The organism is Allorhizobium sp. DMC15, from assembly GCF_056314065.1.
The window spans coordinates 192,255-413,756 of sequence record NZ_JBQUZB010000003.1; the positions used below are offsets into that span (position 1 = coordinate 192,255).

Sequence of the window (221,502 nt, forward strand, 5' to 3'; positions counted from 1 at the left end):
CCCTAGGGGAGTCGAACCCCTCTTCCCAGAATGAAAATCTGGTGTCCTAACCGATAGACGAAGGGCGCGTGCGCTTCGGTGGCGCCCTTATAGTCATGGTAAATATGGTCCGCAAGCGGAAATTTGCTCTCTCGATGGACAAATTTCATGATGTCAGAAACGACGCGTTCGCACGCGACATGCCAGGTTCGCAGCGCATGAATTGCGATATTTTTTCGGATAAAAGTCAGAAGAAAGTGGCACGCCCTAGGGGAGTCGAACCCCTCTTCCCAGAATGAAAATCTGGTGTCCTAACCGATAGACGAAGGGCGCGTGCGCTTCGTGGCGCTCTTATAGTCAGGCGCGGGGAAGACCGCAAGCCGGTCTCAGCGCTTTTTTGCAGAAAAATGACAGACCCGTGATTCCGCTCTGTGGGGTCAGGAAAATGGCGTCAAACCAAGGGTTTGGCGGCTATGGAGTCAGGCCGTCAGCGTGTGTTCCCTTTCGGTTTGGTTCCCCCTGCAAGGAGGTCCGAAAGAGACGGCAGCCATTTCTTCTTCTTGCTCGTGGGCACCTCGGATCCGTCCGCCATTGCAGTTTCCGGTGTGCCGCCATCGGCTGCAGTCTCGGGCACGGCTCCCATCGCCGCAAGCTGCTCGGGTGTGAGCTGAACCTTTTCCGGCATCTCCTGCGCCGGAAGCGGTTCAGTGGGCATGGCATCGGTCGGTTCACGAAGAGCCAGGATCTTCCGTTTCGGGCGCGGGTCGGAGAGTTTGTGCAGCACCGGCGGCCCCGTATCCGGTTCCACGAGCGGCAGGCTTTCACCCGATAGGCCGGGCGCTGGCTCGCTCGTGGTAACCATCTGCTGTTGGTCTGCCGAGGGGCTGAACAAGCTCTTGCTCATGGCGTTGACGCCGAGTGTCGGCATGTTCCCCGGAACAAGGCTGCTGACCGGTTCGGTCGCCGTAACGGCAGCTTGCCGTGATCCGTCTTGCGGTGTGGCGGGAGCAGGCGAGGCGGCAATGTCTGGTGCCGGCGCTGGCGCTCTCCCTGCGGAGAAGAGGCTGTTTTTGTGGGTGTCGACATCGGTTGGCTGCAGGGCGCCGAGGTCTCCGGCAGGCTCGGTCGCTGGCATCGCCTGCTGTTGCAGGGCGAGCACTTCCGGTGGCGGCTCGGCAATGTCGGTATAGGCAGCGGCGAGAGGTGCGGGCTTTCGCTTCAGGGTCGCCGGAGGCTCGTTCAGAGGAAGCTGGGCTTCCTGGTCGCCGGCCCCGGCCGCAACGGCAATCACCTGCGGATCGGTATAGCGCCCTTTGACAGGTTTTGGCGATGGGGCCGTTTGCTCGAGCGAGCCGGTCGCGAGGATGTCGCCGGCATTCGTCTGGCACGATCCAAGCACCAGCCCGCTCAGGATGGCTAGGGTCCGAAGGCCCGTACTGCTGTGATGGAAGGTTCGTGTCATCGCCGGCTCCGTCGTCACCCCACCGGGGCGATCAAGGCATCGCGCGGGCGCGACACCTTTTGTTTCGAAGCCGGTTCTAGCGGCGCAATCTTGCGCGAAGCGGGTTAGCCTCTGCCGGTCAGCTCACCAAGCACCGGTGTTCGGCATAGAGGCCCAGGGTTCGGCAGGCGCGAGGTTTTCGCCCTTCTGCAGGATCTCGATGGAGATGCCGTCAGGGGAACGCACGAACGCCATATGACCGTCACGCGGTGGGCGGTTGATGGTGACCCCGTTGTCCATGAGCTTCTGGCAGATGGCATAGATATCGTCGACCTCATAGGCGAGATGGCCGAAATTGCGCCCGCCGGTATACTCTTCCGGATCCCAGTTGTAGGTGAGCTCGAGGCAGGGTGACATGGTCTCCTTCGCCTGCTGGTGATCGCCGTCCGCAACGAGGAAGACCAGCGTGAATCGGCCCTTTTCGTTTTCGTATCGGCGCAGTTCCGTCAGCCCGAAGAGTTCGCAATAGAAATGCAGCGAGGCGTCGAGGTCCTTTACCCGAACCATGGTGTGTAGATAGCGCATCAAGATATCCTCCTGTGAAGGCCATGGATATGGAACATGCGCCAGTCTCGGGCAAGGCTCATCCGGCAAAAGCAGTTGGGTATAGATGAAACTAGGGCTTGCGCAGATCCGTTGACGAAATGTTAATCTGAATCTCAAGAATCAGTTGACTGAGCAATGTGACGCGTTTTCGAGGGGCTTGGGGAAATGGCGGACAGGATTTCACCGAAGGGGCTCGATGGTTTCGAGGAGCTGTCCGGCGAAGCCGTCGATCTGATCGAAATCACCGGCATCGTGAAATGGTTCGACGTCGCCAAGGGCTTCGGCTTTATTGTGCCGGACAACGGCATGCAGGACGTGCTTCTCCACGTGACCTGCCTGCGCCGCGACGGCTACCAGACAATTCTCGAAGGCACCCGCATCGTCGCCTTGGTTCAGAAGCGCGATCGTGGCTATCAGGCCTTCCGCATCCTTTCCATGGACCAATCTACGGCGGTGCATCCTTCGCAGATGCCGCCGGTGCGGACGCATGTCCAGGTTACGCCGACCAGCGGCCTGGAACGTGTTCTTGTCAAATGGTTCAATCGCACCAAGGGCTTCGGCTTCCTGACGCGCGGCGAGGGCACCGAGGATATCTTCGTCCACATGGAAACCTTGCGCCGCTTCGGCCTCACTGAATTGCGCCCCGGCCAAACGGTGCTGGTGCGTTTCGGGCCAGGCGACAAGGGGTTGATGGCCGCAGAGATCCACCCGGACAATCCGGGTCCTTCCGTGCGGGCCCATTGAAACGATGCGCAGTTTTCTCATCTTGCTGACAAGCGCCGTTCTGGCGCTTGTTGTGTTTTTCGGCCCGGCGAGCGCGGACCAGACCCCGGTCGTCTTCGAGACGGGCCGTCTCGCGGTCGTGACGACAGACGGAAAGCCTCTGGAATTCGAGGTGGAATGGGCGCTGACACCAGAGCAGCGCGCGCGCGGCCTGATGGAACGCGAAGCGCTGGCTGACAATGCCGGCATGTTGTTCGACTTCGGCGAAACCCGCATGGTCACCATGTGGATGGCCAACACGCCCTTGTCGCTGGACATGGTTTTCATCGACGAAGCCGGCCTCGTGGTTCGTGTCGCCGCAAGCACCACGCCGTTTTCCGAGGCGATCGTCGGCTCCGGAAAACCCGTGCGCTACGCTCTGGAGATTCGCGGGGGCCGCGCGGCCGAACTCGGCCTGACGGCCGGTGCGCGCCTGAAGCTGCCGCTCGACCTGCCCGCTGCCAAGGCGCCATGACCTCGAATTTCTTGGTAAAATAGCCCTATGAAAACCGCGTTTTTGAGGTTGCGGCTGGAGGGTGAACCGTGTATTCCGGCAGCATTGCTGGAACGGAGTGTAGCGCAGTCTGGTAGCGCATCTGGTTTGGGACCAGAGGGTCGGGAGTTCGAATCTCTCCACTCCGACCAGCAGTGAAATGACCGCCGTTATCGGCGGTCGCGTTTCCGGCGGTGGGCTGGCCCGCCGTCCACGTTCTGGAGATGGATAGACCATGTCTGCGAAGATCTACCGCCCCGCGAAAACCGCCATGCAGTCTGGCAAGGCGAAGACCCATCTCTGGGTTCTGGAATTCGACCAGTCCGCCCCGCGCAAGATCGACCCGATGATGGGCTACACGACCTCCGGCGATACCCGCCAGCAGATCAAGCTGACCTTCGAAACGCTGGAGCAGGCCGAGGCCTATGCAAAGCGTGAAGGCATCGAATACCGCGTGATCATGCCGAAGGAAGCAAAGCGGCAGACGGTCTCCTATACCGACAACTTCCGCTTCAATCGCCTCCAGCCCTGGACGCATTGATCGGCCTTATGCCGCAGCCTGCGGCCTCGAGACGGTCCCTTAGCTCAGCTGGATAGAGCAAGTGCCTTCTAAGCACTAGGTCGTAGGTTCGAGCCCTACAGGGATCGCCATAACTCCAAACAGGCCAGCTTTACGATCCTGAAACGTGACGTTTGTCACGGCTCACCTTGGATGCTTGTTCCAATGTTCCCGCCGTTGGAACAGGAACAGGCTTCGTCGTCGCCAGTTACATCCCCGTGACTATCGAACACAGGGAGTGAGACCATGATGAAGATCCTGACAGCTGCAGCGCTCGTGTCGTTGAGCCTGACCGGTGTGTCGCTTGCCCAAGACAGCGGCGGCAGCAATTCCGGTGGGACCGGCGGGTCTGTGACGGATGGAACCGGGCAGAGCGGCTCCGACGGCTCTGATGGCGCGAACCAGGGCGATCTCGGTGGCAATACCACCAACGGATCGAGCACGGGCAACAATTCCGGTGATCAGCCGCAGTGCCCGCCGGGCCAGAAGAGCGCCGATTCGACGGCGACTGCGGCCGATCCGAAATGCGTCGCCGAATAAAAAGAGACGCGAACGGATGAGTTTGACAGAAGGTCGGGCCGAAGCCCGACCTTTGCTTTACCCCTCGTTTCGAGGGGGGCAGGTCTGGGATAGACCGACCTCCGAAAAATTAATGAGAAACCAACCTTTCTGAAACCCTTGCTGTTCATGATGGCCTGCACGAGAGGTTAACCATGTCCAGTCGCACCGCCAGTTCCCGCCGCGCGCCCGCCAAGCGTCGCAAATCAAGCCGTTCGTCATCCGCAGGTCAGGGAATGACGCAATGGGTCGTCATTCTCGCCTTGGTCGCAGGCGGCATCGCGCTTTACGACAATCGCCATTCCGTGATGAAGCAGGTCGCGCCCTATCTGAAGGATGATCGCCCGACGACCGCGAAAGCGGAACGTAAACCGGAAGCACGCGCGCAAACATCGAAACCGGCGCAGACTCATACGGATGTAGCACGTGCGCCCGTCCCACCAGCTGCGGTCGGAGGTGCAAAGACGCCGGTACCGGATTCCAAGCCTGCAGCAGTTGCGGCGTCTCAAAATCCGGCCTTGATCGGCGAAGATTTCAAGGGTCGCTTCTATTTCTGCGGCACGTCGGGTCTCGACAACTGCGTGGCCGACGGTGGCACGTTCTGGTTTGCGAAAACCAGGATCACGCTTGCCGATATCGCGGCACCGGCCACAGACAGGGCGGCCTGCCAGCAGGAGCGTGACCGCGGCTTTGCAGCCAAAGTCAGGCTGCGCGACCTGCTGAATGCGGGTAAGTTCGATATCGATGTCCTGAAGGGGCAGCCGCTTGAGGCAGGTTCGTCGGTCATGCGTGTCGTGACCCGCAACGGCCGGTCGCTCGGCTCGATCCTGGTTTCGGAGGGCTTGGCCAAGCCCCGCCTTGCGGCAAACCAGGCCTGGTGCCCCTGAGCGCATTGCAACGACGGCACATAGACGCGGAAGCAGAAGGCCCGCTGCGGATCACGCAGCGGGCCTTCTAATGTTTGATGAAGCTATCGACGCATCAATGCAGGATCTGGCTGAGGAAGAGCTTGGTGCGCTCGTGCTGCGGATTGTCGAAGAATTCGGCCGGCGAATTCTGTTCGACGATCTGCCCCTGATCCATGAAGATGACGCGGTTGGCGACCTGACGGGCAAAGCCCATTTCATGGGTCACGCAGAGCATGGTCATGCCTTCTTCGGCGAGCCCGACCATGGTGTCGAGCACTTCCTTGACCATTTCCGGGTCCAGTGCCGATGTTGGCTCGTCGAACAGCATGATCTTCGGCTTCATGCAAAGAGCGCGTGCAATGGCGACGCGCTGCTGCTGGCCGCCCGAGAGCTGGCCCGGATATTTGTTCGCCTGTTCCGGGATCTTGACGCGCTTCAGGAAGTGCATCGCCACTTCCTCGGCTTCTTTCTTCGGCATCTTGCGCACCCAGATCGGGGCCAGCGTGCAGTTTTCCAGGATCGTCAGATGCGGGAAGAGGTTGAAGTGCTGGAAGACCATCCCGACTTCGCGGCGCACTTCGTCGATCTTCTTCAGGTCGTTGGTCAGTTCCATCCCGTCGACCAGGATGTTGCCCGACTGGTGCTCTTCCAGTCGATTGATGCAGCGGATCATCGTTGACTTGCCGGAGCCCGAGGGGCCGGCAATGACGATGCGCTCGCCCTTCATCACCTTCAGATTGATGTCGCGCAGCACGTGAAAATCGCCGTACCACTTGTTCATGTTGATCAGCTCGACCGCGACGTCGGTGTCCGAGACGGCCATCTTTGCGGAATTGGCTTGAGCCATGGTGTTCCCCTTTTCCTTATTTCTTGTGGCCAGTGTCGAGATGCCGTTCCATGAAAGCGGAATAGCGCGACATGCCGAAGCAGAAGATCCAGAACACGAAACCAGCGAAAATCAAACCGGTCAATGGTGTAACCGGTGTGATCCAGCGGGCGTCGCCGAAACTGGCCTTCACGATGCCGAGAAGGTCGTACATGTTGATGATGGAGACCAGTGAGGTATCCTTGAACATGCCGATGAAGGTGTTGACGATGCCCGGTATGACGAGCTTGATCGCCTGCGGCATGACGATGAACACCATCTTCTGGCCGTAGTTCAGCCCGAGCGAATCCGCACCCTCGTACTGGCCCTTTGGGATGGCCTGCAGTCCGCCGCGAATGACTTCCGCCATATAGGCCGAGGCGAAGATCGACACGCCGACAAGCGCGCGCAGGAACTTGTCGATATTGTCGCCAGGCGGCAGGAAGAGCGGCAGAAGCACGCTCGCCATAAAGAGGACCGTGATCAGAGGAACGCCGCGCACCAGTTCGATGAAGCCGACACAAGCCGCCTTCATGATCGGCATGCGCGACCGGCGGCCGAGTGCCAGGATGATACCGAAGGGCAGCGACACGACGATCCCGACAAAGGACAGGATCAGCGTCACCATCAACCCGCCCCAGAGCGAGGTCTCGACATGGGTGAGGCCGAAGGAGCCGCCGAGCAGCAGCACATAGGCGAGGATCGGCAGCACCACGAGCAGCAGAACCGCGTTGGTGCCCTTGTAAGGGACCTTCGGGATCAGCATCGGGATCAGAAAGGCGAGGAAGAGCAGGGCGATCAGGATCGGCCGCCACAGTTGGTCGCGCGGATAGGAGCCGACCATGAACTGGGTGAACCAGTCGCCGACATAGGCCCAGCAGGCACCGCTCCAGCCATCAGGCTGCGTGCCACCCTGCACCAGAGTGGCGCAGGCGGCGCGGCCATCACCCGACCAGACCGCCGAGATGAACAGCCAGTCGAACACCGACAGCACGAACCAGACGATCACGGCACCGAAGACGATCGTCATCAACCCGTCGAGCGGCGTGGCGAAGAGGTTCTTGCGGATCCAGCCGACCGCCGTCTTGTCGGAAACGGGGGCCGGAAGGGCAGGGAGGAATTCGCGACGGAGATAGGAAATGTCTTTGCTCATCTCAGCGCTCCACCAGAGCCATCTTGGCATTGAACCAGTTCATGAACAGGGATGTCGCCAGACTGATCGACACGTAGATCAGCATCCAGATGGCGATGATCTCGATCGAGTGACCCGACTGATTGAGGATCGTGCCGCCGACCGCGACAAGATCCGCATAGCCTATCGCGACCGCCAGGGACGAATTCTTGGTCAGGTTCAGATATTGCGACGTGAGCGGCGGGATGATGATCCGGAGCGCCTGCGGCAGGATGACCAGGCGGGTCGTCAGACCCGACCTGAAGCCCAGCGCGCCGGCGGCCTCGGATTGCCCCTTGGACACACCCATGATCCCCGCCCGCACGATTTCGGCAATGAAGGCGGCGGTGTAGAACGACAGCGCCATGTAGAGCGACAGGAATTCCGGCCCGATGACGGTACCGCCACGCATGTTGAACTTCCCGAGTTCGGGAATGTCGAAGGTGACCGGGGCGCCGATCGCCAGGAAGGCGAGGATGGGCAGGCCGATAATCAATCCGATATTGATCAGCAAGACCGGGGGGCGGACACCGGTGGCGAGCTGCCGTTGGGTAGCCCAGCGGCTGTAGAAGACCGCACCGATGATGCCGACGACAAAGGCTGCGACCACGACGAGCATGCCTTCTCCGAAGATCGGAGCCGGCATGTAGATCCCGCGATTGCTGACGAAGACGGAGAGGGGAAGCGACAGCGACTGCTTCACGTCCGGCAGCAGCGACAGCACGCCCTTGTACCAGAAGAAGATGACCAGCAGCGGCGGGATATTGCGGAACACTTCGACATAAACGGTCGAGATCCGGGCAATCAGCCAGTTGTTCGACAACCGTCCGATACCGACGAGCAGGCCGATGATGGTAGCGGTGATGATCCCGGTAAATGCAACGATCAACGTGTTGACCAGACCGAGCATCAGAGCGCGCAGATAGGTTGAATCGCTCGTATATTCGATAGGTGTCTGGGCGATGTCGAAGCCGGCGCGGCTGCCGAGAAAGTCAAAGCCGGCGGTCATGTTCGCCCGGGCGAGGTTCGCTGCGGCATTGGTGCCGGCGTACCAGAACAGCCATACGACGAAAACGACGGTCAGCGCCTGATAGACGAACTGACGTACGGCGGGATTGTAAAGCAACGAGGTCTCGGAGCGCGCAGCTCCGCCCCGATCTGCAGCGTCAACTGCCATATACCTGTCCCCTGTACCAAAGCCCTGTTTTTGTTATTGGGCCGGCGTTTTTTATGAAGTCTTCTGTGGTCGAACAGGAAGGCGCAAAAAGCGCCTTCCTGCATGGTCGAGGAGTTAGCGGATCGGCGGGGCGTACTGCAGACCGCCCTTGGACCACAGGGCGTTGAGGCCACGTTCGATCTTCAGCGGGCTGCCCTGGCCGACGTTACGCTCGAAAGATTCGCCGTAATTGCCGACCTGCTTGATGATGTTGTAGGCCCACTTTTCATCGAGACCGAGGTCCTTGCCGATGGTCTGGTCCTTTTCCTCGCCGAGGAAACGCTTGATGTCCGGGTTCTCCGACTTGACCATCTCTTCCAGGTTGGCCTGGGTGATGCCAAAGTCTTCGCCGGTGATCATGGCGTAGTGGGCGAAGCTGACGACGTCGAACCACTTCGAGTCGTTCTGGCGAACGGCCGGTCCGAGCGGCTCCTTCGAGATGATCTCGGGCAGGATCACGTGATCAGCCGGGTTTGCGAGCGACAGGCGGATCGAATACAGGCCAGACTGGTCGGTGGTGTAGACGTCGCAACGGCCGGACTGGTAGGCGGCGTCGACTTCTTCCTGCTTTTCGAAGACGACCGGCTTGTATTCCATGCCGTTGGCCTTGAAGTAGTCGGCGAGGTTCAGTTCGGTCGTGGTGCCGGACTGTACGCAGACAGCAGCGCCCGACAGTTCGAGAGCCGACTTGACGTTGAGGGCCTTGGTGACCATGAAGCCCTGGCCGTCGTAATAGTTGACAGCGCGGAAGTCGAAGCCGAGCTGCGAGTCGCGGCTTGCGCTCCAGGTCGTGTTGCGGGCCAGAACATCGATTTCGCCGGACTGCAGAGCCGGGAAGCGGTCCTTGGCGGACAGCGGCGTGAACTTCACCTTGGTCGCGTCGCCGAATACGGCAGCAGCAACAGCACGGCAAAGGTCGACATCGAGGCCGGTCCAGTTGCCCGACGAATCCTGCGCGCCGAAGCCGGCGAGGTTCGAGCCGTTGACGCCGCACTGGACGAAGCCCTTGGCCTTGACGTCATCGAGCGTGCCGGCCTGCGCGGCAGCGGCGCCAAAACCGACGGCAGCGACGCCAATCGCTGCAGACAGAAGTGTTTTCTTCATTTTTCCCAACCTTATTCTCTTGTTTTTGCCATCGAAGGCTTCCGGCCAGCATGGAGCAGGCGGCGCACATCGGCTTGCGGGCCTCCCGGAGCAAGCATCGCTATCACAGTCGGAAACGGTTGCAGGGTCAAGTCTTTAAGGCGAATTATGCCGCAAAGGGGATGATTTTGCGAAAAACGCCAAAATTTTGGGCGCAATTGCTGAATTCAGGCGTTTGAGTGCCGAAATTGACGCCTCTTGCCGAGACCTCCGTTGCGTCCAGCGCATGGCTGCCGCCGGAGGGCAGCCATTTCATGCGACTTGACCCGTCCCTGTGGGAGCGTCAAGAACGGGTGTCTAGCAGCAGGAAATGTCTCGCGATGAGCAAAAACAAAGAATGGCTGGCGTCGGCCGGCACCAACACCAAACTGTGCCACACCGGCTACGAGCCCAGCGACTACCACGGCTTCGTCAATCCGCCGGTCGTGCACGCCTCGACCGTTCTCTTCCCCAACGCGCGGGCGATGGAGACACGCAGTCAACGCTACACCTACGGCACCCGCGGAACACCGACGACTGATGCCTTGTGCGCGGCCATAGACGACTTGGAAGGTTCGGCCGGCACGGTTCTCGTTCCCTCGGGCCTGGCCGCCATCAGCGTTCCCTTTCTGGCCTATCTGTCCGCCGGCGATCATGCGCTGATCGTCGATTCCGTTTACTCACCCTGCCGGCATTTCTGCGACACCATGCTTGCGCGCCTGGGGGTCGAGATCGAATACTACGATCCCGAGATCGGCGCGGACATCGAGCGGCTGATGCGACCCAACACGCGTCTGGTCCATACCGAGGCGCCGGGCTCCAATACCTTCGAAATGCAGGATATCCGCGCTATCGCCGAAGCCGTCCACCGCCATGATTGCGTGGTGACGATGGACAATACCTGGGCAACACCGCTCTATTTCAGACCGCTGGACTTCGGTGTCGACGTCTCGATACACGCGGCGACGAAATACCCTTCCGGGCATTCGGACATTCTGATGGGCACGGTGTCTGCCAATGCGAAACACTGGCCGAAGCTGCTGGAGGCGCACGGTGCCATGGGCATTTGCGGAGCGCCGGACGATTCCTATCAGATCCTGCGGGGCCTTCGCACGATGAACCTGCGGCTGGAACATCACTTCCGTTCGGCGCTGCGTGTGGCCGAATGGTTGGAGAGCCGGTCCGAGGTCGCCCGCGTGCTGCATCCGGCTTTGCCGAGCTTCCCGGGTCACGACATCTGGAAGCGGGACTTCAAAGGTGCCTCCGGCATCTTTTCCTTTGTCCTCGCCGCCGGTTCGGCCGAAACGGTCAAGCCGAAGGCCTATGCCTTCCTCGACGCCCTGCAGCTTTTCGGTCTTGGCTGGTCCTGGGGCGGCTATGAAAGTCTAGCCGTCCGAGTGAACCTTGATGACCGCAAGATCCGCAAGGGGCCGGAGGGCGGCGCCGTCATCCGTCTCCAGATCGGTCTCGAAAACGTCGAGGACATCATGGCCGATCTCGAGCGAGGATTTGCAGCCGTAGCAAGCCTCTGATGGCAGAGCTCAGTCGCCGATCTTGTGGCCGTAAAGCCAGTCGAGATCGGCGGCAATGCTCTCGGGCGAACGAAGCGCCAGAACGATATCGCGCGCAAATCGGACAGGTCCACGGGCGTGATAGGCGAAGCGGTTGAACTCGCCCCGCGCCTTGACCCGAGCCGCACGGGCTTTGCGTTCGGCCTCGAAATGCGCGAGCGCCTGGGGCAGGGTGGTTCGGGACACGTGATGCGCCAGGCTGAAGGCATCTTCGATGGCCATCGCCGCCCCCTGGGCCGAAAACGGCATCATGGCATGGGCGGCGTCCCCGACCAGGACGGTATCTCTTCCGTTTTGCCACTGTCCATCGGAGGCTTGGTAGAGCGGCCAGAAGGTTGGACTGTCGGCGTCCGATAACACCCTCCTGATGTCCCGATGCCATCCGGAAAACTGGTCCAGCAGCATGGAGCGTCGCGCAGCATCCGCTTGTAGGGCCCAGCTCTCGTCGCTCTTGGCGCCGGCCGCGATTGCGACAAGGTTGAAGCCGTTGATCTCTTTCAAGGGATAGCTAACGAGATGGGCGCGCGGTCCGAGATGCGCGGTCACCCCGCCGCGAGAGAGGAAAGAGGGTGCCTCGGCCGCAGAAACTGTGAACCGCCAGGCGATGTTGCCGGAAAAACTGACCGCCGGGGCGCCGGAGATGGCGTCGCGCGCAACCGACCAGGCGCCGTCCGCGCCCACAACCAGGTCGGGCCGGCGGCCGGTCACATGCCCCAGCGCATCGGCCCCGACACCATCGATTCGGCGTCCGAGATGAAGCTTGCACAGCGGTGCGCTGAGAACGGCGCGCAGCAGCGCCTGCTGGAGCGTCGAACGGTGCAGCACGCCATAGGGTGATCCCCAGCGTCGGCGGGCAAATTCACCGGCGGGCAGATCGGCGAGACTGCGCAGATCGAGGCCGGATGCGAGACGGATGCTACGCGGCTCCAGCCAGTGGCGCTCCACGTCGGCAAGCACGCCTAGTGCGGCGAGGACCCGTGTCGCGTTAGGCGAAAGCTGCAGGCCGGCGCCGACCTCGCCCAGTTGTGGTGCCTGCTCGATGACGTCGCTGGATATGCCCTTGGCGGCGAGCGAAAGCGCAGTCGTCAGGCCCGCCACCCCGGCTCCGACGATGGTGGCGTGCTTGATGGACATGGAATAATGCCGATCGCGACGCCGCTTAAGCCGCCTTCACGTGGAAGACGCAGCCCGGCGGGTTCGTCTGCTCAGCCTTCAGCGAGGGATTGTAGCGGTAGAGCGTCGAGCAGTAGGAGCAGACCTTCTCGTTGTCGTGCCCCATGTCGATGAAGATGTGGGGATGGTCGAAAGGCGTCGACGCGCCGGTGCACATGAATTCCTTCACGCCGATTTCGATCACCAGGTGACCGCCGTCGTTCTGAAAATGGGGAATGCTGTGACCGGCCATGGGAAACTCCGCGAAATGCTCGTGATTTTGCGCCGGACCATAACGCCGTCGAGTGTAAATGTGTAGAGCGAATGCGCCGCCGCACCCACAGAAAATGCCCCTGCGGCAATTGATGTCAGCGACACAATGACTAAGGTTGCCGGCCCAAGCCCCGCAGGATGTCCGCATGAATCTCGACGCGCCCAATTTCTCCCGTTTTCGCAACGATGGTCTAGAGCTCGCCTATTTCGATGACGGCGATCCGGCCGGCGAACCGGTGTTGCTGATCCACGGATTCGCCTCCTCGGCCAGCGTCAACTGGGTTTACCCGGGTTGGCTCCGCACACTTGGAGATGCCGGCTACCGTGTCATCGCCATCGACAATCGTGGCCATGGCGCGAGTGATAAGCCACATGATCCAGAGGCCTATCATCCGAGTTCAATGGCCGGCGACGCTGCGGCCCTGTTGAGCCACCTCGGCCTGCCGGATGCCCACGTGATGGGCTACTCCATGGGCGCGCGCATCTCTGCGTTCCTGGCAGTCGAACATCCCGACCGTGTCCGATCCCTGGTCTTCGGTGGTCTTGGTATCGGCATGTGTGACGGGGTCGGCGACTGGGATCCGATCGCAGAAGCGCTCCTCGCGCCCTCCCTGGATGTGGTGACCCATGAACGCGGCCGCATGTTTCGCGCCTTTGCCGACCAGACAAAATCCGATCGCCTGGCGCTTGCCGCCTGCATCCGGACATCGCGGGATCTCGTGCGCAGGGAGGATATCGCAAAGGTCGACGTGCCGACACTGATCGGTGTCGGCACCAAGGACGACATTGCCGGCTCTCCGTCAGAACTCGCCGATCTCATGCCGCGTGCCGTCGCGCTCGACATTCCCAATCGCGATCACATGCTGGCCGTCGGCGACCGCGTGTTCAAGAAGGCCGCGCTGGAATTCTACGCCGCCCAGGCCACGTGATCCGCATTATTGGACCGGCGCGTTCTTGAGTGCATCCATCGTTTTGGGTCCGACCACGCCGTCTGCCACCAGGCCATGCAGCCGCTGAAACTCGATGACGGCCGCGCGTGTGGCGGGGCCGAAAATGCCATCTTCGTCAACGTCGAAGCCGTTCAGGATGTTCAGGCGCTGCTGGATCCATTCGACCTCTGGCCCGCGGTCGCCGATCGAGAACCTGTGAGCCTCTTGCGGCAGGTCCTTGGGCTCGCCGAACACGCCGTCCCGTTGCCAGGCGAGCAGCAGTTGACGACTGATTTCGAAATGCATGGAATCTTCCGTCTTGAACGACGCGCCCCAGAAGAAGCCGTTCCGGTTCATGATCGGGTGCATGGCAATGAGGCCCTTTTGGGCACGATTGTCGCCGCGGGTGTCGAGCTTTCCTTCAAGAGTAAAATCGATGGCGCAGCCCCAGGAATGATTGCTGATCGAAGACTTGCTGTCGCGCACGTAACGGACACACAACATGCCGGCCGAGTCCAGCACAGCATAAACTTCTGGAATCTCGTTCTTCACGTCGGCGAGGGCGGTGCGCAATTGATCCACAGCGGGCTTCAGTCCTGTCACTTTAAAAGGTCCGACGCTCTCCGACACGATGAGCTTGCGAATCGCGGGATTGGTGACCGGCTGGCAGGATTGATCGTAGTTTCCCCGCGGATTGCCGAGAACGTGGAGCATCAGATTGTTGGTGAGCGGCAGAATGTCGCCGTTCAGATTTTGCCGGTCTGCCAAAAGTTGCGTGTCACTGATCCATGACATGGCGTCCTCCCTGGATGAAGGACGAATGCTACCGCATGCTTGGTTGATGTAAATAAATCTAAATCAACCTGAAGACGCATCACATACCTTTGAAGACCGGCCGACGACGCTCGGCGAAGGCCGTGCGCCCCTCCTGATAGTCGGCACTGTCGAAGGTCTGTGCGCCCAGGATCTCCGCCTCTCGCAGAAGATCCTGGTCAGCGAGCTCTTCGGCCCTGATCGCAAGTTTCGATGCGCGCAGCGACAAGGGTGCATTCTGTGCGATGGCTTCCGCAAGCATGAGGGCCTGTCCATCAAGCGCTTCTGTGGCCGTGATCTCACTAAGAAAGCCGCAGGTGTAGAGCTCCGACGCGGTCAAAGGTGCGCCGGTAAACAGCGCACGCCGGGCCATTTGGCTTCCGAGGCCGCGCACGAAATCCTGCACTGCGTCCGCCGGATAGGCGAGGCCGAGACGCGCCGCAGGGACGGCAAACATCGCGTCGTCGGACGCCACCCTCAGGTCGGCAGCGGCCGCAAGCCCGAAACCGCCGCCGTAACAGATGCCGCGAATGGCGGCGATAACGGGGACGGGGGCCTCGCGGATTGCGGTAAAGGCGCGGCTGTTTGAAGCCTCGTAGATGCGCGCCGTCGCTGCGTCTTTGCGTAATTCTGTAAATTCCGAAATATCTGCTCCTGCGCTAAAGTCGCGTCCGCCTCCGCCCCTCAGCAGGATGACGCGTGCCGCGCTTTCGGCGTGCAGCCAGTGAATAGCTTCGGGGATCGCCCGCCACATGGCGGCCGTCACTGCATTCTTTCGGGCCGGATTGACGATCTGCAACAGGCCGACCCCATCGCCGACCGTTGCCTCGATCTGGTCATTTGCGAAAGCCTTTGAACGTTTCATGCGGCATCCCATTTGAGTTCGGTAAGGGTTCGGCTATATAATGCCATACCAGTAAGTATGAGGAGACCGGCAATGGTCGCACAAACCGACGTTCTCAAGAATGAAACCGTCACCTCGATGGATCCGATCTGGGACAGCCTTCGCCATGAAGCGCGCGTGGCGGCAGATCGCGATCCCATGCTGGCGGCCTTCTTCCATGCGACGGTCTTGAGCCACCGATCTCTCGAAGACTGCGTTATCTATCGTATCTGCGAGCGTCTCGACCATTCCGATCTCCCGGCCATCGTGCTGCGGCAAGCCTTCGAGTCCATGATGGTCGACTGGCCGGAATGGGCGGCGATCCTGCGTGTCGACATCCAGGCCGTCTACGACCGCGATCCGGCCTGCACCCGGTTCCTGGAGCCCGTTCTCTATTTCAAGGGCTTCCACGCGATCCAGACCCATCGTCTTGCCCATTGGCTGTGGAACCATGGACGACGCGATTTTGCTCTGTATCTGCAGAGCCGATCCTCCAACATTTTCCAGACCGATATCAATCCGGCGGCGCGCATCGGCAAGGGAATTTTCCTCGATCACGCCACGGGACTGGTTGTCGGGGAAACGGCGCGCATTGGCGACAATGTCTCCATCCTTCATGGCGTGACGCTCGGCGGCACCGGCAAGGAAGGGGCAGACCGGCATCCGAAGATCGGTGACGGCGTTCTGATCGGGGCAGGGGCGAAGGTGCTGGGCAACATCGAGGTCGGTAGCTGCTCGCGCATCGCCGCCGGTTCCGTCGTCTTGAAGGCCGTGCCGCGTTGCACGACGGTCGCAGGCGTTCCCGCGCGGGTCGTCGGGGAAGCCGGATGCGCAGAGCCGGCGCGTTCGATGGACCAGATGATCATTTCGGTTGACTGATCCGGCCCGTTGGGCAGTCGCTTCGCCGCCTGCTCGCTCGTGCCGGGCAAACCTCCCTTTGCGTCTTTACATCGGCGGAAAAGCCGTGGCACAAGCGGCGCAATTCAAAAACACCCGATGGAGACGCAGTGTGAAGCCTGACGAAATCAAGAAACTCGACGCCTATTTCAAGCGGACCTTGAACCCGACGATCGTCGTCAAGGCCCGTCCTCGTAAGGATGACTCTGCCGAAGTCTATGTCGGTGAGGAGTTTTTGGGTGTGGTTTTCAAAGACGAGGAAGACGGCGAACTCTCCTACAATTTCTCGATGGCCATTCTCGACGTCGATTTGTAAGGCGCGCCTGAAACCTCCGATTGAAGGCGGGCGCGATGAACATCGCTTTGCCAGTATCTTAGGGTCGCCCCGGTTTCGGCGACCCTTTTTTGAAACTGTGTTTGCAACCCTAGGACGTTGTGCGACGCACAAATTCACTTGACGATCATGCTGCGGTTGCTATGTTAATTTCTACTGAAATGAAGCGCAGAGGAGTACGCTGATATGTTCAATATCGACGAAGCCAGCAAGAAGAGCAAAGAAGCTGTAGACGCCATGATGAAGAACTATTCGGAGATCACGAAAGGGTTCCAGTCGATTGCGGCCGAAGCGACCGATTATTCGAAGAAGTCCTTCCAGGACATGACCTCTTACGTCGAGGCGCTGACCTCGGTGAAGTCTCCGGAGGCGGCCTTCGAACTGCAGACTTTATATTTCAAGTCGTCCTACGAAAGCTTCGTGGCTGAAGCCACCAAGATCGGCGAAATGTATGCGGAACTCGCCAAGACCCTCTACAAGCCTTACGAGGCCCCGTTCAGCCGCAGCCTGACGCCGGTCCCGACCGCCGCCTGATTCAAGCTTGCGTGTACCATGCGAGACCGGCTGCGCCCTGCGCTGCCGGTCTTGTCATTTTTGGTCGCTGGTATAACCTGTTGGTTCGAATTTCCTTGGTTTTCCGCCCTGTGGGACAAATCGTCGTCACGGTCGTCCGGGGGGCTTAAAATCACCGAATTATGAACTACCTTACTGTGCTGAGTGTTCGTCCGTACCGATGCGTAACGGCTAACCGGCCGGACAACGGAGAATGAACTGAAATGATCGCCAAGCCGGTCTTCATGCAGAGCCAGCGAGACGGGGACAACGCCAACAGAGGCACCTCCGTCATCACGCGCACCAAGCCGAAGACGAAGAAGCCGGATCTGTATCGCGTCTTGCTTCTGAACGACGACTACACCCCGATGGAATTCGTGATCCATATCCTGGAGCGCTTTTTTCAAAAGGACAGGGAAGCTGCCACCCGCATCATGTTGCATGTCCACAATCATGGCGTGGGAGAGTGCGGTGTCTTCACCTATGAGGTCGCCGAAACCAAAGTCTCGCAGGTGATGGATTTCGCCAGGCAGCATGAACATCCGCTTCAATGCGTCATGGAAAAGAAGTGAGGATCAGACGTGCCAACATTTTCCCCCAGCCTTGAGAAGGCGCTGCACCAGGCCCTGACCTACGCCAACGAGCGCCATCACGAATATGCGACGCTCGAACACCTTCTCTTGGCCCTGATCGACGACGCCGATGCCGCAGCGGTCATGGGCGCCTGCAATGTCAATCTCGACACACTGCGCAAGACGGTCACGGAGTTTGTCGACAACGATCTGGCCAATCTGATCACGGGTTACGACGAGGATTCCAAGCCAACCTCAAGCTTCCAACGCGTGATCCAGCGCGCCGTCATCCACGTCCAGTCATCCGGTCGCGAAGAAGTGACCGGCGCCAACGTGCTCGTCGCCATCTTCGCCGAGCGCGAGAGCAATGCCGCTTTCTTCCTGCAGGAGCAGGAAATGACGCGTTATGACGCGGTCAACTACATCTCGCACGGAATCGGCAAGCGTCCCGGCGCCTCGCAGGTCCGTCCGGCCCGTGGCACCGAAGAAGGCGAGCCCGAGGCTAAGCAGTCCGGTCGCGAGGCGGATGAGGGCAGCGCCAAGGGCAAGCAGGAGGCCCTCAAGGCCTATTGCGTCAACCTCAACGAAAAGGCCAAGACCGGGCGGATCGACCCGCTGATCGGTCGTCACGACGAGGTCAACCGCACGATTCAGGTCCTGTGCCGCCGTTCCAAGAACAATCCGCTCTATGTCGGCGACCCCGGCGTCGGCAAGACGGCGATCGCCGAAGGCCTCGCCAAGCGCATCGTCGAGGGCAAGGTCCCGGAAGCCCTGGCCGACGCCACCATCTTCTCGCTCGACATGGGCACGCTGCTTGCGGGCACACGCTATCGCGGTGACTTCGAGGAGCGTCTGAAGCAGGTCGTGAAGGAACTCGAGGATTATCCGGGCGCCGTCCTCTTCATTGACGAGATCCACACGGTCATCGGTGCAGGTGCCACCTCGGGCGGCGCCATGGACGCATCCAACCTGCTGAAGCCGGCTTTGTCCTCGGGTGCGATCCGCTGCATCGGCTCGACCACCTACAAGGAATATCGCCAGTTCTTCGAAAAGGACCGGGCGCTGGTTCGCCGCTTCCAGAAGATCGACGTCAACGAGCCGTCGATCGACGATGCTATCGAGATCATGAAGGGCCTCAAGCCCTATTTCGAAGACTATCACAAGCTTCGTTACACCAACGAGGCGATCAAGTCGGCCGTCGAACTCTCGGCACGCTACATCTCTGACCGAAAGCTGCCGGATAAGGCGATCGACGTGATCGACGAAACGGGCGCGGCCCAGATGCTTCTGCCGGCCTCGCGTCGCCGCAAGCTGATCACCGAAAAGGAGATCGAGGCCACCATCGCGACGATGGCCCGCATCCCGCCCAAGACGGTCTCCAAGGACGACGAGATGGTTCTCGCCAACCTGGAGAAGGAGCTGCGCTCGGTCGTCTACGGCCAGGACAAGGCCATCGAGGCGCTGTCGACATCGATCAAGCTTGCCCGTGCGGGTCTGCGCGAACCGAACAAGCCGATCGGCTCCTACGTCTTTTCCGGCCCGACCGGCGTCGGCAAGACGGAAGTCGCCAAGCAGCTGGCGTCGTCGCTCGGCGTCGAACTGCTGCGCTTCGATATGTCGGAATACATGGAGCGTCACACGGTTTCCCGCCTGCTCGGGGCACCTCCCGGCTATGTCGGCTTCGACCAGGGCGGTCTCCTGACCGATGGCGTCGATCAGCATCCGCATTGCGTGGTGCTGCTTGATGAAATCGAAAAGGCGCATCCGGACATCTACAACATTCTGTTGCAGGTCATGGACCATGGCTCGCTGACGGACCACAACGGCAAGAAGATCGACTTCCGCAACGTCATCTTGATCATGACGACCAATGCGGGCGCGTCGGAGATGGCGAAGTCGGCTATCGGCTTCGGGTCGTCCAAGCGCACCGGCGAGGATGAAGAGGCACTGAACCGCCTGTTCACGCCGGAATTCCGCAACCGTCTCGACGCAACGATCCCGTTTGCGCCGCTGCCGACGGAAGTCATCCACCAGGTCGTGCAGAAGTTTGTCATGCAGTTGGAAGCGCAGCTTTCGGAACGCAATGTCACCTTCGATCTGTCCGAACCAGCCATCGCCTGGCTGGCGATCAAGGGTTACGACGAGAAGATGGGTGCCCGCCCGCTGTCGCGCGTCATTCAGGAGCATATCAAGAAGCCGCTCGCCAACGAGATCCTCTTCGGCAAGCTGAAGAAGGGGGGCGTGGTCAAGGTCGGCGTCAAGAAGGACGAGGCCGGAGACGAGGTGCTCGATCTCGAAGCGCTCTCCGAAGTCGCTCCGGTCACGCCGAAGCCCGAGGCGGAGGTGGCCACGGCCAAGCTCGCCAAGGCCAAGCGCAAGCCCTCGCCAAAGGCCGCTGCGGTCGAAGACGATGGTGAGGTGGCTGTCATCGATGCTGCACCTGCGCCCTCCAAGCGCAGTGCAGTCCCGAAGGTGCCGAAGAAGAAGTAAGCACCTTGAGTGAATATCATCGATTGGCGCCGGGCCTCGTGCCCGGCGCTTCCGTGTTCGGATCTGAGTGCTCTTGATGCCCCCTTACGAAGGTGACCTTTCTCAAAGCCGCTGGTTTCTTGCCGGAATGCGCGGTTTGTTTAGCCTGCCGGCGATTATCCTGATGATCTCCTTCGTCGGCTTTGCAGCCTTCGCGCTGCAGTCGGGCGTGAGCCGCAGCGAGGCCATGTTCATGACGGCGACCGTATGGGCGCTGCCGGCCAAGATGATCCTGATCGGCACTATGACCAGCGGCGCCAATCTTCTGGCGATCTTTCTAGCCGTCACCCTCTCGTCGATCCGGCTGATGCCAATGGTCGCGTCGCTCGTGCCGGAAATGCGCACCAGCCGCACGCCCACATGGTTGTTGCTGGTACTTTCCCATTTCGTGGCGATCACAGCCTGGGTGTTCGCCATGGCCAGCTTCAAGAATGTGCCGCGCGAGGGACGTGTCGCCTATTTTGCCGGTTTCGGCATCACGCTGGTCGTGGTCAACACGCTGCTTGTCGGTATCTGTTACGGGCTGGTCTCATCCTTTCCGCCGGTCGTCGCGGGTCTGCTCTTCTTCCTGACACCCTCCTACTTCATCGCCTCGATCTGGGCGACGGGACGGCAATCCGTGGTGAAGGTCGCCTTCATCGTCGGTGCTGTTTCCGGCCCGCTTCTGGCCGTGATGATGCCGGGCTTTGACATTCTGGTGGCTGGTCTCGGCGGCGGCACGCTCGCTTATCTCTTCGACCGCTTCGTCATACGCGCCGGCAAAAGCACGGAGGCCAAAGAAGGGGATGCCGCCCTGCCGGTCGAGGAGACTTTGTGATGACCGATTACTGGCCCTTCCTGGTCATTCTCGTCGCCGGCTGGCTGGCGACGGACTTCTGGCGATGGCTCGGAGTGCTTGCTGGCAACCGGCTCCAGGAGGGATCGGAAGCGCTGCACTGGGTGAGGGCGGTCGCCACTGCGCTGGTGATGGCCGTGACGGCGAAGCTCGTCGTCTTTCCGACCGGTGTGCTTGAGGCATCGCCACTTTGGTTGCGGCTCACCGCTGCGGGTGTCGGTTTCGCGGCCTTTCTGCTAGCAGGCCAGAGGGTCATCGTGGGTGTCGTTGTCCCGCTCACGATCCTTGGTGCAGGCCTGTTGTGGCTGTGACCCGCCGCGTAGCTCATCACAGGTCGGTGTAGAGACTGGAATTGTCACAATGCCCTTCCCAGATCGGGTCTACTGATGATCAAGGGACATGGAATGGCAAAAGTTGTGCGTTTTCGCCGCGTGAAACATGAAGCTCCGCCACGGTTCAAGGTTTTGCCGGAGGAACTGGGGCGCGGCCGTAAGAGCGCGGGGTTCGGTTCGGCGCCGGGAATGCTCGGGGTCATCGCCTTGGTCGCCGCCAGCATCGCGATCCTCGCTCTGGTCGGCAGTCTTCTCGGCTGACCATTTGGGTATGGCCAGCCGTTTGTGGCATGTCGTCAGAGCGCCGCCCTGATCCTTTCAGCATTCGCCTTCAGCACGTCGATATTCTCCATGCCACCGCTGTGCGGCTTCAGTGGCAAACCGTCATGGCGCGGGATGACGTGGAAATGCAGGTGGAATACCGTCTGGCCGGCTGCCGGCTCGTTGAACTGCGCGACATAGACGCCATCGGCCTCGAAGGCGTCCTTGGCCGCATTGGCGAGCTTCTGGACGACGGGGAGCAGTTTCGACAGCACGACCGGATCTGCATCCAGCAAATTGCGCGACCCCTTCTTCGGGATCACCAGCAGATGGCCAGGCGCCTGTGGCATGACATCCATGAAGGCAAGCGTATCGTCGTCCTCATAGAGCTTCACCGACGGGATATCGCCGGACAGGATCTTGGCGAAGATGTTGTTGGGATCGTAGGCAGTCATCGATATCTCCTAAATTCGTTACACAGTTAGCGGCAATCAGTCTCGTCCTCAAACCGGTGCGGCGGTCCTCAACCGTCGAATTCTTCGCCCTCGCGCGGCTGACGGTCACCCTTGCGGAAGGGCGTATGCTCGCCGAGATAATCGCTCATCTGCGCCACCTCCCGCCGCTCGTGTTCGAGATAGTCGGCGACCGCGCGTCGAAGCCCGGGATGGGCGATGTAGTGGGCCGAATGGGTGGTGACAGGTTCATAGCCACGCGCCAGCTTGTGCTCCCCCTGCGCGCCTGCCTCGACCCTTGCAAGACCCTTAGACAGGGCGAAATCGATGGCCTGATGATAACAGACTTCGAAATGCAGGAAGGGATGATCCTCGATGCAGCCCCAGTGTCGGCCGTAAAGTGCATCGGCACCGATGAAGTTGATCGCGCCCGCAACATAGCGGCCATTGCGCTTTGCCATGACCAGCAGCACGTCGTCGGGCATGCGCTCACCAATCAGCGAATAAAAGCTGCGGGTGAGGTAAGGCCGGCCCCATTTGCGGCTGCCGGTATCGATATAGAAGCGGAAGAACTGGTCCCAGATCTCTTCCGTCAGATCTCGGCCGGTCAGCCAATCGATAGTGATGCCATGGTCCAGCGCTGCCCGCCGTTCCTTGCGCAGGTTCTTGCGCTTTGACGACGAGAGTTCGGCCAGGAACGCTTCGTGGTCGGCGTAGCCCCGATTGATGAAATGGAACTGCTGGTCGGTGCGATGCAGGAAATTGGCATCCGTTAGGGAAGACAATTCCCCTTGGGGGAGGAATGTCACATGTGCCGAAGAGGCGCCAATTTTCTGCGTCACCTGGGCCAGCGCTTGCCCGAGCAGGCCGGATACCCGTTGGACATCTTCTCCGTGCCGGACGAGCAGCCGAGGTCCAGTGGCCGGGGTGAAGGGCACGGACGCCTGCAGCTTCGGATAATAATGCCCGCCCGCCCGCTGATAGGCGTCGGCCCAGCCGTGGTCGAAGACATATTCGCCCTGGCTGTGGTTCTTGAGATAGCAGGGGATCGCACCGATCAACCGGCCGCCTTCCTCCAGCAGCAGGTGATGGCCCATCCAGCCGGTCTCGGCGACAGCCGAGCCGGACTCGTCCATCGCTGAGAGGAAGGCATGGGAGACGAAGGGATTGTAACCGGGCCCGGCACGCGATGTGCCGGACAGCGTGGCCCAGTCGGCCGGATCAATCTCCGCGAACGAGCCTGCAATGCGGACCGTCACCTCGTCTGCCATGGATCTCCTTGTCACTGTCAGGTTCAGGCCACAGCCGGCGCCACGCGCGGGTCGAAGCCTTCGAACGTCATCTGGTCTGCATAGGTATAGGTGTGTGCCCGCGTGATTTCATCCCTGACGGTCCAGGTAATCACGGGTGTGCCCTTTTCACGCAGGGCCGTGACGAAGGGGTTCGGCAGGTGGACTGCGCAATAAGAGGTGAAGTCCAGGCCGAGCGCCATGGCTTCGGCATGCGCCGCCAGCACCTCGGGGTTCACGCCTTCGGCCGTCAGTCCGACCGGATAGGGGCAGTCGGCCAGCTTTAGCGCCCGCAGGAGGTGGTAGTCGAAGCTCATCAGCGCGACCTTGCCCTCGTAGCCTTCGAGGACTTCCAGCACGCTTTCGACAAAGCCGTCGTCCTGCTCGGCATCGATGCCCTTGAGCTCGATGACCAAGGGCACCTGTCCCTTGACGAGGTCCAGCATCTGGCGGAGCGACGGGATCTTGTCCTTTGTGCCGCCGATCGACAGCATCTTCAACTCGCCCGCCGTGCGCTCCCGGACTTCGCCGGCAAGCCCGCAAAGTCGCTGCAGATCGTGATCGTGGAAGACAACAGGCACGCTGTCGGAGGAAAGCTGGATATCGCATTCAATCGCAAACCCCGCCTCGATCGCCCGGGAGAAGGCAGAGAGCGTGTTTTCCCAGACATCCCTGTTCATGTCGTGATAGCCGCGATGGGCGACCGGCAGGTCCTTAATCCAGTCGGCACGGCTCACAGGGCGATCTCCAGGATGGCGTCGATCTCGACGGCGGCATTGAGCGGAAGGGCTGCCATGCCGACGGCGGCACGGGCATGCTTGCCGGCTTCACCCAGAACATTGGCGATCAGGTTCGATGCGCCGTTGATCACGAGGTGCTGCTCGACGAAGCCCGGTGCGGAGGCGACGAAGCCGTTGAGCTTGATCACGCGCGTGATCCGCGAGAGGTCGCCGCCGAGCGCGCTCTTGGCCTGGGCCAGAATGTTGATTGCGCAGAGTTCGGCGGCACGCTGAGCGTCGGGGAGCGCCACATCGGAGCCCACGAGACCGAGCACCGCCACTTTCCCGCCTTCCATCGGCAACTGCCCGGAAAGATAGAGCAGGTTTCCGCTGATCACGTAGGGAACGTAGTTGGCAGCAGGGGCCGCGGCTTCGGGAAGAGTGATTCCCAGCGCGGCAAGGCGGCTGTCGATGGTGTCGGACATGGCGAAATCCCGGTCTGTTGAAAATAAAGTGAGAAACTCCTGAGGACGAAAAGCATGTCTCGCTTTTGCCGGATGTGTTCTTATAACATCGACGACGAGTCCAACAGGAGGTTGTCGATGTTTCCTATGCGTATGGCGCTGGCCGCCACATTGACCCTCGCCGCCGGCACGGTTGCCGGGCAGGCCTCGGCTGCCACGATCGGGCTCGTCCCGCATCGCGCCGTCTACGACATCTTCTTGAAAGAAGCGTCCGACCGCTCCGGAATAGAGGGTGTGCGTGGTCGCATGGTCTATGAATTCTCGGGTTCATCCTGCAAGGGCTTCAACACCCAGTTCCGTTTCGTCACGCGCATCGATGTCGGCGATGGCGTGCGGGTCACCGACCAGCGCTCGACCACCTTCGAGGATGTGAGCGCCGGCAAGTTCCGCTTCGACAACAAGTCGTTTACCGACGACCAGCTCGACAAGGATGTGAGTGGTGCGGCGGCGGAAGCAGGCGACAAAGTGACGATCGAGCTGACCGGGCCGAACCAGCGTGAGGTCGAACTGGCAAACAGCCGCTTTCCGGCAGAGCACATGCTGGAGGTGATCGCCCGTGCACGCAAAGGCGAACGCGTGTTCGAATCGCGCATCTTTGATGGATCTGAGGATGGTGACCAGACTTTCCTGACCACCACGATCGTGGGCGCGGCGCAGAAATCGGCGGACACGGATCCGGAAGCCAAGGCCGTTGCCCCGCTCGGCACCAGCGATTACTGGCCGGTCTCGATTGCCTATTTCGACGAGAAGTCGAAGGGAGACCAGCTGCCGATCTACAGCCAGTCTTTCAAGCTCTACGAGAACGGCGTCACCCGTGACCTCACGCTCGACTACGGAGACTTCGTTCTGGCCGGCAAACTCACGAAGCTTGAAGTGCTTGGTCCTGCGAACGGCGACTGCAAGTGATGAATTCGGCAGTTCTTCTCTGAACTGTCGGGCAAAGACTTGATTTTATGCCGCGACCCCTGTATGGGCCGCATCATTCCACACGCGAAGCTTGGGAGGTTCAGGGAGAAATCCTGAATTTTCCGCCCGGTGGCATCCCCGCAAGGGGTGCTGTTTGCTTCGCGGGGGTTCAACCGGAAAAGGAGACAAAGGCATGGCATTGCCTGATTTCAGCATGCGTCAGCTCTTGGAAGCTGGCGTTCACTTCGGTCACCAGACGCACCGCTGGAACCCGAAGATGAAGCCGTACATCTTCGGCGATCGTAACAACATTCACATCATCGACCTGGCTCAGACCGTACCGATGCTGTCGCGCGCCCTTCAGGTCGTGTCCGACACCGTTGCTCGTGGCGGTCGCGTCCTGTTCGTCGGCACCAAGCGCCAGGCTTCGGAAATCATCGCTGACAGCGCCAAGCGTTCGGCCCAGTACTACGTCAACTCCCGCTGGCTCGGCGGTATGATGACCAACTGGAAGACCATTTCGAACTCGATCGCTCGCCTGCGCAAGCTCGACGAAATCCTCGCTTCGGAAGCTTCTGGCTACTCGAAGAAGGAGCGTCTGAACCTTGAGCGCGAGCGCGAAAAGCTCGACAAGGCCCTCGGCGGTATCCGTGACATGGGCGGCGTTCCTGACCTGATGTTCATCATCGACACCAACAAGGAAAAGATCGCGATCGACGAAGCCAAGCGCCTCGGCATCCCGGTTGTTGCTGTCATCGATTCGAACTGCGATCCGGACCTGATCGACTATCCGATCCCGGGTAACGACGACGCTTCGCGCGCCATTTCGCTGTACTGCGATCTGATCTCGCGCGCTGCCATCGACGGCATCGCTCGCCAGCAGGGCTCTTCCGGTCGTGACATCGGCGCATCTGCCGAAGCTCCGATCGAGCCGGCTCTCGAAACCGAAGCCGAAGCTTGATGCTTCGAACGCGGCGGATCTGATCCGCCGCACCCGTCAAGGGATACGGCCGCCCGGACGCTCGCTTGAGCCTCGGGCGGCCTCGCAATTCCGGTGACCTGTTCGAGATACGGTCCTGAATGCGTTCAAGGTTTTCGTGGTGACCTGCTTCATCACGTTGTCACACTTCCGGGTACATTTCGTCCCCCAAACAGCATGCTCCGGGATCACGATCGTCTGGCGCATCGCTTGAACAGACAAAGAGGCACACAATGGCTGAAATCACTGCAGCACTGGTTAAGGAACTGCGCGAGAAGTCCGGCGCAGGCATGATGGATTGCAAGAAGGCTCTCACCGAGACCAATGGTGACATCGAAGCCGCCATCGACTGGCTGCGCGCCAAGGGTATCGCCAAGGCTGACAAGAAGTCGGGCCGCACCGCAGCCGAAGGCCTGATCGGCATCGCCGGCGCCGGCACCAAGGCTGTCGTCGTTGAAGTCAACTCGGAAACCGACTTCGTTGCCCGTAACGACGCCTTCCAGGACCTCGTTCGCGGCGTGGCTTCGGTTGCACTGACCACCGACGGTTCGGTTGACGCCATTGCAGCCGCCACCTATCCGGCCAGCGGCAAGTCGGTTGCCGACACGATCAAGGACGCGATCGCCCATATTGGCGAAAACATGACGCTCCGCCGCGCAGCCCTGCTGTCGGTCGAAGACGGCGTTGTCGCAACCTACATCCACAACGGCGTCTCCGACGGCCTCGGCAAGCTCGGCGTTCTCGTCGCCCTGAAGTCGACCGGCAACAAGGACGTTCTGTCCGCCATCGGCCGCCAGGTTGCCATGCACATCGCAGCGACCAACCCGCTCGCCATCCGTTCGGAAGAAGTCGATGCCGCCGTCGCCGAGCGCGAGCGCAACGTCTTCATCGAACAGTCGCGCGCCTCGGGCAAGCCGGACAACATCATCGAAAAGATGGTCGAAGGCCGCATGCGCAAGTTCTTCGAGGAAGTCGCCCTTCTCTCGCAGGCCTTCGTCATCAATCCGGACCAGACTGTCGGCGACGCCATCAAGGCCGCTGAAAAGGAAGCTGGCGCCCCGATCGAAGTGACCGGCATGGCTCGCCTGCTGCTCGGCGAAGGCATCGAGAAGGAAGAGAGCGACTTCGCTGCTGAAGTCGCAGCAGCTGCCAAGGGCTGATCTCCTTATCCTTTCAAGGGAAAACATCGGGCATCGCGTGACAACGCGATGCCCTTCGTGTATCCGGCACTGAATTGAATACGGGAGCACCCATGACCGCCAAGCCATTGTTCACACGCGTTCTCCTCAAGGCTTCCGGTGAAGCCCTTATGGGAAGCCAGGGCTTCGGGATCGACGTCGCTGTGGCCGACCGGATTGCCGGTGATATTGCCGAAGCGCGCCGGATGGGCGTTGAGGTCGGGGTTGTCGTCGGTGGTGGCAACATCTTCCGCGGCGTGGCGGTGGCGTCCAAGGGCGGTGATCGCGTCACCGGTGACCACATGGGCATGCTGGCAACCGTCATCAACGCCCTTGCACTCGCCACCTCTCTGCGCAAGCTCGACATCGATACGGTCGTCCTTTCGGCGATCGCCATGCCCGAAATCTGCGAGAGCTTCTCGCAGCGCGCTGCCTTGCACCATCTGGCGCAGGGCAGGGTGGTAATCTTCGCCGGCGGCACCGGCAACCCGTTCTTCACGACCGATTCCGCTGCGGCCTTGCGTGCCGCCGAAATCGGCGCTCAGGCGATCTTCAAGGGCACACAGGTCGACGGCATCTATTCCGCGGATCCCAAAAAGGATCCGACCGCGACCCGCTTTGACAGGCTGACCCACGATGAGGTTCTTCAGAAGGGCCTCGCCGTGATGGATGTCGCTGCCGTCGCGCTCGCCCGCGAAAACCACATTCCAATCATCGTCTTCTCGATCCACGAGAAAGGTGGTTTCGGGGAAATCCTCTCTGGCGCCGGTCGCATGACCATCGTCACCGACAACTGAACCAACAACCATGGGCGCCCTTGGAGGGCTGCCGGCTGAACCAGCAATGGGAGAACCATGATGACCGCAGGGGTTGATCTCAACGACATCAAGCGCCGCATGGACGGCGCGATCAATGCTTTCAAGAACGACATCGCGTCGCTGCGCACCGGCCGCGCCTCGGCCAATATTCTGGACCCGGTCATGGTCGAGGCTTACGGGTCGCGCGTGCCGCTGAACCAGGTGGCTAACGTCACGGTTCCAGAACCCCGCATGCTCGGTGTTTCGATCTGGGACAAGTCGATGGTGAATGCCGTCGACCGGGCGATCCGCGAAGCCAATCTCGGCCTGAACCCGATCATGGACGGTCAGAACCTGCGTATCCCGCTTCCGGAACTCAACGAGGAGCGCCGCAAGTCGCTGGTCAAGATCGCCCATGAATATGCGGAAAAGGCGAAAGTGGCGATTCGGCACGTACGCCGCGACGGCATGGACAGCCTTAAAAAGGGCGAAAAGGATGGCTCCATCAGCCAGGATGACAGCCGTTCCCTGTCGGATAAGGTTCAAAAGATGACGGATGACACGATTGTCGACGTCGATCGCTTGCTCGCCGACAAGGAAAAGGAAATCATGCAGGTTTAAGCGAGAGTCGTTCGTTTAGACCTTTTCCCTTGCCGCCCGGACCGGAGCCCATGTCGAGAGCACCACAGCGCATCGTACCGCAGCATGTTGCGATTATCATGGACGGAAACGGTCGCTGGGCGAATGCACGGGGACTGCCGCGGACCTTCGGCCACCGCAAGGGCGTCGAGACGGTCCGCGAGACCGTGAAGGCGGCCCGCGAAGCCGGCGTCGCCTTCCTCACGCTCTTCGCCTTCTCTTCGGAGAACTGGCGTCGCCCGGAAGCCGAAGTCAACGAACTCTTCGGCTTGTTGAAAGCCTTCATCCGCCGAGATCTCGCCGATTTGCACCAGGCGGCTGTGCGCATCCGCATCATCGGCGACAGGGTCAATCTTCGGGAGGACATCCGTTCGCTGCTCGTTGAAGCCGAGGAGCGGACGGCGGAAAATGCCGGCATGACCCTTGTCATCGCCTTCAACTACGGCTCCCGTGACGAAATCGCCCGTGCTGCGGCCCGTCTTGCCCTGGAGGTCGCGGCAGGCCGTCTCGATCCGCGCCAGATCGATGCACAGAAGCTCAACGACAGCCTCGACACGGCGGGTATTCCGGATCCCGATTTGGTCATCCGCACGAGCGGCGAGGAGCGTCTGTCCAACTTCCTGCTGTGGCAGTCGGCCTATGCCGAGCTGATGTTCGTGCCTGACTTCTGGCCGGATTTCACCCCCGCTGTTTTTGACGCGGTGCTGGAGCGCTATGCCGCCCGCGACCGCCGTTTCGGCGGGCTGTCCTCGAAAGTCGTGGCGGTCGGCTCATGACGCTGTCGATCTCGCGCGAGCTGCAACTGCGGATCTATTCGGCGATCGTCATGGTGATCGTCGTGCTGGCAGCAACCTGGGCTGGGGGCATTGCCTTTCGGCTGCTGGCCGCCGGCATAGGCCTGTTGGTCTACTACGAGTGGTCCAGAATGACACGGCTCGCTGAGACGAGCTTGCGGTCGAATTCCTTTGGCTGGCTCTCCATGGGGCTTGTCAGCCTCAACATGCTCTTCGGTTCGGCCGATTTCACCGTCCCGCTCTTCGCCGGCCTTTCGATTACGGCGGCCATTCCCGCGCTGTTGCGCCGGGTGAGCTGGTGGCATCCGGGCGGGCTCTTTTATGCGGGCCTCAGTGCGATTTCGCTCGCCGCCATTCGCGGTGACGATTCGCTCGGCTTGATCGCCATGCTGTTCGTTTTCGTCATCGTCTGGGCAACCGATATTCTTGCCTATTTCGTCGGCCGCGCGATCGGCGGGCCGAAACTTGCGCCCCGCATTTCGCCCGGTAAGACCTGGTCCGGTGCTGTTGGCGGTACGGTTGCCGGTGTCGTTGGCGGCTATCTGGTCGTCATGGCGCATTTTCAGGATGTCGGCCTCTGGACGGTCGCTGTGGCGCTTGCGCTGTCGATATCAAGCCAGATCGGTGACCTTTTCGAATCCTTCATCAAGCGTCGTTTCGGCGTGAAGGATTCAAGCAACCTCATTCCGGGGCATGGCGGCGTCATGGATCGGGTTGACGGCCTTGTATTCGCCTGTTTTGCGGCATTCTTCATGGCGATAGGTTTTTCTGCGGGCGCAAGCCAGTCCGTGGTATCGATGGGGGCCTTCCTCTTCGGTCTGTGATCGGGAGGGCCAGGCGACGCAGCCATGCCGCGGCGATAGATTGATAGGAAAGACGGATCACATGAGCGCAGTCCTCGGCTTTCTCGGCGGGTATATTCTGCCCTATATCCTCATCCTGTCGCTGCTCGTCTTTATCCATGAGATGGGCCACTATCTCGCTGGCAGATTGTCCGGAATTCGGGTGCTTGCCTTCTCCGTCGGCTTCGGTCCCGAACTCGTCGGCTTCACCGATCGGCACGGAACCCGCTGGAAAGTCTCGGCTATCCCGCTCGGTGGCTATGTACGTTTCTTTGGCGATGCCGATGCGGCCAGCATGCCGGACGGAAGCGCCATTGAGGAGCTGAGCGAGGCGGAAAAGGCGCAGACCTTGAACGGCGCCAAATTGTGGAAGCGCGCGGTGACTGTTGCCGCAGGTCCGATCGCCAACTTTCTCCTCGCCATCGTCATCTTCGCCGTCATGTTCGGTACAATGGGCAAGCCGGTTTCGGATCCTGTTGTCGCTGACTTGAAACAGGGCAGTGCAGCGGAGGCTGCTGGGATCGAGCGTGGCGATGTGCTGATCGCACTCGACGGCCGGAGCATCGAGACCTTCGACGATGTCGTTCGATACATCACCATGCGGCCGGAAGTCCCTGTCACCGTTACCGTACGTCGTGCCGGCCAGGAGATGGATTTTCCCGTCGTTCCCAAGCGCGCTGTGACGACGGACCGGTTTGGCAACTCAATGGAAGTTGGACAGATCGGCATCATCACCGATCAGAAGGCGGGGAACTTCCGCATTGTCGCGCTCTCACCGTTGCAGGCCGTTTGGGAAGGTGTTCGCCAGACCGGGCATATCGTCACCGGCACATTCGACTATATCGGCAACATGATCGCCGGCCGCATGAACGCAGACCAGCTCGGTGGTCCGGTACGTGTTGTCCAGGCCTCGGGTGAAATGGCGACGCTCGGCATTATCGCTCTGTTAAATTTGGCAGCGGTTCTTTCGGTTTCGCTGGGGCTTTTGAATTTGATGCCAGTTCCGGTCCTTGACGGCGGCCATCTCGTTCTCTACGCGATTGAAGCAGTGCGCGGGAGGCCGATGGGTCAGGGGGCGCAGGAGGTTGCGTTCCGTATCGGTCTCGCGATGATCCTATCCCTGATGGTGTTTGCCACCTGGAACGACATCAGCCGGTTGATAGGCTGAGCGTCGGCCTTGCATGCGGCGGAAGGATTTGTTTACGATGTTTCAAATTGATAGTGGCGATTGGGTCACGGATTCAAATGAAGTAAACAGAAATTAACGCGCAGTCTTGCTTGTAGGGTAAAACCCGCTAAAACCACAAACGGGCCGGAGTCGGGGGTTACGACTGCGGGGCAATTGAAGAAGGTAAAGTACACACATGAAGGCTGGTTCAAGATTTTTGAACGCAGTGTCGGCGGTCGCGCTGTCTGCTGGTATCGTGTCTACGGGCGCAAGTGTTGCTGTGATCGCTTCGGCTGTTGCGGCTCAGGCTGCTGTCATCCAGCGGATTGATGTACGCGGTGCCCAGCGTGTGGGGGCGGAAGCGGTCCGTTCCAACCTTTCGATCCAGCCCGGCAAGAGTTTCTCCAATGCCGATATCGACGAATCCGTGAAGCGTCTCTACGCGACCGGCTTCTTCTCGGATGTTCAGATCTCCGTATCCGGCGGCACGCTGGTCGTGACGGTCGCCGAGAACCAGTTGATCAATCAGGTTGTCTTCAACGGCAACCGCAAGATCAAGGACGACAAGCTGACCGGCATCGTGCAGACCCAGCCGCAGGGTCCGTACAGCGACAGCCTGATCAGCGCCGACATCCAGCGCATCAAAGAAGCCTATTCTGCAATCGGCCGCAGCGATGTCGAAGTGACGACCCAGGTCGTTCCGGTTGCCGAAGGTCGCGTCAACCTTGCTTTCGTGATCAACGAAGGTGAGCGCACCAAGATCAGCGCCATCAATTTCAGCGGCAACAACGCCTATTCCGACGGCCGTCTCGCATCCGTGCTGCAGACGAAGGAATCGGGCATGCTGTCCTTCCTGACCCGCAAGGATGTCTACAACGAAGACAAGCTGCGTGCAGACGAAGAGTCGCTCCGTCAGTTCTACTACAACCACGGTTATGCCGACTTCCGCGTCATTTCGTCGGAAGCCGTCCTGAACGAGGCTGGCAACGAGTACACGATCAACATCACGGTCGATGAAGGTCAGCGCTACAAGTTCGGCGCCGTCACCGTCGAATCGACGGTGGATGGCGTGGATGCTGCCCAGCTGCAGGGTCTGCTGGAGACGCGCGAAGGCAATACCTACAGCGCCCGCGACGTTCAGAAGTCCATGGAAGCCATTTCTCGTCGCGTTTCGTCGGCAGGCTATCCCTTTGCGCGCGTCGTGCCGCGCGGTGACCGCAATTTCGAAACCAACACGATTGGCGTGACCTATCTCGTCGACCAGGGCGAACGCGCCTATGTCGAGCGTATCGAAGTGCGCGGCAACACCCGCACGCGTGACTATGTCATCCGTCGCGAGTTCGATATCTCCGAAGGCGATGCCTTCAACCAGGAAACCATTTCGCGCGCCAAGCGTCGCCTTGAGGCGCTCGGCTTCTTCTCGGCCGTAAACATCTCCACGCAGCCCGGCAGCTCGCCGGACCGTGTCGTGGTTGTCGTCGATGTGCAGGATCAGCCGACGGGTTCGTTCGGTATCGGTGCCGGCTACTCCGTCGATGATGGCGGTATTGTTCTGGAAGCCTCTGTTGAAGAAAAGAACTTCCTCGGCCGCGGTCAGTTCATCCGCGTTGCCGCCGGTGGTGGTTTCGACGACACGCAGACCTACAACTTCTCCTTCACCGAGCCTTATTTCCTCGGTTACCGTCTTGCCGCGGGCTTCGATATCTTCAAGAGCTCGACGAGTGGCAATTCGGAATACGACTACGAGGAGCAGGGTGCGACCGTCCGCGTGACGGCGCCGATCACGGAAGATCTGGCCACGACGCTGCGGTACACCTACAAGCAGATCGATTACATCAACGATGGTGCGTTCGGCGCCAACGGTGCGGCAGGCGGTGGCGACGATACGGTTGCTCAGCCTTACATTGATGCGATTACTGGCAGCACCTGGTCGCAGTCGATCCTCGGTCATTCCATCGTCTACAACACGGTGGACGATCGCCAGAACCCGCATGAGGGCATTTATGCCAGCTTCACGCATGAATACGCAGGTATCGGCGGCGATTCGGAATATTACAAGGCTTATGCCCGCGCCCGCATGTTCTACACGCTGTCTGACGAGCTTGACATTGTCGGCTCGCTCGCCGGCTCGGCAGGTCATGTTGTTGCGCTCGGCGACAACCTGAACGTGTTCGACCAGTTCAAGATCGGTGGCAAGGAAATCCGCGGTTTCGCCAACAGCGGGATCGGTCCGCGCCAGTCGCCAACGGGCGGTGGGTCGCCGGATTCCATCGGGGGCACGACCTATTTCACCGCTTCGGCTGAAGCGACGTTCCCGCTGCCTGCGGTTCCGCAGGATCTGGGCTTCCGCGGTGCAGTCTTCGCAGACGCCGGCACGCTGTTCGGCAGTGATCTGGCCAATGATGGCTCCGCCGTCGGCACCAGCATGTCGATCCGTGCCTCGGTCGGCGCCGGCATCCTGTGGAACTCGCCCTTCGGTGCGCTGCGCTTCGACTATGCGGTTCCGGTCGCGAAGGAAGACTTCGACGACACGCAGGAATTCCGGTTCAGCATGGCGAACCAGTTCTAAGACGAGCGGTCCAGAACTGCAGATAGGTTGACGTTCTGGAGCGTTTGCTGATGGAGCATAATCATTTCTTTCCGCCCCATTCGGGGGTGACCCTGGCTGCGCTCGCAGCGCACACGGGGGCGGAATTGACGGACGCAGCACAGGGCGAGACGATCGTACGATCGGTCTCGCCCGTCGCCCGAGCCAAGGCTGGTGATGTCTGCTATATCCTGTCCCGTCGCAATCGCGACGATCTTCTCACCTGCAATGCATCGGCGATCTTTTGTGAAAAAGCGCTCGTTTCGCTCATACCGGCCCATATCCCGGTCCTCTTGGCGAAAAGCGCGCAGACGGCCTTTGCCCTTGCTGGAGCGCTGTTGCATCCGGAGGGCCTTCGCCCAGTCCGGATGACCAGTGAACCCGCGCAGATTTCTCCTGCCGCCCATGTCGACCCGACGGCTCGCTTGGAAGACAGTGTGGAGGTCGAGGCGATGGCGGTGATCGGTGCACATGCTGAAATCGGCAGCGGAACACGGATCGGGCCCGGAGCCGTGATCGGTCCGGGCGTTCGGATCGGTCGCGATTGCACAATCGCTGCCGGGGCCACGGTGCAGGTCGCGCTTGTCGGCAACAATGTGATCATTCACAACGGCGCCCGGATCGGACAGGACGGGTTCGGTTATGCGCCTGGTCCGCGCGGCATGCTCAAGATCGTGCAGGTCGGCCGGGTCATCATTCAGGATCATGTCGAGATCGGCGCCAATACGACGATCGATCGCGGCACCATGGACGATACGGTGATCGGTGAGGGGACTAAGATCGACAATCTGGTTCAGGTCGGCCACAACGTGCGCATCGGGCGCCATTGTGGCATTGTCAGCCAGGTTGGCATTGCCGGCAGCACCGTGATCGGTGATGGCGTCATGATCGGGGGTGCCGCCGGGATCAACGGCCACATCAAGATTGGTGACGGCGTCCAGATTGCCGCCATGAGCGGCGTTCTGGCCGATGTTCCTCCGGGTGAAAAATATGGCGGTGTCCCGGCCCGCCCGCTGAAGGATTATCTGCGCGAAGTGGCCGAGACATTGAGCCGCTATGACAGCCGCGCGAAGGACAAAGGAGCCAGCAATGACTGACGCCGCCCCGAAGAGCGAACTCGGATCAGCCGATATCCTCGAGATCATGAAGCTCTTGCCGCATCGCTACCCCTTCCTGCTCGTCGATAAGATCATCGAGATCGACGGCGACGAATCTGCCATCGGCATAAAGAACGTCACAGCAAACGAGCCACATTTCACCGGCCATTTTCCGGATGCGCCGATCATGCCGGGCGTTTTGCTCGTCGAGGGCATGGCCCAGACGGCTGGCGCCATCTGTGCCCGCAAGCAGGGTGAAGCTGGCAACCTCGTCTACTTCATGACCATCGACAATGCCCGCTTCCGCAAGCCTGTCGTTCCTGGCGATCGGGTTGAGTTTCATGTCGTCAAGCAGAAGCAGCGTGGCAATATCTGGAAGTTCCACTGCGACGCCAAGGTCGATGGCCAATTGGCGGCAGAAGCGGATATTGGCGCCATGATCATGCGCAAGGACGCGAAATGAGCACGATTGCCGCCACTGCCGTGATCCATCCCATGGCGGTCGTCGAACCCGGCGCCGTCATCGGTGAGAACGTGCGCATTGGTCCGTTCTGCCACGTCGGCCCCCGCGTCACTCTGAAGGATGGCGTCGAGCTCCTCTCGAATGCAGTCGTCACCGGCCTGACTGAAATCGGTGCCAACAGCCGCATCTTCCCTATGGCCGTGATCGGCGGCGTATCGCAAAGCCTGCACGAAGCCGGCGAGGACTCGCGCCTCATCGTCGGGGCGAACTGCACGATGCGTGAAGGCGTCACGATGAATTGCGGCACGGTCGGCGGCGGCGGGATCACCCGCGTCGGCGACAATTGCCTTTTCCTCGCCAATTCGCATGTCGCTCATGACTGCATCCTCGGCAGCAATATCATCCTGTCCAACAATGTCATGCTGGCCGGCCATGTGCAGGTCGGCGACCATGTGATCCTGAGCGGCGGCTGCGCCGTGCATCAGTTCACCCGGATCGGCCGCAATGCGTTCATTGGGGGCCTCTCCGCGGTCAGCTACGATGTGATCCCCTATGGGATGCTGAACGGCAATCCCGGCATCCTCGGCGGCTTGAATGTCGTCGGCATGACCCGAGCCGGTATCGAGCGTTCGGTCATCCATCAGGTGCGCCGCGCCTTCAAACAGATCTTTGAAGGCGAGGGCTCCGCCAGGGCCAATGCGGCGGCCATTCGCGACGAGCATCTGGATTGCCCCCAGGTCATCGAGATCCTCGATTTCATCGCGGCTGACAGCGACCGGGCGCTATCTTCGCCCCATCGCGGCAAGAATTGACGCCATGACATCCGCCAGCGCAACCGAAAGCCTGGCATCGAAAGCTCGGCTGGCGATCATTGCCGGCAGCGGAAAGCTGCCGCTGTTTCTGGCGCAAGCCGCTCGAGCGGCGGGTGAGGATCCGTTCATCCTGCGGCTAAAGAACGAAGCCGATGCGGATTGGCAGGGTTACGAGACAGCGGTCATCGGCGTCGGCGACATGGCGGGGCTGTCTGCCTTGTTCGACAAGCACCGCATCGGTCGCGTCGTGATGTCCGGTGCTGTCCGGAAGCGCCCGTCCTTCGGCGAGATCCATGTAAACCTGCGGTCCGTCCTCAAACTGCCCATGGCGTTGAAGACCTTGTTGGCGGGCGGCGATGATGCAGTTCTTCGCATGGTGATCTCGCTGATCGAAGCTCAGGGCTGCCAGGTCGTGGGTGCGCACGAAATCCTGCCCGGTCTCCTGGCAACGGTCGGTCCGCTCGGCAAGGTGATGCCGTCGCGCGAAGACATCCAGGATATTGATCGCGCGGCAGATGCGGCTGAAACCCTGGGTCGTCTCGACGTGGGGCAGGGCGCCGTCAGCGTGGGTGGGCGGATTGTGGCGCTCGAAGGGGTCGAAGGTACGGATGCCATGCTGGCTCGAGTCGCGGGTTTGCGCGCAGAGGGACGCATCTCAAGGCGTCGCAAGGGCGTCATCGTCAAGCTCTGCAAGCCGCAACAGGACCTGCGTGCCGACCTGCCCACCATCGGTGTCTCGACCGTGGAGAATGCCAAGGCTGCGGGGCTCGCCGGCATCGCCGTCGAGGCCGGTCGGGCACTCGTTGTCGAGCGTGAGGCGATGATCGCCGCCGCTGACGCCGCCGGGCTCTTTGTCACGGGCATTGAGCGAACGGGAAAGGACGAGTCTCGATGAGCGAAAAACCGCTGAAGATCGCCGTGATTGCCGGTGAAGTGTCCGGTGACCTGCTCGGCGCCGACCTGGTTGCAGCTTTGAAGCAACGACACTCCCGTCCGATAGAGCTCGTTGGCGTCGGCGGTGAGGCGCTGCAGGGGCAGGGGCTGCGCTCTCTCTTCGATTTTTCCGAACTCTCGATCATGGGCATCACCCAGGTGCTGTCGAAATTGCCGCGCCTGATCCGGCTGATCTCGGTGACATCAGAGGCCATCATCGCGGCAAAGCCGGATCTGCTTTTGATTGTCGACAGCCCTGATTTCACCCACCGGGTCGCCCGGAAGGTACGCAAGCGCCTGCCGGATCTGCCGGTCGTCAACTATGTCTGCCCGAGCGTCTGGGCGTGGAAGGAGTACCGCGCCAAGGCTATGCTGCCATATGTCGATGAAGTGCTGGCTGTGCTGCCCTTCGAACCCGACGTGATGCAGCGCCTGGGCGGTCCCAAGACACATTTCATCGGCCATCGCCTTGCAAGCCACCCCGAGGTTCAGCGTGTTCGCTTGGCCCGAAGAGGCCGTTCGCCCAAGGCGACGGGCGAGCGCCGCACGATCCTTCTGCTCCCAGGATCCCGCGGTGCTGAGATCACCCAGTTGCTGCCAGTCTTCGGCGCGGCGATGGAAGAATTCGTCAGCCGCAACGGCGAAACCCGTTTTCTTTTGCCGACGGTCCCGCGCCAGGAGGCGCGTGTGCGCGAAATTACCGCCGCTTGGCCGATCCGGCCGGAGGTCCTGATCGGAGATCAGGCCAAATGGCAGGCTTTCGAAGAGGCAGATGCGGCGATTGCCGCATCCGGCACCGTGATCCTGGAATTGGCGCTGGCCTATGTTCCCGTGGTGTCTACATACAAGGGCGACTGGATCATCCGCATGTTGGCCAACCGCATCAAGGTCTGGACCGGGGCGCTTCCCAACCTGATCGCCGACTATGCGGTTGTGCCGGAATATTTCAACGATGTGCTGCGTCCGGCCAGCCTGGTGCGTTGGGCCGAACGCCTTTCCACGGGGACCCCGCAGCGGCAAGCCATGCTCGCGGGCTACGATGATGTCTGGAGCAGACTGCAGACGGCTTTGCCAGCGGGCGAGGCCGGCGCAGAGCTGGTACTCTCTCTCCTGCGTCAGCGCGGACGGCTCTGAGCCTTATGCCCAACGAACGAAGGGGTCGGGCAGGCCTTCCCAAGCCGATGGCGTGAAGCCGGTCGCGGGCACGAGGCACGCATCCAGATCCGCCATGATCTGCTGCTGGTCCATCGGATCGGCGCCGATAAAGACGATTTCCTGACGCCGGTCGCCCCATTCTGGATCGAGATACGGCGCCATCGCATTCAAGAATCCAGGATCGTCGGGCCAACGTGATCGGGGCACCGAAGCCCACCACTGGCCCATGCGTGTCGTGCGGACCATGGCGCCGGCCTGACTGAGTTCGCCGACGTGATGCGGCCGCGTGGCCAGCCAGAAGAAACCTTTCGCCCGGATGACGCCCGGCCAAGAGCGGTCGAGAAAGGCACGCAGTCGTGTCGGGTCGAAGGGGGCGCGGGCACGGTAGACGAACGACCGGATGCCATATTCCTCCGTCTCCGGGACATGATCCCGGAAGCCATGCAACTCCTGAAACCAGCGAGGATGGGTCTCCGCCTTGGCGAGGTCGAAGAGGCCGGTTCCCAGGATATCGCGGGGGTCTACCCGGGCGAATTCGGTCTCGATGACACGGGCACCGGCGTTCAGCCCCCCGATGATCTTGCGAGCGGCATCCAGTTGATCCGGACTTGCGGCACCCACCTTGTTGAGAATGATGACATCGGCGAACTCGATTTGCTCGACGAGAAGATCGACGAGCGTCCGGTTGTCGTTGTCGCCGGCCGTCTCGCCCCGGTCTGCGAGAAAATCGCTGGAGGCGTAGTCGCGCAGCAGGTTCGTCGCATCGACGACCGTCACCATCGTGTCGAGCCGGGCAATGTCGGAGAGGCTGCGCCCGTTCTCGTCGCGAAAATCGAAGGTCGTGGCGATCGGCAGTGGTTCGGCGATACCCGTGGCTTCGATCAGCAGATAATCGAAACGGCCTTGTTCCGCGAGCTGCCGCACTTCTTCCAGGAGGTCGTCGCGCAGCGTGCAACAGATGCATCCATTGCTCATCTCCACCAATTTTTCCTGGGTTCTGGAAAGCGCGGCCTCTCCACCGCGAACCAGAGCCGCATCGATATTCACCTCGCTCATGTCGTTGACGATCACGGCAACCCGCAGGCCCTGCCGGTTGGCGAGCACATGGTTGAGCAGGGTGGTTTTCCCGGCGCCAAGAAAGCCGGACAGGACAGTGACGGGAAGCTTCTCCATGGATGCTCCTTTTAATGTAATAACATTACCTAAGGGGAAACGAAAAAAAGGCGAGGCCAAAGTCTCGCCTTCCGGGTTGGAATGTGTCGATTAGTGCGACAGGCAGTTGGCGATCGAGGTCGACAGGTTGCGCATCAGCTGGCCATAAAGGGCCGGACCTTCCGTGAGCGCACCACCCTCGGGATCCAGTGTACCGGATCGGGCCTGTGTACCTCCGGTGACCACATTGATGAGCTTCGGCTCGAATTGCGGCTCGGCGAACACGCAGGCGGTGCCCAGTTCCGAAATTTTCGCATGAATCTGGGACAGGCGTTCGGCGCCGGGCATGCTTTCGGGGCTAACGGTGACGGAGCCGGCGACCCGAATGTTGTAACGCTTCTCAAAATACTGATAGGCGTCGTGGAAAACGACGAATGGCTTGTCGGCAACCGGGGCAACAGTTGCCGCAATCTCCTTGTCGAGCGCATCGATTTCGGCATTGAGGGCTGTCGCATTTGCCGCGTAGGCCGCCTTGTTGGCGGGGTCGACCTTGATCAGCGACGCAGCGATGGCGGATGCCATTGCTTTGGCATTTGTCGGATCGAGCCACAGATGCATATCGGTGCCGCCGTGCTCATGCTCATGCTCATGGTCTCCCTCGCCAGCGGCATCATGGTCATGGGCCTCTTCGCCATGCTGATCGTGGCCTTCTTCCTCGTGTTCGTGATGCTCGCCTGCGGCATGGTCCCCGTCTCCGTGGGCATCATGGTCATGCGCTTCGAAAGCGCCACCCTCGCGGAAAGGCAGTTTCACCAGACCGGGTACATCCTCGAGCTCCACCACCTCAGCCTTTCCTGCCAGCGCGTCGAGCGGCTTTTCGAGGAATGCTTCGAGGCCCGGTCCAAGCCAGAACACGACGTCCGCATTTTCGAGCGCACGCGCATTGGAAGGCTTCAGCGTATAGGTATGCGGCGACGCCGCGCCTTCCACGATCAGAGTTGGGTCTCCGACCCCTTTCATGATCGAGGCAACGAGCGAGTGGATTGGCTTGATGGAGACGACCACCTGCGGTTCTGCAAGCGCTATGGCCGGCGAAATCAGCAGAGCGGCGGCAGATGTGGCCAATCCGAGACGGGCGTGTAGCATGGAGATGTCCTTTGCAGCGGTAATGTAATACTATTACATTCGTTGCGTAACGCTATAACGTGTGGCATAGCTGTCCGCAACATGAATTTTCCGAGACATGCATGACAGGTTTGAAAACACGGGACCCGCAGCCATTGGTATCGCTGGCGGGCGCAGGGGTCTATCGCAACGGACGCTGGCTTGTCCGTGGCGTTGATTTCACGGTGCGCCCGGGTGAAATCGTCACGCTGATCGGCCCGAACGGTTCCGGAAAGTCCACAAGCGCGAAGCTCGCGACTGGTATCCTGCGGGCCGATGAGGGTCGCGTGGACCGTAGGGCAGGGCTGCGCATCGGTTACGTGCCCCAGCGTCTTGCCATTGATTGGACAATGCCGCTCACTGTCCGGCGCCTGATGACGCTGACAGCGCCGCTCTCCGCGGACGACATCGATCATGCGCTCGATGCCGTCGGCATCCGCCATCTTGCCGGCGCCGAGGTGCAGCATCTCTCCGGCGGAGAATTCCAGCGCGCCCTGCTCGCCCGCGCCATGGCCCGCAAACCTGACATTCTCGTCCTAGACGAACCGGTCCAAGGGGTCGATTTCTCCGGTGAAATTGCCCTTTATGATCTGATCACCTCGATCCGGAATGCCACGGGATGCGGTATCCTCTTGATCTCCCATGACCTGCATATCGTCATGGCCGAAACCGATACGGTCATCTGCCTCAACGGCCATGTCTGTTGTCGCGGCACCCCGGCCGCGGTCAGCAGCAGTCCGGAGTACATGCGCCTTTTCGGCGACAAGGCAAGCAGGACGCTCGCCGTCTATAGCCACGACCACGATCACACGCATCTGCCCGATGGCCGTGTTCTGCATGGTGACGGCAGCATCACGGACCATTGCCATCCGGAAGACGGACACCATCACACCGCAAAGGGCAGCGACGCTGGCGGTCACGGGGACCATGGCCATGAGCACAAGGATCACGATCATGCCCATGGCCATGACCACGAACATCACCACGATCACGTTCATGACGTGGTGAGCGGCGGCGATGGGCCGAAGGAGCATCGCCATGCTTGATGACTTCTTCCTGCGCGCCATGTTGGCCGGCATCGGTCTCGCACTCACGACCGGGCCGCTTGGCTGCTTCGTCATCTGGCGTCGCATGGCCTATTTCGGCGACACCATGGCACATTCGGCCCTGCTCGGTGTGGCACTGTCCTTGTTCTTCTCGCTCAACCTGATGCTGAGCGTCTTTGTCGTCGCAGCGCTTGTATCGCTGATCCTGATCGTGCTGCAGAAACGCCAGGGGCTCTCCGCCGATGCGCTGCTGGGCATCCTCAGCCATGCCACGCTCGCCATCGGCCTTGTGATGGTGGCCTTCATGTCCTGGGTCCGTTTCGACCTGATCGCATTTCTGTTCGGCGATATCCTCGCCGTCACGCCCACGGACGTCGTAATCGTCTGGGGCGGAGGTGCCGTGGTGGTGGCCTTGATCGCCTATCTCTGGCGCCCGCTGCTGGCCGGGACCGTCAATGCGGAACTGGCGGAAGCCGAAGGCATGAACCCGGAGCGCGCACGTATCGTGTTCATGCTGCTCATGGCCCTGGTGATCGCGATCGCCATGAAGATCGTCGGCATCATGTTGATCACGTCCCTCCTGATCATTCCGGCAGCGGCCGCGCGCCGTTTCGCGGTCTCGCCCGAGGCCATGGCCGTTATCGCATCGCTGCTCGGTGCAGTCGCCGTGATCATCGGTCTGTTCGGCTCGCTCACCTATGACACGCCATCCGGTCCCTCGATCGTCGTGGCGGCCCTTTTGCTCTTCCTGATCAGTCTGTTGCCGCGCCCGCGGCTGACGACAGCTGACGATCGCACGCGAGGCTGACCTTATGTCGAAGATGTCTAAGACCGATCTAACGCGAAATCAGTCGCTTGTATTTGACAGCCTCGTCGAGGCCGATGGCCCGCTGTCCGCTTACACCCTGCTCGATCGTCTTCGCGATCAGGGGTTCCGGGCCCCGCTCCAGGTCTATCGCGCGCTCGATAAACTCGTCGAATTCGGCATGGTTCACCGTCTGGAGAGCCTGAATGCCTTCGTTGCCTGCGCCCATCCGCATGAGGGCTGCAGCAGTCACGGCACGGTCGCCTTCATGATCTGCAGCAAATGCAGCCAGGTCGCGGAATTTCATGATCACGATGTCGATCATCACCTGGACGACATTACGCGCAAATCCGGCTTCAAGGCGGAAAAGACCACGATCGAAATCCGAGGTCTGTGCTCAGCCTGTGCGGCCTGAGCATCAGATTGCCTGAAGCTCCCGCGCAAATCGCTGCCAGTTTGCGACGTAGTTATCAGCGGAGAGCCTGAGCCGCGCAGCGCCTTCCTCGTCAATCGCCCGGACAACCCGCGCCGGCTGTCCGACGATCAGCGAATTGTCCGGGAAGACCTTTCCTTCGCTCACCAGCGCATTGGCACCGACAAGGCAGTTGTTGCCGATGACGGCACCGTTCAGGATTGTCGCGCCCATGCCAATCAGTGAATTGTCACCGATGGTGCACCCATGGATGATGGCGTGGTGCCCGATGGTGCAACCTGCGCCGATGCGGGTGGGGAAGCCGAGATCCGTGTGGATCATCACACCGTCCTGGATATTGGTTCGAGCGCCGATTGTGATCGGATCATTGTCGCCCCGAAGGACGGCGTTAAACCAGATACCGACATCGTCGGCGATCCGCACGTCGCCGATCACCTGGGCGCCGGGAGCGACCCAGAACCGGGACTCCGGCGGCACTTGCGGGCTCTTTCCTGCGAGCGCGTAGAGGGCCATGTCCGCCCCCGATGTCAGCGAAGACGAAGGATGACCGGATAGCGCCCGGCTTGCGCCCCGACATGAAGATGGATGTTGGCTTCCGGCTGAGAATAGCGCCAGGCACGAGCGCCATGCGAGAGGAGAAGACCGATCAGGTCCTTTGTCTTCGAGCGCTTCTCGCGGCCGCCAATCTCGGCAAGCCGAAAGGCTGCCTCATGCAACGGGTGCAGGACATGGGACGCCGGCAAAACACCGCCGTTGTCCTGGTCGTCGACCTTGCCGATCCGAAAATCTTTCGAAGCCATCGTCTTATTCCTCGTACACAAATACAAATCGAGGTTTCGCTGCTTCGCTTACTGGGCCGCAGCCCAGCAACCGATACCTTTTCGTTTCAACTGCTTACAGGCGTTGACCGCGTCCTTCTGCTCGTCGAAGCCGCCGAACCGCGCCCGATAGATCTCCTGAGCTCCAGCATTGTAAGCGACCGTGAAGGGGGTGGCGGAACGCAATACCTTTCCGCCCTTCTCTTGCGCATTGCGCAGAAGATCCATGGCCAGCGCCTTGTCGGGCGAGGTCCCGATCTGAATGATCCAGCCGGAAACAGGCTTTGTGGATGCCGTGGTCACCGTGTCGACATCCGGCGGCGTGGCGGAGGCGGCGGCGACGGATTGCGTGGCTTCCGCTGGCGCCACCATGGCACCGCTGTTCGGCATGTAGGCGGGTGCCGGCTGGGGTACGGGCACGCTGTTCGTCGTTGCAGCAGGCGCGACGGGACGAACTGCATCGAGCGCAGCCGTCGCCGCATTGCCGGCAGACGACGAGACATATGCCGAAGCCTGGGTGACACCGGCATAACGCGGATCCGGCATTGGGCCGGTCTGCGGCAGGTTCGGATGACCGCCGTCGAGCGTGGCGACGGCTTCCGCCGGAGCGACAGCTACCGGCGTTTCGACCTTGGCGACGAGATCGCCCGAGGACCGTCCAGCCGACGCCTGGGGAAGGTAGCGCTTCACCAGTGCTGTCATCTGTGCATTGCGGCGTGCGCCCGACGATGCACCGAGGATGACGGCGACGATGGAGCGGCCATCAGCCTGAGCGGAGGTGGCGAGATTGTAGCCTGCAGCACCGGTATAGCCGGTCTTGATGCCGTCCACACCACGGACGGCGCCGAGCAATCGATTGTGGTTGCCGATCGTCTGCTTGCCGAAGTTGAAGCTGCGGGTCGAGAAGTAGCCGTAATACTGCGGGAAGTGCTGGCGCAGAGCGATGCCGAGGCGTGCTTGGTCGCGCGCCGTGGTCATCTGCGCTGTATTCGGAAGACCATGCGCGTTGCGATAGGTCGTCTTCGTCATGCCGAGGCTGCGCGCCTTGGCCGTCATCATCTGCGCGAAACGCTGCTCCGACCCACCGAGATATTCGCCGAGCGCCGTGGCAACGTCATTGGCGGAACGGGTCACGAGGGCGAGGATTGCCTGCTCGACGGTGACACTGCGACCGGCGCCGACGCCCAGCTTTGATGGCGGCTCCTTGGCGGCATTCTTGGAAATCGGAACCTTGCTGTTCAGCGAGATGCGACCGGCTTCGAGCGCCTCGAAGGTGAGGTAGAGCGTCATCATCTTGGTGAGCGAGGCAGGATAGCGCAGGCTGTCGGCGTCTTCGCTGTAAAGAACCTTGCCCGTCTTGGCGTCGATCACGACACCAGCATATTTGGCGGCGTTCGCACCGGACGGGGTTGCAAGCGCGGCAAGAACGACCGCGATGAAGGCGATCACGACTCCGCGAATTGGAGCGGCAAAGGTGAGGCTTCCCAGAACTTTATGCACCACGATACTCTTTGAACTGTTCATTTCAAACCGGACGCTCTCTCCCCCGGTCGCGACCATCAGGCCGCGACTTTAGGATGTGTGCGTTACCAAGAGGTTTATGATGAATGTTTTGTTGATGCGGTGGGCGGCATTTTAGCCGTTCCGCCCGATGAGACTGTGTCTGTACGCTGTTGCACATATGCCCTGACGGCTGCGTCAATCCGCTCCCATTCGGGCAGGAGCCGGCTTGAGAAGCGGTACAGGACCGAGAGATCGGACCCCACGTGAATATCACGTTGGCAATCGCTGCTGCTTGCCAGTTTGTCCTCGGTCGGTATCAGGCACCGGACTGCGTAGATCGAACCGTCCGCAGCTTTGGCCGTCAGCAGAACCTCTCCTTCGAAACCGGTCCCGGCCTTGAACCGATGGAGCTCCAGTCCGCCAGGGCCGGACTCTGCCGGTCCTGTAATAAGATGCCGGTAGATCGGCTCGACCCTGCCCGACATGTCGCGAGACATCGTGCTTTGCGATATCTGCAGGAACAGAAGGGATTGCGGCTGGCTCAAATCGTCGAAGGCGAGGCGTCGAGCCTGACTGTAGCCCTCCATCGACGGCCAGTGCAGTTGCAGATCCACGCGCTCGGCGGGTCCGCTCCGGCGTTGTGCTTCAAAGCGGATCGTGTTCGAGGTCAAGTGCACGAGGTCCCGCCCGATCGCGATATCCTGGACATCAAGGCTGTCGCTGTGGCCTGCAAGGGCCAGCTGCGCGCCATACATTCGGCCATAAATGTTGATGCCGAGAGAGGCGAGCGCAAGGAGCGCGATCGTGATGACGCAGGCCAGGAGGAAGCCGGCAGACAGCATCGGCGTTTCTCCTCGCTCGTCGAGATTGCTCGTTCCCACCTGCATGCCGCGCTCCCGTCAGGTTCGCGCGCAGCGCGGCCTGAATTCATGCGGTCGAGAATTCCATCAACATGGTTAAGGTCAGGTTAAGGGGTGCGTCAGGCAAAAAGAGAGCCGGTCCCGGTTGGACGGGACCGGCTCAGATGGCTCCGGTCGGGGGACGGGTATGCGGGGGACGGACCGGGCCAAAGCTCTGAATCGAAATTCCTTAGTTCGAGTTCACGCTGCCGACATAGCTCGTGCGCCCATCCTGAAGCTTCACCCAGCGGCTGGGGTCGGTCGAGGACTGGCGTTTGAGGTAGGTGTATTCCGTGTCCGACCACAGCAGCACCTTGTTGCGCATGTTGTCGAGGATGAAGTCCCCGTGATCGGTCCGTACAGTCAGCACGGCATGTCCTTCACCGCTCGGCTGCAAGACCACGGTGAGCAGAAGATCTGTCGGGTCGAAGCCGCGGTCGATCAGCATCTTGCGCTTGAGCAGAGCGAAGTCTTCGCAATCACCAACCGTGCGCGGATAGGCCCAGCGCTCCTCGACGCCGTAGATCTCCATGTCGGTCAGCGGCGTGATCGAGGAATTGACGGTGTAGTTGACCTCAAGCATGGCCTTCCAAAGCGGCTCTGTGAGGTTGAGCGGACCGGTGTCATTGAACTTGCCTGCGCATTCGGCGGCATAGGTCTGACAGAATTCATAATGGCCGATCGGCGGGTTCGCCTTGCCGATCACCTCCATATTCGCTGGTGTGGCGTGAGCCTGCCAGCTGAGGGCTCCCGCAAGCGCGGTGGCCAGAAATCCAATACCGAGAGTTTTCTTTGTTGTCATTGTTTGTCTCCTGGTTACGGGGACAGTAATGACAGATATAATTTGAGCGACCGCGAAAATGGGCGCCCGTATTTGAGTATAAGACTTGGAAAATCAGATCATTATTAGATTTATATTTGAAAAAAATAAGAATTAAACTTTCGGAATAATCGAGTAAAATTTTCGACGTATTTGACGCGTTTCACCGAGCGGCTCTTGGATGTGACGAAATAACGAATATAAATCAGCTGCTTATTGTTTTCGGTGCCCGCATATCGTCTTCGTGTGCTGACGCGTGTACGCATCCGTCTGGCGTTCGCTTGGCTTGCGGCAATCTCTTTCCATGAGGGTGGGCGCCCTTAATGGCTTCCGGCCACCCGAAGCAGCCAAAAATTTTTTTTGAGAGTTGTTTCGCTTTGGTACGTCATGAGCGACGCTCCACAGCGAGCGCCATGAAAAAGGCGCCGCGTGTTTCCACGGGCGCCCGGACGCAGCTTGTGGTGGTCGATTTCTCAGAGGAATTCGGTGAGGGCTTCGCGCGACTGGAGCGACAGGAACTCGATGGCCACGCCTTCCATGAAGTGGCGCACGACGCGTCCGCGCATATTGCCAAGCCGGACGGGGGTGCCGATCGGCGGGCGAATGTCGATGTCCACAGCCGCGCCCGAAAGCGAAAGGTCCATGAGTCGGCATGGATAGGTCTTGCCGTCTTCAAGTGTCAGTTCGGTCAGGACCTGACGCGGGGTAAGGCGGTCGTGGCGGCGATCTTCGGGCAGGCCGAGCTCGTGCTTGTTGGCAATCCAGGTCAGCTGCGCCGCAAGCTTCTCGCGCTTGCGCGCGGTCGCCGTCAATTCGATGATGAAGCCGTCGTCCAGGATCTTCGACACAGTGCCTTCAAGGCGACCGAGATGATCGATATAGGCGATCACGCGTTCGTTGGTGCGCGGACATCCGGCGCACACGAAGCGCGCGTCGCCCGGAGACATGTCGATCACTTTGCAGACGTATTCTTCATAATTGGCGAGCATCAGCCTGCCCTGCAGGTTGACCGCAACGCGTTGGAAGGCGCGCTGCTGCCCCGGCGAAGCAACCGTATTGCTGTGACTGGCCTGCGAAGAATACATCATGAGCGATCTGTCTAATCCTCTATGATGGAACCTTAGTCCGGCAGCCGTTAACATATCGTTTGCTTTCCTGTTTACCGGCGCGCCCGGATGACTGCCGACAAGGGCTATCTCTTGCCGAGATAGTCGTTTAACAGGAAGGCCGCACAGCATCTCGGGAGCCGGCCATGTCGGACGATCCAAAAGCATTCGACGAAACAGTGGACGGTACGCCTGTGCCACCGCAAGACGAGGCTGTCGCGCGTGACAATCCGCCGATCTTCAACCTGCCGATGGGCGTGCTTGTGTCGCTCGCGTTGATCTGCGGCATCTATGCGTTGCAGGCACTGGTCTTTCCGGCCTCCGTCAACGACTGGATCACGTTCGAATTTGCCTTTGTGCCACTGCGCTATGTCTATCCTTTGGGCGAGCAGTCCTTTGCCTGGCTCTGGTCGCCGGTCACCTATTCCTTGCTCCATGGCAGTTTCCAGCATCTGGCTTTCAACAGCCTGTGGCTTGCCGCCTTTGGCACACCGGTGTGCCGGCGCATCGGTGAGTTCCGCTTCGTTGTCTTTTGGATTGTCACGGCGGTCGCAGCCGCTGGCCTTCATGCAATCGTCAATTGGGGCGAACCATCGGTCATGGTCGGGGCCTCGGGTGTGATCTCTGCGCTCATGGGTGCAGCCTGCCGATTCGCATTCGGCGGTCGTCTGCGGCTGACGAAAGCCGGCCGCGAACCGCCTTTGTTGACGGTCCCGGCAGCTCTTTCCGATCGCACGGTGCAGATCTTCGTTCTGGTCTGGTTCTTGGGCAATGTCGCGGTTGCGGTCGGGCTGCCCCTGATGGGAACGGATGCGGGGAATATCGCCTGGGACGCCCATATCGGTGGCTTCCTGATGGGCTTCTTTGGTTTCGGGCTTTTCGACCGCCGCCGCGGCTGAGAGCCGGCCCCCGAATCCGCATATTGCAATCTCCTTGATTAACAGGCACCATTTTCGGGCGCGGACCCGGGGGAGGGGTTCGCGCACGCACAGCGTCCAATGCGAGGAGGAAATCATGCCTGCATCAGCCAGAAGCATACTCGAGCAAAAAGGCCGTAACGTTATCACCATCAGCCCGAGCGTTACGCTGGGCGAAGCAGCCCGCGTTCTTGACGACAACAAGATTGGTGCCGTGGTTGTCGTTGGGGTGGAAAACAGGATCGTCGGAATCTTCACCGAGCGCGACGTCGTTCGTGCCCTCGGCTCCGCTGGTCGCGATGCCTTCGATCAACCCGTGTCGAGCTTCATGACGGCAAACGTCTATCGCTGCCGGGAGGAAACGACGGTGGACGAGTTAATGGAAATGATGTCGAGCCGACGTTTCCGTCACGTCCCGGTGGAAGACGCCGGAAAGCTCTCAGGCATCATCTCGATCGGGGACGTCGTAAAGTCGCGCATTCGCGAGATCGAGGCCGAGGCCGAGCATATCAAGGCCTATATCGCCGGCTGACATAAACCATCTCAGGCGCGGGCGTGGCGGAAGTCTGCCCGCGCGTTACCGAAGCACGGCTTCCTGCATGCGGCGAATCTCGCTGACGCGCGATTTTGCCTCGTCATAGCCGCGTTCGATCGCTTCGCCTGCCCGGTGAAATTCGGAAAGGCCGATATCGTTCAGCCGGGGGTGAAGCGCTAGATCCGGCGGATCCCCGGCAAGACGTGCACGGGAGATGCGGTCCTGAATGATATTGAAGGCCTGCACCATGACGCCGGTCAGTCCGACCTTGTTCGGCGCGCGCTCCTCGACCGCCTGATCCGCTGGAGCCGACGCCTTGTGCTTGACCACCGCAGACCGCCCAAACACGTCGTAGTGGAGGTTAACGGCCATCACGAGTGGCTGTTCGTAGGACCGGCACACAGAGACGGGTACGGGATTGACCAATGCGCCATCGATCAGTGTTCTGTTGTTGCAGCGAACCGGTTCGAAAATCCCGGGCAGGGCATAGGATGCCCTGAGCGCGGTGATCAGATTGCCGCCGTCGATCCAGACTTCATGGCCGCTGTTCAACTCCGAAGCGACGGCCACGAACGGCTTCGGCAACTGCTCGACCGTCAACCCTTCGAGATGTTCCTGCATGCGTTTCGTAAGGCGCATGCCGCCGAGCAGGCCGCCACCGCCGATTGTCAGATCGAGCAGTGAAGCGATGCGACGCATTGTGAGCGAACGGGCGAAGGCCTCCAGTTCGTCCAGCTTCCCGGCGAGATAGCATCCGCCGACGAGGGCCCCGATCGATGTGCCCGCAATCATGCCGACTTCGATGCCCTCTTCGTCGAGGGCACGCAAAACCCCAATATGCGCCCATCCGCGCGCGGCTCCTCCGCCGAGCGCCAGGGCGACTTTGGCCTTGTTGTGGCTGGTGACAGGGACAGATGATCCCGATCCCTGAGCCGCACCATCCCTGTTCGGCTGTGCCAGATTGGCGCCACCGCCTGCCATCAAACTCCAGTTCAGCATCTCCGCATACCCCATTCGCTGAACACTCCGAAGGACATTAGGACACTGTCTGCTTACGAAATCGTTAGAGTGATGCAGGTCCTCAGGCGCCGTAGATCGTGTCGGGGTCGAAATGGCGATGGTCGTCTGCAACCGTCAATGTCGGCTTGCCGTCCTCAATGCTCGCGGTCCGATAGAAGCACGAACGGCGCCCTGTGTGGCATGTCGCATCATGACCGGCGACCTCGACTTTCAGCCAGATGGCATCCTGGTCGCAGTCGACCCGGATCTCCTTGACTGTCTGAAGGTTGCCGGAGCTTTCGCCCTTCTTCCAGATCTTGCCGCGCGAGCGACTGTAATAGTGGCCGATCCCTGTCTCGAGGGTCAGTGCGATGGCCTGCGCGTTCATGTGCGCGACCATCAGCAATTCGCCGTCGCGCGCATCCGTGACAACGGCGGTGACGAGGCCGTGCGCATCGAATTTCGGCGTAAAGGCGAGGCCCTCTTCGAGAAGGGTCTTGTCGGGCGAGGGGCTGTCGAACGTGATGGGTTGCATGAAATCGTCTTGGTCGGGGGTTACCGGCTGCGGACCATGGACATGAAACGCGCCTGTTCGGCGGCATTGTCCTTGAAGGCCCCTGTGAAGGTTGTGGTCAGCGTCGTCGACCCGGTCTTCTGGATCCCGCGCATGGCCATGCACATGTGTTCTGCTTCGATGAAGACGGCAACGCCACGCGGCTGCAAGGTCTCGTCGATCGCCTGGGCGATCTGCGCCGTCATGTTCTCTTGCGTCTGCAGCCGCTTGGCGAAAACGTCCACCACGCGCGCGATTTTGGAGAGACCGAGCACGCGCCCCTTCGGCAGGTAGGCGACGTGCGCCTTTCCGATCACCGGCAGCATGTGGTGTTCGCAATGGGAGAAGAAGGAGATGTCGCGTACGAGCACGATGTCGTCATAGCCGCCGACCTCCTCGAAGGTCCGGCCCAGAACCTCGTCGATATCTGCCCCATAACCGGAAAACAGCTCGGCATAGGCTTTGGCGACGCGCGAGGGCGTATCGAGGAGCCCCTCGCGGGCCGGGTCGTCACCGGCCCACAGGAGGAGGGTGCGTACGGCCGCTTCCGCCTCTTCGCGCGTCGGGCGCCGCTTGTCGGCCGGCAGTTTCTTCACGGTGGCATCCATGCCCTTTGTCTCCCGGTCCCGATCGGTATCGGCCGCGTGTTTGGCTGTTGCCGATTGTAAAGGCGTAATGCGGCTCATAATGCAAGTCCGTTCGTGAAAATAGGGAGCCTCGTCCCGATCCGACGTCATCCCTTGTTTGTCCTCGTTCGCTCGCTTCGATATAGTGGCGGACACGAGACAGAAACAGCGGCTTGCGACATCGTGGACGAAGGCAATGCCGCCTTTGATGCCTATATACGCGCCGGGCAACAGTGTGGATTGATCATGGACGACATCTACAACACGAAGATTCTCGAATTTGCGGGAAATATCGGACGTATCGGCACGCTCGCCGATGCGGATGCCGTATCCGAAAAGCACTCGAAGCTCTGTGGCTCGAAGGTCAAGGTCTACCTGAAGGTGGAAGACGGCGTCGTCACGGATTTCGCCCATGAGGTGAAGGCCTGTGCGCTGGGGCAGGCGTCCTCCGGCATCATGGCGCGCCATGTCGTCGGCGCAATGGCCGAAGAACTGCGAAGAGCGCGGCTCGACATGCTGGCGATGCTCAAGGAAGACGGTGACGGGCCAGACGGACGGTTCGAAGACATGCGGTTCCTGAAACCGGTGCGAGACTACAAGGCGCGTCACGCCTCGACGATGCTGACCTTCGATGCCGTGGTCGACTGTCTCGACCAGATCGAACGTTCCGTGATCCCGGCAGAGGCAAGCTGACATGTGCGGTGGCCAAGGCTGCGAGCAGGAGCCGACAAAGATCGCGGCAAGGGGGCGCAATTGGCAGGGTCCGTTTCGAAAGACGCCGGGGCGCCTCATCGGCATGGCCCTCATTCGCCTATATCAACTGACCTTCTCGAGCCTCATAGGCAGTTCCTGCCGGCATATGCCGACGTGTTCCGAATATGGCTATGAAGCCATTGCGAGGCACGGTCTCTGGTCCGGCGGTTGGCTGACCCTTTTCCGGGTCGTCCGCTGCGGCCCCGGCGGAACCTGGGGGCCAGACCCCGTGCCCGATATCCTGGCGACGTCCCATTCATGGTATGCTCCCTGGCGACTGTGGACCTTCGGGCGCAAGCACGGCGGCTGACGGCGGCCGATGTTCGCGGCATAGTTGGACGGTCGATTCGCTTTATGGGAGCAGCGCGCCATGCCGATGCCGTTGGAATACCGGCAAGCCTCTGCCGACTTCGATGCCTTCATGAAGGATCTTGTCGCCACATCGATGATTCAGACCTCTCACCAGGCCTACACCATGCTGCAGGCAGTGCTTCAGGTCTTTCGCCGTCGCCTGACCGTCGACCAGGCGATTGCTTTCGCCAATGTCCTGCCACCCGTCCTGCGCGCTATTTTCGTCAGTGACTGGGATACCGAGGCACCAGTAAAGCCGTTCGTTGATCGCGATGCACTGATGAAGGAAGTGCGCGCCTTTCGCCATGACCACAATCTCTCGACGGATACGGCCCTGGAGGACGTCACCGTTGTCATTCGCCGTCACGTCGACCAAGCTGCCTTCGAAAGGATCCTGAATACGCTGCCGCCAGACGCACGACGCTTCTGGTACATCGGCCAGGCCTAGCAAGATCCTTTACTCAGCAGCGCTTTCGGCCTATCAAGCGCCGGTTCGTGGCGGGGTGCCTCATCCCGCAATTTTCACCACCCGCATTCGTTGGCGGGACTGGATCAGGAGACTTCAATGTCCGCTTCCGTATCTCTGACTTTCCCCGATGGCTCCATCCGCGAATTCGCAGCCGGCACGACCGGTGCGCAAGTCGCCGAATCGATTTCCAAGTCGCTTGCCAAGAAGGCCGTCGCCATTGCGCTCGATGGCACCTTGCGCGACCTCTCAGACCCCATCGTTGACGGCAAGATCGAGATCGTCACCCGCACCGATCCGCGTGCGCTGGAACTGATCCGCCACGATGCAGCCCACGTCATGGCCGAGGCCGTGCAGGAACTCTGGCCCGGCACGCAGGTCACCATCGGCCCGGTGATCGAGAACGGCTTCTACTACGACTTCGCCAAGGACGAACCCTTCACGCCGGACGATCTGCCGAAGATCGAAAAGCGGATGAAAGAGATCATCCAGCGCAACAAGCCCTTCACCAAGGAGATCTGGTCGCGCGACAAGGCCAAGGACGTCTTCGCCTCAAAGGGCGAGAAGTACAAGGTTGAGCTGGTCGACGCCATCCCGGAAGGTCAGGACCTGAAGATCTATTACCAGGGCGACTGGTTCGACCTCTGCCGTGGGCCGCATATGGCCTCCACCGGGCAGATTGGCATGGCCTTCAAGCTGATGAAGGTGGCCGGCGCCTACTGGCGCGGTGACAGCAACAACGCCATGCTCAGCCGCATCTACGGCACCGCCTTTGCCGAACAGGAAGACCTGGACCGTTACCTCCACATTCTGGCCGAAGCCGAAAAGCGCGACCACCGCAAGCTCGGCCGCGAAATGGACCTCTTCCATTTCCAGGAAGAAGGCCCGGGCGTCGTCTTCTGGCACGGCAAGGGCTGGCGCATGTTCCAGACCCTGACCTCCTACATGCGTCGCCGCCTCGATGGCACCTATCAGGAAGTCAACGCCCCGCAGGTGCTCGACAAGTCGCTGTGGGAGACCTCCGGTCACTGGGGCTGGTATCAGGAAAACATGTTCGCGGTGAAATCCGCCCATGCCTTCACCCACCCGGATGACGAGGAAGCCGACCAGAAGGTCTTCGCGCTGAAGCCGATGAACTGCCCGGGTCACGTGCAGATATTCAAGCATGGCCTGAAATCCTATCGCGAGCTTCCGGTCCGTCTCGCCGAATTCGGCACGGTTCACCGCTATGAAGCCTCTGGCGCGCTGCACGGCCTGATGCGCGTACGCGGCTTCACGCAGGACGATGCCCATGTCTTCTGCACGGAAGAGCAGATGGCGGCCGAATGCCTGCGCATCAACGACCTGATCCTCTCGGTTTACGAGGACTTCGGCTTCAACGAGATCGTCGTGAAGCTCTCGACCCGTCCGGAAAAGCGTGTCGGATCCGACGATCTCTGGGATCGCGCCGAAAGCGTGATGATGGAGGTCCTGAAGCAGATCGAGGAACAGTCGGGCGGCCGCATCAAGACCGGCATTCTGCCGGGCGAGGGCGCCTTCTACGGTCCGAAGTTCGAATACACGCTCCGCGACGCCATCGGCCGTGAATGGCAATGCGGCACGACCCAGGTCGACTTCAACCTGCCCGAACGCTTCGGCGCCTTCTACATCGACGACAAGTCGGAGAAGAAGCAGCCGGTCATGATCCACCGCGCCATCTGCGGCTCGATGGAGCGTTTCCTCGGCATCCTGATCGAGAACTTTGCTGGCCACATGCCGCTGTGGTTCGCGCCGTTGCAGGTTGTCGTCGCAACGATCACCTCGGATGCCGACGATTACGGTCGCGAAGTCGCCGAACAGCTGCGCGATGCCGGCCTGCAGGTTGAGACCGACTTCCGCAACGAGAAGATCAACTACAAGGTCCGCGAGCACTCCGTGACCAAGGTTCCGGTCATTATCGTCTGCGGCAAGCGTGAGGCAGAGGAAAAGACCGTCAACATCCGCCGTCTCGGTTCGCAGGAGCAGGTGTCGATGACGCTCACCGAAGCCGTTGCCGTGCTCTCGGGGGAAGCCACACCGCCGGATGTTCGCCGCAAGCTGGCTGCCCGAAAGGTGTGAAGAAAGACTTTGTCTGACAGGGCGTCGAGCGCCCTGTCAGACACTTGTCATCAAAACTGCATATGACAGTATCATGATTGTCGTACGGCCACCGAGGTGTCTTTGTGAAGTTCAATGAACTGTCCTATGCCAACGCGCGCGATCCCAAGCTGAAGCGCTGGTTTATCCGATCGATCGAAGGCCTGTCAGGCCGCGACCGTTTCACCCGTCTCTACGAAATCTGGCGCAACGACATCGTCGGCAAGACTGACCGTGTGTTCGGCAAGATGCTCGATCTCATCCATGTCGATCTCAAGGTTCAGGGCACATGGCCGCCGGAAAACATTCCGGAAGGCCCCATCGTCATGGTGGCGAATCATCCTTTCGGAATCGGTGACGGGATTGCCGTGCTGGCGCTGGCGGAGCAGCTTGGGCGTCCCTTCCGAGTGCTCATCAACAATGAACTCTTGAAGGTGCCTGAAATGGCACCCTATTCGCTGCCTGTCTCCTTCGAGGAAACCAAGGAAGCGCTCGCCATCAACATGCAGACCCGCCATGAGGCGCTTCGTCTGCTGAAGGAAGGCGTAACGGTCGTGATCTTCCCGGCCGGTGGCGTGGCGACTGCGAAAAAAGGGTTCGGCCGTGCCGAAGACCTGCCGTGGAAAATGTTCCCGGCCAAACTCATTCAGGCCGCCAAGGCGAATGTGGTGCCTATCTATTTCGAAGGCCAGAACGGCCGGCTGTTCCACCTTGCCAGCAAGATTTCCCTGACATTGCGGGTGTCATTGCTGATCCGTGAATTTCGCAAGCTGTCGGGTTCGTCGATCGCCGCACGGGTTGGCCCGATGATTTCTTGGGAAGAACTCAGCGCCTTCGTCGATCGCAAGGACTTGCTCGCCCGCTTGTTCGGCGCCGTCTTCAGCATGGCCCCGGTTGAGCGTCGACGGTTTCGCAGGGCCGCCTGAAGCGGCTTATTGCGTCAGCGGAAGTTCGACATCCATGTTGCTGCCGGCGGTGACGTCGAAGTCTTTCTGGTAGATCTTGTCCTTGTTGCGGGCGACCACGGTGTACTGCCCTTCGGACAGGACCATCACCGGAAAGGCGCTGACGCTTTCGGCAACGATATCGCCGCCGGATGTCAGGACCGACCAGGCGGTATCGGCAATGGCTTCGCCGCCGGGTTCCGAAACCAGCTTGAAGCCGATCTGCGAGGCGCGGTGCTGGATCGTTGCTTCCGTCAATTCGCCCGCCTCGACGGAAATGTCGGCACGAACCACCGCATTGACCGCACCATATTCGGAGACCACGTGATAGGTGCCGGCATTGAGGCGAACGATAGTATTCGGCTTCACATCCGCGACAACCAGGCCGCGCTCGCCGTCCTCGCGCACCTCGGAGGAATAGATGTCAAAGCTGAGCTGCTTGTCCGGGATATGGGAATCGGTGCCCGATATGGCGTTGAGCGTCAGGCCGCCCGCGTCGAGAACCATTACCTGTTCTTCGACGTCGCCGACCGCAGGCACGTTGAGTTTCTTGGTGGCACCCGCGCGGCCGAAGGAGACATTGACGAAATAGTCGCCGGGCGCGAGCTGGAAGGCCGCAGAGCCGCCTTCGGCGCTGGCGAGCAGCGGCAGCTTACCGTCGGCGCCCGGGATCGGGCTGAAGACACGCCACGACAGACCATGCTGCATGGGATCGCCCTTACTCGTCAGCTTGGCTTCCAGCTTGACGCTGCGGCCCTGGCTGATCGGCGCGAGTGCATCCGCGCCGGGAGCGGAAAAAGCTTTCAGCTTCGGCATCTTGGTCGATCCGTTCAACTGTTTGAACGTCTCGAACGCTTCCTGCGAACGGGTCTCGGGCGCAGCCGTGAGGGCCACGCAAAGCCCGACGAAAACGCGGGCAAGAATTCCTTGGCAGGTCATGCGATGCACTGTCTGTTGACTTCCTTCCCAATGCCGGCAACTTCAAACCGAATGCCGTGGCAATTTCAAGACCGGTCTTGTTCCCACAGGACTGACAAAGGTTATCATCGATGAGAAATGACATCAAACTGCTCGATTATCTGGCTGTTCGCCGCTCCGTGCCTGCATTTCAGATGCGCGAGCCCGGCCCGAACCGTTCCGAGATCGAATCGATTCTGTCGCTTGCGGTGCGTGTGCCCGACCACGGCAAGTTGGCACCGTGGCGCTTTATCGTTTATCGGGGCGAAGAACGCGCCCGCATTGGTCGGGAACTGCTGACCATGGCGTTGGAGAAGAACCCCGAGCTGTCCGACGAGATGATCGAGGTGGAGCGCGCCCGATTTACCCGCGCCCCGGTGGTGATTGCCGTCGTCTCAACGGCAGCGCCGCACGCCAAGATCCCTGAATGGGAGCAGGTCATGTCTGTCGGCGCCGTTTGCCTCAACCTCCTGATGGCCGCCAATGCCCATGGCTATGTCTCCAACTGGCTGACGGAATGGTTCGCCTTCGATGAACGCGCCTATCCGCTCCTGGGGATCAAGCTTGGGGAGAAGGTTGCCGGTTTCATCCATATCGGTTCCACGGACTTCCCGATCGTTGAGCGACCGCGTCCCGCTCTCGCAGACGTCGTGACCTGGCAGGGCGATGCGGAGTGATGTTCTACGATACCGAGAGCAATGCGCATGGCATGGCCCACGATCCATTCAAGGCGATCGTGGCCCCCCGGCCGATTGGCTGGATCGGCACCAGGGGGAGGGATGGAAGCAATAACCTCTCGCCCTACTCCTTCTTCAACGCAGTTGGCGACCGCCCCAAAATGGTGATGTTCTCGTCGAGCGGCCGCAAGGACAGTCTGCGCAATGCCGCAGAGACGGGTGTGTTCACGACGAGCTTCGCGAGCCGCGCCCTGCTGGAGAAAATGAGCCATTCTTCGGCGGCCGTGCCTTACGGCACAGATGAATTTCAGCTGTCCGGGCTGACTGCCGTCGACGGTCGTCTGGTCAGCGCACCCTTTGTCGGCGAAGCCGTGGCGGCGCTCGAATGTCGCGTGACAATGATCACGACGCTGCGCGATGTGGACGGCGTTGAAACGGATAGTCATGTGGTCTTTGGTCAGGTCATGGGCGTCCATATCGATGAGGCGGTCATTCGCAATGGCCGCTTCGATCTGGCGCTCGCAGATCCGATCCTCAGGGCCGGCTATATGGACTACGCCGGCATCACGCCGCTGATCGAGCTTGCAAGACCGTCGCAACGCCCGACGGGTTAAGAAACGTGGTGAACGATTCATAAAGACTTTGTCGCTACGGTCTTTTCAGCCGGGATGATCCGGTTGCGTGTCCGTAGCGAGTGGGTCTGACTGTGATCGTTGCCGCATTTCTCAGATGGGTCGAAACCGCCAGGGCGCAGGAGCGTGCAAAGGCCGCCAACGCCCTTGCACGTGCTTACCTGCAGTCGCAGATGTCGACGGAAGAACGGCAGGCTGCCCGCGTCGCCATGACCTATCTGCTTGATGATCCCTCGCCGAAGGTTCGACTCGCTCTTGCCGAAGTCCTTGCGTCTGACCCGCGCGCGCCGCGCGGCCTGATGGTGTCGCTTTCGGAAGACCAGCCCGAGATTGCCTCCACAGTCATACTATTGTCACCTGTCCTGACAGACGCCGATCTCGTCGATATCGCGGGTAGGGGGACGGTCGAGACACGAGCGCTCGTGGCCGCGCGCGGCACGGTGAGTGTTGCGGTATCTGCGGCTCTCGCAGAGATCGGAGATGCCTGCGAACTGGAGGTTCTGCTGGAGAATCCGGGCGCGCGCATCACCCCCTTCACCCTGAAGCGCATCGCCGAACGTCACGGTCGCGACCAGCGTATCCGCGCCCTGTTGCTGGACCGGGACGATCTCTCAGCAGGTCTGCGCCAGCTCCTCGTCCAGTTCGTAGCGGAAGCGCTGTCCGGTTCCGGGCTGGTGCTCGGAGCCGTCGGAAGCCGCCGTATGGAGCGCATTGCCCGCGAGGCGGGCGACAGCGCGACAGTCGCGCTGCTTTCGGAGGTGCACGGCGAGGAGTTGCACCAGCTGACGGAGCAGTTGCGGCAGGCCGGTCGTCTGACCCCGGCCTTCCTGATGCATGCGCTCTGCGCCGGCCGGACGGACTTTTTTGCGGCAGCCATCGAAACGCTTTCTGGTCTTGAGGAGCGGCGCGTACGCGCCATTCTCGCCACCGGACGTTTGCACGCGGTCCGTGCCCTTCTCGAGGCCACCGGCCTGTCGCGGGATCTGAGCGTACTCTTCATCGACGCCATCATGCAGTGGCGCAGCCTCATAGGCGCCGATGGTTTGGAACTCGACAACATCGCCCATCGGCTCATCGCGCTCCATCGCGAGAGGACGGGTTTGAGCGATTCTGCACGCGCGCTGCTCGACATCGTCGAACGGCTGGCGATCGCCGAGGAGCGGCGCATGGCGCGGGACTATGCGACCGGTCTTGCACTCGCAGCCGCCTGAAACCCTCCGGTTTTACGGAACAATTTTCTTGGCGACCCAGGAATAACTGTCCGCGACCACGTGGATCGGTGTCTCGAAGATCATTTTGAACTGCGCCTTGCCGGGCAGCACTTCGCGAATGCTGTCGATTGCGCGTGCTGTCAGAGTCTTGTGTTCTTCGGCAAGCACTGTGCTCGCGGCTGACGCTGCGGCGGTATTTGCCTCGGTGGACGCCGCTATAGCATCGGCAACCTCCGGCGGTGGCGCCTGACAGACTGCCACCGCAGTCGGGAACGCGATGTTTCCATAGCGCTCGAGCACGGATTCCGATGCCGCGTCGCACAGTTCGACAGAGACAAACCGTTCGGGAGGGGTTTCGACGAACTGACATTGGCTTACGCTGTCGTCACAGCCCAAAATCGTCATCATGATCAAGGCGGTCTTCATCGGCGCGAACGCTCCCAGTGTTGGTTGCCGCGACGAAACACAAGGATTGAAGCCAAAACAAGGCTTTCCGGCAGCATCTATGCCGGATCCAGGCGAAGCACTCGCACGTCTCCGCGCAGTTTTGATGCTTTGGCCGTCTCAGGTCAATGACACGTGGCGGGGCCGCGGTGGGGCTGCATCCACAAGGTCGGAGACATCCTTGGGTCCGCCAAGGTCTGCCGGAGTTGTCTCGACCGGGTCTTCCGAGAGTTCAACTTCCCGGATCCACTCGCGCCAGATCGACACCAAGAGCGCCATCAGCACGGGACCGATGAAAAGACCGAGAAAGCCCATGGTCTTAACACCGCCGACAAGGCCGAAGAAAGTCGGAAGGAAAGGCAGTTTGATGGGCCCCCCGACCAGACGCGGGCGCACGGTTTTGTCGACGATGAAGAGTTCGACCGAACCCCACAGAAACAGTGCTAGACCGTTGATCAGCTGGCCGCTGGCAGCGAGATAGATCGACACAAGGGTAAACGAGAGGGGTGCCCCCCCTGGGATGAGGGCCATGATGCCGGTGATCACGCCAAGCGTTACCGGTGAGGGGACCCCGGCGAGCCAGTAGGCTATGCCGAGCACGATACCTTCGCCGATCGCAATCAGCGTCATGCCGGTCACGGTCGAGCTGATCGTGGCGGGAACGACGCGCGAGATCCGCTCCCAGCGATTTGGCAGGATGCGTTCACCCAGAAGGTCGAGCTGCCGGGCGAAATTCGCGCCGTCACGATAAACGAAGAAAAGCGCGATCAACATGAAGAGCAGGGTCAAAAGAAGATGGAATAATCCGTCGCCCGCCGCAATCACCGCCCTGTAGATGTTGCCGATATTCGCGCCGCTGACGATCTGGATAAGCTCCCCGATCGAGCCCGGTTCGCCCACATGCAGCCGCCATTTGTCCGCGAGCCATTCGCCTGCCCAGGGCAGAGCGGTAATCCACGCCGGCGGCGGCGCGCCGACGCGATTGGCTTCCAGTGCCCATCCGATCCACTGCCGGACCTCGTCCACCGCATAGCTGATGGCAATTCCGATCGGAACCACGAGAAAGCCGAGGATGAAGAGGATGGCGCAGGTCGCGCCGATCGTGGTGTTGCCATTGACGTTGTTCAACAGCCGGCGATAGAGCGGCCAGCTGGCAAAGGCAATGACAAGCGAGGCGAGCACGGGTACCACGAAGCCGTGGAAGAAATAGATCGCGGCGATGCCGATCAGAACGAGCAACCAGCGGGCGACCGAAATCGGCGTGATCAGGGCGATGCGGTTGGCCGTCGCCTGGCCGAGCCAGCGCGGCCCTTTTTGCGGGTTCTGTTGGTCGACCTGGCTCACAATCGTCTGCGCCCCTCTGCCTGATGCCCCTGCATATGGGGCATTATCGGCCAAGACACAAGCGCGACCGATGTCGCGACGTGGCGGGTGTGCGGTCAGATATCCAGATTCTCCGCGAAGGCTGCGCGTTCCTGGATGAAGCGGAAGCGCGCTTCCGGCTTGGTTCCCATCAGGGCATCCACCGCATCCCGCGTCCCCTCGAAATCGACATCATCGATCCCGACGCGCAAAAGCGTGCGCTTGGCCGGATCCATCGTCGTTTCCTTAAGCTGCGCCGGCATCATTTCGCCGAGGCCTTTGAAGCGCCCGATCTCCACCTTCTTGCCCTTAAATACCGTCTCCATCAATTCTGCGCGGTGCGCGTCGTCGCGCGCATAGACGGTCTTTGCCCCCTGGCGGATGACATAGAGCGGCGGCACCGCGAGATAGAGGTGGTTCCCGCGGATGAGCTCCGGCATTTCCTGGTAGAAGAAGGTGATCAGCAGCGAGGCGATATGGGCGCCGTCGACGTCGGCATCGGTCATGACAATGATGCGCTCGTAGCGCAGATCCTCGTCCCGATACTTGGACCTCGTCCCGCAGCCGAGCGCCTGGATCAAGTCGGCGATCTGCTGGTTGGCCATAAGCTTCTCGCGGCTTGCCGAGCCGACGTTCAGGATCTTGCCGCGCAGCGGCAGGATCGCCTGGTTTGCACGGTTGCGCGCCTGCTTCGCCGAACCGCCGGCGGAGTCACCTTCGACGATGAAGAGTTCCGCGCCTTCGGCCGTGTTCTGCGAGCAGTCCGCAAGCTTGCCCGGCAGACGCAGCTTGCGTACGGCCGTCTTGCGATTGACTTCCTTTTCCTTGCGGCGGCGCAGACGCTCTTCCGCACGCTCGATCACCCAGTCGAGCAGCTTGGCGGCCTCGTTCGGATTGTCCGCAAGATAGTGGTCGAAGGGATCGCGCAGGGCATTTTCGACGATGCGCTGGGCTTCTACAGTAGCGAGCTTGTCCTTGGTCTGGCCGACGAATTCCGGTTCGCGGATGAAGACGGAGAGCATGCCAACCGCCGAGATCATCACGTCATCGGTGGTGATCTGTTGCGCCCGCTTGTTCTGCGTCAATTCCGCGTAGTTCTTCAGACCCTTGGTCAGCGCGATACGCAGACCGGCCTCATGCGTGCCACCTTCAGGGGTTGGGATCGTATTGCAATAGGAGTGCAGGGCCGGGTCGCCGCCATACCAGGTGACCGCCCATTCCAGCGCGCCATGGCCGCCGGTCTTCTCCGTTTTTCCGGCGAAGATTTCGCGCGTGACGGTGAATTCCTTGCCGAGAGTAGCGGCAAGATAGTCCTTCAAGCCGCCGGGGAAGTGGAAGACGGCCTTCTCCGGAATATCGCCGCCCTCGGGCACCATCCCCGGATCGCAGGACCAGCGGATCTCGACGCCGCCGAAGAGGTAGGCCTTCGACCGCGCCATGCGGAAGATCCGGCCGGGATCGAATTTGGCATGATCCCCGAAGATTTGCGGATCCGGATGGAAACGGACGCGCGTGCCGCGGCGGTTGTGCACTTCGCCCAGCTCTTCGAGCCCGCCCTGCGGAATGCCGCGCGAGAAGGTCTGACGATAGAGCTTGCGATTGCGCGCGACCTCGACTTCCAAGAGATCGGAAAGTGCGTTGACGACGGAGACGCCGACACCGTGCAGACCGCCGGAGGTCTCGTAAGCCTTGCCGTCGAATTTGCCGCCGGCATGCAGCTTGGTCATGATCACTTCGAGCGTCGACTTGCCCGGCACCTGCGGATGCAGTTCGACCGGAATACCGCGGCCGTTGTCGGTGACGGTCAGGAAGCCCTGGGCATCGAGGTGTACGTCGATGAAATTGGCGTGACCGGCCACAGCCTCGTCCATCGAGTTGTCGATGACTTCGGCAAAGAGGTGGTGCAGCGCCTTCTCGTCGGTGCCGCCGATGTACATGCCCGGACGCATGCGCACGGGCTCGAGGCCTTCTAGCACGCGAATGGAGGATGCACCGTAATCGTCACCGCCTGTCGAGGCGGGCGTAGCCGGTGCCGCCCGTGGCGCAGGCTGCGCGACAGGTGCTTGCGTCGGCTCGGCCTCGACCTTCTGGGCGAGCGGCATACCGGAAAAGAGATCGTTGTCGTCCATGGCGTCGTTCGATACTCTGTTGCTGTTCGATGCCGACTTCGCGGCACCTTCATAATGCCGCCGCATCAGGCCTGTCGCATCTGCGAATCGGTCGGATTGTGCCAGAAAGGCTGGGCAGGCGCGAAGGGCCATAGAGCCGGCGCATGTTGAATTCGGGCCAGCTTTGCGTGGCGCATTTCGCGAAGGCAAGCGCGAGCCGAGAGGAAACCCATCTTCCATGCAGATGTCCACAGCTCATTTCCGCATTGCGGTGATTTCCTGCGTTCTCTTTCCGTTTCTCTTGCCAGCAAGTGTCAGCGCCGAGGTGATCGGCCCCTTCAAGGACGACCTTTTCTCGGCACAGGCGGTGCTGGATAGCCGCGATGGCGGCGACTTCACGGTGGTGGCCTATGATGAAATGCGCGACATCAATGGTCGTGACAGCATTCCGGAACGGCGAGTAAAGGACCGTTATGTCTCTCTGAAGGTCCGTCGCGTCCAGGAGAACCAGACACTGCCGCTTCCGACCGGGCCGTTGGACGTCGGACGTGTGGGGCAGGATCAGGGCCAGACGTTTACCGTCATCTTCATCCATGGCAGGGGCGGGGACCGGCGCCTCGGGCTGAACGACATGAGCTTCGGCGGCAACTTCAATCGCCTGAAGAACCTCGCGGCCGAATCTGGCGGCACCTATTACGCTCCTTCGGTTACAAGTTTTGATGAGAGGGGCGTGGCCGACATCGCTGCCCTCATCGCGCATGCCTCGGCGCAGTCCGGTGGCAGACCCGTGGTGCTTGCCTGCGCCTCCATGGGCAGTTTCATCTGCTGGGGCATATCCCGCGATGCCGAGGCGGTATCGAAGCTCTCAGGGATGGCCATCCTCGGCGGAGCGCCGGATCCGGCGCTGCCGAAGAGCGCTGCGGCCAAGGCGAGGCTGCCCATCTGGTTCACCCATGGGAGCCGCGACAGCGTCTATGCCGCCGACGACCAGATCGAGATTTACCGAAAGCTGCGCAAGGCAGGCCAGCCGACGCGCTTCACGCTATTCGAGACCGGTTCCCATGGCACACCCGTCCGGATGACAGACTGGCGCGCGCTGTTGAATTGGTTTCTTCGCTGAGCAAAAGATCGATCCACTGCCTTAAGAAATGCGCTGGAGCGTCGTCAGGCTGGCCGTGCTGACACGGTTGCGACCAAGTTTCTTGGCGTCGTAAAGCGCCTGATCGGCGCGGCGCAGAAGGTCCTGCAGACTGACTTCCTGCGTCTGACCACCGGCAATCCCGAGACTTGCCGTGACGACCCCGACCGGTGTGACCCCACGATGGGGGATCGCGAGGGTCTCGATGGAGGAGCGAATGCGCTCGGCCATGGCTGCGGCCTCATTACAGCTGAGGTCAGGCGTCAAGATGAGTATTTCTTCGCCGCCGAAGCGGAATACGGTGCTACGGGCGTCTGAGCTCGCGACGATCGCCCTGGCCACAGCGCGGATGCAATCGTCCCCGTCCAGATGGCCATGCACGTCGTTAAACAACTTGAAGCGGTCGATATCCAGCATCACGACAAAGACTGACCGGTTGTCGTCGGACGTCCAGAGTTCGCGTTCGACCCGTGCTAGCGACCGCCGATTGAGCAGGCCCGTCAGTTCGTCTCGTTCTGACTGGATCTCCAACTGCTGATGAAGCGAGGTGGCCCGGATTCGGTTGAGGTAGTTCATGCGATCGGCATGTTCCTGGAAATAGGCGCCGAGGGCCAGAAACACCGAGATAGTGATGTAGAAGGTGACCAGGCCCTGATAGCTGATCCCGTCGAAGCTCGATATCTGCGCACAAAGCGTGAGGTGTATCGCACAGAGCGATACGAGACCCACGAGGACGGCCGGAAAGCGCGGGCGAAGCCCGACCACCAGAAAGAGGAACGTCGCGACATTGCCTGTCTGATAGATGAAGAGATGTTCGCTGGTGCTGTGCATGGCAACCAGCATCGGCAGCGAACCGCCAAGCAAAACCACAGCCAGTGACAGGATGTCGTAGTTTCTGGCGCTACGCCACTTCAAGACGAGCGCTGTTGCCAGGACCGCGAAGGGCGTGAAGATTGCAAAGCGCACGAAGATTAGCGCGTCGAGTTGATCCGGGACCATGGTCGCGTCACCGAAGAACACCAGATCATAGATCACGGTGCCGACGACTGCCCAGAGGGGGGCGCGCCGAATGCGATGCTCCGCAAATTCGCGGCAATAGTTCGCCTCAATCTCGGGTGAGAAACGAAGCCAGCGGAGCCCCCGCTGGAATTGCCGTTCGATGGCCTCTAGCCCCACTGTCTCCAAGACACACCCCCCATTATCGATTGAAGCTTATTCTCCAAATCTGAAAACTCATTGAAGAGAGCACGGCAGGAATTTCGCCAAACCACGCGCCTCTGTCCGGCCGGTGCCGAATGTCTGGGCAGCGGACGGTTCACGTTTTCACCATGTCGCCCGATAAAGATGCCAATTTGGCTCAGCAATCTTTCCTTCCAGGCTCAGATTTGCTAGTTCGCAGGAGCGAAATAGGGGTTTGATCACGATATGACACCGGATGTTCGTCCGCTCGTCGCGGGCAATTGGAAAATGAACGGCACACGGGCTTCGCTCGACCAGATCAAGGCAATCGCCGAAGGTGTGCAGGGGTCTCTCTCTGAAAAGGTGGAAAGCCTGATTTGCCCGCCGGCAACGCTTCTCTATGTGTCGACTGCGCTCTGCACGGATAGCCCGCTTCAGATCGGTGCCCAGGATTGCCACCAGAATGCTTCCGGTGCCCATACCGGGGATCTTTCTGCTGAAATGATCGCCGATTGCTTCGGCACGCACGTCATCGTGGGCCATTCCGAGCGCCGCACCGATCACGCCGAGACCGATCACCTCGTTCGGGCAAAAGCAGAAGCGGCCTATGCGGCAGATTTGACCGCCGTCATCTGCATTGGTGAGACTGCAGAAGAGCGGAAGTCCGGTCAGACGCTCGATATCCTGAAGCGCCAGCTCGCCGGGTCCGTCCCCGATGGCGCCACGGCAGAACGCACCGTGATCGCCTACGAGCCGGTCTGGGCTATTGGAACCGGTCTTACGCCGACCACCGCCGATGTCGCAGAGGCGCATGCGTTCCTGCGCGCCGAATTGGTCAAGCGCTTTGGAGACGAAGGCAAGAAGATGCGCCTCCTCTATGGTGGCTCGGTGAAGCCCTCCAATGCCAAAGAACTGATGGCTGTCGAAAACGTCGACGGTGCGCTGATCGGCGGCGCCAGCTTGAAGGCGTCGGATTTCCTCGCCATATACCGGGTCTACGAGGAACTGACCGCCTGAGACCGAACCGGTCGAAAAGCGGGGAAGGGGCTTTCAAAGCCCGCTCCTCTCATGTAAAGAGCCGCCAACCTCATTGATTTTGCCCTGATAGGGCAGGATGGACATTCCATGCAGACCGTATTGCTCGTTATCTACCTGATGGTCGTTGTCGCCTTGATCGGCGTCGTCCTCATCCAGCGCTCGGAAGGCGGCGGTCTCGGGATTGGTGGTGGCTCCGGCTTCATGTCGGCCCGCGGCACGGCCAATGCCCTGACCCGCACGACGGCGATCCTGGCGACACTCTTCTTCGTGATCTCCTTGGCGCTCGGCATCCTCGCCCGTTACGAATCGAAGCCGACTGACATCCTCGACCGGATCCCGGCCGCAAACGGCACGACGCAGGGCGGTGGCAGCGTTCTTGATCAGCTGCCAGGTGCCGCACCTGCAGCACAGGCTCCGACGACGACGCCTGCGGCTCCGGCTCCGGCGCCAGCAGATCCGAACGCCGTTCCGAACAACTGATCGGAACGCATCTGCTCACTCCGGCGGGCTCAAGGGTCCGCCGGTTTTCTTTTGTGTATATTCCGCCCCGTTCACGAAAAATTTGGGACAAGCCCGATTGGGGCTGGCGGAATCGAATCTGAAACGGTATCCGGTGAAGCCCATGGCGCGATATGTATTCATCACTGGCGGCGTGGTTTCCTCTCTTGGCAAAGGAATTGCGGCCGCGGCACTCGGAGCATTGTTGCAGGCACGGGGTTACCGCGTGCGTCTGCGCAAGCTGGACCCCTACTTGAACGTTGACCCGGGCACCATGAGTCCGACTCAACACGGCGAAGTCTTCGTCACCGATGACGGTGCCGAAACAGACCTCGACCTCGGCCACTACGAGCGTTTCACGGGACGTTCGGCCACCAAGACCGACAACATCACCACCGGTCGCATTTACAAGAACATCATCGACAAGGAACGCCGCGGCGACTATCTCGGCGCGACCGTTCAGGTCATTCCGCACGTCACGAACGAGATCAAGGACTTCGTCGTTGAAGGCAATGACGACTATGATTTCGTCATCTGCGAGATCGGCGGCACCGTAGGCGACATCGAAGCCATGCCCTTCATGGAAGCGATCCGTCAGCTCGGCAACGACCTGCCGCGCGGCACCGCCGTCTACGTTCACCTGACCCTGATGCCTTACATCCCGGCAGCCGGCGAGCTGAAGACGAAGCCGACACAGCATTCGGTGAAGGAGCTGCAGGCGCTCGGCATCCACCCCGACATCCTGCTCGTCCGTGCAGATCGCGAGATCCCGCAGGCCGAACGCCGCAAGCTGTCGCTGTTCTGCAACGTGCGCGAAAGCGCCGTGATCCAGGCTCTCGACGTCGCCAACATCTATGACGTGCCGATGGCCTACCACAAGGAAGGCCTCGACAACGAGGTTCTGGCCGCCTTCGGAATCGAGCCGGCTCCAAAGCCGCGTCTGGATGCCTGGGAAGAGGTCTGCAACCGCATCCGCACGCCGGAAGGCGAAGTCACGATCGCGATCGTCGGCAAGTACACCGGCCTCAAGGATGCCTATAAGTCGCTGATCGAAGCGCTGTACCACGGTGGGATCGCCAACCGTGTGAAGGTGAAGCTCGAATGGATCGAGTCCGAAATCTTCGAAAAGGAAGACCCGGCGCCCTGGCTTGAAAAGGTCAACGGCATTCTCGTGCCCGGCGGTTTTGGCGAGCGTGGCTCCGAAGGCAAGATCCTGGCTGCCCAATTCGCCCGCGAGCGCAAGGTGCCTTACTTCGGCATCTGCTTCGGCATGCAGATGGCCGTCGTGGAGGCGGCCCGCCATCTCGCCGGCATCGATAAGGCATCCTCCACCGAATTCGGCAAGACCGAGGAACCGGTCGTCGGTCTGATGACCGAATGGATGAAGGGCAACGAGCTGGAAAAGCGTTCTGCTGTCGGCGACCTCGGCGGCACCATGCGCCTCGGCGCCTACAAGGCGGCCCTTAAGAAGGGCACCAAAATCTCCGAGATCTACGGTTCGACGGATATCTCCGAGCGCCACCGCCACCGTTACGAAGTCAATGTCGACTACAAGGATCGCCTGGAATCATGCGGGCTGGTCTTCTCCGGTATGTCGCCGGACGGGCTCCTGCCGGAAACGGTGGAATACCCTGACCATCCGTGGTTCATCGGCGTCCAGTACCATCCGGAACTGAAGTCCCGTCCGCTTGATCCGCACCCGCTCTTCGCAAGCTTCATCGGCGCAGCTGTCGAACAGAGCCGGCTGGTCTGAGGAGACCGCCAGAGAATGCATGCGAAAGACCCGGCCTCAGCGCCGGGTCTTTTGTTTTGAATATTTGTGACCAGTTTGGCCGGCGCTCAAGGCCGCAGAAGCATCATCGGGACAGTATCACCCGCCTCCGCCGCTGGCGCATGCGGCGGCCGCACGATCAGGCAGTCCGACTGCGCAAAGATGCGCATCATCGACGAGTCCTGTTTGCCGAAGCTCTCGACGACGGGTTTATCGTCACCAGCAAACAACAGTCTGGCCCGGACATAATCCTGGCGCTTGTCGTTGGCGGGAAGAGCGTTGGCCAGCGTCCCCGTCGTCATCCGCTTCGGCGGGATGTGATGCCCGAGGCGGCACAGCAGCGGCTCCATGAAGAGCAGCCCGCAGACGAGGCTGGAGATCGGGTTGCCAGGCAGACCGAGAACCTGCATCCCGCCGAGACGCCCGACCATGAGCGGTTTCCCGGGGCGCATGGCGATCCGCCAGAACTCCAGTTCCATTCCGGCAGCGACAAGCGTCGACTGGACGAGATCGTGATCCCCGACCGAGGCTCCGCCCAGTGTCACCAGAACATCAACACCGCTGGAACGGGCCCGCTCGACAGCCGCGCGGAGCAGCGAGACATCATCCGGTACGATGCCGAGATCGAGCACCTCTGCGCCACAGTCGCGCGCCAGCGTGGCAATGCCGAATGTGTTCGAGCCGATAATCTGGTTCGGGCCGGGGACAGCTCCCGGTGTGACCAGCTCATCGCCCGTCGCAAGGATTGCGATCCGCGGCCGGCGATAGACGGGAAGCGTCTGATGGTTCATCGCCGCCGCAAGCGTTAGGTGGCTAAAGTCGAGCGTGACACCAGCGTTGAGCGTGAGGTCGCCTTCGACAAAATCCTGGCCGCGCGGCCGAATATGGCGTCCGGAGGTGACCGCGAAAGTCGTCCTGATCCGTCCGCCATCAAGTTTCTCGGCATCCTCCTGAAGAAGGATGCTATCGGCGCCGGATGGCACGGGCGCGCCCGTAAAGATCCGAACTGCCTGTCCGACACCGACCCCGCCTGAAAAGCCATGACCCGCAGCCGATTCGCCGATGACCGTAAGCACCGAACCGATCTCCGCAGCGTCTGCCGCGCGAAGGGCGTAGCCATCCATCGCCGACGCATCGAACGGCGGCTGGGTGAGGCGGGCGGCCAAATCGGCGGCGAGCACGCGCCCATTTGCCTCATGCAGGCCGATCTGCTCGTGATCGGAGATGGGTTCGGCGCCCGAAAGAAGCCGCGCCAGCGCATCTTCAACCGGAAGCAGCGACATCAACCGCGCTCCGGATGGCGGAAATCCCCGGACTTGCCACCACTCTTTTCCAGAACTCGGATCCCACCGATTTCCATCGTCTTGTCCACGGCTTTCGCCATGTCGTAAATGGTCAGGCAGGTGATGGATACCGCCGTGAGTGCTTCCATCTCGACGCCCGTCTTGCCAGTGAGCTTGACGGTGGCCTCTATCCGAAGGCCCGGTAGGTTCGCGTCCTCCAGGATGTCCACGGTCACCTTGGACAGCATCAGCGGATGGCACAGCGGGATCAGATTGGACGTTTGTTTGGCCGCCATGATGCCGGCAATCCGCGCAGTCCCAATGACGTCCCCCTTCTTGGCGTTCCCGTCACGAATGGTGGACAGGGTTTCCGGCTTCATGCGCACATAGCCTTCGGCGACTGCGAGGCGGATCGTGTCATCCTTGCCCGAGACATCGACCATATGCGCCTCGCCGGAGGCGCCGATATGCGTCAGGCCCTGCGGCTCGACAGTGGTCATTCCGCGGCCAGAGCGTCGGTCTTGCCGGTCAGGAGAAGACGCGTTGCAGCAGCAACATCTTCCTTGCGCATCAGGCTCTCGCCGACCAGGAAAGTGGTTATGCCGACCTTTTCAAGGCGCCGGCAATCTTCATGGGTAAAGACACCGCTTTCGCCGACCAGCAGGCGATCGGCAGGCACCATTGAAGCCAGGTCTTCGCTGACCGTCAGGCTGACCTCGAAGGTACGCAGATTGCGGTTGTTGATCCCGACCAGCGGTGACTTCAGTTTCAGCGCCCGTTCCATCTCGTCGGCGTCGTGGACTTCGATCAGAACATCCATGCCGAGTTCGAAGGCGACGCCTTCGAGTTCCGCGGCTTCTCCATCGGAGAGGGAAGCCATGATCAAGAGAATGCAATCACCACCCCAGGCACGCGCTTCATAGACCTGGTAGGCATCAAACATGAAGTCCTTGCGCAGGGCGGGCAGGGCGCAGGCCTGGCGGGCAGCCGTCAGGAATTCCGGCGCGCCCTGGAAGCTTGGTTCATCCGTGAGGACGGACAAGCAGGCGGCGCCACCGGCCTCATAGGCGGCGGCAAGGGAAGGTGGATCGAAATCGGGCCGGATCAGTCCCTTCGAAGGGCTCGCCTTCTTGATTTCGGCAATCAGTCCGAACCGACCGTCGTCGCGCGCATGCACCAGCGCACGGTGGAAACCGCGTGGCGCCTCCTGGCTCGCGATCCGATCCTTGAGTTCCGACAGCGAGACAGCAGCCTTGGCCGCTGCGATTTCATCCCGCTTGTAGGTTTCGATGCGCTTGAGGATATCGGTCATGCTCTGAACTTACCCTCACGCGGCCGAGTTGGAAATGGCAATCAGTTTCTCGAGCGCGCGAGCGGCATTGCCGCTGTCGAGTGACTGGCTGGCAAGATGCATGCCCTCGGTCACGTCGTTGGCCTTGCCGGCGACAATCAGAGATGCGGCGGCATTGCAGAGTGCGACGTCGCGATAGGCCGTCTTCGCCCCACCAAGAACATCGCGAAGTGCTGCGGCGTTGACCGCGCCGTCGCCGCCACGGATCGCATCGAGCGACACGGTTGCAACACCGAAATCGGAGGGCGTCAGTTCGAAGGTCGAGATCTCGCCATCTTTCAATGCGGCCACAAGGGACGGACCCGTCGTCGTAATTTCATCGAGACCGTTCCCGTGCACAACCCAGGCATCGGTCAGCCCGAGATCACGCAACGCCTCCGCACCCGGCACGAGCCACTCCGGCGAGTAAACACCGAAGAGCTGTTTCTTGACGCGGGCCGGGCTCGAAAGCGGTCCGACGATGTTGAAGATAGTGCGGGCACCCAGTTCAACGCGCGCCGAGCCGACATGGCGCATGGCGGGATGGTGCAGCTGCGCGAACATGAAGCCGATGCCGGCCTCGCGGATACAGCGAGAAATGGTGTCCGGATCGATGTCGAGCCTCACGCCGAGTTGCGAAAGCGCGTCCGCCGTCCCCGATTTGGAGCTCAGGGCGCGGTTGCCATGCTTGGCAACCGGCACGCCGGCACCCGCCACGATAATCGCGGCGAGCGTCGAGATGTTGTAGGTGTTGGTTCCATCGCCGCCGGTTCCGACAATGTCTATGGCGTCCTCGGGAGCGTCGACCACGACCATCTTCTGGCGCATGATCGAGACGGCGCCGGCAATCTCGTCGACGGTTTCCCCGCGAACTCTGAGGCCCATCAGGAAGCCCCCGACCTGCGCCATGCTGGCTTCGCCGGACATCAGTATCTCGAACGCATCGCTCGCCTCCTGCCGGGTCAAAGACTGGCGCGTTGCGATCTTCGCGATAAAGGGCTTCAACCCGGACATGGACGTGCTCCCCCTGACGTCGGCATTAGCGAACGATGGCCTGCTGGGCCAGCGCCTGGTTGAATGTCACGCCATACTGCGCCTGCAACTGGCCGACCATCTGGTCGAGGATGTCGTCGCCGGCCGAATTGGCCATCGAGACGATCTGCTCATCTTCGTTGGACAGCACGCCACCGGCCGCCTGATCACGCACGGCAGTGACGGTCAGCAGGATCTGCGTCGACGGATCACCGCCGGACGCCGTGGTCACAATCCCTTCCGGACCTCCGAAGGCTGCGGTGATGGCCGCCGCACCCAGAACGGCGTCTTCGGTGCGGCGGGTGATCCCCGCCTTGCTTTCGACCGTCAGGCCGAGTTCGGACGCCACTTCTTCCAGTTTGCCGCCATCGGCAATGCGCTTGCGCAGGCTCTCTGCCTTTGCGCCGAGCGCAATGCGCTGCTGCTCCGCAGTCCAATCCGCCACGGCCTTTTCCCGGACCTCGGCAAGCTCCCGGTCGCGTTCGGCCTTGATGTCGGTGACATCAAACCAGATGTAGCCATTGTTGCCGAGATTGACCGGAAGAGCCTCGACGCCAATGTCGGTGCGGAAGACTTCCGCCAGGAGCGCGTCGCGCTCGGGGATGCCGGCCACTTCGGTTTCCCGGGCGTCAAAACCGCGCCGGTCGATGTCGGTAACGGTTGCGGTCTTCAGCTTGAGCTGGTCCGCCGCTTCCTTCAGTGTGGACCCGCCAGCGCGCAGATCTTCGAACTGGTCGTGCACGGCGGTGATGTCGGCGACAGCCGCTGATTCTGCCAGCGCCTCGCGGATTTCTTCCTTGACCTCGTCGAGGCTGCGCACGCGGCCTTCCTTTATGTTGGTCACGCGCAGGATGACTGGGCCAAGTGCACCTTCGACGACGGGCGTGGTGCCGCCTTCGGTCGTCACCGCAAAGGCGGCGTCCGCAAGCGTGGCGTCCGGAAGGCGGTCCTTTGAAAAGTCGCCGAGCAGCACATCGCTCGCCGTCTTGCCCTGGTCCGTTACAAGTTGATCGAAGCTCGTGCCCTTGGCGAGTTCGGCGGCTGCCGCATCGGCCAGTTCACGCGTTTCGAAGGACAGTTGCTCGATCGTCCGAGTGCCCGCGATTTCGTAGCTGGCCTTGCGGCGCTCGTAATCGGCCTTGATGTCATCGTCGCTGACGGCCGACTTGTCGGCAATGTCTGCGGGCTCGAGCTTGACATAGGTAAAGCTGCGGAATTCGGGCGCGCGATAGCGCGACTTGGTCGTGTCGAACCAGGTCTTCAGCGTGGCATCGTCAGGCGCCTTGATCGGATCGATATTGGCATTGGTCAGCAGCAGGTAGTTGATGTCCCGGTTTTCGTATCGATAGCTCTTGATTGCATCGACCAGAACCTTCGGCGCGACGAAACCATCGGCAGTGGCATCGACGATCTGGCTGCGGATTGCGACCTTCGACCGCTCCTCAATGTAATCGTCTTCGCGCAGGCCGGAATTGCGCAGTCTCGATGTGAACAGGGCGCGATCGAAATTGCCGGCCGAATTTTTGAAGGCCGGGTCATCCGCGATCAACTGCGCCAGCCGATCCTGGGACAGACCCAGATTCATGTCTGCCGCAAGCTGGTCGAGTGCTGCACCGGCAGCGAGCTGCGAGAAGACCATGGATTCGACACCAAAAGCCTTGGCTTGTTCGGTGGTCAGCTGAGTGCCGAACCGGTTGCTGAGATCGGCGACCTGGCGCTGATAGGCAAAGGCGAAGTCCCGCGTCGAAACCGTCTGATCGCCCACGGCGACCACCGTATCGGAATTGCTGGTGAACAGCGAAGCCGAAACGCCCCAGACGCCGAAGGAAACCACCAGCAGCAGCAGCAGGATCTTGGCGAAAAGGGTCTGGGAAACTTTTCTCAATATGACGAGCATCGGGACGCATGAACCTCTTGACTGATCTTCGCATCAAGCGAAGCGGGTGGACTTCCTTAGAACAAAGATCAACGGAATTGAAGGCATATCGGGCCGAAAAGCGGCAGGATCCGGTCGGCGGCGCAGAACCACCGAAATGTGATGAACTCGCTCCGGTCTTGGACCGCATCAATCGATGCCCGAAAGGCCATGGCAACCGTCTTTGCACGGCATCCGGAAGACGAAAGCTGATGGCGGGAATAAAAAAAAGGCCGGCAACGCGCCGGCCTTTCGAAAGAAACGTGATGGGCGATCAGCGTTCGGTGATCGGCTTGTAGTCGCGCTTCGGTGCGCCGGTATAAAGCTGGCGCGGGCGACCGATGCGCTGCTGCGGATCCTCGATCATCTCGTTCCACTGCGCGATCCAGCCAACGGTACGGGCCAGCGCGAAGAGAACGGTGAACATGGTCGTCGGGAAGCCGAGTGCGCGCAGCGTGATGCCGGAGTAGAAGTCGACGTTCGGGTAGAGCTTCTTCTCGATGAAATAAGGGTCGTTGAGCGCGATCTTCTCGAGCTCGAGCGCCACCTTCATCAACGGGTCGTCGCCATGGCCGGTCGCTTCCAGCACCTCGTACATGGTCTTCTGCATGATCTTGGCGCGCGGATCGTAGTTCTTGTAGACGCGGTGACCGAAGCCCATCAGGCGGAACGGATCGTTCTTGTCCTTGGCCTTGGCGATGTATTCCGGAATGCGGTCGACCGAGCCGATTTCCATCAGCATGTTGAGCGCCGCTTCGTTGGCGCCACCATGGGCCGGACCCCAGAGGCAGGCGATGCCGGCTGCGATGCAGGCAAACGGGTTGGCGCCCGACGAACCGGCAAGACGTACGGTCGAGGTCGACGCGTTCTGCTCATGATCGGCATGCAGGATGAAGATACGGTCCATGGCGCGCGCCAGAACCGGGTTCACCTTGTACTCTTCGCACGGCACGGCAAAGCACATGCGCAGGAAGTTGGACGCATAGTCGAGATCGTTCTTCGGGTAAACGAACGGCTGGCCGATATGGTACTTGTAGGCCATGGCGGCGATCGTCGGCATCTTCGCGATCATCCGCAGCGAGGCGACCATGCGCTGATGCGGATCCGTGATGTCGGTCGAGTCGTGATAGAAGGCCGAGAGCGCACCGACAGTGCCGACCATGACAGCCATCGGATGGGCGTCGCGGCGATAGCCGGAGAAGAACTTGCTCATCTGCTCATGCACCATGGTGTGGTGCGTGACGCGGTAGTCGAAGTCTTTCTTCTGCGCCGGCGTCGGCAGTTCGCCGTAGAGCAGCAGATAGCAGACTTCCAGGAAGTCGCCCTTGTCGGCGAGCTGTTCGATCGGATAGCCGCGATGCAGCAGCGTGCCTTCGTCGCCATCGATATAGGTGATCTTGGATTCGCAGGATGCCGTGGACGTGAAGCCCGGGTCGTAGGTGAAGGTGCCCGTGTGCTTGTACAGGGCGCCGATGTCGATGACATCAGGGCCGATCGTGCCGGCCTTGACGCTCAGGTCGACCGTCTTGTCACCGAGTTTCAAAGTAGCGCTTTTGTCCGTCATGCTGATCCTCCGGAAGTGGCGGGAAGGCGTCTCCGAAAAGCCGCCATCGGTTAAGCGTGTGATGTAGCTATATGATACGGAAGTTAATGCCAAGCTATCCAAAGGGCAAATTGTGCGTTGCGAAATCGGCACCAATCGAACCGGACGGTTCTAATCGATTTGCACGTTAGATTGCGCTTGCAGCAAAGCTTCATGCACGCTTTGATTGTTGTTGGGCGTGGTGTTTTTCCCCATCAGCAGGGTTGCTTCAAGTGTTGTATCGACCGGAGGAGAAGCTGGACATCGAAGGGGAGGGCGCGCTCGCGCCACCCAGGGATCCAACGCCTGCTTTACCCAGCCATTCTGCGATAGCTCGGCCGACAACAGACAGGATAGACCGACTGGTCGAACAGTCCCGGCGACGAGCTCACGGTGTCCGCCAGGCGATCGAATGGGAGGGCCGGCAGGGGCACTTCTTTCATTTCGTACCCGTATGCATCGGGCTTGGCGCTCTGTGCTGGTTCAATCTCCCTGCGCCGCCCGCCGCGGAGATCCTGCTTTTCCTTGCCGCTTTGGCCGCAAGCGCTCTCTTCATGACCCTTGCCGGCACGATGAGCCGCGCCCTGTCGCTCTCCGCCCTTCTTGCCATCGCCGGCATGGTGTTGGCCGAGGCTGAAAACTGGAGAGCCGCGACGATCCTTCTCGATTCTCCCGTGGTGACCACGGTCACCGGCCAGGTGGAGCGGCGGGAGGCGGGGTCGGCCGGCGAATGGCGCTATGTCATCCGCGTGGCGGCGACCGCCGAGCCGGCTCTGCGCCGCGCGCCGCAGCGCATTTCGGTCTTGGCCCGAAGCCAACATGAGGGGTTCAGGATCGGCGAGGGCATCACCGGCCGTCTGCGGTTGTCGCCGCCGTCGGGCCCGGCGCTGCCCGGTCTCAACGATTTTGCCTTTCAGAGCTATTATGCCGGGATTGGCGCGGTGGGGTTCTTTCTTGGCGCTCCGGAACGGCCGGCGACGGCTGCCTCGCCGGTCGTGGACCCGTGGACCCGGCTGGATCGATGGCTGTTTTCCCTGCGCGACCGGATCTCCGATCGTATCCATGCCGTACTGCCCGGCGATACCGGCGCATTCGCCGCATCCATCATCACCGGTGAACGGCGCTCGATGTCGCAGGAGGCGACGGATGCGTTACGGCTTTCGGGGCTTGCCCATATCACCGCGATCTCCGGTCTCAACATGGCGCTTGCCGCCGGTATCTTCTTTGTCGGCCTGCGGGCACTGTTGAGCCTCCTTCCGGGTTTAGCGCAGCACTATTCCATAAAGAAAATCGCAGCCGCCGGCGCACTTCTGGCGGCGACCGCCTATGTCCTCATATCCGGTTACCAGGTTTCGGCATTGCGCGCCTATCTGATGACCGCGATCTTGCTGGTTGCCGTGCTGATCGACCGGCCCGCGATCAGTCTGCGCAACCTGTCTGTCGCGGCGATCCTGATCCTGGTCGTGCAGCCTTCCGCCGTCATGGGGCCGAGTTTTCAGATGTCTTTTGCCGCGACGGCAGCCCTGATCGCTGGCTATGCAGCCTGGCGCACGAGGCCGCGCACCCTCTGGCCGGCTCCCCAATCGGTCCCGGGCAAACTGGCAAGCTTTGTGCTGAAATTCGTCGGTGGGACGCTCGCCACATCCCTGATTGGCGGTTTGTCGACGGCCATTTTTGCGGTCACGCATTTCCATCGCCTGTCCATGCACGGGCTTGAGGCCAATCTGGCGGCCATGCCGCTGATCTCGATCGTGGTCATGCCGGCCGGCTTCATCGCCATGCTGATGATGCCGCTCGGCCTTGATGCCCCATTCTTTTGGATCATGGGTCTCGGACTTGATCTCGTCCTGCAGGTTGCGCACACCGTCGCCGGCTGGGATGAGGCGGCGCTCATCCCGCGTCAGCCGGGCTGGTTTCCAGCACTCACCGTGACCGCGCTCCTGCTGATCACGTTACTGCATACGCGGCTACGGCACGCCGGGAGCGTTCTCTTGATCGTCACGCTGGCTGCGTCCTGGCTGCGTCCAGCAGATAGGCCGGCCGATCTGCTGGTCAGCGAGGATGGCCGCCTCGTCGCGTTTTGGCCGAGGCCGCGAAGCGATGCTGAGGCGAAGACCCTCGCTACCAACCGCGTGCGTCCATCGACCTTCCTTTTTGACCAGTGGAAGCCTGCGCTCGGTGTCGAAAATCATCGGCCACCGGACCAAACAGACGCACTCGTCCTCCCGCCACCGGCCGATTGGAAAAAGGAGGAGACATGGGATGCGGTGACAAAACAACAGGCAGGCAAGGTATTGGACCAACTGGCAGGATCCGCCGCGGGCGACCGCTTCACCTGCGCTCGCGGTGCCTGTGCGGCAAAGATTGCCGGCCTCTGGACCGTGCTCGTCATCGACCGCGCCGATATTGCCGGCCTCGCCTGTGACGTCGCCGACATCGTTGTGCTCGGCGTCCGCAGCCGCCTGACCCGCTGCAATTCAGGCGCGATCTTGATCAGCGAAACGACATTGCGCGCAAGCGGCGCTCTCGAGTTGCGGCTTGGTGATCGCCACGAAAGAAAAATCGAAGTCACGTCAGCGCTGGCAGGCCCGCCACGCCCATGGACGGTGCATCGCCTCTACGACTGGCGAACCGGGGGGACTGCCTCCCAACACGGTTTCAAGGCCGCCCTTTTGGCAACCAGACCCCAGCCTCTGGCCGCCACGACATCAGATGACGGCGCGGCGACGGATCAGTGATAGCGCCGGATCAGGCCGACAAGCTTCCCTTGGATCTTGACCCGGTCCGGCGGGAAAATGCGTGTCTCGTAGGCCGGGTTGGCAGCCTCCAGCGCGATCGAGGCACCACGGCGGCGAAACCGCTTCAGTGTTGCTTCCTCGTCATCGACCAATGCCACGATGATGTCGCCGGGATTGGCGTTCGAGGCGTTGCGGATGATCACGGTATCGCCGTCGAGAATACCGGCATCAATCATCGAATCGCCCTTGACCTCCAGGGCATAGTGTTCGCCAGAACCGATCATCTCAGCCGGAACGGTAATGTCATGCGTGTTGTTCTGGATAGCCGAGATCGGCACGCCGGCGGCGATGCGCCCCATGACAGGCACGCTGACCGACGCATTCTGATCGTCGTTGCTGGGACGCGCCGGGGCAGGCGGCGGCGTCTTTCCCAGGCTGCCTTCGATGACGCTTGGCGCAAACCCACGCCGCGGTTGCAGGCTGGGCGTATAGGCCTCCGGTAGCTTGATCACTTCAAGAGCACGCGCGCGGTTGGGAAGCCGCCGGATGAAGCCCCGTTCTTCAAGCGCCGTGATGAGCCTGTGAATGCCGGACTTCGATGCCAGGTCGAGGGCGTCCTTCATCTCGTCGAAGGACGGAGGCACACCCGATTCTTTCATCCGCTCGTGAATGAAGAGAAGCAGTTCCTGTTGCTTGCGCGTCAGCATATGCGGGGCCCCGTTTGTGAAACAAATCCAGAACAGACACTATATGTTCCATATGTGTTCCGCAAGTAGATAAATTTCCGTGAACAACCCGTATGAAAATGCGATAGGCGTCTTCGGCCGGGTGCTGGCAACCTTGCATGTCCGATCGATGCTGGCAGCCAGACAGCCGGGAGCAAGTCCGAGCAACGAATTGAAATCTCTGTGAGTTACACCATGCTGAAAGACTTGGAGAACACTCTGCTCGGGAAGCAGGCCGACCAACTGACATCGGCAGAGAAGAAGGTTCTGGTCAAGGCTCGCCAGCGCCGAACGGTGTCGACCAATGCCGGCGAGGACTTTCTCGCCGGGGCAAGTTTCGGTCAGCGTCTGGCCGATTCGATTGCCCGGATCGGCGGCTCCTGGAGCTTCATCATTGGCTTCGTTGTCTTCCTCCTCGCCTGGGTTGTTCTCAACACGGTGATCCTGGTAGCCCGTCCGTTTGACGCCTACCCCTTCATCTTTTTGAACCTGATCCTCTCGATGGTGGCCGCCATTCAGGCGCCGATCATCATGATGAGCCAGAACCGCCAGGCCGAGCGTGACCGCTTCATGGCCGCGAAGGACTATGAGATCAATCTGAAGGCCGAGATCGAGGTTCTCGCGCTCCACCACAAGATCGATGAGCAGGTGTTGAAGGAATTGCGCGACACCCGGGCCGAGATCGATGCGCTCCGTGAGGCGATCGAGGCCCTTACAAAGCGCTCGGGTAATTCCTAGTTTGGTCGTAACGGAGTATCTTCATGTCGCCTGTTCCCGCTTTGCCGCGCGCTTTGGACCACCTTGTGCTGCCGGTGATCGATCTCGTTACTGCCAGACAGCGGCTAAGCCGCCTTGGGTTCACCGTGGCAGCCGATGCTCGTCACCCTTTCGGCACTGAAAACGCCTGTGTTTTCTTCCGCGACGACACCTATCTCGAACCGCTTGCCGTCGGCAGCCGGGAAGACTGTCTGTCGGCGGTGCGGGCCGGGAATGTTTTTGTCGCGCGTGACCAGGCTTTTCGGTTCCGAAGGGGCGAGGGTCTCTCGGCAATCGTCGTCAAGACCGATGACGCCGGAGCAGATCATGCGAGCTTTGTCGCCGAAGGTTTGAGCGGTGGTGAACTGCTGGGCTTTTCGCGCGAGTTTCGCTTTCCCAATGGCCGCAAAGTAGAGGGATCTTTTCGGCTGGCCTTCGCCGCCGATCTGCGCTCGCCCGACTTTTTTGCTTTCGCCTGTGAGCGCGTGAACCCCTTGCCCGCCGATCGCGGTGCTTTGCTGGACCACGCCAACGCGGCAGCAGGCCTGAGAGGCGTGGTGCTGTGCGAGAATAATCCGAGCGATTTCCAGTATCTGTTGGAGACGGCGCTGCGGCAGCGCGACGTCACGGCCGATTCTTTCGGACTATCGATCGAAGCGGCCAATGCCAGGGTCGATGTCCTGACACCAGATGGACTGTCGGCTCGATACGGGTTCTCGGATGCGCGCGAAGAACGGGGTCTGCTCGGGGCGGTGGTTGTGGTCGCGAGCCGTGATCTCGGCGTGACAGAAGCCTGCCTCGCTGCTAATGGCGTCCGCTATCACAAAACAGGAGCGCGCCTCGTTGTCGCGCCGGAGAAAGGCCAGGGTGTCGCCTTCGCCTTCGAGGAGTTGAAATGAGCACTGTGACCAATTCCGAAGTCGTCGTCGGTGAAGGCGAGGGCCGGGCCGTCTTCTCGCAGAAGGGCCGCTTCGCCCTGATTGCCGGCCCTTGCCAGATGGAGAGCCGCGATCATGCGTTCATGATCGCCGGTCGTCTGGTGGAGCTGTGCCGCGAGCTTGGCCTCGGCCTCGTGTACAAGTCCTCCTTCGACAAGGCGAACCGCACCTCGCTGTCGGCTGAGCGCGGCATCGGTCTGGAAAAGGCAATGGAAGTCTTCGCCGACATCAAGAAGGAATACGGCATCCCGGTGCTGACGGACATCCACACGGAAGAACAGTGCGCGGCCGTCGCCCCGACGGTCGACGTCCTGCAGATCCCGGCCTTCCTCTGCCGCCAGACCGATCTCTTGGTCGCCGCGGCCAAGACCGGCCGCGTGGTGAACGTCAAGAAGGGCCAGTTCCTGGCGCCCTGGGACATGAAGAACGTGCTGAACAAGCTCAATGCCAGCGGCAATCCGAATGTCCTCCTCTGCGAGCGCGGCGCCTCCTTCGGTTACAACACGCTGGTCTCCGACATGCGCTCGCTGCCGATCATGGCGGGTATGGGTGCGCCGGTGGTCTTTGATGCCACGCATTCGGTGCAGCAGCCGGGCGGGCAGGGCGGCTCCTCCGGCGGCCAGCGCGAATTCGTTGAAACGCTCGCCCGTGCGGCGGTCGCCGTTGGCGTCGGCGGTCTCTTTGTCGAGACCCATCAGGATCCGGACAATGCGCCGTCCGATGGACCGAACATGGTTCAGATCGACAACATGCGCCGTCTTCTCGAAAAACTGATCGCCTTTGACGACATAGCCAAGGCCGTTTGACACACTTTCCCGGCGCTTCAATCGGCTAAAGAAGATGCAGCGCCGGGAATGCCGCTTTAAATCGATTAGATTTTCGTTCATCCCGCTTCCGATCCGTCATTGTATTTTCCCGATCATCGGGTAAGACAGGGTGACTCACAGGCAGGTCCGCGGGCGTCGCGCCAGGGTGATCGGCCGCCGAGCCTTGTCCAATTTCCGTCTACAGGGAGCGAACATGACCGCCATTACCGACATCATCGGCCGCGAGATCCTCGACAGCCGTGGCAACCCGACCGTCGAGGTCGACGTCTATCTCGAAGACGGCAGCTTCGGCCGCGCCGCGGTTCCTTCGGGCGCGTCCACCGGTGCGCATGAAGCCGTCGAACTGCGCGATGGTGGCTCGCGTTACCTCGGCAAGGGCGTCGAAAAGGCCGTCGAAGCCGTCAACGGCGAGATCTATGATGCGATCGGCGGTCACGAAGCCGAGAACCAGATCCAGATCGACAATCTGATGATCGCGCTCGACGGCACGCCGAACAAGGCTCGTCTTGGCGCCAACGCCATCCTCGGCGTATCGCTCGCTGTCGCCAAGGCTGCCGCTCAGTCGGCCGGCCTGCCGCTCTACCGTTATGTCGGCGGCCCGAACGCCCATGTCCTGCCGGTTCCGATGATGAACATCATCAACGGCGGCGCTCATGCCGACAACCCGATCGACTTCCAGGAGTTCATGATCGTGCCGGTTGGTGCCGAGACCATCCGCGACGCAGTCCGCATGGGTTCGGAAGTCTTCCACACCCTGAAGAAGCAGCTCGCAGCCGACGGCCACAACACGAACGTCGGTGACGAAGGCGGCTTCGCGCCGGGTCTCGCTTCGGCGCCTGCCGCGCTCGACTTCATCATGAAGTCGATCGAGAAGGCCGGCTACCGTCCGGGCGAAGACATGCACATCGCGCTCGACTGCGCCTCGACCGAATTCTTCAAGGACGGCAAGTATGTTCTCGAAGGCGAAGGCCGCACGCTGGAGCCGGAAGCCATGGCGGAATATCTCGCCGAGCTTGCTGCCAAATACCCGATCTTTTCGATCGAAGACGGCATGGCCGAAGACGACTGGGACGGCTGGAAGACCTTGACCGACAAGATCGGCAAGAAGGTTCAGCTCGTCGGCGACGACCTCTTCGTCACCAATTCGGCCCGCCTGCGCGACGGTATCAAGATGGGCGTCGCCAACTCGATCCTCGTCAAGGTCAACCAGATAGGTTCGCTGTCGGAAACCCTCGACGCCGTGTCGACCGCACACCGCGCGGCTTACACCGCCGTCATGTCGCACCGCTCGGGCGAGACCGAGGATTCAACGATTGCCGATCTCGCGGTTGCCACCAACTGCGGTCAGATCAAGACCGGTTCGCTCGCCCGCTCGGACCGCACCGCGAAATACAACCAGCTCATCCGCATCGAGGAAGAGCTCGGTCCGCAGGCGGTTTATGCCGGGACATCCATCCTGCGCGGTTGATCGTTGTAGACAACACTGAATTTTAAGCCCGCGCCGGGCAACCGGCGCGGGCTTTTCATTGCCAGTCATTTTCGGTCAACGATCGGTTAAGACATCCCCGCTACTTTGAGCGAAAGTTACGCGTTTTAAGGCAGTTGTCGGCATGTGGACCAGGCATCACAAGAAGAAGAAATACGGACGTCTTGCCCTCCCTGCCATCACCGTCGCCTTCCTTTCCTACTTCGGATATCATTCGGTGCATGGCGACTATGGCCTCAAAGCAGGTCAGCAGTTCGATCGGCTCCAGCTGGCTCGAACGGCTGAGCTCGATAAGCTCGTGAAGCAGCGCATGCAGCTGGAGAAAGAGGTGAGCCTGCTCAGCGACGGCTCGCTCGATGAAGATATCATCGACGAAAAGGCGCGTTACCAGCTGAATATGTCGCGCCCCGATGAAATCGTGATATTCAACACCTATTTCTGATAAACCGGGATTAGGTTAATTACAGATTTCATATATTTTACAGATGCTTGGTTTGAATATGACCTATGCATTTCTGGCATTGCGGATGCCTGTTTTCTTCCCTATTCTACACCCAACAACAGACCAACCATAACCCACGGGAGGGATGAATGGCGCCGCGCAAATCCGCGACTGCGACCGGTCGTAAGCCTTCGGCCAAGCCTGCCAAGAAAGAACTGACCACCGGTGTAATCGCCGAATTCGACAAGGCGCAGGAGCTCGCGTCCTATCGTGAAATGCTGTTGATCCGCCGTTTCGAAGAAAAGGCCGGCCAGCTTTACGGCATGGGCTTCATCGGCGGCTTCTGTCACCTGTATATCGGCCAGGAAGCTGTCGTTGTCGGCATGCAGATGGCCCTGAAGGAAGGCGATCAGGTCATTACAGGCTATCGTGACCACGGCCATATGTTGGCCTGCGGCATGAGCGCCCGTGGCGTGATGGCCGAACTGACCGGGCGTCGGGGCGGCCTGTCGAAGGGCAAGGGCGGCTCGATGCACATGTTCTCCAAGGAGAAGCATTTCTACGGCGGTCACGGTATCGTCGGTGCGCAGGTGTCGCTCGGCACCGGTCTCGCCTTCGCCAACAAGTATCGCGGCAATGACAATGTCTCGCTCGCCTATTTCGGCGACGGCGCTGCGAACCAGGGCCAGGTTTACGAGAGCTTCAATATGGCTCGCTTGTGGAACCTGCCGGTGATCTACATCATCGAAAACAACCGTTACGCCATGGGCACTTCCGTCTCGCGCGCATCGGCCCAGACCGACTTCTCCCAGCGCGGCGTGTCCTTCAACATTCCGGGCATCCAGGTGGACGGCATGGACGTGCGCGCCGTGAAGGCTGCGGCCGACCAGGCGGTCGAGCATTGCCGCGCCGGCAAGGGCCCTGTCATCCTGGAGATGCAGACCTACCGTTATCGTGGCCACTCCATGTCCGACCCGGCCAAGTATCGCTCCAAGGACGAAGTGCAGAAGATGCGCTCCGAGCACGACCCGATCGAACAGGTCCGCGCCCGTCTGCTCGAGAAGGGCTGGGCGACCGAAGACGACCTGAAGGCCATCGATAAGGACGTCCGCGATATCGTTGCCGACAGTGCCGATTTCGCCCAGGCCGATCCGGAGCCGGATGCATCCGAGCTCTACACCGACATCTTGCTGTAATCGGGGAGGGAACCCATGCCGATCGAAATCCTCATGCCCGCCCTGTCTCCGACCATGGAAGAGGGTACGCTCTCCAAGTGGGTCAAGCAGGAAGGTGACACCATCAAGTCCGGCGACGTGATCGCCGAAATCGAAACCGACAAGGCGACGATGGAAGTCGAAGCCGTCGACGAAGGCGTGCTGGGCAAGATCCTGATTGCTGCCGGCACGGAAAACGTCAAGGTCAACACGGCGATCGCGGTCCTGCTGCAGGATGGCGAACGTGCCGATGCGGTGGTTGCTCCGAAGAAGGATGCCGATACGCCCGCCGCGACCGCCGACGCCACTGGCGGCAAGGCCCGCGAAGCCGCAGACGAGCCGTCGTCGAAGTCCGACAACACCGTTCCGGCCGCACCCAAGGTGGACGTCGCTGCCGATCCGGATATTCCGGCCGGCACAGAAATGGTGACGATGACGGTGCGTGAGGCGCTGCGCGAGGCGATGGCCGAAGAAATGCGCGCCAATCCGGACGTCTTCATCATGGGTGAAGAAGTCGCCGAGTATCAGGGCGCCTACAAGATCACGCAGGGCTTGCTGGCTGAATTCGGTCCTCGTCGTGTCGTCGATACGCCGATCACCGAACACGGCTTTGCCGGCGTCGGCGTCGGTGCCGCCATGGCCGGTCTGCGCCCGATCATCGAGTTCATGACCTTCAACTTCGCCATGCAGGCGATTGACCAGATCATCAACTCGGCCGCCAAGACGCTCTACATGTCCGGTGGCCAGATGGGGGCGCCGATCGTCTTCCGCGGCCCGAACGGCGCGGCTGCCCGTGTTGCTGCGCAGCACAGCCAGGACTATGCCGCCTGGTACAGCCAGATCCCGGGCCTCAAGGTCGTCATGCCCTACACGGCAGCCGACGCCAAGGGCCTGTTGAAGGCCGCGATCCGTGATCCGAACCCGATCATCTTCCTCGAAAACGAAATTCTGTACGGTCAGTCGTTCGAGGTTCCGAAGCTCGACGACTTCGTCCTGCCGATCGGCAAGGCGCGCATCCATAAGACCGGCAAGGACGCGACGATCGTCTCCTGGGGCATCGGCATGACCTATTCGGTCAAGGCGGTGGCCGAGCTGGAGAAGGAAGGTATCGACGTCGAACTGATCGACCTGCGCACCATCCGTCCGATGGACCTGCCGACGGTCATCGAATCGGTCAAGAAGACCGGCCGCCTCGTCACCGTCGAGGAAGGTTATCCGCAGTCGTCGGTCGGCACGGAAATCGCTACCCGCGTGATGCAGCAGGCCTTCGATTATCTCGACGCGCCGATCCTGACGATCGCCGGCAAGGACGTGCCGATGCCTTACGCGGCGAACCTCGAAAAGCTCGCTCTGCCGAATGTCGGCGAAGTGGTCCAGGCGGTGAAGACCGTCTGCTACAAATAAGGGGAGGGTAGGTCCATGCCGATCAACATCACCATGCCGGCACTCTCTCCCACGATGGAAGAGGGCAATCTGGCCAAGTGGCTGGTCAAGGAAGGCGACAAGGTCAAGTCGGGCGATGTCATCGCCGAGATCGAAACCGACAAGGCGACCATGGAAGTGGAAGCCGTCGATGAAGGTACGGTGGCGAAGATCGTCGTTCCGGCCGGCACCGAAGCCGTCAAGGTCAACGCCCTGATCGCCATCCTCGCCGCCGATGGCGAAGATGTCGCCGCAGCCGCTGCTGGCGGCGGTTCGGCCCCTGCCGCCCCGAAGGCAGATGCCGCACCAGCACCGAAGGCGGCGGAAGCTGCTCCGGCCCAGGCTGCAGCACCGGCTGCTCCGGCACCGGCCGCCGCACCCGCAACGGCGTCTTCCGGCGACCGCGTCTTCGCATCTCCGCTGGCCCGTCGTCTGGCCAAGGAAGCCGGCCTCGATCTGAAGGCCGTGTCCGGTTCTGGTCCGAAGGGCCGCGTGGTCAAGAGCGACATCGAAAAGGCCGTCAGCACCGGCGGTGGCAAGCCGGCTCAGGCTGCCGCACCGGCTGCAGCGGCTGCTCCGGCTCCGGTACTCGCCAAGGGCGCTTCCGATGAAGCCGTCCTCAAGCTGTTCGAAGCCGGGTCTTACGACCTTGTGCCGCATGACGGCATGCGCAAGACGATTGCCAAGCGCTTGCAGGAGTCGAAGCAGACCATCCCGCATTTCTACGTCTCCGTAGATTGCGAACTGGATGCGCTGCTGGCCCTGCGTGCCCAGCTCAACGATGCCGCCCCCCGCAAGGAAGGTGCGCCGGCCTACAAGCTCTCGGTCAACGACATGGTCATCAAGGCCATGGCGCTCGCCCTGCGTGACGTGCCGGATGCCAACGTTTCCTGGACGGACACGAACATGGTCAAGCACAAGCATGCCGATGTAGGCGTTGCCGTCTCGATCTCCGGCGGCCTGATCACACCGATCATCCGCAAGGCTGAGACCAAGACCCTGTCTGCCATCTCCAACGAGATGAAGGATCTCGGCAAGCGGGCCAAGGACCGCAAGCTGAAGCCGGAGGAGTATCAGGGCGGCACCACCGCCGTGTCCAACATGGGCATGATGGGCGTCAAGAACTTCGCCGCCGTCGTCAACCCGCCGCATGCGACCATTCTGGCCGTGGGCGCGGGCGAGGAGCGCGTCGTGGTCAAGAACGGCGAGATGAAGGTGGCGAACGTCATGACCGTGACGCTCTCGACCGACCACCGCGCCGTCGACGGTGCGCTCGGTGCCGAACTGCTCGGCGCCTTCAAGCGCTACATCGAAAACCCGATGGGCATGCTGGTCTGATCGAGGGGGCGGTGCGATGAAGACCGTTCTCGCTTACGGCGACAGCCTGACATGGGGATACGACCCGGTAAATCTGGGTCGGCATGCTCATGAGGATCGCTGGACGAGCGTCTTGCAGAAGGCGCTCGGTCACGGGGTGCGGGTGATCGCCGAGGGCCTGAACGGACGGACCACCGCTTATGACGATCATCTCGCGGACTGCGAACGCAATGGCGTGAAGCTCTTGCCGAGCATCCTCGAGACGCACAAGCCGATCGATCTCGTGATCTTCCTGCTCGGCACGAACGACATGAAGCGCGGGATCGGCGGCTCGGCGATCGCCGCGACCAAAGGGATCGACCGGCTGATCAAGCTGGTCCGGCATCATGACTGGGGTTTTGGCTACGAAGGGCCGGACATCCTGCTCGTATCGCCGCCGGCGATCTGTGAAACCGCCAACGTGCACTTCGCCGCCATGTTCAAGGGTGGTCTGGAAGAATCCGCGATGCTGGCGAGCTATTACAGTGACCTCGCCGACGAAACCGGCTGTGGCTTCTTTGATGCCGGATCGGTGGCAAAGACCACGCCGCTGGACGGCATTCATCTGGACGCCGAAAATACCCGTGCCATCGGACGCGGTCTGGAGCCAATCGTCCGGATGATGCTCGGACTTTGAAGAAAAACCTGCGGCCCGAAATCTCCGTCGGGGCGCGTTGATCAAAATCAAGGAGGTCTTGTGCGCTGCGTCTAACCTGAACTCATCAACCCCGACAGAGGAGATGGGATCATGTCGAACACACCGCACGAACTGGCAGCGGAATTCCCGGAACACGTCGCGCTGATGCGTCATCTGAAGGAAACGGATGGACATTTCGCCAGGCTGTTCGAGGCCTATCATGAGGTCAACGGGGTCATACACAGGGCCGAGACGAATATAGAGCCTGCAGACGACTTCCATGTCGTTGAACTCCGTAAGAAGCGGATGCAGCTCAAGGATGAAATCTACGGGATGCTGGTTCGTCATGAACCGGAGGCCGAGACACCCGCAGCCTGAGGGTCTCGCTTCCTGTCCCGAAACGGGCCTCCGCTTGAGCGGGGGCTCGCAGCAAACCGAGGAGTGGAAGCGCCCATGTCGAATGCTTACGACGTCATCATCATTGGCTCCGGCCCCGGCGGTTATGTGACCGCCATCCGTGCCGCCCAGCTCGGCCTGAAGACCGCGATCGTCGAACGCGAGCATCTCGGCGGCATCTGCCTCAACTGGGGCTGCATCCCGACCAAGGCACTGCTGCGCTCGGCCGAAATTCTCGACCATGCCAACCACGCCAAGGCCTATGGCCTGACGCTGAACGGCACGATGACCGCCGACGTCAAGGACGTGGTCGCCCGTTCGCGTGGCGTCTCGGCCCGCCTGAACGGTGGCGTCGCCTTCCTGATGAAGAAGAACAAGATCGACGTCATCTGGGGCGAGGCCAAGCTTTCCAAGCCCGGCGAAGTCGTCGTCGGCAAGATGACCAAGCCCGTCGTCGAGCCGCAGAACCCGGTTCCGAAGGGTGTGCTGGGCGAGGGCACCTACACCGCCAAACACATCATCGTCGCGACGGGCGCGCGCCCGCGTGCGCTTCCGGGCATCGAGCCGGATGGCAAGCTGATCTGGACCTATTTTGAAGCGATGAAGCCGGACTTCATGCCGAAGTCGCTGGTCGTCATGGGCTCGGGCGCGATCGGCATCGAGTTCGCCTCCTTCTACCGCTCCATGGGCGTGGATGTCACCGTCGTCGAACTGATGCCGAACATCATGCCGGTCGAGGACGTGGAAATCTCCACCTTCGCCCGCAAGCAGCTGGAAAAGCGCGGCCTGAAGATCATCACCGAGGCCAAGGTCTCGAAGGTCGAGAAGGGCGCCAACTCCATCACCGCCCATGTCGAGACGAAAGATGGCAAGGTCCAGACGATCACCGCTGACCGCCTGATCTCCGCCGTGGGTGTTCAGGGCAATATCGAGAACCTGGGCCTTGAAACCCTCGGCGTGAAGACGGATCGCGGCTGCATCGTCATCGACGGCTACGGCAAGACCAATGTGCCGGGCCTCTACGCGATCGGCGACGTTGCCGGCCCGCCGATGCTCGCCCACAAGGCCGAGCACGAAGGCGTCATCTGCATCGAGAAGATCGCTGGTGTTCCGGGTGTGCATCCGATGGACAAGGCGAAGATCCCGGGCTGCACCTATTGCAACCCGCAGGTTGCCTCTGTCGGCCTGACGGAAGCCAAGGCGAAGGCCGAGGGCCGCGACATCCGCGTCGGCCGCTACTCCTTTGCCGCCAACGGCAAGGCTATCGCGCTCGGCGAAGACCAGGGCATGATCAAGACCATCTTCGATAAGAAGACCGGTGAACTCCTCGGCGCCCATATGGTCGGCGCGGAAGTGACGGAACTCATCCAGGGCTTCGTTGTCGCGATGAACCTGGAGACCACGGAAGAAGAGCTGATGCACACGATCTTCCCGCATCCGACGCTCTCGGAAATGATGAAAGAAAGCGTGCTCGACGCCTATGGCCGGGTGCTCAACGCCTAAAGTGCGGTTGTGAAAGGGGACACTGCCGCTTATATCAGCGGCAGGTTCCAATTGAACGGTCCGAAAGGGGCTCGACATGGCAGGTTTTGAGGTCGGTATCATCGCGACGATCTTCTTCGGCGGTCTTGCGGGCTGGTTGGCCGGCAAGCTCATGGACATGCGCTTTGGCGTCTTCATGAACATCGTCATCGGCATCGTCGGTGCCGCGATCGCCGCCGCCATTTTCCGTCGGCTCGGCATTTTCGTCGAGGGCGACTGGCTTGGCTACCTGATCACCAGTTTTGTCGGCGCAAGCCTGCTTCTCTTCATTGCCCGCCTCGTCCGGCGATAACCACAAAGGCCGCCTGTGCGGCACAAGGGGTCTACCTATGGTCACCATTCTCGACAGGATCAACGTGGCTCCGGCGTCAGCCGACGAGAAGCGCGTTCGCCACCCGGAAAAGGCCCACAAGCCCGATACCGAGGTTCTGCGCAAGCCCGAATGGATCCGCGTCAAGGCGCCGACGTCGAAGGGCTACCACGAGACCCGTGACCTCGTGCGTTCCCACAAACTGGTGACGGTTTGCGAAGAGGCGGGTTGCCCGAACATTGGCGAGTGCTGGGACAAGAAGCACGCGACCTTCATGATCATGGGCGAGATCTGTACCCGCGCCTGCGCCTTCTGCAACGTGGCGACCGGCAAGCCGAATGCGCTCGATCTCGACGAACCCGCAAACGTCGCCAAGGCCGTCCGCCAGATGGGCCTCTCCCACGTCGTCATCACCTCCGTTGACCGCGACGACCTCGCCGACGGTGGCGCCGAGCATTTCGAGAAGGTGATCTGGGCCATCCGCGAGGCTTCGCCGGAGACGACGATCGAGATCCTCACCCCGGACTTCCTGAAGAAGCCGGGCGCGCTTGAGCGCGTTGTGGCCGCGAAGCCTGACGTCTTCAACCACAATATGGAAACCGTGCCCGGCAACTATCTGACGGTCCGTCCGGGTGCCCGTTATTTCCACTCCGTCCGCCTTCTGCAGCGGGTGAAGGAACTCGACCCGACCATGTTCACCAAATCCGGCATCATGGTCGGCCTCGGGGAAGAGCGGAACGAAGTCCTGCAGCTGATGGACGACCTGCGTTCCGCCGACGTCGACTTCCTGACCATCGGCCAGTATCTCCAGCCGACTCGCAAACACCACAAGGTCGAGCGTTTCGTCACGCCGGAAGAGTTCAAGTCCTACGAGGACATCGCCTATACCAAGGGCTTCTTGATGGTATCCTCAAGCCCGCTGACCCGCTCGTCGCACCATGCCGGCGACGACTTTGCACGGCTGAAGGCGGCGCGGGAGAAGCTTGTCGCCAAGGCGTGACGAGTTAACCGAGATAGTCCTCCCAATCTTCGCGTGCGTTCGGGACTGCTATAATCAGGACGTCGCCGCTGGGCTTGATGCTGTAGATCACCAGATGTGATCCGGTGGGATGAACGCGCACGGGTGGCCTGATTTCTGAACGTTCGCGCGCCATGCGAGGGTTCTCGGCAATCAGAGTGAAAACGTGTTCGAGGTGGATATGGTAGGCCTCGGCCTGCGCCTCGCCGAACGTCTCAACACCGCGCCGATAGATCCTGCGGACATCCTCCGCGGCTCGACGGGTGAGCCGATAGCTCAAGCAGATCTGCTCCGTTGGTCCTTCAGGGAGTGGAGGATATCCTGCATGCTCTCATCGCTCTCGCCGCTGGCGATCCCCTCGTCGACAATTGCCTGGATACGGACAACCTCTCTCTGGCGATCCTGGTCCTGACGGATCAGGTCCTGAATATAGGCCTCCTCGTTGGCGAACTGACCCTCATGGGTCTGATCGTCGACGAACTGCTTCATCTTGTCGGGCAGCCGAACGCTGAGCTTGGCCATACATCTGTCTCCTGTGTCCGAATGTTGCTCGCGTCCGACTAAAAAGTCAAAGCTTGGCGCACTGCATGAGAGCGAGACGAATCGAATGCGTAACCTTCCAGTAGCTCAAGAAGCCGCGAATTATCTGCGCCAGGCCCGCCGAATCTGCGTGATAGGCTGCTCCGGCGGCGGCAAATCGACATTATCCCGCAAGATCGCGGCCGCACTCGACATCCCTAACCATTCGATGGATCGCGAAGTCTTCTGGCTGCCTAACTGGGTTCAGCGGCCCAGGGCCGAGCAAAGGGAGATACTCTCCGAGATCGTCAAAGCGGACAGATGGCTTCTCGATGGCACCAATCCTTCAAGCCTTGACATCAGGCTGCCGCGCACGGATCTTGTCATCTGGGTGCGGCTTCCGCGCCGGCGTTGTCTTCTCGGGGTTTATAGACGGGCGGCGAAGTTTGTCGGAAAGCATCGCCCTGACATGGCAGATGGCTGCGTCGAGCAGTGGCCGGACCGCGAATTCCTCTCCTATATCTGGCACTTCGAACGCCGCTTCGCCCCGCGCATCATCGAGGAAATCGAACGGCACGGACCGAACGTGCCGGTCGTCACCCTGAAATCCCATGGCGAAATGGCGCAGCTGCTTGATCTTGCGGGGCTTCCTCATTAAGTCCCTGACATGCCTCAGTTCGAAACCCGCCGCCTCGTCAAGCACTCGCCCGACCGCATGTACGCGCTTGTTGCGGATATCGAGCGCTACCCGGAATTCCTGCCCCTCTGCGAAGCGCTGACCATTCGCTCGCGCCGCGAACGCGACGGCAAGGAGCTGCTGCTGGCCGACATGACGGTGGGCTACAAGGCGATCCGCGAGACCTTCACAACCCAGGTTCTCCTGACGCCGGCCGAGCGTGCCATCGACGTCAAATACATCGAAGGCCCGTTCAAATATCTCGACAACCGCTGGCGCTTCGAAGAGGCAGGCGAGGGCAGTTGCTCGGTCCACTTCTTCATCGACTACGAGTTCAAGAACCGCATCCTCGGCGCCCTGATGGGCTCAATGTTCGACCGCGCTTTCCGCATGTTTTCGGAAGCCTTCGAGACGCGCGCCGACAAGATCTATGCCGGGACCTGAACCGCAGCGGTCAGCATCTCCAACGCCGTCCTGACCGTCGCCAGCCGGACCTGTTCGCGGCCAATATCACCGTAGCGCATCTCCCGGTGATCGATCAGCCCGCTTCGGGTCTTCAACGCCAGATGCACAAGCCCGACCGGTTTCTCCGTCGAGCCTCCGCCCGGCCCGGCAATGCCCGTGACAGCAACGGCCACCTGGGCATCGGAGCGCACAAGAGCTCCATATGCCATCTGCAGCGCTGTCTCCCTTGAGACGGCTCCGAAACCCTCTAGCGTCTTTGCGCTCACGCCGATCAGATCGATCTTCGCCTGGTTCGTATAGGTAACGAAGCCCCGGTCGACGACCGCTGACGATCCTGCGATCTCGGTGAGTGCGCCGGCGATCAACCCGCCCGTGCAGGATTCAGCCGTGGCGATCATCCAGCCAAGATCGCGATAAGCGGCAATGATCGCCTGTGCCTTGTCTTCGATATCCGCCGGATAGAGTCCCATCAGTCCGCTCCCTGGAAGACGACGGTTGCGGTGGCGATCGCTGCGATCCCCTCCCGGCGACCGATGAAGCCGATCTTTTCATTCGTCGTCGCCTTCACCGAGCAGCGATCGAGCGAAATGCCAAGGATCTCCGAAAGCTTCTCCCGCATGGCCTGCCGATGCGGACCGACTTTAGGCGCTTCGGCAATGAGCGAAATATCGGCATTCATGATCGTGCCGCCGGCGCCGCGCACGATCTTCGCCGCATGCTCCAGAAAGATCCGCGATGGCGCGCCCTTCCATTGCATGTCCGAGGGTGGGAAATGATCGCCGATATCGCCGGCCCCGCAGGTGGCCAGCAGTGCGTCGGTCAGCGCGTGCAACGCGACATCCGCATCAGAATGCCCCTTGAGCTTCTGGTCGTGCGGAATGAAGATCCCGCAAAGGGTTACGCCATCGCCGGGCTCGAGCTGGTGCACGTCATAGCCGTTTCCGGTGCGAACGTCGGGCAGGGCGTTGCCCTTCAGTTTCTCGTCGGCCATGGCGATATCCCTCTTCACGGTCAGTTTGACATTGTCGATCGATCCCTCGACCAGCTGGACCGGAATGCCGGCCCATTCGGCGATCGAGGCATCGTCGGTAAAGTCGGATCCGGCCTCACGTGCTGCCCGTTCATGGGCGCTCAGGATGCTCTGGTAGTGGAAACTCTGCGGCGTCTGCGCGGCATGGAGGTCCTTGCGTGGCACGGTATCCGTGACGATCTTCCCCGCATCCGCCCGCTTGAGCGTGTCAGACACTGCAACGGCTGGCAGAACCGCTGACTTGCCCGCCGCTAGCTCTTCCGCGATCCGATCGAGAAGTGCCGGATCGGCAAACGGCCTCACACCGTCATGGATCATGACGGATTCGATGTTGCTCGCGCGCAGGGCCCTCAGGCCATTGAGGACAGATTCCTGTCGCGTTGCGCCGCCGGTTACCACAAGAACCGAGTGTCTTGCAGGCAGGTCCGAAACGGCCGCGTCGAAAAGCGCGCGATCATCAGGATGGATGACCACGACGACAGGACCACTTTTGGGCCAGTCGAGAAAGAGCTTCAGCGTGTGCCAGATGACCGGCTTCCCGCCGATCCGCCGATACTGCTTGGGTCCCTCGACCGATGCACCGGCGCGCTCGCCGCGGCCGGCAGCAACAACGACGATCCCGATTGTTCCGCTCAGCCCTTGCTCCATCGCCCCGCCTGGTCCATGACACATTCTCTTTGCACCCGTGCTCTATCGGCTCGATAGCGCCTTTTCCAGCATTTGCACGAATTTTTGTCGGCGCGTGAGCTTTGCCTCTTGGCAAGCCAAACTTGCCTGTCTAAAAATAGTGCAAATGCGTTCTTTGCCTGAAAGATGATCAGTTGGTTTCTGTTGCGTTGGACACGCCTTTCCGCATCGGCACGGTTCCCGTCCGGAACCGGGTTGTGCTCGCGCCGATGTCGGGCGTCACGGATTTGCCGTTCCGCCAGCTGGCGTTCCGCTTTGGTGCCGGCTTGGTGGTCACCGAAATGGTGGCGAGCCGCGAACTTGTCTTCAATGCCGCAGAGAGTTGGTCGCGCCTCAAGGGTGCAGGTCTGACCCCGCATATGGTGCAACTGGCCGGCCGCGAAGCGAAATGGCTCGCCGAGGCAGCGGTGATTGCCGAGGCCAATGGCGCGGACATCATCGATATCAACATGGGTTGCCCGGCCAAGAAGGTGATCGGCGGCTATGCCGGCTCTGCCCTCATGCGCGAGCCGGATCACGCTCTGGCTTTGATCGAGGCTACGGTCAAAGCCGTGAAGATCCCGGTCACGGTCAAGATGCGCTTGGGTTGGGACGAGAGTTCTATCAATGCGCCGCACATCGCATCCCGTGCCGAAGCCGCCGGCGTTCAATTGATCACCGTGCATGGCCGTACCCGCATGCAGTTCTATGAGGGGCGGGCGAACTGGGATGCAATCGCTGCCGTTCGTGACGCAATCCGTATCCCCTTGATCGCCAATGGCGACGTCGAGACGGCAGCCGACGCCCAGGAGATACTCCGCCGGTCAGGCGCCGATGCCGTGATGGTTGGTCGCGCCTGCCAGGGCAGGCCTTGGCATGCGGGTGTGCTCGCGGGACGGGACAGCCCCGCCGCGTCGGATATCCCGGGCCTCGTTGTCGAACACTACCGGGCAATGCTCGAGCACTACGGCGTCGAGGTCGGTGTTCGCCACGCCCGCAAGCATCTCGGCTGGTATCTCGACCGGTTTGCCGCCGGCCTCGAACCGGGTGCCAAAGCCGGCATCATGACATCGAAGAATGCCGACGACGTGGCGACTGCTGTGGAGCAGGCGCTCTCCGGTGCGTTGAACCCGGCAGCCAGACAGGAGGCCGCATGACGGCGAATGACAACGCGGGCATGACTGGCAATGGCCTTGCCATGGCCGTGCTGAATGCCATCCAGAATCCTGTTGTGATGGTGGATGCCAATGGCCACATCGCCTTCGCCAATTGGGAGGCGGAAGCCTTCTTTGGCGCAAGCGCTGCTCATCTCGCCCGCTACCGTATCTCCACCTTCATCCCCTTTGGCAGCCCGCTTCTGTCCCTGATCGAGCAGGTGCGCGAGCGTCGCGCGCCGGTCAACGAGTATCGCGTGGACCTGAGTTCGCCGCGTCTTGGCCAGGAAAAGCTTGTTGACCTCTATGTCGCGCCAGTCCTGGGTCAGCCGGGCAACGTTGTAGTGGTGTTCCAGGAACGCTCCATGGCCGACAAGATCGACCGCCAGCTGACCCATCGCGCGGCCGCGCGTTCCGTCACCGGCCTTGCCTCGATGCTGGCGCACGAGATCAAGAACCCGCTATCCGGCATCCGCGGGGCCGCCCAGCTCCTTGAGACAGCAGTAACCGACGAAGACAGAGCCCTGACCCGCCTGATCTGCGACGAGACGGACCGCATAGTGTCACTGGTCGATCGCATGGAGGTCTTCTCAGACGAGCGTCCGGTCGACCGCCAGTCGATCAACATCCATTCGGTGCTCGATCAGGTAAAAGCCGTGGCCAAGGCCGGTTTCGCGCGCAACATCCGCATCACGGAAAATTACGATCCCTCGCTACCGCCGGTTTTTGCCAACAGGGACCAACTGGTCCAGGTTTTCCTCAACCTCGTCAAGAACGCATCGGAAGCCATTGGCGAACGCTCGGACGGGGAGATCCAGCTGACGACAGCCTACCGTCCCGGTATCCGTCTCTCGGTTGCCGGTTCGCGGGAAAAGATTTCCCTGCCGCTCGAATTCTGCGTGCATGACAACGGCCCGGGCGTTCCGTCCGACTTGCTGCCGCATCTGTTCGATCCCTTCATCACCACCAAAACCAACGGCTCTGGGCTCGGTCTGGCGCTCGTCGCGAAGATCATTGGCGCCCATGGCGGCATTGTCGAATGCGACAGCCAGGCGAGCCGCACCACTTTCCGGGTCCTTATGCCCATGTCGAAAGAGACGGCGCTCGATGATGCGCCCCTTCCAAAATCCACGGGAACGAACTGATGACGGCCACGATCCTTGTTGCTGACGACGATGCCGCGATCCGCACGGTGCTCAATCAGGCACTGAGCCGCGCTGGATACGACGTCAGGATCACCTCGAATGCGGCAACGCTCTGGCGCTGGATCTCGGCCGGCGAGGGCGATCTCGTCGTGACCGATGTAGTGATGCCCGACGAAAACGCTTTCGACCTCCTGCCGCGCATCAAAAAGGCGCGGCCGGACCTGCCAGTTCTGGTCATGAGCGCCCAGAACACCTTCATGACCGCCATCAAGGCCTCCGAGAAGGGCGCCTATGACTACCTGCCTAAGCCCTTCGATCTCACCGAGCTGATCGCCATCATCGGTCGCGCGCTGTCGGAGCCGAAAAAGCGCCCGGCGCGTCTCGACGACGACATGCAGGACGGCATGCCGCTCGTCGGCCGCTCGGCCGCCATGCAGGAAATCTACCGCGTACTCGCCCGCCTGATGCAGACGGATCTGACGCTGATGATCACCGGCGAGTCGGGCACCGGCAAGGAACTGGTTGCCAAGGCGCTGCACGACTACGGCAAGCGCCGCAACGGCCCCTTCGTCGCCATCAACATGGCCGCAATCCCACGCGATTTGATCGAATCGGAGCTCTTCGGCCATGAGAAGGGTGCCTTCACCGGTGCGCAGAACCGCTCGACCGGTCGCTTCGAGCAGGCCGAAGGCGGGACACTCTTCCTGGATGAAATCGGCGATATGCCGATGGATGCGCAGACGCGGCTGCTGCGCGTGCTGCAGCAGGGCGAATACACGACCGTCGGTGGGCGCACGCCGATCCGTACCGACGTGCGCATCGTCGCCGCGACCAACAAGGACCTGAAACAGTCGATCAATCAGGGCCTGTTCCGCGAAGACCTCTACTATCGCTTGAATGTCGTGCCGTTGCGCCTGCCGCCACTGCGCGACCGTGCCGAAGACATTCCCGATCTGGTGCGCCACTTCATTCAGCAGGGAGAAAAGGAAGGTCTCGATTCGAAGCGCTTCGACCATGAAGCGCTGGAAGTCATGAAGGCCTATCCCTGGCCCGGCAATGTCCGCGAGTTGGAAAACGTCGTGCGCCGCCTAATGGCGCTTTATCCACAGGACGTGATTGCACGGGAAGTGGTGGAGCAGGAACTGCGTGCCGATATCTCCGACAGTCCGATCGCAAAGGTCGGTGTGGCGAGCGGCACCATGACCATTTCCCAGGCCGTGGAAGAGAACATGCGGACCTATTTCGCCAGCTTCGGCGAAGCCCTTCCGCCATCGGGCTTGTACGACCGCGTCCTGACGGAGATGGAGTATCCGCTGATTCTGGCCGCTCTGACGGCCACGCGCGGCAACCAGATCAAGGCCGCAGACCTGCTCGGTCTCAATCGAAACACGCTGCGTAAGAAAATTCGGGAACTCGGCGTCTCGGTCTATCGCAGTTCCCGCTCGGCTTGACATCCCGCAAGGCTCCGTTGCAATTTCGCCACATTGCGTTGCTCAAAAGCCACGTGATGTGGCGATTTGTTGTCTCGTTCCGGTCGCTTGGTTCGAGACTGCGATCGGTTAACGCGTGAGAAATGCCGATCCGGTCCCGATACCGGACGTCGAGATAAGATCCGCCTGCGCGGATCCGGGGGAAATGAATGGCAAGGGTGAGGCGAGCCTCCGCCGCAGATGTTGAAGCGGCGATGGCGCAGGACCGCAGGGCGTCCTTCGCGCTGCCGGGACTGCTGCTCGCCGGCGGTGCACTTGTCTCTGCGAGCTTCACGCTACCGATCCTTCTGGGGCTGACGCCCATCGAGCCGACCTCAAGGGTTCTGGTCGCGTCTGCGGTGGTCAACTCGATGTTCATCGTCGGGCTGATGTTCCTGATCGGTCGCGAGGTGCTGCGTCTGTTCAAGGCGCGCAACAGAGGCCGGGCGGCTGCCCGACTGCATGTCAGGATCGTTGCCCTCTTCTCGATCATCGCGATCACGCCGGCCATCCTCGTCGCGATCTTCGCGTCCATTACGCTGAATGTCGGCCTCGACCGCTGGTTCTCGATTCGCACGCAATCGATCGTCTCGTCGTCGATGAACGTTGCGCAGGCCTATATGCTGGAGAATGCCAGCTATCTGCAGGGCCAAGCCATCTCCATGGCCAATGACCTCGAACGGAACCGCGCCCTGTTTTACCTCGACCGGACCGGTTTCGTAGAGCTGATGACCCGCCAGGCCAGGGGGCGCGGCATGCTGGGCGCCTTCCTGGTGCGTGAGGACGGCTCGGCTATCACCAAGGCCGATATAGAGACAGAGAAGCCGCTCCCGGCGATCCCGCGCGATGCGCTCGAAAGCGCTGCGGCCGGTCAGCCGACGCTCATTCCACCGGGCGTGACCAACCTTGTCGGAGCGATCATCAAGCTCGACTCGATCTCCGGCACCTTCCTTTACACAATTCGCGCCGTCGACCCGAAGGTCATGCAGGCCATGCGGTTGATGGAGGAGAACACGGCCGAATACCAGTCGATGGAAGATGGCCGCACCACTCTGCAAATCGCCTTCGCCATCCTTTATCTCGGCTTCGCCCTGATCGTGCTCCTCGCTGCGATCTGGACGGCGATTGCCGTTGCCGACAGGATTGTTCGCCCGATCCGGCTTTTGATCGGTGCCGCAGACAGCATCGCCTCGGGCAATCTCAATGTCCTGGTGCCGGTTCGCGCGGCGGATGGCGATGTCGGCAGCCTGTCTCGCACATTCAACAAGATGGTGTCGCAGATCCGTTCGCAGCGGGACGAAATCCTTGAGGCCAAGGACGAGGTCGATGATCGCCGCCGCTTCATTGAGGCGGTGCTGTCGGGGGTGACGGCGGCCGTCATCGGCGTCGAGGACAACGGCATTGTCACCATCGTCAATCCTTCGGCCGAATTCTTTCTGGCCCTGCCGGCAGACCAGCTCATCGGGCAGAAACTGTCGCTCGTGGCGCCCGAGGTCGATCGGGTGCTCAACGAGGCCGCCGTTCGCCATCGTGGGGAATATCGCGAGCAGATCAACATGATCCGCGGCGGCAAGGAAAGGACCCTGAACGTGCAGGTCACCCGCGAGGAAACGCGTGGGTCTGAAGACAGTTATGTCATCACGCTGGATGACATCACCGATCTCGTGGTGGCGCAACGCTCCACGGCCTGGGCCGATGTCGCCCGCCGCATCGCCCACGAGATCAAGAACCCGCTGACGCCGATCCAGCTGTCCGCCGAGCGTTTGAAGCGGCGCTACGGCAAGCAGATTGCCGATGATGACAAGGCCGTCTTCAATCAGTGCACGGACACGATCGTCCGTCAGGTCGAGGATATCGGCCGCATGGTCGACGAGTTCTCGGCCTTTGCCCGGATGCCGAAGCCCACCAAGCAGCTGACCGATCTGCGGGAAATCCTGACCGACGCGGTCTTCCTTCGTGAGATCGGAAGCAGCGAGATCGAGTTCCAACGCGATTTCGGTGACGAACCTCTGGAAGGAAGCTTCGATGCGCGGATGCTGGCCCAGGCCGTCAGCAACATCGTCAAGAACGCGGTAGAGGCGATCGAGGCGGTACCGGTCGAGGAACTCGGCAAAGGCAAAATCCTGGTCCGCTCCTATTTCGACCATGCGCACGACCGCTTCGCGGTCGACGTCATCGACAATGGTCGCGGACTGCCGACCGAAAACCGGCACCGTATCCTCGAACCCTATATGACCATGCGCGAGAAGGGCACCGGCCTTGGCCTCGCCATCGTCAAGAAGATCATAGAAGAGCATGGCGGACAGCTTGAGCTGCACGACGCGCCGGTCGATTTCGACCGGGGCAGAGGAGCGATGATCCGCATCATCCTCCCACGCGCCGAAGCATCCGCCATCGACAGTGAGAACGACAAGGAAAAGGTCCATGGCCTCTGATATTCTGGTAGTCGACGACGAAGAGGACATCCGCGAGATCGTCTCGGGCATTCTCAGCGACGAAGGCCACGAGACCCGCACCGCGCATGATGCCGACAGTGCGCTGGCCGCGATTTCAGATCGCGTACCGCGTCTGGTCTTCCTGGACATCTGGATGCAGGGAAGCCGCCTCGACGGACTGGCCTTGCTTGATGAGATCAAGCTGCGTCACCCGGATCTGCCGGTGGTGATGATCTCCGGCCACGGCAATGTCGAGACCGCCGTCTCCGCAATCAAGCGCGGGGCCTTCGACTTCATCGAAAAGCCTTTCAAGGCGGATCGTCTGATCCTGATCGCCGAGCGAGCTCTGGAGAACTCCAAGCTGAAGCGCGAAGTCTCCGATCTGAAGCGCCGCACGGGCGACGCGGTCGAACTGATCGGCACCTCGGTCGCCGTCTCGCAGTTGCGTCAGACGATCGAGAAGATCGCGCCGACCAACAGCCGCATCATGATCTTCGGACCGTCCGGCTCCGGCAAGGAACTTGTGGCACGGATGATCCACAAGCGATCGAGCCGCGCCGCCGGTCCCTTCGTATCGCTGAACGCAGCAGCCATTACCCCCGACCGGATGGAGATGGCGCTGTTCGGTACGGAGGGCACGCCCGGCCAGCCACGCCGAATCGGCGCCCTGGAAGAGGCCCATCGCGGCATCCTGTATCTGGATGAAATCGGCGAGATGCCGCGCGAGACCCAGAACAAGATCCTGCGTGTCCTGGTCGAGCAGCAGTTCGAACGCGTGGGCGGCTCCAAGCGGGTGAAGGTCGACGTGCGCATAATCTCGTCGAGCGCTTACAATCTCGAAGGCCTGATCGCCGAAGGGCGATTCCGCGAAGACCTGTTCCACCGCTTGGCAGTCGTCCCGGTCAAGGTTCCAGCATTGGCCGAGCGTCGCGAGGACATTCCCTTCCTCGTCGACATGTTCATGCGGCAGATTTCCGAACAGGCGGGCATTCGCCAGCGCAAGATCGGAGAGGACGCGATGGCTGTTCTGCAGGCCAACGACTGGCCCGGTAACATCCGCCAACTGCGCAACAACATCGAGCGCTTGATGATCCTCGCTCAAGGCGACAGCCCCGAAGCGCCGATTACGGCCGAGATGCTGCCGCAGGACCTCTCGGACATGCTGCCCAAGGTTTCGGCCCGCAACGACACTCACATCATGACCCTGCCGTTGCGCGAAGCACGCGAAATGTTCGAACGCGATTATCTGATTGCGCAGATCAATCGCTTCGGTGGCAACATTTCGCGGACGGCAGAATTCGTTGGCATGGAGCGTTCGGCCCTGCATCGCAAACTGAAATCCCTTGGCGTATAAGCAGGCAAAACGGCACCGGTTTATTGACCGGACGATCGCAGGAAACACGCCATGAAAGTCATCATTTGCGGAGCGGGTCAGGTCGGCTACGGGATCGCCGAGCGGCTGTCCCAGGAGGACAATGACGTTGCCGTCATCGATACCTCGGCCTCGCTCGTATCCCATATCACCGAGACCCTGGATGTCCGAGGGTATGTCGGCCATGGCGCTCATCCGGACGTTCTTGCGCGAGCCGGCGCCGACCAGGCCGATATGCTGATCGCGGTGACGCTCTACGACGAAATCAACATGATCGCCTGCCAGGTGGCGCATTCGCTCTTCAATGTTCCGACGAAGATCGCCCGCATCCGTTCCCAGAACTATCTTCTGCCGGAATATTCCGACCTGTTCAGCCGGGAGAATCTGCCGATCGACGTGACGATTTCTCCGGAAATCGAGGTCGGGAAGATGGTGCTTCGCCGCATCTCCTTCCCTGGTGCGACCGATATCGTCCGCTTCGCTGACGACAACATTGCCATGCTGGCCATTGAGTGCATGGAGGATTGCCCGGTTGTCGACACGCCTCTGAACCAGCTGAGCGAACTCTTCCCGGACCTGATGGCGACCGTTTGCGCCATCTGGCGCAATGGAAAGCTCATTGTCGCACGCTCGCAGGATCATCTCCTCGTCGGCGACCTCGCCTATGTCATCTGCCAGCGCGATCACGCCCGCCGCACGCTCGGTCTCTTTGGACACGAAGAGCAGGAGGCGGCCCGTATCGTTATTGCAGGCGGTGGCAATATTGGTCACTACGTCGCGCGCACGATTGGCCAGATGTCGCCGAAAACCCGGTTGAAGATCATCGAGAGCGACCGCGAACGTGCGCATGCCGTTTCCAACCAGCTGTCGGATGCCATCGTTCTGCATGGCTCCGCGCTCGATCAGAACATCCTCCATCAGGCGGACATCCAGGACGCCGATCTGATGGTGACGCTGACGAACAACGACCAGACCAACATCTTGAGCGCCGCCATGGCCAAGCGTCTCGGCTGCAAGTCCGGCATGGCGCTGATCAACAGTCCGTCCTTCCACGACATTGCCGGCTCGATCGGCATCGATGCCTATATCAATCCCCGCGCTGTCACGATTTCGCGTGTGCTGCAGCATGTGCGCAAGGGGCGAATCCGTGCGGTCTATGCGGTGCAGAAGGGGAAAGCGGAGGTCATCGAGGCCGAGGCGCTCGAGACCTCGCCTCTGGTCGGCAAATCCTTCCGCGATCTCGACTTGCCGCCCGGCCTTCGCATCGGCGCGATCTACAGGGACAAGACGGTGTTGCGCCCGAACGGCGACACACGCATCAAAGCCAAGGATCGCATCGTTCTGTTTGCCGCGGCCGACGCCGTGCGGCATGTCGAACAGCTGTTCCGCGTTTCGATCCAGTATTTCTAATCGCGTCTCTGAAGGTTTGAACCCGATGCCCCGCATTGCCTATGTCAACGGCCGTTATCTTCCCCATTCGGAAGCCGCAGTGCATATCGAGGACCGCGGATTCCAGTTCGCCGATGGCGTCTACGAGGTCTGCGAGATCCGTCATGGGGTGATTGTCGATTTGACGCGCCATCTGGATCGGCTCGACCGCTCCCTGTCGGAACTGAAGATGAGGAGCCCGATGAGCCGGGCGGCGCTCACCCAGGTGATCCGGGAAGTCGCGCGGCGCAATCGGGTGAAGAATGGTCTGTTATATCTGCAAGTGACACGCGGGGTCGCACGACGCGACCATGTCTTCCCTTCGCCCGACACGCCGCCGAGCCTCGTCATCACTGCGAAGATCACAGATCCGTCGGTCATCGCGAAGAAGAACGAGACGGGTTTGAAAGCGATCACCCTGCCGGACAACCGGTGGGACCGTGTCGATATCAAGACGGTCGGCCTTCTGCCCAACGCCATGGCGCGCCAGGCCGCGAAGGAGAGCGGCGCCCAGGAGGCGATCTATGTGGATGCGCGGGGCATGGTGACCGAGGGGGCCGCCACCAATGTCTGGATCGTGGACAAGGATGGCGTTCTCGTGACCCGCCCCGCCGAGCATGGCATTTTGCGTGGCATTACGCGCACGGGCTTGCTGGACGTCACGGCCAAGCTGGGGATAGCGGTTGCCGAACGGGAATTTTCCCGGGATGAAATGCTCGCGGCCCGTGAGGTGTTTATCACTGCCGCCACCAGTATTTGTTTTCCGATCGTTGAAATCGACGGTGAAACGATCGGAAACGGTCACCCGGGTGCCATGTCCGAGCGCATTCGTTCTGCCTTTTTCGACATTGCGGAAAAGACGGTGATTTGATACCACCTTGTTCCGGTGGAGGGGCGAGGGGACCTATTCCCCACCTTTTCAGTAACAACAATAATCACACCGGTCGAAAAAGACCGGCAATTAAGAAAGAAGCGGCGCCATGGCGGAACGTTCTCAGAACCTGCAGGATCTTTTCCTCAACACCGTACGCAAGCAGAAAATCTCGCTGACGATCTTCCTGATCAATGGCGTCAAACTGACCGGTGTTGTTACGTCCTTCGACAACTTCTGCGTTCTGTTGCGTCGCGACGGCCACTCGCAGCTGGTCTATAAGCACGCCATTTCGACCATCATGCCGGGTCAGCCGATGCAGATGTTCGAAAGCGAAGACAGCGCTGCCGGACAGGACTGAGATCATCACCAGCCGAGACACAAAGAATGATTCAATCATCCCCGAGGACGAAAAACCTCGGGATGACATGCGGGCGGTCGTCATCGTCCCTGTCTTGAAGGCAGGGCGACCTCAACCCTTGCCGGAAGGTGCGCCGCCTGCACCGAGCCGCTCCAATGATGCGCGCCTGGAAGAGGCGATCGGCCTTGCCCGCGCCATTGACCTGACGATCGTTCAGGGTCTGATCGTGCCGGTGAACCAGCCGCGCCCGGCGACGCTGATGGGGTCTGGCAAGATCGCCGAGGTGAAGGCCTTGCTCGATGAGTTCGACGCTGGCCTCGTGATAGTCGATCATCCGCTGACACCCGTTCAGCAGCGCAATCTCGAGAAGGAATGGGGCGCGAAGGTCATCGACCGCACCGGCCTCATCCTCGAAATCTTCGGTCGCCGTGCCTCCACCAAGGAAGGCACGCTGCAGGTCGAGCTTGCGCATCTCAACTACCAGAAGGGCCGGCTCGTCCGCTCCTGGACCCACCTTGAACGCCAGCGCGGCGGTGCGGGCTTCATGGGCGGTCCGGGTGAAACCCAGATCGAAGCCGACCGGCGCATGCTGCAGGACAAGATCATCAAGCTCGAGCGCGAGCTCGAACAGGTGGTCCGCACCCGTCAGTTGCACCGCGCCAAGCGCCGCAAGGTTCCGCATCCGATCGTGGCGCTCGTCGGCTACACCAATGCCGGCAAGTCGACGCTGTTCAACCGCATCACCGGTGCGGGCGTGCTGGCCGAAGACATGCTGTTTGCGACGCTTGATCCGACGCTGCGCCGCATGAAGCTGCCGCATGGCCGCACCGTGATCATGTCCGACACCGTCGGCTTCATCTCCGACCTGCCGACCCACCTCGTCGCCGCCTTCCGCGCCACGCTGGAAGAGGTGCTGGAAGCTGATCTCATCTTGCATGTCCGGGACATGTCGGATCCTGATAACGGTGCCCAGTCGGCGGATGTCCTGCGCATCCTTGACGATCTCGGCATTGACGAGAAGGAACGCTCAGAGCGCATCCTCGAAGTCTGGAACAAGATCGACCGGCTCGATCCGGAAAACCATGACGGTCTGCTGCAAAAGGCGGCCGGCCGCGAGAATGTGATGCCGGTTTCGGCCATCAGCGGGGAGGGTGTCGATACCCTGCTCGATGTCATCTCGCAGCGCCTCTCCGGTGTGCTCACCGAAGCCACGATCACGATTCCGGCCGATAAACATGCCGTCGTCTCCTGGCTCTACGGCAATGCCGTGGTGAACGGGCGTGAGGATCACGAAGACGGCAGCGTGAGCCTCGACGTGCGGCTGACCGACCGTCAGGCCGATGAACTCGAGCGCAAGCTCGGCACCCGGAAGTCGGCCGAAAAAGAAGATTGGGAACGCTAGCCCCACGATGACCGTAAAACTTCGGCGCAATTCTTGATTCACGTCAAGGAATACCGCGACCGCGTGTGTCAACTTTTGTTTACACACATGGGAGGTGGTCATGCGCGTCGTCTTCATCCATCCGAATTATCATTCCGGCGGCGCCGAGATTGCCGGCAACTGGCCGCCCGCCTGGGTCGCCTATCTCGGCGGCGCGCTGAAGTCCGCCGGCTTTACCGACATCCACTTCCTCGATGCCATGACCAACGACATGACCGAGGACCGGCTGCGCGAAGAATTGCGCCGCCTGCAGCCGGATATGATAGGCTGCACCGCCATTACCCCGTCGATCTATACGGCCGAGCGCTGCCTGGAGATCGCAAAAGAGGTCTGCCCTCAAGCGCTCCGGGTCCTCGGTGGCATCCACGCCACCTTCATGTATCAGCAGGTCTTGACCGAGGCGCCCTATATCGACGTCATCGTCCGTGGCGAAGGCGAGGAGATCATCGTCGAACTCGCCCGCGCCTATGCCGCCGGCAACTGGAAAGAGGCGAGGGCGGGCATCAAGGGCCTCGCCTACATCACCGACGACGGCAAGATCATCGCGACGCCAGCGGCTCCCACCGTCAAGAATTTCGATGCCGTCGAGCCGGACTGGACCCTGCTCCAATGGGAAAAATACATCTATGTGCCGCTCGGCGTCAGGGTCGCGATCCCCAATATGGCTCGCGGCTGCCCCTTCACCTGCTCCTTCTGCTCGCAGTGGAAGTTCTGGCGCGACTATCGCATCCGCGATCCGAAGAAGGTCGTCGACGAGATCGAAAAACTGGTCAACGACCACCAGGTCGGCTTCTTCATCCTCGCCGACGAGGAGCCCACCATCAACCGCAAGAAGTTTATCGCCTTCTGCGAGGAACTGATCGCTCGCGGCCTGCCGGACAAGGTCAAATGGGGCATAAACACCCGCGTCACCGACATTATCAGAGACGAGGAATATCTGGCCCTCTATCGCAAGGCCGGCCTCGTGCATGTCTCGCTCGGTACGGAGGCCGCCGCCCAGCTGAAGCTTGACCGCTTCAACAAGGAAACCAAGGTCGCCGAGAACAAGAAGGCGATCCGTCTTCTCCGCGAGGCTGATATCTTCACGGAAGCGCAGTTCATCGTCGGCCTCGAAAACGAGACGGCGGAGACACTGGAGGAAACCTATCGCATGGCTCGCGACTGGAACCCGGATCTCGCCAACTGGGCGATGTACACGCCGTGGCCCTTCTCGCCGCTCTTCCAGGAACTGGGTGACAAGGTCGAGATCTTCGATTTCTCGAAATACAACTTCGTGACACCGATCATGAAGCCGGATGCCATGGACCGTGCCGAACTGCTCGACCGCGTGATGAACAATTACCGACGCTTCTACATGATCAAGGCGCTCTTCCATTACCCTTGGCGTGGCAAGGGCTTTCGGCGCCGCTATCTTCTCGGCTGCCTCAAGGCCTTCATGAAGGCTGGCTTCGAACGAAAATTCTACGATCTCGGCAAGCACAATTACTGGGGGCCGCAATCCAAGGACAAGGTCGATTTCGGCTTCGACATGACCCGCAAGATCGCACCGGCTCAGATGGTCGACTGGCAGGCGGCCTCTGACCGCGCAAGCCAGCTGCGCGCCCGCAAGGCGGGCGAGGTGGAAGAGACGCGGACACCCGTGCTTGCCTGCGGCGGAGGGCCGGAGAGCCACGATGCCCACGTCTGAGGCGAGTCTCTCAGGACGGGTAGCTGCGGGCGCAGAAGGAGAGGCGCAACTTGCCTGCAGCGGCACGCAGATTTCAAAAAGCAACGGCGCCCGCATCGGGCCGAACAGCCTGATCCAGACGGGCCAGGCGCTATCGGCACTGTTTGGCGACGAGACGGCGCGTATGACCTTCGACCGAGCGGGAATCGGCTATCGCTACGCCGATCCACCCGGCACGATGATCGATGAACGAGAGCCTCAGCGGCTCTTCGCCGTGCTCTTTGACACCTTGTCGGATCAGGACGCCACCCGCGTCTTGGCGGAAGCCGGTCACCGCACGGGCCATTATCTGCTGGCCAATCGCATTCCGAAGCCTGCACGCTGGCTGCTGCCGCGTCTGCCGTCTGCCGTTTCCACGCGGCTGCTTGTCCGCGCCATCTCCGCCCATGCCTGGACCTTTACCGGAAGCGGCCGGTTCTCGGGCGAAGTGCGGGGCTGGAGGCGTCCGGTCATTCACCTTGCAATCAAGGCCAACCCGTTAGCAACGCCCGGCTGCCCCTGGCATGGCGCCGTCTTCGAACGCCTCTTCGCCACCTTGACCGCAACCCAAGTCTCGGTCCTCCACCCCCGCTGCGAAGCCAAGGGCAACGACTGCTGCGAATGGACGATTACCGGTGCGACCGGCTCACGGCATCCTGCCCGAATGTCTCGGAGAGCCGCAACCGACCGACCGGATCGCGAAGATCGCCCGTCACAAGCGTGGAGATGACGGATCGCACGCCCGGCAATGTCGTAATGGGGGCGATCAGGTGATCCCGCAAGGCAGGCAGGAGACGGCTGTCCGATTGGTAGAAGGGCGTCAGCACCCGACTGAGGAACTGGTAGCTGCGCACATGCATCTGCCTTTGCCGCAGATGCCGCGCGATCGCCGCCTCGACATCCTCTGCATGCACCAGTGCGGCGGCGAGCGACGCAGCGTCGAGCAGCGCCATGTTCGCCCCCTGGCCGAGCTGTGGGCTTGTCGCATGCCAGGCATCCCCGATCTTCAGCGCATGCCGCCCGATCACCGGCGGGCGGGTCTGGTGGCGATAGCGCGCATGAACCGGTTCGGCGATGGCTGCGAGCGGAAGCGCATCCGGCCAGAGCTTGCCCACCGCCTCCAGCCACGCGTCGCGGCCAGCCTTGACCCACGCGGGATGATCTGCGGTGCGCAGGCTCCAGAAGAACGTCGCCATGGCGGGCGCCCCTTCGCGAGTGGTCCCGACCGGCAGCACGCCGGCCATCCGTGAGGCACGGTCATATCGTTGTTCGAGCAGGTTCTCCTGGAACGGGCCGCCATCGGGGAAGGGCACCGTTGCCCAGAGTGCCCCATAACGGAGCTCGCTATCCGGCCGACTGCCGATCGGGGAATTGGCCCCCATGGCATCGATGACGAGGTCTGCCGGCGATGAACGCGCACCATCCTGGAAGACGAAACGAGCACGAGACCCCGGCTCAATGCCGCTGATCCGCGCCGATGCCTCGAAAGCCACACCGGCTGCGCGCGCCGCCTCGAACAAGGTGTCGAACAGCGCCACCCGCTGGACAGCGATCCCGAATTCGCCGGACCGGTAGCGCACGTCGAGCACAGGCTTGCCGCCGTCCTTCAGCCGTCCGACCATCCGGTCGATGCGTCGCCCGCGTGCGGCAACCGGATCGAGAAGCCCCATGGCCGCAAGAACCTGAGCTCCCGTCGGCTGCAGCACGAAGCCGGAGCCCACCGGACGGGGCGCATCCATCTGGTCGTAGAGTGTCACCGAGGCGCCGAACCCGGCGAGCATGGTGCCGAGCGCCAATCCGCCGACGCCAGCACCTGCAATGGCCACATCAAGTCCAGTGAGCCTCACGCTGCGTCAACCGATTTGTCGTTGGATGAGTTTGGCCGCCTGCCACAGCTCTTCCATACGCTCCAGCGAAGCCGCCTCTAGAGTCTCACCTGACGCTTCAAGAAATGTCTCTATATAGTTGAATCGATTCCGAAACTTCGTGTTCGTTCCGCGCAAAGCCTGCTCTGGTTCTGCACCCACATGCCGGCCGATATTCACCAGCGCGAAGATCAGGTCGCCGAGTTCGTCCTTCACCTTGTCCGGCCGGTTCTCGGCCAGCGCCTCGCGCAATTCGTCGATTTCCTCCTCGATCTTGTCGAGGATGGGGGCCGCCTCCGACCAGTCGAAACCGATCTTGGCCGCACGCTCCTGCAGCTTCAAGGCTTCGGTCAAAGCGGGGAAGGACCGCTGTACCGAGCCGAGATAGCCGGTGTCGGGATCTGCTGCCGAGCCACGGGCGGCCCGGCGTGCGAGACGCTCGGCCTTTTCCTGCTGCTTGATCGTGTCCCACTGGGCTTTCACCGCCTCCGGCGTGTCGGCATCGGAGCCGGCGAAGACATGCGGATGACGACGGATCATTTTGCGGGTGATCGCCTCGACCACGTCGCCGAACGTAAAGAGACCTTCCTCTTCGGCGATGCGGGCATGAAAGACGACCTGCAGCAACAGGTCACCCAGCTCCTCGCAGAGATCGTCCGGGTCCTTGCGCTCGATCGCGTCGGCCACCTCATAGGCCTCCTCGATCGTATAGGGTTTTATCGTCTCGAAGGTCTGGACGATGTCCCAGGGGCAGCCCGTCTCGGGCTGACGCAGCGCCGCCATGATCTCAAGCAAGCGATTGATGTCCTTGGAGGCTTCCATGATGGTCCTGTCTGATCGCTCAGTTGAGCGGAATGTCGTTGTCGCCCTTGGACGACTGATAGGCCTCCGAAAGACGGTCATATTCCGCCTTGATCCGGCTAACCTGCTCGAAAAGTGCGGGGCGTTCGGCGTCGTCGGCGGACGCCACCATTTCGATCATCGCATGGCTGAGCCAGAAGGCGTTCTGCCGGCGATAGCCGCCCGGCTCGAGGCCGAAGACTTCCTTGAGGATCTTCAGGTCATGCGGGATGGCAAAGGCGTCGCGGCTGTCTTCATGGCTGAAGAAATAATAGAAATTGTCGAACCCCGCCCAGGTGATCGCCGACATGCACATGGTGCAGGGTTCGTGCGTCGAGAGAAAGATCAGATCCTTGGTATTGGGTCGCTCGCCCTGCTCGTAGAAGCGTTTCAGCGTATGGACTTCGCCATGCCAGAGCGGGTTTTCCAGCTCGTTGTTCGTTTCGGCGAGAACAAGCGACAGGTCCGACTTGTGAAGGATCGCGGCACCGAAGACCTTGTTGCCATTGGCGACGCCTTTGGCGGTCAGCGGCAGGATGTCATGTTCGATCACGTCGAGCAGGCGACGGGTAAGGTGTAGGCTTGTCACGATCGGGGCGCTCCGCTGTTGTGCGGCGCGATCCTAGCGCCAGCCGGGCAGGCCTCGAAAGCAAAATGATTGCCTGTCTTCAACTTTTTGAGGCTCAGCGCATCGGATCTTCACTGAATTTGTGGAGAATTATACTTCGGTGACTTTTGCTCGCAAGGGCGAGATGACTAGGAAAGAAATACCTGCAGCACGAGGGGATGGGATTTATGTTTCTTCAAATTCGGTGCGCCGCCAGCGATAGTGTGACCCACTGAAACAGGATGATTCATGGCACAGCAGGACAAACAGCTTTCGGTCTTCCCGGCCTTTTTCAAGGTCGAGAACGAGGTCGCCGCCGTTTTTGGAAACGGTGACGAGGCCTATGCCAAGGCGCGCCTGCTGAAGAACACCGAGGCTCGCATTGTCGCGTATGCCGATTCCCCGGAAGCCGACTACGCCGCCTTCCTGGCTGCAAACGCCATCGAGCAGATCGCCGAACCTTTCGATCCTTCGCAAGTTCAGGGCGCGCGGCTGGTCTTCGCGGCAACAGGCGAGGGCGCTCTCGACCGCGAGATCGTGGCCGCCGCCCGCGTGGCCCGGATCCCGGCCAATGCCGTGGATCAGCCTGATTACTGCGATTTCTACACGCCGGCCCTCGTCAACCGCGCCCCGATCGCTGTCGCCATCGGCACCGAAGGCGTTGGTCCGGTTCTCGCACAGATGATCCGCGCCGATATCGACCGACTGCTGCCACGCTCGCTCGGCAAACTCGGACGCCTTGCCAATTCCTACCGCCGCGCCGTTGATCGTCTCGTGCCGCGCGGTGCGCCGCGCCGGCTGTTCTGGCGCGATTTCTTCAAGGGCAAGGTCGCCGATCACGTCGAGGCCGACGAGATCAGCCTGGCCCGCCGTGAAGCCACCCGCCTGTTGAAGGGCGTTGCTGCCGATCGGGTCGAAGGTCGCGTTTTCCTCGTCGGTGCCGGCCCGGGCGCCGAAGACCTGCTGACGCTGCGCGCCCATCGCCTGATGATGGAATGCGACGTCATCGTCTATGACGCGCTGGTGCCGCGCGAAGTGGTCGATATGGGCCGCCGTGATGCCGAGCGCATTCCCGTCGGCAAGCGCAAGGGCTGTCATTCGAAGTCTCAAGAACAAATCAATGCGCTGCTCGTCGAGCTTGGCCATGCCGGCAAGCGTGTCGTCCGTCTGAAGTCGGGTGATCCACTGGTGTTTGGTCGTGCCGGCGAAGAGATGGCGGCGCTCCGCGATGCAGGCATTGCCTACGAGATTGTACCCGGCGTGACCTCGGCACTCGCCGCCGCCGCAGACTTCGAACTGCCGCTGACGCTGCGCGGCGTGTCCTCGTCGCTGGTCTTCACGACCGGCCACGATTTGCAGGGTAATGTGCTGCCGGATTGGGCGCGGCTCGCACTGTCGGGCGCAACCGTTGCCGTCTATATGGGCCGTACGGTCGCAGCCTCCGTCGCCGAGCGGCTGATGGCGGGCGGCCTCGCCGAGGACACGACGGTTGCCGTTGTCGAGAATGCCGGGCGTCGTGACAGCCGTCTGCTGCACGGCACGCTCAAGGAATTACCGGGACTGGAGGCTCGCACGGAGCTGACCGGCCCGGTCATGGTCATCATCGGCGACGCTGTCGCCGGCGCCGATTTCAGCCGCTCCGAACCGCTCGGCGCGCATGTCTCGGCTGAACTGGAAACTGCAAGGATTTGACGATGGTAGACAAGGTTCTCACAGCAAACCGCCTGACCGACGGCATCGCCGTCTGGCTCGATGCCAATGGCCAGTGGACCGAGCGTCTGCAGGAAGCCTTTGTCGCCCGCCATGCCGAAGCGGTCGAAGCTCTGGAAGCTGCCGGCAAGCAGGCTTTTGCCAGCAACCTCGTCGTTGACGTCAATGTCATCGAGATCGAGGAAAAGGATGGCAAGCTGCGCCCCTTGCGCCTGCGCGAGCGCATTCGTGCGGAAGGCCCGACCATTGCATATGCCGAGGGTCACGGTTATGCCGATCCCGCATTCATCGCCGCCTGAGGCTTGAGGTAACAGATGTATCGTTATGACGAATTCGACCACGCCTTCGTATCGGCGCGCGTAGAACAGTTCCGCGACCAGGTCGCCCGCCGCCTATCAGGTGAGTTGGCGGAGGACGCCTTCAAACCGCTGCGCCTGATGAACGGCGTCTATCTCCAGCTCCACGCCTACATGCTGCGTGTTGCCATCCCTTATGGCACGCTGAATTCGAAGCAGATGCGCATGCTGGCCCATATCGCCCGCAAATACGACCGCGGTTATGGCCACTTCACCACCCGCCAGAACATCCAGTACAACTGGCCGAAGCTCTCGGACACGCCCGACATCCTGACCGATCTCGCAAGCGTCGAGATGCATGCCATCCAGACCTCCGGCAACTGCATCCGCAACGTGACCGCCGACCATTTTGCCGGTGCTGCTGCCGACGAAGTCGCCGATCCGCGTCCCTATGCCGAGATCCTGCGCCAGTGGTCCTCGCTGCATCCGGAATTCTCCTTCCTGCCGCGCAAGTTCAAGATCGCCGTCACCGGCGCCGAGAAGGACCGCGCCGCCATCCAGGTGCATGACATCGGTCTGCATCTGAAGAAGAATGAAGCTGGTGAACTCGGCTTTGCCGTCTATGTCGGCGGTGGCCAGGGCCGCACCCCGCTGATCGCCAAGAAGATCCGCGACTTCCTGCCGGAAGCCGACCTTCTGACCTACATCACCGCGATCGTGCGCGTGTACAATCTGCATGGCCGTCGCGACAACAAGTACAAGGCCCGCATCAAGATCCTCGTGCACGAAACCGGTGTCGAAGAACTGACGCGTCAGGTGGAAGCCGAATTCGCCGAGATCCGCGACAGCGAACTGAAGCTGCCGGAAGGCGATATCCGCGCCATAGAGACCTATTTCGCCCCCCCGGCACTCGCTGCCCGCGCCGATGGCTGGGATGCACTTGCCCGTGCGCAAAAGGCTGATGCGGCCTTTGCTGCCTGGGTGCGTCACAACGTCCAAGAACATCGTCACCCGGATTATGCCATGGTGACGATCTCGCTGAAGCCGATCGGTGGCACGCCGGGCGATGCCTCGGACGCGCAGATGGATCTGGTGGCCGACCTCGCCGAGACCTATGCTTTCGACGAAATCCGCGTCAGCCACGAGCAGAACCTCATCCTGCCGCATGTCGCCAAGGGTGATCTCTATCCGCTCTATCAGGCGCTGGAGAAGGCCGGCCTCGCGACCGCCAATTCCAACCTCATCACCGACATGATTGCCTGTCCCGGCTTGGACTACTGCGCGCTTGCCAATGCCCGTTCGATCCCGGTCGCCCAGGCGATCTCCGAGCGCTTTGGCTCCCTGGAGCGTCAGCAGGAGATCGGCGAACTCAAGATCAAGATCTCCGGCTGCATCAATGCCTGCGGCCACCACCATGTCGGCCATATCGGCTTGCTGGGTGTCGAGAAGAAGGGTGCCGAACTCTACCAGATCACGCTTGGCGGTTCCGGCGACGAGAACTCCTCGATCGGGGAAATCATCGGTCGCGGCTTCGAGCCGGAAAAGGTAACCGACGCGGTCGAGACGATCGTCGACACCTATCTCGGCCTGCGCCTTGATCCGAAGGAAACTTTTCTTGACGCCTATCGCCGCGTCGGCCCCAAGCCGTTCAAGGACGCGCTTTATGGCAACGCTTCTGTCGAAGCCGCGTGAGACTGGAAGAAGTATGACCAAGATCTGGAAAGAAACCGGTTTCGTCGATGGCGACATCTGGGTGACCGAAACGGAGGAGCGCAAGGCGGGCGAGGGCGAGAAGGCCCTGCTGCCGCTCGAGGCCTTCCTGGAAGCCGTCGCCGAAACCAACGATGTCGGTCTCGGCGTGGTGATCGCACCGGCTGACGACGTAACGAAGCTTGAGGCCCATCTAGACCGCATCGCCCTGATCGCGGTCGCCTTCCCGGCCTTCAATGACGGCCGTGGCTTCAGCCATGCCACGCTGCTGCGCGAGCGCCTCGGCTATGCCGGCGAACTGCGCGCCGTCGGCGACGTGCTGATCGACCAGGTGCCGTTGATGCTGCGCACCGGCTTCGACAGCTTCGCCGTGACCAACCCCGTCGCCCAGCGGCGGCTTGCTGATAACTGTCTCATGGGCGTTGCCCAGCGCTACCAGCCGACGGCCCGTGCATCGGAAGCCGCCGGCGGCTTCAGCTGGCGTCGCCTCGGCTCCACTGGCGCCTGAGACATATATAAATCGCTATCAAAGGGCGGCAAATTGACCTCGGTCAAGGTTGCCGCCTTCGCTTTAACGGATATCTCGGCTGCGAAATGCGCATGCCGGCTGAATTGTGGAATGGGACGGTCTGGATTATAGGCTCTTCCCAATCGACTGAACGATAGGACCGACAGCCTATGAATGCTCCTGTGAAGACCGACAACGCCGAACTGATCGTGCCCGAAGGCGTCTATGCCGAAACGGTTCTGAGCGTCACGCACTACACCGACCGCCTGTTCCGCTTCCGTATGACCCGCCCTGCCGGCTTCCGCTTCCGCTCGGGCGAGTTTGCGATGATCGGCCTGATGGTCGAGGGCAAGCCGATTTACCGCGCCTATTCGATCGCGAGCCCCTCCTGGGACGAGGAACTCGAGTTCTTCTCGATCAAGGTTCCCGATGGCCCGCTGACCCAGCACCTGCAGCGCATCCAGCCGGGTGACAAGGTGCTGATGCGCAAGAAGCCGACCGGCACGCTGGTGCTCGACGCGCTGACCCCCGGCAAGCGCCTCTACATGTTCTCGACCGGCACTGGCATTGCGCCTTTCGCCAGCCTGATCCGCGACCCCGAGACCTATGAGAAGTTCGAGGAAGTCATCCTCACCCATACCTGCCGCGACGTGGCGGAACTGAAATACGGCTTCGATCTGGTTGAGGAAATCAGGAACCACGAATTCCTGGCCGAAGTCGTCGGCGACAAGCTGAAGCACTACGCAACGGTGACCCGCGAAGACTTCCCCTTCAAGGGCCGCATCACCGACCTGATCGAGAACGGCAAGCTGTTCACCGATCTCGGCGTGCCGGCGCTCGACCCCGCCATTGATCGCGGCATGATCTGCGGCTCGACAGCCATGCTGAAGGACACCAAGGAACTCCTGGAAAAGGCAGGCCTGACCGAGGGCGCCAACAACAAGCCGGCCGAGTTCGTCATCGAGCGCGCCTTTGTCGGCTGATTTAGCAACATCTAGCTTCTCAGACGCCCGGCTAATGCCGGGCGTTTTTCGTTCTGGGGAAGCGCTTCTCACTCATGCCTGAGAGCGTCTATCGGGTTCATTTGCGCGGCCCGACGGGCCGGGAAATAACCGAAGACCATCCCGATCGCGGCCGAGAAGGCAAAGGCGAGCAGGATTACCGAGGGACTGGCGACGAACGGAACGGACAGAAGGCTGACTGCGCCGTAGGCGATCCCGAGGCCGAGTGCGATGCCGACGATCCCGCCGAACACTGATAGCGTCACGGCCTCCACCAGGAACTGCATCAACACCTGACGTTCGACGGCGCCGATCGCAAGGCGAATGCCGATTTCGCGTGTCCGCTCGGTGACGGAAACGAGCATGATGTTCATGATCCCGATACCGCCGACGAGCAGGGAGACAGCGGCGACCGCGCCCAGCAGTCCGGTCATGAGTGTCGTCGTCCCCGTCAGTGTGGCCGCCATCTGCGTCATGTCATTGACGGTAAAATCGTCATCCCGGCCCGCGACGATCTTGCGGCGTTCCCGCAGCAATCGCTCCACATCGGCCTGAACCTTTGCCGTCGACACCCCGTTCTCCGCCGACAGCATGATGCTGGACACATCGGTCGATCCGCCGATCCGTCGCTGGAAGACCTTGAGGGGCATCATCACCACGTCATCCTGATCGTTGCCCATGCCGCTCTGGCCTTTCTTTGCCAGAACGCCGATGACCTCGCATGCGACATTACCGACGCGGATGGTCTGCCCGACCGCAGGGGTGGAGCCGAAGAGCCGCAGGCGGACCGTTTCCCCGACCAGGCAAACGGCCTGACCGCCGCGCTCCTCGGACGCGAGAAAGCCGCGCCCGTCGGCAAGCGTCCAGTCTTGGGCAACGAGGTAGTCGGCACCGGACCCGATGATCGAGCTCTGCCGGCTCTGCCCGCCCGATATCACCGTCTGGCTGGACTGGTTGATCGGCGCCACCGCACGCAAGCCACCGATCTGATCACGGATCGCTTCGACATCGCGGATGGTAAATTTCTTCGCATCGGTCGAGGCTCGCCCGGGACCGAACTGGCCCGGCCTGACAAAGAGCAGGTTTGTCCCGAGCTTGGAGATTTCGGACGTGACCTGCGCCGTTGTGCCGTTGCCGATTGTCACCATGGCGATAACCGCCGCAACCCCGATCACGACGCCCAGGACGGTTAGGAAGGACCGGAGCAAATTGCGTCTTATCGCCCGCAGCGCGAGCTTCAGCGTTTCACCGAACATGGGTGGTCGCCTCCCGGGCGGCACTGTCGGACTGGATATGTCCGTCGACGAAACGCAGATTGCGTTTGGCATAGGCCGCGATGTCGTCTTCATGCGTCACCATGATGACGGTGATTCCATTGTCCCGGTTGAGCGAGGTGATCAACTCCATGATCTCCCGGCTCGTCTTGGTATCGAGGTTCCCCGTCGGCTCGTCTGCCAGCAGTACGGCTGGGTCGGTAACGATGGCACGCGCGATTGCGACGCGCTGCTGCTGGCCGCCGGATAGCTCCTGCGTCGTGTGATTCTCGCGCCCGGCAAGCCCGACCTGCGCGAGTGCGCGCCGGGCCCGAGCCCTTCGCTCTCCGGCCTCCATACCGCGATAGACCAGCGGCAGTTCCACATTCTCGACCGCTGATGTCCGGGCGAGCAGGTTGAAGCCCTGGAACACGAAACCGAGCATGTGTCGGCGCAGCAGCGTATACTGTTCCCGCGCGAAGCCGGTGGTGTCGATGCCGTCGAAGAGATAGTGGCCTGATGTCGGTACATCGAGGCATCCGAGAATGTTCATCGCCGTAGACTTGCCGGAACCCGACGGCCCCATGATGGCAACGAATTCGTGCTTCTCGATCACCAGATCGACGCAATCAAGCGCACGGATCGTTGCTTCACCCATGCCGTAGAGTCGGGAGACTTGCCGGAACTCAATGAGCGGGGGAGATGCCACGGGCCCGACCTCAGCTCTTCTTAAGGGTGGAATCGGTAATGACCTTGTCACCGGCTTTAACGTCGCCTTTCGTGACGACCGTGTTTTGTCCGTCGCTTGGGCCGATCTCGATATTGATGGCAACAGGTTGCCCATCCCGCAGGAGCCAGATTGTCCGTTCGCTTCCCTTTGGTTCCGGAGCGCTCACGGGGGCCATCCGTGGCGGTCGAAAGAGACTGAAGACACCGCTGCCGCCGCCGGCATTTGCGTCCGCAGAGGTTTGCGGCGGGGCATAACGAAGGGCGGCGTTCGGCACGAGCAGTCCCCCTTTGATCGCCTGCACGACGATGTCGGCTGTCGCCGTCATGCCCTGACGCAGCAGCAGGTCGTCGTTGCGCACCGAGAGTATCCCCTTGTAGGTCACGACGTCATTCACTGTTTCGGCGGCATAGCGGACCGATGTGATCGTTGCGGGAAAGCGTTTGTCGGGAAAAGCATCGACCGTGAACGTCGCGGTCTGGCCAACTGAGACCTGACCGACATCCGCCTCGTCGATCGAGACCTGCAGTTCCATCTGGCGCAGGTCGCCGGCAAGCGTGAACAGCGTCGGGGCCTCGAGCGAGGCCGCAACCGTCGCGCCGCTGTCGACATTGCGCGACAACACGATCCCGTCGATCGGGGAAACGATGGTAGCCTTGGAAAGAGATAGCTTCGCCTGTTCGAGGGCCGCTTCGGCCGAGATAACGTCTGCCTCCGCGCTCTGCCGGGCCGCCTGTGCTGCCTGATAGGTAAACTCCGCCGTATCCAGATCTTGCTGGGTCGAGACACGACTGCTGACCAGTGACGTTAGACGGTCGAGCTTGGCCTTGGCGGATTTCTCGTCGGCACGTGCCTTGGAGACGGCTGCCTGCGACGAAGCGAGTGCCGCCTCCTTGGCTTTCGAATCGGCCGAAAGCTTGTCGGTGTCGAGGCGCGCCAGGACGTCGCCCTTCTTCACTTCGCTGTTAAAGTCGACAAGCACGTCGCGCACAGTGCCGGATTGTTCGCTCGAGACATCGACTTGCACCGTGGGTTCGACCGAACCGGTCGCGGTGACCACGACCGTCACATCGCCAGGCTTCAGCTCGGCCGTCGTGTAGGAATAGGAGGGCCCGCCGCTCGTGAAGACATAGGCGAAATAACCGCCAGCCAGGAGAATGACGAGACTTAGGATCCTGAGGCCCCAGCGGGGCCGTTTGCGCGCCGCGCCGGACAAGAGCATCTTCAGGTCTTTGTTATCGGGCTCAAGCCCGGTCTTGTCAGCATCGCTCACGTCGTTTTTCCTGTCATGGCGTCCGGACGACCATGGCGCACCCGGTGTCTTGGGTGGTTGATCGACGTCAAAGCCTAGCGTTTGCCCTTAAGACGCTAGATAGCGGCTTCGTCGAAAAACCCTAGTGAAAGCTTGGTAAGGTTTGTCCTTGCGAGCACATCCCGGAAAGGGCCGCACGATCGTCCGCTCACGATGACTTGCTGCGCATCCAGACGATCATCACGCAGCGCATCGCGGCAATACCGACGAGGGCGCCCGCAGACTTCACCAGAGCGTCGCTGAAGCTCGGATGTCGGCTGGGAGAGAGGAACTGTGTCGATTCGATTGCGAAGGCACCGCCGACGAGAAAGATCGCGATCGCCAGCCATTGCCTGGGATAGGCCAGTGCAAACAGCGCGCCAACGGCAGCAAAGGCAAGCGCGCGATCGGCGTTGGGCGGCAACATCGCATGGGGCCGCAGTCCGATCGGCACCACGGTTGCGGCGATGCACAGTGCGAGCAGCAGCCAGGCAGAGAGTTTGATCCAGCGGGCGTGGGGGAGGTGAGGGCGCATCTGTCCGTGTTAGGCGCCGGAGCCGGCCAACGCAATGGCCAAGCGCCACAAGAGCGTGTGAAGGTTGGGAAGCGAGTGTTCTGTCTGGACTGACTGATGACGTCTTTTGATCTGCGGCTCCCGCAATCTTGCGAAAGAGGTATGGCCGTTCCCTGGACGGAATGTGCGCTCTGGACGCACGAAGCGGAACCGAATTTGCCGAAAATTCGGCCAATATAGAATACTAATTTGGTAGATTATGTTGACTGGAGGGGCGATCGCGGCAAAACTGTGACGGTAACGGCTGAGAAGGAGGAACATGACATGCCCATCGGCTTCAATCTGTTTTCGTTTGATTTCTTCGAAGCATTCCGGCGCGGCCAGCAGGACGCGGCTTCGTTCGACCCTGACAGTGACGCCCCGGCGTCCCGTGCCAAGGATGACGGAGCCGATGACGAGGATGCCCGTCGCCGCGCCGCTGATCAGGCCTTTTGGGGTCTGGGCTATTTTCCGGTTCTGTGAGGGAGGTCAATCATGGCTTATGTCGGCTATCCGCTGAAGCGGACGACGTCGGATACTTCGTCGAAACGCTGGAGCGTGGACCGCATCGCAGGTAGGGTCGCGCTGACGGCATCTCTGCTTTTCGTCGCGATCGCAATCTTTGGTCTTTGATGGCATGCACGGCTCGGCGCTTGGTGGGCGAGATGCAAAAACGAGAATGAGCAAGCATCGGTCTGGTGCGCTCGGGTGCTGGAACAGCTCTTGTCGACTCTCCCAAAACGGTTGCTGCCCCGTCTTCGGGACTACCAGGAACTCAGAACCGATACGGTCATTGCCTCTGGTTACCCGCATCTCGAAGAAGCCTATCGGGTGTCCGAACTCCTGTTCCCCGAAATCGGCCTGCCCGGTTCGCACGGTCAGCTCCGTTCGTCCTTCGGTGAACACCAGGTCTTCGGCGGCGGTGGTCATGGCGGCAACGTAAAAACCGCATCTGCGAGCTGATTTTCAAACCCTGTACGATTATAATTCCTCGAAAGTACGACGAATGACAATTCAGACTGCACATCTGTTGAACCTGCGGGCTGATCCCACGATTGAGCCGGGATTGGAAGTTGATCCGCAGTCCCTCAAGGGAGCCCTCCGCCAGTTGGCTGGGGGGGTGTCGATTATCACGACGGGCGTTGGCCAGGAACGGACAGGCGCCACCGTGACATCAGCAACCGCGTTGTCCGTTCATCCGCCCCGCATGTTGGTCTCCCTCAACAAGACGTCGTCCACCTGGCCCGTCTTGCACAAATACGGGACATTCGCTGTGAATGTTGCTGGCGCACATCACGAGCAACTCGCCAACCAGTTTGCCGGAATGGGTGGACTGAAAGGTGCCGAACGCTACAATGGCGCCGATTGGACCAGTCTCGTGTCTGGAGCACCGATATTGGCGGACGCGGTTGCTGCCATCGATTGCGAACTGGAGGAAGCGATCGAACGACACAGTCACGTGCTGATCATCGGCCGCGTGCTCGCCATTCGCTCCAACGAAGGTCTGTCGCTAGCTTATGTCAACGGTGGCTATCATCGTCTCGATTGAGCCGGCTCGGTCAAATGGCGATGACCAAGCTTGATTGTTGCCGCGAGTTGAAATGCGTTTCGGATCAACGCTTACAGGAGAGCTGAGGCAATGGGTTCCATCACGCAGTTGAACGACAAGCTCCGGACGGTCCCGCAGCCGCTGGTGTCCGACGATCAAGCTCGCGCCGCTATCCAAGAGCTGTCAACCTTAGGCGGCGACCTCGATCTTCTGGATGTTGCGGCGAGGAGGGGGCTCCTCGCCATCTCGGTCCCGAGCGATTTTGGCGGTGCCGACCTTCCGAACGAATTGGTCGCGGATCTGCTGACAACGGTCGCGCGCAGGTCCCGCGAGGCGGCACGCGGCGCCATGTCCCATTTCGTGGCTATGGAACTGATCCGATCGTCTGGTACGGCGGAGCAGCGGCGGGGGATCTACAATCGTGTTCTGATCGGGGAACGGTTTGCCCACGTCGGTTTCGACTTCCCGGACATGAGCAGCAGCGTCGATGGCATCGGCCTGCGGCTGAAATGGCCAGATGGGAAGGTTCCTGATTTCGGGCAGGATTGGACGGTCCTCCCGACAGTCGATGAGCGATCAAGGAGAGGGATCGCCGTCATTCCGGCGGCTTCGATGTCCCGGGCCGACGATGGTTCCGATCTACACCTGCCGGGGGATAACGTCCTGGTCTCGGCGGGGGACGGCGAGCCTGTCGCGCGTGCCATCGAGGTTCTGCTGAAAGCCTCGTCCACCCTCGGTGCACTTACGACGGCAACCGACACGCGTCGCCAACCTCAGTCGGTCGAGCAAGATACCATTCTCGCAGAACTCTTCGTGGCGATGGTTGCCAGGGTCTCGACGACCATCGATGGCCTGCAGGTCGGCTCGGTTTCTGCCGATCTATCGAGCCTGCAGCGATCCGTGCTGGCCTTGCAGGATCTCAACCGCAGGGCAGGGGTGGTCTAGTCGGCAAACGCCACAAACCGTCTGGCGCCACAAAAGAGCCGTCGTGCACGGCAGGGTTACTCGCCCGCGACGAGCTCCGCAGCCTGGTTTTCCTTGGCGACGAATTCTTCGAGCGACATGTTGTCGAGGATGGTGGCGATCGCGTCGCGAACTTCCGTCATGGACAGCCGCACCTGACAGGTTTCGGGTTCGGCACAATCTTCACAGGCTTCAAAGGCTGTTCGGCTTGCGCAGCGGATCGGAGCCAGCGGCCCATCAAGGGCGCGGATGACCTGACCTATTCTGATATCCGATGCAGGCTTCGAGAGCGAGTATCCGCCATTTGGCCCCTTCTTGGAGCGCAAGATGCCGGTATTTCGCAACTCTAGCAGAATGGTGTCCAGAAACTTCTTCGGAATGTTGTTGCGGACCGCGATCTCTGTGACGAAAGAGGTTTCACCTGGCCCCAGCCGAGCAAGGTCGACCAGAGCCTTGAGTCCGTACTTACCTTTTTTCGTGAGCATTCTGCAGCCTGGATGGTTCGCGTGCGGTAAATGAGTACTATCATTCCCTAGTTAGTAAATAGTTTTTAGAGGATTGCTTCTCAAGATTTCCTGTCAGGTTCCGCTAAAGTTTCCGGCTTTTTTCGGCCGCACGTTGCAAATTGGCCGATTGGTTCCGGGTTGAACGCCCTGGAAATGCTAGCGCGGAAGCCGCGACCAGAGCGCCGGGCGGTCGCCAGGTCCTATTGGCGCTGTGTTCAAAGAGAGAGAGCTAATCGACTCATCGCCTTCTATAAGCACGCGGATATAGGCAGAGGCCGTCACCAGCATGTTGAGCTGTGGCGCTCGAGTTCGGTCGTTGTCTTGTCCAATGATCGAACGGCTCAGCCAGAATTCAGCGAATCGAGTTTGCCTGTGGAGATAGAGCGGTTTTCATGGCGCGAACGCCATGCTGTGTCTCTGGTCGGTCAGAGCACATGAAGTGTGACGCAACTTTCCAGCAATGTATAAAAGAAAACTCTGATTTTTGTGTGGTGAGAGCGCAGGGATTCGAACCCTGGACCTACTGATTAAAAGTCAGTTGCTCTACCGGCTGAGCTACGCTCTCCCGCGCGGTTTGGGCCGCCTTCAGAAGTGCGCGGAACATAGGCAGGTGACCCCACCGGGTCAACCGCAAAAATGCACCTTCCGACGCAATTTTGAGCGGAATTGTCACAGCCAACACAAAGGTGATTGGCAAGGCGGCGGGTGCGGGATTACTTAGGCGCCGATCCGGACCGCAGGAGCATCAGGTGTCGATTGCCGAAATTTCCTTTCTGAGTGCCCTTTTTGCCGGTGCCCTGTCGTTCCTGTCCCCCTGTGTCCTGCCTCTGGTGCCGCCGTATCTGTGTTACATGGCGGGTATCTCCGTCGACCAGTTTCGCAGCGGCGCAGAGGCCGAAAATGCTTCGGCGCGCCGTGCTGTCTTCCTCACCTCTTTGGTCTTCACGCTCGGCTTTGCCACCGTCTTCGTCGCCCTCGGCGCCGGTGCCTCGACCATCGGCGGCATGCTGCGCCAGCATATGGACCTCTTGTCGAAGATTGGTGGCGTCATCATCATCGTCATGGGGCTAAACTTCTTAGGCGTGTTTCGACTCGGCCTCTTGTCGTCGGAATACCGCTTTTCGGGGGGAGGAAAGCCTGCCACATTGTCGGGTGCCTATGTGATGGGCCTCGCTTTCGCCTTCGGTTGGACGCCCTGCATCGGACCCGTTCTTGGCGCGATCCTTGGCGTGGCGGCGTCGAAAGAGACGGTCGGAGACGGCGCGCTTCTGCTCGCGATCTATTCGCTGGGCCTCGCGGTGCCGTTCTGGATCGCCGCAGGCTTTTCCGGCGCTTTCATGCGCTTCCTGACCCGTTTTCGTCGCCATCTCGGGCTTGTGGAAAAGGTCATGGGCGGTTTGCTCGTCCTGACGGGTCTCGCCTTCATCTTCGGCTATGTCTCGGACATGGCAATCTGGTTTCAGCAGACCTTCCCAATCCTGTCGCAAATCGGCTAAGTCCAGCGCAGGCGCAGGCGGGCGCCCTGGAGGAAAAGCCGATGGCGGATATCGTCGCACTGGTACTGCCGTTTTTCGGCCTGATCCTGATCGGCTACATGTCGGGGCGGCTTGGCGACCATTCGGCCCAGGCTCTTGGTTGGCTCAATTTCTTCGTGATCTATGTCAGCCTGCCCGCCCTGTTCTTCAAGCTCGTCTCAAGGACGCCCATCGAACAGCTGACGCGGGTCGATTTCATTGCCGCCTGCCTGGCGGCGACCTACACCATCTTCACGCTGGTGTTTCTCATCGGTCGCTATGTTCGCGGTAACACCATCGCCGAATCGACCGTGCAGGCCCTGGCGGGCGCCTATGGCAACATCGGTTACATGGGCCCCGGTCTGGCACTGCTTGCCTTCGGAGAGAACGCGGCTGTTCCCGTCGCGCTGATCTTCTGTTTCGAGAACGCTGCACATTTTATCGCAGCACCCGCCCTCATGGCCTTTGCCGGGGGCGATGACCGTCCGCCGGCACGGCTTGCCCTCGATGTCGGAAAGAAGATTCTCACCCATCCCTTCATCATCGCAACGCTGGTCGGTTTCCTCGCTGCCGCCCTGGCCGTCGAGCCGCCGGTCGCGCTGCAACGCCTCGTCGACTATCTCGCCCAGTCCGCCGCCCCTTGTGCGCTTTTTGCCATGGGCGTGACCCTGGCGCTTCGCCCTCTGAAGCGCATACCCGTAGAGATCGGCTATATCGTGCCGATCAAGCTCGCGATCCACCCTGTGCTGGTCTATCTCGTCCTGAGTGCGGTGGGCAATTTCGACCCGCTTTGGGTCTATACCGCGATCCTGCTGGCAGCACTGCCGACCGCCACGAACGTCTTCGTCATCGGCCAGCAATATGGCGTGTGGCAGGAGCGGGCGTCAGCGACCATTCTGATCACGACCGTCATTTCGGTCTTCTCGGTCTCGGCCCTCCTCTTTGCCATCAAGGGCGGATTGTTACCGCCTGATCTTTTCCCGTAACATCGTCGGCAGGCTCTTGAGGCCGCGTCCAGGGGCTACGCCTTCCTGCATGACGAGGTTGCGCAGGGGCGCAACGCTTGCCAAAACCTGGAGCCCGGCGGCGCGCAGCATCTGCACGGGCAGCAGCGAGGACAAGAGGGAGCGGTTGAGAAGGTCGACGCTGGCGGTGCGGCTGGCAATGTCCAGCCGCCGACGGGCGTGGAATCGATCGCCACTGTTCGCAGCGATCGGCGCCGATTGCCGGTCGAGGAGAATATCTTCCAGCGCTGCGATGTCGCGCAGGCTCAGGTTGAGACCCTGAGCCCCGATCGGTGGGAAGGCATGGCCCGCCTCGCCGACAAAGGCGGCGCGTCCCTTGCCGTAATGCACGGCGGTCATCCCCGAGAGAGGCCAGCCCTGTACGCCGTCTTCCACGGTGACCTTGCCCAGCATCGATTGCATGCGCGTTTCCACCTCGGTGGAAAGCTTGCCCACGTCCAGCGCGAGAAGACGCTCGGCTTCTTTCGGCGTGACAACCCATACGAGGCTCGAACGCAAACCGGGTAGAGGCACCTGAGTGAATGGCCCCGACTCGGTGTGGAATTCGGTCGAGATGTCCTGATGCGGCAGGGTGTGGCCAAAATTCAGAACGACCGCCGTCTGCGGGTAGGACCAGGTCTTGACGCTCACCCCGGCGCTCTCCCGGGTCTTCGAGCGTCGTCCATCGGCGCCGATGACGAAATCCGCAACGATCTCGTCACCGCCGGACAGGACGATTCGAACATCGGCGTCACGGACAGCGATGGTGTCGGCACTCTCCCCAACCCGCTGAATGAGTGGCTCGGCAGCAATGGCCTTCGCGAGACTTTTGATCAGCGCCGAATTCGGGATGTTGTATCCGAAGGCTGGCAGGTCGATTTCGGCGCTGCGGAAGGCAACGGTTGGTGCGCGAAGCAGGCGTTTCGTCCCGTCGATGATCTGCATGGTCCGAAGGGCAGCGGCCTCCGTTTGCAGGGCGTCCCAAAGCCCGAGCCGCGCCATCATGTCCAGTGACTGATGCATCAGCGCCGTGGTGCGCCGGTCGGTGCCATCCGGTTCAGGTCCGACCAGTGCGACGCGGCGCCCGCCGCGGGCCATGGCAATCGCGGCGATCTGGCCTGCCGGACCAGCACCGATAACGGCGATGTCGACTCTGTGCTGCATCTTGTTCGTTCCTGTGTTGTCGTCCTGTCTATCTATGCCGACACTCCGGTGAAATCCATGGGCCCAAATGGCGCAGCCGGACGAGGAAAGCCACGGTCGAAAACCGGGCATAGCAGGCAAGGCTTGTTGCAAATGACGTCAATTCGGTCGATACCGAAGTTCGCCAAAGGATGGGTGGACGTGGAGCCGGCATGAAGATCTTCAACTACAAGCGCGTGCCCTATGCCGAAATTCGAGCCTTCTCGGTGCATATGCTGACGGCATCAGGGTCCTTTCTCGCCTTCCTCGGCGTGGTCGCCGCCGGCGAGCGCCGCTTCGTGGACATGTTCTGGTGGCTCGGTTTGGCGCTGCTCGTTGACGGGATCGATGGCCCGATCGCCCGCAAGGTTCGCGTGAAGGAAGTCTTGCCCAATTGGTCCGGCGACACGCTCGACAACATCATCGACTATGTCACCTACGTGCTTTTGCCGGCCTTTGCGCTCTACCAGAGCGGCATGATTGGCGAGCCATGGTCCTTTGTTGCCGCAGGCCTGATCGTCGTCTCGAGCGCCATTTATTACGCGGATATGGGCATGAAGACGGACGAATATTTCTTCTCCGGCTTCCCGGTGGTCTGGAACATGGTGATCTTCACGCTCTTCGTCATCCATGCGAGCGCAACGACCGCGCTCGTGGTCGTGCTGCTCTCCGTCTTCCTGACGTTCCTGCCGATCCATTTTCTCCACCCGGTGCGGGTTAAGCGACTGCGGCCGCTCAATCTTGCGGTATTCTTCCTGTGGTGCGGCTTCGCCGGTTATGCCCTGCTCCTGCATTTCGAAACGCCCACATGGGTCGTTGCGGGCACCATCGTCACCGGCATCTATCTTTATGTCATCGGCGGCATCCTTCAGCTTTTTCCACAGCTTGGGCGCGCGCGCTGAGGCGGCGCTGCACTCGGCTGCGTAAAACCAAAAAAAACTTCTGCCTATATATTGTGCGCTGCCGCAAACCGGTTATGAATTGAGCGATGAACCGGGCACCAAGACCCGGCTGAGAACCTGCGAGAGCGAGGGGGACCTGTGCCGCATCAACTGCCCGAAGGACAAGAGCCGCTCTTGTCCGTTTCCGGATTGACGAAGCTGTTCGGCAGTTTCAAGGCCTGTGACGGCATCGACCTTTCCATTGGCCATGGCGAGATCCACGCGCTGCTCGGGGAAAACGGCGCAGGCAAATCGACCTTGGTCAAGATGCTCTTCGGCATCCTTGCCCCCTCGGCCGGTACGATCGCCTGGGAGGGCCGGGCAACGGAAATCCCCAGTCCAGCGGTTGGCCGTCGACTGGGTATCGGCATGGTTTTCCAGCATTTTTCGCTGTTTGAAGCGCTGACCGTGGCCGAAAACATCGCCCTGTCGCTCGATGAAAACATCTCGATCGCCGATCTGTCGAAGAAGGCTGCGGAACTGTCGGTGGCCTATGGCCTGCCGCTCGACCCGGATGCCCATGTGGCCGATCTCTCCGTCGGCGAGCGCCAGCGTATCGAAATCGTGCGCGCGCTGCTGCAGAACCCGAAGTTGATCATCCTGGATGAGCCGACCTCCGTTCTGACCCCGCAGGAAGCCGACAAGCTTTTCGAAACACTGTTTAAGCTGAAGGCCGAAGGCCGTTCGGTGCTCTATATCAGCCACCGCCTCGAAGAGGTGCAGCGCATCTGTGACCGCGCCACGGTCCTGCGTCACGGCCGGGTAACGGGCGCCTGCGATCCCCGCCAGGAAACGCCAGCCTCGCTCGCCCGCATGATGGTTGGTGCGGAAGTTGCGGGTGTCGAGAAGGCTGAGCCATCAGCCAACGGCGACATCCAGTTGCAGGTCACAGAGCTTTCGGTCAGCCCGCGCACGCCGTTTGCCATGCCGCTCCGCAATATATCCGTGACCGTTCGTGCGGGCGAAGTGCTGGCGATCGCCGGTGTTGCCGGCAATGGCCAGAGCGAACTGTTCGACGCGCTGTCCGGTGAATATCCCGTTCGCGAGGCCGAGGCGATCCGTCTGCGCGGCAAACCCGTCGGCAGGCTCGGAATCAACGAACGCCGCCTGCTCGGTGCCGGATTTGTGCCCGAAGAGCGGCACGGCCATGCGGCCGTCACCGCCATGAGCCTGTCGGAAAACCTCTTCCTGTCGCGCAACGCCTCCGACCGCTCGGCCTATCTGTCCGGCGGAACTCTTGGCCTCATCCGCCACGGTGTCGTGCAGCAGGCAGCCCGTCGCATCTCCGAGATGATGGATGTGCGTAAGAGCGGCGACGATCCGGCGGCCGGATCGCTCTCAGGCGGCAATCTGCAGAAATTCATCGTCGGTCGCGAACTAGATCGCCAGCCATCCGTGCTCGTCGTCAACCAGCCGACCTGGGGCGTCGATGCGGGTGCTGCGAGCCGCATCCGCCAGGCACTGGTCGATCTGGCAAAAAGCGGATCGGCCGTGATCGTCATAAGTCAGGACCTCGACGAAATCTTTGAAGTGGCGACGAGCATCGCCGCGATATCCGAAGGCCGTCTGTCCGATGCCTATCCAGCAGCCACCATGACGCGCGAGCGTATCGGCATTCTGATGGGCGGCGTGCATGGGGCTGAGACGGTCCCGGCCGGTGGAGTGGAGAGCGCCCATGCGCATTGAACTCGAACGGCGCGCGCGCCAGTCCTCGCTCTTCGCGGTGGTGTCGCCTTTGTTGGCACTTGCGCTGACCGTCCTCTTCGGCGGCATCATGTTCGCGTTGCTCGGGAAAGATCCCGTATCTGCGCTCTTCAGCTTCTTCATCGAACCACTGCTTGAGGTTTGGTCGCTCCACGAACTCGCCATCAAGGCAGCCCCTCTGATCCTGATCGGTGTCGGCCTGTCGGTCTGTTATCGGTCGAACAACTGGAACATCGGCGCCGAGGGTCAGTTCACGGTGGGAGCAATTGTCGGCTCGATCGTCCCGATCACCTTCTATGAATGGCATTCGCCGCTGCTCTTGCCGATCATGATGGTGACCGGTGCCATCGGTGGTGCCGCCTATGCCGCTATTCCGGCTCTGCTGAAGACACGTTTCAACACCAACGAAATCCTGACCAGCCTGATGCTGGTCTATATTGCGCAACTCTTTCTCGACTGGCTGACCCGCGGCGTTTGGAAAGATCCTGCGGGTTACAATTTCCCGCAGTCGCGATCTTTCGTCACCGAGGCCGTTTTGCCGGAAGTGCTGGCGTCGGGACGCGCCCATTATGGCATCGTCTTCGCGGTCCTCGCGGCCGTGGCCGTCTGGTTCATGATGCGCTACACGCTGAAAGGTTTTCAGGTGAACGTGCTGGGCCAGTCGGAGCGGGCAGGGCGCTTCGCCGGCTTCTCCGGCCGCAAGATGGTCTGGTTCTCGATGATGTTTTCCGGTGCGCTCGCAGGTCTGGCCGGCATTGCCGAAGTCTCCGGCTCTATCGGCCATTTGCAGCCGTCGATCTCCCCCGGCTACGGTTTCACCGCGATCATCGTCGCCTTCCTCGGTCGGCTCAATCCACTCGGCATCATCGCTTCCGGTTTCGTGCTGGCCTTGACCTATCTCGGCGGGGAGGGCGCGCAGCTGTCCATCGGCGTGTCCGACAAGGTCACGCGTGTGTTCCAGGGCCTGCTGCTGTTTTTCGTGCTCTCCTGCGACACGCTCATTCTCTACAAGGTGCGCATCGTCTTCGATCGAGTTCGCCCGGCATCCACGAAGGCCGCGTCATGATTTTTGAAGCCATCCTTCTCACGGTCATCACCGCGTCGACGCCCCTGGTGATCGCCGCAATCGGTGAACTGGTCACGGAACGCGCCGGTGTTCTCAATCTCGGCGTTGAGGGCATGATGATCGTCGGTGCGGTCTGCGCCTTCATCGCCACCAAGAGCACAGGCTCTCCCTATGTCGGCGTGCTCGCCGGCGTTATCTCCGGTGCGGCCTTCTCGCTGCTCTTTGGTTTCCTGACGCTCACCCTTGTCGCAAACCAGGTGGCCACGGGTCTGGCGCTCACGATCCTTGGGCTCGGCGTCTCGGGCATGGTCGGAGAAAGCGTTGTTGGCCAGCCCGGCGTCAAAATGCAGCCGATTGCCATCCCGCTCCTGTCGGACATTCCGGTTCTCGGCAGCGTCCTCTTCCGCCAGGACATTTTCTTCTATGCCTCGATTGCCCTGATCGTCGGCGTGAACTGGTTCCTGTTCAAGAGCCGCACGGGCCTCAAGCTCAGGGCCATCGGCGACAGCCACGGTTCCGCCCATACCCTCGGTCTGCCTGTCATTCGCACACGCTATCTGGCCGTGATGTTCGGTGGTGCCTGCGCTGGCCTCGCTGGTGCGCAGCTATCGCTGGTCTATACGCCCCAGTGGGTCGAGAACATGTCGGCTGGTCGGGGCTGGATTGCACTCGCGCTGGTCGTCTTCGCCGCGTGGCGCCCCTGGCGCGTCCTGGCCGGCGGCTACCTGTTTGGTGCGGTCACCATCGGCCAGCTCCACGCTCAGGCGCTCGGCATCGGTCTTCCCTCTCAATTCATGTCGGCGCTGCCTTATGCGGCGACGATTGTGGTGCTGATCATAATCTCTCATAATCGCCGGACGACGCTGATCAATACGCCGGCCTGCCTCGGCAAGCCGTTCGTGCCGGACCGATAAGTACCAAACGACTACAGGCTCAACCTAACCATACAGGGGTACATTATGAAGAACTTCCTCTTCGCGCTCGCGGCATCCGCCGCCGCCATCGTCGGTGTCGCGGCGCCGGCCGCGGCGCAGGACAAGACCAAGATCTGCTTCGTCTATGTTGGCTCGAAGACCGACGGCGGCTGGACCCAGGCGCACGAACTCGGCCGCACGACCCTGCAGGAGCATTTCGGCGACAAGATCGAAACGCCTTACCTCGAAAACGTTCCGGAAGGCCCGGATGCCGAGCGCGCGATCGAGCGCATGGCGCGTTCCGGCTGCGCCGTGGTCTTCACGACCTCGTTCGGCTTCATGGACGCGACCCTGAAGGTTGCTGAAAAGTTCCCCGACGTGAAGTTCGAGCACGCAACGGGCTACAAGACGGCCCCGAACGTCGCGACCTACAACTCGCGCTTCTATGAAGGCCGCTTCATCAACGGTCAGATCGCCGGCAAGATGTCCAAGAACGGCGTCGCCGGTTACATCGCCTCCTTCCCGATCCCGGAAGTTGTCGCCGGCATCAACGCGTTCCTGCACGGCGCCCGCACCGTCAATCCGGAGTTCAAGCTGAAGGTCATCTGGGTCAACACCTGGTTCGATCCCGGCAAGGAAGCCGACGCTGCCAAGGCCCTGATCGACCAGGGCGTCGATGTTCTGACCCAGCACACCGATACGACGGCTCCGATGCAGGTCGCAGAAGAGCGCAAGATCAAGGCCTTTGGCCAGGCATCCGACATGATCGCCGCCGGCCCGACCGCGCAGCTGAGCTCGATCGTCGATACCTGGGGCGCCTATTACATCAAGCGTACCCAGGCAATCCTCGACGGGACCTGGACCTCGCAGCAGACCTTCGATGGCCTCAAGGACGGCATTCTCACTATGGCGCCCTACACCAACATGCCTGACGACGTGAAGGCCATGGCCATGGAAACCGAAGCCAAGATCAAGTCGGGTGAACTCAAGCCCTTCAGCGGCCCGATCAACAAGCAGGACGGCTCGGCCTGGTTGAAGGAAGGTGAATCCGCCGATGACGGCACCATCCTCGGCATGAACTTCTATATCGAAGGCGTGGACGACAAGCTTCCGCAGTAAAAGCGCGTTGTTAGAACTGTTTGGGAAAGGGCGCTTCGGCGCCCTTTCTTGTTTGTGGGTCGAAATGGGACACTGACATCACGAATACTCTTCACTGGCTTTGAACCTTCGTATAATGACCGCCGGACGGGACGGCGGGGAAGGTCGCGATGCGCAGGGATGAAGTTCGGGATATGAAGGCCGCGATACCGTCGCGGACAAGCCATTCCAGAGTGGTCGATCAGCTTGGCCTGACAATCGTTTCCGGAACGCTGGCCGTGGGTGAAACACTGCCGGGGGACAACGAACTCGAAAAACAATTCGACGTCTCGCGCTCGGTTCTGCGCGAAGCCATGAAGACCCTCACGGCAAAGGGGCTCGTGGTCGCGAAATCGAGGGTCGGCACACGGGTGACGGAGAAATGTCACTGGAACCTGCTGGATGAAGATGTGCTGCGCTGGCATTTTCGAGCCGGCGTCGACAAAGACTTTCTCAATCATCTGTATGACGTCCGTCTCGTTCTGGAACCCGCAGCAGCGGCGCTGGCTGCGTCCAACGCCTCAGCGGAGGATTGCGAAGAATTGCGCGGTTATGCGTACGCTCTTGGTGCGACCGAGCTTTCCTACCGCGAACAGGTCGATGCGGATCTGAAGTTTCATGTTCTTTTGTTCGTCGTCGGCGGCAATCCCTTCATCGAGAGCATGGTCGGCTTTATCAGAACGTCGCTTGATGGAGCTTTCACCGTCGCCTACAGCGAACAGAATCATCATCCGCGTGACGGCATCGCCCGCTCGCATCTCGCCATCGTCGATGCCATCGAGAATGGGGATGCCGCAGGGGCCAGCGAAGCCATGCGCCGGGTCATCGAACTCGGACGACGCAGTGCCATTGCCGCCTTGGGATAGGCTCATCGCGAGACCCCGACCACCACGCGAATAAGGCTTGCGGGTGCCCGGTGCCGGCGTTACTGAAATGGCGCCGTTCATTCGCCCGGAGTAAGCCATGACCCGTAAATGCCTTGCCGTCGTACTTGCAGCCGGTGACAGCACCCGCATGAAATCCTCGATGTCCAAGGTTTTGCACCCGGTTGGCGGTCGCCCCATGATCGCCCACGTGATGGCCTCGATCGCGGCGTCAGGCGTGTCGGATGTCGCGCTGGTCCTGGGCCGCGATGCCGAAAAGGTGGAGAAGGCAGCCAGCATCGACGGGCTCGCCGTCGAAAGCGTCCTGCAGACCGAACGCCTCGGCACCGGCCACGCGGTCCTGATGGCGAAAGACGCCATCGGCCGTGGCTATGATGAAATTCTCGTCGCCTATGGTGATGTGCCTCTGATCACGGCGGCCCCGCTCAAGGCCGCGCGCGAAGCGCTGGCGGGCGGCGCCGACGTCGCGGTCATCGGCTTCCACACCAAGAACCCGACCGGCTATGGCCGCCTGCTCGTCGAGAACGGCGAACTCATCGCCATCCGAGAGGAAAAGGATGCGACCGGGGCCGAGCGCGCCGTCACCTGGTGCAACAGCGGCCTGATGGCGATCGACGGCAAGAAGGCGCTCGATCTTCTCTCGCGGATCGGCAACAAGAATGCCAAGGGCGAATATTACCTGACCGACCTCGTCGAGATCGCCCGATCTCTCGGCGGCAAGGCGGTCGCCGTCGATGCACCCGAGAGCGAGCTGACCGGCTGCAACAACCGCGCCGAACTCGCCGTCATCGAGCGCCTCTGGCAGGAGCGCCGCCGGCACGAGTTGATGGTCTCAGGCGTAACGATGATTGCCCCGGAAACGGTGTTTCTGAGCCATGATACGGTGATCGGCCAGGATGCGCTGATCGAGCCCAATGTCGTCTTTGGCCCCGGCGTCACGGTCGAGGGCGGCGCTGTCATCCATGCCTTCTCGCATCTCGAAGGCGCCCATGTCGCTGCCGGCGCCACTGTTGGCCCCTTCGCCCGTCTGCGTCCCGGCGCCAACCTCGCCGAAGGCTCCAAGGTCGGCAATTTCTGCGAGGTGAAGAAGGCCGAGATCGGCAAGGGCGCCAAGGTCAATCACCTGACCTACATCGGCGACGCTGTCGTTGGCGCGGAGACGAACATCGGCGCCGGGACCATCACCTGCAACTATGACGGCGTAAACAAGCACGAGACGAAGATCGGGGCAGGAGCCTTCATCGGTTCCAACTCGTCTCTCGTTGCCCCGGTTTCGATCGGAGACGGTGCCTTGATTGCCTCCGGCAGCGTCATCACCGAGGATGTCCCGAACGACGCGCTGGCCTTCGGTCGCGCCCGCCAGGAGATGAAGCCGGGCCGCGCGGCCGTCATCCGCGAGCGCAACCTTGCCATCAAGGCAGCGAAGAAAGCCTCCAAGTAACAGCGTCAACACAGTCTTCACCGCGTGTTATGCTGCGTTGCATTACGAGACGAAATGCAATTTGACCGTTGGCCTGATTGCCTATGGCGGCAAAACCGCTAGGAACAATCCGTGTGATTGATAGGAAACGGAGAATTTCATGTGCGGTATCGTCGGAATCGTCGGTAACAAGCCTGTGGCGGAGCGTCTGGTCGACGCCCTCAAGCGGCTCGAATATCGCGGCTATGATTCCGCCGGCGTCGCCACTATCAACGACGGCAAGCTCGATCGCCGCCGCGCCGAAGGCAAGCTCTTCAATCTCGAGACCAAGCTCGCCGGCGAGCCGCTACCCGGCAATATCGGCATTGCCCACACCCGCTGGGCAACCCACGGCGTGCCGAACGAGGTAAACGCCCATCCGCATTTCGTCGATGGCGTCGCGGTCGTTCACAACGGCATCATCGAGAACTTCGCCGAGATCAAGGAAGAACTGGCCGCTGAAGGCGCCGTCTTCACCACCCAGACCGATACGGAAGTCATCGCCCAGCTGCTCGCGAAGTATCGCCGTCAGGGCCTCGGCCGCCGCGAAGCCATGCACGAGATGCTGCGCCAAGTAACCGGCGCCTATGCGCTCGCCGTCATCTTCAGCGACGACCCCTCGACGATCATGGCCGCCCGCTCCGGCCCACCGCTCGCGATCGGCTTCGGCGATGGCGAAATGTTCCTAGGGTCCGACGCGATTGCGCTTTCGCCGTTCACCAACCGCATAGCCTATCTTCATGACGGCGACTGGGCTGTCATCGGCAAGCAGGGTGCGCATATCTTCGACATCGACGGCAACCCGGTCGACCGTCCGGTGCAGATTTCCTCGGCCTCCGCTTACATGATCGACAAGGGCAACCACCGTCACTTCATGGAGAAGGAGATCTACGAGCAGCCGGAAGTGATCTCTCACGCATTGTCGCATTATGTCGACTTCGCTGAGCATACGGTGCGCGACATGGCTTCGGAGATCGATTTCGCCAACCTCCGCGGCCTTGCCATCTCAGCCTGCGGCACGGCCTATTTGGCCGGTCTCGTCGGCAAATACTGGTTCGAGCGCTATGCCCGCCTGCCGGTCGAGATCGATGTCGCCTCGGAATTCCGCTACCGGGAAATGCCGCTCTCGAAGGATCAGGCGGCCCTCTTCATTTCGCAGTCCGGTGAGACAGCCGACACGCTCGCATCGCTGCGCTACTGCCGCGACAATGGGCTGAAGATCGGTGCGGTGGTGAACGTCAAGGAATCGACGATCGCCCGCGAATCGGATGCGGTCTTCCCAATTCTCGCCGGCCCGGAAATCGGCGTGGCATCGACCAAGGCCTTCACCTGCCAGCTCGCTGTCCTCGCCTCGCTCGCGCTTGCCGCCGGCCGCGCCCGCGGCACCATCTCGGAAGCGGAAGAAAAGCAGCTGGTGAAGAGCCTTGCCGAAATGCCGCGCATCATGAGCCAGGTGCTGAACGCGGTGCAGCCGCAAATCGAGGCGCTGTCGCGCGATCTCTCCAAGTTCAAGGACGTGCTCTATCTCGGCCGTGGCACCAGCTATCCGTTGGCGCTGGAAGGCGCGCTGAAGCTCAAGGAAATATCCTATATCCATGCAGAAGGTTACGCCGCCGGCGAGCTGAAGCACGGCCCGATCGCGCTGATCGACGAAAACATGCCTGTGATCGTCATCGCTCCCTTCGACAGATTCTTCGAGAAGACCGTGTCGAACATGCAGGAAGTGGCGGCCCGTGGCGGCAAGATCATCTTCATCACCGACGAGAAGGGGGCAGCCGCCTCGAAGCTCCCGACCATGGCGACCATCGTGCTGCCCGTGGTCGCCGAGATCGTCTCGCCGATGATCTATTCCATCCCGATCCAGCTGCTCGCCTATCATACGGCCGTCTTCATGGGCACCGATGTCGACCAGCCACGCAATCTGGCGAAATCCGTCACGGTGGAATGACCAGCAAAACGATGGGCCTGACGTACCACCGGAACGACAAGGGCGCGCAGGCATTCTTCTAAGATCTTGCTATTGCGCGACCCGATCCGCTCGGTCATTGTCGCGCCTATCGACGCATTCCCGCATCGCACAATGACGGTCCCATGAGCGATATCTCGGACAAGATCTCGATGGCCACCCGGCTCAGGAACAACTTCCTGACCGGATTGATCATCTGCGCGCCGATGGCGATCACGATCTATCTGACCTGGACCTTCATCCATTGGGCGGACAGCTGGGTGAAGCCCTACATTCCGGACCGCTACAATCCGGAATCTTACTTGAAATTTGCCGTTCCAGGAACGGGGTTGCTGATCGCGCTCTTGTTCATCACGCTCGTGGGTTTTCTCGGGCGAAACCTGATCGGTCGCTCGATCGTCGGTTATAGCGAAAACATCCTGAACCGGATGCCGCTCGTTCGCACGGTCTACAAAAGCACCAAGCAGATTTTTGAGACCGTGCTGAAGGAGCAGGGGACCTCTTTCAAGAAGGTCGGCCTGATCGAATTCCCGCGGGCCGGCACCTGGGCGCTCGTCTTCATCTCCTCCGACGCCAAGGGGGAGATCGCAGTGAAGCTCAACCAGAACGGCGAGGAAATGGTCGCCGTTTTCTTAGCACCGACACCGGTCCCGACCGCCGGCTTCCTGATGTTCGTGCCGCGCAGCAAGCTTATGCTGCTCGATATGACGCCGGAGGAGGGGGTGAAGCTTTTGATTTCTGCAGGTCTGGTAACGCCGGACTACAAGCCGGGCGATCCCGCGGCTGCCATGCAGGCTCTGGTCGAGGAAGCGGCCGCCGATCCAGCGCCCGTTGAGGATCGCGTTGCGAGACGCCAGTAACCTCTTTACCCGGCATGCAGGAACCGGATCGCCTCGTCGCGACGGTGAAAATACAGAAGCGTGCGCACCGCCTCGCCACGCTCTGACGTGAGCTCCGGATCCCGCTCCAGCAGATAGGCCGCATCCTTTCGGGCAATCTCCAGCAGGTCGCCGTGATGCTCGAGGCTTGCAATCTTGAAGCCGGGTGTCCCCGACTGCCGCGTGCCGAGCAGCTCGCCTTCACCGCGCAGCTTCAGATCCTCCTCGGCGATCAAGAATCCATCTTCCGAATCGCGCAGGATGGAAAGCCGCGCCTTGCCGGTCTCCCCCAGCGGGCCCTTGTAGAGCAGGATGCAGCTCGACGCCTCGTCGCCACGGCCCACGCGCCCGCGCAGCTGATGCAGCTGGGCAAGTCCGAAGCGCTCGGCATGTTCGATCACCATGATCGTCGCATCGGGCACGTCGACACCCACTTCGACCACGGTGGTGGCCACCAGCAGCCGCGTCTCGCCGTTCTTGAAGGCAAGCATGGCCGCGTCCTTCTCCGGCCCTGCCATGCGGCCATGCACGAGCCCGATCGGCGCCTTGATGAACTGCGCCATCACAGACTGCCGCTCCTCGGCAGACATCAGCTCGCTCTCTTCGGTTTCCTCGACCAGCGGGCAGATCCAGTATGCCTTCTTGCCTTCTGCGATGGCGGCTCTGAGGCGCTCGATGACGTCAGGCACGCGCTCGGTCGGAACGGTCACCGTCTGGATCGGCTTGCGGCCTGCCGGCTTCTCGGTGAGCTTGGAGACGTCCATGTCGCCGAAGGCGGCCAGCACCAGCGTGCGCGGGATCGGCGTTGCCGTCATGACCAGCATATGCGGCGAGATGCCCTTGGAGGTGAGCCTGAGGCGCTGATGCACGCCGAAGCGATGCTGCTCGTCGACCACGGCGAGCGTCAGGTTCTTGTAGTTGACCGCATCCTGGAAGAGCGCATGCGTGCCGATGACAATCTGTGCTTCGCCGGAGGCAATGCGCTCCAGGATCGCCTCGCGCTCCTTGCCCTTGGTGCGGCCCGTCAGCACTTCGATCTTAAGGCCTGCCGGAGCGCCGAGCTTGGCAAGCGTTGCATGATGCTGCCGCGCCAGGATTTCCGTCGGTGCCATCAGAACTGCCTGTCCCCCGGCCTCGACGGCAGCCGCCATCGCAAACAGCGCCACCAGCGTCTTGCCGGCGCCGACATCGCCCTGGACCAGCCGCAGCATGCGCTGGTCGGAGGCCATGTCCTTCAGGATATCGTCGATCGCCGCCAGCTGGCTGTTGGTCGGGGTGAAGGGCAGGGTGGCGCGGATCTTCCCGCTCAACTCGCCCGTCGGCTTGATTGGCACCCCCGGCACCCGCCGAAGCTTCTGCCGCACCAAGGCGAGCGACACCTGGCCAGCCAGGAACTCGTCATAGGCGAGCCGGCGCCGGGCGGGCGCCTGCGGATCGATATCCTTTTCGTCGCGCGGATTGTGGAGCGCAACCACGCTTTCGCGCACACTGGCGAAACCCTGTTTCGTGGCGAGTGCCGCATCCGCCCATTCCGGCAGATCCGGCATGCGCTCGACGGCAGCCTCCACCGCCTTGCGCAGCACCTTGGGTCCGAGCCCCGCCGTCATCGGATAAACCGGCTCGACCAGCGGCAGGTTCTCCGCCTCGCTCGCCTTCACCATCAGGTCAGGATGCACCATCGAGGCGCGGCCGTTGAACCAGTCGACCTTGCCCGAGACCATCACGGTCTCGTCGATGGGCAGCGCCTTTTCTAGCCAGTTGCCCTTGACCCGGAAGAAGGTGAGCGCCAGTTCCCCCGTCTCGTCATGCAGCATGACGCGGTAGGGCAGGTTGCTCTTGCCCTTGGGCGGCGGCAGATGGCGGTCGACGCGGCCGGTGATCGTCACCAGCGAACCTTGCTGCGCATAGGCGATGCCCGGCTGATGCCGCCGGTCGATCAGCCTGTGGGGTGCCAGGAAGAGCAGGTCGACGACCCTCGCATCCTCGGCATCCTCGCGCCCGAGGAGCGTAGTGAGAAGCTGGGCGAGCTTGGGGCCCACTCCGCTGAGCGAGGCCACGGAGGCGAACAGGGGATCGAGAAGCTGGGGACGCATGATGGCCGCAAAATGCATTGCAAATTGCCCCTTTGGCAAGCTGACATTTGCCGGTCGCTGCTCTATAGAGGCGCAATATTGAAGAGGATCCCGACATGACAGGACTGGTGAGAAGCAGTGCCGACCTCGATCCGCGCCGCCGGCGCATCCTGTTCCGCTGCTGGCATCGTGGTATCCGCGAGATGGATCTGATGCTCGGCCAGTTCTGCGAGGCTCACATCGCCGAGCTTTCGGACGAGGATCTCGACGAACTCGAGCGCATCATGGCGGAGGAAGACAACGACCTCGTCAAATACATCACCGGTGCCGAACCCGTTCCTGCCCATCTCCAGACGCCGCTCTTCGAACGCATTTCCGCTCTCCGGCCGGATTTCTCGCCGGTCAGGGGCGAAGAAACCGCTGCAAAGTAATTGATGATGTCCCTGATCGATGTGAAGCGGATTGTCGGCGCACAATCCGCGCTGACGCTCTCCCATGTGCCCGATGGTATGGATGCCTTCATCCTGGCCGAGTTGGCGCGCGAGGGTAAACCGGTCGCCTATGTGGTCTCGGACGGGCAGCGCCTGCAGAACATCGAACAGACGCTGAGCTTTGCCGCGCCTGACATCCCGGTGCTCACCCTTCCGGCCTGGGACTGCCTGCCTTACGACCGCGTGTCGCCGTCCGCTGACGTCTCGGCGCGGCGTCTCGCGGCCCTCTCCGGCCTGATTGCACTCTATCTCAATCCCCATCCGGCGATAGTGTTGGTGACCGTCAACGCCATGCTGCAGAAAGTGGCGCCGGCGGATGTGATCGACAGCCTCGGCTTTTCCGCCAAGCCCGGCAACCAGATCCGCATGGACGACATCGCGGCCCGGCTCGAGCGCAACGGCTTCGACCGTGTGGCAACCGTGCGCGAGGTTGGGGAATTTGCTGTGCGCGGCGGCATCCTTGATGTTTTCGTGCCCGGATCGGAAGAACCCGTCCGCCTAGACTTCTTCGGCGATACGCTTGAAAGCATCCGCTCTTTCGATCCGGCAAACCAGCGCACGATCGGGCAGGTGCGTTCGCTCGACCTCAATCCGATGAGCGAGGTGACGCTGACACCGGAAAACATCAGCCGCTTCCGCAAGAACTATCTCTCGCTCTTCGGCGCTGCGACGCGCGATGACGCGCTTTATGCCGCCGTCTCCGAAGGCCGCCGTTATGCCGGCATGGAGCACTGGCTGCCCATGTTTTACGACAAGCTGGAGACGACCTTCGACTATCTGCGCGGCTTTCGTATGGTCACCGACCACACCGTGCGGGAGGCAGCCGAGGAGCGCGCCAAGCTGATCCGCGATTACTACGAAGCGCGTCTGAATTCCGCGACACCTGGCAAGGGCCATCTTGCGCAGGGCACGCCCTACAAGCCGGTCCCGCCCGAGCGCCTCTATCTCGGTGCTGGCGAATTCGGCAAGTCTCTCGACGCCTTCGATCCGATCCGTATCACGCCTTTCGCCGAACATGGTGGCGAAAGCCGGTTGGTGATCGAGGTCGATGCCCGCCCGACCCCGCGCTGGGCGAAGACCGCCAACGAGGACAGCGGCGAAGGCAGCCGCGTCAACGTCTTCGAACAGGCCGTCTCCTACATCGCCGACAAGCGCGCGTCCGGTGCAAAGGTCGTCGTCTCCGGCTGGTCCGAAGGTTCGCTCGACCGCCTGCTGCAGGTACTGAACGAACACGGACTGGAGAAACTGGTCCCGGTCACGGCGTTGAAGGATGCCGAAAAGCTCAAGAAGGGCGAGGCGGGAACCGCCGTGCTCAGTCTCGAAGGCGGTTTCGAGGCCGGCAACCTTGTCATCGTCGGCGAGCAGGACATTCTCGGCGACCGAATGGTCCGTCGCTCGAAGCGCCGCAAACGCGCCGCCGATTTCATCTCGGAAGTCGCAAGCATCGACGAAGGCTCGATCGTGATCCACGCCGAACACGGCATCGGCCGCTTCGTCGGGCTGCGCACGATTGAGGCCGCCGGTGCGCCACGCGCCTGCCTCGAACTGCAATATGCCGACGACGCAAAACTCTTCCTGCCGGTCGAAAACATCGATCTCCTCTCCCGATATGGGGGCGAGGCGACGGAAGTGCAGCTCGACAAGCTGGGCGGCGGCGCCTGGCAGATGCGCAAGGCCAAGCTCAAGAAGCGCCTGCTCGATATGGCTGGCGCCCTGATCCGCATTGCGGCCGAGCGCATGACCCGTTCCGCCCCTGTGCTGACGACGCAGGAAGGCCTTTATGACGAATTTGCCGCCCGCTTCCCCTATGACGAGACGGAAGACCAGGAAAACGCCATAGAGGCCGTCCGCGCCGACCTGGGCCAGGGGCGTCCGATGGACCGCCTCGTCTGCGGCGACGTCGGCTTCGGCAAGACGGAAGTGGCGCTCCGTGCCGCCTTCATCGCGGCGATGAACGGCATTCAGGTCGCCGTCGTCGTGCCGACCACGCTGCTTGCCCGCCAGCACTTCAAGACCTTCTCCGAACGCTTCCGGGGGCTGCCGATCCGCGTCCAGCAGGCCTCACGCCTCGTCGGCACCAAGGAACTGAACCTCGTCAAAAAGGAAGTCTCCGAAGGCAAAACCGACATCGTCGTCGGCACCCATGCGCTGCTTGGCTCGGGCGTCACCTTCGCCAATCTCGGCCTGCTGATCATCGACGAGGAGCAGCATTTCGGCGTCAAGCACAAGGAACGCCTGAAAGAGCTGAAGTCGGATGTCCACGTCCTGACGCTCTCGGCCACGCCGATCCCGCGCACCCTGCAGCTCGCCATGACCGGCGTGCGCGAACTCTCGCTCATCACCACGCCGCCCGTCGACCGCATGGCGGTGCGCACCTTCATCTCGCCCTTCGATCCGCTGGTCATTCGTGAGACCCTGATGCGCGAGCATTATCGCGGCGGTCAGAGCTTCTATGTCTGCCCGCGTCTCGCCGATCTCGCCGACATCAAAGCCTTCCTCGACGAGAACGTGCCGGAGCTGAAGGTCGCCGTCGCCCATGGTCAGATGGCGGCTGGCGAGCTTGAAGACATCATGAACGCCTTCTACGAAGGCCGCTACGACGTGCTGCTCTCGACCACCATCGTCGAATCCGGCCTCGATGTTCCGACGGCCAACACGCTGATCGTCCACCGTGCCGATATGTTCGGTCTCGCCCAACTCTACCAGATCCGTGGCCGTGTCGGCCGCTCCAAGGTCCGCGCCTTCGCGCTCCTGACGCTGCCAGTCAACAAGGTGCTGACGGCAGGCGCGGAACGTCGTCTCAAGGTCCTGCAATCGCTCGATACACTCGGCGCCGGCTTCCAGCTCGCCAGCCACGACCTCGACATCCGCGGCGCCGGCAATCTGCTCGGCGAGGAACAGTCCGGCCACATCAAGGAGGTCGGCTTCGAACTCTACCAGCAGATGCTGGAGGAGGCTGTCGCCGAGGTGAAGGGCGTCGACGAAGTCGTCGACACCGGCTGGTCGCCGCAGATCCAGGTCGGCACCTCTGTCATGATCCCGGAAAACTACGTGCCGGACCTGCATCTGCGCATGGCGCTCTATCGCCGCCTCGGCGAACTCGACGATCTCAGAGAAATCGACGGCTTCGGCGCCGAACTGATCGACCGCTTCGGCCCGCTGCCGATCGAGGTCCAGCACCTGCTGAAGGTCGTCTACATCAAGGCGCTTTGCAGGGTCGCGAACGTCGAAAAGCTGGAGGCCGGCCCCAAGGGCGTAGTCGTCCAGTTCCGCGGCAAGCAGTTCCCGAACCCGGCGGCCCTTGTCGGTTACATCGCCAAGCAGGGCACCATGGCGAAGATCCGGCCCGACCACTCGGTCTTCCTCACCCGCGACCTGCCGACCCCGGAAAAGCGGCTGGCAGGCGCGGCGGTGGTGATGACGCAACTGGCGGAACTGGCGAAGGCTTAAGCGCGCGCTTCACTCGGCGCGCGCTACGATGCGGCGGATCTGGAAGCCGGTCTTGTTCTGCTCGAAGCCGGCAGATAAGTAGAAGGCCAGTGTCTCGGGTTTAGTTGAACCGGTTAGCAGCATGACCTTGTAGCAGCCACGTTCCCAAGCTGATGAAATAGCATGTTGCAACGTGGCGTGACCGTAACCACGTCCCCGATGTTGGGACGCAGTGACCACATTCTCGATCAGTGCATAAGGCAGGCCGCCCCGGGTCAGATTGGGAATGACAACCAGCGTACAGGTGCTGACTGGGGTCCCGTTAAGAACGCCGACATGCACCCCGCTGCCCGGAATCCGCTCAAGAGCCAAGAAATGTTCTTCTGCTGCTTCGACCTGTAGAGCGACATCATCGGGGTTGAGATCGCGGTAAAGCCGCAGAAGGGCGGGCAGGTCCGCCCGCACCGCTAACCGGACGAGAAACGACGCACTCTCGGCTGAGTTTGGCTCCATCACGAGGTCTCAGTCGCCATCTTCCGGCTTGATCGCCAGCGCCGCATCCGTCTTGCCGGCCACCGGCGGCGGGAGCGGCGTGTCGCGCTTGCGTTCGCGGATCAGCGTCAGCAGTCCAGAACCGACGATGAGCGCAATGCCCACGCCCATCGGCCAGTCGACCTTGTCGCCGAAGACGAGATAGCCGAGCAGGATCGCCCAGAGCATCTGGCTGTACTGGATCGGCCCGACGATGGGGGCGGGCGCGTAGAAGGAAGCGAGCATCATGAGGATGTTGCCCATGGCCTGAAACAGACCGAAGGCGGCGAGGAGCATCAGGTCATAGCGGTCCGGCGTCTGGAAGTCTGGCAAAGAAAATGCCGCACAGATGATCACGCTGCCGAGAAGGCCCGCTCCGTAGAGCGAGATGTTCTTCTCCTGCGGCCCCATGGCGCGGAAGATGATGATCGTCACGGCGCCGGCGAACCCCGAGATCAGAGCCGCCAGGTGCCCGAGCTGCAGTTCCCGGAAACCCGGACGCAACACCACCAGCACCCCAAGGAAGCCGATCAACACCGCAGCCCAGCGCTTCATCCCCACTTGTTCCTTCAGGAAGATCACCGACATGATCGTCGCGAAGCTCGGCAGCAGGAAGATCAGGCAGAAGGCTTCCGCCATCGACAGATGGGTAAAGGCGATGATGCTGCCGACCGTGCCGACGGCGGAGCAGACGAAACGCAGGCCCCAGAGCGGCCAGTTGGTGCTGCGCACGAGGTCGGTGTAGCGATCGCCACGCTTCATCAGGAACGGGATCGCGAAGAACCCGAACAGGCTACCGATGAAACCGGCTTCGAAAGGCGGCACGCGCCCCTCGACGAGTTTCACCGAAGCATCGCTGAAGGAATAGGCGGCAAAGCAGATGAAGGCGAGCAGGACGCCTTTGAAGGTCGTGTCGGAAGACAAGATGCTGATCCCGGGGAGGAGGTTACCCCACCGGGATAGTTGTGTTCGCGCGAGCGGTCAATTCAGATTGCGCAGAGCCTCTGCCTTCGCTTTGGCAATTTCACGAAGTGCATTCGCAAGTTCAGCCGGTGGCTGGGCACCACTCACCGCATATTGCTGGTCGAAGATGAAGAACGGCACGCCGTTGACGCCCATCTGTTTGGCGGCGTCGACTTCCGACAGCACGTGGTTCACGTCGGCATCACCCGAGAGCAGCGATTCGATCACCGGCCGCGAAAGGCCTGCTTGTGTTGCGATGTCGAGTAGCACCGCGGGATCGCCGACATTGCGGCCCTCTTCGAAATTCGCCTTGAACAAAAGGTCGACGACGCGGCCCTGTGTCTCGCGGCTTTCCTGTCCGGCCCAATGGATCAGCCGGTGGGCGTCGAGCGTGTTGGGACCGACCTTGATTGCCTCGAAGTTGAACCGGATGCCAACCTCTGCGCCGAGGGTTTTCAGGTGCGCGTGAGCCCGGTCCATATTGTCTTTGCCGCCCAGCTTCTTGGCGAGCTCGACCTGCTGGTCGACACCCTCGGGAGGATAATCCGGGTTCAACTGGTATGGCCGCCAGTTGATGTCGACGCTGACCTCGTCCTGCACCTCGGCCAATGCCAGCTCCAGCCGCGCTTTGCCGAGATAGCACCAGGGGCAGACGACGTCCGATACGAGGTCGATGGTGATGCGGTCCATGATGTCGCCTTTCCGGGTGGATCCTGTGTGGTGCTGTCACTTAAATGAAAACGGGCCGGGGACAAGCCCCGGCCCCTGAAACGCTCTGTTGCCCGGCTGTTTACTGCACCCGCGCGTCGAACCAGGTCGGCCGCTGGTAGCCATAGAGGGGTTGCGCCTCTGGCCTGCCGATATGCTTCCAGCGGGCCACCCATTGTTCGCCGAGGTGATAGAGGGGCACCACATAGTGGCCAGCAACCAGCAGCCGGTCATAGGCTCGCACCGCCGCCTCGAAATCGGCGGGTTCCCGCGCCTCCAGCAGCGCTTCGATCATGCGATCGATATCGGGGTCCGCCACCCCGGCATAATTGAAGCTGCCCTGAGCATCCTTCGATTCCGAGCCCCAGCGATTGACCTGCTCGGCACCTGGCGACAGCGACGAGGTATAGGACTTGATGATCATGTCATAGTCGAAGCTGTTCGAACGCGCCTGGTACTGTGCATCGTCGACGGTACGGATTGCCATGTCGATGCCGATCAGCTTCAGCGTCCGCTGGAAGGCGAGCGCCATTTTCTCCTGGCCCTCGTTTTGGGTCATCACCTCGAAAGCGAACGGCTTGCCGCTGGCATCCAGCATCTTGCCGCCCTGGATCTTGTAGCCGGCCTCGCCGAACAGCTTCACCGCCTTGCCCAGCGCCTTGCGGTCGCCGCCGGAGCCATCGGTGGCCGACTGCGTGTAAGTTCCGGCCAGCAATTCGGGCGTCAGCCTGTCCTTTGCAGGTCCAAGCAGCGCCAGTTCCTTCTCGTCGGCTGCATTGCCGTAGGCGCCGAGCGCCGAGTTCTGCCAGTAGCTCTGCGTGCGCGTGAAGGCGTTGTTGTAGAGTGTCTTGTTCATCCACTCGAAATCGAAGGCCGTGCTGATCGCCTCGCGCACCTTCACATCGCTGAAGATGGGCCGGCGCGTATTGAACACGAAACCGAGCATGCCGGCGGGCAGGCCGGGTTTGAATGCCTCTTTCACGACGTCACCCTTCGCGACCGCCGGGAAATCGTAAGCGCGCTGCCAATGATTGGCATCGCCTTCCGGATAGATGTCGATATCGCCCTTTTTGAAGGCCTCGAACATCGTCGCTTCCTGGAGATAGTAGGTGACGCTGATCTCGTCGTAATTGTCGAAACCGACCTTCGAGGGAATATCCTTCGCCCAATAATCGGGATCGCGCTCCCAGGTTACCTTTTCGCCCGGCTTCAGATCCTTGACCTTGTAGGGGCCCGAACCAACCGGAATGGCCAGCCCAGCCTGGTCGAAGGTCGCAGCATCAATGGCATGCTTGGGCAGGATCGGCGTAGAGGCTGCAAAGATCAGCGGCGTCTCGCGATTGGCCTTTTCGTTGAAGGTGAACTTGATGCCGTGCGCACCGACCTTTTCCATCTTTTCGACGGATGCCAGACGCGAGTTGAAGGGCGGCCGCCCCTTGTCGCGCAACAATTCGAACGTGAAAATCACATCGTCGGGCGTCACCGGCTCCCCGTCATTCCAGCGCGCTTTCGGATTGAGGTTGAATTGCACATAGGTCCGGTCCTGATCCCATTCGACGCTCTCGGCGAGCAGTCCGTAGAGCGTGAACGGTTCGTCGGCGGACCGGGTCATGAGGGATTCGTAGAGGAGGTTGCCGAATTCCGGATCCCACACGCCGCGCGCTGTCGTGCGCATGCCCTTCAGAACGAACGGGTTCATCGCGTCGAAAGTGCCGACGACGCCGTAATTGATCTTGCCACCCTTCTTTACGTCCGGCTGCACATAGGGAAACTGCCGGTAATCGGCCCCCAGGTTCGGCTCCCCGTGCATGGCGATCCCATGCACGGGTTCGGCCATGGTGTAGGAGGCAGACATGGCCGCCAGAGGCAGGAAACACAGGCTTAAAAACAGTCGACGCAAGGCAAGGATCCTCCCGGATATGGAATCTCAAGGTGCTGCAGGCTAGCACAGTCACCACAAATCCAACACATGCCCGTGTGACACGAGCCATAGGCGAGTCGTGCCGACATCAAAGAAAAGCTGGATATTCCGGCCGCCGCGATGTAACACGATGGCCGGATCGCCAGGCCATGCATTTGCCTCATTTGCCCGACAGGTGAGCGCCGAGCAGGCCGGTGAATGACGCGGCACAAAGTCCGCGCGACAGGGGTTTTCAGGAGACGGAATACGAATGATGTTCACAGTTAACAACGCCACGCGGACGGCTTTGTCTGCACTCGCACTGTCCTTCGCAGCCGCTGCCATGCCGGCTGTAGCCCAGGCCCAGGACGCTGCACCGGCACCGGCCAAATGGTTCAAGACCTGCTCGAAGCAGGAAGAGTCGGATATTTGCGTCGTCCAGAACCAGCTCGTCGCCGCCAACGGCCAGTTGATCACGGCTGTCGGCCTGATCACGGTCGAAGGTAAGGTCAATCGCAAGCTGCTGCAGGTGACGGTTCCGTCGGCTCGCCTGATTCCGCCGGGCGTTCTCATGCAGATCGATGGCGGCAAGGGCACCAAGCTCGACTACGCCGTCTGCTTGCCTGACCGTTGCACCGCTGAAATTCCGCTGACCGACGCGATCATTTCCAGCCTGAAGAAGGGCGGCGAAGTGGTCTTCACCTCGATCAACTTCCGCCGCGCACCGAACCCGATCAAGATCCCGCTTGAAGGTTTTACCGGCGCATTCGATGGCGAAGCGATGTCGCAGTCGCAGGCTGAGGAACGCCAGCGTATGCTGCAGGAAGCCATGCAGAAGAAGCAGGAAGAGCGCAACAAGGCGATCACCGACGCTCAGAATGCTGCCAAGCAGGGCAATTGATCGGACTTCGATCAACGCATAAATAGAACAAAAGCGCCCGTGTCGGTCTGACGCGGGCGCTTTTCTTTGGCTATTGGACGAGCGGCCTCAGTGGGCGTAGTTCATCCGGGGTTTGTAGCGGCCGGTCTGCTGCGGCTCGAAGATCTGCTGGATCTGGGGATTGCGCAGCGGCTCCTCGCTCTCGTCCGTCTCGAGGTTCTGCTCGGAGACATAGGCGACATATTCGGTTTCCGCATTCTCCGCGAGGAGATGATAGAACGGTTGGTCCTTGGCGGGACGGACCTCGGCCGGGATTGCATTCCACCATTCCTCGGAATTTGCGAATTCCGGATCTACATCGAAGACGACGCCGCGGAACGGAAAGACCTTGTGCCGAACGACATCCCCGATACCAAATTTAGCGCTTCTTTGTTTCATGGCTTCATTTCCTTTCCCTAAGATATTTGGGAAGAAGGTCTTCCGAAATCAAGACATGCAGTTTCCGTGCCGTTTCCTTACGCTGTCCGGCGGCGCGGCGCCGTTGCCATTACCAGCCCCGACGTCACCAGGATGATGCCTGCAGCATGGTATCTCTCGAATGTCTCGCCCAGAAAGATCACCGCCATCAGTATTGAGGTCGGCGGCATCATGTAGAGGGTCATACCGGCAATCCCCGCACCGAAGACATGAACCGCGTGCTGGAAGCAGTAGAAGGCCGCGAGCGACGCGAACAGGATAATGCCGCCCAGCATGGCGAAATCCTTGGGCGTATCCGGCAATAGACCGCCGGACACGATCTCAGCGATACCCGGCGGCAGAAGAACGATCGCACCGGACAGTGCCAGCAGCCCGAACAGGGGCAGGGGCGGCATCGCCCGGATCCCGGGGCGCCGCAAAAGGATCGAGTAGACCGCAAACGAGATGGCCGCCACCAGAATGGCGAGATCCCCCAGGTTGAAGCGCAGATGCAGGATGGCGGCGAGATCGCCTTTCAGCACGATCGCCGCAACGCCTGTGAAGGCGATCACCATGCCGGCTATCTCCCTCAACCGGATGCCACGTCCCGCAAACAGCCATTCGAACAGGATGATGAAGAGCGAGGAGGTCGTGTAGATCAGCGTTGCATTTGATGCGGTCGTGAGCGTCAGTGCCCAATAGACGACCCCTCCACAAATGCCCATGCCCAGAATGCCGAGCACCAGCCACAGCACGGTGTGACTGCGGACAAAGGTCAGACATTCGCGCCGATGGCGCCAGACGATCGGCGACATGATGAGAGCGGATCCCGCCCAGCGGATCAGCGCTGTCGTGAACGGCCCCATTTCCCCCGTAATGCCGCGCCCGAAAATCAGGTTCGACGAAAAGAAGACAGGAGCCAGCAGGAAGAGGGACCAGTCGAGGAGACGCGGTGCAGGCGCCCGATTTGCGGCGGTTTGAGTTGCGGCGGGTGTCGGATCGGCGGCCATGGCGGCAAAAACACTTTCAAGGCGGAGCGACAGCGTCTGCGAGAGAGGAGGACGACCGACAGACGCTATCCCGTATCCCCGCTCGCCGAAACAGTGATCGACGCAGATCGGGGACGGGACACGAAAAACGCCGGCGGTGGGGCCGCCGGCGTTGTATAAATTGAACTCGCGTCGATCAGACGGAGTAGTACATGTCGTATTCGACCGGATGCGGGGTCATTTCGAAGCGCATGACTTCCTGCATCTTAAGTTCGATGAACGAATCGATCTGGTCGTCGTCGAAGACTCCGCCAGCGGTCAGGAACTTGCGATCCTTGTCCAGGCTCTCGAGCGCTTCGCGCAGCGAACCGCAGACGGTCGGGATCTTCTTCAGTTCCTTCGGCGGCAGATCGTAGAGATCCTTGTCCATGGCCTTGCCCGGATGGATCTTGTTCTTGATGCCGTCGAGGCCGGCCATCAGCATGGCGGCGAAGCCGAGATAGGGGTTCGCCGTCGGGTCGGGGAAGCGGACTTCAACGCGCTTGGCCTTCGGGTTGGAGCCGAACGGGATGCGGCAGGAGGCCGAGCGATTGCGGGCCGAATAGGCGAGCAGGACCGGCGCTTCATAACCCGGGACCAGACGCTTGTAGGAGTTGGTCGAGGGGTTGGTGAAGGCATTGATCGCCTTGGCATGCTTGATAATGCCGCCGATGAAGTATAGGCAGCTTTCCGACAGGCCAGCATATTCGTCACCGGCGAAGGAGGGCTTGCCGTCCTTCCAGATCGACATGTGCACGTGCATGCCCGAACCATTGTCACCGAAGATCGGCTTCGGCATGAAGGTCGCGGTCTTGCCATAGGCATTGGCCACCTGGTGCACGACATACTTGTAGATCTGCATCTTGTCGGCGTTGCGCACCAGCGTGTCGAACTTGATGCCGAGCTCGTGCTGGGCAGCGGCCACTTCGTGGTGATGCTTTTCGACGACGACGCCCATTTCGCCGAGAACCGTCAGCATTTCGGAACGCATGTCCTGCAGGCTGTCGATCGGCGGAACCGGGAAATAGCCGCCCTTGACGCGCGGACGGTGGCCGAGGTTGCCGGTTTCGTAATCGGTGTCGTCGTTGGACGGCAGTTCGGACGAATCAAGCTTGAACCCGGTGTTGTAAGGGTCGGCCTTGTACTTGACGTCGTCGAAGACGAAGAACTCGGCTTCCGGACCGACGAAGATGGTGTCGCCGATGCCCGATGCCTTCAGATAGGCCTCGGCCTTCTTGGCCGTGCCGCGCGGGTCGCGGTTATAGGCTTCGCCCGAAACCGGATCGAGAATGTCGCAGAGGATGACCATGGTCGACTGGGCGAAGAAGGGGTCCATGTGGACCGTCGCCGGGTCGGGCATCAGCACCATGTCGGACTCGTTGATGGCCTTCCAGCCGGCGATCGACGAGCCGTCGAACATGACCCCATCGGCAAACATGTCTTCGTCGACACAGGCGATGTCCATGGTGACGTGCTGCAGCTTGCCCTTCGGGTCGGTAAAGCGCAGGTCGACGAACTTTACGTCGTTGTCCTTGATCTGTTTCAGAATATCGTTTGCGGTCGTCATGTTATTTTCTTCCTCGCAAGAGCTGACGATATGAACCCGGCCTCCCTAGGTGCCGGGCTTGATTAGATGGCGTCGATGCCGGTCTCGCCGGTCCGGATGCGGACGACTTCCTCGACATTGGAGACGAAGATCTTGCCGTCTCCGATACGACCCGTCTGGGCCGCATTGCGGATGGCGTCGATCACGGCTTCCACGTTCTCGTCCGCCAGTACCACTTCGACCTTCACCTTCGGCAGGAAGTCCACCACATATTCCGCGCCGCGATAGAGCTCCGTATGGCCCTTCTGGCGACCGAAACCCTTGGCTTCCGTCACGGTGATACCCTGCAGGCCGACTTCCTGAAGGGCTTCCTTCACTTCGTCGAGCTTGAAAGGCTTAATGATCGCTTCGATCTTTTTCATGAGAAAATTTCTCTCCGCTTCCCTCAATGAACGGGATGAGCCCCGTTCGCCGGATTGAATGCATGGAACGTGCCAGTCTTTTCCGAAAAATCCGCAAAATCGCTCGCTTCCTTCGCCCGGCGGGCCAAATCTCCGCCAAATCGGATCGAAAAGCCAGCCCGGAAGGACGAAAATTTCGATTTTCGCCGATCATTTTTCAGAATGATCCACTGTGCTAAGTCTTTGCTCCTGGACCGTATTTCGCAACAGTAATGATTAATACGTGTGCAAATGCGTATTATTAAGGCGTTTGCATATGCACAAATTTGTGTCGCTTTGAATCCCGATCGATTTCTGCTCTAACCGTCCCATGATCCCTGCCAAGCACTCACTCTTGCTGACACCGGCCGCCATGGCTCGGGTCGACGCCGCAGCAGCCGCAAACGGCCAGGACAGTTATGACCTGATGCGTCGTGCGGGCGAGGCCGTCGCTGCCACCGCGTTGCGGCATTTCCCTGGAGCGTTGCGTTTTGTGCTGCTGTGCGGTCCGGGCAATAATGGCGGGGATGGATACATCTGCGGCGATGCCCTGCGCCGGGCGGGCGCAGATCTTGTCGTCTTTCACCTGGGGGACCCGAGCAGGTTGAAGGGAGACGCCGCCCGCGCCCGGAAAAATTTTGCCGGCCTGTCGACAGATATCGCGACCTACACACCCATGCCAGGCGACGTGGTCATTGATGCGCTGTTCGGTGCCGGCCTCACCCGCGATGTCGCGCCGGTCGTCGCAGCCTGCATCCAGGCTGTGGCCGATGCCCGTTTGCCGGTCGTCGCGGTCGATCTGCCCTCCGGTCTGGACGGGGCGACCGGTCAAGTGCGTGGCGCCGCCTTTCGTGCAACCCATACGGTCACGTTCATGGCCCGCAAGCCCGGCCACCTGCTTTTACCAGGTCGCGACCTCTGCGGACGACTGGAGGTTTTCGATATCGGCATTCCATGGCGCCTGGTCACGGCCGAGGCCGGCTCTCTCCGGGTCAATGGACCTGAGATCTGGAAAGCCGGCCATCGCGATCTGGAAGCCTCCGACCACAAATACCGGCGCGGCCACCTGACCGTATTCTCAGGTCCGGAGGCGGCAACGGGTGCTGCACGTCTCAGTGCGATGGCCGGACTGAAAGCCGGGGCAGGGCTTGTCACCCTTGCCTCTCCCGGCGCTGCGATGGCGACCAATGCGGCGCAACTGACCGCCATTATGTTGGCTGCGCTGGACGAGGAAACCGATCTCGAAACATATCTGCAGGATGGACGCCGCCAGACGTTTGTTCTCGGCCCCGGGTTTGGCGATCACACAAAGGCGCGAGACTTTGTCATCCGCCTTGGCAATGCCGGCAGACGTCTGGTTCTCGACGCCGACGGAATAACGGCTTTCCGCGAAGATCGCGTTCTTCTCGCGGCCGCCTTCGCTGGCCAATCCCCCCGCCTGGTCGTCACGCCGCACGAAGGCGAATTTGCCAGACTGTTTCCGGAGATTGCCCCAGACGAAACGCTCGGAAAGCCGGCAAAGGCCCTTGCCGCCGCCGTCGCTCTTGGATCCGTCGTCGTTTACAAAGGCGCGGACACCGTTATCGCATCTCCCGATGGACGGGCGGCCATTGAGGAAGAGGCGCCGCCGACCCTGGCGACCGCCGGATCAGGTGACGTGCTTGCCGGAATCATCGGTGCCCTGCTGGCCCAGGGGCTGCCGGCATTCGAAGCCGCTTGCGCCGGTGTTCATCTGCATGCCAAGGCCGCCTTGCGGGTGGGTGCGGGGCTCACGGCGGAGGACCTCGCCAACGCCGTACTGCCTTTATAGCGCTCACGCTGATCGTGGCTTCAGAGTTCCGCCGGCTGCACTAGACGGCTTCGCCGCAACAGACCTTCTCCCTCGAGCAGGGGATACCCGATCGACACGAACAGGGAGTTGATCTCCTTCAGGTCCCGCATGGTGTCGATATGAAGCGAACTTGAATCGAAGCTCGCGGCATTGCCCTGGCGCAGGCGCTGCAGATGTTTCTCCTCGCTTGCCTTCACGAGGTTGCGGATGGCTTCCTTGCGGGCGACCAGCTGACGTGCATGTTCCACGTCGCGGGTGACCAAGAGATTGAACGCAAGATGCGCGTTCTGAAGAACCTCGTTGTGCATCGCGCAGAGCTCTGCCCAGCCCTCCGCCGAAAAGGACGCCTTTCGCTCGCTTTTCTTGCGGGCGCGGGTCAGCATGTTCTGCGAAATGATGTCGGCCGCCTGCTCGATCTTGATCGTCGCGCCGAGCAGGTTCTGGCACTGCGCCGCCGAAGTTTGGTCGAGCGCAGTCTCCGAAATCCGCGCCAGATAGAATTTGATGTCGCGGTGTATGGCGTCGATCTGGTCATCGAGCGTCTCGATCCGCTGTGTCTTCTTCGGATCCCACTGTTCGAAGAGTTCGAAGATCCCGTTCAACATCACTTCCGTCTTGTCGCAAACCGTCAGCACTTCACGTGTCGCATTGCTGATCGCCTGTGCCGGATTTCCAAGGTCGACGGGGTTGAGCGCCGACAGTCGATCGTCATTGGCGGCAGGAGCGCTGTTCACCGACACAAAACGTTCAAGGGTCCTCGCCACCAGGCCGGCAAAGGGCAATCCGAGAACCAGCACCGCACCATTCATCGCCAGGTGAACCAGGACGACGGCCTCGCCGGGATGGGTCGAAAACAACGCGGGGCTGGCCGTCACCGCAAATTGCAAAGCCAGCGCCAACAGTGTCATCAGCCCCCGGATGACGACGTTCCCCAAAGGAACCACCCGGGTCAGCGGCTCGGCGTTCTTGGTGAGCAGCGCGGCAATCACGGCCGCACCGAAGTTGATGCCGAGCACAAGCGGGATGATCAGCGCATCCGGGATGAGATGCTGGTCGGCAAGCGAAGCCGTGAGCAGGATCGCGGCGACACTGGAATGGAAGGCCCAGGCGAGCAATGCCGCAAGCAGGAAGGCGCTGATCCAGTCCCCTGCGAGATAGTTGAAAAGCACCGGCAGAATCCGGCTTTCGCGCAAGGGTGCGGATGCCTCGCCGATCAGACGGAGCGACAGCAGCAGAAGGCCGAGCCCGAACAGGATCCTGCCGAGTTGTCGCCAATGGCGCGCATTGGTAGCACGGAAGGCAACGGTCCCGGCAAGCAGCAGGATTGGCATGAGAAGCGAGAGGTCATAGCGCAGGATGCGCACGACAAATGCGGATCCGAAATCGGCCCCCAGCAGCGTGGCAATGCCGATTGCAGAACTGACATAACCCGCCGCCGTGAACGACGCGACGATCAGCGCAACCGCGGTGGCACTTTGAAGGGCGACAGCGAACAGGAACCCAGCCAGCGCCGCTGAAAACCGGTTGCCGATCGCAAGCCGCAGCTTGTCCTTCAGCACACCGCCATAGGCGCGTTCGATACCCGTGCGCACCAAACGCGTTGCCCACAGAAGCAGGGCGACCGCGCCCGCGAGATGGATGAAGACGGCGATACCCGACATGGCTGATGCCCCGAACGCTCAAATCCCGGACGTGCACGTCCAAAAACGAGGAGCATGCAGTCTGGAGCGCGGTTGTGCCCGCGACTCTGCGACCGAGCCTAGTCCAGTTTCGCCAATGTCACAAATTGACGCTTGCCAGGCGCAATGCTGCCGCTCACCCGACGCGCTTCTGCAACTCCATCGCCCCGCGCGGGGCATTCACCTTGCCGCCCGAAATGAAGAACGCGAACACGTCCCGTGCCACGGTCTTGGCCGGCTCGTCTTTCGCAACCAGGTTCAGATCGTCCGGCACCCCGCCGGCAGCATAGGTCTTGAACCGCTGCCCCCAGGCATCGATCTCCTTGGGCGGATAACAGGTTGGTGTCTCGTCCGTCCCTTTTTGCAGGCGGGCATAGACGAAGTCGGTGGTCGGGTCGGCAAACATCGGATAATCGGGGTGATCGGCACAGACGGCCGCCACCTCGTGGCGCCGCAGCATGTCGATGAATTCGGGGACGAGAAAGCTCTCGTGCCGAGGCTCGACCACATGGCGCAGCGGAAGCCCGTTCAGGGTTTTCGGAAGAAGGCCGAGAAAGGCTTCGAAATCCTCTGCGTCGAACTTCTTCGTGCCCATGAACTGCCAGAGGATCGGCCCCAGATGCGGTCCAAGCTCCTCGATACCCTGATTCACGAATTTCTCGATCGAAGGCCCAGCCTCCGCGAGGATCTTGCGATTGGTGCAATAGCGGCTGGCCTTGAGTGAAAAGACGAAAGTCTCCGGCACCTCCGACGCCCATTTGGCAAAGGTCGCCGGCTTCTGGCTGGAGTAATAGGTGCCGTTGACCTCGATCGCCGTCAGTTGCCGGCTAGCATATTCCAACTGGCGCTTCTTCGGCAGGTCGGACGGATAGAAACTATCGTCCCACGGATCGAAGGTCCAGCCGCCGATACCGCAGTGGATCGTGCCTGATTTGGTCATGAAATACCTCCCATTGAAGTTAGCTAGGGGATTAGCTAATATAAAATCTTGCCTAGGAGCGCGCGATGACGGTCGTCACCATCCACAAGGCCAAGACGGAACTCTCCAAACTCCTCGCCCGCGTCGAAGCCGGCGAGGAAATCATCATTGCGCGCGGTGACGAGCCGATTGCGAAACTCGTGCCGTTCGAACCGAAGCAGCAGCCCGTGCGCGGCTACGGGCGGTTCGCGCATCTGCGCGCCTCGCTACCGGCCAATCTGTTTCTCGAGCCTATGTCCGATGACGAACTCGCGGCATGGGAGGGCAAATACTCGTTTCCGGGCGACAACGGCGAATGAGCTTTCTCCTCGATACCCATGCATTTCTCTGGTGGGTCACAGCGGACCCGAGACTAAGTGCCGCGGCAAAGACAGCAATAGATGACGGAACCGCGCGTCGGTGCGTCAGTGCTGTGACCGCCTTTGAAATTGCCAACAAGTTTCGCGTCGGCAAGCTCGAATTCGCGCGAGGGATTATCCAGCAATTCGATACCATCTTGGACGAGGCGGGCTTTGAAAAGCTCGCTGTCACGCACAAACAAGCCCTACTTGCCGGTCAGATGACCTCAGATCACAAAGACCCATTTGACCGCATTCTGGCTGCCCAAGCCAGACTTGAAACCCTCACTCTCGTATCAATTGACGAAGCCTTCGACGAGTTTGACGTCGAGCGCATTTGGTAGCGGCGGATCACTCCGCCGCTTGAACCTTCTTCACCGGCCGACGCTCCAACAGCTCCTTGAGGAACTGCCCCGTGTAGGACGCCTCCACCTTCACGACCTCTTCCGGCGTGCCCTGGGCCACGATCTGGCCGCCGCCATCGCCACCTTCGGGCCCGAAGTCGAGAATGTAGTCGGCGGTCTTGATGACCTCGAGATTGTGCTCGATGACCACGACGCTGTTGCCCTGATTGACCAGTTCCTGCAGCATTTCCAGAAGCTTGGCGACGTCGTGGAAATGCAGGCCGGTGGTCGGCTCGTCAAGGATATAGAGCGTGCGGCCGGTCGAGCGTTTCGACAGTTCCTTGGCAAGCTTGACGCGCTGCGCCTCGCCGCCCGACAGCGTGTTCGCCTGCTGGCCGACCTTGATATAGCCCAGGCCAACATCGTAAAGCGCCTGCAACTTGTCGCGCACCGCCGGCACCGCCTGGAAGAACTCCACACCTTCCTCGACCGTCATGTCGAGCACGTCGGCGATCGACTTGCCCTTGAAGGTGACATCCAGCGTTTCGCGATTGTAGCGCTTGCCGTGGCAGACGTCGCAGGTAACATACACATCCGGCAGGAAATGCATCTCGATCTTGATCACGCCGTCACCCTGGCAGGCCTCGCAACGGCCGCCCTTGACGTTGAACGAGAAGCGCCCGGCCTGATAGCCGCGCGCCTTGGCTTCCGGCAGGCCGGTGAACCAATCGCGGATCGGCGTGAAGGCACCGGTATAGGTCGCCGGGTTCGAGCGCGGCGTGCGGCCGATCGGCGACTGATCGATGTCGATCACCTTGTCGATGAACTCGAAGCCGTCGATGCGCTCATGTTCTGCCGGATTTTCACGCGCGCCCATGACACGCCGCGCCGCCGCCTTGTAGAGCGTCTCGATCAGGAAGGTCGACTTGCCGCCACCGGACACACCGGTCACGGCGGTGAACACGCCGAGCGGGATCGAGGCCGTCACGTTCTTCAGGTTGTTGCCCTTGGCGCCGACCACCTTGATCTGCTGCCCCTTCTTCGGCTTGCGCCGCTGGGCGGGAACGCTGACACCCAATTCGCCGGTCAGGTATTTGCCCGTCAGCGACTTTGGATTGGCCATGATGTCCTGCGGCGACCCTTGCGCGATCACCTGGCCGCCATGAATGCCGGCCGCCGGCCCGATGTCGACGACATAATCGGCCGTCAGGATTGCATCCTCGTCATGCTCGACGACGATCACGGTATTGCCGATGTCGCGCAGGTGCTTCAGCGTCTCGAGAAGCCGGGCATTGTCGCGCTGATGCAGGCCGATCGACGGCTCGTCGAGCACGTAGAGAACGCCCGTCAGACCCGAACCGATCTGCGACGCCAGACGAATGCGCTGGCTTTCGCCGCCCGACAGCGTGCCGGAATTGCGCGACATCGAGAGATAGTCGAGCCCGACATCGTTGAGGAAGCGCAGGCGCTCACGGATTTCCTTCAAGATGCGGACAGCGATCTCGTTCTGCTTGTCGGTGAGCTTGGCCGGCAGGTCCTCGAACCAGGCGCCTGCATTGCGGATCGCCATGTCGGTCACCTGGCCAATATGCAGCCCGTTGATCTTGACCGCCAGCGCCTCCGGCTTCAGGCGGAAACCGGCACAGGCCGGGCAGGGGGCCGCAGACATGAAGCGCTCGATCTCCTCGCGCGCCCAGGCGCTGTCGGTCTCCTTCCAGCGCCGCTCGAGGTTTGGCACGATGCCCTCAAAAGTCTTGGTCGTGGTATAGGACCGCGCACCATCGGCATAATGGAAGTCAATCTTTTCCTCGGTACCATGCAGGATTGCCTTCTGCGCCGCCTCGGAAAGCTCCGACCACTTCGATGTCAGCTTGAAGCCGAAGGCCTTGCCCAGCGCTTCGAGCGTCTGGTTATAATAGGGCGAGCTCGACTTGGCCCAGGGCGCGATCGCGCCGTCGTTCAGCTTGCGATGCACCTCGGGCACGATCAGTGCCTCGTCGATCTTTTGCTGGCTACCGAGACCATCGCAGGTCGGGCAGGCACCGAAGGGATTGTTGAAGGAGAAGAGGCGCGGCTCGATTTCCGGAATGGTAAAGCCGGAGACGGGGCAGGCGAACTTTTCCGAAAACAGCACGCGCTCATGCGTCTCGTTCAAGGACTTGTTGGCCGAGCCGCCGGCAGCGGTTTCCTCCGGCGGCAGCGGCTTGTCGGCATATTCGGCAACGGCCAGACCGTCGGCGAGCCGCAGGCAGGTTTCCAAGCTGTCGGCCAGGCGGCTCGCAATGTCTGGGCGCACAACCACGCGGTCGACCACCACATCGATGTCATGCTTGTATTTCTTGTCGAGCGTCGGCGCTTCAGCGATCTCATAGAACTGCCCGTCGATCTTGACGCGCTGAAACCCCTTCTTCATCAGCTCGGCGAGTTCTTTCTTGTACTCGCCCTTGCGGCCGCGGATCATCGGGGCGAGGATATAGAGGCGTGTGCCTTCCTCCAGTGCCAGGATCCGGTCGACCATCTGGCTGACCGTCTGGCTCTCGATCGGCAGGCCCGTCGCCGGCGAATAGGGAATGCCGACGCGCGCAAACAGGAGGCGCATATAGTCGTAGATCTCGGTGACCGTGCCGACCGTCGAACGCGGATTGCGCGAGGTCGTCTTCTGCTCGATCGAAATCGCCGGCGACAGACCCTCGATCTGGTCCACATCGGGCTTCTGCATCATTTCCAGGAACTGGCGCGCATAGGCCGAAAGGCTCTCGACGTAACGCCGCTGGCCTTCGGCGTAGATCGTGTCGAAGGCGAGCGACGACTTGCCGGAGCCGGAAAGCCCGGTCATCACGATCAGGCTGTTGCGCGGCAGATCGAGGTCGATGCCCTTGAGATTATGCTCGCGCGCGCCACGGATGGAAATGGTCTTGAGTTCGCTCATGTCAGGCTCTGATCGGCAAAGGGAAGGGGACTGTTCCTGGGAGAACTGTCCTTATGTAGTGAACGCAGCCCTTGAGTCGAGGCACAAGGCGCAACCGTTGTGGAATTTCGATTCTGTTGACAGGATCATAGAGAAATACTAGAACAAATAAAGAACATTTTCGCTGTGGATTTAAGCCGGTCATCGCCCAATCGCTGCAGCGGATGGGATAAGGTGGCATTTGATTGGAATTTGAACGCCGCGGCGGCGCGGCAGTAAGGTGAGTGTCATGGCTGGTAGCGTCAACAAGGTCATTCTGATCGGCAATCTCGGAGCCGATCCCGAAATCCGCCGGACCCAGGACGGCCGACCGATCGCCAACCTGCGCATCGCGACGTCTGAAAGCTGGCGCGACAAGAACAGCGGCGAGCGCAAGGAAAAGACCGAGTGGCATCAGGTCGTCATCTTCAACGAAGGCCTCTGCAAGGTCGCCGAACAGTATCTGAAGAAGGGCTCGACGGTTTATGTCGAGGGCCAGTTGCAGACCCGCAAGTGGCAGGACCAGAACGGCAATGACCGCTACTCCACAGAAGTGGTGCTGCAGGGCTTTAACGGCAATCTCACCATGCTTGGCGGTCGCGGTGATGGTGGCGGCGCCTCGCGCGGTGGAAACGACTTCGGCGGCGACAGCTATGGTGGCGGTGGTTACGACGGCGGCTACGGCTCGCCGGCCCCGTCGCGCGGCGGTTCCTCCGGTAGCGCAAGCCGCGGCGGCAGCGCCCCCTCCGGCGGCTTCTCGCGCGATCTCGACGACGACATCCCGTTCTGATCGCAGGTCATCGACGCCAATCCCAAAGGGAGCTTCGGCTCCCTTTTTAGTGTCGGCATGCCATCCGGCCAAAAAGGGCAGGTTGATGCGCATCGAAATTCTGAAATTAGGCAATAACCGAAGCGCCTGCTGGCTGCCGGTCGACTGCGCCCCCTCAATCCCCTAGGCGCCGAAGGCGGACTTTACCCCATCAACGACGAACTGCACCGACAGTGCCGCAAGCAGCACACCAAGCAGGCGTGTCAGCAGCGCCCGTCCGGTGACGCCGAGGAACCGGTTCAGCCGGTCGGCCAGGTAGAGCGAGACGAAGACGAGTGCGAGCACGGCGGCAATCACCGTGATCAGCTGAAGCTTGCCGGCCCAGCCATCCATCGTTCCGGAAATCAGCACCGTTGCCGAAATCGCGCCGGGACCGGCAATCAATGGAATGGCCAGCGGGAAGACCGCGAGGTTGTGGATGTGATCCTTGGTGATCGCGTCGCCCGTGGTCTTCTCCTTACGCTCGTTGCGTTTCTCGAAGATCATCTCGAACGCGATGGCAAAGAGCATTAGTCCGCCGGCAATGCGAAACGCACCCATCGAAATGCCGAGCGCGGAAAGGATGCTGGCGCCGAACAGCGCGAAGACGGTCAGGATGGCGAAGCCCATCACGGCGCCGCGCACGGCGACCTGATGCCGCTGCGCCTGGTTCATGCCCTGCGTCAGGCCGAGAAAGAGCGGCGCAAGCCCAGGCGGGTCGACCGTGACCAGCAAGGTGGTGAGTGCGCTGATCATCGTTTCGGTACTGGCCATCATCCGTCTCCTTGGGCGTTGGCACCCATAAAGTCAAAGCCCATGGCCACTGGCAAGGGACGGGCCGCGTCTAATATGCCGAATGCCTTTGCCCCGCCGCAAAAGCCTGTTTATAACCGGGCCCGAAATTGGCGCATCCGCGCCCGTTCCGCTATAAATTCCGCAGTGATTCCGAACAGAGATCGTGACCTGATTTGACTGAGCAAAGCACTCCCGGCGGCGGCAAGTTTCCGTCCGACATCCAGCCGATTTCCATCATGGAGGAAATGCAGCGGTCGTATCTCGATTACGCCATGAGCGTCATCGTGAGCCGCGCCCTGCCGGACGTTCGTGACGGTTTGAAACCGGTGCATCGGCGTATCCTCTACGGCATGAACGAGCTCGGCCTCGACTGGAACAAGAAATACGTCAAGAGCGCCCGCGTCACCGGTGACGTCATGGGTAAGTATCACCCGCATGGCGACGCTGCGATCTACGACGCGCTGGCCCGCATGGCGCAGCCGTGGTCGCTGCGCATGCCGCTCATCGACGGTCAGGGCAATTTCGGTTCCGTCGACGGTGACCCGCCGGCCGCCCAGCGTTACACGGAATGCCGCCTGCAGAAGGTCTCGCACGCGCTGCTCGACGACCTCGATAAGGAAACGGTCGACTTCCGCGACAACTACGACGGCACCATGCAGGAGCCCGTCGTCGTTCCTGCCAAGTTCCCGAACCTCCTGGTCAACGGCGCCGGCGGCATCGCGGTCGGCATGGCGACCAACATTCCGCCGCACAATCTGAGCGAAGTTCTCGACGGCTGCACGGCGCTGATCGACAATCCGGCAATCGAACTTCCGGAATTGATGCAGATCATCCCAGGCCCGGACTTCCCGACCGGCGCAATTATCCTGGGCCGTTCCGGCATCAAGTCGGCCTATGAGACGGGCAGGGGCTCCGTCGTCATGCGTGGCGTCGCCCGCGTCGAGCCGATGCGCGGCGACCGCGAGCAGATCATCATCACCGAGATCCCCTATCAGGTGAACAAGGCCACGATGATCGAGAAGATGGCCGAACTCGTGCGTGAGAAGCGCATCGAGGGCATCTCCGACCTGCGCGACGAATCCGACCGCGACGGCTACCGCGTCGTCATCGAACTGAAGCGCGACGCCAATGCCGATGTCATCCTGAACCAGCTTTACCGGTACACGCCGCTGCAGACCTCCTTCGGCTGCAACATGGTGGCGCTGAACGGCGGCAAGCCGGAACAGCTGACGCTGCTCGATATGCTGCGCGCCTTCGTGACCTTCCGTGAGGAAGTCGTCAGCCGCCGTACGAAATACCTGCTGCGCAAGGCCCGCGAGCGCGCCCATGTCTTGGTTGGTCTGGCGATCGCCGTTGCCAATATCGACGAAGTCATCGCGCTGATCCGCAAGGCGCCCGATCCGGCAACCGCCCGTGAACAGCTGATGACCCGCCGCTGGCCGGCTCATGATGTCGAGGCGCTGATCCGCCTGATCGACGATCCCCGTCACCGGATCAATGAGGACCTGACCTACAACCTCTCGGAAGAGCAGGCCCGCGCCATCCTCGAACTCCGTCTCGCCCGCCTGACCGCGCTCGGCCGCGACGAAATCGATGAGGAACTGAACAAGATCGGCGCCGAGATCTCGGATTATCTCGACATCCTGTCGTCGCGCGTCCGCATCCAGCAGATCGTCAAGGACGAGTTCGCCGCGATCCGTGACGAATTCGGCACCCCGCGCCGCACCCAGATCGTCGACGGCGGTCCTGACATGGACGACGAGGACCTGATCGCCCGCGAAGAAATGGTCGTGACCGTTTCCCATGCCGGCTACATCAAGCGCGTGCCGCTGACGACCTATCGTGCCCAGCGCCGTGGCGGCAAGGGCCGCTCCGGCATGGCCATGAAGGACGAGGATTTCGCAACCCGTCTCTTCGTTGCAAACACGCACACGCCGGTCCTGTTCTTCTCCTCGCGCGGCATCGTCTATAAGGAAAAGGTCTGGCGCCTGCCGATCGGCACGCCGACCTCGCGCGGCAAGGCCATGATCAACATGTTCCCGCTGGAGCCCGGCGAGCGCATCACCTCGATCATGCCGTTGCCTGAGGACGAGACGAGCTGGGAAAACCTGGACGTCATGTTCTCGACGACCCGTGGCACGGTTCGCCGCAACAAGCTGTCCGACTTCATCCAGGTCAACCGAAACGGCAAGATCGCGATGAAGCTCGAGGAAGAGGGCGACGAAATCCTCGCGGTCGAGACCTGCACCGATCGTGACGACGTTCTGCTGACCACAGCACTTGGGCAGGCGATCCGCTTCCCGGTCGACGAGGTCCGCGTCTTTGCCGGCCGCAACTCGATTGGTGTTCGTGGTCTGACGCTGGCGGATGGCGACCGTCTGATCTCGATGACCATTCTTGGCCATGTCGATGCCGAACCCTGGGAGCGCGCCGCCTATCTCAAGCGCTCGGCCGTCGAACGTCGCGCAAGCGGCGTCGACGAAGACGATATCGCACTCGTGGGTGAGGAAGTGGCGGAAGAAGGCGAACTCGGCGAAGATCGCTACCAGGAGCTCAAGGCCCGCGAACAGTTCGTTCTGACAGTTTCGGTCAAGGGCTTCGGCAAGCGCTCCTCGTCCTACGACTTCCGCACCTCCGGTCGCGGCGGCAAGGGCATCCGCGCCACCGATACCTCCAAGACGGCGGAAATCGGCGAACTGGTCGCTGCCTTCCCCGTCGAGGAAAAGGACCAGCTGATGCTGGTCTCTGACGGCGGTCAGCTGATCCGCGTGCCGGTCAACGGCATCCGCATCGCGAGCCGCGCGACCAAGGGTGTCACGATCTTCTCCACCGCCAAGGACGAGAAGGTCGTGTCGGTCGAGCGCATCAGTGAACCGGAAGGCGAGGATGAGGTGGTTGAAGCCGAAGCCGTGACAGAGGCTGGCGTCGAAGCCGGTGTCGAGACCCCGGCCGCAGGCGAGGGCGAAGACACCGCCGAATGAAGCAATGGCCGGCCATGATCTGGGCCGGCTCTTTCCGCTCGGAACATGAACAGAGCTATGAACAGACAAGCGAAAAGCCCGCCGGACGATCAGTCCGAGCGGGCTTTTTGACGGAGGTATGGCATCAAGTTCGATGCGGTTTTCTTTAAGGCCTGGCGTGTGGATCCACCGGCTTGACCGCTTGTATTGGGCTCAGAAGGCCTTGCGGCGCTCCACCATGGCCCGGAAATCTTCGTCTTCGCGCTTCAACGCCGTGATCGTCGATGCGACCGAGGCGACGAACATGCCGCTGATCAGAGCGGCGAGTACCGTGAGCGTTACAAACATGGTCTTCCCTTTCTTCTTCAGCGTGACGTTACGTTTCTAGCGGCGAAGGTTTGATGTCCGATTAATGGCCGAAGCTGTGGTAGCGGGCGGTCATCGGAGGGCCGTAAAACTTGGCGTCGTTGCTGTCCTTGACATAGAAGGTTGCCGAAGTAGCAACCATGGCAGTCATCATCATCATCCAGACGAGGTTGATCAGGGTAACTTTGTCATGCATTGCGATAGTCCTTCAAAAGCCGGCATTCGCTGCCGTTAAATGGTTGTGCGCGGAAATGGTTCCCCGTGCAGTGTAGCAACTGGTTTACCAAGACCTGGCTGAAGTGCTCTTGAACACCTTGTTCATCTGGCGTTCATCTTCGTTTTCGTGATCGGATGCCTCCATCAGGTCGCGAACGACTGCAAGACCGAGCTCGACGAGAAGCGAGGCGGCAATTGCGGAGGTGATCAGGAGAACGAGCATGGGAACGTCCTTGGCTTGTCTTGAGTTCGAGGCACGGTGAATGACTACCAGCCCCGCCCTGAAGCGGCCTTGAACAGGGCATTCATCTGTCGTTCACGACCAAAGCGCGGCACAAAAGCGCGCGGCAAAGCCGGCATCTCGCAAGGCGGGCGCTTGCGATGACACGGCTTCCGTGACAAAAGGCGTCGAAACCAAAGATCGGGTATCCATGGCAATCGCGTTCTATCCTGGCTCCTTCGATCCGATGACCAACGGTCATCTGGATGTGCTTGTGCAGGCATTGAACCTCGCCGACCGCCTCGTGGTCGCTATCGGCACCCATCCGGGCAAGACACCGCTTTTCTCTTATGATGAACGGGCGGCTCTGATCAGATCCGCCTTGGAGGCTGCGCTGCCGCAGCGGGCAGGGGACCTCGACGTCGTCTCCTTTTCCGATCTCGCCATCGATGCCGCCCGCCGTGCACAAGCCAAACTCCTGGTGCGCGGCCTGCGCGACGGCACCGATTTCGATTACGAAATGCAGATGGCCGGCATGAACGCTCAGATGGCACCGGACCTGCAGACCGTCTTTCTCCCCGCCGCCACCGCCTCGCGGCCCATAACCGCCACATTGGTCCGCCAGATCGCCGCCATGGGGGGCGATGTGAGCGCCTTCGTGCCCGGTCCGGTCCTGGCCGCCCTCAAATCCAAATACGGGCGCTGAGCCCGCAAGTCCCGAACTGGAGTGATCTCATGAAGCTCGTCCATATTGCCACCGCATTGTTTTTTGCCGTCGTCGGTTTCGGCTCGGCCCAGGCCCAGTCGAATGACGACTACCTGACCATCCAGCTCAAGGATGGCCCGGTCGTCATCCAACTGATGCCCGACGTCGCCCCGAAGCACGTCGCCCAGATCAAGAAGCTGGCGGCGGCTGGTGAATACGACAACGTCGCTTTCCACCGTGTCATCGAGGGCTTCATGGCCCAGACCGGCGACGTTCAGTATGGTGATATGGAAAACGGCTATGACGCCCAGCGTGCCGGCACCGGCGGCTCGAACCTGCCGGACCTGCCAGCCGAATTTTCGAACACGCCCTTTGAGCGCGGGACAGTCGGCATGGCCCGCAGCCAGGATCCGAACTCCGCCAATTCGCAGTTCTTCATCATGTTCGCCGAAGGCGGATTCCTGAACGGCCAGTATACGGTCGTCGGCAAGGTCGTGGCCGGCATGGAGTATGTCGACAAGATCAAGCGCGGCGAAGGCGGCAACGGCGAAGTGACCGATCCCGATCGCATGATCAAGGTCACGGTCGGCCGCAACTGATATCTACCGGGCGACAAGCCCCAACCAAGGAGAAACACCATGGCCGAGATCAAGGATCCGGAAAACACCATCCTGATGGAAACCACCAAGGGTAAAGTCGTCATCGCGCTCTTCCCGGATCTGGCCCCCGGCCATGTCGCCCGCATCAAGGAACTGTCGCGCGAAGGCGCCTATGACGGCGTCGTCTTCCACCGCGTCATCGCAGACTTCATGGCCCAGACCGGCGACGTGAAGTTTGGCAAGAAGGGCGGGGACAGCTTCAACCCCGGCCGTGCCGGCATGGGCGGCTCCGACAAGCCGGACCTGAAGGCCGAATTCTCGGCCACCCCGCATGTCCGCGGAACCTGCTCCATGGCCCGTTCCCAGAGCCCGAACTCGGCCAACAGCCAGTTCTTCATCTGCTTCACCGACGCGCCGTGGCTGAACAAGCAGTACTCCGTCTGGGGTCAGGTCATCGAAGGCATGGACGTCATCGACCAGATCAAGAAGGGCGAGCCCGTGGCCGATCCCGATTCGATCGTCTCGATGAAGGTTGCCGCCGACGCCTGATCGGCTTAAAGCCACAGCAAGCCCGCCTCGGTGCCTGGCACCCGGGCGGGTTTTCGCGTTTAGTCCCTCGCCACAACAGATCCGATTTCCATGCGTGTAGATCTCTTCGACTTCGACCTGCCGGATGAAAACATCGCGCTGAGGCCCGCAAGCCCGCGCGACCATGCGCGTTTCCTCGTGGTGCGCCCCGATGCCGATCCCGTGCTCGAAGACCGTCACGTCTATGATCTGCCGTCCTTCCTGAGACCCGGCGACGCCCTCGTCTTCAACGACACCAAGGTCATCCCGGCGCAGCTCGAAGGCATCCGCCACCGCGAAGGTGCGGAAGAGATCGCCGTCTCCTGCACGCTGCACATGCGCGTCGGCGCCTCCAGATGGAAGGCCTTCGCCAAACCCGGCAAGCGCATCAAGACCGGCGACCGCATCGATTTCGGCACGGGGCAGGGAGATGGCGCTGCCTGCCTGATGGGCTCCCTCGTCGCGACCGTCGCCGAAAAGGGGGAAGCCGGCGAGATCGAACTCGCCTTCGACCTCTCGGGCCCCGATCTCGATCAGGCGATCGCTACCGTCGGCCATATCCCGCTTCCGCCCTATATTGCCGCCAAGCGGCCGGAAGACGAAAAGGATCGCGCCGACTACCAGACCATCTATGCCCGCGAGGAGGGCGCGGTCGCGGCCCCGACCGCCGGGCTGCATTTCACGCCCGATCTCTTTGCAAAACTCGCCGCCGCCGGCATCGAGCGCCACTTTGTGACCCTGCATGTCGGTGCCGGCACCTTCCTGCCGGTCAAGGCGGATGATACCGCCGAGCACAAGATGCACGAGGAGATCGGCTATATCTCGCCCTCGACCGCAGCCGCTCTCAACGCAGTGCGTGCGCGGGGCAACCGGATCATCGCCGTCGGCACCACCTCTCTGCGCCTGCTCGAAAGTGCTGCCGAGGAGACCGGCCACATCCCCGCTTGGTCGGGTGCCACCGGCATCTTCATCACGCCCGGCTACCGCTTCAAAGCGGTCGACATGCTGATGACCAATTTCCACCTGCCCAAATCCACGCTCTTCATGCTGGTTTCCGCCTTTGCCGGCCTCGACACGATGCGCGCGGCTTACGCCCACGCCATCGAGACCGGCTACCGCTTCTATTCCTACGGCGATTCCAGCCTGCTCTTCCGGAAAGACGACTGACCGATGTCCGAGAATTTCACATTCAATCTGAAGGCCGTAAGCGGCAAGGCCCGCCTCGGCGAGATCACCATGCCGCGCGGCACGATCCGCACCCCGGCCTTCATGCCGGTCGGGACCGTCGGCACGGTCAAGGCCATGTATCTCGACCAGGTCAAGGAAGGTGGCGCCGACATCATCCTCGGCAACACCTATCACCTGATGCTGCGCCCCGGTCCGGAGCGTGTCGCCCGCCTCGGTGGTCTGCATGAACTCATTCGCTGGCCCGGCCCGATCCTGACGGATTCGGGCGGCTTCCAGGTTATGTCGCTGTCTGGCCTGCGCAAGCTCGACGAGCAGGGCGTCACCTTCAAGAGCCATGTCGATGGTAGCTTGCACCATATGTCGCCGGAGCGCTCGATCGAGATCCAGGGTCTGCTCGACAGTGACATCCAGATGCAGCTCGACGAATGCGTGGCGCTTCCCGCTGAACCCCGCGAGATCGAACGTGCGATGGAAATGTCGCTGCGCTGGGCCGAACGCTGCCGCGTCGCCTTCGGCAATCAGCCGGGCAAAGCCATGTTCGGTATCGTCCAGGGCGGCGACCAGCCGGCCTTGCGTATCCGCTCGGCGGAAGGCCTGAAGCAGCTGGACCTCAAGGGTTACGCCGTCGGCGGCCTCGCGGTCGGCGAGCCGCAAGCTGTGATGCTCGACATGCTGCGCATCACGCTGCCGGTGCTGCCCACGGAAAAGCCGCGCTACCTCATGGGCGTCGGCACGCCGGACGATATCCTAAAGTCGGTCGCCGAAGGCATCGACATGTTCGACTGTGTCATGCCGACCCGCTCCGGTCGCCATGGCCTGGCCTTCACGCGCCGCGGCAAGGTCAACATTCGTAACGCCCGCCATGCCGAAGACATGCGCCCGCTCGACGAACAGTCGAATTGCCCCGCGACCCGCGATTATTCGCGTGCCTATTTGCACCACCTCGTGCGCTCCAACGAGGCACTCGGCGGCATGCTGCTCTCCTGGAACAATCTCAGCTATTACCAGGAACTGATGCAGGGTATCCGCCAGGCAATCGCCGAAAATCGCTTCGAGGACTTCAAGGCGGAAACCATCGAGATGTGGAACCGCGGCGACATCGACCCGGTGTGAGCAAGACGAGGGCAGGGCGCTCGCTCTGCCCCCTTGAACACCTCAAATGCCTTGGCTGGAAGTCTCGCGTTTTATCCGCACACCATTGATGGCGAAATTCCCGTCCTTCTGGCGTTTGAGCTCGTAATAAACGGCCCAGTCTTTCCCGTCGGGCGCCGAAATCAGGACCTCCTGGAAGGCAACCGTGCCGTCAGGCGAGACCTGATTGCGACCGAAGGCATAATTGCCCGGCCGGTAAACTGGCCCGTAGCTCTTCTTCACCATCTCGAAGAATCGTTCGGGATCGGGAAACACCGATTTGATCTCAGGCGAGGCGAAGGAGTAGGCCGTCGCCGCATCGTCATTCAGAAAGGCGGCAATCTGCTGCTCGATGACTCCTTTGGCGAGACCTGCCGGGTCCGCCGGGACCGCCTGTTGGGCGCCGGTCGACGTCCCTGTCAGTACCGCCACCAGAAAAAGGGCCATTCCAATCCGCATGCGCATCGTGATTCCCCTCATGTTTCAGTCATATCGAATGGAAGAATAGGACGATTCGGCTGGTCGGAAAGGTGGAGGGGGCATTTCTTGTGCGCGTTCTCGATTTCGTGACTGCAAGACGGCGAATTCCCTAGCTTCCATCTGGACAGATGCATTCCGCGGACGGTTTAAAGGGTCAGGCTCCCGGGCACTGTATCGTTGCCGCAAAGCGAGGAGCGAAATGGATCAGGGAGAGCATCATGATCGACACGCTTCTGGACCGGATGACGCTTGAGGAGCAGGTTGCCCTGCTGGCCGGCGCCGATTTCTGGACGACGGTCGCTGTCGAGCGTCTCGGCATCCCCAAGATCAAGGTCACCGACGGGCCGAACGGCGCCCGCGGCGGCGGTTCCCTCGTGGGCGGCGTCAAATCCGCCTGCTTCCCCGCCGCCATCGGCATCGGTGCGGCCTGGAACCCTGACCTCGTGCGCGAAATGGGTGTGGCGCTGGCCGAGGAGGCGAAGACCAAGAGCGCCCGCGTCCTGCTCGCCCCGACCGTAAACATCCATCGCTCGGGCCTCAACGGCCGCAATTTCGAATGCTATTCCGAAGACCCGATGCTGACTTCCGCGCTGGCCATCGCCTATATCGAGGGCGTGCAGTCGCAGGGCATTGCCGCCACGATCAAACATTTCGTCGCCAATGACAGCGAAGTAGAACGCCAGACCATGTCGTCCGATCTCGACGAACGCACATTGCGCGAGATCTACCTGCTGCCTTTCGAGGCGGCGGTGAAGAAAGCAGGCGTCTGGGCGATCATGTCCTCCTACAACCGCCTGAACGGTGTCTGGACCAGCGAGAACCACTGGCTTCTCAACGAACTCCTGCGTGAGGAATGGGGCTATGAAGGCATTGTGATGTCCGACTGGTTTGGCTCGCATACCACCGAGGCCTCGGTCATCGGCGGCCTCGATCTCGAGATGCCAGGTCCGACCCGTGACCGCGGCGAAAAGCTGGTTGCCGCCGTTCGCGAGGGCAGGGTACCCGCCGAAACCGTGAAGGCCGCAGCCCGCCGCATCCTGTTGCTGCTGGAGCGGGTGGGAGCCTTCGCCGATCCTGCTATGGAAGAGGAAAAGGCCATTGATCGCCCGGAGCACCGCGCGCTGATCCGCAAGCTCGGCGCCGAAGGCATGGTGCTCCTGAAAAACGACGGCATACTGCCACTCGACAAGTCGGCCCTCGACCGCATCGCCGTTCTCGGCCCCAATGCCGCCGAACCGCGCGTCATGGGCGGCGGCAGCGCCCAGATCAACGCCCATTACAAGGTGAGCCCACTCGAGGGCATCAAGGGCGCCTTGTCGGGCACCAACCGCGTCATCCACCTCAAGGCATGCCGCAACAACCGCCTGACCCAGATGATCCGTGGCGAGGTCTCCGTCGACTTCTTCCATGGCCGAGACTGGGCCGGGCCGGTCATCCAGCGCTCGACTGCGGAGGAAAGTCAGTTCTTCTGGCTCGACATGCCGGACGCCTCCCTCGATCCGCGCAATTTCTCCGCCCGCATCACCACGCGATTCCGTCCGGACGAGAGCGGCACCCATGTCTTCGGGCTCACCAATGCCGGCCTGGCCAAACTCTATGTCGACGGAGACTTGTTGGTCGATGGAGAGACGGGCTGGGCCCGCGGCGACAATTTCTTCGGCCTCGGCAATTCGGAAATCCGGGTGGAGAAGGCACTGGAGGTTGGCCGGACCTATGAGATCCGCGTCGAGTATCGCGCCCTTCCGGAAGGATTCGAGGGCATCAATATCCGCGCCCTGCGTTTCGGTGTGGAGTTGCCCACCAGCGATGCGGCCATCGCCGAAGCCGTCGAACAGGCGAAATCCTGCGACGTCGCAATCCTGGTGGTCGGCCGGGAAGGGGAGTGGGACACCGAAGGCCTCGACCTGCCCAACATGCGCCTGCCCGGACGCCAGGAAGAGCTGATCGAGAAGGTCGCCGCCGTCAATCCGCGCACTGTCGTGGTACTGCAGACCGGAGGCCCCATCGAAATGCCCTGGCTCGACAAGATCTCCGCCGTCATCCAGGCCTGGTATCCCGGCCAGGAAGCCGGCAATGCCATCGCCGACGTGCTCTTCGGTGACGCCGAACCCGGCGGCCGCCTGCCGCAGACGTTCCCAGAGCGTCTTGCCGACAACTCCGCCATATCGGGCGATCCGAAAACCTATCCCGGCAGGGACGGCCATGTCGTCTATGCGGAAGGTCTGGCCGTCGGCTATCGCCACCACGACGCCGATGGCGCAACGCCGCTCTTCCCCTTCGGTTACGGTCTGTCCTACACGACCTTCGACTGGTCCGCACCGCGCGCTTCCAGCCACGAGATGGGTCCGGATGGCGTCGCCGTGGAAATCGACGTCACGAACACGGGTAACCGGGCAGGGGCCGAACTCGTGCAGCTCTATGTGAAGCCAAAATCCTCGCGCCTCCCGCGCCCAATCAAGGAACTCAAGGCCTTCGCCAAGCTGCACATCTCAGGCAGCGCCACCGCAACAGCGAAACTGTCGATAGCCGTCCGCGACCTCGCATACTTCGATCCGAACGCCCGCTCCTGGATCGCCGAAGCCGGCGACTACGACCTGGTGATCGCCGCCAGTGCCGAGGATATTCGGGCCACGCTACCGCTCAGGCTTTCGACCGAATGGCGGGAAGGGGTTTCGGCCCCGCCTCTGCCTGCCGTCGTCGACTGATCCGCTGCGGCGGAGGTTCGCCAACCTCCGCCGTCTCTTGCCGTGCCGTGAAATTTGATTAGAAGGCTTGCATGTCTTCGAACCCGTTGCGGATCCCTTGAGCATGCGCCTTTTCCTCGGATCCGATTTCCACGTCGATTACCGTGAAAACCTCGACTGGCTGCGCGCGCTGTCCCGCGCCGATTTCACCGACGACGTCCTGATCGTCGCCGGCGATCTCTCCGACGAATTGGACCTCGTGAAAACCTGCTTCGACGAACTCGTGCCGCGCTACCGAAAGCTGCTCTTTCTGCCCGGCAATCATGACCTCTGGACGGCGAGAAGCGGGAAGGGGCCATCCTTCGAAAAGTTCGAGACGCTCAACGCGCTCTGCCACGTCTACGGCATCGAGACGCGCCCGGTTGCCTTCGGCAAAACCCTGATCGTGCCTTTGCTCGGCTGGTATGATTATTCCTTCGGCGAGCCCGGCCCGACCATCCGCCGCGGCTGGATGGATTTCTACAAATGCAATTGGGAAGGTCTCACACCGGCAGACGTCACCGCCCGTTTCGACGCCATGAACGTGCTCCCGGACACTTCAAGCTTCGACGCCGTCTACAGCGTCTCGCATTTCGTTCCCCGCATCGACCTGATGCCGGCCCGCTATCCGGAAAAGCACAAGGCGCTGTTTCCGGTGCTTGGCACGGACCGCCTGGAGCGCCGCATCCGCTCGCTCGGTTCTACGAAGCATTTCTACGGCCACAGCCACCTGAACCGCAATAAACAGATCGACGGCGTCACCTACATCAACAGCGCCTTCGGCTACCCCAAGGAAACCGAGATCTCGGCCAAGACCATTCTGCACGTCGCGGACCTCTAAAGGCGGCGACTTCCATCTGGGGGGATGAAATAGCGTCGCAGGGCGGGAAAGGATTCGAATGGAGATGACGCTGGAGACACTGCAGTCGCTCGCATTACCTGCCGCAGCCACAGCTGCCGCCGGCTACATCCTCATGCTTAGTCTTGTAAGGCTTCGAAGGATGATCTTTCCAACAGTGAGACATCGTTTTGCCGCGTCAGACCTGCCTCAAGACGTTTTCCTGCCAGCAGCCGGCCGATATGGCATCAGCGTCGTGATCCCGCCATTGACATTCCTTGCCGGTACGTCGCACTTCTCCGCGTCGTTTACGCTCAGAAACCGCGACACCGGTGTTCCATCCATCTACCGCTCCTATGGTCGAGCGCTGTTCCAAGTGAAACGATCGGACATGCAGGGACGACGAACCATTCCGCTCGGCTCATTCACATGTGAGGCTCCGGGCCTCTTTGAGGTCGTCTGCCTCAATCCGGAGGTTGTGCGGGAAAGCTATGAACTGGAAATCTCACCGCATGTGTCGCCAATCCGGCTCATCGGTTTGATCCTGACGACGATTGCAGCGTCCACCGCACTAATTGGCGGCTTGGTTCTGTCCGTCCTGCGGATCAGCGGAACGCTCTGAGCGACGCTGATCATCCAAGGCGAGTGGCGTCGGATGGAAAGGCAGCGTGGCAGCTGGGAGGGGACCATCTGGAGCCTGTCCGTCCTACACACAAAGATCGCATAAGATAGATTATGGAACTTAAGATATGACCACAGACTGGCGAGAAGCCTATGAACCTATAAGAAGCACGGCATCCTGAACCGGATTCAACCTCTCAAGATCCTCAGATATCCAGTTCAAATTCCACGACTAACTGGTCGTGGCCAGGCTCCACATGATCGGGCGTCTCGGCCATCACGATGTCATAGTCGAGCGGCGTATGCATATGCGTGAGCACGCTGCGCTTCGGCGCAAACCGTGCGATCCAGCCAAGTGCTTGCTCGAGCGACAGATGGCTCGGATGCGGCCTGTATTGCAGCGCGTCGATGACCAGCAGGTCCAGACCATCAAGCTTGGCGACGGTTTCCTCCGGAAAGTCCGAGACGTCGCAGCAATAAGCCACGTCACCGATTCTGAGACCAATCGAGATGATGTCTCCATGCTGCTGCTTCAGCGGCAGAAGCGAAATAGTCCCACCGGCGCCAGTCACGGTGATCGGCTGATCGAGATCCTCGATAATGACAGGATCGACGATCGGCGGATAGTTGCTGCCCACAGGCGTCTTCAGACAATAGCCGAAGCCTTCCTCGATCCGGCTCATCGTATAGGGTTCGGCATGGATCGGAATGCGCTTGTGCTGGCTGTGAAAATAGCCGCGCAGGTCATCAATGCCATGCAGATGGTCGGCATGGGCATGGCTGTAGACCACGGCATCGATGAACTCGACCTTGGAACGGATCATCTGTTCGCGAAAATCCGGCCCGGTATCGACAACAATGACCGTCTTGCCGCCATCCGGCCCGATCTGCTCGATCAGGAACGACGCGCGTGTTCGCCGGTTCTTCGGATTGTTGGGGTCGCAATTGCCCCAGTCGCCATTGATCCTGGGCACGCCGGGAGACGAGGAACAACCGAGCAGCGTGAACCGGCGCGTGACCTTCATCAAAGCTCCCTCAAGCCAACCGCGGCATTTTCGAAAAACAGCGGAAGGCATTCTCGGTGGTGATATCAGCCATCTCCGCGTAGCTCACGCCCTTGACCTCCGCCAGAACCTCCGCCGTATTCACCACATAGGACGGCTCGTTGCGTTTTCCACGCCAGCGCTTCGGCGCCAGATACGGCGCATCCGTCTCGACCAGCAAACGGTCCATCGGCACGCTTTTCGCGATCTCGCGCAGCTCTTCCGATTTCGGAAAGGTCACGATACCGGAAAAGGAGACGTAACCGCCGAGCGCCACACCCGTATCGGCCAGCGCCTGGCCGGAAGAGAAGCAATGCAGGATGAAAGGGAAGGCCCCCTTCCCTGTTTCCTCGGTCAGTATATCGGCCATGTCCTCGTCGGCGCTGCGGCTGTGAATGACGAGCGGCAGCCCCGTGCGCCGCGCCGCATCGATATGGCGGATCAGGCCCGTCTTCTGGTCTTCGGGCTTCTGCGTGTCGTAGAAATAGTCGAGCCCGGCCTCGCCGATCGCCACGATCTTCTCGTGGCTCTCGGCAAGCTTCACCAGTTCGTCCGCTGTGACATCCAGCTCGTCGCCAGCATTGTTCGGATGCGTACCGACCGAGCAGAAGACACTCGGATAGCGCTCCGTGAGTGCCAAGAGCGTCTCGAGCTTCCTGACCCGCGTCGAGATCGTCACCATCTGCTTCACGCCGGCCTGATGCGCCCGCGTGACGAGCTCGTCGCGCTCGCTGTCGAAGTCGGCGAAGTCCAGATGGCAATGGGTATCGATCAGCATCGTGTCAGGCCTTCGCCGCGTCCGGGGCGACATAGCGCGGATAGACCGGCGCCGGCGCCGGCAGTTCCGTGCCCGGCTGCAACCGTCCGGCAGCGCCAAGCTTGGCGAAGACGCGATCTGCTTCCGCGACAGCAACGAGATCGAGGATTTTCGCCGAGGATGCAGGCATGATCGGCTGGAACAGGATCGCGATCTGGCGAACGACCTCAGCGGTCACATAAAGCACCGTGCCCATGCGCGCCTCGTCGGTCTTCTTCAAGACCCACGGTGCCTGCGCCGCGAAATAGCGGTCGGCCTCGTTGACGATGTTGATGACGGCAGCGACCGCCTTGTGGATCTGCTGCTTGCCCATCTCCTCGCGGCAGATGTCGATCGCCTCGTCGGCAATCTTCAGGATCGCCTCGTCTTCCGCGGTGAGCGGACCGGGTATCGGCACCCTGCCCTCGCAGTTCTTGTTGATCATCGACAGCGAGCGCGAGGCGAGATTGCCGATGCCGTTCGCGAGATCGGCATTGATGCGCGTGCCGATGCCCTCTTCCGAATAGCTGCCGTCCTGGCCGAAGGAGACTTCGCGCAGGAAGAAGTAGCGCACCTGGTCGAGGCCGAAATGGTTCACGAGGTTCACCGGATCAACGACATTGCCGAGCGACTTCGACATCTTCTCGCCCTTGTTGAGCAGGAAGCCATGGGCATAGACCCGCTTCGGCAGCGGCAGGCCCGCCGACATCAGGAAGGCCGGCCAGTAGACGGCGTGGAAGCGGATGATGTCTTTGCCGATGATATGCACGTCGGCCGGCCAGTATTTGGCAAGCGGGCCGTTCGTATCTTCGACATAGCCGGTGGCGGTGATGTAATTGGTCAGCGCATCGACCCAGACATACATCACATGCTTGTCGTCGCCGGGCACCTTGATGCCCCAGTCGAAGGTCGTGCGCGAGATCGACAGATCCTTGAGACCCGACTTGACGAAGGAAATGACCTCGTTGCGACGCTCGTTCGGACCGATGAAATCCAGCTGGTCCTCGTAGAGTTTCAGGAGCTTGTCTTCATAGGCCGAGAGCTTGAAGAAGTAGCTTTCCTCTTCCACCCATTCGACCGGCGTGCCCTGCGGCCCGTAGCGCACGCCATCGGCGCGCAACTCGGTTTCCTCTTCCTGGTAATAGGCCTCGTCGCGCACCGAATACCAGCCGGCATAACCGCCCTTGTAAACGTCGCCATTCTTCTCCATCCGCCGCCAGACTTCCTGGACGGTCTCATGATGGCGCTTCTCGGTCGTGCGGATGAAATCATCATTCGACGCATTAAGAAGCTTTCCCATATCGCGGAATTCATTGGAGTTCCGCTCAGCCAGCGCTTCCGGCGAAATCCCTTCGGCGCGCGCAGTCTGCTGCATCTTCTGCCCGTGTTCGTCCGTACCCGTCAGGAAGAACACGTCCCGGCCGTCGAGCCGCTGGAACCGCGCCATGGCGTCCGTCGCGATCAGCTCATAGGCATGGCCGATATGCGGCTTGCCGTTCGGATAGGAGATGGCAGTGGTGATGTAGAAGGGATCGCTCATGGCTTCTTGTTGTCTTTTCGTCGGTTGCGATGTCACGGGCCGGACACTGGCGGCGCAAGAAGGCCAGCCAGGAACGGCGACGACAAATGGGGTCGAACGCTCTTAAAACATTCCGGCGGCTTTAGGAACATCCGTTTTGCTGCAGCGCCACGCAGCGTGTCGTGAGGCTCAGCGAACGATCGCCGACAACACGTCGAGGATCGTCTGCTTGCGGTCGAGGTTGTAGGCCGAGGCCACAGTGAGTTGCTCGTTGATTGTCGAAGTCAGACGCGCGTAATGCTCGGCCGCACCGAGATCGCCGGAGAACGCCCGCCGTCGCGCGGTTTCCGCCAGATGGTCCCCCAGATGCTCGACAAAGAAACCGAAGGCGACATCGCTGTCCTTACCCGACAGCGCATCTGCGATCTTGAACATCATCTTGCGCTGCGCTGGCCCCGATGCCGACAGCATCTGCTCAAAGGCGTCCAGGATATCGGCGCCGCCGTAATTGACGAGTTTCAGCGCCCGCGCGACGCTGCCCTTGGCGAGCGAAAGCACCGCCTCGCGCTTTTCTGCGGGGATAGACAACCCCAACTGGCCAAGTGCCTGATCCATCGACTGCGGATCAAGGTCCTGCAGTTTGAGCGGCAGGCACCGCGAGCGGATGGTCGGCAAGAGCTTGCCCGGCGCATGCGACAAGACGAGGAACATCGCCCGCTTCGGCGGCTCCTCGAGGATCTTCAGGATCGCATTGGCGGCATTCCGGTTCAGATCGTCGGCGGGATCGATGATCACGATTCGCCAGTTCCCCGTGCCCGAGGTCTGGCTGAAGAAATGCCCCGCCTTGCGCACTTCGTCCACGGTGATTGCCTGTTTCACCCGACCGGTCTTGTCGTCCACGGGACGCGCGAGATGCAAGAGGTTGTGGCTGGCGCCCGAGGCAATCTGACGGCTGATCGGATGCTCCGGATCAGGATCCGCCATCACGCCGGGTGCCGTTGCGGGATCGGGATGACGAAGGACATGGTTGGCGAAGCGAAAGGCGAGTGTCGCCTTGCCGATCCCTTCCGGCCCCTCGATCAGAATCGCGTGGTGCCCCTTCCCCGACCTGTAGCTGCGCGCGAGAAACTCTTCGGCCGCAGCATGCCCGAACAGACGGGTATTGAGGGCCGGCGCAATCGCCCCATCCAGCAGGCCTGCTTTCTCCTCGCTCATCGGCCCGCCGCCTGGTCATTGCGGGCACCGCGCTGCTGCGCCATCACCAGCGTGACGTCGGCCAGAATGTCGCGCGCGATCCGCTCCACGTCGAGGCTTGCATCGATGACCCGGCACCGCTCCGGTTCGCGCAGCGCAATGTCGAGAAAACCTTGGCGGCGCTTCTCATGCACCTCCGTGCGCTCCTTTTCGAAGCGATCCGGCTGGGCGGAGGTCGGCGTCGCCCCTGCCCGGCGCCTTGCCCGGTCGAGCCCGACGGACGCCGGAAGATCGAGGATCAGCGTCAGATCCGGCATCGTGCCTGCGACCGATACCCGCTCCAGCACCTCCATCAGCCGCGGCTCCAGATTGCCGGTGACCCCCTGATAGACGCGAGAGGAATCGACAAAGCGGTCGCAAAGGACCACCTGACCCCGCGCCAGCGCCGGACGCACGAAGCAGGCGAGGTGATCGGCCCGGGCGGCAGCGAAGAGCAAGGCCTCCATGCGGATCCCGAAGGGTTCGGCCGCCCCGGAGAGTAGCACATGACGCAAAGCCTCCGCCCCCGGCGACCCGCCCGGCTCCCGCGTCACCACGACGTCGTGCCCTAGCTCGCGCAAGACTTCCGCCAGCAGGCGGATCTGGGTCGATTTCCCGGCCCCCTCGCCTCCTTCGAAACTCACGAACAATCCCGGACCGGTCGCCAATGCCTTGCCTTCTTCCCGCACTCTTTGGCGCGTATCGCCATTTGCCGTATCGGCTCACCCAGTGCCTCTACCCCAAGACGGCGTCAAACAAAACCGTCGAGCATGCTGCCGGACTGCTTTTTGCCCTCACAGCCAGAAGAACAGAAGCTCGATCAGCGCGTCCACCGCCCTTTGCCGCAGGGTTCCCACCTCGACCGCATATGCGCTTTGGAGCGGCACCGACAAGAGTGGGCGGTCACCGGAAAAAAGGTTCAGCACGGCAATTTCGGCACCCTTCGAAACGGGGGGGCTGAGCGGCCAGCGATAGACGATCCGGGCCTGCAGTCGCTCGGGATTGTCAACCGGGACATAAACCTCGACCGGCGTCCGCGCCACCAGCGGCACGGTCGATTGCGCGCCGCCATAGACGCTGGCTTCGCCGATCACCTCGTCCTTGTCGAACAACCGCCGCATCTCGAACCCGTCAAAGCCCCAGTTGATCAGCCGTGTTGCCTCCTCGGTGCGCTCCTTGTCGCTCGCCAGACCGCCCAGCCCGAGAAAGAGCCGCCGTCCATTGCGCTCCGCCGAAGCGACGATGGCAAAGCCGCTGCCGTCGGCAAAACCGGTTGCAAGCCCATCGGCCCCCATGCCGAGCAAGGGGTTGCGGTTGCGCTGCAGGATCTTGTTCCACTCGAATTCCGGAATGGAGAAGGTCTTGTAGAGCTCGGGATAGCTGCGCTGGAGATGCTGCGCCAGTCTTACGAGATCAACGAGCGTGGAGCGATTGTCGGGATGCGGAAGCCCCGTGGCATTGGCAAAATGGCTGTCCTTCAGCCCCAGCTCCGCCGCCCGCGCATTCATGCGCTCGACGAATTTCGCCTCCGAACCGGCCATGCCTTCGGCCAGGATCAGACAGCCGTCATTCGCGGTCTGCACGGCAATGCCCTTCACCAGATCGGCCACCGGCACCTGGCTCTTCACGGCCGCAAACATGGTCGAGGTCCGCGAGGGCGCCCCACCCGTGCGCCAGGCAAATTCGGAGACGGGATAGACTTGATCCGGCCGGATCTCGCCCTTGCCCAGCGCCTGAAACACAATTTCGAGCGTCATGAGCTTTGCGAGAGACGCCGGCGCAAAACTCTTACGCTCGTCTTTCGCCAGAAGCACGGTGCCGGTCGACGCCTCGATCAGATAGGCCTGTCCCGCCTTCGTTTCCGTTGCGCTGGATTTCGCCACCTCTTGCGCCAACGTCGATGCCGGGGCGGAGACGACGAGGCCGAGCATCACCAGAACGGCAAAAAAGGGAAAGCGGGAACGCATGATCAAACTTGGCTCTGCTGGCGCTGTGGGAGCTATGGTCCCCTCGCCCGCCGCAGTCAAAGCCCCTTCGAAAGGGTGATTCCGCCTTTGGCAACCGAGGAGAGAATCGAGCTCTCGGTGAGGCCGCCATTGCGCACGAGAATGGCGTCAAAGGCAAGCGCGCCGGACGGGCGCCCGACCTCGGCATAAGCCGCAGCATAACCGGATCCGTCATAGCCGGGAACGTGATGCGGCCGGAATGCGGGAACGGGACCAATGTCGGGAAGTGCGGCAAAGACCTCTGCCCCGCCGGATGCCATGCCCTGCGGCGCCGCCGATTGCGACATCAGCAGCTGCGCGTCGAGTGTATGGGCAAGAGCCCCACCACTCGGTGTGGAGCCCGAAAGCGCCGTCTGGTAAACTGGCTCTGCCAGCGGCCGGTACTGCGGGACCGCGACGTCGTTCGAGGCCACCATCACGCCAGACGCAATGTCGCCTTGCGGATCGACCACGGGTCCACGCTCGCCCTTTTTGACGTAGGAAGCCATCAGATAGGGCATGTCATGCCCGTCCATCCGCGCCGGCCCGATATACTGGACGCGAACCTTGCCGGTGCCGCTATGGGCCATGTCCAGCATGTCGGCGGTCTTGTTCGAAAGATCTATCAGCCGTCCCTTGTGAAACGGGCCACGGTCATTGATGCGCACGATGACGGAACTGCCATTGGTGAGATTGGTCACGCGGGCATAGCTCGGAAGCGGGAGCGTCGGATGGGCGGCCGAAAGATGTTCTTTGTCGTAAAGTTCACCATTGGCCGTCATTCGCCCATGGAAGGCGTCTCCATACCACGAGGCGATCCCGACGGCGTCGTAGCGCGGGTTTTCCTTCGGCACGAAGGTCTCGCCCTTCACGACATAAGGCTTGCCGACCATGTAGCGTCCGCCACCCTTGGGCACGGGGCCACTGGCGACCAGACGCGGGCTTGCCTTCACCCCGTAGATGGATTCGGCGAAGAACTCTTTCGAACGCTTGGGTTTTCCCGCCGTCTCTTTGGTGGTCGAACAGGAAGCGGCAAAGGCACACATCAGCGCCACACCCAGCCATCTTCCACCCATGGCCAGCCGGCCGCCTGTGCTCGAATGCATATGTCCCACTTCTGATCAAACGGGCCGGACGGCATCCCCTGCCATCCCGGGAAAACCCCGCCCGTACGCCTGCGGGATCGAGAAGGCTGTGGAAAAGTGGCCGAATTGGGAATTGTGGCGCCGGCGATCCGACACAAATGAGATCATGGTAAGCACATGGTTAACGCGCTGCATGTGTGCGCCCATGCGATTACCCGCCGGCGGGAACAAAGACCCGAACAATCGCCCTTGCCAAATCCGTAGCCTTTGCCCATAACGCCGTCCACGGGAAGAGTGTCCGAGTGGTTTAAGGAACCGGTCTTGAAAACCGGCGTGCGGGAGACCGTACCGTGGGTTCGAATCCCACCTCTTCCGCCAGATCTTCGATTGTCCATACCGAAGACATGGGCGGTCCCTGCACATCGGCAGGTCGCAACCAGCCGCCCTTCCCAGCCGTTAACGCCCTATTTCAAGTCAGACACATCCGCCGATATAACGTTTCGCTAACGATGTCTCGCCCGCGATTGTTTCATCCGAAACCAATTGGCGAGGCGCGGGTTTGGGGATAACCGGCTGCCTCCCGGCGGCCGGCCATCTGAGGAGGAAATGTCATGCAAAAACGGATGAGTATATGCCTCGTCTCGGTCGGCCTGATGGTCCTGTCGGGAACCACTTCCCACGCCGGCGGACTGTCAATCGGCGGTGATCGCGGTATCAGCGTTGATGTCGACACAAGGGATGGTCTGGGTGCCAGCGCTTCTGTCGGAGGTCGCAGCGGGGTAAATGCTGATGCCAAGGTCGGAGGGAGCCGCGGCCTTGCAGATGTCGACGCTTCCGTTGGAGGAAGCCGCGGCGTCAACGCCAGTGCAAATGTCGGCACGCGCAATGGGTTGACCGCCGACATCGATGCGTCGCTCGGAGGCAGCCGCGGGATCAACGCTTCGGTGGGAGCCACCGTCGGAGGCGGCAGCACCGGAGCGGACGTCGACATCGGGATCGGCGGCAATACGCCCGGCACGGGGCCGAACGCCCCCGGCGGCGGCGGTCTGACGGCACCCCAGCGTCAAGCACTCCAGGATATGTCCGCGGATGATCGTCGCAAATTGCTCGTGCGCTGCGGCAGCGTCACCTCCAGCCGTTACGATGCGCAACTGGTCGAACTCTGCCGTCTGCTGCGACTGAGCGCGGCCCGCTGATCTCAAACGGGGCCGACCGCGCTGCCGCTCGGCCCCGACCTCCCGCCTGCCTGCGGCATTTCTACTGGATCCTTAAAATGCAAGTAATGGGCTTAGCAGCCCTCGAACCGGTGGGAGGATATATTTGCTTCCAGGTTTAGGGCGTGGGATCCAAGATGCGTGTGATGATCCTGGTAATGATTGCTGCGGTGTTCAGCATTCTGGCGATCAAATTTTCGGAGAGTTCCCTCAGTGGCGGTCGTCTCACGGCGTCTCCAAGTGAAGTGGCGCTAGGCTAACGTCGGCCAAAGACGCCACGTTGCAGATATGCAACGGCGACAGCATAACATCGCCAACACATTGCTATTCCTCAACCCATCGGAACTGCTTTTGCCGCAATTGCATTGTCGAAAGACAAGCAGGAGCAAAAACAATGAGAATGATCTTCATCCTGCTGGTCGCTTCGGTGCTCAGCATATTGGCGTTCAAATATTCCAACAACTCTCTTGGCGGTGGCGAGCTGATGGCGTCCCCCATGGATGCTGCACAAACGTCTTGAACGACAACGAAAGCCTAGTCCAACAGGCTCTTCAGCCAGTCGGCGGACAGATGGCTTTCGAGCTCTGCCGCCACATCGTCGAGTGCGGCATCGACAAGAGCCCGGTAGTCCACACCGCCTCCCACAATCCCAAAGCTCTCGAGAAGCCTTTGCCGATAGGCGTCGCTTGAGAACAGCCCGTGCAGATAGGTACCGGCGACCCGGCCGTCCGCAGACCCCGCTCCGTCCGGCCTCCCGTCAATGGCAACGGGCGCACGTGCCTGGTCCGGTCCTTCGGTCACGCCCAAATGGATCTCATAGCCGGTCAGCGCCACATCGTAGTCAAGCGAGCGCGCCACGCTGTTGCGGACCGTTTTTTCCGCCGCCATCACCGTATCGACGTCGAGATGCCCCAATCCCTCGACTGTGACAGGCGCGCCCTCCAGTCCCAGCGGATCTGCGACAGTGCGGCCGAGCATCTGATAACCACCGCAGATCCCGATCACCCGGCCGCCGCGCCGCACGTGACGTGCCAGATCCCGATCCCAGCCATTCGCCCGCAGTTCCGCAAGATCGCCGATCGTCGACTTCGAGCCCGGCAGGATGACCAGTCCGGCGTCCGACGGCAGAGGATCGCCGCCGCGCACAAAGACGAGATCGACCTCCGGCTCCAGCCGCAGCGGATCGAGATCGTCGAAATTGGCGATCCGAGACAACACGGGCACAGCGATTTTCAGTGCCCCGCCCTGCCCGCGGACCATCCGCTCCAGCACCACGGAATCCTCCGCCGGCAAACGGCTGGCGGCTTTCAGCCAGGGCACCACGCCAAAGCAAGGCCAGCCGGTAAACCCGCCGATGGCAGAAATACCCTCATCGAACAGCGTCACGTCGCCGCGAAACTTATTGATGATATAGCCGCGGATCTGCTGCCGGTCCTCCTCCGGCAGGATCGTGTGCGTCCCCACCAATGAGGCGATCACTCCGCCACGGTCGATGTCGCCGACCAGCACCACCGGCACCTCCGCCCGGGTCGCAAACCCCATATTGGCGATGTCACCGGCTCTCAGATTGATTTCCGCGGGCGAGCCGGCTCCCTCAACGATCACAAGATCGCGCCCGTTTGCCACCTGCCGATAACTGTCGAGCACCGCAGCCATCAACTGCGGCTTCAGGCGCTGATAGTCCCGCCCTTTGGCCTGGCCGAAAACCCTGCCCTGGACGATGATCTGACTGCCCGTCTCTGTCTGGGGTTTCAGAAGAACCGGATTCATGTGGACGCTGGAGGGAATGCGCGCTGCCAGCGCCTGCAGCCACTGGGCTCGTCCGATCTCACCGCCGTCATCTGAGACGGCGGCATTGTTCGACATGTTCTGCGGCTTGAACGGAGCGACCTTCAGTCCCCGATTGGAGGCCAGTCGGCAAAGGCCGGCGACCAGTATCGTCTTTCCGACATCGGAGCCTGTTCCCTGCAACATTATGGCCTTCGTCATGCCGTTCTGTCCTGTCTGCGTCGCTCGTTATTCGCCATGTTTTGGGCGCGTTTGCCGCGCTTTTGCCCCAAATGCCGCCGCAGATGCGACACTGCGACAGCCTGTCGCGCTCCCGCCGCTCACAATCGTCGATTTGCGACAACCGATGACGGTTTGCGCTCTGGCGCATTCACGACGAAAGGATTATCTGCGACATCGAGACCGGCGCTCCGGAAGAGAGCGCGGCACCCTTGAGGAAACACCCATGCTCTACATCCTGCACAATCGCAATAGCCTCGCCATCGCCTGGAACGGCCGCGCCCCGTCGAATACGCAGGTCGCCCGTTGGGAAGTGCGCGATCCGCGTCACCCGCTGGTTTCGACGAAGCGCTGAGAAGGTTCGAGCCACGAGTTGGCCCCCGGGCCCGGGCGGCAATTCGCTCTGCCCGAAAAAACAAACGCCCCGGGACGCAATACAGGATCCGGGGCGCAGCCGACGAAAACACGCCATCGGCCCTCTCATCTATCGTTACAGGCGTTACCGGATCGTTATCGGGATCCAGTTCAAGAAATTTTTTTGATTTTTTTCACGCGAGCCCACCGAGGGTATCGCAGAGGCTGGTTGCCGCAGTTGAGACAACCGGCGTCTTTTCTGGAGGCGCAGCAAAACAGGATTTTCGTTCCTTCCCGTTTGCCTGCTCGTACTGTGTGCACTCCGTCTCTTCATGCCTGCTAAAATGCGGCAAATTAAGTCGCAGCAATGCTTTGCCGCACGGACTGCGGTCATGCTGCGCGGTCGCAGGTGGTTGATTTCTGAAATCAAAGACGTAGGCTGTCCTGGCGATACGCGGTCGGCCGGGCATTAGGCTCCCCATGACAAGATCCGGTCGCCAGGGATGCAGCGGCCGGCAAGACGCGTTCGGACGGGGCATTCCGCAAGGGAAAACCATTGGCGGAACGGTCAGCAGTAGCCGTCACCGCCCGTTCCGATGAACGCTGCTAGATAAGACTGGGAGGTCTTAACTCCATGAAGAAGCTCCTCGCTTCCACACTTCTCGCCGCAGGGCTTTACGCAGTCGCAGGCTCTGCCCAGGCTGCCGAATGCGGCGATGTATCCATCGCCGAAATGAACTGGGCTTCGGCCGGCGTTGCCGCCTATGTCGACAAGATCATCCTGGAAAGCGGCTATGGCTGCACCGTGACCGTCGTCACCGGTGACACCATGCCGACCTTCGCCTCGATGAACGAAAAGGGCCAGCCGGACATGGCTCCGGAATTCTGGGTCAACGCCGTGCGCACCGCGCTCGATCAGGCCATTGCCGAAGGCCGCCTGATTCAGGCTGCTCCGCTGCTTTCCGACGGTGGCGTCGAAGGCTGGTGGATCCCGAAGTTCATCGCCGATGAACATCCGGACATCAAGACGGTCGAGGACGCCCTGAAGCATCCCGAACTGTTCCCGGCTCCGGAAGATCCGTCCAAGGGCGCCGTGACCAACTGCCCGTCGGGCTGGAACTGCCAGGTTTCGACCGCCAACCTCTACAAGGCGCTGGGCGCCAAGGACAAGGGCTTCGAACTGGTCGACACGGGCTCGGCTGCCGGCCTCGACGGCTCGATCGCCAACGCCTTCGAAAACAAGAAGGGCTGGCTCGGCTACTACTGGGCCCCGACCGCCATTCTCGGCAAGTATGAAATGGTCAAGCTCTCCTTCGGCGTAGACCACGACAAGGCCTCTTGGGATGCCTGCACCGCCGTTCCGGACTGCCCGGATCCGAAGGTGAACGCCTATCCGGTGTCCGACGTCTACACCGTCGTCACCAAGGGCTTCGCTGAAAAGGCCGGCGTCGCCATGGACTACGTGAAGACCCGCAAGTGGGACAACCAGACGGTCGGCAAGGTCCTCGCCTGGATGGAAGAAAACCAGGGCACCAATGAAGATGGCGCCAAGCACTTCCTGGAAACCTATCCGGAAATGTGGACCACCTGGGTTGCTCCTGAAGTCGCAGAAAAGGTCAAGGCGGCTCTCTGATTGCGGCTGACGCAATTGGCTGCGGCGGGTCATGCACCCGCCGCACTTTCCGGGGCGGCAGTGTGCCGCCATTCGAGGCTTCTGACGTCGCAGACGGCATGAATTCCCGCGCGGAACTCGGTTAGCCTGTCGTCCGTGATGCGGACCGAGGCGACAGACGCAGCGCCGCAACTACCCTCGCCGCACCGTCAAGGTGTAAGTAAAGAGCGAAGGGTCGATAAGGGGAACAAGATGGCTTCGACTTTATGCAACTATCTGCCGGAACTGCTCTGCAAGTTTCCGGCCATCGACCAGACGCTCATGCGCGGGGTGCGCAAGGCGGTCGACGACAGCTTCAAGAGTTTCGTGCGTGCCTACGGCAATGTCATCGACGCCCTGACCACACCCCTGCAGCACTTCCTCAACGGGCTGGAATCACTCTTCGTCAACACGCCATGGTTCATCGTTCTGGCCGTGATGGTCGTGGTGGTCTATTTCGCCAGCCGCAACATGCGAATCGTTGCCGTCACCGTGATCGGCATGCTCTTCATCGGCCTCGTCGGCCTCTGGGAAGACACGATGATCACGCTGGCGATCGTCACCGTCTCGACGCTTCTTGCCATCGTCATCGGCATCCCGATCGGCATTCTGATGGCCCGCTCTGACCGCGCCCAGTCGGTGGTCAATCCCATTCTCGACGTCATGCAGACGCTGCCGAGCTTCGTCTACCTGATCCCCGTCGTCATGATCTTCGGCATCGGCAAAGTCCCGGGCGTCATCGCCGTCGTCATTTATGCCGTGCCGCCGATGATCCGTCTGACGAACCTCGGCATCCGCCTCGTCGACCGCGAGGTCCTCGAAGCAGCCGACGCCTTCGGCTCGTCACCCGGCCAGAAGCTGATGAACGTGCAGATCCCGCTGGCGCTTCCGACCGTCATGGCCGGCATCAACCAGACCATCATGATGTCGCTGGCCATGGTTGTCGTCGCCTCGATGATCGGCGTTGGCGGCCTCGGCAAGAACGTTCTGCAGGCGATCTCGAACCAGTTCCTGACGATCGGCTTCCTCAACGGCTTCGCGCTTGTCGCGATCGCCATCATCTTCGACCGCACCAGCCAGGCATATGGCAAGCGCCTTCAGCGCCACACGGAGGTTGTCCATGGCTAGTCACGGCATCGAAATCAAGAACCTTTACAAGATCTTCGGCCCCAATGGCGCTGCACATATCGAAGCGGTCAAAGCCGGGATCTCGAAGTCGGAACTGAACGAGAAACACGGCCATGTGCTGGGTCTCAAGGACATCAACATCTCCATGCCGGCCGGTGGTATCACCGTCGTCATGGGGCTGTCGGGCTCCGGAAAATCGACGCTGATCCGCCATATCAACCGGCTGATTGAGCCGACCTCGGGCGAGGTCCTCTATGACGGTGTAGACGTCTGTCAGATGAACCAGCTCGAACTGCGCGAATTCCGCCGCCACAAAACGGCGATGGTCTTCCAGAAGTTCGCGCTGCTGCCGCATCGCACGGTGCTGGAGAACACCGTCTACGGGCTCGACATCCAGGGCATTCCGCGCTCGAAGAGCGAGGAGATCGGTCGCCGCTGGATCGACCGGGTCGGTCTTGCCGGTTTCGAGGGGCATTATCCAAACCAGCTGTCGGGCGGCATGCAGCAGCGCGTCGGTCTTGCCCGTGCGCTGTCCAACGACGCCGACATTCTGCTGATGGACGAAGCCTATTCGGCGCTGGATCCGCTGATCCGTGTCGACATGCAGACCGTGCTGCTTGATCTGCAGCAGGAGCTGAAGAAGACCGTCGTCTTCATCACCCACGATCTGGATGAAGCGCTGCGGCTCGGCGACAAGATCGCGATCTTGCGGGATGGCCAGGTCATTCAGCAGGGCTCCGGCCAGGACATCGTCCTGCAGCCGGCCGATGACTATATCTCCGCCTTCGTCAAGGAGGTGAACCGCGGCCGTGTCATCATGCTCGGCACCATCATGTCCCCCTCGATCGGTGGGGGTGACGGTTTGCAATTGCCGAGCGACATGGTCCTCGAGACCGCCGCCCGCATGATGACCGAAGCGCGGCAGACCACCGCCAATGTCGTTGACGGTACCGGCAAGCCCGTCGGTCATGTCGACCTCCAGCAGATCATCGGCGCCATGGTCACCCCGAAGAGCCATGAGGACAATCAGATCGCCGCAGAGTGATCAGTCCCTCGATCAGAAAAAGTGGACGGCCCTGCCTTGCGGGGCCGTTTCGCTTTCTGGCCTTGCGGATAAAACCGCAATTGAAATCACATAAAGACTTCTTTATATGATTGGCTAAATCATCAGAGGAATTCACCATGGCAACCGCGTCCAATCCGCTTTCCGAACTCTTGGCCGAAAAGGGCGTGCTGCTCGCCGATGGTGCCACCGGCACCAACCTCTTTACCCAGGGGCTCGAGGCGGGCGAAGCGCCGGAGCTGTGGAACGAGGCCCAACCGGAAAAGATCGTCAAGCTGCATCAGGATTTCGTCGATGCCGGTGCCGACATCATCCTCACCAATTCCTTCGGCGGCACGCGCCACCGGCTGAAGCTGCACAATGCGCAGGATCGGGTCTTCGACCTCAACAAGAAGGCGGCCGAAATCGCCCGTGGCGTCGCCGACAAGGCACCTCGCAAGGTCATCGTCGCCGGCTCCGTCGGCCCGACCGGTGAATTGCTGATCCCGCTCGGTGCCATGAGCTACGAAGACGCCGTCGCCGCATTCGTCGAGCAGATGGAAGGTCTCAAAGCCGGCGGCGTCGACGTCGCCTGGATCGAGACGATGTCCTCGCCGGATGAAATCCGGGCTGCTGCCGAAGCCGCGGTCAAGGTCGGCCTGCCCTACACGTTCACCGGCTCCTTCGACACCGCCGGAAAGACCATGATGGGCCTCGACCCGAAGAACATCCACGGCGTTGCCCCAGATATCGGCCAAGGCCCGCTCGCCGTCGGCGCCAATTGCGGTGTCGGCGCTTCCGATATCCTCGCCAGCTTGCTCGACATGACCGAGGCCGATCCCGACGCCACGGTCATTGTGAAGGGTAATTGCGGCATTCCGGAATTCCGCGGCTCGGAGATCTTCTATTCCGGCACGCCGCCGCTGATGGCCGACTACGCGCGCCTCGCGCGCGATGCCGGCGCCAAGATCATCGGCGGCTGCTGCGGCACCTCCTGTGGCCACCTCGCCGCCATGCGCGCAGCACTCGACGACTACACCCCCGGCCCGCGCCCGACGATCGAAACCATCGTCGACCGTATCGGCCCGCTGCGCAACAAGACCGCCAGCGAATCGAGCAACCAGGACAGCGGCCGCCGCAGCCGGCGTCGCGGTTAACGAGGCGATACGCAGAACCGTTCACGTCCTCCCCGCCGATGGACCGGACAAACCAGCCTCGGGCAATCTTGCCATGCTGTAGCTGAACCTAATGGATGGGGGCATCCGATGCCGCATCCGTCAGACATCGTTACGAGCCTGCGCAAACCGAGGAGTGCCTTCATGTCCGCCGCCATCGACCGCGAAACCGTCGCCGAGAAGCTCGCAAGCCTTCAGGCCACCGACCAGGACTTCGTGAAGCTGCTTTTCGAAAACCCGGCTCAGGACGAACTGACCATTGAGGGACTTTATCTTTACCTCGAGCGCGCCGCCGAAGCCCGCTTCCTCAACACGCTGAAGCTTGAAAAGGCGGGCGAGTGGATCGGCCTCAACGCCCCTGCCCGCCTCCAAATCCGCCTGACGGAAACGGCAAAGTCGAGCCAGCATCCGGCCTATGCCGCCTTCCGCACCGGCCTCACGCGCTCCGGTGGCCTTGAACGCGCCTATCCGAAGGCTGCCGTCTGAGCGCCGATCCTACTGCGGGATCGGCATGCTGACGGAGACGATCGGCCCCATGGGGAACAGCCGATCGTCTCGGTTCTGATCCGCAATGAAGACGCTGGAGATCGATCCGTCGAGGTAAAGTGCATTGCGGCAACCGAGCCGGTCCCGAAACAGGGTGGCGAAGTCGTAGAACCGAACCGGCACCGTCGAAATCACCATGTGAACCTGACCTTCGGCATCCACGCCGATCCCGTTGCGGATCTTCAGGCTGTCGCTGTCAGGCAAGAAGCGCGGATGCAGTCTGCCGTCGATCACCAGCATCGGCCCGGACTGCGTCGCGAAATCAGGGGTCACCCCGCGCTTTTCATAGGCCAAAGTCTCCATCACCGCCGCGCGTCCATCCTTCATCAGGAAGACGCCATTCGGCAGCAGATGGAAATTGCCAAAGCCACCGCCTGTCACGGCCGGTTTCACCACATCTCCGTATTCGACAAACAGCCCGACGGGCGACCGGTCGTCGTGATACATGCCCGCATTCATGGCAAACAGAAGCACCCGGCGCTCGGTCCAGAGCTGCCGCCGCAGCGGGTCGAACTCGCCATAGATATCGCCTTCCGGGTCGGCAAGATGCAGCCGGATATCGACCGCTTCGGGATCGAACTGGCAGGCGGTATAAATGCCCGTCGGCTCGCGTAACTCCGAACAGGCACCCTGCGCCACCTGAGCGAAGGCCGGCCCGGCGAGACTGCCCAGGAAAAACCCAGCAAGCGGGCAGAGAATCCGAAAGGTAAAGCGCACCGTTTCTCCCTTGGTCATCCGCCCTGCTTGCCGCCGATTTCCGGCAATTGCAGGGCAGCGCCGTGATCAGTGTCCCGGCAAGCTCAGTGCCTGCATGTGAAATCTCACCTGTGCCTGTGGATACCGGTAGGCGACGCCGATCGGACAGGCATCCCTCGCCAGACAGCCGCCATCAGCGCAACCCTCCTGCCCGGCAATGCTTGCGAGATGAGTTCGACAACCGGTCACATCGAATCGGTCGGGTGTCACCGCCCCGACCGGGCAGGCAGAAAGACAGGGTTTCTCCGCGCAATCATCGCAAGGATGCCGGACATCCGATCGTGAACCTGATGGGCCGACATCGCCGCGATGCCAATCGGCAAAGGCCAGCGCCCCCCGAAAACTGTGCCATAGACCAAACGCCGGATGGATCAGCAAACCAAGCGGCGAAGCCCGCAGCCCCTCGGCCTGCATCGCCCAGGACTGAAACGGTTGGTAAGGCGCCCGTGACGGATAGAAGGCGCGCGCACCAAGCTCTGCGGCAATCGGGTCGAGCACGACCTCCGACCACCGGTCGAGTGGGTCCGATCCTCCCCGATCGACCTGCCTGTCCCGCCAGGCGGAAAACACCGGCCACATCGCACCACCAGCGATCCCGACCAGCACCACCGCCTCGGCGTTCCGCCCGTCGTCGAATGCCGGCGCAGCCTCGCCCGGTTGAAACCGCACCACGCCCCGACGCATGAGCCCCTGCGGCTCCAGCAACGCATCGAGCCGTTCTACAATGTCAAAAGGGCCGCTCATCGCGGCCCCTCGAATTTGTAGTGCGGGCGCCAGACCTCTTCCTGGATCATGTCGGCCACCCGATGACCTCCGCCTTGCTCCCTGGCTACGGGACCCTTTCAGGAGAAGGCGTCCGGCATGGAATTTTTCCGGTCAGCGACATAGGCGAGCAGCGCTTCGTCGATGGCAGGGTCCAGCGCCGGTGCCTCATAAGCGTCGAGCCAGGAGCGGCAAAGCGCGTTCGCCCGGTCCTCGATCCGCTTGCGTCCCTCGATTTCCCACTGTTCGAAGGAATTGTTGTCTGCGAGCGCCGACCGATAGAAGGCCGTCTGGAAGTTGGCCTGGGTATGGGCACAGCCGAGATAATGGGCGCCGGGGCCCACTTCGCGGATGGCGTCCATCGCCTGACCGCTCTCAGACAGATCAACCCCTTCTGCCATCTTCTGCATCATGCCGAGCTGGTCCTGGTCGATCATGAACTTCTCGTAGCAGGCGGCCAGACCGCCTTCGAGCCAACCGGCCGCATGCAGAACGAAATTCGCGCCAGCAAGAAGCGTCATGTTGAGCGTATTGGCGCTCTCATGGGCCGCCTGCGCATCCGGAACCTTCGAGGCACAGAGCGAACCGCCCGTACGGAACGGCAGGCCCATGCGACGTGCGAGCTGGGCGGCTCCATAGGAGACCAGTGCCGGCTCCGGCGTTCCGAAGGTCGGCGCGCCCGACTGCATCGAAATCGAGGCCGCGAACGTGCCGAACAGAACCGGCGCACCCTTACGGATCAGCTGGGTGAAGGACGCCCCCGCCAGAACTTCCGCCAGGATCTGCGTCAGCGTGCCGGCAACGGTGACCGGGCTCATGGCACCGGACAGGATGAACGGCGAGATCACCGAAGCCTGACCGTGACGGGCATAAACCTTGGCGGCCCCCAGCATGGTCTCGTCGAAGACCATCGGCGAGTTGGCATTGATGAGGTTGAGCATGACGCAGTTGTTCTCGACGAACTCGTCACCGAAGACGAGCTTCGCCATCGCAACCGAATCTTCCGCGCGCTCCGGCGCGGTCACCGAGCCCATGAACGGCTTGTCGGAATATTTGATATGGCTGTAGACCATGTCCAGGTGGCGCTTGTTCACCGGGATGTCGACCGGCTCGCACACCGTGCCACCCGAGGAATGAATCGACGGCGCCATATAGGCGAGCTTCACGAAATTTCGGAAATCCTCGAGCGTCGCATAGCGGCGATTGCCTTCGAGGTCGCGCACGAAGGGCGAACCGTAGACCGGTGCAAACACCGTCGCATTGCCGCCGATGCGCACATTGCGCTCGGGATTGCGGGCATGCCAGGTGAATTCCGACGGTGCGGTCTTCAAAAGCTCGCGGCAAAGGCCCTTGGGGAAATGGACCCGCTCGCCCTTCACGTCCGCGCCCGCCTGTCTCCACAGCTCCAGCGCTTCCGCGTCGTCTCGGAACTCGATGCCGATTTCTTCCAGCACCGTATCGGCATTACGCTCGATCAGCTCCAGGCCTTCTTCGTCCAGAACCTCATAGGTCCGGATCTTGCGCGTGATATAGGGCATGGCCGGACCGGCACCGCCGCCGCTGCGCGATGCCCTGCGGGCCGCAGCCCCACGTCCTTCGCCGCGTTGGCGGCGGCCTGTGCCCGGTTCTGCCGAAATATCGTCCATGTCTGCTTCCTCGCTCGGGCGCTCGTCTGCGCTGCTTCTCTCCTTCAATATGCTATTCCAATCCGGCTGTGAAACCATCCTTTATGCGCCAACCGCTTGTGTCCCACAGACATCGCCTTTTGTGCGGCTTGTCTCTCACCGTCGCTTTTCAGGGTGGCCACGTCGTAATCGAAAAGAGTTTTTCACGAACTTGAGGTTTAACTTCCAATCGGGCAGTCTCATGCCCGGCGCGACCGGAATCGCGTTGAAAAAGAAGCGGGAAGCACCATCATGGCCGACGACGACATCATTCTTTCCGAACTCTCCGACGAAGAGCTCGTGCAGCAGATGCACGACGACCTGTATGACGGTTTGAAGGAGGAGATCGAGGAAGCGACTCAGATCCTTCTGGATCGCGGCTGGGCCCCTTACGACATTCTGACCCAGGCGCTTGTCGAAGGCATGCGCATCGTCGGCATCGACTTCCGCGATGGCATCCTCTTCGTGCCGGAAGTGCTCCTGTCCGCCAACGCGATGAAGGCCGGCATGACGATCCTGCGCCCGCTGCTCGCCGCCACCGGCGCCCCGAAGCAGGGCAAGATGGTCATCGGCACGGTCAAGGGCGACATCCACGACATCGGCAAGAACCTTGTCGGTATGATGATGGAAGGTGCGGGCTTCGACGTGATCGACCTCGGCATCAACAACCCGGTCGAAAACTATCTCGAAGCGCTCGAACGCGAAAAGCCTGATATCCTGGGCATGTCCGCCCTGCTCACCACCACCATGCCTTACATGAAGGTGGTCATCGACACGATGAAGGAAAAGGGCATTCGCGACGATTACGTCGTTCTCGTCGGTGGCGCACCGCTCAACGAGGAATTCGGCAAGGCCGTTGGTGCTGACGCCTATTGTCGTGATGCCGCCGTCGCTGTGGAAACGGCGAAGGAATTCATTTCCCGCAAGCACAACAGCATGGGCGCCCGCGCCTGATAGTCAAAACGACGAAGCCGGCTCAGAACCCGGCTTCGGTGACAAGACCTGCATGGCGGGCTGGTGCGAACGTTTCGAACGCGACCTGCCCGCCTGCAATCAGGATGGCCGCCAGCATATAGATGGCACTGGCCTTAGCGATACCGGTGAGCGTCATGCTCGTCTCCTGATGATCTCTGCCCGATCGAGACGGGCAAATAGTTTTCCGGGTGATCAGCGCGCTGCGGCACCTTCGACATTGCGACCGGCACTCTGCGTCGCGTCGACGGTATTGGCAGCATCCTGGCCCATGCCACGAATCGTATTGCCGCAAGACGACAGTGCGAAGACGGTGAGAACGAGGGCTGCGCCGGCTGTCAGTTTTTTCGCCATCATGTGAGTGTACCTTCTGTCTGGGTGACGAGTGGAATGCGATGGAACAACGCACCAAATCGGAAAAGGTTCACGTGATTGCATGCGGTGCGATCGCCCGCGAAATCCTGGCCGTGAAGACCCTGAACGCGCTCGATCATCTGACGCTCGAATGCCTGCCCGCTATCTGGCATGTCTGGCCGGAAAAGATTGCGCCGGCGCTGCGCGAAAAGATCGCCGAGGCGCGTGCGGCAGGGCACGACAACATCTTTATCGGCTATGCCGAATGCGGCACCCAGGGCGAAGTCGACCGCATCTGTCGCGAGGAAGGCATCAAGCGCCTGTCTGGCCCGCATTGCTACGCCTTCTTCAGCGGCACGGAAAAATTTCTCGCCGAATGCGAAAACGAGTTTACGGCCTTCTATCTGACAGACCTGATTACCCGCCAGTTCGAGGCCTTCGTCATCGAACCATTGAAACTCGACCGCCACCCCGAACTGCGCGACATGGTCTTCGGCAACTACACGAAGATCGTCTATCTCGCCCAGACGGAAGACGCCGAACTCCAGGCCAAGGCAAAGTGGGCGGCCGACTATCTGAAGCTCGACTATGAATACCGCTTCACCGGCTATGGTGATTTGCAGCCGGAACTGGTGGCGGCGGCAGGGAAGGTCTGACTTCCAGTCTGCACGGAACCTGCACGCAATTCTGGCTGCTCTCAATCCTCACCATGGCCCAAAAGCCATGACGAAATCGGAGCCTCCCCCGTTCGGAGGTCTTTATATGTCGAACTGATCTTATTCAGCACCGTTTTGTCATCCGAATCAATCTCGTAAAACGTGCTGTCGACCGCCCGGATCGTCACCCACGGCTTGTCTGATTGCGCGGGGTCGGAGCCGACGAACTCACCCCAGATAACCTGTCGAGTCCGCTCCGCTAAAGCGGCTAAATCGAAGCCCGAAAGCTGGCCATCCTCTTGTGCCAGCCTCTCCAGCAGTTCGCCGCCTTCACCGGTAGCCTCGAACCACTCGTGACCCGGCTGGTCGGACTTTACTGTCGAAACCACCCACCGAACTTCCAACGAGCGAGGAGCCAAAAGTCGCAGTAAGTCGATGAGGTCGAGCGCAAGAACGCTATCTTTGAGATCATAGACCCTAATTGCAGTCATGGCGCTCCTTGCCCCCACGGCCCCCTTGGCAGAAGCCCCTCGGGAACAGGACCTCGCTAATCGACTAGCGTACCGAATTCGCCACGCTACGCCCGGCATCCTGCGTCGCATCGACCGCGTTGCCAAGGTCGTTGCCGATCCCCCGAATGGTATTCCCGCAGGAAGACAGACCGAGCACCAGCACGACAAACGTAGCGACGACCACCATGGTTCGATGCGCAAAAACACTCATCCCGATTCCCCTCTGCATCTCTGAACCCGATTTAGGTGACAAGCCATCGCGGAGAAATCAAGGCAATGGCTTAGGACGATGCAACGATCCGCCCGTCAGGGTTCAGGCAAAGACCAGCGCGCCGACGACAAAGATCCCCGCCAACAGCAGCACCAGCTGCAGAAGGATCAGGAAAGGGATGCGGGAGAGCACCAAAGCCAGCAGGATGAGCCCGACAGCCTTCCACGACCGGAAGACCGAAACCAGGATGATGAAAAGCACCAGCGCGCCGAGAACGAAGCAAAGGAATACCCGTTCGAAGCTCGACATTTCGGTCCACGGATTGGGCGCGCCGACCGCTGATGGTTTTTGCCTCTTCTGAGTGTCCTGCTTCATTTCAAAGTCCGCCTCCGCGCGCCGGAAGCAGCCACTGATTGAGGCCGCTGTCAAACCCCGTTTTGCTTCGTTGATCCCGGCTCCCGCAGGTCTTCTTCACCCTCCCTTCACCATTCGCAAAACCGTGAATGGTTGGCCGCCACCGTCTTAATCCCCCTGTAATCTCCCCTTGCAACACTGCCCCCAAGTCAACAAGAAACAAAGAGAAGCAGCATGACCGACAGGGCGGAAACATGGGTGGCGGGTCTTGCCACCGCGCGTGAACATCATCATCCCGAAAACCTTTCGGACCTTCTCGTCCGCCTGGCGCGAACGACGGATCGCAAGGTGACGATCCGCGACATCGCGATCGCGCTGCAGGACCGCTCCTTCGGCGCCTTTTTGTTGGTCTTTGCGCTGCCGAACCTGGTACCCCTGCCGCCGGGCAGCACCTTCATCCTCGGTCTGCCGCTCGTCTTCGTCGCCTGGCAGATGGCGATGTCTCCCGGTGGCCGCGTCTTCTTCCCGCGTGTCGTCAGCGACTACGGCGTCGAACCGCAGACCTTCGAGGCCATCGTCAAGCGCCTTGTCCCCTGGATGCGCTGGGCCGAAAACCTGGTCGTTCCGCGCTTCTGGCTATTCGAAAGCCGGTTTGCGGAACGTCTGATCGGCCTCCTGGCACTCATCCTCGCCATCGTCGTCTTCCTGCCGATCCCACTCGGCAACTGGCCGCCGGCCTTTGCGCTGGCCGTGCTCGGCTTTGCGCACTCCCAGCGCGATGGCCTCGGCGTCATCGCAGGGTGCCTGATCGGCCTGCTCTCGCTCGCCGTCGCCGGCTTCGTCGTCTACACGGCCCTCGCCGTCGTCTCTCTCGTCGTGTGATGTCTGTGAAAGCCACGGAAACTGCTGGCCGCAAGGTGGTTGTGATGACCGCCGGCGGCCTAAATCCGTCCATCGTGGTCCAGCATCTCGTTCGCGCGGGACTGGACGTCGACGTCATTCTCGAACACCCCGAAGGCAAGGGGGAAATCACCCGGCGCCGTGCCCGTCGGCTTGGCTGGGTCAACGCAATGGGCCAGCTCGGCACGATGATTGCCGCGCGATTGCTGCGCCGCCTCGCCGACCGTCGCGTAACGCAACTGGTGGATCGATACGGCTTTGACCGTCACCTGCCCGAAACCATTGCCATCCACCCGGTCACCTCGATCAACGGCCCGGAAACGGCAGCGCTGGTTGACGAACTGCAGCCCGGCGCCATCTTGCTGGTCTCCACCCGCCTGATGTCGGCCCGACAGTTGGCCGCGATACCCTGCCCGGTTATCAACCTGCATGCCGGGGTCAATCCCGCCTATCGCGGCCAGATGGGCGGCTACTGGTCCTTGCGTGAAAACGACGCGGAGAATTTTGGCGCCACCCTGCATCTGGTCGACGCCGGCACCGATACCGGCGGCACCCTCTACGAAGTCCGCACGCGGCCCGCACGCGGCGATTTCATCTCCACCTATCCGCTGCTGCTCACCCTTGCCGCTCTCGATATCACGCGCCAATCGATCGAGGACGCGCTCACCGGTCGCCTCGTGCCCAGAACACCTGAAGGCCCCTCTGCACTGCGCTTCCCACCCACCCTTTGGTCGTGGATCTGGTGCGGCCTCACGCGCCGAATCTGGTAAAAACATCCGCGATCGTGGCAGCGTCGTTTTTGGCAACTTGCGACGTCGTGAAAAGCGCAGTCCGGCGAATGCCCCCCGTGCATTCTGCTCGTCAAAGGGAGTGAGTGGCATGGCAGACAAGATCGTCGTTTACTGGCGGGACATCCCGGCCCAGGTGATCGTCAAACAGGGACGCAAATCCGCAAAACGCGAGCTGTCGCTCCGCTTCACCGAAGCCATCGACATGGCGGCAATGCGCACGGGCGCCGCCGAAACCGACGCCTACCTCGCCGACTGGCGCAAGGCCGATCCGGTGTCGGTCGGTGACGACCTCGAAGCCGAAGCCGAAAGCGCGGCAGCCGAGATCGAAGCCGCCTACGACAAGGCCCGCCTCGTCGCGCTCGTTCATGCCGGAGGCCGCGACAATGGCTGAACCCGTGCTCGTCGATCCCGGCCCGCCGAAGAAGGGCAATGCCGCACCGGCCGCCAAGGCCAAGACGGGCGCGTTTACGCCGGCAGGCGTCTCGCCCAACCGTCGTGCCCGTCGCTCTTATACGATCCGCCTCTGGGCTGTGCGCAATTCGCGCTTCCTCGAATGGTTCTACCGCAATTTCGCCAATGCCTTCCTCTTCCTCCATCCGGTCTGGAAGAAGCTCGGCTATAACCGCGTCGAAAAGCCGATCACCTTCGTCGAGCGCAATGTGAAGGGCCTGCTCTTCGACTGTCGCATGTGCGGCCAGTGCGTCCTGTCCTCGACCGGCATGTCCTGCCCGATGAACTGTCCGAAACAGCTGCGCAACGGCCCCTGCGGCGGCGTGCGCGCCAATGGCAACTGCGAGGTCGAGCCCGACATGCCCTGCGTCTGGGTCCAGGCCTGGAGCGGTTCGCGCAACATGGTCGCGGGTGACGCGATCCTGAAGGTGCAGAAGCCGGTCAACCAGTCGCTGCGCGAGACATCCTCCTGGCTCCGCGTCACGGCAGAAGCCGCTGCAGAGCGCGAAAAGAATACGGCAAAGGAAGCCTGAGCATGGCCCAGATCGACGAAAATCCGCTCGGCGTCCACCTGCCGCTCGATCCCCTGCCCGGCCATTCCTCGCTCGGTCGCCTGGAGCGCGTTCTGCGCCGTGGCGAGTTCGCCGTCACCGCAGAGTTGAACCCGCCCGACAGCGCCGATCCGGAAGACGTCTATGAGCGCGCCAAGGTCTTCGACGGCTGGGTCGACGGTATCAACGCGGTCGACGCGTCAGGCGCCAACTGCCATATGTCCTCGGTCGGCATCTGCGCGCTTCTGACCCGCATGGGCTACGCGCCGATCATGCAGATCGCCTGCCGCGACAAGAACCGCATCGCCATCCAGGGCGACGTGTTGGGGGCCGCCGCCATGGGCGTTGCCAACATCATGTGCCTCACCGGCGACGGCGTGCAGGCCGGCGACCAACCGGGTGCAAAACCCGTCTTCGACCTCGACTGCATGTCGCTCCTGGAAACCGTCCGCACCATGCGCGACGACTCGAAATTCCTCTCCGGCCGCAAGCTGACGAGCCCGCCCAAGGTCTTCCTCGGCGCCGCGATCAACCCCTTCGCGCCCCCCTACGATTTCCGCCCCTATCGGCTCGGCAAGAAGATCGAGGCCGGCGCCCAGTTCGTCCAGAGCCAGTATTGCTTCGACGTGCCGATGTTCCGCGACTACATGAAGAAGGTCCGCGACCTCGGCTTCCACGAGAAATGTTACATCCTCGTCGGCGTTGGTCCGCTTGCCTCGGCCAAGACCGCCAAGTGGATCCGCTCCAACGTGCCCGGCATCCACATCCCGGACCATGTGATCGCTCGGCTCGAAGGTGCGCAGGATCAGAAGAAGGAAGGCAAGCAACTCTGCATCGACATCATCAATGAGGTGAAGGAGATCGAGGGCGTCTCCGGCGTGCATGTCATGGCCTATCGCCAGGAAGAATACGTCGCCGAAATCGTTCACGAATCCGGCATTCTGAAGGGCCGCAAGCCCTGGAAGCGCGAGCATGCCCGCGCCGACGACATCGCCGCCGAACGCATGCGCGAGATCGGCGCCGACCCCGTCCAGGACCAGCAGGAAATGGCGGCGAAAGCCGCCCATGGCCAGCCTCACTGAAGAGCCCATTGCCTTTCGCCGGCTTTTGCCGGCACATCCCATTCAAGCCGAGCAACAGCCGGCACCGACCGGAGGACTGAAATGACCCGCACCATCGTCGCATCCGCCACCAAGGAAATCATCATCGGTTTCGACCAGCCCTTCTGCGTGATCGGCGAGCGCATCAACCCGACGGGTCGCAAGAAGCTCGCCGCCGAAATGCAGGCCGGCAATTTCGAGACCGTCATCAAGGACGCGCTCGAACAGGTTGCCGCCGGCGCCACCATGCTCGACATCAATGCCGGCGTCACCTCGGTCAATCCGAACGAGACCGAGCCCGGCCTGCTCGTCCAGACGCTCGAAATCGTCCAGGGCCTTGTCGACGTGCCGCTCGCGATCGACTCATCCGTTACCGCCGCCATCGAGGCCGGCCTAAAGGTCGCCAAGGGCCGCCCGCTGGTCAATTCCGTCACCGGCGAGGAAGAAAAGCTCGAAGCCATCCTGCCGCTGGTTGCCAAGTACAATGTTCCGGTCGTCGCCATCTCCAACGACGAATCCGGCATTTCGCAGGACCCCGACGTCCGCTTTGCCGTCGCCAAGAAGATCGTCGAGCGCGCCATGGATTACGGCATCAAGCCGCATGACATCGTCGTCGACCCGCTCGTCATGCCGATCGGCGCCATCGGTTCGGCCGGCCTGCAGGTCTTCGCCCTGATCCGCCGTCTGCGCGAGGAACTGAAGGTCAACACCACCTGCGGCCTCTCCAACATCTCCTTCGGCCTGCCCCATCGCCACGGCATCAATGCCGGCTTCATCCCGATGGTCATCGGCGCCGGCATGACGTCGGCCATCATGAACCCCTGCCGCCCGCAGGAAATGGAAGCCGTCCGCGCCGCCAACGTCCTCAATGGCACCGACGAGAATTGCTACAACTGGATCAAGACCTATCGCGACTACAAGCCCGCCGAAGGCGGCGGCCATGCAGCCCCCGCCGCAGCCCCGGCCTCCGCCGCATCAGGCGGCGGCCGCCGCGGCGGCCGTGCAGCCCGCGTGGGCGGTGGTGCGCCGACGGAGTAAAGTCAGACCTCACCCGTTTTGCATTTGCCTATACAAACGTGTAGTGTGGAGAGATGAAGCGATCGATTTCCGGCTTCGATTGGGACAGCGCCAACTGGCCGAAATGCGCCAGGCACGGCCTGACGAAACCGGAAATCGAACAGGTGTTCATGCGAACGCCATCGATCTACCCCGACCCGACGGTTGGCGAGGACCGAAAGCGTGCGATCGGAACCACTGCGGAAGGCAGATACGTCTTCATCGTCTTCACTTTGCGCGAGAGCGAGCTCGGAATTCTCATCCGACCGATCAGCGCGCGATACATGCACGAGCGGGAGATCAGGCGCTATGAGCAACGGTAAGGGCAAGCAGATGCCGGTCCTGCATTCCGACGAAGAGGCCGAAGCCTTCGTCGCGAATGCAGACCTTTCCGAATACGACCTGTCCGGTTTCAAACCGGTCCAGTTCGAGTTCGAAAAGAAATCGGCGCAACTGAACATGAGGCTGCCGGAAGCCCTGCTTTCGGCGATCAAGGCCAAGGCCCAGGAAAGGGGTATTCCTTACACCCGCCTGATCCGGGAGGCCCTGGAAAAAACGGTTGCCAAGTAAAACGGTTCAGGCCGGACAAGCATGACACCGGGGATTGCCCCCACATATCGAAAGACCCTGATGACCGAGACCGCAGATCCCCTCGTCCTCTTCATGCCCTCCGGCAAGCGTGGCCATTTCCCCGTCGGCACCCCCGTGCTGGAGGCGGCCCGCACGCTCGGCGTCTATGTCGAGAGCGTCTGCGGCGGCAGAGCGACCTGCGGGCGCTGCCAGATCGAGGTGCAGGAAGGCCAGTTCGCCAAACACGGCATCACCTCGTCCAACGACCACATCTCGCCTGTAGGACCCAAGGAAGAGCGCTACGATCGCGTCCGCGGGCTCCCCGAGGGACGCCGCCTTTCCTGCTCGGCCACCATCCAGGGCGACCTCGTCGTCGATGTGCCGCAGGACACGGTCGTCAACGCCCAGGTCGTGCGCAAGGCAGCCTCCGACCGCGTCATCGAGCGTAACCCGGCCGTCCATCTGTGTTACGTCGAGGTCGACGAACCCGACATGCACAAGCCGCTGGGTGATCTCGACCGTATGAAGGTCATGCTGGAAAAAGACTGGGGTTACACCGATCTGCAGATCGAACCCTATCTCTTAGCCCAAGCGCAAAAGATCCTGCGCAAAGAGAATTTCGCCGTCACCGCCGCCATCCACCGCGACAGCATCACCTCGCGCCCGACGGTGATTGCGCTCTGGCCCGGCCTGCACAACGAGGCCTATGGCATCGCCTGCGACATCGGCTCGACGACGATTGCCATGCATCTCGTCTCGCTGCTCTCGGGCCGCATCGTCGCCTCCTCCGGCGCGTCGAACCCGCAGATCCGCTTCGGCGAGGATCTGATGAGCCGCGTCTCCTATGTGATGATGAACCCCGATGGCCGCGAGGCCATGACCAAGGCCGTCCGCCAGGCCGTCTCCGATCTCGTCGATCAGGTCTGCGCCTCCGGTGGCGTTGCCCGCACCGACATCCTCGATTCGGTCTTCGTCGCCAACCCGATCATGCATCACCTCTTCCTCGGCATCGACCCGACCGAGCTCGGCCAAGCGCCCTTCGCGCTCGCCGTTTCCGGCGCCGTCTCCTGCAAGGCCTCCGACATCGAGCTTTCGCTGAACCCCGGCGCCCGCACCTATCTCCTGCCCTGCATCGCCGGCCATGTCGGGGCGGACGCCGCCGGCGCCACGCTGTCGGAAGGCCCGCACCGCCAGGACAAGATGATGCTGATGGTCGATGTCGGCACCAATGCCGAGATCGTGCTTGGTAACCGTGAACGCACCGTTGCCGCCTCGTCCCCGACCGGTCCTGCCTTCGAAGGTGCCGAAATCTCCTGCGGCCAGCGCGCCGCCCCCGGCGCCATCGAACGCGTCCGCATCGACCCCGAAACCCTCGAACCCCGCTTCAAGGTCATCGGCGTCGAGCAGTGGTCGGATGAGGACGGTTTTGCCGAAGCGGCGGAAAAGACCGGCATCACCGGCATTTGCGGCTCGGCGATCATCGAAGTCGTCGCCGAAATGTATCTCTCCGGCGTCATCTCGACCGATGGCGTGGTCGATGGCGCGATGGCGGCGAAAAGCCCCCGCATCCTCGAAAACGGCCGCACCTTCTCCTACCTGCTGCATGACGGCGCCCAGAAGATCACGGTGACGCAGAATGACGTCCGCGCCATCCAGCTCGCCAAGGCAGCCCTCTATGCCGGCATCAAGCTCCTGATGGAAAAGCTCGAAGTCGAAACCGTCGACACCATCCGCTTCGCCGGCGCCTTCGGCTCCTTCATCGATCCGAAATACGCGATGGTCCTGGGCCTCATCCCCGATTGCGAACTTTCGGACGTCAAAGCCGTCGGCAACGCCGCCGGCACAGGCGCCCTGATGGCCCTCCTCAACCGCGACCACCGCCGCGAAATCGAAGACACCGTCACCCGCATCGAAAAGATCGAAACGGCGCTGGAACCGCATTTCCAGCAACTCTTCATCGACGCCATGGCGCTGCCCAACAAGGTCGATCCCTTCCCGAAACTGGCGAGTGTGGTGACGCTGCCGGAGCGGAAGCTTCTGGCGGAGGGCGATGGTGAGGGTGGAGGACGGAGACGGAGGAGGTCTCGGGAGTAGGAGGCTGCAGCCACAGCCGGTGCGCCAAAGGTCGGCACATTGACGAGGCCATATGACGAACAGCTTCTGTCCCTTCGTGTTCGCTCTACGTAGTGATCTTTGATCTAGAGTGGATCGCCCCTTGTGCCCAAAAGCCGACGAGCCTCGATATCGGCATCATCCCAGCCGTGCGCCAGACGCGAGATGGCGAGGCCCGAGATGCTCACCTGCTTGAGGCCTCTTTCGGCTCAAGCAGTTCCTGGAGGCCTGCGAGTTGGTAGGTCCAAAATGCGGCGAAGGCGCGCCTGATCTGCTCAGGATCCTCAAATTCATCCAGTATTGCGACGATCATGGTAGCCGTGTTCGCGAACAACGTCCTGAGCACGAAACGGGACTCAGGCGTGACTGCGCTGGGTCCCCTGGTGCTCACGAGGAGCTCAACTGCCAGCCGCTCCATCTCATACACAAATCGAGGTCGAACCTGGCTAAATCGGGTCCCTTCGACAGGCCTGAACAGAATCAGTACCTGCAATCTATATTCGATCCAGAATGACAGAAGGTCTGCCGCAGAAGTCGACTGCTGGTTTTGTGCTGAAGACCAGGCCTCAAAGTTCGTCAGTTCCCTTACCCTTTTCCGCATCAGGCGAAGAAGGCGTGCTGCAATTGATGGCGTGACGATGGCATTCAGGAGCGCACTCTTGTTGGGAAAATACTTGTAGATGTTGCTGGTCGCCATGCCACAAGCGTTGGCGACCTCCGCCAGAGTGGCGATCTCGTATCCCTTCTTGGCGAAGATGTTTGCGCCGGCTGCCAATATCCGTGCTCGAACCTCTTCCTTAAGGCGCTGTGGCATCAAGCTGGTCCATCAGTTGCTTCAAACGCGGCTGCCACGGATGTGCTTCCTCCAACTCGAAGGCAAGTGAAAAGAGAAGGTCATCTCGACCGTGGCGGGCAGCAAAATGGCAACCGATTGGTAATCCGCCTTTGTTCCAGAATAGCGGAACAGACATGGCGGGCCAACCCGCGACGGAAGCAAGAAATGTGTAACGAGCAACGCTGGCGATAAACAGATTGAGCTCCTCAAAGCCCTTGTCGCCGGTGAATCTGCCGAGCTCGAAAGCGGGGTAAGGTACCGTCGGGCACAGTAAAACATCATAGTCGGACATAGCCGCATCAGCGTTGCGCGCCACGCCCTGAAGCGTTTGAGAGAATTCCGCGAGTGACGTTTCGCTCGCCCGTCTGCCGTGCTCCGCCAACGCCTTCGTGTATTTTTCCAGTCTATCCTCTGCAAACGCGCTGCCAAATGCAGACCGGAAATAATCGAGAGCGTTTGAAACCGCTGCCCCACCCAGAGCAAAAAACGCTTTTGCTGCAGCATCCATGTCCACATGGGGAGGAGTGACTTCAACGACCGAATGACCAAGCGCCTCACACGCCTTGACGGCAGTCAACACCGCGTCCTTTGCGCCTTGCTCCGGCAAGAGCCCCGAACTGCTGGCAGTGTGGAAACCAATCCGAAGTCTTCGCCGCTCCCTCCTGACGGCGTCTTGGCTAGGCATCCTGAGCTGCCAGTTGCTGCGCTCGGTCATCTGCAGCCAACCGAAGCTGTCGCGCACCGAACGCGTCACGCAATGCTCGCTCAAGAGCAGAGCCATCGGCGTATCTTCCGGAAGGCCGGTCGATACGGTTCGTCCCCGGCTGGGCTTGAATCCAAACAGCCCGCAGAAGGACGACGGGCCTCGGATCGAACCACCCCCGTCCGACGCGTGGGCTATCGGGACCATGCCAGACGCAACGGCGGCGACCGCTCCCCCTGAGGACCCGCCAGCCGAAAGACTTAAGTTCCACGGATTGGCAACGGGCGGCCGACAGGCCGGCTCTGTCGTGCCTAGCAGACCGAGCTCGGATGTTGCACTTTTGCCCACCACCACGAGGCCTGAGGCGTCCAACGCATCCGTATAGGGTGAACCCGCTGGTACGATGAATGGCGGAAGGAAGTCGCCGCCCATGCTCAGCGGCAGTCCCGGATACGGGAGAACATCCTTGATAAGAGTGGGGACGCCTGAAAACGGACCGTCGCGAGTAGCAGCGTTGGCCTTTGAACGCGCAAGCTCGCCATCAAGTGAAACGACCGCATTCAGCAGCGGATTTAACCGTTCTATTCGTGAGAGTACCCCGTCCAGGATTTCGATAGGAGCTATTTGCTTCGTGCGGACGAGATCCGCCAGCGCAGACGCATCCATTGTCACAAGCGATTCCATCTCTCGCATTTTCGCCGCCCTCAAAAGAGAATGATAAATTCTCTTTTGCATACGGTGCGCCAAAAGGCAAATCCTGTTTGAGCGGCCGCCATGGGTCACCCTCGACAGCTCTAGCCCCAAACCGCAAAACCGCGAATGTAGCTGTCTCACTTGGGAGCCGCTTCGGGACGACTGAAGACCACACCCGCAGGCTCTTTGAATGTCGGACGGCTCCTCGTGCCGCCCCCCAATCGGAAATCATTCCCTCACCCCAAAATCGCCGCCGCATCCTCCACCATCTTCGCCAGCACCTCCGACTTCGCCCGCGCACCGTGCTGAAATGTTTCGCCTTCCAATCCTTGAATCCCCAAAAGACCAGGATCTGCCGCCGCAGCACCTTCACCCAGCCATTGCCGTAGATCCATTTGAGGAAGAATGTCGGCGTATCCGAGGTGATCACCACCCGCGCCTTGCGACATTACCCCGTCCGCCGCCTATTCGCCGGTGAATTTCGCATCGAAGATCGACTTGATCCACTCATATTGCGGGCTGACACGGCCGAAACCGCCCGTCGAGCCATAGACGGCATCGTCGCCCCAGTCGTTGACCCCGGCGATGGCCCAGCCCTCGTCGGTCTCGATCCAGAGCGAGCCACCGCTGTCGCCCGAACCCAGCACGCCCTCATAGTCATCCACCGGCATGGGGTCGCTGTTGTCGAAGACATTGTTGGCGCCATCTTCGCTGTCGAAGTCGACCAGCAGCTGGTTGCCGCCTTTGCCGTCGGGAGCCGGATCCTCGACCACGTCGATGATGTTGCGCGCCGCAGCCGCATCCTCGCTCTTGTAGTATTTGTCATCCTGGCCGACCGAGCCGATGCCGCGCGAGCCGAATCCAACCATGGTGGCGACTTTTCCGAGTTCGTCCTGCCCGCCATAGAGGAGCGGCGGCGTGTCGCAATCCTCCACCGGTCCGTTCAATTCCACGATGGCGAGGTCGTATCCCGGCGTGTCGTCGCTGTTCGGGTCGTAATTGGGATGGATATGCACGGCCTTGCCGGAAAATTCGGTGCCGGCGCGGGTGTAATAGGTCCAGTTAGCAGGGTCGCTGCCGGTGCCGAAGTTATGCGCCGCGGTCAAAACATAGGCCGTGCCATCCGCGTCATTGCCGATCCAGGTGCCGGAACCGCCGATCTGCTCGCCGTCGTAAAAGCTCATGATGGCGCAGAATTGCGGCTCCATGGCGAGCGCCTTGGCCGCGCCAAATCCCTCGCCTTCCGCACCGACCGCCCCGCCCTGAGCAGCCCAGGTGCTGTCGAGAATGATCACCGCCCGGGCGGGACCGGCCGTAGCCAAGCCCATGAGCGCCGTGCCGGCCAGCGCCGATAGGATCTTTGATCTCATGCCTCTCGCCTTGGGTGTCTCACTGGGCATCTGTGCCATGTTCCGCTGTGGTTGGTCTTTCAAAATGGGTTTCGTAGGGATATCCCGGCTTCGCGCGAGACAAAGCCGACCGCCGCGACCACCGCTGCCTTGGAGAAAGGAACGGCTGTCGAAGGTGATCGTCTTACCCCCTGGCCCGCAGCAGGTGCCGCGACACACCCCGCGCAATAGCATCGAATCGTCTCTGTTAATTCCAGCTGAATGCCAAGGAGTTTTCACCCCGCGGATTCATCCTCTTAGGTGACTATGTTTGGGAACAACAGCCGTCGAGGCCCGGCATCATGCGGTCGAAAAGGCAGGGCTCTTCTCCAATAAGGAAACGATTGCATTCGGCGCCAGCCTTGTGGCCGAAACACTGCCCTGTCATCCGCCTCCTAAATCGCCGAGAGAGCGGCATACGCGACGGCCCGTTCTCCCCCGGTGTGGGGGAGATGTCGGCGCAGCCGACAGAGGGGGGTACCCCCACGGCAAAAGCGCTGCACCCGTCGGTCTGCTGCAATCACCGCCACCCGCCTCAAAGCCCCGCCACAAACCGCTGCGCGGCCGCCGCCAGCACCTCAGGCTCAAACCCGGAAAAGCCGATCACCAGCCCCCGCCGCTCCGTCGGGCCCGCATAAAGCGGAGACAGCGCCTTCACCCCGAAACCCACCGCCCGCGCCTCATGCGCCAGCGCCACATCGTCTTCCGCGCTGTCAAGTTCCGCCACCAGATGCAGCCCCTGCTCCGGCACGCTGACCGTCAGCCGGTCCGAACGCAGCGCAGCAACCAGCGCATCCCGCGCCGCCTTCACCCGCTTGCGCGCCCGTTTGATATGCGCCGAAAAATGCCCGTCGCGCAGGAATTCGGTCAGCGCATCCTCGGCAAGCGTCGAGGGAAAGCGATCCGTTAGCCGGCGAATGGTCAGCACCCGCTCACGTAGATGGCGGGGTACGACGAGATACCCGATGCGAAAGCCCGGCAGCAGCGTCTTGGAAAACGTGCCGAGATAGATCACCCGTCCCTCGCCATCGATGCCCTGCAGCGCGCTCAAGGGCGGCCCGGCAAAGCGGAACTCGCTGTCGTAATCATCCTCGATGATATAGGCGCCCGCCGCCCGCGCCCAGTCGATCAGAGCCAGCCGCCGGGCCATCGAAAGCGTCACCCCCAGCGGATATTGATGCGAGGGCGTGACATAGACCGCCTTCGCCTCCGGCCGCGCCGCAATCCCTGCAGCCACATCGATCCCTTCGCCATCGACGGGCACCGGCGTCACGCAAAGCCCCGTGCCCTCGAACAGCTCGCGGGCGGCGGCATAACATGGGTCCTCGATCCAGACGGGATCGCCGGGTTTCAAAAGCGCCCTGACCGCCAGATCGAGCCCCTGCTGCGTGCCCGCCGTCATGATCACCTGATCCGGCTCGCAAGTCACCCCGCGCGCCGCCTTGAGGTAAGCCGCCACCTCCACCCGAAGCGCCAGGCTCCCGGCCGGATCGTTGTAATGAAAATGCCGCGCCGAAGGCTGCGTCAGATGCCGGTTCATCAGCATGCGGAAAATGCGCAGCGTCGTCTCGTCCGCCGTCGAGCAGCCGAGAGCCCCGGGCAGCGGCGGCTTTGCCGCCTCGGCCTCGATCACCTGCGGCTCGGGCGCTAGCGGCAACAGCGGCACGGCCTCGGCCACATAGGTCCCCGCCCCCACCCGCGCCTCGGCAAAGCCGTCCGCCACCAGCATCTCGTAAGCCGCAACCGCCGCCCCGCGCGAAATGCCGAAGCGGCCGGCAATGTCTCGCGTCGTCGGCAGCTTGTCGCCGGGCTTCATCTGGCCGCTTTCGATGAGCCCGCGCAGCGCCCGATAGAGCGCCAGTCGCCTCGGCCCCTTGGCTGGCAGCATGGGCGTGCTGGCAGACCAGTCGGAATTGGTTCGCGGTTTTTGCATCATGGTGGATCTTCTTTGGACCAATTGATCCGACTATCCCTGCCGCATCAGCCGTCAGGAGGCAAGCATGAACGACAGACCCGATCCGCAATCCTTCCCCGTCACCCCGCGCAACCGGGCAAAGCGCCTGCACGAGCGCGCAGCCTACGACCGCGAGGCCGTCTATGCCGTGCTCGATGCGGCGCTCCTCTGTCACGTCGCCTATGTCATCGACGGGCAGCCCTATTGCACGCCAACCATCCACTGGCGCGACGGCGACTGGCTGTTCTGGCACGGCTCGTCGGCGAGCCGCATGCTGAAGACCCAGAAGTCCGGTATCCCCGTCTGCCTCACCGTCGCCCATCTCGACGGCCTGGTGCTCGCCCGCTCCGGCTTCCACCACTCCGCCAACTACCGCTCCGCCATGTGCTTCGGCACCGCCCATATCATCGACGACCCGGAGGAGAAGGCCGAGGCGCTGAAGGCCGTCGTCGACCGCTTCTATCCCGGCCGCACCGACGTTTTGCGCGAAAACGACCCGCAGGAAGCCAAGGGCACCATGGTCATCGGCATGCGCATCGAGGAGTCCTCGGCCAAGGTCCGCTCCGGCGGCGTCTCCGACGATCCCGCCGATGTCGATGCCCGCGTCTGGGCCGGCGTCATCCCGGTCGAAACGCGCCTCCGCGCCCCCGAGATATGCCCCAAGGTGCCGGATGGCGTGGCCTATCCCGATCACCTCGCCCACTTCCAGGAAGGCCGCCGGCTGGACGAGGTCTTGACGGAGAGCCAGGCACGGTACGAGGCCGCCCTCGGTCACCCCTGATGATCCCGGATGCGGCGGCTCGAAAGCCCGCCACATCCAACTCTAAGCGGCAATCAACCCCGCCCTGCAAACCCCGCATAGATCGCGAGCAGCCCGGTCCAGCCGCCCTCGGCCTCCAGGATCGCCCGCGTCCGCTCTGCGGCCGCGCCGAAGTTCTCGATCAAACGGTGCTCGAAATCCACCTGCGTCTCCGTCTCCGACAGCGCCGTGAACACCACCTCAACCTCGGTCAGAAGCGCCGGATCGAAAACCCAGTCGCCGTTGAGCTGCCAGGAGAGCACCAGCCGCCCCGGCCGGTCGTAAACCAGCACCCGGCCCCAGTCGCATTCCTCGCCCTCGTTGCCGATCTCGTACCAGCGCCCGCCGGCAAGGGGCTCGATGACAACGGTCTTCGCCCCGCTCTTGGTCAGCGAATGCGTCTTCAGCCACCAGTCGCCCATACCAGCGGAAAACACGTCGAAGGCCCGTTCGCGGCCCGCCTTGACGGTAAACCGTTTGACGATCGGCGCGGGCTTGATCTGCGGATGTTCGTTCATCTCTCGTCCCCTTCTTCGACAGCCCGCTGAAAGGCCGCCAGTTGTTGATCCCAGAACCGATCGAGCCAGGCGCGCAGCGGCCCAAGCCCGTTCGGATCGATCGCATAGATCCGCCGGCGCCCCTCTGCCCGGTCTGCAACCAATCCCGCCTCCTTCAAGACCTTGAGATGCTGCGACACCGCCGGCTGCGACACGGGGACAACCCGCGCGAGATCCGCGACCGTCTGCGGCCGCACGGCGATCTTCTCGAACAGATCGCGCCGGGTATCGTCAGCCAGAGCCTGAAGGATCTTCAAGTGATAAGTCATGGCTTATAATAAGCATGGACTTATCGGACTGGCAAGGGGCATGATCGCCCGGCAACCCGCCTTGACCGCACCGGTCTTGACCCACACCGGTCTTTTGCCGAGAAGCACCGAGCCGAAATACAGGAGAACCAACCGATGCGAAACCTCTTTGTCGTCACTCATCCGCAATCGGTTCATCATGTCGAAGGCCGCGTCGGCGGCTGGTACGACACGGCGCTGACCGATCTCGGGCGCCGCCAGGCCGAGGCCATCGCCACACGCCTTAGCGACCTCACCGCCGATTGCTCCCCGAGCCTCACCGCCTCCGACCTCCTGCGCTGCCGCGAAACCGCCGAGATCATCGGCCGCCGTCTCTCAATCCCCGCTCGCCTGACGCCGGATCTGCGCGAGATGAGCTGCGGCATCGCCGAAGGCCGGCCGCAGGCCTGGCTCACCGCCCGTCGCCTGCCCGTGCCCGAAGAAGGCGGCCTGGACGATACCGGCGGCATCGAGGGCGCCGAAACGCGACGCCAGACGGGAACCCGCATCTACCGTGCCATGGACGAGATCCTCACCGATCCTGCCGACTGCCACATCGTCGTCACCCACGGCTTTGCGCTCACCTTCGTTATCGCCTGGTGGATCGGCATGCCGCTCGAAAACCTTGGGCGGGTGAATTTTCCCGTGTCCTCGGGCAGCATCACCCATCTGGCCGAACACGCGTTCTGGAAGAGCCGCGCCGTCGTCACGCTGGGCGAAACGGACCATCTCGCCGGCCTCTAGCGGCCGTTTTGCCCTCTGCGCGATCTCTGAGGTCCTCGATCGCGTTCGAGGTCTCGCAACGCGCAATCGTTCTGCATTCCGATCTTCAGCATATCCACTCAAGGAGATCGTGATGCTGAAGTCTCTCATGTCGACAGGCCTGTTTTTTCTGTCGCTCGCCACCGTCACCGCTGCCGCCGATCAGGTCGGCTTTCGCGCCGTCCAGATCGATCAGGACACCCCCCGCCCGCTGCATGTCGTCATCTGGTATCCGACCCCTGAAAACGGCCCGGTCGAAACGATCGGCGAGAACAAGGTCTTCTTTGGCAATGCGGCCAGGCGCGATGCAGCGCCGGCGCCGGGCGACCATCCTCTTGTCGTGCTCTCGCATGGTTATGGTGGCAGCTGGCGCAATCTCGGCTGGCTCGGTCACGCCCTGGTGCGCCAGGGCTATATCGTCGCCGCGCCCGACCATCCCGGCACCACTACTTTCGACCGGGACCCCGCCAGGGCCGCGATGCTGTGGGAACGCCCGCATGATCTGAGCCGCGTGATCGATGCCCTGACCACACGGACGGAGCTCGCAGGCGCGGTCAACGACAGCCGCATCGCCGCCATCGGGCACTCGCTGGGCGGATGGACCGTGGCGGCCCTCGCCGGCGCCCGTTTCGAAACGCAGCGCTTCTCAAAAGAGTGTCAGATCGACAGCAGTCCCCGCGCTTGCGCCCTCGCGGGCGAACTCGGTCTTGCCAATCCGCATCTGGAGCAAGACCTGGCCGATCCGCGCATCCGGGCCTTCGTCTCGCTTGATCTCGGACTGGCGCGCGGTTTTTCGCCGCAAAGCCTGGCGGAGATCAAGGCTCGGGCCCTGGTCATCGCGGCCGGCACCGATATCGGCGACATGCCGGCCGCACTGGAAAGCGGCTATCTCGCGGAACATCTTCCAGACGCATCCACCACCTCTGTGACGGCCCCCGACGCCATGCATTTCAGCTTCATGCAGCTCTGCAAGCCCGGTGCGGTGGCGCTGATCGAGGAGGAAACGCCAGGCGACGGGATTGTCTGCAAGGATGGCGGAAACCGTAGCCGTGAGCAAATCCACCGGGAAATCGCATCCGTCGTCACCGGCTTTCTCGCCGAAGCGCTTTCGGTCAATCCTTAGCGCCTCGGTGATCGGTGTTGGCGCGGCCTCTCGGTTCTACGCCAGCACCCGATCCACTAGTCAACAGAGATCCACCCCTCGAGCTTCGCCCGCTGCGCCTGTGAAAACGCATGCGACTTGCGCGTCGTCTGGTCGAAATGCACCACCACCGTCTCGGCCGACGCACACAATTTGCCGCCCTGAAACACCGCCTGTTGCATGGTCACCGACGACCGCCCGACGCGGACCACCCGCGTGCCGATCTCCACCGTGCCCGGCCAAAGCACCTCGGCGATGTAATCGATGTCGAGCTTGGCGAGGACGAAGGAAAAGCCCTCATCCAGCAGCGGATCCTGAGGATTGTAGATCAGCTCCACACGCCCCGTCTCCATGAAGGTCGCAAAGACCGCATTGTTGACATGCCCCTGCCGATCCGTGTCGCCATACCGCAGCTTGTCGTAAGCCTGGCCCGCAAAATCTTCGAGCCTCAGGGGCTTCGTCTCATCATTCATTCGCACCAAAATCCTAATGCCTGATGCCTATTGGCCCAAACGTATTTTGGCAATTTCCTAATTTCAAAAATCGCCAAGCGCTTACCGATCCCGTCCGCTCACGCCGCCATGCCGATCATCTCCGAAAACGCATAACGCACGCTGTCGGCCACCGCCTGGATGGTCTCCGACGTCTCCTTGCCGGTCAAAAGTCTGACCTCGAAAGACCCGAGCTCCGGCAGCCCGTGTTTGGAGCCGAGCGCCGTCATGTCGTCGGTGAGGTAACTGCGCGGAAGCGGCGCCACCGCAAGATCGGCAATCACGGCCGCCCGCTGCGCCATGGTATGGGCCGAGAGATAGGCGATGCGGTAGGGCCGCCTGTCCTTTTCGAGCCGTGCCAGCGCATCCGCCCGCCAGCAGCAGCCATCCTCCCAGATCGACACAGGCAGCGCATCGCGCAAATGCGCCGTGCCACATTTGGCGCCGGCCCAGACCAGCTGCTCCTGATGGATCACCTCGCCCTCATGTACGACCGCGCCCGGCGCGCAGTTGATCAGCGTCAGATCGAGCCGCTGCTCGGCCAGCCGCCGCCGCAAAGCGCCGGATGTATCGACCGTCAGATCCACCATGATCAGCGGATAAAGCTCGGCAAAGCGGCGCAGGATCGTCGGCATGAAACGCTCGCCGATATCGTCGGGTGCGCCGAGCCGCACCACCCCCTTCATCTCCGGCATGCGAAAACGCCCGACCGCCTCGTTCGACAGGGCCAGCATCCGCCGCGCATAGGGCAGCAGAACCTCGCCGCTTTCCGTCAGCGTCACCGAGCGCGCATCGCGCAGAAACAGCGTCACATTGAGCTGCTCCTCCAGCTTCTTGATCTGCATCGAGACCGCCGAGGGCGTTCGATAGACCCTGTCCGCAGCACTGGTGAAACTGCCGGTTTCGGCAATGGCCACGAAGGTCCGCAGAACATCGTTGTCGAGAAGCGGGAGCGGCTGGCGCAGCATCAATGTCATGACCCTAGACCTTCAACAAAATTGAACATGAAAACGATACTATTGCGTTTGATTGAATGTCAATCCAGGCCCATCCTTCTCCCACCAGAACCGAAGCAAGGGATAACGCCATGTTCCAGCGCCCGTTTCACTGCCTGAAATCGATCATCGCCGCCGGCATCCGGGAAAACGACCGACGCACGACGCGCAAGGCCACCCGCAGGGACCTCGCCCCTCTCGGTCCCGCGCTGCGGGACGATCTCGGCCTCACCTGCCATCGGCAATCGATCAGATTTCAGAATGATAGACATCAAAAACATTCGTTTGAGTGATGGAACAGAAAAGCCGATGATAACCTCAGGCCCGGAGCCACAGGAAAGCCGGGGCCGCCGAACCCGAAAAGGATGAAGACCATGACCATGGTTTGCTGCGATACCGAGATCACCCGCACCGCCCCCGCCGTCCCGACGCTGGGCGACATGGCTGCCCGCGTGGCCGGCCGGCTCGCGACGAAACTGCATGGTCTCGCCAACGCGTTCGCCGAAAGCCGCCGCCGGCGTCTCGAACAGCGCGCCCTCGAAGCCATGCCCTTCGATCTGCGCAAGGACTTGGGCTGGCCTGCCGGCGACACCGCCCGTTGAGCTTGATCCACGCCCGGACCGTTTGCGACGCGCCGCCCCGCCGCGTCGCAAACGGAAAAAACCGCGGCACTCCGCCCATGACCTGCCACACGGCGAAGCCGTTGCTTTTTCAACACCTCCCGAACTGACGATCGTCATCAGCCGAGATACGGCGTCGCAAGCGGGAAAACTGCCAAAAATGTCGCTTCCGGGCGACCCGCGCCGCTTTCACGGCGCGCGATTTCATGACAATGTCGTGAAATGAACATCCCGCCGCCCGTTTCCAGCCGAGCATGCCGGAAAACAAGGGAACGGCAGCAAGGACATCGGCACCATCATGAGCAAGCTACCGACGCAGACCAAGAAGCGTTCGCTCGTCTTCTTCCTCGTACCGCATTTCACCCTCCTGCCCTTTGCTGGCGCCATCGAGACGCTGCGCATTGCAAACCGCATGCTGGGGTATTCCGCCTATGAATGGCGCCTCGCTTCGGTCGATGGCCAGAAGGTCTATTCCTCCTCCGGCATCGGCATTGAGGTCAATTCCTCGCTCGCCGACGAGCGCCGTTTCCTCGGCGGCGAAAACCGCCCGAACATGGCGATCGTCTGTTCCGGCATCTATGTCGAGGAGTTCAACAACAAGTCGGTCAATGCCTGGCTGCGCGAAGCCTATAACCGCAATGTCGCCGTCGGCTCGCTCTGTACGGGCGCCCATGTGCTGGCCCAGGCCGGCCTGTTGAACGGCAAGCGCTGCGCCATCCATTGGGAAAACCTGCCCGGCTTCTCCGAAACCTTCCCCCAGGCCGAAGTCTATGCCGACCTCTACGAAGTCGACGGCAATCTCTACACCTGCGCCGGCGGCACTGCCTCGCTCGACATGATGCTGAACCTGATCGGCCAGGATTTTGGCGAAGGGCTCGTCAACCGCGTCTGCGAACAGCACCTGACCGATCGCGTCCGCTCCGCCAACGACCGCCAGCGGCTTCCACTCAGGGCTCGCCTCGGCGTGCAGAATTCCAAGGTGCTGCAGATCATCGAGTTGATGGAAGCCAATCTCTCAGAGCCGCTGTCGCTCCTCGAAATCGCGGACGACGCCGGCCTCTCGCGCCGCCAGATCGAGCGCCTCTTCAGACAGGAAATGGGCCGCTCGCCCGCCCGCTACTATCTCGAAATCCGCCTCGACCGCGCCCGCCACCTGCTGGTCCAGTCCTCCATGCCCGTCGTCGAAGTCGCCGTCGCCTGCGGCTTCGTCTCCGCCTCGCACTTCTCCAAGTGTTACCGCGAACTCTACAACCGCTCCCCCCAGCAGGAGCGCGCGGAACGGAAGCTGACGATGTCGAGCAACCGGACGGGCGTGGTGGTGTAAGCCACAAGCCACAAAGGGCGCGGCTGGGTTAAGCCCTCCCCCTTGTGGGGAGGGTTTGGGAGGGGTCTTTGCCCGAGCACTACGTCTCCCCGTACGGCAGCAGCCGCGCACCTCACGTCACCCCTCATCCTGAGGTGCCCGCGCAAGCGGGCCTCGAAGGATCGAGGCCCCAGACCCACCCGCCCTCTTCCTTCGAGGGTCGCTTAGGCTCCCACCTCAGGATGAGGGCTGATCGTTGGCACTGTTAAGACCCTCAGCTTTTGTGGCATGAGTGATGGAGTGCAAAATAAGCACTAGCACCGTTCCTGCCTGATTGAACCGCATAAGGAGGGCTTCACATGGAAGAAGATCATTATCTGCCGTTAGAAGACCGGCGGGGAAGAGGGGACTTTCTTCAATTGGTTGCAGCAGGAGATCTAATCCACGCCAGGAATAGCGCCAACGCTAGCCTCATTTGCTTGGTAACGGCCGTAGACAACGACTTCATTCACTGCCGGCGCATCACCACGCAGCAGATCTACATATTTGACCGGACAGCGGGCTTGGCTGTTGCATCAGACACCCACAATGGCGGCGAAATAGATTCGGTGGAGCCCCTGCCAATCAGTATGCACAACACCTTGTTGGGCCTTGAACGTCGAATTAGATTGGGCAAGCGAACCCCCGAAAATATCCGGCTCACGGCAGCCGAAAAGAAGGCACTGGTTTTCGTTCACGATCACTATGAAAGCGCGCAAATCTAACGACAGATAACGGCGGATGCCTGCGCGGGCCTCCGTCACAATGTTGTCGGCGTAGAGGTAGCTCCAAAAATCCGCGTCACCCAACCAATCTCCAGAAATACCTTCCCGACACGAACAGCAGAAACACCGCAAAACCGATCTGCAGCTGCCGTTTGTTGAGCTGTGCGACCTAGGGCGTACCCCCCATTGCGATCGCAACGATCACCGCAAAGGCAATCCATTTGCTGGAAGCCGGCGGCAAGCTCCCCGCGCCCCTCAAAACCGCTTGAAAAACTCCAGCCCGGCAGACTGGCCAAAAGCGTCGCCGCGATGCCAGGCGTCGTAGCGGGCGGTCAGGCCGAGGCCGGTGGGGTCGTTGTAGGTGACGGCCAGCGAGGCCTCCATCTGCCAGGGTGACTTCGCCCCGCCGGTGGTGGTGAAGACATCGTCCGGCGCGCCCTCATAGGCCGCGTCGATGCTGTCTGCCTTGCGCAGAAAATCATAGCCCGCCCCGAAGGTCATATCCACCGAGACACGGTCAGTCAGGGAATGGGTCAGCGCCGCACTCGCCCCGAGAACCAGCGCGTCGCGATGGCGCCCGCGCACGAGGAGGTTCAGGTCGTCAGCCCCGGTTTCGGCATAGGCATCGTCCGTCATGGCGGTATAGTCGAGCCAGACCGAGGGCCTGAACAGCGTCACCTCGTCGAGCGCGAACGTCCGGTCGAGCCCGAGGCCCGCATGGGCGAAATCCGAGGCATAGCTGGAGCGTGCCGTCGCATCGATGGCATCGACGACCCGATAGCCGTCGATGAAGCTGCGGCCGACATCCGCCTGGAACAGCAGGCCGGCCCCACCGTCGAGATCGTGGCGGCCATAGACGGCGAACTGGTAGGTGTCGGCATTGGCGCCCTGCTCTGGCCCGCCGGCGGTTGCCAGATCGGATCCGGACCAGGCGAACGCAAAGCCAAGCTCCGTCCTGTTGCCGATGCTGCCGTCGATGCCGGCGATGATGCCGTGCCCGTCGGTCCGCGTGTCCGACATGCCCGTCGCCCCATCCTGGCGCACCCGTCCGGCAAAGCTGGTGAGCCAGACATGCTGTTCGACCGAGAGGGCGTCGGCGGCGAAGGAGCCGGTCGGCGCGGTGTCGGTCACGGGGGCGATGATGCCGGTGGTGAGCGAGGAGACCCCACGGTCGAAGCGGCCGGAAAGCGAGGTGATGCG

The 221,502-nt window shown here is 61.4% G+C and carries 228 protein-coding genes, 5 tRNA genes and 1 pseudogene (1 of these 234 cut by a window edge); 138 read left to right on the top strand and 96 right to left on the bottom strand.

What is annotated here, in order from left to right; translation table 11 throughout:
• Window positions 1-237: 237 nt before the first annotated feature.
• The 3 genes from ACT53S_RS15170 to gloA all read right to left on the bottom strand — a co-directional run bounded on the left by ACT53S_RS15170 (window position 238) and on the right by gloA (window position 2,005).
• A tRNA-Glu gene (locus ACT53S_RS15170) sits at window positions 238-312 on the bottom strand.
• Window positions 313-466: 154 nt separating this feature from the next.
• Window positions 467-1,441, bottom strand: coding sequence for a hypothetical protein (locus tag ACT53S_RS15175; RefSeq protein WP_476067615.1), 975 nt, complete (start codon window positions 1,439-1,441; stop codon window positions 467-469).
• Window positions 1,442-1,564: 123 nt separating this feature from the next.
• Entirely contained in the window at window positions 1,565-2,005 is a 441-nt protein-coding gene (gene gloA, locus ACT53S_RS15180; RefSeq protein WP_113377439.1) for a lactoylglutathione lyase, read from the bottom strand.
• Window positions 2,006-2,191: 186 nt separating this feature from the next.
• Here gloA and ACT53S_RS15185 point away from each other — a divergent pair, with 186 nt between their 5' ends.
• From ACT53S_RS15185 to ACT53S_RS15215, 7 genes are all read left to right on the top strand, one after another.
• Window positions 2,192-2,770, top strand: coding sequence for a cold-shock protein (locus tag ACT53S_RS15185; protein WP_113377440.1), 579 nt, complete (start codon window positions 2,192-2,194; stop codon window positions 2,768-2,770).
• A 4-nt stretch (window positions 2,771-2,774) separates the two neighbouring features.
• Window positions 2,775-3,263 carry a DUF192 domain-containing protein gene (locus tag ACT53S_RS15190; RefSeq protein ID WP_476067616.1) on the top strand — a complete coding sequence of 163 codons (489 nt, stop codon included), beginning with the start codon at window positions 2,775-2,777 and terminating at the stop codon, window positions 3,261-3,263.
• A 93-nt stretch (window positions 3,264-3,356) separates the two neighbouring features.
• Window positions 3,357-3,433, top strand: a tRNA-Pro gene (locus ACT53S_RS15195).
• Window positions 3,434-3,516: 83 nt separating this feature from the next.
• Entirely contained in the window at window positions 3,517-3,822 is a 306-nt protein-coding gene (locus ACT53S_RS15200; protein ID WP_113377442.1) for an ETC complex I subunit, read from the top strand.
• Between the two features lie 33 nt (window positions 3,823-3,855).
• A tRNA-Arg gene (locus ACT53S_RS15205) sits at window positions 3,856-3,932 on the top strand.
• A gap of 154 nt (window positions 3,933-4,086) precedes the next feature.
• Window positions 4,087-4,380: a hypothetical protein gene (locus tag ACT53S_RS15210; RefSeq protein ID WP_113377443.1), complete on the top strand. Its 294-nt coding sequence runs from the start codon at window positions 4,087-4,089 to the stop codon at window positions 4,378-4,380.
• 173 nt (window positions 4,381-4,553) lie between these two features.
• A complete protein-coding gene (locus ACT53S_RS15215) occupies window positions 4,554-5,285 on the top strand; it encodes a nuclease (RefSeq protein WP_476067617.1) in 732 nt (243 codons plus the stop codon).
• A 94-nt stretch (window positions 5,286-5,379) separates the two neighbouring features.
• Here ACT53S_RS15215 and ACT53S_RS15220 read toward each other — a convergent pair whose 3' ends face one another.
• From ACT53S_RS15220 to ACT53S_RS15235, 4 genes are all read right to left on the bottom strand, one after another.
• On the bottom strand, window positions 5,380-6,153 hold the full coding sequence (locus ACT53S_RS15220) for an amino acid ABC transporter ATP-binding protein (RefSeq protein ID WP_113377445.1): 774 nt from the start codon (window positions 6,151-6,153) through the stop codon (window positions 5,380-5,382).
• Between the two features lie 16 nt (window positions 6,154-6,169).
• The gene (locus ACT53S_RS15225; protein ID WP_476067618.1) at window positions 6,170-7,324 is read right to left on the bottom strand and encodes an amino acid ABC transporter permease; all 1,155 of its coding nucleotides are present in this window, start codon (window positions 7,322-7,324) and stop codon (window positions 6,170-6,172) included.
• Window position 7,325: 1 nt separating this feature from the next.
• Window positions 7,326-8,519, bottom strand: coding sequence for an amino acid ABC transporter permease (locus tag ACT53S_RS15230; RefSeq protein ID WP_113377447.1), 1,194 nt, complete (start codon window positions 8,517-8,519; stop codon window positions 7,326-7,328).
• Between the two features lie 114 nt (window positions 8,520-8,633).
• Complete coding sequence (locus tag ACT53S_RS15235; protein WP_476067619.1) at window positions 8,634-9,662, bottom strand: amino acid ABC transporter substrate-binding protein; 1,029 nt, start codon at window positions 9,660-9,662, stop codon at window positions 8,634-8,636.
• Between the two features lie 359 nt (window positions 9,663-10,021).
• Between ACT53S_RS15235 and ACT53S_RS15240 the strand changes: the two genes are divergently transcribed.
• Complete coding sequence (locus ACT53S_RS15240) at window positions 10,022-11,212, top strand: cystathionine beta-lyase (protein ID WP_476067620.1); 1,191 nt, start codon at window positions 10,022-10,024, stop codon at window positions 11,210-11,212.
• 9 nt (window positions 11,213-11,221) lie between these two features.
• Here ACT53S_RS15240 and ACT53S_RS15245 read toward each other — a convergent pair whose 3' ends face one another.
• Both ACT53S_RS15245 and ACT53S_RS15250 read right to left on the bottom strand, forming a co-directional pair.
• On the bottom strand, window positions 11,222-12,385 hold the full coding sequence (locus ACT53S_RS15245) for an FAD-dependent monooxygenase (RefSeq protein WP_476067621.1): 1,164 nt from the start codon (window positions 12,383-12,385) through the stop codon (window positions 11,222-11,224).
• 25 nt (window positions 12,386-12,410) lie between these two features.
• The gene (locus ACT53S_RS15250) at window positions 12,411-12,656 is read right to left on the bottom strand and encodes a zinc-finger domain-containing protein (RefSeq protein ID WP_113377451.1); all 246 of its coding nucleotides are present in this window, start codon (window positions 12,654-12,656) and stop codon (window positions 12,411-12,413) included.
• Window positions 12,657-12,822: 166 nt separating this feature from the next.
• Here ACT53S_RS15250 and ACT53S_RS15255 point away from each other — a divergent pair, with 166 nt between their 5' ends.
• The gene (locus ACT53S_RS15255; RefSeq protein ID WP_476067622.1) at window positions 12,823-13,605 is read left to right on the top strand and encodes an alpha/beta fold hydrolase; all 783 of its coding nucleotides are present in this window, start codon (window positions 12,823-12,825) and stop codon (window positions 13,603-13,605) included.
• A gap of 6 nt (window positions 13,606-13,611) precedes the next feature.
• On the opposite strand, the gene ACT53S_RS15260 is transcribed toward ACT53S_RS15255, so the two are convergent.
• On the bottom strand, window positions 13,612-14,319 hold the full coding sequence (locus tag ACT53S_RS15260) for a peptidoglycan-binding protein (protein ID WP_476067623.1): 708 nt from the start codon (window positions 14,317-14,319) through the stop codon (window positions 13,612-13,614).
• A gap of 160 nt (window positions 14,320-14,479) precedes the next feature.
• The gene (locus tag ACT53S_RS15265; protein ID WP_476067624.1) at window positions 14,480-15,283 is read right to left on the bottom strand and encodes an enoyl-CoA hydratase-related protein; all 804 of its coding nucleotides are present in this window, start codon (window positions 15,281-15,283) and stop codon (window positions 14,480-14,482) included.
• Window positions 15,284-15,355: 72 nt separating this feature from the next.
• On the opposite strand from ACT53S_RS15265, the gene cysE reads away from it, so the two are divergent.
• From cysE to ACT53S_RS15305, 8 genes are all read left to right on the top strand, one after another.
• Window positions 15,356-16,180 (top strand): serine O-acetyltransferase, encoded by an 825-nt coding sequence (gene cysE / locus ACT53S_RS15270; RefSeq protein WP_113377455.1) that lies wholly within the window; start codon window positions 15,356-15,358, stop codon window positions 16,178-16,180.
• Between the two features lie 130 nt (window positions 16,181-16,310).
• Window positions 16,311-16,514, top strand: a complete 204-nt coding sequence (locus ACT53S_RS15275; protein ID WP_162750524.1) for a DUF3126 family protein — start codon at window positions 16,311-16,313, stop codon at window positions 16,512-16,514.
• Between the two features lie 204 nt (window positions 16,515-16,718).
• Window positions 16,719-17,066 carry a phasin family protein gene (locus tag ACT53S_RS15280; RefSeq protein WP_476067625.1) on the top strand — a complete coding sequence of 116 codons (348 nt, stop codon included), beginning with the start codon at window positions 16,719-16,721 and terminating at the stop codon, window positions 17,064-17,066.
• A 242-nt stretch (window positions 17,067-17,308) separates the two neighbouring features.
• Window positions 17,309-17,656, top strand: coding sequence for an ATP-dependent Clp protease adapter ClpS (clpS, locus tag ACT53S_RS15285; protein ID WP_113377457.1), 348 nt, complete (start codon window positions 17,309-17,311; stop codon window positions 17,654-17,656).
• Window positions 17,657-17,665: 9 nt separating this feature from the next.
• On the top strand, window positions 17,666-20,146 hold the full coding sequence (gene clpA / locus ACT53S_RS15290; protein WP_476067626.1) for an ATP-dependent Clp protease ATP-binding subunit ClpA: 2,481 nt from the start codon (window positions 17,666-17,668) through the stop codon (window positions 20,144-20,146).
• Window positions 20,147-20,273: 127 nt separating this feature from the next.
• On the top strand, window positions 20,274-21,002 hold the full coding sequence (locus ACT53S_RS15295; RefSeq protein ID WP_476067627.1) for an AzlC family ABC transporter permease: 729 nt from the start codon (window positions 20,274-20,276) through the stop codon (window positions 21,000-21,002).
• Window positions 21,002-21,331: an AzlD domain-containing protein gene (locus ACT53S_RS15300; protein ID WP_113377460.1), complete on the top strand. Its 330-nt coding sequence runs from the start codon at window positions 21,002-21,004 to the stop codon at window positions 21,329-21,331. The genes ACT53S_RS15295 and ACT53S_RS15300 overlap by 1 nt, the downstream gene beginning before the upstream one ends.
• A 93-nt stretch (window positions 21,332-21,424) precedes the next feature.
• Window positions 21,425-21,613: a hypothetical protein gene (locus ACT53S_RS15305; protein ID WP_476067628.1), complete on the top strand. Its 189-nt coding sequence runs from the start codon at window positions 21,425-21,427 to the stop codon at window positions 21,611-21,613.
• Between the two features lie 35 nt (window positions 21,614-21,648).
• Here ACT53S_RS15305 and ACT53S_RS15310 read toward each other — a convergent pair whose 3' ends face one another.
• The 4 genes from ACT53S_RS15310 to ACT53S_RS15325 all read right to left on the bottom strand — a co-directional run bounded on the left by ACT53S_RS15310 (window position 21,649) and on the right by ACT53S_RS15325 (window position 24,558).
• Window positions 21,649-22,074, bottom strand: coding sequence for an HIT family protein (locus tag ACT53S_RS15310; RefSeq protein WP_476067933.1), 426 nt, complete (start codon window positions 22,072-22,074; stop codon window positions 21,649-21,651).
• 62 nt (window positions 22,075-22,136) lie between these two features.
• Entirely contained in the window at window positions 22,137-23,336 is a 1,200-nt protein-coding gene (locus ACT53S_RS15315; RefSeq protein WP_476067629.1) for a GNAT family N-acetyltransferase, read from the bottom strand.
• Window positions 23,337-23,359: 23 nt separating this feature from the next.
• Window positions 23,360-24,091 (bottom strand): glycerophosphodiester phosphodiesterase, encoded by a 732-nt coding sequence (locus ACT53S_RS15320; protein ID WP_476067630.1) that lies wholly within the window; start codon window positions 24,089-24,091, stop codon window positions 23,360-23,362.
• A complete protein-coding gene (locus ACT53S_RS15325; RefSeq protein ID WP_113377465.1) occupies window positions 24,088-24,558 on the bottom strand; it encodes a RidA family protein in 471 nt (156 codons plus the stop codon). The genes ACT53S_RS15320 and ACT53S_RS15325 overlap by 4 nt, the downstream gene beginning before the upstream one ends.
• A 117-nt stretch (window positions 24,559-24,675) precedes the next feature.
• Between ACT53S_RS15325 and ACT53S_RS15330 the strand changes: the two genes are divergently transcribed.
• The 14 genes from ACT53S_RS15330 (at window position 24,676) to lpxB (ending at window position 38,926) form a co-directional block, all read left to right on the top strand.
• Window positions 24,676-25,503: a cell envelope integrity EipB family protein gene (locus ACT53S_RS15330; RefSeq protein WP_142069141.1), complete on the top strand. Its 828-nt coding sequence runs from the start codon at window positions 24,676-24,678 to the stop codon at window positions 25,501-25,503.
• A gap of 193 nt (window positions 25,504-25,696) precedes the next feature.
• Window positions 25,697-26,464 (top strand): 30S ribosomal protein S2, encoded by a 768-nt coding sequence (gene rpsB, locus ACT53S_RS15335; RefSeq protein ID WP_113377467.1) that lies wholly within the window; start codon window positions 25,697-25,699, stop codon window positions 26,462-26,464.
• A gap of 251 nt (window positions 26,465-26,715) precedes the next feature.
• Window positions 26,716-27,642 carry a translation elongation factor Ts gene (tsf, locus tag ACT53S_RS15340; protein WP_113377468.1) on the top strand — a complete coding sequence of 309 codons (927 nt, stop codon included), beginning with the start codon at window positions 26,716-26,718 and terminating at the stop codon, window positions 27,640-27,642.
• A gap of 92 nt (window positions 27,643-27,734) precedes the next feature.
• Window positions 27,735-28,457: a UMP kinase gene (gene pyrH / locus ACT53S_RS15345; RefSeq protein WP_113377469.1), complete on the top strand. Its 723-nt coding sequence runs from the start codon at window positions 27,735-27,737 to the stop codon at window positions 28,455-28,457.
• Window positions 28,458-28,517: 60 nt separating this feature from the next.
• Window positions 28,518-29,078 carry a ribosome recycling factor gene (gene frr, locus ACT53S_RS15350; RefSeq protein ID WP_113377646.1) on the top strand — a complete coding sequence of 187 codons (561 nt, stop codon included), beginning with the start codon at window positions 28,518-28,520 and terminating at the stop codon, window positions 29,076-29,078.
• A gap of 50 nt (window positions 29,079-29,128) precedes the next feature.
• Window positions 29,129-29,872 carry an isoprenyl transferase gene (locus tag ACT53S_RS15355; RefSeq protein ID WP_113377470.1) on the top strand — a complete coding sequence of 248 codons (744 nt, stop codon included), beginning with the start codon at window positions 29,129-29,131 and terminating at the stop codon, window positions 29,870-29,872.
• Between the two features lie 8 nt (window positions 29,873-29,880).
• The gene (locus ACT53S_RS15360; protein ID WP_142070869.1) at window positions 29,881-30,714 is read left to right on the top strand and encodes a phosphatidate cytidylyltransferase; all 834 of its coding nucleotides are present in this window, start codon (window positions 29,881-29,883) and stop codon (window positions 30,712-30,714) included.
• Window positions 30,715-30,775: 61 nt separating this feature from the next.
• Window positions 30,776-31,900, top strand: coding sequence for an RIP metalloprotease RseP (rseP, locus tag ACT53S_RS15365; RefSeq protein ID WP_476067631.1), 1,125 nt, complete (start codon window positions 30,776-30,778; stop codon window positions 31,898-31,900).
• A 196-nt stretch (window positions 31,901-32,096) separates the two neighbouring features.
• Window positions 32,097-34,469, top strand: coding sequence for an outer membrane protein assembly factor BamA (gene bamA, locus ACT53S_RS15370; RefSeq protein ID WP_113377472.1), 2,373 nt, complete (start codon window positions 32,097-32,099; stop codon window positions 34,467-34,469).
• 50 nt (window positions 34,470-34,519) lie between these two features.
• Window positions 34,520-35,584: a UDP-3-O-(3-hydroxymyristoyl)glucosamine N-acyltransferase gene (lpxD, locus tag ACT53S_RS15375; RefSeq protein ID WP_476067632.1), complete on the top strand. Its 1,065-nt coding sequence runs from the start codon at window positions 34,520-34,522 to the stop codon at window positions 35,582-35,584.
• On the top strand, window positions 35,577-36,047 hold the full coding sequence (fabZ, locus tag ACT53S_RS15380) for a 3-hydroxyacyl-ACP dehydratase FabZ (RefSeq protein WP_113377474.1): 471 nt from the start codon (window positions 35,577-35,579) through the stop codon (window positions 36,045-36,047). The genes lpxD and fabZ overlap by 8 nt, the downstream gene beginning before the upstream one ends.
• On the top strand, window positions 36,044-36,859 hold the full coding sequence (gene lpxA, locus ACT53S_RS15385) for an acyl-ACP--UDP-N-acetylglucosamine O-acyltransferase (RefSeq protein WP_113377475.1): 816 nt from the start codon (window positions 36,044-36,046) through the stop codon (window positions 36,857-36,859). The genes fabZ and lpxA overlap by 4 nt, the downstream gene beginning before the upstream one ends.
• A 4-nt stretch (window positions 36,860-36,863) precedes the next feature.
• On the top strand, window positions 36,864-37,754 hold the full coding sequence (locus ACT53S_RS15390; RefSeq protein WP_476067633.1) for an LpxI family protein: 891 nt from the start codon (window positions 36,864-36,866) through the stop codon (window positions 37,752-37,754).
• On the top strand, window positions 37,751-38,926 hold the full coding sequence (gene lpxB, locus ACT53S_RS15395; protein WP_476067634.1) for a lipid-A-disaccharide synthase: 1,176 nt from the start codon (window positions 37,751-37,753) through the stop codon (window positions 38,924-38,926). The genes ACT53S_RS15390 and lpxB overlap by 4 nt, the downstream gene beginning before the upstream one ends.
• A 3-nt stretch (window positions 38,927-38,929) precedes the next feature.
• Here lpxB and ACT53S_RS15400 read toward each other — a convergent pair whose 3' ends face one another.
• Together ACT53S_RS15400 and znuA are read right to left on the bottom strand one after the other, a co-directional pair.
• A complete protein-coding gene (locus tag ACT53S_RS15400) occupies window positions 38,930-40,120 on the bottom strand; it encodes a GTP-binding protein (RefSeq protein WP_476067635.1) in 1,191 nt (396 codons plus the stop codon).
• Between the two features lie 90 nt (window positions 40,121-40,210).
• Window positions 40,211-41,245, bottom strand: coding sequence for a zinc ABC transporter substrate-binding protein ZnuA (gene znuA / locus ACT53S_RS15405; RefSeq protein ID WP_476067636.1), 1,035 nt, complete (start codon window positions 41,243-41,245; stop codon window positions 40,211-40,213).
• A gap of 101 nt (window positions 41,246-41,346) precedes the next feature.
• Between znuA and ACT53S_RS15410 the strand changes: the two genes are divergently transcribed.
• From ACT53S_RS15410 to ACT53S_RS15420, 3 genes are read left to right on the top strand one after another with little or no spacing between them, the layout of a single operon-like run.
• Window positions 41,347-42,309 carry an ATP-binding cassette domain-containing protein gene (locus ACT53S_RS15410; RefSeq protein WP_476067637.1) on the top strand — a complete coding sequence of 321 codons (963 nt, stop codon included), beginning with the start codon at window positions 41,347-41,349 and terminating at the stop codon, window positions 42,307-42,309.
• A complete protein-coding gene (locus ACT53S_RS15415) occupies window positions 42,302-43,117 on the top strand; it encodes a metal ABC transporter permease (RefSeq protein WP_476067638.1) in 816 nt (271 codons plus the stop codon). The genes ACT53S_RS15410 and ACT53S_RS15415 overlap by 8 nt, the downstream gene beginning before the upstream one ends.
• A 13-nt stretch (window positions 43,118-43,130) precedes the next feature.
• Window positions 43,131-43,529: a Fur family transcriptional regulator gene (locus tag ACT53S_RS15420; RefSeq protein ID WP_113377648.1), complete on the top strand. Its 399-nt coding sequence runs from the start codon at window positions 43,131-43,133 to the stop codon at window positions 43,527-43,529.
• A gap of 3 nt (window positions 43,530-43,532) precedes the next feature.
• Here ACT53S_RS15420 and ACT53S_RS15425 read toward each other — a convergent pair whose 3' ends face one another.
• From ACT53S_RS15425 to ACT53S_RS15450, 6 genes are all read right to left on the bottom strand, one after another.
• Window positions 43,533-44,060, bottom strand: a complete 528-nt coding sequence (locus tag ACT53S_RS15425) for a gamma carbonic anhydrase family protein (protein WP_476067639.1) — start codon at window positions 44,058-44,060, stop codon at window positions 43,533-43,535.
• Window positions 44,061-44,074: 14 nt separating this feature from the next.
• The gene (locus tag ACT53S_RS15430) at window positions 44,075-44,347 is read right to left on the bottom strand and encodes a hypothetical protein (RefSeq protein ID WP_476067640.1); all 273 of its coding nucleotides are present in this window, start codon (window positions 44,345-44,347) and stop codon (window positions 44,075-44,077) included.
• A gap of 48 nt (window positions 44,348-44,395) precedes the next feature.
• Window positions 44,396-45,889, bottom strand: a complete 1,494-nt coding sequence (locus ACT53S_RS15435; protein ID WP_476067641.1) for a serine hydrolase — start codon at window positions 45,887-45,889, stop codon at window positions 44,396-44,398.
• Window positions 45,890-45,963: 74 nt separating this feature from the next.
• Window positions 45,964-46,710 (bottom strand): hypothetical protein, encoded by a 747-nt coding sequence (locus ACT53S_RS15440; protein WP_476067642.1) that lies wholly within the window; start codon window positions 46,708-46,710, stop codon window positions 45,964-45,966.
• Window positions 46,711-46,957: 247 nt separating this feature from the next.
• Window positions 46,958-47,569, bottom strand: a complete 612-nt coding sequence (locus ACT53S_RS15445) for a transglutaminase-like cysteine peptidase (protein ID WP_113377484.1) — start codon at window positions 47,567-47,569, stop codon at window positions 46,958-46,960.
• A gap of 491 nt (window positions 47,570-48,060) precedes the next feature.
• A complete protein-coding gene (locus ACT53S_RS15450) occupies window positions 48,061-48,672 on the bottom strand; it encodes a PilZ domain-containing protein (RefSeq protein ID WP_113377485.1) in 612 nt (203 codons plus the stop codon).
• A gap of 167 nt (window positions 48,673-48,839) precedes the next feature.
• Here ACT53S_RS15450 and ACT53S_RS15455 point away from each other — a divergent pair, with 167 nt between their 5' ends.
• Window positions 48,840-49,592, top strand: coding sequence for a rhomboid family intramembrane serine protease (locus tag ACT53S_RS15455; protein WP_476067643.1), 753 nt, complete (start codon window positions 48,840-48,842; stop codon window positions 49,590-49,592).
• A gap of 115 nt (window positions 49,593-49,707) precedes the next feature.
• The gene (locus ACT53S_RS15460; protein ID WP_113377487.1) at window positions 49,708-50,142 is read left to right on the top strand and encodes a CBS domain-containing protein; all 435 of its coding nucleotides are present in this window, start codon (window positions 49,708-49,710) and stop codon (window positions 50,140-50,142) included.
• Window positions 50,143-50,187: 45 nt separating this feature from the next.
• Here the strand turns inward: ACT53S_RS15460 and ACT53S_RS15465 are convergent, their stop codons facing one another.
• The 3 genes from ACT53S_RS15465 to folE form a co-directional block, all read right to left on the bottom strand.
• Window positions 50,188-51,144 (bottom strand): patatin-like phospholipase family protein, encoded by a 957-nt coding sequence (locus tag ACT53S_RS15465; RefSeq protein ID WP_174238518.1) that lies wholly within the window; start codon window positions 51,142-51,144, stop codon window positions 50,188-50,190.
• A gap of 82 nt (window positions 51,145-51,226) precedes the next feature.
• The gene (gene hisI / locus ACT53S_RS15470; RefSeq protein ID WP_113377489.1) at window positions 51,227-51,679 is read right to left on the bottom strand and encodes a phosphoribosyl-AMP cyclohydrolase; all 453 of its coding nucleotides are present in this window, start codon (window positions 51,677-51,679) and stop codon (window positions 51,227-51,229) included.
• 20 nt (window positions 51,680-51,699) lie between these two features.
• The gene (folE, locus tag ACT53S_RS15475; protein ID WP_142069116.1) at window positions 51,700-52,305 is read right to left on the bottom strand and encodes a GTP cyclohydrolase I FolE; all 606 of its coding nucleotides are present in this window, start codon (window positions 52,303-52,305) and stop codon (window positions 51,700-51,702) included.
• A 261-nt stretch (window positions 52,306-52,566) separates the two neighbouring features.
• Between folE and ACT53S_RS15480 the strand changes: the two genes are divergently transcribed.
• The 5 genes from ACT53S_RS15480 to ACT53S_RS15500 all read left to right on the top strand — a co-directional run bounded on the left by ACT53S_RS15480 (window position 52,567) and on the right by ACT53S_RS15500 (window position 56,934).
• Window positions 52,567-53,016 (top strand): iron-sulfur cluster assembly scaffold protein, encoded by a 450-nt coding sequence (locus tag ACT53S_RS15480; protein ID WP_476067934.1) that lies wholly within the window; start codon window positions 52,567-52,569, stop codon window positions 53,014-53,016.
• A gap of 1 nt (window position 53,017) precedes the next feature.
• The gene (gene yidD, locus ACT53S_RS15485; RefSeq protein WP_476067644.1) at window positions 53,018-53,386 is read left to right on the top strand and encodes a membrane protein insertion efficiency factor YidD; all 369 of its coding nucleotides are present in this window, start codon (window positions 53,018-53,020) and stop codon (window positions 53,384-53,386) included.
• Window positions 53,387-53,446: 60 nt separating this feature from the next.
• Window positions 53,447-53,875, top strand: a complete 429-nt coding sequence (locus ACT53S_RS15490; RefSeq protein WP_142069112.1) for a DUF2267 domain-containing protein — start codon at window positions 53,447-53,449, stop codon at window positions 53,873-53,875.
• A 117-nt stretch (window positions 53,876-53,992) separates the two neighbouring features.
• Window positions 53,993-55,990, top strand: a complete 1,998-nt coding sequence (thrS, locus tag ACT53S_RS15495; RefSeq protein ID WP_476067645.1) for a threonine--tRNA ligase — start codon at window positions 53,993-53,995, stop codon at window positions 55,988-55,990.
• A 104-nt stretch (window positions 55,991-56,094) separates the two neighbouring features.
• Window positions 56,095-56,934, top strand: coding sequence for a lysophospholipid acyltransferase family protein (locus ACT53S_RS15500; RefSeq protein ID WP_113377494.1), 840 nt, complete (start codon window positions 56,095-56,097; stop codon window positions 56,932-56,934).
• A 6-nt stretch (window positions 56,935-56,940) separates the two neighbouring features.
• Here ACT53S_RS15500 and ACT53S_RS15505 read toward each other — a convergent pair whose 3' ends face one another.
• A complete protein-coding gene (locus ACT53S_RS15505; RefSeq protein ID WP_476067646.1) occupies window positions 56,941-57,891 on the bottom strand; it encodes a hypothetical protein in 951 nt (316 codons plus the stop codon).
• A gap of 110 nt (window positions 57,892-58,001) precedes the next feature.
• Between ACT53S_RS15505 and ACT53S_RS15510 the strand changes: the two genes are divergently transcribed.
• The 3 genes from ACT53S_RS15510 to ACT53S_RS15520 all read left to right on the top strand — a co-directional run bounded on the left by ACT53S_RS15510 (window position 58,002) and on the right by ACT53S_RS15520 (window position 60,429).
• Entirely contained in the window at window positions 58,002-58,586 is a 585-nt protein-coding gene (locus ACT53S_RS15510; protein ID WP_476067647.1) for a nitroreductase family protein, read from the top strand.
• Complete coding sequence (locus tag ACT53S_RS15515) at window positions 58,586-59,200, top strand: flavin reductase family protein (RefSeq protein WP_476067648.1); 615 nt, start codon at window positions 58,586-58,588, stop codon at window positions 59,198-59,200. The genes ACT53S_RS15510 and ACT53S_RS15515 overlap by 1 nt, the downstream gene beginning before the upstream one ends.
• 92 nt (window positions 59,201-59,292) lie before the next feature.
• Window positions 59,293-60,429, top strand: coding sequence for a DUF2336 domain-containing protein (locus ACT53S_RS15520; RefSeq protein ID WP_476067649.1), 1,137 nt, complete (start codon window positions 59,293-59,295; stop codon window positions 60,427-60,429).
• A 12-nt stretch (window positions 60,430-60,441) separates the two neighbouring features.
• Here ACT53S_RS15520 and ACT53S_RS15525 read toward each other — a convergent pair whose 3' ends face one another.
• The 3 genes from ACT53S_RS15525 to parE all read right to left on the bottom strand — a co-directional run bounded on the left by ACT53S_RS15525 (window position 60,442) and on the right by parE (window position 64,364).
• Window positions 60,442-60,855 carry a hypothetical protein gene (locus ACT53S_RS15525; RefSeq protein WP_476067650.1) on the bottom strand — a complete coding sequence of 138 codons (414 nt, stop codon included), beginning with the start codon at window positions 60,853-60,855 and terminating at the stop codon, window positions 60,442-60,444.
• Between the two features lie 138 nt (window positions 60,856-60,993).
• On the bottom strand, window positions 60,994-62,217 hold the full coding sequence (locus ACT53S_RS15530; protein ID WP_142069096.1) for an AI-2E family transporter: 1,224 nt from the start codon (window positions 62,215-62,217) through the stop codon (window positions 60,994-60,996).
• Between the two features lie 95 nt (window positions 62,218-62,312).
• Window positions 62,313-64,364, bottom strand: a complete 2,052-nt coding sequence (gene parE, locus ACT53S_RS15535; RefSeq protein WP_476067651.1) for a DNA topoisomerase IV subunit B — start codon at window positions 64,362-64,364, stop codon at window positions 62,313-62,315.
• Between the two features lie 217 nt (window positions 64,365-64,581).
• Between parE and ACT53S_RS15540 the strand changes: the two genes are divergently transcribed.
• A complete protein-coding gene (locus ACT53S_RS15540) occupies window positions 64,582-65,463 on the top strand; it encodes an alpha/beta fold hydrolase (protein WP_476067652.1) in 882 nt (293 codons plus the stop codon).
• Between the two features lie 21 nt (window positions 65,464-65,484).
• On the opposite strand, the gene ACT53S_RS15545 is transcribed toward ACT53S_RS15540, so the two are convergent.
• Complete coding sequence (locus ACT53S_RS15545; protein ID WP_476067935.1) at window positions 65,485-66,657, bottom strand: GGDEF domain-containing protein; 1,173 nt, start codon at window positions 66,655-66,657, stop codon at window positions 65,485-65,487.
• 249 nt (window positions 66,658-66,906) lie between these two features.
• Between ACT53S_RS15545 and tpiA the strand changes: the two genes are divergently transcribed.
• The 3 genes from tpiA (at window position 66,907) to ACT53S_RS15560 (ending at window position 69,949) form a co-directional block, all read left to right on the top strand.
• Window positions 66,907-67,677 (top strand): triose-phosphate isomerase, encoded by a 771-nt coding sequence (gene tpiA / locus ACT53S_RS15550; RefSeq protein WP_476067653.1) that lies wholly within the window; start codon window positions 66,907-66,909, stop codon window positions 67,675-67,677.
• Between the two features lie 108 nt (window positions 67,678-67,785).
• Complete coding sequence (gene secG / locus ACT53S_RS15555; protein ID WP_142069087.1) at window positions 67,786-68,178, top strand: preprotein translocase subunit SecG; 393 nt, start codon at window positions 67,786-67,788, stop codon at window positions 68,176-68,178.
• A gap of 133 nt (window positions 68,179-68,311) precedes the next feature.
• The gene (locus ACT53S_RS15560) at window positions 68,312-69,949 is read left to right on the top strand and encodes a CTP synthase (RefSeq protein WP_476067654.1); all 1,638 of its coding nucleotides are present in this window, start codon (window positions 68,312-68,314) and stop codon (window positions 69,947-69,949) included.
• 86 nt (window positions 69,950-70,035) lie between these two features.
• Here the strand turns inward: ACT53S_RS15560 and ACT53S_RS15565 are convergent, their stop codons facing one another.
• From ACT53S_RS15565 to gltA, 6 genes are all read right to left on the bottom strand, one after another.
• Window positions 70,036-71,253 carry a molybdopterin molybdotransferase MoeA gene (locus ACT53S_RS15565; RefSeq protein ID WP_476067655.1) on the bottom strand — a complete coding sequence of 406 codons (1,218 nt, stop codon included), beginning with the start codon at window positions 71,251-71,253 and terminating at the stop codon, window positions 70,036-70,038.
• Complete coding sequence (gene moaC, locus ACT53S_RS15570; RefSeq protein ID WP_476067656.1) at window positions 71,250-71,750, bottom strand: cyclic pyranopterin monophosphate synthase MoaC; 501 nt, start codon at window positions 71,748-71,750, stop codon at window positions 71,250-71,252. The genes ACT53S_RS15565 and moaC overlap by 4 nt, the downstream gene beginning before the upstream one ends.
• Window positions 71,747-72,562, bottom strand: a complete 816-nt coding sequence (gene trpC, locus ACT53S_RS15575) for an indole-3-glycerol phosphate synthase TrpC (protein ID WP_476067657.1) — start codon at window positions 72,560-72,562, stop codon at window positions 71,747-71,749. Before trpC ends, moaC begins: the two co-directional genes overlap by 4 nt.
• Window positions 72,563-72,577: 15 nt before the next feature.
• Window positions 72,578-73,594 (bottom strand): anthranilate phosphoribosyltransferase, encoded by a 1,017-nt coding sequence (trpD, locus tag ACT53S_RS15580; RefSeq protein WP_476067658.1) that lies wholly within the window; start codon window positions 73,592-73,594, stop codon window positions 72,578-72,580.
• Window positions 73,595-73,619: 25 nt separating this feature from the next.
• Window positions 73,620-75,509, bottom strand: coding sequence for a peptidylprolyl isomerase (locus ACT53S_RS15585; RefSeq protein ID WP_476067659.1), 1,890 nt, complete (start codon window positions 75,507-75,509; stop codon window positions 73,620-73,622).
• A gap of 292 nt (window positions 75,510-75,801) precedes the next feature.
• Entirely contained in the window at window positions 75,802-77,091 is a 1,290-nt protein-coding gene (gene gltA, locus ACT53S_RS15590) for a citrate synthase (protein WP_113377510.1), read from the bottom strand.
• 251 nt (window positions 77,092-77,342) lie between these two features.
• On the opposite strand from gltA, the gene ACT53S_RS15595 reads away from it, so the two are divergent.
• A complete protein-coding gene (locus tag ACT53S_RS15595) occupies window positions 77,343-79,847 on the top strand; it encodes a ComEC/Rec2 family competence protein (RefSeq protein ID WP_476067660.1) in 2,505 nt (834 codons plus the stop codon).
• Here ACT53S_RS15595 and lexA read toward each other — a convergent pair.
• Window positions 79,841-80,554 carry a transcriptional repressor LexA gene (lexA, locus tag ACT53S_RS15600; protein ID WP_142069073.1) on the bottom strand — a complete coding sequence of 238 codons (714 nt, stop codon included), beginning with the start codon at window positions 80,552-80,554 and terminating at the stop codon, window positions 79,841-79,843. The genes ACT53S_RS15595 and lexA overlap by 7 nt on opposite strands.
• Before the next feature lie 213 nt (window positions 80,555-80,767).
• Here lexA and ACT53S_RS15605 point away from each other — a divergent pair, with 213 nt between their 5' ends.
• From ACT53S_RS15605 to lipA, 13 genes are all read left to right on the top strand, one after another.
• A complete protein-coding gene (locus ACT53S_RS15605) occupies window positions 80,768-81,310 on the top strand; it encodes a DUF1003 domain-containing protein (RefSeq protein WP_476067661.1) in 543 nt (180 codons plus the stop codon).
• Window positions 81,311-81,333: 23 nt separating this feature from the next.
• Window positions 81,334-82,227: a VOC family protein gene (locus ACT53S_RS15610; RefSeq protein WP_476067662.1), complete on the top strand. Its 894-nt coding sequence runs from the start codon at window positions 81,334-81,336 to the stop codon at window positions 82,225-82,227.
• A complete protein-coding gene (gene kdsA, locus ACT53S_RS15615; RefSeq protein WP_476067663.1) occupies window positions 82,224-83,072 on the top strand; it encodes a 3-deoxy-8-phosphooctulonate synthase in 849 nt (282 codons plus the stop codon). Before ACT53S_RS15610 ends, kdsA begins: the two co-directional genes overlap by 4 nt.
• 214 nt (window positions 83,073-83,286) lie before the next feature.
• Entirely contained in the window at window positions 83,287-84,561 is a 1,275-nt protein-coding gene (eno, locus tag ACT53S_RS15620) for a phosphopyruvate hydratase (RefSeq protein WP_110793265.1), read from the top strand.
• A 142-nt stretch (window positions 84,562-84,703) separates the two neighbouring features.
• A complete protein-coding gene (locus ACT53S_RS15625; RefSeq protein WP_142069064.1) occupies window positions 84,704-85,021 on the top strand; it encodes an FtsB family cell division protein in 318 nt (105 codons plus the stop codon).
• 149 nt (window positions 85,022-85,170) lie between these two features.
• The gene (pdhA, locus tag ACT53S_RS15630) at window positions 85,171-86,217 is read left to right on the top strand and encodes a pyruvate dehydrogenase (acetyl-transferring) E1 component subunit alpha (RefSeq protein ID WP_476067664.1); all 1,047 of its coding nucleotides are present in this window, start codon (window positions 85,171-85,173) and stop codon (window positions 86,215-86,217) included.
• A 15-nt stretch (window positions 86,218-86,232) separates the two neighbouring features.
• Window positions 86,233-87,639, top strand: coding sequence for a pyruvate dehydrogenase complex E1 component subunit beta (locus ACT53S_RS15635; RefSeq protein ID WP_476067665.1), 1,407 nt, complete (start codon window positions 86,233-86,235; stop codon window positions 87,637-87,639).
• Between the two features lie 15 nt (window positions 87,640-87,654).
• A complete protein-coding gene (locus tag ACT53S_RS15640; protein ID WP_476067666.1) occupies window positions 87,655-88,995 on the top strand; it encodes a pyruvate dehydrogenase complex dihydrolipoamide acetyltransferase in 1,341 nt (446 codons plus the stop codon).
• A 16-nt stretch (window positions 88,996-89,011) separates the two neighbouring features.
• Window positions 89,012-89,650 carry an SGNH/GDSL hydrolase family protein gene (locus tag ACT53S_RS15645; protein WP_476067667.1) on the top strand — a complete coding sequence of 213 codons (639 nt, stop codon included), beginning with the start codon at window positions 89,012-89,014 and terminating at the stop codon, window positions 89,648-89,650.
• A gap of 111 nt (window positions 89,651-89,761) precedes the next feature.
• Window positions 89,762-90,028 (top strand): HP1242/YdcH family protein, encoded by a 267-nt coding sequence (locus ACT53S_RS15650; RefSeq protein ID WP_142069055.1) that lies wholly within the window; start codon window positions 89,762-89,764, stop codon window positions 90,026-90,028.
• Window positions 90,029-90,103: 75 nt separating this feature from the next.
• A complete protein-coding gene (gene lpdA / locus ACT53S_RS15655; protein ID WP_476067668.1) occupies window positions 90,104-91,549 on the top strand; it encodes a dihydrolipoyl dehydrogenase in 1,446 nt (481 codons plus the stop codon).
• A 76-nt stretch (window positions 91,550-91,625) separates the two neighbouring features.
• A complete protein-coding gene (locus ACT53S_RS15660) occupies window positions 91,626-91,880 on the top strand; it encodes a GlsB/YeaQ/YmgE family stress response membrane protein (RefSeq protein WP_054148070.1) in 255 nt (84 codons plus the stop codon).
• Window positions 91,881-91,917: 37 nt separating this feature from the next.
• Window positions 91,918-92,898 (top strand): lipoyl synthase, encoded by a 981-nt coding sequence (gene lipA, locus ACT53S_RS15665; protein ID WP_476067669.1) that lies wholly within the window; start codon window positions 91,918-91,920, stop codon window positions 92,896-92,898.
• Window positions 92,899-92,902: 4 nt separating this feature from the next.
• Here the strand turns inward: lipA and ACT53S_RS15670 are convergent, their stop codons facing one another.
• A complete protein-coding gene (locus ACT53S_RS15670; RefSeq protein ID WP_476067670.1) occupies window positions 92,903-93,196 on the bottom strand; it encodes a type II toxin-antitoxin system RelE/ParE family toxin in 294 nt (97 codons plus the stop codon).
• Entirely contained in the window at window positions 93,193-93,438 is a 246-nt protein-coding gene (locus tag ACT53S_RS15675) for a type II toxin-antitoxin system ParD family antitoxin (protein ID WP_476067671.1), read from the bottom strand. Before ACT53S_RS15675 ends, ACT53S_RS15670 begins: the two co-directional genes overlap by 4 nt.
• 85 nt (window positions 93,439-93,523) lie before the next feature.
• Between ACT53S_RS15675 and ACT53S_RS15680 the strand changes: the two genes are divergently transcribed.
• Window positions 93,524-94,093, top strand: a complete 570-nt coding sequence (locus ACT53S_RS15680) for a P-loop NTPase family protein (RefSeq protein WP_476067936.1) — start codon at window positions 93,524-93,526, stop codon at window positions 94,091-94,093.
• A 9-nt stretch (window positions 94,094-94,102) separates the two neighbouring features.
• Window positions 94,103-94,555 (top strand): type II toxin-antitoxin system RatA family toxin, encoded by a 453-nt coding sequence (locus ACT53S_RS15685; protein WP_476067672.1) that lies wholly within the window; start codon window positions 94,103-94,105, stop codon window positions 94,553-94,555.
• Here ACT53S_RS15685 and ACT53S_RS15690 read toward each other — a convergent pair.
• Together ACT53S_RS15690 and ACT53S_RS15695 are read right to left on the bottom strand one after the other, a co-directional pair.
• Window positions 94,540-95,046, bottom strand: a complete 507-nt coding sequence (locus ACT53S_RS15690) for a CinA family protein (RefSeq protein WP_476067673.1) — start codon at window positions 95,044-95,046, stop codon at window positions 94,540-94,542. The genes ACT53S_RS15685 and ACT53S_RS15690 overlap by 16 nt on opposite strands.
• Window positions 95,046-96,254, bottom strand: a complete 1,209-nt coding sequence (locus tag ACT53S_RS15695; RefSeq protein ID WP_476067674.1) for a bifunctional 2-C-methyl-D-erythritol 4-phosphate cytidylyltransferase/2-C-methyl-D-erythritol 2,4-cyclodiphosphate synthase — start codon at window positions 96,252-96,254, stop codon at window positions 95,046-95,048. The genes ACT53S_RS15690 and ACT53S_RS15695 overlap by 1 nt, the downstream gene beginning before the upstream one ends.
• A 173-nt stretch (window positions 96,255-96,427) precedes the next feature.
• Here ACT53S_RS15695 and dusB point away from each other — a divergent pair, with 173 nt between their 5' ends.
• The 11 genes from dusB to bchJ all read left to right on the top strand — a co-directional run bounded on the left by dusB (window position 96,428) and on the right by bchJ (window position 110,383).
• Window positions 96,428-97,429 carry a tRNA dihydrouridine synthase DusB gene (gene dusB / locus ACT53S_RS15700; protein ID WP_476067675.1) on the top strand — a complete coding sequence of 334 codons (1,002 nt, stop codon included), beginning with the start codon at window positions 96,428-96,430 and terminating at the stop codon, window positions 97,427-97,429.
• On the top strand, window positions 97,426-98,571 hold the full coding sequence (locus tag ACT53S_RS15705; protein WP_113377528.1) for a two-component system sensor histidine kinase NtrB: 1,146 nt from the start codon (window positions 97,426-97,428) through the stop codon (window positions 98,569-98,571). The genes dusB and ACT53S_RS15705 overlap by 4 nt, the downstream gene beginning before the upstream one ends.
• Window positions 98,571-100,022 (top strand): nitrogen regulation protein NR(I), encoded by a 1,452-nt coding sequence (gene ntrC / locus ACT53S_RS15710; protein WP_113377529.1) that lies wholly within the window; start codon window positions 98,571-98,573, stop codon window positions 100,020-100,022. Before ACT53S_RS15705 ends, ntrC begins: the two co-directional genes overlap by 1 nt.
• A gap of 188 nt (window positions 100,023-100,210) precedes the next feature.
• On the top strand, window positions 100,211-102,475 hold the full coding sequence (locus tag ACT53S_RS15715) for a sensor histidine kinase NtrY-like (protein ID WP_476067676.1): 2,265 nt from the start codon (window positions 100,211-100,213) through the stop codon (window positions 102,473-102,475).
• Window positions 102,465-103,829, top strand: a complete 1,365-nt coding sequence (gene ntrX / locus ACT53S_RS15720) for a nitrogen assimilation response regulator NtrX (RefSeq protein WP_113377531.1) — start codon at window positions 102,465-102,467, stop codon at window positions 103,827-103,829. Before ACT53S_RS15715 ends, ntrX begins: the two co-directional genes overlap by 11 nt.
• 51 nt (window positions 103,830-103,880) lie before the next feature.
• Window positions 103,881-105,257: a Trk system potassium transporter TrkA gene (gene trkA / locus ACT53S_RS15725; protein WP_476067677.1), complete on the top strand. Its 1,377-nt coding sequence runs from the start codon at window positions 103,881-103,883 to the stop codon at window positions 105,255-105,257.
• Between the two features lie 25 nt (window positions 105,258-105,282).
• The gene (locus ACT53S_RS15730) at window positions 105,283-106,146 is read left to right on the top strand and encodes a D-amino-acid transaminase (RefSeq protein WP_476067678.1); all 864 of its coding nucleotides are present in this window, start codon (window positions 105,283-105,285) and stop codon (window positions 106,144-106,146) included.
• 109 nt (window positions 106,147-106,255) lie between these two features.
• Window positions 106,256-106,507, top strand: coding sequence for an RNA chaperone Hfq (gene hfq / locus ACT53S_RS15735; protein ID WP_110790411.1), 252 nt, complete (start codon window positions 106,256-106,258; stop codon window positions 106,505-106,507).
• Window positions 106,508-106,574: 67 nt separating this feature from the next.
• On the top strand, window positions 106,575-107,909 hold the full coding sequence (hflX, locus tag ACT53S_RS15740; RefSeq protein WP_113377534.1) for a GTPase HflX: 1,335 nt from the start codon (window positions 106,575-106,577) through the stop codon (window positions 107,907-107,909).
• Window positions 107,910-108,009: 100 nt separating this feature from the next.
• Entirely contained in the window at window positions 108,010-109,635 is a 1,626-nt protein-coding gene (gene bchE, locus ACT53S_RS15745) for a magnesium-protoporphyrin IX monomethyl ester anaerobic oxidative cyclase (RefSeq protein ID WP_476067679.1), read from the top strand.
• Window positions 109,622-110,383 carry a bacteriochlorophyll 4-vinyl reductase gene (gene bchJ, locus ACT53S_RS15750; protein ID WP_476067680.1) on the top strand — a complete coding sequence of 254 codons (762 nt, stop codon included), beginning with the start codon at window positions 109,622-109,624 and terminating at the stop codon, window positions 110,381-110,383. Before bchE ends, bchJ begins: the two co-directional genes overlap by 14 nt.
• Here bchJ and ACT53S_RS15755 read toward each other — a convergent pair.
• The 3 genes from ACT53S_RS15755 to ACT53S_RS15765 are packed head-to-tail and all read right to left on the bottom strand — an operon-like array spanning window position 110,283 to window position 112,947.
• A complete protein-coding gene (locus tag ACT53S_RS15755; RefSeq protein WP_476067681.1) occupies window positions 110,283-111,479 on the bottom strand; it encodes an FAD-dependent oxidoreductase in 1,197 nt (398 codons plus the stop codon). The two genes, bchJ and ACT53S_RS15755, sit on opposite strands and share 101 nt — an antisense overlap.
• Before the next feature lie 27 nt (window positions 111,480-111,506).
• Window positions 111,507-112,340 (bottom strand): nucleoside triphosphate pyrophosphohydrolase, encoded by an 834-nt coding sequence (gene mazG, locus ACT53S_RS15760; protein ID WP_476067682.1) that lies wholly within the window; start codon window positions 112,338-112,340, stop codon window positions 111,507-111,509.
• Between the two features lie 19 nt (window positions 112,341-112,359).
• Window positions 112,360-112,947: a deaminase gene (locus tag ACT53S_RS15765; protein WP_476067683.1), complete on the bottom strand. Its 588-nt coding sequence runs from the start codon at window positions 112,945-112,947 to the stop codon at window positions 112,360-112,362.
• Window positions 112,948-113,214: 267 nt separating this feature from the next.
• Here ACT53S_RS15765 and cysG point away from each other — a divergent pair, with 267 nt between their 5' ends.
• From cysG to ACT53S_RS15790, 5 genes are all read left to right on the top strand, one after another.
• Window positions 113,215-114,657 (top strand): siroheme synthase CysG, encoded by a 1,443-nt coding sequence (cysG, locus tag ACT53S_RS15770; RefSeq protein WP_476067684.1) that lies wholly within the window; start codon window positions 113,215-113,217, stop codon window positions 114,655-114,657.
• 2 nt (window positions 114,658-114,659) lie between these two features.
• On the top strand, window positions 114,660-114,974 hold the full coding sequence (locus ACT53S_RS15775; RefSeq protein WP_136540786.1) for a DUF2849 domain-containing protein: 315 nt from the start codon (window positions 114,660-114,662) through the stop codon (window positions 114,972-114,974).
• A 15-nt stretch (window positions 114,975-114,989) separates the two neighbouring features.
• Window positions 114,990-116,663, top strand: coding sequence for a nitrite/sulfite reductase (locus tag ACT53S_RS15780; RefSeq protein WP_476067685.1), 1,674 nt, complete (start codon window positions 114,990-114,992; stop codon window positions 116,661-116,663).
• Window positions 116,664-116,676: 13 nt separating this feature from the next.
• Entirely contained in the window at window positions 116,677-117,189 is a 513-nt protein-coding gene (locus tag ACT53S_RS15785; protein WP_113377543.1) for a DUF934 domain-containing protein, read from the top strand.
• A 170-nt stretch (window positions 117,190-117,359) separates the two neighbouring features.
• Window positions 117,360-118,172, top strand: a complete 813-nt coding sequence (locus tag ACT53S_RS15790) for a ferredoxin--NADP reductase (protein ID WP_476067686.1) — start codon at window positions 117,360-117,362, stop codon at window positions 118,170-118,172.
• Between the two features lie 68 nt (window positions 118,173-118,240).
• Here the strand turns inward: ACT53S_RS15790 and ACT53S_RS15795 are convergent, their stop codons facing one another.
• The 4 genes from ACT53S_RS15795 to ACT53S_RS15810 form a co-directional block, all read right to left on the bottom strand.
• Window positions 118,241-119,446, bottom strand: a complete 1,206-nt coding sequence (locus ACT53S_RS15795) for an ABC transporter permease (RefSeq protein ID WP_142069020.1) — start codon at window positions 119,444-119,446, stop codon at window positions 118,241-118,243.
• Complete coding sequence (locus ACT53S_RS15800; RefSeq protein WP_476067687.1) at window positions 119,436-120,152, bottom strand: ABC transporter ATP-binding protein; 717 nt, start codon at window positions 120,150-120,152, stop codon at window positions 119,436-119,438. Before ACT53S_RS15800 ends, ACT53S_RS15795 begins: the two co-directional genes overlap by 11 nt.
• Before the next feature lie 10 nt (window positions 120,153-120,162).
• Window positions 120,163-121,443, bottom strand: a complete 1,281-nt coding sequence (locus tag ACT53S_RS15805; protein WP_476067688.1) for an efflux RND transporter periplasmic adaptor subunit — start codon at window positions 121,441-121,443, stop codon at window positions 120,163-120,165.
• Window positions 121,444-121,630: 187 nt separating this feature from the next.
• A complete protein-coding gene (locus ACT53S_RS15810) occupies window positions 121,631-121,996 on the bottom strand; it encodes a VanZ family protein (RefSeq protein ID WP_113377547.1) in 366 nt (121 codons plus the stop codon).
• A 303-nt stretch (window positions 121,997-122,299) separates the two neighbouring features.
• Here ACT53S_RS15810 and ACT53S_RS15815 point away from each other — a divergent pair, with 303 nt between their 5' ends.
• From ACT53S_RS15815 to ACT53S_RS15835, 5 genes and pseudogenes are all read left to right on the top strand, one after another.
• The gene (locus tag ACT53S_RS15815; protein ID WP_476067689.1) at window positions 122,300-122,497 is read left to right on the top strand and encodes a hypothetical protein; all 198 of its coding nucleotides are present in this window, start codon (window positions 122,300-122,302) and stop codon (window positions 122,495-122,497) included.
• 12 nt (window positions 122,498-122,509) lie between these two features.
• Window positions 122,510-122,647, top strand: coding sequence for a hypothetical protein (locus ACT53S_RS15820; RefSeq protein ID WP_162750530.1), 138 nt, complete (start codon window positions 122,510-122,512; stop codon window positions 122,645-122,647).
• Window positions 122,648-122,697: 50 nt separating this feature from the next.
• Window positions 122,698-122,977, top strand: a pseudogene (locus ACT53S_RS15825) (alkanesulfonate monooxygenase); the annotation flags it as partial.
• 43 nt (window positions 122,978-123,020) lie between these two features.
• Window positions 123,021-123,563: a flavin reductase family protein gene (locus tag ACT53S_RS15830; protein ID WP_476067690.1), complete on the top strand. Its 543-nt coding sequence runs from the start codon at window positions 123,021-123,023 to the stop codon at window positions 123,561-123,563.
• A 90-nt stretch (window positions 123,564-123,653) separates the two neighbouring features.
• The gene (locus ACT53S_RS15835) at window positions 123,654-124,508 is read left to right on the top strand and encodes a hypothetical protein (protein ID WP_476067691.1); all 855 of its coding nucleotides are present in this window, start codon (window positions 123,654-123,656) and stop codon (window positions 124,506-124,508) included.
• A gap of 56 nt (window positions 124,509-124,564) precedes the next feature.
• Here ACT53S_RS15835 and ACT53S_RS15840 read toward each other — a convergent pair whose 3' ends face one another.
• Both ACT53S_RS15840 and ACT53S_RS15845 read right to left on the bottom strand, forming a co-directional pair.
• Window positions 124,565-125,011, bottom strand: coding sequence for an RrF2 family transcriptional regulator (locus ACT53S_RS15840; protein ID WP_476067692.1), 447 nt, complete (start codon window positions 125,009-125,011; stop codon window positions 124,565-124,567).
• A 510-nt stretch (window positions 125,012-125,521) separates the two neighbouring features.
• Window positions 125,522-125,597, bottom strand: a tRNA-Lys gene (locus ACT53S_RS15845).
• Window positions 125,598-125,781: 184 nt separating this feature from the next.
• On the opposite strand from ACT53S_RS15845, the gene ACT53S_RS15850 reads away from it, so the two are divergent.
• Both ACT53S_RS15850 and ACT53S_RS15855 read left to right on the top strand, forming a co-directional pair.
• Window positions 125,782-126,528 (top strand): cytochrome c biogenesis CcdA family protein, encoded by a 747-nt coding sequence (locus ACT53S_RS15850; RefSeq protein WP_142068992.1) that lies wholly within the window; start codon window positions 125,782-125,784, stop codon window positions 126,526-126,528.
• Between the two features lie 41 nt (window positions 126,529-126,569).
• Window positions 126,570-127,532, top strand: a complete 963-nt coding sequence (locus tag ACT53S_RS15855; protein WP_476067693.1) for an AEC family transporter — start codon at window positions 126,570-126,572, stop codon at window positions 127,530-127,532.
• Here the strand turns inward: ACT53S_RS15855 and ACT53S_RS15860 are convergent.
• On the bottom strand, window positions 127,509-128,714 hold the full coding sequence (locus ACT53S_RS15860) for a UbiH/UbiF family hydroxylase (RefSeq protein ID WP_476067694.1): 1,206 nt from the start codon (window positions 128,712-128,714) through the stop codon (window positions 127,509-127,511). The genes ACT53S_RS15855 and ACT53S_RS15860 overlap by 24 nt on opposite strands.
• Before the next feature lie 191 nt (window positions 128,715-128,905).
• Here ACT53S_RS15860 and pcsA point away from each other — a divergent pair, with 191 nt between their 5' ends.
• From pcsA to ACT53S_RS15905, 9 genes are all read left to right on the top strand, one after another.
• Window positions 128,906-129,634, top strand: a complete 729-nt coding sequence (pcsA, locus tag ACT53S_RS15865; RefSeq protein WP_113377555.1) for a phosphatidylcholine synthase — start codon at window positions 128,906-128,908, stop codon at window positions 129,632-129,634.
• 138 nt (window positions 129,635-129,772) lie between these two features.
• A complete protein-coding gene (locus ACT53S_RS15870; RefSeq protein WP_476067695.1) occupies window positions 129,773-131,359 on the top strand; it encodes an ABC transporter ATP-binding protein in 1,587 nt (528 codons plus the stop codon).
• Window positions 131,349-132,443, top strand: coding sequence for an ABC transporter permease (locus ACT53S_RS15875; protein ID WP_476067696.1), 1,095 nt, complete (start codon window positions 131,349-131,351; stop codon window positions 132,441-132,443). The genes ACT53S_RS15870 and ACT53S_RS15875 overlap by 11 nt, the downstream gene beginning before the upstream one ends.
• Window positions 132,440-133,357, top strand: a complete 918-nt coding sequence (locus ACT53S_RS15880; protein ID WP_142068982.1) for an ABC transporter permease — start codon at window positions 132,440-132,442, stop codon at window positions 133,355-133,357. The genes ACT53S_RS15875 and ACT53S_RS15880 overlap by 4 nt, the downstream gene beginning before the upstream one ends.
• 45 nt (window positions 133,358-133,402) lie before the next feature.
• Window positions 133,403-134,476, top strand: coding sequence for a BMP family ABC transporter substrate-binding protein (locus ACT53S_RS15885; RefSeq protein ID WP_113377559.1), 1,074 nt, complete (start codon window positions 133,403-133,405; stop codon window positions 134,474-134,476).
• A gap of 149 nt (window positions 134,477-134,625) precedes the next feature.
• Window positions 134,626-135,360, top strand: a complete 735-nt coding sequence (locus tag ACT53S_RS15890; protein WP_476067697.1) for a FadR/GntR family transcriptional regulator — start codon at window positions 134,626-134,628, stop codon at window positions 135,358-135,360.
• A 97-nt stretch (window positions 135,361-135,457) separates the two neighbouring features.
• A complete protein-coding gene (gene glmU, locus ACT53S_RS15895; protein WP_476067698.1) occupies window positions 135,458-136,819 on the top strand; it encodes a bifunctional UDP-N-acetylglucosamine diphosphorylase/glucosamine-1-phosphate N-acetyltransferase GlmU in 1,362 nt (453 codons plus the stop codon).
• A 139-nt stretch (window positions 136,820-136,958) separates the two neighbouring features.
• Complete coding sequence (gene glmS, locus ACT53S_RS15900) at window positions 136,959-138,785, top strand: glutamine--fructose-6-phosphate transaminase (isomerizing) (RefSeq protein WP_476067699.1); 1,827 nt, start codon at window positions 136,959-136,961, stop codon at window positions 138,783-138,785.
• Between the two features lie 143 nt (window positions 138,786-138,928).
• On the top strand, window positions 138,929-139,663 hold the full coding sequence (locus tag ACT53S_RS15905; protein ID WP_113377563.1) for a DUF502 domain-containing protein: 735 nt from the start codon (window positions 138,929-138,931) through the stop codon (window positions 139,661-139,663).
• Window positions 139,664-139,668: 5 nt separating this feature from the next.
• Here ACT53S_RS15905 and recG read toward each other — a convergent pair whose 3' ends face one another.
• A complete protein-coding gene (gene recG, locus ACT53S_RS15910) occupies window positions 139,669-141,774 on the bottom strand; it encodes an ATP-dependent DNA helicase RecG (protein WP_476067937.1) in 2,106 nt (701 codons plus the stop codon).
• Window positions 141,775-141,869: 95 nt separating this feature from the next.
• Between recG and ACT53S_RS15915 the strand changes: the two genes are divergently transcribed.
• Together ACT53S_RS15915 and mfd are read left to right on the top strand one after the other, a co-directional pair.
• Window positions 141,870-142,184, top strand: a complete 315-nt coding sequence (locus ACT53S_RS15915; protein WP_476067700.1) for an FAD assembly factor SdhE — start codon at window positions 141,870-141,872, stop codon at window positions 142,182-142,184.
• A 6-nt stretch (window positions 142,185-142,190) separates the two neighbouring features.
• Window positions 142,191-145,694 carry a transcription-repair coupling factor gene (mfd, locus tag ACT53S_RS15920; RefSeq protein ID WP_476067701.1) on the top strand — a complete coding sequence of 1,168 codons (3,504 nt, stop codon included), beginning with the start codon at window positions 142,191-142,193 and terminating at the stop codon, window positions 145,692-145,694.
• Window positions 145,695-145,703: 9 nt separating this feature from the next.
• On the opposite strand, the gene ACT53S_RS15925 is transcribed toward mfd, so the two are convergent.
• The 4 genes from ACT53S_RS15925 to ACT53S_RS15940 form a co-directional block, all read right to left on the bottom strand.
• Window positions 145,704-146,186 carry an N-acetyltransferase family protein gene (locus ACT53S_RS15925; protein ID WP_476067702.1) on the bottom strand — a complete coding sequence of 161 codons (483 nt, stop codon included), beginning with the start codon at window positions 146,184-146,186 and terminating at the stop codon, window positions 145,704-145,706.
• Window positions 146,187-146,195: 9 nt separating this feature from the next.
• Window positions 146,196-147,128 (bottom strand): DMT family transporter, encoded by a 933-nt coding sequence (locus ACT53S_RS15930; RefSeq protein WP_142068969.1) that lies wholly within the window; start codon window positions 147,126-147,128, stop codon window positions 146,196-146,198.
• 57 nt (window positions 147,129-147,185) lie between these two features.
• Window positions 147,186-147,857, bottom strand: coding sequence for a DsbA family oxidoreductase (locus ACT53S_RS15935; RefSeq protein ID WP_113377567.1), 672 nt, complete (start codon window positions 147,855-147,857; stop codon window positions 147,186-147,188).
• A gap of 100 nt (window positions 147,858-147,957) precedes the next feature.
• Window positions 147,958-149,730, bottom strand: coding sequence for an extracellular solute-binding protein (locus tag ACT53S_RS15940; protein WP_476067938.1), 1,773 nt, complete (start codon window positions 149,728-149,730; stop codon window positions 147,958-147,960).
• Between the two features lie 316 nt (window positions 149,731-150,046).
• Between ACT53S_RS15940 and ACT53S_RS15945 the strand changes: the two genes are divergently transcribed.
• Window positions 150,047-150,676: an invasion associated locus B family protein gene (locus tag ACT53S_RS15945; protein WP_142068965.1), complete on the top strand. Its 630-nt coding sequence runs from the start codon at window positions 150,047-150,049 to the stop codon at window positions 150,674-150,676.
• Window positions 150,677-150,763: 87 nt separating this feature from the next.
• Here the strand turns inward: ACT53S_RS15945 and hspQ are convergent, their stop codons facing one another.
• From hspQ to ACT53S_RS15965, 4 genes are all read right to left on the bottom strand, one after another.
• Window positions 150,764-151,093 (bottom strand): heat shock protein HspQ, encoded by a 330-nt coding sequence (hspQ, locus tag ACT53S_RS15950; protein ID WP_113377569.1) that lies wholly within the window; start codon window positions 151,091-151,093, stop codon window positions 150,764-150,766.
• Window positions 151,094-151,170: 77 nt separating this feature from the next.
• Window positions 151,171-152,121: a DMT family transporter gene (locus ACT53S_RS15955; RefSeq protein WP_476067703.1), complete on the bottom strand. Its 951-nt coding sequence runs from the start codon at window positions 152,119-152,121 to the stop codon at window positions 151,171-151,173.
• Window positions 152,122-152,296: 175 nt separating this feature from the next.
• Window positions 152,297-153,706: a type I glutamate--ammonia ligase gene (glnA, locus tag ACT53S_RS15960; protein ID WP_113377571.1), complete on the bottom strand. Its 1,410-nt coding sequence runs from the start codon at window positions 153,704-153,706 to the stop codon at window positions 152,297-152,299.
• A 62-nt stretch (window positions 153,707-153,768) separates the two neighbouring features.
• Window positions 153,769-154,107 carry a P-II family nitrogen regulator gene (locus ACT53S_RS15965; protein WP_006727717.1) on the bottom strand — a complete coding sequence of 113 codons (339 nt, stop codon included), beginning with the start codon at window positions 154,105-154,107 and terminating at the stop codon, window positions 153,769-153,771.
• A 349-nt stretch (window positions 154,108-154,456) separates the two neighbouring features.
• Between ACT53S_RS15965 and ACT53S_RS15970 the strand changes: the two genes are divergently transcribed.
• Window positions 154,457-155,935, top strand: a complete 1,479-nt coding sequence (locus ACT53S_RS15970) for an NAD(P)H-hydrate dehydratase (RefSeq protein ID WP_476067704.1) — start codon at window positions 154,457-154,459, stop codon at window positions 155,933-155,935.
• A 20-nt stretch (window positions 155,936-155,955) separates the two neighbouring features.
• Here the strand turns inward: ACT53S_RS15970 and ACT53S_RS15975 are convergent, their stop codons facing one another.
• Both ACT53S_RS15975 and ACT53S_RS15980 read right to left on the bottom strand, forming a co-directional pair.
• Window positions 155,956-157,617, bottom strand: coding sequence for a Na/Pi cotransporter family protein (locus ACT53S_RS15975; RefSeq protein WP_113377573.1), 1,662 nt, complete (start codon window positions 157,615-157,617; stop codon window positions 155,956-155,958).
• Between the two features lie 154 nt (window positions 157,618-157,771).
• On the bottom strand, window positions 157,772-158,575 hold the full coding sequence (locus ACT53S_RS15980) for a DUF72 domain-containing protein (protein ID WP_476067705.1): 804 nt from the start codon (window positions 158,573-158,575) through the stop codon (window positions 157,772-157,774).
• A gap of 65 nt (window positions 158,576-158,640) precedes the next feature.
• Here ACT53S_RS15980 and ACT53S_RS15985 point away from each other — a divergent pair, with 65 nt between their 5' ends.
• Both ACT53S_RS15985 and ACT53S_RS15990 read left to right on the top strand, forming a co-directional pair.
• Window positions 158,641-158,913 (top strand): type II toxin-antitoxin system Phd/YefM family antitoxin, encoded by a 273-nt coding sequence (locus ACT53S_RS15985; RefSeq protein ID WP_476067706.1) that lies wholly within the window; start codon window positions 158,641-158,643, stop codon window positions 158,911-158,913.
• A complete protein-coding gene (locus ACT53S_RS15990; RefSeq protein ID WP_476067707.1) occupies window positions 158,910-159,296 on the top strand; it encodes a type II toxin-antitoxin system VapC family toxin in 387 nt (128 codons plus the stop codon). The genes ACT53S_RS15985 and ACT53S_RS15990 overlap by 4 nt, the downstream gene beginning before the upstream one ends.
• 7 nt (window positions 159,297-159,303) lie before the next feature.
• Here the strand turns inward: ACT53S_RS15990 and uvrA are convergent, their stop codons facing one another.
• Entirely contained in the window at window positions 159,304-162,225 is a 2,922-nt protein-coding gene (gene uvrA / locus ACT53S_RS15995; RefSeq protein WP_476067708.1) for an excinuclease ABC subunit UvrA, read from the bottom strand.
• 268 nt (window positions 162,226-162,493) lie between these two features.
• Between uvrA and ACT53S_RS16000 the strand changes: the two genes are divergently transcribed.
• On the top strand, window positions 162,494-163,033 hold the full coding sequence (locus ACT53S_RS16000; protein WP_476067709.1) for a single-stranded DNA-binding protein: 540 nt from the start codon (window positions 162,494-162,496) through the stop codon (window positions 163,031-163,033).
• Window positions 163,034-163,195: 162 nt separating this feature from the next.
• Here the strand turns inward: ACT53S_RS16000 and ACT53S_RS16005 are convergent, their stop codons facing one another.
• The gene (locus tag ACT53S_RS16005) at window positions 163,196-163,825 is read right to left on the bottom strand and encodes a MarC family protein (protein WP_113377579.1); all 630 of its coding nucleotides are present in this window, start codon (window positions 163,823-163,825) and stop codon (window positions 163,196-163,198) included.
• A 194-nt stretch (window positions 163,826-164,019) separates the two neighbouring features.
• On the opposite strand from ACT53S_RS16005, the gene gyrA reads away from it, so the two are divergent.
• Entirely contained in the window at window positions 164,020-166,827 is a 2,808-nt protein-coding gene (gyrA, locus tag ACT53S_RS16010) for a DNA gyrase subunit A (RefSeq protein WP_476067710.1), read from the top strand.
• 192 nt (window positions 166,828-167,019) lie between these two features.
• Here gyrA and ACT53S_RS16015 read toward each other — a convergent pair whose 3' ends face one another.
• From ACT53S_RS16015 to ACT53S_RS16025, 3 genes are all read right to left on the bottom strand, one after another.
• On the bottom strand, window positions 167,020-167,154 hold the full coding sequence (locus tag ACT53S_RS16015) for a hypothetical protein (RefSeq protein WP_476067711.1): 135 nt from the start codon (window positions 167,152-167,154) through the stop codon (window positions 167,020-167,022).
• Window positions 167,155-167,215: 61 nt separating this feature from the next.
• Window positions 167,216-167,368 (bottom strand): hypothetical protein, encoded by a 153-nt coding sequence (locus ACT53S_RS16020; protein ID WP_160143175.1) that lies wholly within the window; start codon window positions 167,366-167,368, stop codon window positions 167,216-167,218.
• A gap of 84 nt (window positions 167,369-167,452) precedes the next feature.
• Entirely contained in the window at window positions 167,453-167,611 is a 159-nt protein-coding gene (locus ACT53S_RS16025) for a hypothetical protein (RefSeq protein ID WP_160143174.1), read from the bottom strand.
• 208 nt (window positions 167,612-167,819) lie between these two features.
• On the opposite strand from ACT53S_RS16025, the gene coaD reads away from it, so the two are divergent.
• The 5 genes from coaD (at window position 167,820) to tgt (ending at window position 171,781) form a co-directional block, all read left to right on the top strand.
• Window positions 167,820-168,314 (top strand): pantetheine-phosphate adenylyltransferase, encoded by a 495-nt coding sequence (coaD, locus tag ACT53S_RS16030; protein ID WP_476067712.1) that lies wholly within the window; start codon window positions 167,820-167,822, stop codon window positions 168,312-168,314.
• A 29-nt stretch (window positions 168,315-168,343) separates the two neighbouring features.
• Window positions 168,344-168,913: a peptidylprolyl isomerase gene (locus ACT53S_RS16035; RefSeq protein WP_476067713.1), complete on the top strand. Its 570-nt coding sequence runs from the start codon at window positions 168,344-168,346 to the stop codon at window positions 168,911-168,913.
• 39 nt (window positions 168,914-168,952) lie between these two features.
• Window positions 168,953-169,462, top strand: a complete 510-nt coding sequence (locus ACT53S_RS16040; RefSeq protein WP_113377583.1) for a peptidylprolyl isomerase — start codon at window positions 168,953-168,955, stop codon at window positions 169,460-169,462.
• A 90-nt stretch (window positions 169,463-169,552) separates the two neighbouring features.
• On the top strand, window positions 169,553-170,647 hold the full coding sequence (gene queA / locus ACT53S_RS16045; protein WP_476067714.1) for a tRNA preQ1(34) S-adenosylmethionine ribosyltransferase-isomerase QueA: 1,095 nt from the start codon (window positions 169,553-169,555) through the stop codon (window positions 170,645-170,647).
• A gap of 3 nt (window positions 170,648-170,650) precedes the next feature.
• A complete protein-coding gene (gene tgt / locus ACT53S_RS16050) occupies window positions 170,651-171,781 on the top strand; it encodes a tRNA guanosine(34) transglycosylase Tgt (protein WP_476067715.1) in 1,131 nt (376 codons plus the stop codon).
• Between the two features lie 42 nt (window positions 171,782-171,823).
• Here tgt and ACT53S_RS16055 read toward each other — a convergent pair whose 3' ends face one another.
• Complete coding sequence (locus tag ACT53S_RS16055) at window positions 171,824-172,258, bottom strand: DUF4864 domain-containing protein (RefSeq protein ID WP_113377659.1); 435 nt, start codon at window positions 172,256-172,258, stop codon at window positions 171,824-171,826.
• Window positions 172,259-172,497: 239 nt separating this feature from the next.
• Between ACT53S_RS16055 and ACT53S_RS16060 the strand changes: the two genes are divergently transcribed.
• The 3 genes from ACT53S_RS16060 (at window position 172,498) to ACT53S_RS16070 (ending at window position 176,462) form a co-directional block, all read left to right on the top strand.
• Complete coding sequence (locus tag ACT53S_RS16060) at window positions 172,498-174,984, top strand: glycoside hydrolase family 3 C-terminal domain-containing protein (RefSeq protein ID WP_476067716.1); 2,487 nt, start codon at window positions 172,498-172,500, stop codon at window positions 174,982-174,984.
• Window positions 174,985-175,087: 103 nt separating this feature from the next.
• On the top strand, window positions 175,088-175,843 hold the full coding sequence (locus tag ACT53S_RS16065; RefSeq protein WP_476067717.1) for a metallophosphoesterase: 756 nt from the start codon (window positions 175,088-175,090) through the stop codon (window positions 175,841-175,843).
• A gap of 58 nt (window positions 175,844-175,901) precedes the next feature.
• Window positions 175,902-176,462 carry a hypothetical protein gene (locus ACT53S_RS16070; protein ID WP_476067718.1) on the top strand — a complete coding sequence of 187 codons (561 nt, stop codon included), beginning with the start codon at window positions 175,902-175,904 and terminating at the stop codon, window positions 176,460-176,462.
• 205 nt (window positions 176,463-176,667) lie between these two features.
• Here the strand turns inward: ACT53S_RS16070 and ACT53S_RS16075 are convergent, their stop codons facing one another.
• The 7 genes from ACT53S_RS16075 to ACT53S_RS16105 all read right to left on the bottom strand — a co-directional run bounded on the left by ACT53S_RS16075 (window position 176,668) and on the right by ACT53S_RS16105 (window position 184,143).
• A complete protein-coding gene (locus tag ACT53S_RS16075) occupies window positions 176,668-177,486 on the bottom strand; it encodes an MBL fold metallo-hydrolase (protein ID WP_476067719.1) in 819 nt (272 codons plus the stop codon).
• 10 nt (window positions 177,487-177,496) lie between these two features.
• The gene (locus tag ACT53S_RS16080; protein WP_476067720.1) at window positions 177,497-178,282 is read right to left on the bottom strand and encodes a TatD family hydrolase; all 786 of its coding nucleotides are present in this window, start codon (window positions 178,280-178,282) and stop codon (window positions 177,497-177,499) included.
• 4 nt (window positions 178,283-178,286) lie between these two features.
• Complete coding sequence (metG, locus tag ACT53S_RS16085) at window positions 178,287-179,840, bottom strand: methionine--tRNA ligase (protein WP_476067721.1); 1,554 nt, start codon at window positions 179,838-179,840, stop codon at window positions 178,287-178,289.
• 168 nt (window positions 179,841-180,008) lie between these two features.
• Window positions 180,009-181,034 (bottom strand): DNA polymerase III subunit delta', encoded by a 1,026-nt coding sequence (locus ACT53S_RS16090; RefSeq protein ID WP_476067722.1) that lies wholly within the window; start codon window positions 181,032-181,034, stop codon window positions 180,009-180,011.
• Complete coding sequence (gene tmk / locus ACT53S_RS16095; protein ID WP_476067723.1) at window positions 181,031-181,720, bottom strand: dTMP kinase; 690 nt, start codon at window positions 181,718-181,720, stop codon at window positions 181,031-181,033. Before tmk ends, ACT53S_RS16090 begins: the two co-directional genes overlap by 4 nt.
• A gap of 126 nt (window positions 181,721-181,846) precedes the next feature.
• Window positions 181,847-183,019 carry a D-alanyl-D-alanine carboxypeptidase family protein gene (locus tag ACT53S_RS16100; RefSeq protein ID WP_142070848.1) on the bottom strand — a complete coding sequence of 391 codons (1,173 nt, stop codon included), beginning with the start codon at window positions 183,017-183,019 and terminating at the stop codon, window positions 181,847-181,849.
• A gap of 56 nt (window positions 183,020-183,075) precedes the next feature.
• The gene (locus ACT53S_RS16105; protein ID WP_476067724.1) at window positions 183,076-184,143 is read right to left on the bottom strand and encodes a septal ring lytic transglycosylase RlpA family protein; all 1,068 of its coding nucleotides are present in this window, start codon (window positions 184,141-184,143) and stop codon (window positions 183,076-183,078) included.
• A gap of 267 nt (window positions 184,144-184,410) precedes the next feature.
• Between ACT53S_RS16105 and ACT53S_RS16110 the strand changes: the two genes are divergently transcribed.
• The 3 genes from ACT53S_RS16110 to ACT53S_RS16120 all read left to right on the top strand — a co-directional run bounded on the left by ACT53S_RS16110 (window position 184,411) and on the right by ACT53S_RS16120 (window position 185,856).
• Window positions 184,411-184,500, top strand: a tRNA-Ser gene (locus ACT53S_RS16110).
• Between the two features lie 233 nt (window positions 184,501-184,733).
• Entirely contained in the window at window positions 184,734-185,318 is a 585-nt protein-coding gene (locus ACT53S_RS16115) for a hypothetical protein (RefSeq protein WP_476067725.1), read from the top strand.
• Between the two features lie 412 nt (window positions 185,319-185,730).
• Window positions 185,731-185,856, top strand: coding sequence for a hypothetical protein (locus ACT53S_RS16120; protein WP_476067726.1), 126 nt, complete (start codon window positions 185,731-185,733; stop codon window positions 185,854-185,856).
• Window positions 185,857-185,870: 14 nt separating this feature from the next.
• Here ACT53S_RS16120 and ACT53S_RS16125 read toward each other — a convergent pair whose 3' ends face one another.
• Complete coding sequence (locus tag ACT53S_RS16125; protein WP_476067727.1) at window positions 185,871-187,325, bottom strand: cobyric acid synthase; 1,455 nt, start codon at window positions 187,323-187,325, stop codon at window positions 185,871-185,873.
• A 244-nt stretch (window positions 187,326-187,569) separates the two neighbouring features.
• Here ACT53S_RS16125 and ACT53S_RS16130 point away from each other — a divergent pair, with 244 nt between their 5' ends.
• The 6 genes from ACT53S_RS16130 to ACT53S_RS16155 all read left to right on the top strand — a co-directional run bounded on the left by ACT53S_RS16130 (window position 187,570) and on the right by ACT53S_RS16155 (window position 193,179).
• The gene (locus ACT53S_RS16130) at window positions 187,570-187,698 is read left to right on the top strand and encodes a hypothetical protein (RefSeq protein WP_476067728.1); all 129 of its coding nucleotides are present in this window, start codon (window positions 187,570-187,572) and stop codon (window positions 187,696-187,698) included.
• A 633-nt stretch (window positions 187,699-188,331) separates the two neighbouring features.
• Entirely contained in the window at window positions 188,332-189,330 is a 999-nt protein-coding gene (locus tag ACT53S_RS16135; protein ID WP_113377603.1) for an ABC transporter substrate-binding protein, read from the top strand.
• 231 nt (window positions 189,331-189,561) lie between these two features.
• Window positions 189,562-190,476, top strand: coding sequence for an ABC transporter permease (locus ACT53S_RS16140; protein WP_113377604.1), 915 nt, complete (start codon window positions 189,562-189,564; stop codon window positions 190,474-190,476).
• A complete protein-coding gene (locus ACT53S_RS16145; protein ID WP_113377605.1) occupies window positions 190,469-191,521 on the top strand; it encodes a quaternary amine ABC transporter ATP-binding protein in 1,053 nt (350 codons plus the stop codon). Before ACT53S_RS16140 ends, ACT53S_RS16145 begins: the two co-directional genes overlap by 8 nt.
• 137 nt (window positions 191,522-191,658) lie before the next feature.
• The gene (gene bmt / locus ACT53S_RS16150; RefSeq protein ID WP_476067729.1) at window positions 191,659-192,675 is read left to right on the top strand and encodes a betaine--homocysteine S-methyltransferase; all 1,017 of its coding nucleotides are present in this window, start codon (window positions 191,659-191,661) and stop codon (window positions 192,673-192,675) included.
• 162 nt (window positions 192,676-192,837) lie between these two features.
• Window positions 192,838-193,179: a hypothetical protein gene (locus ACT53S_RS16155; RefSeq protein WP_476067730.1), complete on the top strand. Its 342-nt coding sequence runs from the start codon at window positions 192,838-192,840 to the stop codon at window positions 193,177-193,179.
• A 9-nt stretch (window positions 193,180-193,188) separates the two neighbouring features.
• Here ACT53S_RS16155 and ACT53S_RS16160 read toward each other — a convergent pair whose 3' ends face one another.
• The 3 genes from ACT53S_RS16160 to ACT53S_RS16170 form a co-directional block, all read right to left on the bottom strand.
• Window positions 193,189-193,974 carry a phosphodiester glycosidase family protein gene (locus tag ACT53S_RS16160; RefSeq protein WP_476067731.1) on the bottom strand — a complete coding sequence of 262 codons (786 nt, stop codon included), beginning with the start codon at window positions 193,972-193,974 and terminating at the stop codon, window positions 193,189-193,191.
• A gap of 48 nt (window positions 193,975-194,022) precedes the next feature.
• The gene (locus ACT53S_RS16165; protein ID WP_476067732.1) at window positions 194,023-194,739 is read right to left on the bottom strand and encodes a ferredoxin; all 717 of its coding nucleotides are present in this window, start codon (window positions 194,737-194,739) and stop codon (window positions 194,023-194,025) included.
• A gap of 98 nt (window positions 194,740-194,837) precedes the next feature.
• A complete protein-coding gene (locus tag ACT53S_RS16170) occupies window positions 194,838-196,403 on the bottom strand; it encodes a trimethylamine methyltransferase family protein (RefSeq protein ID WP_476067733.1) in 1,566 nt (521 codons plus the stop codon).
• 270 nt (window positions 196,404-196,673) lie between these two features.
• Between ACT53S_RS16170 and ACT53S_RS16175 the strand changes: the two genes are divergently transcribed.
• Window positions 196,674-197,375 carry a cobalamin B12-binding domain-containing protein gene (locus ACT53S_RS16175; protein WP_113377611.1) on the top strand — a complete coding sequence of 234 codons (702 nt, stop codon included), beginning with the start codon at window positions 196,674-196,676 and terminating at the stop codon, window positions 197,373-197,375.
• A 22-nt stretch (window positions 197,376-197,397) separates the two neighbouring features.
• Here the strand turns inward: ACT53S_RS16175 and ACT53S_RS16180 are convergent, their stop codons facing one another.
• Window positions 197,398-197,532 carry a hypothetical protein gene (locus ACT53S_RS16180; protein ID WP_476067734.1) on the bottom strand — a complete coding sequence of 45 codons (135 nt, stop codon included), beginning with the start codon at window positions 197,530-197,532 and terminating at the stop codon, window positions 197,398-197,400.
• A 56-nt stretch (window positions 197,533-197,588) separates the two neighbouring features.
• Window positions 197,589-197,750, bottom strand: a complete 162-nt coding sequence (locus ACT53S_RS16185) for an entericidin domain-containing protein (protein WP_113377612.1) — start codon at window positions 197,748-197,750, stop codon at window positions 197,589-197,591.
• Between the two features lie 38 nt (window positions 197,751-197,788).
• Here ACT53S_RS16185 and ACT53S_RS16190 point away from each other — a divergent pair, with 38 nt between their 5' ends.
• Entirely contained in the window at window positions 197,789-198,403 is a 615-nt protein-coding gene (locus ACT53S_RS16190; protein WP_476067735.1) for a DUF1638 domain-containing protein, read from the top strand.
• A 41-nt stretch (window positions 198,404-198,444) separates the two neighbouring features.
• On the opposite strand, the gene ACT53S_RS16195 is transcribed toward ACT53S_RS16190, so the two are convergent.
• The 3 genes from ACT53S_RS16195 to ACT53S_RS16205 all read right to left on the bottom strand — a co-directional run bounded on the left by ACT53S_RS16195 (window position 198,445) and on the right by ACT53S_RS16205 (window position 199,501).
• Entirely contained in the window at window positions 198,445-198,894 is a 450-nt protein-coding gene (locus ACT53S_RS16195; protein ID WP_476067736.1) for a hypothetical protein, read from the bottom strand.
• A gap of 64 nt (window positions 198,895-198,958) precedes the next feature.
• The gene (locus ACT53S_RS16200) at window positions 198,959-199,102 is read right to left on the bottom strand and encodes an entericidin domain-containing protein (protein ID WP_113377663.1); all 144 of its coding nucleotides are present in this window, start codon (window positions 199,100-199,102) and stop codon (window positions 198,959-198,961) included.
• Between the two features lie 126 nt (window positions 199,103-199,228).
• Window positions 199,229-199,501: a hypothetical protein gene (locus tag ACT53S_RS16205; protein WP_113377615.1), complete on the bottom strand. Its 273-nt coding sequence runs from the start codon at window positions 199,499-199,501 to the stop codon at window positions 199,229-199,231.
• Between the two features lie 213 nt (window positions 199,502-199,714).
• Between ACT53S_RS16205 and ACT53S_RS16210 the strand changes: the two genes are divergently transcribed.
• The 9 genes from ACT53S_RS16210 (at window position 199,715) to ACT53S_RS16250 (ending at window position 206,992) form a co-directional block, all read left to right on the top strand.
• A complete protein-coding gene (locus ACT53S_RS16210; protein ID WP_476067737.1) occupies window positions 199,715-200,362 on the top strand; it encodes an exopolysaccharide biosynthesis protein in 648 nt (215 codons plus the stop codon).
• Window positions 200,363-200,406: 44 nt separating this feature from the next.
• A complete protein-coding gene (locus ACT53S_RS16215) occupies window positions 200,407-201,150 on the top strand; it encodes a formyl transferase (RefSeq protein ID WP_476067738.1) in 744 nt (247 codons plus the stop codon).
• A gap of 109 nt (window positions 201,151-201,259) precedes the next feature.
• Window positions 201,260-201,562: a virulence factor gene (locus ACT53S_RS16220; protein WP_476067739.1), complete on the top strand. Its 303-nt coding sequence runs from the start codon at window positions 201,260-201,262 to the stop codon at window positions 201,560-201,562.
• Window positions 201,555-202,154, top strand: coding sequence for a methylenetetrahydrofolate reductase C-terminal domain-containing protein (locus ACT53S_RS16225; RefSeq protein ID WP_140827635.1), 600 nt, complete (start codon window positions 201,555-201,557; stop codon window positions 202,152-202,154). The genes ACT53S_RS16220 and ACT53S_RS16225 overlap by 8 nt, the downstream gene beginning before the upstream one ends.
• A 2-nt stretch (window positions 202,155-202,156) precedes the next feature.
• The gene (locus tag ACT53S_RS16230) at window positions 202,157-203,254 is read left to right on the top strand and encodes a methylenetetrahydrofolate reductase (RefSeq protein WP_476067740.1); all 1,098 of its coding nucleotides are present in this window, start codon (window positions 202,157-202,159) and stop codon (window positions 203,252-203,254) included.
• Window positions 203,255-203,335: 81 nt separating this feature from the next.
• Window positions 203,336-204,310, top strand: coding sequence for a methyltetrahydrofolate cobalamin methyltransferase (locus tag ACT53S_RS16235; protein WP_476067741.1), 975 nt, complete (start codon window positions 203,336-203,338; stop codon window positions 204,308-204,310).
• Between the two features lie 53 nt (window positions 204,311-204,363).
• Window positions 204,364-204,651: a BrnT family toxin gene (locus tag ACT53S_RS16240; RefSeq protein ID WP_476067742.1), complete on the top strand. Its 288-nt coding sequence runs from the start codon at window positions 204,364-204,366 to the stop codon at window positions 204,649-204,651.
• On the top strand, window positions 204,638-204,898 hold the full coding sequence (locus ACT53S_RS16245; protein WP_140827642.1) for a BrnA antitoxin family protein: 261 nt from the start codon (window positions 204,638-204,640) through the stop codon (window positions 204,896-204,898). The genes ACT53S_RS16240 and ACT53S_RS16245 overlap by 14 nt, the downstream gene beginning before the upstream one ends.
• 60 nt (window positions 204,899-204,958) lie before the next feature.
• Window positions 204,959-206,992, top strand: coding sequence for an ASKHA domain-containing protein (locus ACT53S_RS16250; RefSeq protein WP_476067743.1), 2,034 nt, complete (start codon window positions 204,959-204,961; stop codon window positions 206,990-206,992).
• A gap of 202 nt (window positions 206,993-207,194) precedes the next feature.
• Here the strand turns inward: ACT53S_RS16250 and ACT53S_RS16255 are convergent, their stop codons facing one another.
• The 5 genes from ACT53S_RS16255 to pdxR form a co-directional block, all read right to left on the bottom strand.
• Window positions 207,195-207,824 (bottom strand): TetR/AcrR family transcriptional regulator, encoded by a 630-nt coding sequence (locus ACT53S_RS16255; RefSeq protein ID WP_476067744.1) that lies wholly within the window; start codon window positions 207,822-207,824, stop codon window positions 207,195-207,197.
• On the bottom strand, window positions 207,808-209,295 hold the full coding sequence (locus ACT53S_RS16260) for an amidase (RefSeq protein ID WP_476067745.1): 1,488 nt from the start codon (window positions 209,293-209,295) through the stop codon (window positions 207,808-207,810). Before ACT53S_RS16260 ends, ACT53S_RS16255 begins: the two co-directional genes overlap by 17 nt.
• Before the next feature lie 182 nt (window positions 209,296-209,477).
• Complete coding sequence (locus ACT53S_RS16265) at window positions 209,478-209,690, bottom strand: hypothetical protein (RefSeq protein WP_476067746.1); 213 nt, start codon at window positions 209,688-209,690, stop codon at window positions 209,478-209,480.
• Window positions 209,691-209,705: 15 nt separating this feature from the next.
• Window positions 209,706-210,611 carry a trypsin-like serine protease gene (locus ACT53S_RS16270; protein ID WP_476067747.1) on the bottom strand — a complete coding sequence of 302 codons (906 nt, stop codon included), beginning with the start codon at window positions 210,609-210,611 and terminating at the stop codon, window positions 209,706-209,708.
• Window positions 210,612-211,164: 553 nt separating this feature from the next.
• Entirely contained in the window at window positions 211,165-212,565 is a 1,401-nt protein-coding gene (gene pdxR, locus ACT53S_RS16275) for a MocR-like pyridoxine biosynthesis transcription factor PdxR (protein ID WP_476067748.1), read from the bottom strand.
• A 64-nt stretch (window positions 212,566-212,629) separates the two neighbouring features.
• Here pdxR and ACT53S_RS16280 point away from each other — a divergent pair, with 64 nt between their 5' ends.
• Window positions 212,630-213,364, top strand: a complete 735-nt coding sequence (locus ACT53S_RS16280) for a pyridoxamine 5'-phosphate oxidase family protein (RefSeq protein ID WP_476067749.1) — start codon at window positions 212,630-212,632, stop codon at window positions 213,362-213,364.
• A 53-nt stretch (window positions 213,365-213,417) separates the two neighbouring features.
• Here ACT53S_RS16280 and ACT53S_RS16285 read toward each other — a convergent pair whose 3' ends face one another.
• The gene (locus tag ACT53S_RS16285; protein ID WP_476067750.1) at window positions 213,418-213,900 is read right to left on the bottom strand and encodes an SRPBCC family protein; all 483 of its coding nucleotides are present in this window, start codon (window positions 213,898-213,900) and stop codon (window positions 213,418-213,420) included.
• Window positions 213,897-214,208 carry an ArsR/SmtB family transcription factor gene (locus tag ACT53S_RS16290; RefSeq protein ID WP_476067751.1) on the bottom strand — a complete coding sequence of 104 codons (312 nt, stop codon included), beginning with the start codon at window positions 214,206-214,208 and terminating at the stop codon, window positions 213,897-213,899. Before ACT53S_RS16290 ends, ACT53S_RS16285 begins: the two co-directional genes overlap by 4 nt.
• A 135-nt stretch (window positions 214,209-214,343) precedes the next feature.
• Here ACT53S_RS16290 and ACT53S_RS16295 point away from each other — a divergent pair, with 135 nt between their 5' ends.
• Both ACT53S_RS16295 and ACT53S_RS16300 read left to right on the top strand, forming a co-directional pair.
• A complete protein-coding gene (locus tag ACT53S_RS16295; RefSeq protein ID WP_476067752.1) occupies window positions 214,344-214,970 on the top strand; it encodes a histidine phosphatase family protein in 627 nt (208 codons plus the stop codon).
• A gap of 112 nt (window positions 214,971-215,082) precedes the next feature.
• On the top strand, window positions 215,083-216,111 hold the full coding sequence (locus tag ACT53S_RS16300; RefSeq protein WP_476067753.1) for an alpha/beta hydrolase family protein: 1,029 nt from the start codon (window positions 215,083-215,085) through the stop codon (window positions 216,109-216,111).
• 56 nt (window positions 216,112-216,167) lie between these two features.
• On the opposite strand, the gene ACT53S_RS16305 is transcribed toward ACT53S_RS16300, so the two are convergent.
• On the bottom strand, window positions 216,168-216,602 hold the full coding sequence (locus ACT53S_RS16305) for an acyl-CoA thioesterase (protein ID WP_476067754.1): 435 nt from the start codon (window positions 216,600-216,602) through the stop codon (window positions 216,168-216,170).
• 98 nt (window positions 216,603-216,700) lie between these two features.
• Window positions 216,701-217,597, bottom strand: a complete 897-nt coding sequence (locus ACT53S_RS16310) for a LysR family transcriptional regulator (RefSeq protein WP_476067755.1) — start codon at window positions 217,595-217,597, stop codon at window positions 216,701-216,703.
• Window positions 217,598-217,989: 392 nt separating this feature from the next.
• Here ACT53S_RS16310 and ACT53S_RS16315 point away from each other — a divergent pair, with 392 nt between their 5' ends.
• Window positions 217,990-218,217 carry a hypothetical protein gene (locus ACT53S_RS16315; RefSeq protein ID WP_476067756.1) on the top strand — a complete coding sequence of 76 codons (228 nt, stop codon included), beginning with the start codon at window positions 217,990-217,992 and terminating at the stop codon, window positions 218,215-218,217.
• A gap of 109 nt (window positions 218,218-218,326) precedes the next feature.
• On the opposite strand, the gene ACT53S_RS16320 is transcribed toward ACT53S_RS16315, so the two are convergent.
• Window positions 218,327-218,491 carry a hypothetical protein gene (locus ACT53S_RS16320; RefSeq protein ID WP_476067757.1) on the bottom strand — a complete coding sequence of 55 codons (165 nt, stop codon included), beginning with the start codon at window positions 218,489-218,491 and terminating at the stop codon, window positions 218,327-218,329.
• 42 nt (window positions 218,492-218,533) lie between these two features.
• On the opposite strand from ACT53S_RS16320, the gene ACT53S_RS16325 reads away from it, so the two are divergent.
• Both ACT53S_RS16325 and ACT53S_RS16330 read left to right on the top strand, forming a co-directional pair.
• Window positions 218,534-219,559, top strand: coding sequence for a GlxA family transcriptional regulator (locus tag ACT53S_RS16325; RefSeq protein WP_476067758.1), 1,026 nt, complete (start codon window positions 218,534-218,536; stop codon window positions 219,557-219,559).
• 338 nt (window positions 219,560-219,897) lie between these two features.
• Window positions 219,898-220,302, top strand: coding sequence for a hypothetical protein (locus ACT53S_RS16330; RefSeq protein ID WP_476067759.1), 405 nt, complete (start codon window positions 219,898-219,900; stop codon window positions 220,300-220,302).
• A 255-nt stretch (window positions 220,303-220,557) separates the two neighbouring features.
• On the opposite strand, the gene ACT53S_RS16335 is transcribed toward ACT53S_RS16330, so the two are convergent.
• Window positions 220,558-221,502, bottom strand: partial view of an autotransporter family protein gene (locus tag ACT53S_RS16335; protein WP_476067760.1) — the end only. It continues 1,959 nt past the right edge of the window; 945 of the gene's 2,904 nt are visible here — the last part of the coding sequence; its start codon lies beyond the right edge, outside the window — the gene reads right to left on this strand; it ends in the stop codon at window positions 220,558-220,560.

Bases quoted from the DNA above. Each gene is read 5' to 3' on its own strand.
- ACT53S_RS15175 (WP_476067615.1), bottom strand. From the start codon at position 1,441: ATGACACGAACCTTCCATCACAGCAGTACGGGCCTTCGGACCCTAGCC.
- gloA (WP_113377439.1), bottom strand. From the start codon at position 2,005: ATGCGCTATCTACACACCATGGTTCGGGTAAAGGACCTCGACGCCTCG.
- ACT53S_RS15185 (WP_113377440.1), top strand. From the start codon at position 2,192: ATGGCGGACAGGATTTCACCGAAGGGGCTCGATGGTTTCGAGGAGCTG.
- ACT53S_RS15190 (WP_476067616.1), top strand. From the start codon at position 2,775: ATGCGCAGTTTTCTCATCTTGCTGACAAGCGCCGTTCTGGCGCTTGTT.
- ACT53S_RS15200 (WP_113377442.1), top strand. From the start codon at position 3,517: ATGTCTGCGAAGATCTACCGCCCCGCGAAAACCGCCATGCAGTCTGGC.
- ACT53S_RS15210 (WP_113377443.1), top strand. From the start codon at position 4,087: ATGATGAAGATCCTGACAGCTGCAGCGCTCGTGTCGTTGAGCCTGACC.
- ACT53S_RS15215 (WP_476067617.1), top strand. From the start codon at position 4,554: ATGTCCAGTCGCACCGCCAGTTCCCGCCGCGCGCCCGCCAAGCGTCGC.
- ACT53S_RS15220 (WP_113377445.1), bottom strand. From the start codon at position 6,153: ATGGCTCAAGCCAATTCCGCAAAGATGGCCGTCTCGGACACCGACGTC.
- ACT53S_RS15225 (WP_476067618.1), bottom strand. From the start codon at position 7,324: ATGAGCAAAGACATTTCCTATCTCCGTCGCGAATTCCTCCCTGCCCTT.
- ACT53S_RS15230 (WP_113377447.1), bottom strand. From the start codon at position 8,519: ATGGCAGTTGACGCTGCAGATCGGGGCGGAGCTGCGCGCTCCGAGACC.
- ACT53S_RS15235 (WP_476067619.1), bottom strand. From the start codon at position 9,662: ATGAAGAAAACACTTCTGTCTGCAGCGATTGGCGTCGCTGCCGTCGGT.
- ACT53S_RS15240 (WP_476067620.1), top strand. From the start codon at position 10,022: ATGAGCAAAAACAAAGAATGGCTGGCGTCGGCCGGCACCAACACCAAA.
- ACT53S_RS15245 (WP_476067621.1), bottom strand. From the start codon at position 12,385: ATGTCCATCAAGCACGCCACCATCGTCGGAGCCGGGGTGGCGGGCCTG.
- ACT53S_RS15250 (WP_113377451.1), bottom strand. From the start codon at position 12,656: ATGGCCGGTCACAGCATTCCCCATTTTCAGAACGACGGCGGTCACCTG.
- ACT53S_RS15255 (WP_476067622.1), top strand. From the start codon at position 12,823: ATGAATCTCGACGCGCCCAATTTCTCCCGTTTTCGCAACGATGGTCTA.
- ACT53S_RS15260 (WP_476067623.1), bottom strand. From the start codon at position 14,319: ATGCTCCACGTTCTCGGCAATCCGCGGGGAAACTACGATCAATCCTGC.
- ACT53S_RS15265 (WP_476067624.1), bottom strand. From the start codon at position 15,283: ATGAAACGTTCAAAGGCTTTCGCAAATGACCAGATCGAGGCAACGGTC.
- cysE (WP_113377455.1), top strand. From the start codon at position 15,356: ATGGTCGCACAAACCGACGTTCTCAAGAATGAAACCGTCACCTCGATG.
- ACT53S_RS15280 (WP_476067625.1), top strand. From the start codon at position 16,719: ATGTTCAATATCGACGAAGCCAGCAAGAAGAGCAAAGAAGCTGTAGAC.
- clpS (WP_113377457.1), top strand. From the start codon at position 17,309: ATGATCGCCAAGCCGGTCTTCATGCAGAGCCAGCGAGACGGGGACAAC.
- ACT53S_RS15295 (WP_476067627.1), top strand. From the start codon at position 20,274: ATGCGCGGTTTGTTTAGCCTGCCGGCGATTATCCTGATGATCTCCTTC.
- ACT53S_RS15300 (WP_113377460.1), top strand. From the start codon at position 21,002: ATGACCGATTACTGGCCCTTCCTGGTCATTCTCGTCGCCGGCTGGCTG.
- ACT53S_RS15305 (WP_476067628.1), top strand. From the start codon at position 21,425: ATGGCAAAAGTTGTGCGTTTTCGCCGCGTGAAACATGAAGCTCCGCCA.
- ACT53S_RS15315 (WP_476067629.1), bottom strand. From the start codon at position 23,336: ATGGCAGACGAGGTGACGGTCCGCATTGCAGGCTCGTTCGCGGAGATT.
- ACT53S_RS15325 (WP_113377465.1), bottom strand. From the start codon at position 24,558: ATGTCCGACACCATCGACAGCCGCCTTGCCGCGCTGGGAATCACTCTT.
- ACT53S_RS15330 (WP_142069141.1), top strand. From the start codon at position 24,676: ATGTTTCCTATGCGTATGGCGCTGGCCGCCACATTGACCCTCGCCGCC.
- rpsB (WP_113377467.1), top strand. From the start codon at position 25,697: ATGGCATTGCCTGATTTCAGCATGCGTCAGCTCTTGGAAGCTGGCGTT.
- tsf (WP_113377468.1), top strand. From the start codon at position 26,716: ATGGCTGAAATCACTGCAGCACTGGTTAAGGAACTGCGCGAGAAGTCC.
- pyrH (WP_113377469.1), top strand. From the start codon at position 27,735: ATGACCGCCAAGCCATTGTTCACACGCGTTCTCCTCAAGGCTTCCGGT.
- frr (WP_113377646.1), top strand. From the start codon at position 28,518: ATGACCGCAGGGGTTGATCTCAACGACATCAAGCGCCGCATGGACGGC.
- ACT53S_RS15355 (WP_113377470.1), top strand. From the start codon at position 29,129: ATGTCGAGAGCACCACAGCGCATCGTACCGCAGCATGTTGCGATTATC.
- rseP (WP_476067631.1), top strand. From the start codon at position 30,776: ATGAGCGCAGTCCTCGGCTTTCTCGGCGGGTATATTCTGCCCTATATC.
- bamA (WP_113377472.1), top strand. From the start codon at position 32,097: ATGAAGGCTGGTTCAAGATTTTTGAACGCAGTGTCGGCGGTCGCGCTG.
- lpxD (WP_476067632.1), top strand. From the start codon at position 34,520: ATGGAGCATAATCATTTCTTTCCGCCCCATTCGGGGGTGACCCTGGCT.
- fabZ (WP_113377474.1), top strand. From the start codon at position 35,577: ATGACTGACGCCGCCCCGAAGAGCGAACTCGGATCAGCCGATATCCTC.
- lpxA (WP_113377475.1), top strand. From the start codon at position 36,044: ATGAGCACGATTGCCGCCACTGCCGTGATCCATCCCATGGCGGTCGTC.
- ACT53S_RS15390 (WP_476067633.1), top strand. From the start codon at position 36,864: ATGACATCCGCCAGCGCAACCGAAAGCCTGGCATCGAAAGCTCGGCTG.
- lpxB (WP_476067634.1), top strand. From the start codon at position 37,751: ATGAGCGAAAAACCGCTGAAGATCGCCGTGATTGCCGGTGAAGTGTCC.
- ACT53S_RS15400 (WP_476067635.1), bottom strand. From the start codon at position 40,120: ATGGAGAAGCTTCCCGTCACTGTCCTGTCCGGCTTTCTTGGCGCCGGG.
- znuA (WP_476067636.1), bottom strand. From the start codon at position 41,245: ATGCTACACGCCCGTCTCGGATTGGCCACATCTGCCGCCGCTCTGCTG.
- ACT53S_RS15410 (WP_476067637.1), top strand. From the start codon at position 41,347: ATGACAGGTTTGAAAACACGGGACCCGCAGCCATTGGTATCGCTGGCG.
- ACT53S_RS15415 (WP_476067638.1), top strand. From the start codon at position 42,302: ATGCTTGATGACTTCTTCCTGCGCGCCATGTTGGCCGGCATCGGTCTC.
- ACT53S_RS15420 (WP_113377648.1), top strand. From the start codon at position 43,131: ATGTCTAAGACCGATCTAACGCGAAATCAGTCGCTTGTATTTGACAGC.
- ACT53S_RS15425 (WP_476067639.1), bottom strand. From the start codon at position 44,060: ATGGCCCTCTACGCGCTCGCAGGAAAGAGCCCGCAAGTGCCGCCGGAG.
- ACT53S_RS15430 (WP_476067640.1), bottom strand. From the start codon at position 44,347: ATGGCTTCGAAAGATTTTCGGATCGGCAAGGTCGACGACCAGGACAAC.
- ACT53S_RS15435 (WP_476067641.1), bottom strand. From the start codon at position 45,889: ATGAACAGTTCAAAGAGTATCGTGGTGCATAAAGTTCTGGGAAGCCTC.
- ACT53S_RS15440 (WP_476067642.1), bottom strand. From the start codon at position 46,710: ATGCTGTCTGCCGGCTTCCTCCTGGCCTGCGTCATCACGATCGCGCTC.
- ACT53S_RS15445 (WP_113377484.1), bottom strand. From the start codon at position 47,569: ATGACAACAAAGAAAACTCTCGGTATTGGATTTCTGGCCACCGCGCTT.
- ACT53S_RS15450 (WP_113377485.1), bottom strand. From the start codon at position 48,672: ATGTATTCTTCGCAGGCCAGTCACAGCAATACGGTTGCTTCGCCGGGG.
- ACT53S_RS15455 (WP_476067643.1), top strand. From the start codon at position 48,840: ATGTCGGACGATCCAAAAGCATTCGACGAAACAGTGGACGGTACGCCT.
- ACT53S_RS15460 (WP_113377487.1), top strand. From the start codon at position 49,708: ATGCCTGCATCAGCCAGAAGCATACTCGAGCAAAAAGGCCGTAACGTT.
- ACT53S_RS15465 (WP_174238518.1), bottom strand. From the start codon at position 51,144: ATGCTGAACTGGAGTTTGATGGCAGGCGGTGGCGCCAATCTGGCACAG.
- hisI (WP_113377489.1), bottom strand. From the start codon at position 51,679: ATGCAACCCATCACGTTCGACAGCCCCTCGCCCGACAAGACCCTTCTC.
- folE (WP_142069116.1), bottom strand. From the start codon at position 52,305: ATGGATGCCACCGTGAAGAAACTGCCGGCCGACAAGCGGCGCCCGACG.
- yidD (WP_476067644.1), top strand. From the start codon at position 53,018: ATGTGCGGTGGCCAAGGCTGCGAGCAGGAGCCGACAAAGATCGCGGCA.
- ACT53S_RS15490 (WP_142069112.1), top strand. From the start codon at position 53,447: ATGCCGATGCCGTTGGAATACCGGCAAGCCTCTGCCGACTTCGATGCC.
- thrS (WP_476067645.1), top strand. From the start codon at position 53,993: ATGTCCGCTTCCGTATCTCTGACTTTCCCCGATGGCTCCATCCGCGAA.
- ACT53S_RS15505 (WP_476067646.1), bottom strand. From the start codon at position 57,891: ATGACCTGCCAAGGAATTCTTGCCCGCGTTTTCGTCGGGCTTTGCGTG.
- ACT53S_RS15510 (WP_476067647.1), top strand. From the start codon at position 58,002: ATGAGAAATGACATCAAACTGCTCGATTATCTGGCTGTTCGCCGCTCC.
- ACT53S_RS15515 (WP_476067648.1), top strand. From the start codon at position 58,586: ATGTTCTACGATACCGAGAGCAATGCGCATGGCATGGCCCACGATCCA.
- ACT53S_RS15525 (WP_476067650.1), bottom strand. From the start codon at position 60,855: ATGAAGACCGCCTTGATCATGATGACGATTTTGGGCTGTGACGACAGC.
- parE (WP_476067651.1), bottom strand. From the start codon at position 64,364: ATGGACGACAACGATCTCTTTTCCGGTATGCCGCTCGCCCAGAAGGTC.
- ACT53S_RS15540 (WP_476067652.1), top strand. From the start codon at position 64,582: ATGCAGATGTCCACAGCTCATTTCCGCATTGCGGTGATTTCCTGCGTT.
- tpiA (WP_476067653.1), top strand. From the start codon at position 66,907: ATGACACCGGATGTTCGTCCGCTCGTCGCGGGCAATTGGAAAATGAAC.
- secG (WP_142069087.1), top strand. From the start codon at position 67,786: ATGCAGACCGTATTGCTCGTTATCTACCTGATGGTCGTTGTCGCCTTG.
- moaC (WP_476067656.1), bottom strand. From the start codon at position 71,750: ATGACCACTGTCGAGCCGCAGGGCCTGACGCATATCGGCGCCTCCGGC.
- trpC (WP_476067657.1), bottom strand. From the start codon at position 72,562: ATGACCGATATCCTCAAGCGCATCGAAACCTACAAGCGGGATGAAATC.
- trpD (WP_476067658.1), bottom strand. From the start codon at position 73,594: ATGTCCGGGTTGAAGCCCTTTATCGCGAAGATCGCAACGCGCCAGTCT.
- ACT53S_RS15585 (WP_476067659.1), bottom strand. From the start codon at position 75,509: ATGCTCGTCATATTGAGAAAAGTTTCCCAGACCCTTTTCGCCAAGATC.
- gltA (WP_113377510.1), bottom strand. From the start codon at position 77,091: ATGACGGACAAAAGCGCTACTTTGAAACTCGGTGACAAGACGGTCGAC.
- lexA (WP_142069073.1), bottom strand. From the start codon at position 80,554: ATGCTGACGCGCAAGCAACAGGAACTGCTTCTCTTCATTCACGAGCGG.
- ACT53S_RS15605 (WP_476067661.1), top strand. From the start codon at position 80,768: ATGCTGAAAGACTTGGAGAACACTCTGCTCGGGAAGCAGGCCGACCAA.
- ACT53S_RS15610 (WP_476067662.1), top strand. From the start codon at position 81,334: ATGTCGCCTGTTCCCGCTTTGCCGCGCGCTTTGGACCACCTTGTGCTG.
- kdsA (WP_476067663.1), top strand. From the start codon at position 82,224: ATGAGCACTGTGACCAATTCCGAAGTCGTCGTCGGTGAAGGCGAGGGC.
- eno (WP_110793265.1), top strand. From the start codon at position 83,287: ATGACCGCCATTACCGACATCATCGGCCGCGAGATCCTCGACAGCCGT.
- ACT53S_RS15625 (WP_142069064.1), top strand. From the start codon at position 84,704: ATGTGGACCAGGCATCACAAGAAGAAGAAATACGGACGTCTTGCCCTC.
- pdhA (WP_476067664.1), top strand. From the start codon at position 85,171: ATGGCGCCGCGCAAATCCGCGACTGCGACCGGTCGTAAGCCTTCGGCC.
- ACT53S_RS15635 (WP_476067665.1), top strand. From the start codon at position 86,233: ATGCCGATCGAAATCCTCATGCCCGCCCTGTCTCCGACCATGGAAGAG.
- ACT53S_RS15640 (WP_476067666.1), top strand. From the start codon at position 87,655: ATGCCGATCAACATCACCATGCCGGCACTCTCTCCCACGATGGAAGAG.
- ACT53S_RS15645 (WP_476067667.1), top strand. From the start codon at position 89,012: ATGAAGACCGTTCTCGCTTACGGCGACAGCCTGACATGGGGATACGAC.
- ACT53S_RS15650 (WP_142069055.1), top strand. From the start codon at position 89,762: ATGTCGAACACACCGCACGAACTGGCAGCGGAATTCCCGGAACACGTC.
- lpdA (WP_476067668.1), top strand. From the start codon at position 90,104: ATGTCGAATGCTTACGACGTCATCATCATTGGCTCCGGCCCCGGCGGT.
- ACT53S_RS15660 (WP_054148070.1), top strand. From the start codon at position 91,626: ATGGCAGGTTTTGAGGTCGGTATCATCGCGACGATCTTCTTCGGCGGT.
- lipA (WP_476067669.1), top strand. From the start codon at position 91,918: ATGGTCACCATTCTCGACAGGATCAACGTGGCTCCGGCGTCAGCCGAC.
- ACT53S_RS15675 (WP_476067671.1), bottom strand. From the start codon at position 93,438: ATGGCCAAGCTCAGCGTTCGGCTGCCCGACAAGATGAAGCAGTTCGTC.
- ACT53S_RS15680 (WP_476067936.1), top strand. From the start codon at position 93,524: ATGCGTAACCTTCCAGTAGCTCAAGAAGCCGCGAATTATCTGCGCCAG.
- ACT53S_RS15685 (WP_476067672.1), top strand. From the start codon at position 94,103: ATGCCTCAGTTCGAAACCCGCCGCCTCGTCAAGCACTCGCCCGACCGC.
- ACT53S_RS15690 (WP_476067673.1), bottom strand. From the start codon at position 95,046: ATGGGACTCTATCCGGCGGATATCGAAGACAAGGCACAGGCGATCATT.
- ACT53S_RS15695 (WP_476067674.1), bottom strand. From the start codon at position 96,254: ATGGAGCAAGGGCTGAGCGGAACAATCGGGATCGTCGTTGTTGCTGCC.
- ACT53S_RS15705 (WP_113377528.1), top strand. From the start codon at position 97,426: ATGACGGCGAATGACAACGCGGGCATGACTGGCAATGGCCTTGCCATG.
- ntrC (WP_113377529.1), top strand. From the start codon at position 98,571: ATGACGGCCACGATCCTTGTTGCTGACGACGATGCCGCGATCCGCACG.
- ACT53S_RS15715 (WP_476067676.1), top strand. From the start codon at position 100,211: ATGGCAAGGGTGAGGCGAGCCTCCGCCGCAGATGTTGAAGCGGCGATG.
- ntrX (WP_113377531.1), top strand. From the start codon at position 102,465: ATGGCCTCTGATATTCTGGTAGTCGACGACGAAGAGGACATCCGCGAG.
- trkA (WP_476067677.1), top strand. From the start codon at position 103,881: ATGAAAGTCATCATTTGCGGAGCGGGTCAGGTCGGCTACGGGATCGCC.
- ACT53S_RS15730 (WP_476067678.1), top strand. From the start codon at position 105,283: ATGCCCCGCATTGCCTATGTCAACGGCCGTTATCTTCCCCATTCGGAA.
- hfq (WP_110790411.1), top strand. From the start codon at position 106,256: ATGGCGGAACGTTCTCAGAACCTGCAGGATCTTTTCCTCAACACCGTA.
- hflX (WP_113377534.1), top strand. From the start codon at position 106,575: ATGCGGGCGGTCGTCATCGTCCCTGTCTTGAAGGCAGGGCGACCTCAA.
- bchE (WP_476067679.1), top strand. From the start codon at position 108,010: ATGCGCGTCGTCTTCATCCATCCGAATTATCATTCCGGCGGCGCCGAG.
- bchJ (WP_476067680.1), top strand. From the start codon at position 109,622: ATGCCCACGTCTGAGGCGAGTCTCTCAGGACGGGTAGCTGCGGGCGCA.
- mazG (WP_476067682.1), bottom strand. From the start codon at position 112,340: ATGGAAGCCTCCAAGGACATCAATCGCTTGCTTGAGATCATGGCGGCG.
- cysG (WP_476067684.1), top strand. From the start codon at position 113,215: ATGGCACAGCAGGACAAACAGCTTTCGGTCTTCCCGGCCTTTTTCAAG.
- ACT53S_RS15775 (WP_136540786.1), top strand. From the start codon at position 114,660: ATGGTAGACAAGGTTCTCACAGCAAACCGCCTGACCGACGGCATCGCC.
- ACT53S_RS15780 (WP_476067685.1), top strand. From the start codon at position 114,990: ATGTATCGTTATGACGAATTCGACCACGCCTTCGTATCGGCGCGCGTA.
- ACT53S_RS15785 (WP_113377543.1), top strand. From the start codon at position 116,677: ATGACCAAGATCTGGAAAGAAACCGGTTTCGTCGATGGCGACATCTGG.
- ACT53S_RS15790 (WP_476067686.1), top strand. From the start codon at position 117,360: ATGAATGCTCCTGTGAAGACCGACAACGCCGAACTGATCGTGCCCGAA.
- ACT53S_RS15795 (WP_142069020.1), bottom strand. From the start codon at position 119,446: ATGTTCGGTGAAACGCTGAAGCTCGCGCTGCGGGCGATAAGACGCAAT.
- ACT53S_RS15810 (WP_113377547.1), bottom strand. From the start codon at position 121,996: ATGCGCCCTCACCTCCCCCACGCCCGCTGGATCAAACTCTCTGCCTGG.
- ACT53S_RS15815 (WP_476067689.1), top strand. From the start codon at position 122,300: ATGCCCATCGGCTTCAATCTGTTTTCGTTTGATTTCTTCGAAGCATTC.
- ACT53S_RS15820 (WP_162750530.1), top strand. From the start codon at position 122,510: ATGGCTTATGTCGGCTATCCGCTGAAGCGGACGACGTCGGATACTTCG.
- ACT53S_RS15830 (WP_476067690.1), top strand. From the start codon at position 123,021: ATGACAATTCAGACTGCACATCTGTTGAACCTGCGGGCTGATCCCACG.
- ACT53S_RS15835 (WP_476067691.1), top strand. From the start codon at position 123,654: ATGGGTTCCATCACGCAGTTGAACGACAAGCTCCGGACGGTCCCGCAG.
- ACT53S_RS15840 (WP_476067692.1), bottom strand. From the start codon at position 125,011: ATGCTCACGAAAAAAGGTAAGTACGGACTCAAGGCTCTGGTCGACCTT.
- ACT53S_RS15855 (WP_476067693.1), top strand. From the start codon at position 126,570: ATGGCGGATATCGTCGCACTGGTACTGCCGTTTTTCGGCCTGATCCTG.
- ACT53S_RS15860 (WP_476067694.1), bottom strand. From the start codon at position 128,714: ATGCAGCACAGAGTCGACATCGCCGTTATCGGTGCTGGTCCGGCAGGC.
- pcsA (WP_113377555.1), top strand. From the start codon at position 128,906: ATGAAGATCTTCAACTACAAGCGCGTGCCCTATGCCGAAATTCGAGCC.
- ACT53S_RS15875 (WP_476067696.1), top strand. From the start codon at position 131,349: ATGCGCATTGAACTCGAACGGCGCGCGCGCCAGTCCTCGCTCTTCGCG.
- ACT53S_RS15880 (WP_142068982.1), top strand. From the start codon at position 132,440: ATGATTTTTGAAGCCATCCTTCTCACGGTCATCACCGCGTCGACGCCC.
- ACT53S_RS15885 (WP_113377559.1), top strand. From the start codon at position 133,403: ATGAAGAACTTCCTCTTCGCGCTCGCGGCATCCGCCGCCGCCATCGTC.
- ACT53S_RS15890 (WP_476067697.1), top strand. From the start codon at position 134,626: ATGCGCAGGGATGAAGTTCGGGATATGAAGGCCGCGATACCGTCGCGG.
- glmU (WP_476067698.1), top strand. From the start codon at position 135,458: ATGACCCGTAAATGCCTTGCCGTCGTACTTGCAGCCGGTGACAGCACC.
- glmS (WP_476067699.1), top strand. From the start codon at position 136,959: ATGTGCGGTATCGTCGGAATCGTCGGTAACAAGCCTGTGGCGGAGCGT.
- ACT53S_RS15905 (WP_113377563.1), top strand. From the start codon at position 138,929: ATGAGCGATATCTCGGACAAGATCTCGATGGCCACCCGGCTCAGGAAC.
- recG (WP_476067937.1), bottom strand. From the start codon at position 141,774: ATGCGTCCCCAGCTTCTCGATCCCCTGTTCGCCTCCGTGGCCTCGCTC.
- ACT53S_RS15915 (WP_476067700.1), top strand. From the start codon at position 141,870: ATGACAGGACTGGTGAGAAGCAGTGCCGACCTCGATCCGCGCCGCCGG.
- mfd (WP_476067701.1), top strand. From the start codon at position 142,191: ATGTCCCTGATCGATGTGAAGCGGATTGTCGGCGCACAATCCGCGCTG.
- ACT53S_RS15925 (WP_476067702.1), bottom strand. From the start codon at position 146,186: ATGGAGCCAAACTCAGCCGAGAGTGCGTCGTTTCTCGTCCGGTTAGCG.
- ACT53S_RS15935 (WP_113377567.1), bottom strand. From the start codon at position 147,857: ATGGACCGCATCACCATCGACCTCGTATCGGACGTCGTCTGCCCCTGG.
- ACT53S_RS15940 (WP_476067938.1), bottom strand. From the start codon at position 149,730: ATGTCTGCCTCCTACACCATGGCCGAACCCGTGCATGGGATCGCCATG.
- ACT53S_RS15945 (WP_142068965.1), top strand. From the start codon at position 150,047: ATGATGTTCACAGTTAACAACGCCACGCGGACGGCTTTGTCTGCACTC.
- hspQ (WP_113377569.1), bottom strand. From the start codon at position 151,093: ATGAAACAAAGAAGCGCTAAATTTGGTATCGGGGATGTCGTTCGGCAC.
- ACT53S_RS15955 (WP_476067703.1), bottom strand. From the start codon at position 152,121: ATGGCCGCCGATCCGACACCCGCCGCAACTCAAACCGCCGCAAATCGG.
- glnA (WP_113377571.1), bottom strand. From the start codon at position 153,706: ATGACGACCGCAAACGATATTCTGAAACAGATCAAGGACAACGACGTA.
- ACT53S_RS15965 (WP_006727717.1), bottom strand. From the start codon at position 154,107: ATGAAAAAGATCGAAGCGATCATTAAGCCTTTCAAGCTCGACGAAGTG.
- ACT53S_RS15970 (WP_476067704.1), top strand. From the start codon at position 154,457: ATGATCCCTGCCAAGCACTCACTCTTGCTGACACCGGCCGCCATGGCT.
- ACT53S_RS15975 (WP_113377573.1), bottom strand. From the start codon at position 157,617: ATGTCGGGTATCGCCGTCTTCATCCATCTCGCGGGCGCGGTCGCCCTG.
- ACT53S_RS15980 (WP_476067705.1), bottom strand. From the start codon at position 158,575: ATGACCAAATCAGGCACGATCCACTGCGGTATCGGCGGCTGGACCTTC.
- ACT53S_RS15985 (WP_476067706.1), top strand. From the start codon at position 158,641: ATGACGGTCGTCACCATCCACAAGGCCAAGACGGAACTCTCCAAACTC.
- ACT53S_RS15990 (WP_476067707.1), top strand. From the start codon at position 158,910: ATGAGCTTTCTCCTCGATACCCATGCATTTCTCTGGTGGGTCACAGCG.
- uvrA (WP_476067708.1), bottom strand. From the start codon at position 162,225: ATGAGCGAACTCAAGACCATTTCCATCCGTGGCGCGCGCGAGCATAAT.
- ACT53S_RS16000 (WP_476067709.1), top strand. From the start codon at position 162,494: ATGGCTGGTAGCGTCAACAAGGTCATTCTGATCGGCAATCTCGGAGCC.
- ACT53S_RS16005 (WP_113377579.1), bottom strand. From the start codon at position 163,825: ATGGCCAGTACCGAAACGATGATCAGCGCACTCACCACCTTGCTGGTC.
- ACT53S_RS16015 (WP_476067711.1), bottom strand. From the start codon at position 167,154: ATGTTTGTAACGCTCACGGTACTCGCCGCTCTGATCAGCGGCATGTTC.
- ACT53S_RS16020 (WP_160143175.1), bottom strand. From the start codon at position 167,368: ATGCATGACAAAGTTACCCTGATCAACCTCGTCTGGATGATGATGATG.
- ACT53S_RS16025 (WP_160143174.1), bottom strand. From the start codon at position 167,611: ATGCTCGTTCTCCTGATCACCTCCGCAATTGCCGCCTCGCTTCTCGTC.
- coaD (WP_476067712.1), top strand. From the start codon at position 167,820: ATGGCAATCGCGTTCTATCCTGGCTCCTTCGATCCGATGACCAACGGT.
- ACT53S_RS16035 (WP_476067713.1), top strand. From the start codon at position 168,344: ATGAAGCTCGTCCATATTGCCACCGCATTGTTTTTTGCCGTCGTCGGT.
- ACT53S_RS16040 (WP_113377583.1), top strand. From the start codon at position 168,953: ATGGCCGAGATCAAGGATCCGGAAAACACCATCCTGATGGAAACCACC.
- queA (WP_476067714.1), top strand. From the start codon at position 169,553: ATGCGTGTAGATCTCTTCGACTTCGACCTGCCGGATGAAAACATCGCG.
- tgt (WP_476067715.1), top strand. From the start codon at position 170,651: ATGTCCGAGAATTTCACATTCAATCTGAAGGCCGTAAGCGGCAAGGCC.
- ACT53S_RS16055 (WP_113377659.1), bottom strand. From the start codon at position 172,258: ATGCGGATTGGAATGGCCCTTTTTCTGGTGGCGGTACTGACAGGGACG.
- ACT53S_RS16060 (WP_476067716.1), top strand. From the start codon at position 172,498: ATGATCGACACGCTTCTGGACCGGATGACGCTTGAGGAGCAGGTTGCC.
- ACT53S_RS16065 (WP_476067717.1), top strand. From the start codon at position 175,088: ATGCGCCTTTTCCTCGGATCCGATTTCCACGTCGATTACCGTGAAAAC.
- ACT53S_RS16070 (WP_476067718.1), top strand. From the start codon at position 175,902: ATGGAGATGACGCTGGAGACACTGCAGTCGCTCGCATTACCTGCCGCA.
- ACT53S_RS16075 (WP_476067719.1), bottom strand. From the start codon at position 177,486: ATGAAGGTCACGCGCCGGTTCACGCTGCTCGGTTGTTCCTCGTCTCCC.
- ACT53S_RS16080 (WP_476067720.1), bottom strand. From the start codon at position 178,282: ATGCTGATCGATACCCATTGCCATCTGGACTTCGCCGACTTCGACAGC.
- metG (WP_476067721.1), bottom strand. From the start codon at position 179,840: ATGAGCGATCCCTTCTACATCACCACTGCCATCTCCTATCCGAACGGC.
- ACT53S_RS16090 (WP_476067722.1), bottom strand. From the start codon at position 181,034: ATGAGCGAGGAGAAAGCAGGCCTGCTGGATGGGGCGATTGCGCCGGCC.
- ACT53S_RS16100 (WP_142070848.1), bottom strand. From the start codon at position 183,019: ATGCGTTCCCGCTTTCCCTTTTTTGCCGTTCTGGTGATGCTCGGCCTC.
- ACT53S_RS16105 (WP_476067724.1), bottom strand. From the start codon at position 184,143: ATGCATTCGAGCACAGGCGGCCGGCTGGCCATGGGTGGAAGATGGCTG.
- ACT53S_RS16115 (WP_476067725.1), top strand. From the start codon at position 184,734: ATGCAAAAACGGATGAGTATATGCCTCGTCTCGGTCGGCCTGATGGTC.
- ACT53S_RS16120 (WP_476067726.1), top strand. From the start codon at position 185,731: ATGAGAATGATCTTCATCCTGCTGGTCGCTTCGGTGCTCAGCATATTG.
- ACT53S_RS16125 (WP_476067727.1), bottom strand. From the start codon at position 187,325: ATGACGAAGGCCATAATGTTGCAGGGAACAGGCTCCGATGTCGGAAAG.
- ACT53S_RS16130 (WP_476067728.1), top strand. From the start codon at position 187,570: ATGCTCTACATCCTGCACAATCGCAATAGCCTCGCCATCGCCTGGAAC.
- ACT53S_RS16135 (WP_113377603.1), top strand. From the start codon at position 188,332: ATGAAGAAGCTCCTCGCTTCCACACTTCTCGCCGCAGGGCTTTACGCA.
- ACT53S_RS16140 (WP_113377604.1), top strand. From the start codon at position 189,562: ATGGCTTCGACTTTATGCAACTATCTGCCGGAACTGCTCTGCAAGTTT.
- ACT53S_RS16145 (WP_113377605.1), top strand. From the start codon at position 190,469: ATGGCTAGTCACGGCATCGAAATCAAGAACCTTTACAAGATCTTCGGC.
- bmt (WP_476067729.1), top strand. From the start codon at position 191,659: ATGGCAACCGCGTCCAATCCGCTTTCCGAACTCTTGGCCGAAAAGGGC.
- ACT53S_RS16155 (WP_476067730.1), top strand. From the start codon at position 192,838: ATGTCCGCCGCCATCGACCGCGAAACCGTCGCCGAGAAGCTCGCAAGC.
- ACT53S_RS16160 (WP_476067731.1), bottom strand. From the start codon at position 193,974: ATGACCAAGGGAGAAACGGTGCGCTTTACCTTTCGGATTCTCTGCCCG.
- ACT53S_RS16165 (WP_476067732.1), bottom strand. From the start codon at position 194,739: ATGAGCGGCCCTTTTGACATTGTAGAACGGCTCGATGCGTTGCTGGAG.
- ACT53S_RS16170 (WP_476067733.1), bottom strand. From the start codon at position 196,403: ATGGACGATATTTCGGCAGAACCGGGCACAGGCCGCCGCCAACGCGGC.
- ACT53S_RS16175 (WP_113377611.1), top strand. From the start codon at position 196,674: ATGGCCGACGACGACATCATTCTTTCCGAACTCTCCGACGAAGAGCTC.
- ACT53S_RS16180 (WP_476067734.1), bottom strand. From the start codon at position 197,532: ATGACGCTCACCGGTATCGCTAAGGCCAGTGCCATCTATATGCTGGCG.
- ACT53S_RS16185 (WP_113377612.1), bottom strand. From the start codon at position 197,750: ATGATGGCGAAAAAACTGACAGCCGGCGCAGCCCTCGTTCTCACCGTC.
- ACT53S_RS16190 (WP_476067735.1), top strand. From the start codon at position 197,789: ATGGAACAACGCACCAAATCGGAAAAGGTTCACGTGATTGCATGCGGT.
- ACT53S_RS16195 (WP_476067736.1), bottom strand. From the start codon at position 198,894: ATGACTGCAATTAGGGTCTATGATCTCAAAGATAGCGTTCTTGCGCTC.
- ACT53S_RS16200 (WP_113377663.1), bottom strand. From the start codon at position 199,102: ATGGTGGTCGTCGCTACGTTTGTCGTGCTGGTGCTCGGTCTGTCTTCC.
- ACT53S_RS16205 (WP_113377615.1), bottom strand. From the start codon at position 199,501: ATGAAGCAGGACACTCAGAAGAGGCAAAAACCATCAGCGGTCGGCGCG.
- ACT53S_RS16210 (WP_476067737.1), top strand. From the start codon at position 199,715: ATGACCGACAGGGCGGAAACATGGGTGGCGGGTCTTGCCACCGCGCGT.
- ACT53S_RS16215 (WP_476067738.1), top strand. From the start codon at position 200,407: ATGACCGCCGGCGGCCTAAATCCGTCCATCGTGGTCCAGCATCTCGTT.
- ACT53S_RS16220 (WP_476067739.1), top strand. From the start codon at position 201,260: ATGGCAGACAAGATCGTCGTTTACTGGCGGGACATCCCGGCCCAGGTG.
- ACT53S_RS16225 (WP_140827635.1), top strand. From the start codon at position 201,555: ATGGCTGAACCCGTGCTCGTCGATCCCGGCCCGCCGAAGAAGGGCAAT.
- ACT53S_RS16230 (WP_476067740.1), top strand. From the start codon at position 202,157: ATGGCCCAGATCGACGAAAATCCGCTCGGCGTCCACCTGCCGCTCGAT.
- ACT53S_RS16235 (WP_476067741.1), top strand. From the start codon at position 203,336: ATGACCCGCACCATCGTCGCATCCGCCACCAAGGAAATCATCATCGGT.
- ACT53S_RS16240 (WP_476067742.1), top strand. From the start codon at position 204,364: ATGAAGCGATCGATTTCCGGCTTCGATTGGGACAGCGCCAACTGGCCG.
- ACT53S_RS16245 (WP_140827642.1), top strand. From the start codon at position 204,638: ATGAGCAACGGTAAGGGCAAGCAGATGCCGGTCCTGCATTCCGACGAA.
- ACT53S_RS16250 (WP_476067743.1), top strand. From the start codon at position 204,959: ATGACCGAGACCGCAGATCCCCTCGTCCTCTTCATGCCCTCCGGCAAG.
- ACT53S_RS16255 (WP_476067744.1), bottom strand. From the start codon at position 207,824: ATGCCACAGCGCCTTAAGGAAGAGGTTCGAGCACGGATATTGGCAGCC.
- ACT53S_RS16265 (WP_476067746.1), bottom strand. From the start codon at position 209,690: ATGTCGCAAGGCGCGGGTGGTGATCACCTCGGATACGCCGACATTCTT.
- ACT53S_RS16270 (WP_476067747.1), bottom strand. From the start codon at position 210,611: ATGAGATCAAAGATCCTATCGGCGCTGGCCGGCACGGCGCTCATGGGC.
- pdxR (WP_476067748.1), bottom strand. From the start codon at position 212,565: ATGATGCAAAAACCGCGAACCAATTCCGACTGGTCTGCCAGCACGCCC.
- ACT53S_RS16280 (WP_476067749.1), top strand. From the start codon at position 212,630: ATGAACGACAGACCCGATCCGCAATCCTTCCCCGTCACCCCGCGCAAC.
- ACT53S_RS16285 (WP_476067750.1), bottom strand. From the start codon at position 213,900: ATGAACGAACATCCGCAGATCAAGCCCGCGCCGATCGTCAAACGGTTT.
- ACT53S_RS16290 (WP_476067751.1), bottom strand. From the start codon at position 214,208: ATGACTTATCACTTGAAGATCCTTCAGGCTCTGGCTGACGATACCCGG.
- ACT53S_RS16295 (WP_476067752.1), top strand. From the start codon at position 214,344: ATGCGAAACCTCTTTGTCGTCACTCATCCGCAATCGGTTCATCATGTC.
- ACT53S_RS16300 (WP_476067753.1), top strand. From the start codon at position 215,083: ATGCTGAAGTCTCTCATGTCGACAGGCCTGTTTTTTCTGTCGCTCGCC.
- ACT53S_RS16305 (WP_476067754.1), bottom strand. From the start codon at position 216,602: ATGAATGATGAGACGAAGCCCCTGAGGCTCGAAGATTTTGCGGGCCAG.
- ACT53S_RS16310 (WP_476067755.1), bottom strand. From the start codon at position 217,597: ATGACATTGATGCTGCGCCAGCCGCTCCCGCTTCTCGACAACGATGTT.
- ACT53S_RS16315 (WP_476067756.1), top strand. From the start codon at position 217,990: ATGACCATGGTTTGCTGCGATACCGAGATCACCCGCACCGCCCCCGCC.
- ACT53S_RS16320 (WP_476067757.1), bottom strand. From the start codon at position 218,491: ATGCTCGGCTGGAAACGGGCGGCGGGATGTTCATTTCACGACATTGTC.
- ACT53S_RS16325 (WP_476067758.1), top strand. From the start codon at position 218,534: ATGAGCAAGCTACCGACGCAGACCAAGAAGCGTTCGCTCGTCTTCTTC.
- ACT53S_RS16330 (WP_476067759.1), top strand. From the start codon at position 219,898: ATGGAAGAAGATCATTATCTGCCGTTAGAAGACCGGCGGGGAAGAGGG.